The organism is Flavobacterium artemisiae (assembly GCF_042678225.1).
GTDB lineage: Bacteria > Bacteroidota > Bacteroidia > Flavobacteriales > Flavobacteriaceae > Flavobacterium > Flavobacterium artemisiae.
On sequence record NZ_JBHUDZ010000002.1, the window covers coordinates 55,672 to 286,357 of the forward strand.

Sequence of the window (230,686 nt, forward strand, 5' to 3'; positions counted from 1 at the left end):
TTCAGCCATTCTTTCTTCCAATACAAAATGAGCATGAGTTTTATATCCTAATAAATTAGCTCTTTCATGACGCAATTTTGCAATCTTTAAAACATTTTCTTCGTTATTGAATTCATTGTTTTGAAAACCTTTTGCACCAAAGGCAATTGCCATTTTTTTACGCAGTTCACGATTATCAGCATACGTCAAAAACGGAACATAACTTGGATGATCTAAAGTAAAAATCCAGCCTTCTTTTTCCTGATTTTTGGCTAATAATCTTGCAGCTTCGATTGTTCCTTCCGGCAAACCTGAAAGATCTTTTTCATCTGTTAAATGCAATTCGAAGTTGTTGGTTTCTGCCAAAACATTTTCGCCAAATTGCAAACTCAGTTTTGATAATTCTTTGTCGATTTCTCTTAACTCATTTTTCTTGTCTTCTGGCAGATTTGCTCCATTTCTAGAGAAACTTTTATATTTTTTATCTAATAAAGTCGTTTGCTCCGCGTTGAGGTTCAAACTTTCTTTTTGATCATACACGGCTTTTACTTTTGCAAACAAATCGGCATTTAGACGAATGTCATTTCCAAATTCTGAAAGCCAAGGCGAAACTTCCTGAGCAATTTTCTGCATTTCGTCATTCGTTTCAGCCGAATTTAAATTGAAGAAAATACTTGAAAGACGATCTAAAATATCGCCAGAAAAATCCATCGCCACGATTGTGTTTTCAAAAGTAGGCGCGTCTGGATTATTTACAATCGCATCAATTTCGGCTTTAGCCAATTTAATTCCTTCCTGAAAAGCCGGAACGTAATCTTCGATTTTAATCTGCGAAAAAGGCGCTGTGTTATGTTTGGTGTTGAAATATTGTGTTAATACGCTCATATTCTAGTTTTTTATCCTGCAAGGTTTTCAAAAACTTGTAGGTTTAAATATTTAAATTATAGGTTGAAATTTTCTAAATTTTGAAAGTTGTTCCAAAATCGAACCAGTTCGATATTATTGTTTTCGATTCGGTAAAATAATGAAATATGTTTGGTAATGACAATTTTGTAAACGTTTTTGTAGTTGGTTTTTACAAACAAAACATTGTCATTTTGTAAAAGTGTAATTGTATTATTTACTTTCTGAATAAAATTAAAAGCCACTTTTTCGGACCATTCTGCTTCCAGATAATTAATGTTGTTCCAAAATCTTTTTTAGCTTGTGGAGCCCCAAATTACATTCATTATTTAAAGTATTTAGAATAACGATTTTTGGTTTCCTCCATTACAACATCATGTTGGATTCCTTCATTGTTTTCTAAAGAATAAATGGCTTCGTTGATTTTAGTTTTCTGCTCTTCTGAAAGGTTTTCTTTGGATTGAATAAAATCAACAATTTCCTGAATCAAATCAGGATTATCAATGTCTAAAACAATTTTAGCCAGCTCTATTTTAGAAGTTTGAATGTTCATTTCGCTTTTTTCTCAAAGTTAAGTTTTTCTTTTAGAAATTTTATAAGGAATAGTTAATAATTCTGAGCCGAATTATTTCGCAAAGATTCACAAAACAAAAACACAGAGATTCACAAAATTCTGTGTATCTCTGTGCTTCTTCGTGTATCTCTGTGAAATTACTTTTTCAATCCTTCAGCTGCTTTGTTAACCGCCTCTTTCAATTCTTCTTTGTAAGCAATAATAGTGTCCAAAACTTTTTTGTCGTGGCTTCCGATAATTTGTGCCGCTAAGATTGCAGCATTTTTTGCTCCGTTTAAAGCAACAGTTGCAACAGGAACGCCGCCTGGCATTTGTAAAATAGATAAAACAGAATCCCAGCCATCAATTGAATTACTTGATTTTACAGGAACTCCGATTACAGGAAGCGGAGACATTGAAGCTACCATTCCTGGTAAATGTGCTGCACCGCCCGCGCCGGCAATAATTACCGAAATCCCGCGATTGTGTGCATTTTTGCTGAAATCGAATAATTTCTCCGGCGTTCTGTGTGCCGAAACGATATCTACTTCAACTTCAACATTGAATTGTTTTAGTATGTCGATTGCATCCTGCATAACTGGCATGTCTGAGATGCTTCCCATTATAATAGCTACTTTGCTCATGTTTTTGTTTGTTGTGTTTTGTTTCAGGTTTAAAGTTTCAGGTTTTTGGAAACTGGAACACTGAAAAGTATTTGTTTAATATTGTTTTATTGTTTTATAGATTAGAAATATAATTCCGAGACCTAGTAAAATTAAGAATGATGATAAAATTAAGAATGCAACAAAACTTTTTATTCTTTCACCAATATATTCATCTTTATCCCTAAACTTTTCAAAATGAGTTTTAATTAAGTTTGAACTATCAGTCGCCTTTGAAGCATTATTTAGTAAATCAAAAAAATCCAGAAATCCCATTTTTATATTTTGATTTAAGTTAGTGAAAACTATAAATTGTACTGCGACTGAAAACTAATTAAGCGCTAATCACTTTAATAGTATTCTTTACCTGCTCAGCAATTCGTCTCGCTTCATTCATATCCTCATTTGCGATGGTAACGTGACCCATTTTTCTAAACGGACGTGTTTCTTTTTTACCGTAAATATGCGGTGTAACACCATTCCATCCTAAAATGGTTTCGATATTTTCGTAAACGACATTTCCAGAATAACCTTCGGCGCCGACTAAATTTACCATCACTCCGGCAACTTTACTGTCGGTATTTCCTAGCGGAAGACTTAAAATAGCACGAAGATGATTTTCGAATTGTGAAGTAAAACTTGCTTCAATAGAATAATGACCAGAATTGTGCGGACGGGGTGCAACTTCATTGACTAAAATTTCATCATCCTGAGTTTGGAACATTTCAACCGCCAAAAGTCCGACGTGATTGAATTTTTCAGAAACATTCAATGCAATAGCTCGTGCTTTTTCGGCAACTTTATTGTCAATTCTCGCTGGGCAGATTACATATTCTACTTGGTTGGCTTCTGGATGAAATTCCATTTCTACAACTGGATAGGTTTTAATTTCGCCTAATGGACTTCTGCAGACAATTACAGCCAATTCATTTTTAAACGGAACCATTGTTTCAGCAATACATTCTACGTTAGGTAAATTATCTAAATCTGAAGTCTGACGAATTACTTTTACGCCGTTTCCGTCATAACCAAATTCGGTGCATTTCCATACAAATGGAATTATAATTTCATTATTTCCAACCGATTTTTTCAAATGTTCTGGATTGTCAAATCTCAGAAAAGATGCAGTTGGAATGTTATTCTCAGCATAAAATTGTTTTTGAATACCTTTATTCTGAATACCTTTTAAGGTTTTTGGAGACGGATAAACTTTTACGCCTTCGTTTTCTAATTGCGTTAAAGCTTCAAGATTTACCAATTCGATTTCGAAAGTCAAAACATCGACTTGCTTTCCGAAGTTGTAAACGGTTTCATAATCCATTAAATCACCTTTGAAGAATTTATTACAGGCAATTTTACTCGGCGCTTCGTCGCTTGGATCTAGAACGTAAGTTTGTATGTCAAATTTTCTGGTGTCGAACAAAAGCATTTTACCTAATTGTCCGCCGCCTAATATTCCTAATTTAAAATCAGAAGAAAAATAATTCATTTTGTGTTGTGTTTTTGCAAAGATACTTGATAAAATAGAATTGCCAATTTATTGCTTATAGAATTGCCAATTTTTGATAATCTTGAGGCTGAAAAAAACGATTTATTAAATCAATAAAAATTTTAACAATATCTAAGATAATATTTTGTTTTGAATTTTCGAATTATTAGGTTTGCTGCGACTTTTAACCGCCATATATTCAGTAAATTACATGACCGCAAATGATTGGGCTAAACATATTCAGAAATTTCTTTTTATTTTAAAAGATGGATTTTTTGAATTGCCGTATTTGTCGAATTCGCCACAGGTAATGTTGGACAGTCTTATAAAACTACCAATAATTAATCACGATGCGTCGAAGCAGCTTATTACGACAGACAATGCTTTTTGGAAAGGTAAAATGCGCTATCAAAAAATGGAAGAAGGTTTCTGGATTTTGGAAACGAATATCCAATTGAAAGAAAATATACTGGCAAAAGCAACTTACACTCAGGATCATCTTAAAGAATATTACATTTTATCTTTTTCGGTTTTTGAATATAAATTTCCCGTAAGAGAGGATAAAGAAATTATTCTGCTGAGTACCTGCTGGACTTTTTACAAGCCAGATACAGAAGTAGCGACTTATTTCTATAAAGGAACCGAAGGAAAGTTTTTTAACATCGCCATGAATAAAGAATGGGTTGATAAAAACATTAAATCATCTAAGTTTTGTGAAGAAGGTGTTTTAGAAGATTTTTTTAACAGCCAAAAAGGATTTTATACTTGGCTGGACATTGCTCCCAAAGCGCATTCTTTTTCTAAAAAAATATCGAAAATCCTAGAGGTTGAAGATGGAACGAAGATCAATACCGATGCGTTACAAAAAAAATGCAAAAAGCTGATTACGGAGTTTTTTAATAATTCGTTTGAAGACAATCGAATTCCAGATAATATTTCTCTTAGTAATAGTGATTATTTTAATGTTGCGAAAGCCGAGAAAATAATTTTGCACAATCTGCATTCTAATTTTTTGGGAATCGAACAGATCGCATCTGAAGTAAATACATCACCGACAAAGCTAAAAGCCAATTTTAAAGTTGTCTTTGGTTATTCGATGCTTCAATATCATAAGGAAAAAAATATTCGTCTTGCCAGACAATTACTTCTTAATTCGGACCTCGAAATTCAGATTATTGCGGCAATTACAGGTTACGAAAGCGCTAGTAAATTTACAGCGGCGTTTAAGAAAAGATTTGGTGAACTGCCATCGGATTTTAGAGGGATTTAAATTTTTTGACGAAATGATATGAATGTCGTAAAGTGGATTAAATTTATAAAAAAGAATATCAATTTCTATAGAGACGGTTTTTTTGAACTGCCTTATTTGTCTAATTCTCCAGAAGTTATTGTAAAAAGTATTGTGAATTCTCCGTCGGTTAAGCACGTTGTAGAAGAGCAAGCTGTTTACAGAAACAATCCATTTTCTAAAGGCATTATGCGTTACCGCGAAATCGAAGAAGGTTTCTGGATTGTTGCCACGCATATTACTTTTAAGAAAAATGTAATGCTGAAAGCAATTTATGATGATGATTTTCCCTGCGATTATTATACACTTACTTTTTCTGTTTTTGAAAGTGAAGTAAAATTACAGAATACTTTTGCCGATAAAACGCCTTTTTCAAGTAAATATTGGGGTTTTAAAAGACCAGGAACAGAAGTGGGCGCGTATTTTTATAAAGGTTCTGTCTGCGAATTTTATTTGTACGGATTTAGTAAAGAATGGGCAGAACGTAATTTTTCTTTTGGGACGCTTCCAGAAGAAAACCAGATTAAAAAATTCCTGAATTCGGATAAAGGTTTTATTACCTATCAGGATATTGTGCCGAGAGCGACCGAATTGTCGAAAGAAGTTTGGGGCAATTTAGAAAAAAGCAATCAAGATTTATTTAGCAAAGCAATTTTAAAAACACAGACTTTTCAGTTGGTTAGTACTTTCTTTAAAAATGCATTTTTGGATCAGCGAATTGGTAATTTTAATCCGTTAGAAACTCCGGATTATAGAAAAATTGCGAAAGCCGAAAAACTAATTTTAGATTCTATTGCATCTCCATTTTTGGGCGTAGAATATATTGCCGAGAAAGTGGGGCTTTCGCCAACAAAACTCAAACTGACTTTTAAAACAGTTCACGGTGTTTCGATGGGGCAATTTCATAAAGAAAAGAAAATGCTTTTGGCAATGCAGATGATTCAGAATACCGATTTACAGATTAAAAATATTGCTTTAGCGACTGGCTATAAGAGTTCTAGTAAATTTACGGCAAACTTTAAAAGTCGTTTTGGCAAAATGCCCTCAGAAATTAGATCGTAACTGCGGTAAATTCTTCCTTAATTTTTGATTTACAATTTTTTACGATCCTTTAAGAGCAATTTTTTTACTTTCTAGTTTTAATTATTTTTTAAATGTAAATTGTTGATAATGAAAAAGTTATGTTTTTAAAAACTTGTATTTAATTTGCTGTTCATTTTTTAGAAAAAATATTTGGTCGTTTCGGGCTATCGAAATGTCGTAATGGGCTAGTGGTCAATTAGATTTCCGTATACATTTGTTTTAACTCTAAAGAAAAAAACATGACAAAATTCTACTTTAGTATCGCGGATTCGTTTCGCAGTTTTGAGAAACTTTATTTTTATTTCTTCCAAAATGATTTAACGTTACGCCCGATTACAGTTGCAGCAAAAACATCTAAAAACGTTTAATTATGACTAAATTGAATTTATTCCGTTTGAACTTAGAATCAAAACTAAATAGTCTTGCTTTGATTTTGAGATTTTAGTCTATGCATTAGTATGTGATAGTGGTGCGCTGTGTGGCGATTTTTTATTGAATTCCTAAAAGTTTTTTTTCATAAAGCTTTTAGGAATTTTGATTTTATTAAAGTAAAAATCTTTCTTTTTGCTGTTTTTAATTGCTGTTTTTATTTCTATTTAAGATTTTTTTAAGAATTAAATTATTTTTTAAGTGTTCATTATTAGGTAGTTATTTGCTGTAGTGTGTTTTTTATTGGATCGTTATTTGAAGTTGGTCGTTTCGGGCTATCGATGTGTCGGAATGGGCTATCCAGTGATTTTGTTTTAGGTATAATTTTGTTCGATAAATCCAAACCAACCAATGTATGATAATAAAACTACGCTTCAATGCGAATAAGATTCGCGATTTTCAAAAAACGCTTAATTTCAAATTTGCTTTCTAACCTAAGCAGAAATTATTTTCAGCAGTTTTTATTCCTCTTATATTAAATAAAAATTGTCATAAGACAGGTCAAAGTCCATTGTTACCAACAACTTGGACAAGAAATCTATTGTCTTTTCTGAAAATAATTAATTATGAGAATACCAAAAACCAACTCAATAAAAAGCATATTAAAATATGAAAAAAAACATTTTATTAATATTAATAATAACCATTCTGCAATCTTTCACATCCTTTGCACAGATACAGCAGGTTTATGAAATAACGGATTGTGGACCAGCTGCCCAAAGTTGTGGAGGCGCATCTACGATTAGATATGGTTATCCAGTGTCTAACATTCTCGACTTACAATGGAATTCAATATCTGGTGGTGTACCAACTAGTATCACTGTAGAGTTAAACTACGCTGTAAACTGCAGTCAAGTTGGAAGTAATAATAAAGTAAGGCTAAATGGGGTATTACAAGCACCTCAGTCAGTTCCAGCTCTTTTACTTTGTCAGTGCACACCGCCAAGTGCAGCAGTTGCAATTTGGACCTTAAACCCAGAAAATTATAATTCTGGAACTTTAAATAGCTTGACCATAGAGGCAGTGTCCAGTTCAGAAGGATTAGACATTCTTCCTGGATATCCAGGAGTATATGCTAGAGTAACCGTTAATTACAGCCCTGATCAAGAAATTAATATTAAAGGAGGAACTGTTTCTATTTCCAGTGGAGATACTACACCATCTGCTGGGGATCTTACAGAATACGGTACAATAATTCCTGGGAATCCTGTAGATCATACCTTTACTATCGAAAATAAAAGTATCAATTCTTTATCTTTAACAGGTTCACCAATTGTAAGTATTAGTGGCAGTACTGCATTTTCTGTACAGACACAGCCAGCTTCTAATACAATTGCAGGATCAGGTTCACAGCCGTTTGTTGTTCGTTTTAACCCGACTTGTTCTCAAACAGGTTTGCAGACAGCGGTAATTAGTATTCCAAACAACGATTCAAACGAAAATCCATATACTTTTACAATTCAGGGAACTGCAATAGATGATGCTAAACCTGTTGTGATTGCAAAAAATATAACCGCACAATTAGATGCATCGGGAAATGTAACTGTAAATGGCAGTGAACTAGATAATGGCAGTAGTGACAATTGCGGAATTGCTAGTTACAAGCTGGCCAAAGGAATTTCTGGAACGGCCTGCCAAATTGTTTCAGAAGGAAATAATCTATCGCTTATCGCTCCTGCCAGCTCTGTTTTTACTGAGATATTATACGCAAGTTATGGTAATTCAGGAGGTTCTTGCCCAAATTTCACACAAGGTTTTTGTCATGCTGCAAATAGTTCAACTCTTGTGTCAAATGCTTTTATTGGACAAAATAGTGGAAACATAGATGCAACTAATATTGTATTTGGAGATCCTTGTAACGGAACTCCAAAAAGTTTAGCAGTAAAATTGGCTTATGGCCCAGCTATTTCATCTGCTACATCTTCACTAAATTTTACTTGCGCTAATCTTGGAGTAAATAATGTTGTGCTGTATGTAACAGATAACAATGGAAACCTTTCTGCAGTCAATGCAACAATTACAATTGAAGATAAAGCTATTCCTGTAATTGTTTCAAACGGAGATCAAAACGTAAATATTGATGCAAATACTTGCGGAGCAAACGCAACGGTTTCAGCAACAGCAACAGATAATTGTTCAGTAGGAACACCAACTGGAGTTAGAAGTGATGCGCAATCACTAACTGATATTTATCCTGTTGGAACAACTACAATTACTTGGAATGTAACGGATGCAAACGGAAATGCTGCAGCTCCGGTAACTCAAACAATAACAGTTACAGACAATCAAATCCCGGTAATTGTTTCAAACGGGAATCAAAACGTAAATACTGATTTGAATAACTGCGGAGCAACCGTAACGGTTTCAGCAACGGCAACAGATAATTGTTCAGTAGGAACACCAACCGGAGTTAGAAGTGATGCACAATCACTAACTGATACTTATCCTGTTGGAACAACAACTATTACTTGGAATGTAACGGATGCAAACGGAAATGCTGCAACTCCGGTAACTCAAACAGTAACAGTAACAGACAATCAAATTCCTGTAATTGTTTCAAACGGAGATCAAAACGTAAATACTGATGTGAATACTTGCGGAGCAAACGTAACGGTTTCAGCAACGGCAACAGACAATTGTTCAGTAGTAACACCAACTGGAGTTAGAAGCGATGCGCAGTCACTAACTGCAGTTTATCCTGTTGGAACAACTACAATTACTTGGAATGTAACGGATGCAAACGGAAATGCTGCAACTCCAGTAACACAAACAGTAATAGTAACAGACAATCAAATCCCTGTAATTGTTTCAAACGGAGATCAAAATGTAAATGTTGATGCGAATACTTGCGGAGCAAACGTAACGGTTTCAGCAACGGCAACAGACAATTGTTCAGTAGTAACACTAACTGGAGTTAGAAGCGATGCGCAGTTATTGACTGCAGTTTATCCTGTTGGAACAACTACAATTACTTGGAATGTAACCGATGCAAACGGCAATGCTGCAACTGCGGTAACTCAAACAGTAACAGTTACAGACAATCAAATTCCTGTCATTGTTTCAAATGGAGATCAAAATGTAAATGTTGATGCGAATACTTGCGGAGCAAACATAACGGTTTCAGCAACGGCGACAGATAATTGTTTGGTAGGAACACCAATCGGAGTTAGAAGTGATGCGCAGTTATTGACTGCAGTTTATCCTGTTGGAACAACTACAATTACTTGGAATGTAATGGATGCAAACGGAAATACTGCAGCTCCAGTAACTCAAACAATAACAGTTACAGACAATCAAATCCCGGTAATTGTTTCAAACGGGAATCAAAACGTAAATACTGATGCGAATATTTGCGGAGCAAACGTAACGGTTTCAGCAACGGCGACAGACAATTGTTTGGTAGGAACACCAATCGGAGTTAGAAGTGATGCGCAATTATTGACAGCAGTTTATCCTGTAGGAACAACAACTATTACTTGGAATGTAACGGATGCAAACGGAAATGCTGCAACTCCAGTAACACAGACTATAACAGTTACAGATAATGTAGCGCCAACTGTAATTACAAAAAATACCACCGTTCAATTAAATGCACTAGGAAATGCTTCAATTACAGCTGCTGATGTAAATAACGGTTCAACAGATTCTTGTGGTATTGCAACATTATCAGTTTCTCCAAATACATTTACATGTGTAAATGTTGGCGCAAACACAGTAACATTGACAGCAACAGATGCAAACGGAAATGTTTCGACAAAAACAGCAATTGTAACTGTTGAAAATAAAATCGCAGCTGTTGTCTTAACGCAAAATATTACAGTGCAATTAGATGCTGCAGGGAATACTTCGATAACAGCAGCACAAGTTAATAACGGAAGTTCAAGTGCTTGCGGTATTGCTTCAATGACAGTTTCTCCAAATACATTCAGTTGTTCAAATGTTGGAAATAATACCGTTAGACTTACAGTTGTAGACGTAAACGGAAATACTTCTTCTGCTACAGCAATTGTAAATGTTCAGGACGTTACTGCGCCAATTGTGATAACGCGAAATGTTAGTATCGAATTAGACGATTCTGGAAATGCTTCTGTATCGGCGTCCGAAATCAATAACGGAAGTTCTGATTCTTGTGGTATTGCTGGATTCACTTTAAGTAAATCTTCTTTCGATTGTACAAATGCGGGTGTTAATACTGTGGTGTTAACAGTGAGAGATAGAAACGGAAATACAGCGACAGGAAATGCAACAGTTACTGTGCTAAATTCTTTTGATGATAATGATAAAGACGGAATCAAAGACAATTGTGATGATGACGATGACAATGACGGAATTTCAGACAGATCAGACAACTGTCCATTAGTTTCAAATCCTTATCAAGAAGATAGAAATCATAATGGTCTTGGTGATGCATGCGATTCAGAACAAATGAATATTGCTCAGGCTATTACTCCAAACGGAGACGGAATTAATGATACTTGGGTTATTTCTAACATAGATAAACATCCAAATTCAATAGTACGTGTTTTCAACCGTTGGGGCACACTAGTATTTACGGCAAAAAATTACCAAAATGATTGGGACGGAACTTTCAAAAACAGTTCTCAGTCACTTCCAGAATCAAGTTCATATTACTATCAAATCGATTTAGACGGTGATGGAACTCATGATAAAGAAGGCTGGATTTATATCACAAGGTAATTTGTAAATAACAAAAATTTTAAAAATGAAAATAATTAAAAATATATTAGCAGGAGCCTTACTATTATTTACAAGTTTGACTTTTGCGCAGCAAGAAAGTCTTTTTACGACCTATCGCTACAATATGAATCTTGTCAATCCGGCTTATGTTGGTGTCGATAGAGAAACTGCAGTTTCGAGTACATTTCGTAATCAATGGACGGGAATTCAAGATGCACCACAGACTCAAGCCGTTTCTTTTGGAACGCCAATAGGCAAGAATCTCGGAATCGGACTTTCTATGGTTTACGATAAAACCTTTGTAGAAAAACAAACTCAGGTTGGATTAGACATTTCGTATAAAATTCAAGTAAGCGCTTTTACAGATCTTTATCTGGGAATCAAAGCTGGAGGAAACTCTTATAGTGTAAATACTTCTGGACTTGAAACATACAATCATCAATCGGATCCAGCATTAAATTCGATAAGCCAATTTAATCCGAATGTTGGAGTAGGAGCTTTATTAAAAAATGATAAATTTTACGCTTCGCTTTCTGTTCCAAGATTATTAAACACAGAAAGAGCAAAAACAGAAAATGGTTATGCAACAGCTGCTACAGACAGACCGCACATCTATTTAAGCGGAGGATATAATTTTGATTTTGAAACACTGACGCCTTTAGTTTTAAAACCATCTTTTATGATGCGTTATGTAAACGGCGCACCAATATCTTTAGATGTAAATGCGATGCTGCAGATTGATGAATTTCTTGAAATTGGAGGAATGTACCGAATTGACAAAGCGTATGGTGCAATTGGAGGAGTAACAATCAGTAAACTTTTAACGGTTGGTTATGCTTACGAAATAAGTACACAAACACAGCTTGCAAGGGTTAGAAACACAAACGAATTTTTCCTTCGATTTAAGTTTTAAATTTTTAATTTGAATTAGTACCTAAATTAAAACATAAGTTTGCCCCTTATTTTTTTAAAGAGGATGATCTATTTTTAGACATCCTCTTTTTTATTTTTTAGCCTCGAATTATGTGAATTATTTTTTTCTTCATTTTTAAATTAAAAATTCGCGACAAACAAAAACACTATTTAATTTTCTTCAAAACTTCTTTGGCAACAGCTTTGTAGGCGGCCGAATGATCTCCGAAATCTTTGTCAATAATAACCTTTAGTTCCGGATGAATCCAATCGTAGTGATTTCCTAGAATATATAAAGTTCTTATAGAATAGGCTTTTGTGGCGACTTTCACATCATTAATCAGCCAATCAAAACTTGCTTCAATACAATCCTGAAGATTTTGTTCTGAAAGTGTAACGCAGTTTTCCTCTTTTTTATAATGCGATTTTACCAAAAGCTGTATCACTTTAGCAATTGGTCGGAGCGAACTTTCATCTTTTAAGATTTTCAGATTCGAACAGAAAAAATCCAAATGAGGCTGGAGCCAGCATAATTCTTCATAAGAAACAAACTCTAAAATCCAGCACGCTTTGTGATTGTTTTTGTCTTGTGGCGAAAAGCATATCAAAATTAATTCATTATAAAGCGAGGGGTTTTCTAAAATTTCATGTGCTACTTCAAGACGACTTTCTCGGCAAGGATATACATAGTCCAGTTTTTTTTGCAATTCGGCCATCATTGTTTTTGAGTATTTATAGTAAGCTAAAATACATAATTTAATGCGATAATTCCGTAATAATTTATAGGCAGACCAGGATAATAAAATCTCGGTTGTGCGTTTCCAACACCAACAGCATTTGTCAAAATCATAGAAGCATATTTTTCGTTTAAAACATTATTTACACCTGCATCAAGATGTGCTTTTAAACCCGATAAAATTTCGAATTGATAACCTGTTTTTAGATTCAAAAGAGAATAAGAATTTGAAAAATCAGCATTAGAATCGTTTAACGGAATTTTATCAGTGAATTGAAAATCAGCTCCAAAATAAAATCCTGAATTGGTGTTCAAATTTAATCCCGCACTTGCTGTATTTGCTGGAACTCCAGTTAATTTATTTCCAGAAAAATCATTTCCGTTGTCTACAAAATCTTTAAATTCATAATTCCCAATGGAAGCTCCGACATAAGAGTTTAAATTGAAAGTTTGATTGATTGGCCAATTATGGTGTAATGAAATTTCTATTCCTTCATGAAAAGTTTTTCCAGCATTTACGCCTTCATATTGATCGTCGCCGATTCTTTTGGCAACCAATAAATCTTTAATTTCCATTCTGTAAATGGCAATTTGGGTGTATAATTTTTTATTGAAAAAATGAAGTTTTCCGCCCAATTCAAAATTATATCCTGTTTCTGGTTTAATGTCTTGATTGATATTTCCTGTGCTGGTTAAAGTTTCTTCGGTTGCGGGAAGAGAAAATCCACGGCTTGCAGAAAAGTACAAAGTCTGAACTTCGTTTGGTTTATATAAGAATGAAAGTTGTGGCGAAAAAATCCCATCATAACTGTATTTCTCCTTCGGATTATTCGCGGAAGCAGGAAAATCATTTTGAAGTTCGAATTTGGTTTTGTTATAATTTAAACCAGCCTGAATCTCGAATTGATCCGAAAGTAACGTTCTAATCTGCGAAAAAACATTATAAAAATCCCTTTTCTGATTGGTTGCAGTAAGTTGATCGCCTTGCAGACTTCCGTTTCCATTATTTTGCTGATATAAGTTTTCGAAAGTATTTCCACTGTAATTATCGCTGAAATATTCTAATCCAGCAATAAACTGATTTTCGATTTTTCCAATTTTAAAATCTCCAGAAAACTGCGTTCGCGCTCCCGAAGCAAAAGTATACTGGCGCAAAATATCAAAAGGACGCGGTTCGTTACTGTCTTTATAATTAATAAAAACAGAAGTCGAATTATTTAAATGATCGTTTATTTTAAAATCATAAGCCAATCCGCCCACAGTCGATTTGTATTCTTTAAAACCTTGTGATGCCACCCAAGTCGGCGCGCCAGCTTGCGGATTATTCTCGAAAGTCGTTTTATTGATCGAACTCGGAATATAAGCTTTTAGATAAGTGTAATTTGAAAAATAAGTCAGTTTGCTGTTTTTCTTTCTAAATAATTCGCCGCCAAGCGTAATTCCTTCGCGATTGTAAGCGCTGTTTTCGCGCCAGCCATCAGTTTTTAAATTATGATAACTCAGATTTAAAGAAGAACTTTTTTCATTCAAATCAAAACTCACTCTGTTTTTTAATAATCCATAAGATCCAAAAACAGAACTCACTTCAGCTTGATAATTTCCTTTTTTTAATGTTTGAGGCGAAATTAAAATCGCACCGCCTAATCCAGCGCCATAAACACTCGAAAGCGGTCCTTTAATTATTGCAATTTGATTGATATTTTGAAGATCAATATCATCAATAACCGTTTCGCTGTTTCCTGAAGTTAATGGAATACTTCCATAAAAAGCTCGAATTTTATTCGTTCCGTAAGGAGTTCTTGCACCAATGCCGCGAATCGAAATTCGGGTTGTGGTAATATTAGACGATTGCATAAAAACACCAGGAATGGTATTGATGACATTGCTGATATCGGTAGTATTATTTTGAAGTAATTCTTTTTCGGATAAAATGCCAATAGAAGCAGGGCTGTTCTGCAAATCACGGTTAATATGAAGCGGACTTATTAAAACTTCGTTCAGTTTTTGAGTTTTAACAGAGTCAATATTTTGGACTTCTTTTTCTTGTGCAGTTAGATTTTGGAAAGTCGTAAGCACAACAATAAGAAGGCCGTATTTTTTTAAAAGCATAAATTTTAATTAGCAATTAGGAATTTGGAATTTTCTTTTGATAGAATAATCTTGGAGTTTATTTTAACACATAGAAACATAGCATTGATTGAGGCAAAAAAGGCGTTTTATTAAAAGTCACATAGAAGTCTATGTGTGAAAACTGAGTTTTCTTAAAATCAACTACTTTTTAAACAAAAATCTATGTCCCTATGTGTTTAAAAAACTTATAATATGGTTCGATAACTATCGAATATTTATTTTAAAACCTGTTGGATGAAATAGAATAAAAATAGCTTCATTCAGCAAATAAAATCAAATTTGATCTGCTGAAATCTTTTAAAATCTGCGTGAAATACTATTTACGCATTAATTTTTCACGCAGATTTATACAGATTAAAGCAGATTTACACAGATCTTAATCTAAATTGATGAAAAAAAAAATTCACCCAACGGATTATTTTAAAATATTTTTTGAGCCACAAATTCCGCAAATTCACATAAATTAATTTCCGCAAATTTGTGTAATTTGTGGTTATAACAATCTTAACTATTTATTCGCAGTCACTTTCCAAATGGTATTACTGCTGTCGTCATTTACCAAAAGCGATCCATCGTTCATAACTGTTACAGCAACTGGACGGCCGTAAACTTCGGCTTTATTATCATCAGAAATAAAACCAGTTAAAAAATCTTCTGGTTTTCCTGAAGGTTTTCCATCTTTAAACGGAACGAATAATACTTTATAACCCGAAATTTTAGAGCGGTTCCAAGAACCATGCTGACCAACAAAAGCGCCGTTTTTATATTTAGCTGGAAATTTATCTTTCGTATAAAAAGCCAAACCTAAAGAAGCAGTGTGAGCACCAACCGGAACATCAGGAACAATAGTTTTTTCGACCAAATCTTTTCTTTCGCCTTTCATTCTTGGATCAGGAATGCTTCCGAAATAAGAATACGGCCATCCGTAAAAACCATCTCTTTTTACACTTGTAATATAATCGGGAACAAGATCGTCTCCCAGTTCATCGCGTTCGTTTACAGCAGTCCATAATTGTTTGTTTGCGGGATTCCAGTCCATTCCAACAGGATTTCTTAAGCCAGAAGCATAGATCTTTTCGCCTGTTCCGTCGGGATTAATTTCTAAAATTCCTGCACGACGCACTTCTTTGTCAACACCATGTTCGGCATTATTACTTCCGGAACCTACAGAAACATAAATTTTGCTTCCGTCAGGACTTGCCAATAAATTTCTTGTCCAGTGATTGTTATAACCTCCAGCAGGGAGTTCAAGGATTTTTTCGCCTTTAGTTTCCAATTTCAGCGGATTATTTTTATAAGGATAACGGTATAATCCGTCGGTGTTAGCAATATAGAAAAAGTCTTTAAGAACCAACATTCCAAAAGGTTTATTCAAACCAGTAATAAAAACTTCTCGGGTTTCAAATTTTCCGTCTTTGTCTTTGTCCCTTAAAATGGTAATCTGATTTTTGCTGCTTCTTGTTCCACTTTCAACCACAAAAATATCGGCATTCGGTGCAATATAGGTCCAACGAGGATTCTCGAATCCGTCAGCAAATTTCGTTACCGTAAAACCTTCGGGAGCTTTTGGTGTTTTGCCTTCCGGCCAGCCAATAACCTTACTGTTAACGGTTTTTGATTCTGTTGCGTAAGGTGCAGGAAGTGTAATGTTGCCAATTGCAGTTTTTACAACATTAGCAGGTTGTTTCGCCAGCGCTTCTTTTTCTTCTTTTTTTACCTGTCCGTTACAAGCTGTAATTAATGCTAATAAAGCTATAGAGAATAATGGTAAGGATTTTTTCATTGATACTTGGAGTTAAATGATTATTTAACAACAATTTACTCAAATTTAAAATAGCGTCAAAATTAAATTTGTAATTATTAACTGATATTTAACATTCGCAAAAAATATCAGGATAGAGTCCATTTTGATAGAAGCTGTTAAGTTCTAATTCTTTATCTTTGTCCATTATTTTAAAAAGAAAAATAATGATACAACTTCACGATAAACAATTTGTTCCGTTTATTTCGGCTAAAGAAATTGATTTTGCTTTAACTAAAATGGTGGCTCAGGTAGAAGACGATTTTGGCGATAATACGCCAATTTTTATTGGAGTTCTAAATGGCGCTTTTATGGTAGTGTCCGATTTCTTGAAAAAATATAAAAAACCTTGCGAAGTTTCATTCATCAAAATGGCTTCTTACGAAGGAACCGAATCGACAGAATCTGTCAAACAATTAATCGGAATCAATCAAGATTTGACTGACAGAACCGTAATTATTATTGAAGATATTATCGATACGGGAAACACGATCGAAGAATTGAAACATTTGTTTAAAGCACAAAATGTAAAGCATTTTAAAATTGCAACATTGTTCTTTAAACCCGAAGCGTATAAAAAAGACATCAAAATAGATTACGTAGGAATCAGAATTCCGAACAAATTTATTGTAGGTTACGGTTTAGATTATGATGGTCTTGGAAGAAACCTGACCGAAATTTACAAATTAGCAGAATAACAAAACACAACTAAATATTCATTTAAAGACTTCTGAAAGACAGAAGTAACAACACTCATTTCAATTATGATTAACATCGTTTTATTTGGAAAGCCTGGTGCAGGAAAAGGAACTCAGGCAGAATTTTTAAAAGAAAAATACAATTTAACACACCTTTCGACTGGAGATATTTTTCGTTTTAATTTAAAAAATGATACTGAACTAGGAAAAAAAGCAAGAGTTTTTATGGACAACGGAGAATTAGTTCCGTGCGAAGTGACAACTGCAATGTTAATTGATGAGGTAAAAAAACACCCAGATACAGCAGGATTTTTGTTCGACGGTTACCCAAGAACAATCAATCAGGCAGAAGCTTTAGATAAATTTTTGCCAACAATTGGTTCAAGCGTAACGGCAACAATTGCTTTAGAAGCTGACGACGAAATTTTGGTGGCACGTTTACTAGAAAGAGGAAAAACAAGCGGAAGAGCTGACGATCAGGACGAAGAAAAAATTCGCGTGAGATATCAGGAATACAACGAGAAAACAGCACCGCTTATTGGATATTACAAAGAACAAAACAAGTTTCACGCCGTAGATGGTATCGGAACTATTGAACAAATTACAGAGCGATTAACGTCAGTTATAGATAATTTGTAGAAGCTTTTTCCAGCTGTACGTTACAAGTCCTCGCTAAAAAAACTATTTTTCCAAACCATAAAACGAGCTTCCTCCGGTCGCTGTTTTCTGGCAGGAAAAATTATTTTTTTTAGCTCCGGGCTTTTCACTTCCATCTGGGCTAGAAATTAAGATTGCGAATTTTTTTTAACGAGACTATTTTATAACGAATCCCCAAATCAATTGGAAATACTAATTATATTTTTTCTAATTCTCTTAAACGGAGTTTTCTCCATGTCTGAAATCGCATTGATTTCGGCCCGTAAAAACAGGTTGGAAACCGCAGCGAAAAAAGGCAATAAAAGTGCTAAAACGGCACTCGATTTAGCCAATTCGCCAAACAAATTTTTATCAACAGTACAAATCGGAATCACCTTAATCGGAATTTTGACCGGTATTTATTCTGGAGATAAAATAACGGCAGATGTAGAGCTTTTTGTTGCAGGTTTTGCAGCATTAAAACCATACGCACATTCAATAGCGGTAGGAATCGTAGTTGTGGTATTGACATTTTTCTCTTTAGTTTTAGGAGAATTACTTCCAAAACGTATCGGATTAAATTACCCAGAATCGATTGCTAAAATGGTCGCAATGCCAATGAAAGTAATTTCGATAATTACGGCACCATTTATTTGGTTGTTAACTTCATCAACAGATTTTTTATTGAATGTTTTGCAAATAAAACCAACTGCTGACGGAAAAGTAACCGAAGAAGAAATTAAAGCAATCATCAAAGAAGGAACAGAAGTTGGAGAAGTTCAGGAAATTGAACAAGATATTGTAGAACGTGTTTTTCATATTGGTGATAGAAAAGTAAGTTCGTTAATGACGCATAGAAAATCTGTTGATATGCTGCCATTAAAAGAAGACAAAGCAAAAATTAAAGAATTGGTGGTTCAGGATTTACATGCCGTTTATCCGGTTTACAATTCAAATTACGATGATATTGTTGGTGTTGTAACACTTAAAAATATTTTCGCAAACATCGAAAATGATAATTTCGATTTGTCTGCTATAATGTCTGATGCGCCTTATTTAATGGAACAGACTACGGCTTACAAAGCGTTAGAAAATTTCAAAAAAACAGGAGTTCATTACGCATTAGTTTCAGACGAATACGGCGTTTTTCAAGGTATGATTACGTTAAATGATATTTTGGAAGCTTTAGTTGGAGATGCCTCTGAATTTTATAAAGACGAATTTCAGCTTATCGAAAGAGAAGACGGCACATGGCTGGTTGACGGACATTATTCGTTACACGATTTCTTAACGTATTTTGAGTTAGACGAATTAACCAACGATTACGAAGTAAACACAGTAAGCGGAATGATTATGACGGAGCTTTCTCATATTCCAAAAGAAGGAGAAAAATTGGTTTGGCAGAAATTCGTTTTAGAAGTCGTAGACATGGACGGTGTTAAGATTGATAAAGTGCTTGTAAAAGCGCTTAAAGAGTAAAGAGAATTTTGTTTCAAGTTTAATGTTTCAAGTTTCAAGCTGCGCAATGCATAACCTGAAACCTGAAACTTGAAACCTGAAACTTTTACATAAACAAAAACAATGACAGAAGGGAATTTTGTAGATTACGTTAAGATATATGTTTCTTCCGGAAAAGGAGGAAAAGGATCTACGCATTTACATAGAGAGAAATTTATTGAAAAAGGTGGTCCAGACGGTGGAGACGGTGGTCGTGGAGGACATGTATATTTAGTAGGGAATAAAGGACTTTGGACATTATTTCATTTAAAGTTTGCGCGTCACATTAAAGCTGGTCACGGTGGAGATGGTGGAGGAGACCGTAGTACAGGTGCAGACGGAGATGATAAAATTATTGAAGTGCCACTGGGAACTGTTGTAAAAGACAAGGAAACTGGTGAAACACTTTTTGAAATTACAGAACACGGAGAAAAACAAATCCTTGCAAGAGGAGGAAAAGGTGGTTTAGGAAACTGGCATTTTAGAAGTTCTACCAACCAAACACCACGTTACGCACAACCAGGTTTGTTAGGCGTAGAAATGGATGTTATTTTGGAATTGAAAGTTTTGGCAGATGTGGGTTTAGTAGGTTTTCCAAACGCTGGAAAGTCGACTTTGCTGTCTGTTTTAACTTCAGCAAAACCAAAAATTGCCGATTATCCGTTTACGACTTTAAAACCTAATTTAGGAATCGTGGCATACAGAGATTTTCAATCTTTTGTAATTGCTGATATTCCTGGAATTATTGAAGGTGCTGCAGAAGGAAAAGGTTTAGGACATTATTTCTTACGTCATATTGAGCGTAACTCTACTTTATTATTTTTAGTTCCAGTGGATACGCCAGACATTAAAGGGGAATATGATATTTTAGTTAATGAATTAACAAAATACAATCCTGAAATGTTAGACAAAGAACGTCTTGTCGTGATCTCAAAATGCGATATGCTCGATGACGAATTAAAAGCAGAATTGAAAGCAGAATTAGATGTCTCTTTCAAAGATGTTCCATATATGTTTATTTCATCTGTTGCACAGCAAGGTTTGACAGACTTGAAAGATAAACTTTGGAAAATGCTTAATGAATAAAGTTCTAAGTTTCTAAGTTACTAAGTTCAAAGAAAAAACTTAGACTCTTAGAGACTTAGTGGCTTAGTAACTTTAAAAAAGAAAGGCGTTCTATTTTTAGAACGCCTTTTCTTTTTTAAAACAATGTTAAATTCTTAGTAAAAGACTAAAAAAACGAAAACATGTGCAATTTTGAGTTTGTTTTGAGTGGAATAATTATAAATATGCGCTATATTCGCGTCACTTAAACAAAATAACATGAAAAAAGTAATTTTATTCTTGACCATGTGCCTAATGGCTCTTCCTGTAAAAGCCGATGAAGGAATGTGGTTTTTGATGTTTATCGAAAGATTGAACCATAGAGATATGGAAAAAATGGGCTTGCAATTGACGGCTCAAGAAATTTATAGCATTAACAATCATAGTTTGAAAGATGCAATCGTACAGTTTAATGGAGGTTGTACTGCTGAGATAGTTTCTAACAGCGGATTGGTTTTAACAAATCACCATTGTGGTTATAATGCAATTGCAGAACTTTCGTCTGCAGAACAAAACTATTTAAAAGATGGTTTTTGGGCCAAAGACAAAAGTGCCGAAATGAAGCCAAAATCTTTATACGTTCGTTTCTTCGTTCGTATGGATGATGTTTCTAAAAGAATCTTGTCAAAAGTAAATGATTCAATGACGGAAACAGAAAGAAACACAGTTATTCAACAAGAAATTGCTTTGATTGAAAAAGAAAACAGCGAAAACGGAAAGTACACCGTTTCTGTTCGTCCTTTCTTTCAAGGAAATGAATATTACTATTTTGTTTACCAAGATTATACAGACGTTCGTTTAGTGGGAACTCCACCGGAAAGCGTTGGTAAATTTGGCGGCGATACAGACAATTGGGAATGGCCTCGCCAAACGGGAGATTTCTCTATGTTTAGAGTTTACGCTGACAAAGACGGAAATCCAGCTGCTTACTCTAAAGACAATGTGCCTTTAAAACCAAAACATTATTTACCTGTAAGTATTAAAGGTACTAAAGAAAATGATTTTGCAATGATCTTAGGTTATCCAGGAAGAACAAACCGTTGGATGCCGGCAGGAGGAATCGAGCAAAACATTAACTACGCTTATCCTGCGTGGGTTGAAGGTGCTAAAACAGGTATGGATGCTATGAAAAAGTATATGGATAAAGATGCAACTGTTCGTTTACAGTATGCTTCTAAATATGCTTCGACTGCAAACTACTGGAAAAACCGTCAGGGAATGATCGATGCTTTAACAAAAGCAGGAACGGTTGATGCTAAAGCTGCGCAAGAAGATAAATTCTATGAGTGGGCAAGTAAACCTGCAAATAAAGAAAAGTACGAAAATGTAATTCCGACAATTAACGAATATTATAAAGAAACAAACATAAAAGCGCGTCACGATAATTATTTGACACAGCTTTTACGTACTTCAAGTTATGCAACTGGACCAGCTAATCTTGGAAATGCATTAATTGCTTATTACAAAGAAAATGATGCTAAGAAAGCAGAAATGCTTCCTAAGATCAATGTGATGGTTGAAAGTATCTATGGTGATTTCTACGCTCCATTAGAAAAAGACGTTTTAACAGCACAATTAAATTTATATGCTGCAAAAGCTGGAGAATATGGACTTGCACCTGAAGTTGCAAAAATGAAGAAAACTAACAATGGCGATTTTACTGCAGATGTAACAAAAGCAACAGAGATTAGTTATTTTACAACTAAAGAAAAAGTATTAGCTTTCTTGGCAGATCCAAAACCATTGGCGATTGTACACGATCCGTTATATATTATTTCTAATGATTTATTGACAAAATACCGTGCTAAATCAGACGATCAAGCAAAAGCTGATGATGGTTTTGCAATTGCTTACCGCAAATTAGTTGAAGGTTTAAGAGAGTCAAAATTAAATGCGATTAAATACCCAGATGCAAACTCTACTTTGAGATTGACTTACGGAAAAGTTCGCGCGTTGCCTGCAGATCCTCGTAACGATGCTAAAATCAATAACTATACTGATATGGAAAGTATGGTTAAAAAATACAAAGCAGGAGACGCAGAATTTGATTTGCCTTCTCGTTTGTTAGAATTAAACAAAGCAAAAGATTACGGGCAATATGCTGATAAAGCAGGTTATATGCCAATCAATTTCTTGACAGATAACGATATTACAGGAGGGAACTCAGGTTCACCAGTTCTTAACGGAAAGGGAGAATTAATCGGAATTGCTTTTGACGGTAACATCGAAGCAATGGCTGGAGACGTTATTTTTGATTCTAAATTACAAAGAACGATCAACGTAGATATTCGTTATGTACTTTGGATTATCGATAAATACGCTGGTGCTAAAAACATCATCGACGAATTGACGATTGCTAAATAATCTCAATTCTGATTATAAATATCAAACCCGACAAGTTTCAGAGACCTGTCGGGTTTTTTGTTTTTTTTCGCCACGAATTCAATTGGAATTTGGAATTTAAAACTTAATTAACTTTCACTCGGATTCCTTTTGTATGGCTTGTAAATTCTGGAGCATACATGCTTTCAATTGTAGTAATTCCGTTAGAAAATTGACCGCTGTTATTTACACGAATGTCATATTCAATAACATAAGTTCCTTTGTTGATTTGATCAAAGAAGAAATGCGTTGCGGCATCTTTTGTACTCATATAAAAACCTAATCCGTTTTTGTATTGATATTCTGAAAGTACATTTACAGGCTCAAAACAAGAAGCGCGCATATCTTTTAAATGAATAAATTCTACATTTTCTTTAGTCGAAATAACCAGTCTTACAGTTACTAAATCGCCAATTTTAAAAGGATTTTTAGAAGTTATTCTTTCTAATTTATCTCCTTTCAAAGTATTCTTTTTAAAATACAATTCTTTTGAAACAGATAAAACAGTGCCTTTATTAGTTTTGATTTTATCTAAATCTTCAAAATACTGCCAGTAAACACCGCCAAATCCAGGTACTTTCGATTTGTTTTCGATACTTATAGAAGCCATTTCTTTCTTTACTTCATCAGCTTTCCAGTTTAGTTTGATGTAACCTGTTTCGGCCTCTTTCTCGTTTTCGGCTAATTTTTTGGTCATGATTTTTTCATCGCCCAATTTTATAACCGTATTGTCCTTTACAGAAAGCCAATCAGTTCCCTGCATCAATAAGGCATAAATGGCTTCTGTTGTTGATTTTGTTGTCGGCCAATTTTTGGTTTGTTTGTTTTTTAACAACCAGACTTTCATCGCATCAACCGATTTGGTGTCTTTAGTAACTTCAGCGAAAGCCTCAATCAATAATGCCTGAGTTTCAATCGGAGCTTGATACCAATACCAGCCCGATTTATTGGCTATCCAATACATTCCCCAATCTTCGTTGTTAGATGAAGTTTCTTTTAAGCTTTCGATGATTTTTTTAGCACTTTCTTTCTCTTCAAAACGATTTAAAGTCAGAGCTGCTAATCCTTTTTCATAAAGAGAATAATTCAACCATTCTTTTTTAGCAGTTTCCAAATATAGTTTTGAAGCTTTCTTCAACGTATCAGATAATGGGTATTTATCCAAATAAAAACTTCTCGTATACAAATAGTGTAAATCAGAATACGGATTAATCCAGATTAATTTGTCTGTTGTTTTTAGATTTTTGACTCTCTCTTTATGATAGCTTAAAAATTTATTATCTAAGTACGGAATTCCAGTTTTAGCAATTTCATCAATTTTTGAGGCATCGGTTTTACTTAGTTTTTCTAAATGCCCTAAGCCAGCCAAAATATGTCTGGTAATGTATTCGCTTTCGTAATCGCCACCAAACCAAACAAATCCTCCAGAAGCTTTTTGTTTTTGTTTTAATTTATCAAAAGTGGCTTCTTGCGAGCTTTTCATTTTTTCTAAATCGAATAAAAGTGCTAAGTTTTTCTTCTTTTCCTCTTCATTTTGTGCGTCATTAAGCCAAGGTGTTTCGGCTAGAATAATTGATTTTAATTCCTCATTTTCTTCCAATTTAGAATTTAGTTTTCCGTCTTTTCTCCAATTTTCAAAAACACTGGCAATTTTCGGATTACTCGAAATGATTTCAGAAGCCAAAGCATTTGCATAAAATCGGGCAAAAGTCTGTTCTGCACATTCATGTTCGTATTCCATCAAGTAAGGGAGTGACTGAATCGCAAGCCAAGTCGGATTAGAAGTGTATTCTAAAGTAAATTGATGATTTCGTAAAGTTGTTGAATTGTTATTTTTAAGATTCTCAAACGTATATTCTTTTTTAGAGTTGTCACGAACCCAAATCGGAATACTTTCTGTAACCAGCATATTGTTTGTCAAGACGGGAAGAATGTTTTCTTCGCCATCAGAATAATTTCCAGCTTTAGCTAGTATTTTGTACTGAGCGCCTTGAAGTCCTTCTGGAATTGCAATTTTCCAAGTTGCTGTTGTATTTCCAAATGAACCAATCGTGAAGTTTTTGACATTTTTTGCATTTAGCATTTTTGTATCGATTGGCTGCATGGTCACGGCATCATAAAATTGTAGTATTGCAATTCCGGTTTTAGCTTCGGCAGTAAGATTTGATATTTTAGCACTGATCACAATGGTATCTTTTTCTCTTAAAAATCTAGGGAAATTAGGCAGTACCATTAACTCTTTTTGAGTAACAACGCTTTTTTCTAAATAACCTGAAACAGCTTCTTTGTTATGCGCAAGCAAACGAAGTTTCCAAGCTGTTAAAGCTTCTGGCGATGTAAATTCAAAACTTACTTTTCCGTTAGAATCTGTTTTTAAGTTTGGATAAAAGAAAGCAGTTTCAGAGAGATTTTTTCTGGCTTTTACCTGCGTTAAGGCTTCAAGCGATTTCTTGGTCGAAATAAGAATCGCACCGCCCGAACCTTTATCTCCGTAAATGGCGATGGCTTTTTCTTTATTCAGGAAGTCGATATCTAAGAAATCGTCTGGATTTATTTTTTCGAAATTTTCTTTTGATGAAATTTCTCCATCAATTATATACAAGGTCGAAGTACTGATTACCATTGAAGTTAATCCGCTTACAATTTTTTTACCTGGAACAAATTTTATTTTGTTAGTTGTATAGTAATATTGAATACTATCCGATACTATTTGGACTCCTGGAACAACTCTAGAGAACATTGCACCCGCATCTTCTTTTGCATTTTCTGCTGCTATTATTTTTGTACCAGCAATAGTTTGTGAAGCATAAGTAAGCGATTTTTTTTTCTGAACGCCATAGGCAGTAACAACAACTTCTTCGAGATGACTAGAGTCATCTTCCATGGTTTGATTTACAGTTTTAGCATTTGTTACAACAACCGATGTGTTTTTTAAGCCGAGAAACGAGAAAACTAATTCTTCACCAGCAACAGCTTCAATTTGATAATAACCGTCAAAATCAGACATAGTGGTTCTTTTTGTCCCTTTTACAGTTATAGATACGCCTGGGAGTTCTGATCCATTTGTGTCAGTTATGATTCCTGAAATCAATTTTGCATCTGCTGGCGTTTTTACTTTTTTATCGAGCAGTTTTAAATATTGACTTTGCTGATAAGCAGCATTTGTGTTATTAAAATCAAAACCAAACCAGATCAAATTGGTAGATTCGCTGGTAAACTGAATTTGAGGCGCGTAGGTATTTAAATTTTCTATTCTTTTATAAATTGTACCAAATCCTAAAACTGATTTTCTATTTCCAAAATTATAATTGTATTCATGAAAAGCGGGGCTGTCCCACAGTTTTACGCTGAATTTATCTAACGAACTGTCATACATAGAGGCTAAAACTTCAGCTTCTTTTTGGGTATTGGTAGCTTTTAGTTGAAATGACCAATTTTCAAAACTTCCAGGCTCAATTTTATTTCTGAAAGTTGATGTTTTCCATTCTAATTTTGGCATTTCGCTTTTTAGAACAACTTGTAATTCATCGCTAAAATATTGATTTTCAAAAATGCTTTCAAACTCTATTTTCAATAATTTTTCAAATTCATTTTTAAGTGGAATTTTAATTAAAAGTTCATTGTTTTGAAGGTGATTGGTTCCTTCATAAAATAATTCATTTTTATAATTTCCCGAAGTTGTTACGTACAATTCTTGAATAGGTGAAGTTAGTTTTACACGAACAAAGCCATCTTTCTTCGGGTCCTCGTTCATCTGCTGAGCTGTAAATAACCTGCTCGGATTAAACTTATCTTTGCTTTGTGTAAGCTGAAAATTTGTAGTTGCTTCAATTGGATTTTTAAAGCTGTCTTCGGCACTAAAAACAATTTTGTAGTTTCCAGATTTATAATTTGAAATAAAATCCATCGGAATAGTTTTGTCTTTTTCGGTGTCCACTTTTTTTGAGAAAACCAATGTCTCTAAAGGTTTTTCTTCTAATTCCTTTCCATTAATTTCATATGGGAATAATTTTTCAAAATCGTGATCTGAGATGGTTTCTATTTCTGGTTTTTCTCCATTTCTTGTTTTAAATTTATTTAAAAATGGATTCAGAAAATATACTTTTACTTCGCCTTTTGCCGCTTTAAATTCGGCGTTAAGGTTTGTGCTAGTTAAAATAATTTCGTTATTATCTTTGGTTTGAATTTTGTTCGGAAGCCCAATTCCTAACATTAAATCATGATAACCTACTTTTATTTCTGTTTGAGCATCATGCGTCTCACCATTAATATCTGTAATGGTGACATGAATTTCATAAGTATAAATTGGTAAATCTTTTTTTTGCGAATCTTCAGGTGGGAGCGCAGTAAAATCAATTACAAATTTGCCTGAAGCGTCAGTTTTTGTTTCTCCGTCGGCTATTTCTTCTTCATCTTCTCTTCCGTAATAATTTTTTGAATAACTAGTGTAACGTCTAACAAAATATTCTACGGCAGCTTCAGAAATAGAACTTCCTGCAAAAGCTTTGGCGGCCCCATTTACTTTTACGGATTGATTAACCTGAAAAGTTTCTTTTTTGGGATCAAACTTAACTTCAAATTTTGGGCGCTTATATTCTTCAACATTAAATTCAAGTTTAGAATCTTCAAATTTTACATTTTCCCAAAAAGGAGAAATAGCTTTTGTGTTATTTTTTTTATAATTATTCGATTCATCAATACTTATTTTAAACCTACCTGTTAAGCCGTTTTTAGGTAAAATAAAATCTCCTGAGAAAGATCCGAACTCATTTGTAGTCACATCAAATTCTTTGTATTCATTGTCATCAGCATCTTCAATTAGAATTTTAAAAGGAGTATTAGGCAGGACACTTGTTTTCTCATTATTTTTCTGAATTGCAATACCTTTAAAATATACCGTCTGACCTGGTCTATAAATCGCTCGGTCAAGATAAAATTCTACTTTTGCTTTGAGATTATTTATTTTGTCCGACTGATAATTGTAGTTGCGTTGTATATAGTTGTTAATTATTGAAATGGTATCATTTCCTAAAGAGAATTCGGTCGTTTCGTAATGTCGATAATCTTTATCTTTTTTATACGAGGCCATACCGTTTTGATCGGTTTTAGAAGTAAATCTAGGAGATTTAATCGTTACATCTTTTAGAGGTTTTCCTGTTTTTCGGTCTACAACTTGATAGGTTTCGGTTAAGTTTACTTCTGATGCCAATGCCGAAAGATTAGATACGGTCATTGTTTCATACGCAAAAGCTTTCTGGTTTTTTGCGTCGCTTTCACTTTCAAAATAAACTAAGTAAGAACCAGTTCTTAAATTTGGCAACAGCACTTCTGTAGAATGTTGAAAATAATCTTTTTGGTCTTTTAATTGATATGTTTGGGATATTTCCGGCTTATTGTTTTTTGTAATTGCTTCAACCTCGGCATCTCTTGGATTTTCATATCGATTGAAAAAGAGTACTTTTTTTTGATCAATTTTGTAAAAAGAAACTCTGAGCTGATTTACATTTTTGTATTGAATAAAAATACGTGCGTTTTCATTATTATAAATGTATTTTTGAAGCTGAACACTTATAAATTTTGTGAGTAGTTTTCGTTTTTGGCTTATGGCAGTTTTATAGGCATTCGATCTGTTGGCAACTTGAACAATACTATCTAAAGTGGTAATCGCTTTAATGTTATAATCTGGATTTGTTTGTTTTGAAGCAAGCGGAAGAAAGTATTGAACTTTTTCTAATTGAATTTTTTGAATTAATATTTCTTCCTTCGCTCTTCTTTGAAGGCTTTCCAGTGCTTTGAAATAATCGCTGTCAGTTTCAAATAAATACGTTTTACAAAATAGTAAACGTTCAAGTTCATTATTTAAAGAGGGATAATTGCTTTCTTTTTTTTGATATAACGAAATTAGAAAACGAAGATTTTCATCTCTTATAAAATCTAAATTTAGTTTTGTAAAATCGTCGGAGCTTCCATACAATTCTTTTTTATAAGGAATGAAAGAACTCTTTAAGATTGCCCAAGTAATCAGCTTTTTGGTGCGAAAAGAAATGTTTTCATTTAAAATATAATGAAACAGACTTTCATTATTGAATTTTTCGGATAACGAATAATCAAAAATAGATTCGTAACGAGATAGCAGTGTGTTTTTTAATAAAGTTTCATTTTCAAGCGTCTGCTTTAACGCATTGTCGATTTGATCGTTAAAATTCTTTTCAGTCCAAGTTAGAAAATCATCAGAAAGAATATCAACATTCGTTCGCTGTCTGATTTTATAGTTATTGATTCTCAGATAGTCATTTAAAGATTTGGCATAAACAATATTTAAAATTGCTTTAGAAGGAAATGAAACCTGATTAATATTCGATTTTAAATTGCTTAAAATTTTATTCTGAGCATTTTCCTCTAAAATCATTAGATATTTTGACTGATAGAAAAAACATTTTATTAATTGAACTTCATCTTTTTTAGCGACGGCTTTTTTGTAGATCTCGGCAACAATTTTGTCTGCGGATTTTATTTTTCCTTCTTTTTCGAGAGTCACAACCATGTCCCATTTTTTATCGGATTGTTGTGCAAAAAGCGTGGCAGATAAAAATAAGAATACAATTAGTATATTTTTCATAAATCAGTTTTCTTTTATAGATGGTATTTTCGATTAAAAGGTTGGAATGTTTAAAAATAATTTTCGTACAAATTAGTAATTTATCTCAAAAACCAAAATAAGCATTTGATATTTCGTTATTTTTGAAACATGAAAAAACTGCTGCTTCTTTTTTTAATTGTGCCGATTTTTTGTTGGCCGCAATCTAATTTTGAAAAGGCAGAAAAATTATTTCATTCAAAAAAATACGATGAGGCAAAAGTGCTTTTTGAATCGGTTTTAAAATCTAAACCTTCGGATGTTAAGACCCTCGATTATTTGGGAGAAATTGCAGGCCACAAAAAATCTTGGGTTGAGGGTGCTTCTTATTTTAAAAAACTAACAGAATTAAAACCCAATAATGCAGATTATTTTTTTAAGTATGGAGGCTGCCTTGCAATGCATTCTCAAGAGGTAAATAAAATAAAAGCGTTCGGAATGGTAGGCGATATCAAAGAAGCCTTTGAAGAAGCAATCCGACTCAATCCAAAACATGTGCAGTCAAGGTGGGCATTGATCGAAATTTATCTGCAATTGCCCGGTATTTTAGGAGGAAGTGAATCTAAAGCAATCGAATATTCGAATGAATTGGCGCAGTTTTCTCCTGTTGATGGATATTTGTCGAGAGGAAGAATTGAGGAATATTTCAAACGTTATGATGCAGCCGAAAAAAATTATAAAAAGGCGCACGAAATTGGTAATTCAAAAGTTACATTTCAAAAATTATATAATTTATATTTGAACAAATTAAAAGACCCTAAAAAGGCGCAGGAATTGAAACGAAAATTTGAAGCTTAATCTTCATTCTATAATAAAAAATAAATGAAAACACATTTCATCGCCATTGGCGGAAGCGCGATGCACAACCTTGCATTAGCTTTACATAATAAAGGATATCAAGTTACAGGAAGTGACGACGCGATTTTTGAACCTTCAAAATCTCGTTTGGAGAAAAAAGGAATTCTTCCTGCAGAAATGGGTTGGTTTCCTGAGAAAATTACTGCTGATATTGATGCGGTAATTTTAGGGATGCATGCCAAAGCTGATAATCCAGAATTATTGAAAGCGCAGGAGTTGGGTTTGAAAATCTATTCATATCCAGAATTTTTGTACGAGCAGTCTAAAAACAAAACTCGTGTTGTTATTGGTGGTTCGCACGGAAAAACAACCATTACTTCGATGATTCTTCATGTTATGAATTACCATAACATTCCAGTTGATTATATGGTTGGAGCGCAATTAGAAGGTTTTGACACGATGGTGCACCTAACCGAAGAAAATGATTTTATGGTTTTGGAAGGTGATGAATATTTGTCTTCTCCAATAGACAGAAGACCAAAGTTTCATTTATACCAGCCTAATATTGCTTTGATTTCTGGAATTGCCTGGGATCATATTAATGTTTTTCCGACTTACGAAAATTACGTAGAGCAATTTGAAATTTTTATTCAAATGATTACTAACGGAGGTATTTTGGTTTATAACGAAAATGATCCAGAAGTAAAACGCGTTTCTGAAGCCGCAACAAATCCGATTAGAAAATTACCTTACAGCACGCCAAATTATACAGTTAGCGATGGTGTAACACTTTTGGAAACTCCAGAAGGAGATATGCCGATAGAAGTTTTTGGAGCTCACAACTTAAATAATCTTGCTGGAGCAAAATGGATCTGCCAAAATATGGGAGTTGATGAAGCCGAATTCTACGAAGCAATTGCAAGTTTTAAAGGAGCATCTAAACGTTTAGAGAAAATTGCAGAAGGAAAAGGAAAAGTAGCTTACAAAGATTTTGCACATTCTCCAAGTAAAGTTGCAGCGACTACTAAAGCAGTAAAAGAGCAATATCCAAACAGAACTTTGGTTGCTTGTTTAGAATTGCATACTTACAGTAGTTTGAACGCAGCATTTTTAAAAGAATATGAAGGCGCTTTGGACAATGCCGATGTTGCAGTAGTTTTTTATTCGCCAGATGCAGTGAAAATTAAACAACTGGAAGAAGTGACATACGAGCAAATCGCAAAAGCTTTTAATCGCGAAGATTTAGTAATTTATACTAATCCAGCGGAATTTAAAGATTATTTATTCAATTTAAATTTAGAAAATTCAGCTTTACTTTTAATGAGTTCTGGAAATTACGGAGGTTTAAATTTTGATGAAGTAAAAGGGTTGATTGAATAATAAATTAGTCAATTAGAAAATTAGAGAATGTGCCAATTGTTTTTACAGTTGGCACTTTTTTTTATGATTTAAATTATTAAAAAGCAATAATAATTTGAAAGTTTTTTCTTATTTTTAATATCTTCGCCTCTTTTTTAAATTTATAGTACTTATGGAAAAATCTAATTTTCCAATAACAGATTGGTCTGAAGATGACAAGCCTCGCGAGAAATTAATGTTGAAAGGAAGAGAGGCATTAAGTGATGCAGAATTAATTGCAATTCTGATCGGATCGGGAAGTCGTGATGAGTCTGCTGTTTCTTTAAGCAAACGAATTTTAGCCAGTGCAGGAAATCTAAATACGTTAGGAAAAATGTCTATTACTAATTTAATGCAATTTAAGGGAGTGGGCGAAGCGAAAGCCATTTCTATTGTTGCTGCACTAGAATTGGGCAGAAGGCAAAGAAGTGAAGATGCATTACAATTCAAAAAAATAACTTCGAGTAAAGCTGTTTTTGAAATAATGCAGCCAATTATCGGCGAACTTCCTCATGAAGAATTTTGGGTGCTTTTTCTTAATAATTCAAACAAGGTTATCTCTAAGTCACAATTAAGTAAAGGAGGTATTGCAGGAACAGTTGTAGATCTGCGATTGGTTTTTAAATTGGCTTTAGAAAATGGTGCTACTGGTTTGATTTTGTGTCATAATCACCCCTCAGGTGAGCTAAATCCAAGTAATGCAGACAAACAGATCACAAAGAAAATTAAAACTGCAGGAGAAATATTAGATGTTAAAGTTTTGGACCATTTGATTATAACTGAATCAAAATATTATAGTTTTGTAGATGAAGGAATATTTTAATGTATGAATACCAAAATAACAGACATTTTTTTTGATCTTGATCACACGCTTTGGGATTTTGACAAAAACTCAGAAATGGCTTTTGACCGAATTTTTAAAAATAAATGTACAGAAATCTGCACTCAGGATTTTATTAAGCACTACATTCCGATAAATCAGGAATGCTGGAGATTGTATCAAAACGATAAAATAACACACCAAGAATTGCGTTACAACCGTTTAAAGTTTTCTTTTGATGCATTGAATTATGCAATGTCAGATGAAAATATTCTTGCAATTGCAAATGATTACATCGAGTTTCTGACCGATAATAACTTCCTTTTTGATGGAGCGATTGAAGTATTGGAATATTTAAAGCCAAAGTACAATCTTCATATTATAACCAACGGCTTTGCAACTGTTCAGGATAAGAAAATTGCAAATGCGGCGCTGGGAGGTTATTTTACTACTATTACAAATTCTGAATTGGCTGGTGTCAAAAAGCCAAATAGTATTATCTTTGATTATGCTGTTAATTTGGCCAAAACTTCAAAAGAAAGTAGTATCATGATTGGTGACGATCTTGATGCGGATATTCATGGAGCTTTGAATGCAGGTCTCGACGCCATTTTTTTTAATGATAAAAAGATCGAAATAACCGAAAATTTCAAACAAATAAACCATTTATTAGAACTCAAAAAATACTTATAACTATGAAAATTAAATTTTTACTGACTGCACTTCTTTGCTCAGTTATCGGATTTGCACAATCTGTTAATGACTACAAAGCGGTTATTATTCCATTAAAATACGATTTTATTAAAAAAGAAAACGAATATCGTCTTGCAACGCTTACTAAATCAAATTTAACAAAAGCAGGTTTTACGGCTTTTTATACAACAGAAGAGCTTCCTGCAGGTTACAATGACAGATGCGGTCTTTTATATATCGACGTTAAAAAAGATAATGCTTTCTTAGTAACAAAACTATTTGTTCAGCTTAAAGATTGTTTCGGAAAAGTGGTTTATACTTCAGAAGTTGGTAAAAGCCGTGAAAAAGATTATGAAGTTGCTTACAGAGAAGCGTTAGAAAATGCTTTTACATCTGTTATTGCTTTAAAATATAAATACAGCGGTAATGCGCCTGTAACGCCTACGCAAGTGGTAACTGCAACGACACTTCCAGTTGTGGCAGCAAATACTCAAACAGCTTCTGTTACAACTCCTGTAGCAAATATGTCAGATCCAAATCTGCTTTATGCGCAGCCAACAGAAAACGGGTATCAATTAATTGATAAAACGCCAAGAGTGGTTATGAAGTTGTTAAAAACATCACGACCAGATTCTTTTATCGCAATTAAAGAGGGAATTCAAGGTACTTTAAACGCAAAAGACAATCAATGGTATTTTGAATATTACCAAAATGATAAATTAGTTTCAGAAAAAGTTTCTGTTAAGTTTTAGATTAAGATGTTTAAACCTCTATCAAGAGAGCAAAAACAATAAACATATAAGATTAATATCCGTATTTATCTTTCCAGCGGTTCTTTAAAAATTCGCGGGTGCTGTTCTCTCTAGAATTGTTCCCCGGATTGTAAAGAACCGTTTCTTTTACAGCATCAGGAAGAAATTCCTGATCTGCAAAATTATTGGCGTAGTCGTGAGAATATTTATATTCTTCTCCGTAACCCAGTTCTTTCATTAGTTTGGTAGGAGCATTTCTTAAATGAATCGGAACAGGAAGATCCCCTGTTTGTTTTACCAACTGCTGTGCGTTTCCAATAGCAAGATAAGAAGCGTTGCTTTTTGGTGATGTTGCCAAATAAATAGCACATTGGCTTAATATAATACGGCTTTCGGGATAACCAATTGTCGTTACAGCCTGAAATGTATTATTGGCCATGATTAATGCTGTTGGGTTTGCGTTGCCAATATCTTCGCTGGCAAGAATCAACATTCTTCGGGCAATGAACTTTACATCTTCGCCGCCTTCAATCATTCTGGCAAGCCAATAAACAGCGCCATTAGGATCGCTTCCTCGAATAGATTTTATAAAGGCAGAAATAATGTCATAATGCTGCTCTCCAGTTTTGTCATACAAAACCGTATTCTGTTGTACAAGTTCAAGAACTCTATTATTGGTAATGATGATTTCGTCTCCTGCCGAAGCATTTACGACAAGTTCAAATATATTAAGCAGTTTTCGTCCGTCACCGCCAGAAAGTCTTAAGAGCGCTTCGGTTTCTTTTAAAACAATGTTTTTAGAAGCAAGATAAGTATCTACTTTCATCGCACGATGCAGGAGAGATTCTAAATCGGCTTTTGTAAAAGCATTTAAAACATAAACCTGACAGCGTGATAAAAGCGCGGGAATAACTTCAAAACTTGGATTTTCTGTAGTAGCTCCAACCAAAGTAATCCATCCTTTTTCTACCGCAGCCAAAAGTGAATCCTGCTGTGATTTGCTAAATCGGTGTATCTCATCAATAAATAAAATCGGATTTTTTGCTGTAAATAAACCGCCACTTTGTTTTGCTTTATCAATTACTTCGCGTATGTCTTTAACCCCAGAATTTATGGCGCTTAAAACATAAAATGGACGTTTGGATTCTTGTGCAATAATCTGCGCCAAGGTTGTTTTTCCGGTACCGGGAGGTCCCCAGAATATTAACGAAGGAATAATTCCTTTTGAAATTTGTTGTGTTAAAGAGCCATTTGGTCCGACCAAATGATGCTGGCTGACATAATCTTCTAGTTTTTGTGGGCGAATTCGCTCTGCTAAAGGTGCTTCCATTTTGTAAAATTACTGTTTTAAGATTTAAATTTCATTCATAAAAAAGTTAAAACAACTGCTATCAAGAAGGATTGTTCCAATCTGAGACATTTTTCTTTTGCTATGACAAATTATCAGTAAAATATTTTTGGATAGTTTTTTGATTTAATCTCTTTAAATGAATATGTATCATGAATGACAGCCAGTTTAAGTTTTCAAATGCCGTTATTGGACTTCCAGGTCTTTTTGTTTTATTTCTATGGGTTATTTATTGGCTTCAAATTCGATTTGACTTCGATTTTTATCAACACGGAATCTACCCTAGAAATCTAGAAGGTTTACAAGGTGTTTTATTCAGTCCTTTTATTCACCAAAACTTAGATCATCTTTATAATAATTCAATTCCGCTTTTAATTCTACTTGCGGCACTTCAATATTTTTATCCTAAACAAACTTTAGGTGTGGTAATTTATGGTATACTATTTTCGGGCTTAATTACGTGGATTATCGGCCGAGAAAATTTTCATATTGGCGCCAGCGGATTAATATACGTTCTAGTCAGTTTTATTTTCTTTAAAGGACTTCAGACCAAATATTATCGCTTAGTTGCTTTATCTCTTTCTGTCATTCTTTTGTACGGAGGAATGATCTGGTATGTTTTTCCAGATGTTGATCAATCTATTTCTTGGGAAGGACATTTATCTGGTTTCATTACGGGTTTTGTATTAACCCTATTTTATAAAACACCAGAATATACTAAACCGTTAGTTTACGATTGGCAGCAACCTGATTTTGATCCAGAAAATGATCCTTTCATGAAACATTTTGATGAGAAAGGAAACTTTGCTCCAAAACCAAAACCCGATCCCGAAGATGAATTTGGAATAGAACAAAATTATTTCACATCAAATTTTCCAGTAAATTATATCATTAATAGAACAGATAAAGAAGAAGAAAATTAGCGAAAGGTTTTTTAATGTAAATTAAGTAATTTTGTTAAGAACCATTTTTAAATTACTTACAATGAAGAAAATCAGCTTTTTAGTTTTATTTGGTTTTGTTTTTTTGAGTTTTGATTTAACGGCACAATGTGAAATTAAAAATAAAGTTCAAGCCGACGGAAGTATGGTTTATTTTTTTGAACCAAAAGCTTTTTATACTACGCAGTCGAAATCTTTAAAAATTAATATTGTTACAGATAAAGAACATTATTTTATTGCGCTCCAGCCAACTCCGTTTCCTGATAAAAAAGAAGGGAAGAAAATAAAAGATGATTTGATTATGCATCTGGCGAATAATAAAACCTATAAGTTAACGCATTATGATACGCAATACAGGCAAAATGATTCTGTAATGCAGGTTTTGTATTTAATGGAAGATAAAGATATCATTGATTTTTCTACTTATGAAGCTGTAACTGCCGAAATTAATATGCAGGGAACTGAATTTATACGAGATTATAATTTCAAACTGCATAAAGGGGCAATTATGAAACAGTTGCAATGTTTTCTTAAGAAAGAAGATTAAGTTTATTCTGTATCAGTTGCGGTAGAATGTTCTTGTTCGTTTCTTTTCTTCTTAATGTTTTTTAGAAGATTGTTAAAAGTAACACTAAGAGATGCAGCATTTGTGATTTGATTGCCATTACTTCTTGGGAGATATTCGTTGCAATAGGTAAGTTCGACCTGAAAATCGTCTGTAAACAAATAACCAGCACCTACGTTTAAACGATTTCTATCAAAAAAACTTTCTCCTGTTACTTTGGCACCCGATTTTAAATAGATTTCGTCAGATGCAATGGCATATACTACGCCGCGACGAAGTATTTTACTGTTTAATGGTTTAAGGTATTTTAGCTGGTGACGATACCGAAAAACATTTTCATAATCGTCATCTTGATTTCTCATGTGCCGAAACTCAGCTCTCATTCTGGTGCTTAAAGTATAGCCTGTCTTATGAAAATAGTAAATTCCTTGTAGTGCGAAGCGCCATTCGGGCGATTCAAATTGTCCAATTTCTGGAACATCTTTGTTGCTAAAGTAGGCTAGAAAAGCAGATAGTTTCCATCGTGGATTTAAATAATAATGTCCCCAGCCACGAACAGATCTTTGGATGGTGTTTTCAAATAAATTTGAAGAAGATTCGGTACTACTATATGCGGCGCCGAGATTAAATTCTGCCGACCATTTTTCGTTTATAGTTCTATTGAACTGAAACTCATTCCAAAATTGATTATATGTTGTGTTTTGTCCGTAGCTTTTCGAATTACAAAAAGCAACAGACAAACAACATAATAATTTAACCAGCGATATTGAATTAGATTTTGAAAGCATTAATTAAGTGTTTTTAATTATTCATTCTCATCTTCACTTTCAATTCAGTTCAAATTTTAACTTCTTTGGCGGACAGTTTCGTATAAAAAGGCACCACAGGCCACAGAGACATTTAATGATCCGATAGAGCCAAACATTGGCAGTTTTGCTTTTTCGTCTACAATTTTAAGTACAGAAGGATTAATCCCTCTATCTTCAGATCCCATTATAATAGCTACAGGTTCTGATAAAGATACGTCATATATATTTTGATCTGTTTTTTCAGTAGCCGCTACAGTTTTAATTCCAGAACCCTGCAGGTAAAAAATAGCGTCTTTAATATGTTCTACCTTACAGATCGGAACATTAAAAACGGCTCCAGCAGATGTTTTTACAGTATCGCCGTTAACAGGTGCAGATCCTGCTTTTTGAACAATGATTCCGTTAACGCCAGTGCATTCGGCAGTTCTTATTATGGCACCAAAATTTCGAGCATCCGAAATTTGGTCTAATATTAAAAATAAAGGTTTCAATCCAGATTCAATTGTAGATTCAACTAAATGTTCTAAATCGATAAAACCAATTGGTGATATTGTTGCAACAGCACCTTGATGGTTGTTTGGCGTAAGACGATTTAGTTTCTCAACCGGCACATATGAAAAGTTAGTGTTGGCTCTTTTCATGACCTTCATTAAATCTTTCATTAATTCTCCAGAAATCTCTTTTTGGATGAATACTTTATCAACTTCTTTTCCAGCCTGAATCGCTTCTATAATGGCTCTAATACCGAATATTTGGTGTTCTTTTTCCATGGAGCAAATATAGCTATAATGTTTATAAAAAAAAACCGCTCTGAAAAGAGCGGTTTTGGTATTATCAAGGGGTATAAAACTATTTTACGTCCCAGAAAATTTTTGTTGTTAGAAGATTTCCTCCAATAGCATCTGAAGCTGCGCTCCAGTTTGCGCCATTTACTGTTTGTTCAACAGTTGGATATGTATACCTAACAGGTACTTTTTTGTCTGATGCAGGAACAGAACTTGCATTAGAAATTAAGATTGGGAAATCTAATCTTCTATAGGCAGTCCATGCTTGGAAGCTTCTGTTGTATAAAGCAATCCATTCTTGGTATCCAATTTTTTCCTGCCAAGTACCAGTTCCAGTTCCTGGGAAACCAGTAAGAGGAGTAGTTGCAGCAGTAGCATAAGCTACTTGTGGATTAGCTAAGTAAGCAGCTGTTTCTTCAGGAGAAACTCCCCAATAGTTACAAGATAATGTAATTGCTTGGGTGTAGTAGTGTTCTACAGTATTTCCAACTACAAAATTTCTAGCAGCAGCTTCAGCTAAATAGAAATTAGTTTCGAATGCCTCAATTAAAACTCCAGGAGCTGATGGATTTTTGATTACATCACCAACATGAGAATATGTACTTTCGTAAGGAAGTGAGTTACGACCTCCAGGAATTCCACCAACATAAGTTCCGTCCTCCATTGGAGTAAAGAATATTGGCCTTCTAGGATCAGACATAGCATTCATTCTGTTTACCAATGTGTTTGCAGGAACGTTATCGTTTCTTTGGCTCGCTACTAGGTTGTCAAAAATTGGATTGTAGTTTGGAGCAAAAGAAGCATAAGTTAATAATGCATTATTAGCATTTGTTAATAAAAGACCTGAGTTATAAGCTGATTCTGCAGTAGTTTTTGCTAAAGCAGGATTTAAATCAGCAATGTTAATGGCTAATTTAAGCTTTACAGTATTTGCAAAAAGTTTCCATTTTGCAACATCACCTTTGTAAATCAAATCACCAGTATCAAAACTTGCACCTGTTGCATCTAATTGAGCAATTGCTGCATCAATACGAGCAATTAGCTTAGTATAGATCTCTTCACCATTATCATATTTAGGTAAGACAATTGTTGGGTTTTGTAAAGACTCACTATAAGGAACGTCTCCAAAAGTATCCACCAAAATTTGATAAGTATAAACTCTTAGTACTTCAAGAATAGCAACTTTATTTTGCTGCTGTTTTTGCCAGTCACTTGCAGACGTTGCGTCTGGTTTTGTTTGAGCTTTTAAAACTTCCTCAGAAGTTTTTAAATTGCCTAAAACGTCTTGGTATAATTTTGTCCAGTGTGTATCAGGAATTAATCTTGTTGTTAAGTTATATCTTGATTCAGCAGGATATAATGTTGCAGCCCAGTATTGAACGTAGTAACGTAATGGGTTGTTATTAACACTTGGAGTTGTTAATTGGTCTGATAATTCTTTTTGTGCATTTGACAATAATGATTCAGCAGGAACATCATAAGATTTCTTGCCGTCGTCATTAAAGTCTTCATTATCACTAACACAGCTCGAAAGAGATAAAAAGGTTAGTGTTACTATTGATAAAAATATTTTTTTCATTTTGATTAGAAGTTAAGTTTTACATTAAATGAGTACACTTTAGTTGCTGGCATAACTCCTGATTGGTATCCTTGAATATTTCCTGCTGATGAACCTGCCTCAGGATCAGAAAAAGGAAGGTTTTTATCAATGATCCATAGGTTGTTTCCTATTACGCTAAATGTCATTCCTTTAATGTACATTTTGTCTAAAAATTTTGAAGGTAATGAATATGATAATCCTACTTCTCTTAATTTTACAAATGAACCATCGTAAACATAAGCCTTCGTTGGGTTTGTGTCAGAACTAAAAGCAGTTCCTCCAGATGTAGACGCATCAATTCTTGTTGTGTTTGGAGTTCCATCTTCATGAACACCTGGCAATATATATCCTCCACTGTCAGGACCTGATGTTAAAGGATCTCTTACAGAGTTTCCTAAGTCATTTAATCCTAGATCGTAAATACCTGTTTCTCTTCCATATGCCTGATCTAATGAGAAGATGTCACCACCTTTTTTAACATCGATTAAGAAGTTGAAAGAAATATTTTTGTATGTAAGTCTGTTAGAAACACCACCAATCCATTTTGCTTGAGTGTTACCGATAACTTTGTTTTCAGCTAAGATGTAGTATCCGTCTTCGTCAACAACTTTATTCCCGCTGGCGTCATAAGTGTAGTCTTTACCTCTAAGAGTTCCGTAAGGCTGACCAACAGTAGCATTTAAAGAAGCTCCTCCTTGGAAAGTTGCAAGTAATAAGTTGTCTCTTCCTTGGTTAAGAGAAACTACTGTATTTTGGTTTTTTGACCAGTTTACACCAATATCCCAAGTAAAGTTTTCAGTTTTGATTGGTTTTCCAGATAATGCAATTTCTATACCTTTATTTTCAATTTCTCCAGCATTAACTGTAGAATAGTTTACACCAGTTGAAGTAGACTGAGGAACGTTGAAAATTTGATCTTCTGTATTTGTTTTGTATAAAGACACATCAAAGTTTAATCTGTTTTTAAACATTGCCATCTCTAAACCTAATTCCCAAGCTTTTTGAGTTTCTGGTTTTAAGTTAGCAAAGTCTAAGTAAGTAGTACTGTTTCCAAATAATGGATTTCCTTCTAAACCATAATTGTTAACTTTTGCACCTAATCTTCCTGCAGCAGGGTCGTTACCAACTTGAGCATAGTTAACTCTAACTTTTCCTAGAGATAACCAGTCAGCTTTTACTAATTCAGAGAAGATTAAACTTGTTCCGATAGAGTAGTAGCTGTAGTTGTTATTTTCTTGTGGAAGAGCAGTACTTTTATCAAGTCTGTAAGATCCCTCAAGGAAAAGTAATTTTTTGTAATCTAAAGATAATTGTCCGTATAGACCAGATTTCTCATAAGTAATTTGAGATTCTTTTGCTGGTAAGAATACGTTTGAGTTGTCTAAGCTGTATAGACCAGCTTTTGCTAATCCACCAGTAGTTGAAGCTTGAATAGAATAAGCATCTGATCTTAAGAAAGTGTAACCTGCTAAGGCTTTAGCTCCGATATTTTCTGACAAGTTGAAATCATAAGTAACGATGAAATCATACGTTTGCTGCATGAAATCTCTTTTGTATAAAGAGTAACCTGATCCGTCGTTAGCTCCACTAATACCGAAAGTTTCAGCGTGGCTTCCTACAGCTTTTCTTAATTCTTGCTGATCGTTAGAGTAATCAATTGTTGCACGCCCCATTGCTGTTAGGCCTTTAACGATTTCGTAAGATAAGCTTGTACCTGCTAAAAATCTAGTTCTTTCATCTTGCTCAAAATTTTGATATCTGTCAAAATAAGGGTTGTTCCAGAATGCAGGAGCCAAATTACCATTTGTTGGATCCGTCATGTTCCAAGTAATGTTTTGCTTTGTTCTGTTGTACTCGCTTTCTAATTCTTTAATATCAACGTTAGTAGCCCACCATTGTCTGAAACCTCCGATGAAGTTGTCTCCATATCCAGTGTTATTTCTACCTGTAGTGTTTTGATTTGTAAAAGTAAAGAAAGCAGTTGAAGTTAATTTGTCTGATAAATCTCTAGAGAAATTACCGTTTAAACTGTTTTTGTTTAGTAAACTGTTTGGTAATACACCAGAATTGTTACTATTTGTAAAGCCTAAGTTGTAAGCTCCTTTTTCGTCACCACCCGTTAAATTGATGTTGTTTGTGTAAGTAGTAGATTTTTGAAAGAAATCAACTGGAGTATTTTTTGCTGCAACCCATGGAGTAGCTTTTCCGTAGTTAGGATTTCCTAATACGAATGCATTCCAGTTGTAAACCATGATATTTGGATCAAAAGCGTTACCGTAAGAAGCGTCATCTCCAGTAGAAGCTACTAAACCATTCGGATTTCCGAAAACGTCAGCTGTGTAGCTACTGTCTTCACCACCGTATCCTTCACCATATTTGTTTTGGTAAGTTGGCATAGTTTTTTTGTCAATTGCACCGATAGAAACCGTTGAGCTGATAGATACACCTAATGCAGAATTCTTTTTACCTTTTTTAGTTGTAATCATAATAGCTCCGTTTGATGCCTGGCTACCATAAAGAGCCGTTGCAGCTGCACCTTTAAGAACGTTAATAGACTCAATGTTGTTAGGGTCAATATCAGAAGCGGCGTTACCAAAGTCAAATCCTTGTCTTCCGTTTTGTGAATCTTGATCATTTAAGTTCGCATTACTAACAGCAACACCATCAATAACAATTAATGCTTGGTTATTTCCAGTGATACTTTTCATACCTCTCAAAACGATGTTTGTAGAACCACCAAAGTTAGAGTTTGCTTTAATCTCTAAACCTGCAACTTTTCCTGATAAATTGTTTAAGAAGTTATTTGTTGGACTGCTGTTTACTTGTTCAGCAGATACTAGTTGAGAAGAGTAACCTAAAGATTTTTTTTCTCTTTTTACACCCAAAGCGGTTGTTACAATTACGCCTTCAAGTTCTTGTGCATCTCCACCTAGTTTTACATTTACAACTGATGAACTTGCAGTGATTTCTTGGGTTTTCATCCCGATGTAGCTAAAAACCAATACTTGGCTTGCTGATGCTTTGATGGAGTATTTACCATCAAAATCTGTTTGCGTTCCTGATTTAGTTCCCTTAACTAATACACTTACGCCTGGTAAAGGCATTCCTGCATCGTCAGAAACTGTTCCAGAAACAGCTCTTTCTTGCGCAAATGATAAATGCGCAGCTAGTACTAGTAAAAGTACTAAGAATCCATTGAACTTTAGTTTCATTTTTAAATATTTTGAATTAGTATCGCAAAACTCTTAATAATTTGTTAACTATCCAAAGGAAAAAAACAAAAATTTCGTTAAACATTAAAATTTAACATTGTAACATATGTTTATAATAGTGTTATATAATTGTAAATCTTTCGTTCTTTCCGCGCCATTTGTAAGATTGATCTTTAGAATTCCGTTAATTGTGTTTAACGTTATGCCGATTCCAAGACCTGTTAAATTTTTGATTTTTTTAGGGTTTGTTGAAGTAGTAACGTCTTGATATAAACCATAATCCAAAATAGAATTAATATAAAGGTTACTGGATAAAAGATATCGATATTCTGTAAGAATTAATGATGTGAAATTGGCTTGAAGACTGTTTTCTAAAAAACCACGAATTGAATTTATACCGCCAAAACGGAATAATTCATTAGCGAGATAGGTTTTGCTTGAGAGAATGTAGTTTTGAGAAGCAAGATAAATGTAGTTTTTTCTGTTTAGCTCAAAATTATAACCAGCAGTTAGTTGGCTGTAAAATTGTTTTACAGCTTCAGTAGATCCAGAGTCAGTGTATGAATTTCTTTTTCCAAATCCGGCTGAAATATTTAAAAAAGACTTTTGAGGAAGTAAAATGTTAGAGTAATCACGCTTTTTATATTCAAAAGAACTTGTAACATATGAATTGTCAAAATCGCTGATTGTTGAACTATTGATATTTTGTATGTCGCTTGATTCTGTAGATTGATAACCTAGGTAAATTTTTGAATTATAATTAACATAGTAGCCTAAATCAATAGCTGTTTTGGTGTTTTGAAAAGTACTGTCTTGTTTGAAAATATTTAATTGAGCTTTTATTCCCAATGCTGTCTGAAAGATATATGGGATTTCGAGTTTAGTGTTGAATGTCTTTTGTTGGTTCCCATCGCTTTTCCAGTAAAGAGAGAATTGCTCTCCAGCTTTTAAAGTGTTTAAAAGAGAAATATCTATATATCCATTTAAGTTTAATTTTTTGTTTTCATCATTTGAAAAGCCGATATATCCATCAAAATTGTTCGCTTTTCTTTTTTCTATATATGTGTAAATTTTAGTAGAATCTTTAGTGAAAAGTATTTCAGGGTATTTGGATTGAGAAACAAATTCGAAGCTATTTATGTCATTGTAAAGTTCTTTACTGACTTCTTGGTTGAAAGTCTTATTTAGGTATTTTTTATTGAGTTGTTTTAAATGTCCTTTCGGGAAGAAATTTTTTGAATTTGGATTGGTGTAGTTGATTACGATCGAATTAATGTTCCTTTTTTCTTCTAAGCTGAAGTTGAGATTTGTAAAAATCGAATTTTCGATCTTTTTGATATTTTGAAGTTTTATTTTGCTCAATGCATATCCTGCTTTTTCTGCTTCTGTGATTTTTTGATTCAAATAATTTTCAAGTTGGGAGTAGGGTATGATTATGGTGTCTGATGTTTTTCTGTTTGACGAAAGAAAAGCATTTTGGCCACCTATATATATGTAGATGTTTTTTATTTGTTTTTTAAGATTAATTCTACACTGATAACTACTGTCATTTTGTTTGACAGTTTCTAATATTTGATTGTCTATATATCCTTTTTTTGAAAGTTTTTCGCTTGTTGTGCTAATTTCAAAAAATAAGGCTTTAAGATTTACATGCTGATTATTATAACTTAAAGAGTCGATAATTTGAGTTTCCGCTTCACTGCTCCCCAAAATTTTTAAATGTATTTTTTGAGCAGAACTAGAAAGGCTGATCCAGAATAATATAATGATGAAAAGCGGTTTTAATTGTAAAGATTTCATTTTTTAAAAATAAGGCAAATATCCCATGTTTGTTTCGAAAATAATAAGCTTTAATAATGTTATTGAAAATTAATGATTTAACGTTTGTATACTGAAAAATATTTTATACATTTGCAACCCCGTAAAAAGCGGGAATTTAATAAACATAATAATTTTTAGTATTAATTATGCCAACAATTCAACAATTAGTAAGAACAGGAAGAACTCAGATCACTAAGAAGAGTAAATCGGTTGCTTTAGATTCTTGTCCTCAAAGAAGAGGGGTTTGTACGCGTGTTTACACTACTACACCAAAAAAACCAAACTCTGCAATGCGTAAAGTTGCGCGTGTACGTTTGACAAATGGTAATGAGGTGAATGCTTACATCCCAGGAGAAGGACATAATCTACAAGAGCACTCGATAGTATTAGTGCGAGGTGGAAGGGTAAAAGATTTACCAGGTGTTAGATATCACATCGTTCGTGGAGCGCTTGATACGTCAGGTGTTGCAGGAAGAACGCAAAGAAGATCTAAGTACGGTGCTAAACGCCCAAAAGAAGCAAAAAAGTAATCTAAAAACTTTTAAGAAAAAGACATGAGAAAAAGAGCGGCAAAGAAAAGACCACTTTTACCAGATCCAAGGTTTAATGATCAATTGGTAACACGTTTTGTAAACAACTTAATGTGGGACGGTAAGAAGTCTACAGCTTTTAAAGTTTTTTACGATGCTATTGATATCATCGAGACTAAAAAACAAAATGATGAGAAAACTTCATTAGAAATCTGGAAAGATGCTTTAACAAACGTTATGCCTCACGTAGAAGTACGTAGTCGTAGAGTTGGTGGAGCTACATTCCAAATTCCAATGCAGATTCGTCCAGACAGAAAAATTTCTATGGCAATGAAGTGGTTAATACTTTATTCTAGAAGAAGAAATGAAAAATCTATGGCACAGCGTTTAGCGTCAGAATGTTTAGCTGCGGCTAAAGAAGAAGGTGCTGCGGTTAAGAAAAGAATGGATACTCACAAAATGGCAGAGGCTAATAAAGCATTCTCTCACTTTAGATTTTAATTCGTAAAGAAATGGCTAGAGATTTAAAATATACAAGAAATATCGGAATCGCTGCTCACATTGATGCTGGTAAAACAACAACAACTGAGCGTATTCTTTTTTATACTGGAAAATCACACAAAATTGGTGAGGTGCACGATGGTGCTGCTACAATGGACTGGATGGCACAAGAGCAAGAAAGAGGTATTACAATTACTTCTGCTGCTACAACTTGTACTTGGAACTTTCCAACAGAGCAAGGTAAAGTTTTACCAGAATCATTGCCATACCACTTTAATATTATTGATACTCCTGGTCACGTTGACTTTACTGTAGAGGTAAACCGTTCATTACGTGTCCTTGATGGTTTAGTTTTCTTATTTAGTGCTGTTGATGGTGTTGAGCCTCAATCTGAAACTAACTGGAGACTTGCAGATCAATATAGAGTTCCTCGTATGGGATTCGTTAATAAAATGGACCGTCAAGGTGCTAACTTCTTAGGAGTGTGCGGACAGGTTAAAGATATGTTGAAATCGAATGCGGTTGCAATTACTTTGCCTATTGGTGATGAAGCTGATTTTAAAGGTATTGTTGACTTGGTAAAAAATCAAGCTATTGTATGGCATGATGAAACTCAAGGAGCAACTTTTGATATCGTTGATATTCCTGCTGATATGGTAGACGAGGTTAGACAATATCGTTCTATCCTTATCGAAGAAATTGCTACTTACGATGAAAATCTTTTAGATAAGTATATGGAGGATGAGAACTCTATTACTGAAGAAGAGATTAATAATGCATTAAGAGCTGCTACAATCGACATGGCAATCATTCCTATGCTTGCTGGTTCTTCTTTCAAAAACAAAGGAGTTCAGTTTATGTTAGATGCAGTTTGTAAATATTTGCCATCTCCTTTAGATAAAGAAGGTATCGAAGGTATTCATCCTGATGATGCTGATTTGTTGGAAGAAGATCAAACTAAAATCTTGCGTAAGCCAGATGTAAAAGAGCCGTTCGCTGCTTTAGCATTTAAAATTGCTACTGACCCATTCGTAGGTCGTTTAGCTTTCTTCCGTGCTTACTCTGGACGTTTAGATGCTGGTTCTTATGTTTTAAATACTCGTTCTGGTAACAAAGAGAGAATTTCTCGTATTTACCAAATGCACGCAAACAAACAAAATCCAATCGAATTTATTGAGGCTGGAGATATTGGAGCTGCTGTAGGATTTAAAGATATCAAAACTGGAGATACTTTGTGTGATGAAAAGAATCCAATTATTTTGGAGTCTATGAAATTCCCTGATCCAGTAATTGGTATTGCTATTGAGCCAAAAACTAAAGCTGACGTTGATAAAATGGGTATGGCTTTGGCTAAATTAGCTGAAGAGGATCCAACATTTACTGTTAGAACTGATGAGGCTTCTGGTCAAACTATTATTTCTGGTATGGGTGAGCTTCACTTAGATATCTTAGTTGACCGTATGAAACGTGAGTTTAAAGTAGAGGTTAATCAAGGTGAGCCTCAGGTTGAATATAAAGAAGCGTTTACAAGATCTGCAACGCACAGAGAAACTTACAAGAAACAATCTGGAGGTCGTGGTAAATTCGGTGATATCGTATTTACAATCGAGCCTGCTGATGAAGTTGATGGTAAAGTTCCAGTTGGACTGCAGTTTATCAATGCTGTAAAAGGTGGTAACGTTCCTAAAGAATATATCCCTGCTGTTGAAAAAGGATTTAGAGAAGCTATGAAAACTGGTCCATTAGCAGGATATGCTGTAGATAGTTTGAAAGTTACTTTAACTGATGGATCTTTCCACCCTGTGGATTCTGATGCATTATCTTTTGAGTTAGCTGCAAGAATGGGTTATAAAGAATCTGGACGTGCTGCTGGAGCTGTTATTCTTGAGCCAATCATGAAAATTGAAGTTATTACTCCAGAAGAGAATATGGGTGATATCGTTGGTGACTTGAACCGTCGTAGAGGTCAGGTTAATGACATGGGTGATAGAAATGGAGCTAAAACTATTAAAGCTGATGTGCCTTTATCTGAAATGTTTGGTTATGTTACAACATTAAGAACATTGTCTTCAGGTAGAGCTACTTCAACAATGGAGTTTTCTCACTATGCAGAAACGCCTTCTAATATTTCAGAAGCGGTAATTAAAAAAGCAAAAGGTAACGCTTAATTCTTAAGAAAATGAGTCAAAAAATCAGAATAAAACTAAAATCTTACGATCACATGTTGGTAGATAAATCTGCTGAAAAGATCGTGAAAACAGTAAAAACTACTGGAGCAGTTGTAACAGGTCCTATTCCGTTGCCAACTCACAAAAAACTTTTCACTGTGTTACGTTCTCCGCACGTTAATAAAAAAGCGAGAGAGCAATTTGAGGTAATGTCATACAAGAGATTGATTGATATTTACTCATCTTCATCTAAAACTATTGATGCTTTAATGAAGCTTGAATTGCCAAGTGGTGTTGAAGTAGAGATAAAAGTATAATTTTTTTTATATTTTTTTATATAAAAAGCGAGTCAGAAATGTCTCGCTTTTTTTGTTTTTGAAATTGTGATTTTTAAAATAATTTTGAATGATTTTCAGATCAACTTTTTTTTTAAATTTTTCTAAAACCCTTTGTTTTAAAGTGGTGCAGATGTTTTTTGTTGTGAATTTGTTAGTTAATTGTCGTGTGTTAGTGATTTGTGTTACGAGGAAAAAGATTTAAGATTTAGAGTGAGTAAAGTTGTTTTTTAGCTTGGTTTTGAGCTTGGATTTTGATTATGAGCGATTTAATTTTCGTAACTGTTTGGTATATTCAATTTTAATATCTACTTTTGCACTCCCTGTTTGGAAATTTCTGTTATTTTCAAATTGAAGGGAATTTTAGTAATTAATAATTAATATTTATGTCTGGGTTAATTGGTAAAAAAATCGGCATGACTAGTATTTTCGACGAAAACGGGAAAAACATTCCTTGTACAGTAATCGAGGCTGGGCCGTGTGTTGTTACCCAAGTCAGAACCAAAGGTGTTGACGGGTACGAAGCGTTGCAACTTGGTTTCGATGACAAAAACGAGAAACATTCTACTAAAGCTGCTTTAGGGCACTTTAAAAAAGCTGGAACTGTTGCTAAGAAAAAAGTCGTTGAATTCCAAGATTTTGCAGCTGAACAAAAATTAGGGGATCTTATAGATGTTTCTATTTTTGCAGAAGGAGAATTTGTAGACGTACAAGGTGTGTCTAAAGGTAAAGGTTTTCAGGGTGTTGTTAAACGTCACGGTTTTGGTGGTGTTGGACAAGCTACTCATGGTCAGCACAACCGTTTAAGAGCGCCAGGTTCTGTAGGAGCTTCTTCTTATCCATCTAGAGTATTCAAAGGAATGCGTATGGCTGGAAGAATGGGTGGAGATAATGTAAAAGTACAAAACCTTAGAGTTTTAAAAGTGGTTGCTGAAAAGAACCTACTTGTTGTTAAAGGGTGTATTCCTGGACACAAAAACTCTTACGTAATCATTCAGAAGTAATGGAAGTAAAAGTATTAGATTTCAACGGAAAAGATACTGGGAGAAAAGTTCAACTTTCTGATTCAGTATTCGCAATTGAACCAAACAATCACGCAGTATATCTTGATGTTAAGCAATATCTTGCTAATCAAAGACAAGGTACTCACAAAGCTAAAGAAAGAGCTGAAGTAACTGGTAGTACGCGTAAGATTAAAAAACAAAAGGGAACAGGTACTGCTCGTGCGGGAAGTGTTAAAAACCCATTGTTTAAGGGTGGTGGAACAGTTTTCGGTCCAAGACCAAGAAGTTATTCATTTAAATTGAATAAAAACTTGAAAAGATTGGCTAGAAAATCTGCTTTCTCTATCAAAGCAAAAGAATCAAATATTATCGTTTTAGAAGACTTTAATTTCGATACACCAAACACTAAAAATTTCGTTAACGTTTTGAAAGCTTTAGGGTTAGAAAGTAAAAAATCTTTATTTGTGTTGGGAGAGTCAAATAAAAACGTATATTTGTCGTCACGCAATTTAAAGGCTTCAAATGTCGTAACTAGCTCAGAATTAAGCACTTACGCTATTTTAAACACTAATAATTTAGTGCTTTTAGAAGGTTCTTTGGAGTTAATTGAAGAAAATTTAAGCAAATAATAGGATTATGAGTATCATTATTAGACCTATAGTAACAGAAAAAGTAACCAAAGAAAGTGAAGTTCTAAACCGCTTCGGATTCGTTGTTAATAAAAAAGCAAACAAAGTTGAAATTAAGAAAGCTGTAGAGGCTGCTTATGGAGTGACTATTGTTTCTGTTAACACAATGAATGTGAGACCAGATAGATCTACTAAATACACTAAAAGTGGTTTAATCAGTGGAAAGACAAATGCTTATAAAAAAGCAATTGTTCAAGTACAAGAAGGAGAAACAATTGATTTTTACAACAATATCTAAGATAGAAAAATGTCAGTAAGAAAATTAAAACCTATTACCCCAGGTCAGCGATTTAGAGTTGTGAATGGTTATGACGCTATTACAACTGATAAGCCGGAACGCTCTTTGATAGCGCCGATAAAAAACTCTGGAGGTAGAAATAGTCAAGGAAAGATGACCATGCGTTATACGGGTGGTGGTCACAAGCAGAGATATCGTATTATTGATTTCAAAAGAACTAAAGACGGAATTCCGGCTACAGTGAAATCAATCGAATACGATCCAAATCGTACTGCATTTATCGCTTTGTTAGCTTATGCTGATGGGGAGAAAACTTATATTATCGCTCAAAATGGATTGAAAGTTGGTCAGAAGTTAGTTTCTGGACCAGAGTCTCAACCTGAGATTGGTAATACTTTACCTTTAAGCAGAATTCCTCTTGGAACTGTTATATCTTGTATTGAGTTACGTCCAGGACAAGGAGCTGTTATCGCTCGTTCAGCTGGAACTTTTGCTCAGTTAATGGCAAGAGACGGGAAATATGCAACAATTAAAATGCCATCTGGTGAAACAAGATTAATCTTGTTGACATGTTCGGCTACAATTGGAGCTGTTTCTAACTCTGACCACCAATTAGTTGTATCTGGAAAAGCAGGTAGAACAAGATGGTTAGGAAGAAGACCTAGAACTAGACCAGTAGCGATGAACCCAGTTGATCACCCTATGGGAGGTGGTGAAGGACGTTCTTCTGGAGGGCACCCACGTTCAAGAAACGGATTGCCAGCTAAAGGTTACAGAACTCGTTCTAAGAAAAACCCGAGTAACAAGTATATCGTAGAACGTAGAAAGAAATAATAAGATATGGCACGTTCATTAAAAAAAGGACCTTTCGTTCATTATAAATTAGACAAGAAAGTTCAAGAAAACGTAGAAAGTGGTAAAAATGCAGTTGTTAAGACTTGGTCTAGAGCTTCAATGATTACTCCAGACTTCGTTGGGCAAACTATCGCAGTTCATAACGGTCGTCAATTTGTACCAGTTTACGTAACAGAAAACATGGTAGGTCACAAATTAGGAGAGTTTTCACCAACTAGATCTTTTAGAGGTCATGCTGGAGCAAAAAATAAAGGTAAAAAATAAGAAGCAATGGGAGTTCGTAAAAGAGAAACAGCAGATGCGAGAAAAGAGGCTAATAAGTCTATTGCTTTCGCAAAATTGAATAACTGCCCTACTTCACCTAGAAAAATGCGCTTAGTAGCGGACTTGGTAAGAGGTCAGAAGGTAGAAAGAGCACTTAACATTTTAAGATTCAGTTCTAAAGAAGCTTCAAGAAAATTAGAAAAACTATTATTATCTGCTATCAATAACTGGGAGCAAAAAAATAGTGAAGGTAATTTAGAAGAGGCTGGATTATTTGTTAAAGAGATCAGAGTAGATGGTGGAATGATGTTAAAAAGACTTCGTCCAGCTCCACAAGGTCGTGCACACAGAATAAGAAAACGTTCTAACCACGTTACAATCGTGCTTGGAGCTATCAATAACACACAAAGCAATTCTTAAGCAGCATGGGACAAAAGACAAATCCAATTGGAAATAGACTTGGTATCATCAGAGGATGGGACTCAAACTGGTATGGTGGAAATGATTACGGCGATAAATTAGCTGAGGATCACAAAATCAGAAAGTATATCCACGCTCGTTTATCAAAAGCTAGTGTATCTAAAGTAATCATCGAGAGAACTTTAAAGCTTGTAACCGTTACTATCACTACTGCTAGACCTGGTATCATTATCGGTAAAGGTGGACAAGAGGTAGACAAGTTAAAAGAGGAACTTAAGAAAGTTACTGACAAAGAGGTTCAAATCAACATCTTTGAAATTAAAAGACCTGAGTTAGATGCTTATCTTGTGGCGACAAGCATCGCTCGTCAAATCGAAAGCCGTATTTCTTACAGACGTGCAATCAAAATGGCTATTGCTGCTTCTATGCGTATGAACGCTGAAGGTATCAAAGTTTTGATTTCTGGTCGTTTGAATGGTGCTGAGATGGCGCGTTCAGAAGGTTTCAAAGAAGGTAGAATTCCTCTATCAACTTTCAGAGCTGACATTGATTATGCTTTGGCTGAAGCTCACACTACTTACGGTAGAATGGGTATCAAAGTATGGATCATGAAAGGTGAAGTTTACGGTAAGAGAGAGCTTTCTCCGCTTGCTGGAATGGACAAAAAACAATCTGGTACAGGTGGTGGTAAAGGTGGAGATGCTCCTAGAGGCAAATCTAACTTTAACAAAGGCGGAAAACCAGACGCTCGTAAAAGAAAGTAAATTTTTAAACTAAAGAAAAATGTTACAGCCTAAAAGAACAAAATACCGTAAGGTACAAAAAGGTAAAATGAAAGGTAACTCTCAAAGAGGGCATGAACTTTCAAATGGAATGTTTGGTATTAAATCTGTACATGAAGATGGAATGTTCTTGACTTCTCGTCAAATCGAAGCTGCACGTATCGCTGCAACTCGTTACATGAAGAGAGAAGGACAATTATGGATTAAAATATTTCCAGACAAACCTATTACTAAGAAACCTCTTGAAGTACGTATGGGTAAAGGTAAAGGAGCAGTTGAGTATTGGGCTGCTGTTGTTAAACCAGGAAGAATTATGTTTGAAGTTGGAGGGGTTCCATTGTCAGTTGCAAAAGAGGCTTTACGTCTTGCAGCTCAAAAACTTCCAGTAAAAACTAAGTTCGTCGTTGCTAGAGATTTCGAAGCATAATTTATATTTATTATGAAACAATCAGAAATAAAAGATCTTTCTGCAGCGGAGTTGCAAGAAAAACTTAGTCAAACTAAGAAAGTATATGCTGACCTAAAAATGGCTCACGCTATTTCTCCAATTGCTAACCCACTTCAAATTAGAAGTGTTAGAAGAACAGTTGCAAGATTGGCTACAGAGTTAACTAAAAGAGAGTTACAATAATTGTATTCTGCTGAAAGATGGAAGAAAAAAGAAATTTAAGAAAAGAAAGAATAGGTGTTGTTACTTCAAATAAAATGGATAAATCTATTGTTATTGCTGAAGTAAGAAAAGTAAAACACCCATTATACGGTAAGTTCGTGTTAAAAACTAAGAAATATGTTGCACACGACGAAAAAAACGACTGTAACATTGGAGATACTGTAAGAATTAGCGAAACGCGTCCTTTAAGTAAAACAAAATGTTGGAGATTAGTTGAAATCTTAGAAAGAGCTAAATAATTATGGTACAACAAGAATCAAGACTAAAAGTAGCAGATAACACGGGAGCTAAAGAAGTTTTAACTATTCGTGTTTTAGGAGGTACTAAAAGAAGATATGCCTCTGTTGGTGACAAAATTGTAGTTTCTATCAAAGATGCAACTCCAAACGGAAACGTGAAAAAAGGAGCTGTTTCAACTGCAGTTGTTGTGCGTACTAAAAAAGAAGTGAGAAGAGCTGATGGTTCTTATATCCGTTTCGATGACAATGCATGTGTTCTTTTGAATGCTGCAGGGGAAATGAGAGGAACTCGTGTTTTTGGTCCGGTAGCAAGAGAACTTCGTGAAAAACAATTCATGAAAATTGTATCATTAGCACCAGAAGTGCTTTAATTCGTTTTAAGATGATAAAGCTAAAAATAAAATCAGGAGATATCGTAAGAGTAATTGCTGGAGACCATAAAGGTGCTGAAGGTAAAGTTTTACGTGTTTACCGTGAGAAAAATAAAGCGATAGTTGAAGGTGTAAACATGGTTTCGAAACATACAAAACCAAGTGCTAAAAACCCTCAAGGTGGTATCGTTAAGAAAGAAGCTTCTATTCAAATTTCTAACATTGCTTTAATTGATCCTAAAACTAAGGAAACAACTAGAGTAGGTATTAGAGTAGAAGGAGATAAGAAAGTAAGATTTTCAAAAAAATCTAATCAAGTACTATAGTAATGGCATATACACCTAGACTAAAAGAAGAATATAAGAGTAGAGTAATCTCTGCTCTTAAAGAGGAATTCGGATATACAAACGTAATGCAAGTTCCTAAATTGGAAAAAATCGTTTTGAGCCGTGGAGTTGGTGCAGCTGTATCTGATAAAAAACTTATTGACTATGCAGTTGATGAGTTAACAAAGATCACTGGACAAAAAGCAGTATCTACAATTTCTAAGAAAGACGTTGCGTCTTTCAAATTAAGAAAAGGGATGCCTATTGGAGCAAAAGTAACTTTACGTGGTGAGAGAATGTATGAGTTTTTAGATAGACTTATAACTTCTGCTTTACCGCGCGTTAGAGATTTTAGTGGTATCAAAGCTACAGGTTTCGACGGAAGAGGAAATTACAATCTTGGAGTTTTAGAGCAAATCATTTTCCCTGAAATTGATATTGACAAAGTAAACAAAATTTCAGGAATGGATATTACTTTTGTTACTACTGCAAAAACAGACAAAGAGGCAAAGTCATTATTGGCTGAATTAGGTTTACCTTTTAAAAAGAATTAAGACATGGCTAAAGAATCAATGAAAGCCCGTGAGGTGAAAAGAGAGAAAACGGTAGCTAAGTATGCTGAAAAAAGAAAAGCTTTATTAGAAGCTGGAGATTATGAAGGCCTACAAAGATTACCTAAAAATGCTTCACCAGTTCGTTTGCACAATCGTTGTAAATTAACAGGTAGACCGAGAGGTTATATTCGTCAATTTGGTATTTCACGTGTAACTTTCCGTGAGATGGCTAATAATGGATTAATTCCTGGAGTTAAAAAGGCATCTTGGTAATCTCGCAATAAGTTATTACTTTTGCAAACCAAAAAATAATTTTTAATTGATTAAAGGTTCGGGAAACGGGTGTTTCCCGAAAACCATAATCGCAATCAAATACATATGTATACAGATCCTATTGCAGATTATTTGACTAGAGTTCGTAACGCTGTGGCTGCAAACCACAAAGTTGTTGAAATTCCAGCATCTAATCTAAAAAAAGAAATAACTAAGATCTTATTTGATCAAGGTTATATCTTGAGTTACAAATTTGAGACGAACACTGTTCAAGGTTCGATCAAAATTGCTTTGAAGTACGATAAAGATACTAAAGAGCCTGTAATCAAAGATATTCAAAGAATTAGTAAACCTGGTTTACGTAAGTACGCAGGTGCTGCCAAATTACCTAGAATCCTTAACGGATTAGGAATTGCTATTGTTTCTACATCAAAAGGTTTGATGACTGGAAAACAAGCTAAGCAATTAAATGTAGGTGGTGAAGTAATTTGTTACGTATACTAATTTTAAACAGTAGATAAGATGTCAAGAATAGGTAAAAGCCCAATTGCAATCACTGCTGGTGTAACCGTTGAAATTAAAGACGGTACTATTACAGTAAAAGGAAAAAAAGGTCAACTAACTCAGGAGTTTTCGGACGTAACTGTAAAAGTTGAAGGCGATCAAGTTTTAGTTGAAAGATCGTCAGATCAAAAAGACCAAAGAGCAAAACACGGATTATACAGAGCATTAATCAGTAACATGATTGTTGGTGTATCTGAAGGTTTTACTAAAGAACTAGAATTAGTTGGAGTTGGTTATAGAGCTTCAAACCAAGGTCAAAAGTTAGATTTAGCTCTTGGATATTCTCACAATATTGTTTTAGAAATTGCTCCTGAAGTAAGTTTAGAAACAATATCTGAAAAAGGTAAAAACCCTATCGTAAAATTAACATCATTTGATAAACAACTTTTAGGTCAAGTTGCTGCGAAAATCAGAGGTTTCCGTAAGCCAGAGCCATATAAAGGAAAAGGTGTTAAATTTGTGGGTGAAGTATTAAGAAGAAAAGCAGGTAAATCAGCTTAAAAAATAAGATTATGTCATTAACAAAATCTGATAGAAGACAGAGAATTAAATACAGAATTAGAAAAGCGATTAGTGGTTCTGCTGCTAGACCAAGACTTTCTGTTTTTAGAAGTAATAAAGAAATTTACGCTCAAATCATTGATGATGTAAATGGAGTTACTATATTAGCTGCATCTTCAAGAGAAAAAGAAATAGGAAAAGGTACTAACGTTGAAATCGCTGCTGCTGTTGGAAAACTTGTTGCAGAGAAAGCGTTAAAAGCTGGGATTGATACCATCACTTTTGATAGAGGTGGATATTTGTATCACGGTCGTATTAAATCATTAGCAGAAGGCGCAAGAGCCGCTGGACTTAAATTCTAATATATTATGTCTAAATACAAAAATGTAGAATTAGTAAAACCTAGTGGTCTTGAACTTAAAGATCGTCTAGTTAGTGTTAATCGTGTTACTAAAGTTACAAAAGGTGGTAGAGCTTTCGGTTTTTCTGCTATTGTAGTTGTAGGTGATGAAAATGGAGTAGTTGGTCATGGATTAGGAAAATCTAAAGACGTTTCTGAAGCAATTGCGAAAGCAGTAGAAGATGCTAAGAAAAACTTAGTTAGAATTCCTTTGAACGGACAATCTGTTCCTCACGAACAAAAAGGTAAATTTGGTGGTGCACGTGTATTCTTAATTCCAGCATCTCATGGTACTGGAGTTATCGCTGGTGGAGCTGTTCGTTCGGTTCTTGAATCAGTAGGTATTCATGATGTATTGTCTAAATCTCAAGGATCATCAAATCCACATAACGTAGTAAAAGCAACTTTTGATGCTTTATTGCAAATGAGAAGCGCTCATACTGTTGCAAAACAAAGAGGTGTTTCTTTAGAGAAAGTTTTTAAAGGTTAATTAGGAAATTATGGCTAAATTATTAGTAAAACAAGTAAGAAGCAAAATCAACTGCCCTCTTTCTCAAAAGAGAGGATTGGAAGCTTTAGGTCTACGTAAAATTGGACAAGTTGTGGAGCACGAGTCAAATCCTGCTATCCTTGGGATGATAAACAAAGTTAAACACTTAGTTTCTGTTGAAGAAGCTAAATAACAAATACTGTTATGAATTTAAGTAACTTACAACCTGCTGAAGGATCTACGCACAATCAAAATAAAAGATTAGGTAGAGGAGAAGGTTCTGGAAAAGGTGGTACCGCTGCACGTGGACACAAAGGAGCAAAATCTCGTTCTGGTTATTCTAAAAAGATTGGTTTTGAAGGAGGGCAGATGCCACTTCAAAGACGTGTACCTAAGTTTGGTTTCAAAAACATCAATCGTAAAGAATACGAAGGTGTTAATTTAGATACTCTTCAATTGTTAGTAGATAATGGTTTGATTACTGACTCTGTTTCTATGACAGAATTTGTTGCAAATCGTCTAGCTACTAAAAATGAAATCGTTAAGATTTTAGGTAGAGGAGAATTGAAAGCAAAATTAAAAGTAACTGCCCACAAATTTACTGCTACTGCAAAAGCGGCTATTGAAGCTGCTGGTGGAGAAGCTGTAACTATATAACTTATCTATTAAGATGAAGAAATTTATTGAATCAATAAGTAATGTTTGGAAAATCGAAGAACTGAAAAATAGAATCTTAATTACATTAGGGTTACTTTTAGTATATCGTTTTGGAGCACACGTTACGCTTCCTGGAATTGATGCAACGCAATTGACTGGTTTAGCGGGACAAACTAAAAATGGTCTAGGATCTATTCTAGACATGTTCACAGGGGGTGCTTTCTCTAAAGCTTCAGTTTTTGCTTTAGGTATCATGCCTTATATTTCTGCGTCTATTGTTGTTCAGTTAATGGGAATTGCGATTCCATATTTACAAAAACTTCAAAATGATGGAGAAAGTGGTAGAAAAAAGATTAATCAAATCACTCGTTGGTTGACTATAGCTATTACACTGGTTCAAGGTCCAACTTATATCTATAATTTATACAAAACATTGCCTAGTAATGCATTTTTACTGGGCTTTAATTCGCCAGAATTTTTGTTTTCGTCTGTTATTATTCTAGTTACAGGTACAATTTTTGCTATGTGGCTTGGAGAAAAAATTACAGATAAAGGTATTGGTAACGGAATTTCATTATTAATTATGGTTGGTATCCTTGCTCGTTTACCACAAGCTTTTATTCAAGAGTTTACAACGAGAGTTACCAATAACAATGGAGGTCCAATGTTATTAGTTATTGAAATTATTGTGTGGTTATTAGTGATCATTTCTTGTGTATTGCTTACTATGGCAGTACGTAGAATTCCGGTTCAATACGCTCGTCGTACAACAACTGGAGACTATGAGCAAGATTTGGCTGGTGGTAATAGACAATGGATTCCTCTTAAGCTTAATGCTTCTGGGGTTATGCCGATCATTTTTGCTCAGGCAATTATGTTTATACCAGCTGCTGTAGCTGGATTGTCTAAATCAGATGCATCACAATCGATTGTTGGAGCATTTAGTAATATGTTTGGTTTCTGGTATAATTTTGTCTTTGCAACTTTAATTATTGTATTTACATTCTTTTACACTGCAATCACTGTACCTACTAACAAGATGGCCGATGATTTAAAAAGAAGCGGTGGTTTTATTCCAGGTGTAAGACCAGGAGCTGAAACTTCTGAATTCTTAGATAAAGTGATGTCTTTAATAACTTTCCCAGGATCTTTATTCCTTGCTTTGATTGCTGTGTTCCCAGCTATTGTTGTAAGTATTATGGATGTACAACAATCTTGGGCGATGTTTTTTGGAGGTACCTCATTAATAATTATGGTTGGAGTTGCAATAGATACTATTCAACAAATCAATTCATACTTGTTAAACAAACATTATGATGGTTTAATGAAGACTGGTAAAAATAGAAAAGCAGTAGCTTAATATATTTATGGCAAAACAATCAGCAATAGAACAAGACGGATCAATCATTGAAGCATTATCTAATGCAATGTTCCGTGTAGAGTTAGAAAATGGACATATTGTAATTGCTCATATTTCTGGTAAAATGCGAATGCATTACATCAAATTATTACCTGGTGATAAAGTGAAACTAGAAATGAGTCCTTATGATTTGTCAAAAGCAAGAATTACTTATCGATATTAAAGGATATTCAATATGAAAGTTAGAGCATCAGTAAAAAAGAGAAGCGCCGAGTGTATTATCGTGCGTAGAAAAGGGAGATTGTACGTAATAAACAAAAAGAATCCTAGATTTAAACAAAGACAAGGATAATTATGGCAAGAATAGCAGGGGTAGATATCCCAAAAAACAAAAGAGGTGTTATTGCACTTACCTATATCTTCGGATTAGGAAAAAGTAGAGCTATTGAGATTTTAGAAAAAGCTCAAGTAAGCCAAGATAAAAAAGTTCAAGATTGGAATGACGACGAAATCGGAGCAATTCGTGAGGCTGTTTCATTTTACAAAATTGAAGGAGAATTACGTTCTGAAATTTCTTTAAACATTAAACGTTTAATGGATATTGGTTGTTACAGAGGTATTCGTCACAGATCTGGTCTTCCATTAAGAGGACAAAGAACTAAAAACAACTCTAGAACAAGAAAAGGTAAAAGAAAAACTGTTGCTAACAAGAAAAAAGCAACTAAATAATAAGTAATATGGCTAAAGCAACTGCAAAAAAACGTAAAGTTATCGTTGAATCAACGGGTGAGGCTCATATTTCTGCCACTTTCAATAACATTATCATTTCTTTGACTAATAAAAAAGGTGAAGTTATTTCTTGGTCTTCAGCTGGTAAAATGGGTTTCAGAGGTTCTAAAAAGAACACTCCGTACGCGGCTCAAATGGCAGCAGAAGATTGTGCAAAAGTTGCACTAGAGGCAGGACTTAAAAAAGTAAAAGTTTATGTAAAAGGACCAGGAAACGGACGTGAGTCTGCTATCCGTTCTATTCATAACGGTGGAATTGAAGTTACAGAAATCATTGATGTTACTCCAATGCCTCACAACGGATGTCGTCCTCCAAAAAGACGTAGAGTTTAATTTTTATTATTTATAGTATAAACAAGGTAGAACATAGATTATCGAAGGATTAGACCTGAATTCATAATTTCTACCTTAAATTTTTTTTAAAATGGCAAGATATACTGGTCCTAAAACCAAAATCGCTCGTAAATTTGGCGAGGCAATCTTCGGAGATGATAAATCTTTCGAAAAAAGAAATTACCCACCTGGACAACACGGGATGGCTAAAAAAAGAGGAAAAAAATCTGAGTACGCTGTTCAGTTAATGGAAAAGCAAAAAGCTAAATATTCTTATGGAATTTTAGAAAAACAATTCAGAAATTTATTCGAAAAAGCATCAGCAACTAAAGGAGTTACTGGTGAAGTTTTATTACAATTATGCGAAGCAAGATTAGATAATGTTGTTTTTAGAATGGGAATTGCTCCCTCTAGAAGAGGTGCGCGTCAAATCGTTTCTCACAGACACATTACTGTAAATGGAGAAGTTGTTAATATTCCTTCTTACCACCTTAAGCCTGGTGATAAAGTTGCAGTTCGTGAAAAATCTAAATCTTTAGAAGCTATCGAACGTTCTTTATCAAATTCAAGTCATGTTTATGAATGGATTACTTGGAACAATGATCTTAAAGAAGGAACTTTTGTTTCTGTACCTGCAAGACTTCAAATTCCAGAAAACATTAAAGAACAATTAATCGTAGAGTTGTACAACAAATAATAATTGACTTAGTCGAAATTTATGGCAATATTTAATTTTCAAAAGCCCGATAAAGTTATCATGATCGATTCAACCGATTTTGAAGGTAAATTCGAATTTAGACCTTTAGAACCTGGTTATGGATTGACAGTTGGTAATGCACTTAGAAGAGTTTTGCTTTCAGCGTTAGAAGGTTATGCAATTACATCTGTTCGTATCGAAGGTGTAGATCATGAGTTTTCTACTATTTCAGGTGTTGTTGAGGACGTTACAGAAATTATCCTTAATCTTAAACAAGTACGTTTCAAACGTCAGATTGAAGATATCGATAATGAATCAGTTACTATTTCTGTTTCTGGTAAAGACCAATTGACAGCAGGTGATTTTCAAAAATTTATCTCAGGTTTCCAAGTTCTGAATCCAGACCTTGTTATCTGTAATTTAGATTCTAAAATCAAATTGAACTTCGATTTAACTATCGAAAAAGGTAGAGGATACGTTCCTGCTGAAGAGAACAAAAAACAGAATGCTGCAATTGGAACAATTTTTACAGATTCTATTTTTACTCCGGTAAAAAATGTAAAATATGCAATCGAAAATTTCCGTGTAGAGCAAAAAACAGATTACGAAAAATTAGTTTTTGAAATCAAAACTGATGGATCTATCAATCCAAAAGATGCTCTTACTGAAGCTGCTAAAGTTTTAATTCACCATTTCATGTTGTTCTCTGATGAAAGAATTACACTTGAGGCTGACGAAATTGCACAAACAGAATCGTATGATGAAGAGTCATTGCATATGAGACAATTGCTTAAAACTAAGCTTGTTGATATGGATTTATCTGTGAGAGCATTAAATTGCTTGAAAGCGGCTGAAGTTGATACACTTGGTGATTTAGTATCGTTCAATAAAAATGACCTAATGAAATTCCGTAATTTCGGTAAAAAATCTTTAACTGAACTTGATGAACTTGTTGCAGTGAAGAATTTAACTTTCGGAATGGATTTAGCTAAATACAAATTAGATAAAGAATAATTTACTTCATATTTTGCTCTCCATAGTGGATTGTAGCAAGATGAAGATAAAAAAAACACGTCATGAGACACGGAAAAAAATTCAACCACTTAAGCAGACAAACTGGACATAGAAAAGCTATGTTGGCTAATATGGCTTGTTCTCTTATTGAGCACAAACGTATTAACACTACTGTTGCTAAAGCTAAAGCGCTTAAACAATTCGTTGAGCCTTTAATTACAAAATCAAAAGAAGATACGACTCACAACCGTCGTATTGTTTTTGCTTACTTACGTAGTAAATATGCTGTAACAGATTTGTTCAGAGATGTAGCTGCTAAAGTTGGAGACCGTCCAGGTGGATACACTCGTATCATTAAAGTTGGAAATCGTTTGGGAGATAATGCTGATATGGCAATGATCGAACTTGTTGACTTCAATGAACTTTACAACGGAGGTAAAAAAGAAGTTAAAAAAGCGAAAAGCCGTCGTGGAGGTAAAGCTAAAAAAGCTGAAACTGCTGCTCCAGAAGCTCCTGCTTCTGAAACAGAAACGACTACTGAAGCTTCTGAATAATTATGAGAGTAATCATTCTATAAAAATAAAGGATAGACTAATTTTTAGTTTATCCTTTTTTTTTGATTTTTTTGGAGGTTAGAGAAATCTAACTTATTTGAATTGAGTGGTTTTATTTTTATGAATGAAAGTTTTAAAAAATCTTGGACACACTCTTTTAAAGAATTAAATTTGCAAAATATCTAATTACACTTAATGTCCTTTTGGATTTAAGACGATAAAAAAACAATACAAATTAAATAATGAAATACACAACACGACAGAGCGCCATTTTATTACTTAGTGATGGAACAATCTTTCACGGAAAATCTATTGGTATCAGCGGTAAAACTTTTGGTGAAGTTTGTTTTAATACTGGAATGACTGGCTATCAAGAGATCTTTACTGATCCTTCTTATTTTGGTCAAATCATGGTTACTACAAATCCACATATTGGGAATTATGGTATTAATGATTTAGAAGTTGAATCTGAAAGCGTGAAAATTGCTGGTTTAGTTTGTAAAAATTTCAGCTTTAATTATTCACGTGAAGGTGCCTCAGGAAGCTTAGAAGATTATTTTGCAAAACAGAACTTAATCTGTATTTCTGATGTTGATACGCGTGCTTTAGTAAGCTATATTAGAGACAACGGTGCTATGAATGCGGTTATATGTACTGATGGAACTTCTATTGAAGATTTAAAGAAAGAATTAGCAAATGTTCCTGATATGGAAGGTTTGGAATTGGCATCTAAAGTGTCTACTAAAGAACCATACTTTGTGGGTGATGAGAATGCTACATACAAAATCTCAGCATTAGATTTAGGTATTAAAAAGAATATCTTACGAAATCTTGCTAAAAGAGATTGTTATATTAAAGTTTTCCCATACGATTCAACATACGAAGATTTGACGGCATTTAATCCAGATGGTTATTTCTTGTCAAATGGACCGGGGGATCCAGATCCACTTTATGGGGCTATTGAAGTGGCTGAAAAAATTATTGCTGAAGATAAGCCTTTATTCGGAATTTGCTTGGGGCATCAGGTAATTGCTCTTGCAAATGGTGTTAAGACATATAAAATGTTTGGTGGCCATAGAGGAATTAATCACCCTGTGAAAAACCTTATTACTGGTAAAGGAGAAATCACTTCTCAAAATCATGGTTTTGCTGTAAAAAGAGAAGCTTTAGAAGGTCATCCAGAATTAGAACTAACTCACATACATTTAAATGATGATACTGTAGCTGGAATGAGAATGAAAAATAAGAATTGTTTTTCAGTACAATACCATCCCGAAGCTAGTCCTGGACCACACGATTCTTCTTATTTATTTGATCAATTTGTGGAGAATATAAAAACTAGCAAAGTCTAAAACGATGTAGTTAATAAATAAAGATGCTTAATGACTAAAATGAGTTTTTAGTATTAAATATTTTTATACTTTCGAAAAAAAAATATAATTTATTAATAAAAAACAAAAATAATGAGTATTATAATTAAAGTTCACGCAAGACAAATTCTTGATTCTAGAGGTAATCCTACTATTGAAGTAGATGTAGTAACTGAAAATGGAGTTTTAGGTAGAGCTGCGGTTCCATCTGGAGCATCAACTGGAGAGCACGAAGCTGTTGAATTACGTGATGGAGGTAAAGCTTACCTAGGTAAAGGTGTTTTGAATGCAGTGAATAATGTAAATACTGTTATTGCTGAAGAATTAGTTGGAACTTCTGTTTTTGAACAAAACACAATTGACCAATTAATGATTGATTTGGATGGAACTCCAAACAAATCTAAATTAGGAGCTAACGCAATTTTAGGAGTTTCTTTGGCTGCTGCAAAAGCTGCTGCTAACGAACTTGGATTGCCATTATACAGATACGTTGGTGGTGTTTCTGCAAATACATTACCAGTTCCGATGATGAATATCATCAACGGTGGTTCTCACTCTGATGCACCTATTGCATTCCAAGAATTTATGATTTTCCCTGTAAAAGCAACTTCTTTTACACATTCTATGCAAATGGGAACTGAGATTTTCCACAGCTTGAAAAAAGTTTTACACGATAGAGGTTTAAGTACAGCTGTTGGTGATGAAGGAGGTTTTGCTCCAAACTTAGCTGGTGGTACTGAAGATGCTTTAGATACTATAAAATTAGCTGTTGAGAAAGCTGGATATTCTTTCGGTGACGAAATTATGATCGCTCTTGACTGTGCTGCTTCTGAGTTTTATGTAAACGGAAAATACGATTACACTAAATTTGAAGGTGAAACTGGAAAAATCAGAACTTCTGAAGAGCAAGCTGATTATTTAGCTGAACTTGCTGCTAAATATCCAATCATTTCTATCGAAGATGGTATGTACGAAGATGACTGGGATGGATGGAAAGCTTTAACTGATAAAATCGGAGATAAAGTACAATTAGTTGGTGATGATTTGTTTGTTACTAATGTTGAGCGCTTATCTACTGGAATTCAAAAAGGAATTGCTAACTCAATCTTAGTAAAAGTTAACCAAATTGGTACTCTAACTGAAACTATTGCAGCTGTAAACATGGCTAAAAATGCTGGATATACTTCTGTAATGTCTCACCGTTCTGGAGAAACTGAAGATAATACAATTGCAGATCTAGCTGTCGCTTTAAACTGTGGTCAAATTAAAACAGGTTCTGCTTCTCGTTCAGACCGTATGGCAAAATACAACCAATTATTAAGAATTGAGGAAGAACTAGGAAGTACTGCTTATTTCCCTGGTTTAAATGCTTTCAAGATTAAATAATCATAAGAGTTATATTAAGATAAACCATTCATTTTTTAATGAATGGTTTTTTTTTGGACTTTTAACAAATTCATAGCAGGATTCTTTTTTTAGTTAGTCTTAAATTTATTAGATTTGGTAAATTATTATTTAAAGAATTATTTCTCATATATTATGTCAAAAATAGCTACATTAGAAATAGACGGTAAAAAAATTGAACTTCCAGTAATCACAGGAAGTGAAAATGAATCGGCTATCGATATTAACAAATTACGTGATTTAACAGGTGTTATTACAATTGATCCAGGTTACAAAAACTCAGGATCTTGTACTAGTGAGATCACTTTTCTTGATGGAGAAGAAGGAATTTTACGTTACAGAGGATATTCAATCGAAGATCTAGCAGAAAAAGCTAGCTTCTTAGAAGTTTCTTATCTTTTGATTTTTGGAGAATTACCTACTGCTGCACAATTAGAAGATTTTGAAAATGGTATTAAAAAACATTCTTTGGTAAACGAAGAAATGAAAAATATCATCGATGGTTTTCCAAAAACAGCTCACCCAATGGGAGTTTTATCTGCTTTGACAAGTGCTTTGACAGCATTTAATCCTAAAGCAGTAAATGTTGATAATCAAAAAGAAATGTATGAGGCTATTTGTAAAACAATGGCTAAATTCCTTGTAATTGCTACTTGGACTTACAGAAAATCTATGGGTTATCCTTTAAATTATTATGATAATACAAAAGGATATGTAGAAAGCTTTATGCAATTAATGTTCAAATTGCCTACAGGACCTTACGCTGCAAATCCAGTAATCGTAAATGCTTTAGATAAATTATTTATCCTTCATGCTGATCACGAACAAAACTGTTCTACTTCTACAGTAAGAATGGTTGGTTCTTCTCATGCAGGTTTATTTGCGTCAGTTTCTGCTGGTGTTTCTGCTCTTTGGGGGCCTCTTCATGGAGGTGCTAACCAAGCGGTGCTTGAAATGTTAGAAGAAATTAATAAAGATGGTGGTGATACAGATAAATTCTTAGCAAAAGCAAAAGATAAAAATGATCCATTCCGTTTAATGGGATTCGGACACAGAGTTTACAAAAACTTCGATCCAAGAGCAAAAATTATCAAAAAAGCAGCAACAGAGGTATTAGAAACGTTAGGTGTTGAAGATCCAATCTTAGATATTGCTAGAAAATTAGAAACAGCTGCTCTTGAAGATGATTATTTCAAATCAAGAAACTTATATCCAAACGTAGATTTCTATTCTGGAATTATCTACAGAGCTTTAGGTATTCCAACCGATATGTTTACGGTTATGTTCGCTATAGGAAGATTACCTGGTTGGATTGCGCAATGGAAAGAAATGCGTGAAAATAAAGAACCAATTGGTAGACCAAGACAGATTTACACTGGGCATCCGCTTAGAGAATTTAAGTCTAACAAATAAAAAAAATGAAAGCTTCACTTAACTGTGAAGCTTTTTTTATATTTGCTCAAAATATATTAAGGTTATGTTGCAATTAAATGTAAAGAACGAAACATCTAGGCTTCGTGCTGTTGTTTTGGGTTCTGCTGTTCATAATGGGCCGACTCCAACAATTGAGGAAGCTTATGATCCTAAATCATTGGAACATATTAAAGCGGGAACTTATCCCGTAGAGAAAGATATGGTTGCTGAAATGGATGCTTTTACTGCTGTTTTCCAGAAATATGATGTAACTGTTTATCGTCCGGAAATGATTGAAAACTACAATCAGATTTTTGCAAGAGATATTGGTTTTGTAATTGATGATACTTTTGTGAAATCAAATATTTTGCCTGATCGAGAAAGAGAGTTAGACGCTATTCAATATGTAATTGACCAAATGGATCCTTTGAAAGTAGTTCGTCCACCTGAAGAAGTTCACATTGAAGGCGGTGATGTAATGCTTTGGAATGACCATATTTTTATAGGAACTTATAAAGGAAGTGATTACAAAGGTTATATTACTGCGCGCACAAACATGCAGGGGGTAAATTATATCAAATCATTATTCCCAAATAAAATAGTTAAAGAATTTGATTTAGTAAAATCAAAATTGGAAGCTAGAGATAATGCTCTGCATTTGGATTGCTGTTTTCAACCTGTCGGAAAAGATAAAGGAATTATTTATAAAAGAGGTTTCCGCGAAGAAGCTGACTATTTGTATTTGGTAAATCTTTTTGGAAAAGAAAATTTATTTCATATCGAAAGAAACGAAATGTATAATATGTTTTCGAATGTGTTTTCTATTGATGAAAATGTAGTGGTTTCTGAAAAGAATTTTACAAGATTGAATAACTGGCTTCGTGAAAATGGTTTTACGGTTGAAGAAATTCCATATGCTGAAATTGCTAAACAAGAAGGTTTGTTGAGATGTTCAACATTGCCATTAATTAGAGATTAAAAAAAGTTTCAGGTTTCAGGTTTCAAGTTGCGACAACTTGAAATCTCGCTCGAAAGCTTTGGTTGAACAGTCGACGCAAACTTGAAATAAAAAAATAAAAAACATGAAACAGACAACAAATTCAATCGTAATGATTCGGCCAGTTGCTTTTAGAATGAATGAGCAGACGGCTGTAAATAATTATTACCAAAAAGTGTTAGACGGACTTTTGCCAAGTACGGTTAATGCCAAAGCGCAGCAAGAATTTGATACTTTCGTAGATAAATTGAGAGCAGTTGGTGTTGATGTAACCGTAATTGAAGATACTTTAGAAATGGATACTCCGGATAGTATTTTTCCAAACAACTGGGTTTCATTTCATGAAAATGGGGATGTAGCATTATATCCGATGTTTGCGAAGAATAGACGTCAAGAGCGCCGTGAAGATATTTTAGATACTTTAGAAGAAAAAGGATTTGAAATTACAAATATCATGGATTATACTTCTGCAGAAGAAGATGGTATTTTCTTAGAAGGGACTGGAAGCTTGCTTCTTGATCGTGCAAACGGAAAAGCCTATTGCGCATTATCTCCACGAGCAGATGAAGAGCTTTTTATAGAATTCTGTGAAGACTTTGATTATGCACCAGTAATTTTTGAAGCTTTTCAAACTGTTGACGGCGAACGTAAACTAATTTATCACACGAATGTGATGATGTGTTTAGGAGAAACCTTTGCAGTTATTTGTGCCGATTGCATTGATGACAAAAAAGAACGCAAAATGGTTTTGGATAACCTAAAAGCAGATAATAAGGAAGTAATCTTAATTACAGAAGCGCAGGTTAATAATTTTGCAGGTAATATGTTAGAAATTAGAGGGAATGATGATAAACGTTATATCGTTATGAGTGCTTCTGCTCACCAAAGTCTGACTTCAAAACAAATTGAGCAATTAGAAAAACATGCCGAAATTCTAAGTTCAAGTTTAGATACTATTGAAGCATGCGGAGGAGGAAGTGCCAGATGCATGATGGCAGAAGTTTTTCTTCCAAGAAATTAATAAAGAACTTTATAAAAAAAGGATAAGATATTGAGTTTTATCCTTTTTTATGTTTAAAAATAACTTGATTACATCAAGTTTCCTTTGATGATATTTACGATCGAACTTACGATATATTGAATACCTATCGAAATAACAATAAAGCCAACAATTCTAGAAATAGCAACAATTCCAGATGCTCCTAGTATTCGGGCTAAATAATGAGCGCTTTTTAAAATAGCAAAAATCGCAATTGCTATAGCAAGAATTGCTAGGGTAGAAATGATAATTTCGTTTAACTGATGATGCTCTTGATAAAAAGCAATTAAAAGCGACATCGATCCAGGACCTGCAAGCATTGGAATTGCAAGAGGTGTAAGAGCAATATCATTTCGCTGCTGTGCTTCATTTTCTATCTTTTTATTAATTCCTCGTTTTTTATTGAATTTACCAGAAAGTAGAGAAAAACCAGAATTTACGATTACAATTCCTCCCGCAATTCTTAAGGCATCAATACTGATCCCGAAGAAAGATAATACGTATTGGCCAATAAAATAAGAAACCAATAAAATGATAAAAACGTTAATAGCTGTCCAGAGAGAAATTCTAGATCTTTCTTTCTTAGAATCATGCTGCGTTAAACCCACAAAAATTGGTACAGTGCCAATTGGATTAAGAACTGAAAATAAAGCGGCAAATAAGTAAATGAATAATTCCATATAAATTGGGTTAGTAAAGTAAAAGTACTCTTTTTTTTAACATTTGAAAGCTGGTTTGTGTTACTGCATTAATTTTTAAATATTAATTTATCGACAGCAGTAAATAAAATTAAGACTCATTCTTTTTGATTACTTTTGTATTTTAAATCGAAAAAATGAAAAATAAGAAAACATTAGTTCTTGGAGCATCTACAAATCCAGAACGTTATTCATATAGAGCTGTAAATATGTTGGTTGGGAAAGGGCATTCTGTTTTAGCAGTAGGTCAGAAAACGGGAGAAGTAGCAGGAGTAAAAATTCAAACTAAGGCGATTCCAGTTAAAAATATAGATACTATTACGCTTTACTTAAACCCTTCACGTCAACGAGATTATTACAATTATATCGTAGAAGCTCATCCAAAAAGAGTGGTGTTTAATCCAGGAACTGAAAATCCAGAACTGTATCAATTATTAGAATTGAATGATATTGAAGTTGAAGTGGCTTGTACCTTAGTTTTATTGGCTACAAATCAATATTGATTTAAAAACTAAAACTCTTTTGAGGTTTGAAGAAATCTTAATTTGAAACTAAATAATAGTAAAGTAATTAAGGTTATAAAGAAACTTTAAAGTGTTATTTTTGTCGTCATGGAATTTTCATCAAAATTAATAGAAAAAGCAGTAGGCGAAATCTCTCAGCTTCCAGGTATTGGTAAGCGTACGGCATTGCGTTTGGTACTTCATTTACTGAAACAACCTAAAGAACAAACTGCTTTTTTGTCTCAGGCGCTTTTAGCAATGAGAGAAGATATTAAATTTTGTGAAAGTTGTCATAATATTTCGGATACTAAAGTCTGTGAAATTTGCGCTAATGATAACAGAAATCATAGAACGATTTGTGTTGTTGAAGATATTCGAGATGTAATGGCAATTGAAAATACGGGGCAATATAAAGGAATCTATCACGTATTAGGAGGTAAAATTTCTCCCATTGAAGGAGTTGGTCCCAGTCAATTGATGATTTTCAGTTTAGTTGAAAAAGTAAAAGCAGGAAAGGTTGATGAGATTATTTTTGCTTTAAGTTCAACTATGGAAGGAGATACTACTAATTTCTACATTTATAAACAAATTGCAGACAAGGATATTATAATTTCAACAATTGCGAGAGGAATCTCTGTTGGCGACGAACTTGAATATGCTGATGAGATTACTCTAGGACGAAGTATTCTACATCGAATTCCATTTGAAAAGACATTTAAAAATAATTAACCATCCCCAAATTAAACTTAGATTTCCTGAAAATTAAAGGAAAAGCTATATTTGCGACAAATTTAAACTGATGACAAAAAAAAGCATTTATATCTTACTATTAATTAGTACGTTATTTACTTCTTGTATTCCCCTGAAAGAATTGGTATATCTGCAGGATAAAAGCACCTCAAGTGAACAAAATAATATAAAAGAAGTTGATTTAAAACCTTACAGATTACAGGTAAATGATATTATTAGTATTAATATAAAAGCGATTGATCCTAAATTGGTTTCGATTTTTAATACATCAGAAAATGGTTCTTCTACGACGGCTAAATCTGAATCTACACTTTACTTTGATGGTTTTACAGTTGATGATCACGGAAATATCAGAATGCCGATTTTAGGTGAAATAAATGTTATCGGATATACTTTAGAAGAAGTTCGTATTAAAATTGAAAAAAAATTATTAGAGGAATATTTTAAAAGTGAAGCAAATCTTTTTGTCACAGTCAAATTAGGAGGCTTTAGGTATACAATTAATGGCGAAGTAGGTAGTACAGGTACTAAAATGTTATTTAAAGAACATGTAAATATTATGGAAGCTATAGCTAATGCTGGGGATATTACTACCGTGGGAAATAGGCGAGCGGTAACAGTTATTCGCCAGAATCCAACTGGAGTACAAATGCAAGAGTTAGACTTAACAGATGTTGATGTAATGAAATCACCGTTCTATAATCTACAGCCAAACGATTATATCTATGTGAAACCTTTAAGACAGAAAACTTGGGGGACAGGACAAACAGGAATTCAGTCCATTGGAACAATCATTACGCTGTTGTCCTTGGCAACAACGGTATATCTAATTATCAAAAACTAAAGAAGATTTAAAAGATGTTAGATATAAAAGATTTCTCGATTTTTGAAAATCATTCCAATTTTGATTTTAAAGGCTTTTTATTAAAAATTCTCAGCTATTGGAAATGGTTTTTAATAAGTTTAATTATAACATTCACTATTGCGTATCAAGTAAACATTCGTAAAGAGAAAATTTACACGATGCAGACTGTTGTTTCTATAAAGGAGGAAAGCAATCCCTTTTTTACTTCAAATACTAGTTTAGTATTTAATTGGGGTGGAATATCAGATCAAGTAAATGGCATATCTACTATTTTACAATCTAGATCTCACAATGAAAGGGTGGTTGATAAACTGCAATTTTATATCGATTATCTTGAACAAGGAAAATATAACCTTATTGACTCTTATGGTCAGGTTCCTTTTTATCTTGAAATAGATAAAACTAAACCGCAGCTTGCAAATACATTAATTGGAATAAAGTTTTTAACTGCAAATGAATATCAAATTCAGGTGCTGTTTGAAAATAGTTCGGTTCCGACGATAACGTATAGTACTAATGCCTATACATCTGTTTCGGTTGTGCCGACAAACTTTACAAAAAGATTTAAAGTTGGAGAACGTGTAATAATGCCTTTTTTGAATTGGAAATTGCAGATTAATGATAATCCAGGTATTTACATTGGAAAAGAATATTTTGTGAGATTCAATGATTTTGATGAAACAGTTTCAAAATATAAAGGATTGAATGTTGATGGAGATAAAGGTGGTGGTTCAATATTGACCTTGTCTATGCAGGGAACCAATAAAGCAAGAATGGTTGATTATTTAAACTCGACTGTAAAAATGCTAATAAAAATACAGCTTGATGGTAAAAATCAATTTGCTACCAATACTATTCAATTTATTGACAGTACTTTAGTTGCAATGGAATCTCAGTTAAAACAGACAGGGAATGAATTAAAATCATTTCAAAAAGATAAAAACATCTATGAAATTGAGCAAGGTGGTGCTGGAGCATCAGATAGAATAATGAGCTTTGATGTTGAAAAAGATAAGGTAACAAGAAAAATAGCCTATTATAATTCATTAAAAGCATATTTAAATAACAGCAATGATTATTCAAGATTACCTGCTCCTTCTGTAGCTGGAATAGAAGATCCTAATATTGTGAGCAATGTTAGTAAACTGATAGCTCTATCTACTCAAAGATCAGAAATGGCTTATGCTGTAAAAAGTGAAAAGATATTCAGGGATTTTGATAATCAGATGGTTGCCGTTAAAAATGTTCTTTTAGAAAATATTGCTTCTGCAAAATCTTCGTTATTATACGATTTATCATTAGTTAACTCTAAGATTGGTCAAGCCGAAAGTGCAGTTAGAAAATTACCTCAAGAACAGCAAGAACTTTTGAAGATCAAAAGAAAGTATGATTTAAATGATAATATTTACAGTGAATTTTTGAAAAAAAGAAATGAAGCAGAAATCGTAAAAGCTTCTAATTTATCAGATATTCATTTTATTGATCCAGCAAAAGATGTAGGAGCAGGATTAATTGGTCCAAAAACATCTGTTAATTATGTTATGGCATTGTTTTTAGGAATACTTATTCCGCTTTTATTTGTTTTTGGAATATTTTTTATAAATAATTCGATTCAAAACTCAGATGATATTTCCAAATTAACGCAAATACCAATTATTGGCGTTGTTGGTGTAAACAAAGACGTAGTAAGTCTAGCCGTATTTGATAAGCCTAAATCGGCTCTTTCAGAGGCATTTAGAGGAATACGTTCTTCTCTTCAGTTTTTATATAAAAAACAACAATTGAGTGGTTCCAAAACATTAATGATAACTTCTTCTATTAGTGGCGAAGGAAAGACATTTTGTTCAATAAATATTGCAACTGTATTTGCATTAAGTGAAAAGAAAACTGTAATTGTTGGTCTAGATTTAAGAAAGCCAAGGTTGGCAGATGAATTTAATTTAACTACACCTTTAGGAGTTGTAAATTATTTAATTAGACAAAATAGTTTAAAAGAAATTACGAATAGCACTCCAATACCTAATTTAGATGTAATTCTTTCTGGGCCAATTCCCCCAAATCCTTCTGAGTTGATCTTGAGTGATGCTATGGCTGAATTGGTTAATGAGCTTAAACAAAAATACGATTACATCATATTAGATACTCCTCCAGTTGGTTTGGTTGCAGATGCATTAGAATTGGTTCAATTTGCTGATGTGACATTGTATATTGTGAGGCAGAATTACACTAAAAAAGACATGATAACGTTGTTAAATAACAGGGTTAAAAGAGGTGAATTGAATAACGCAAGTATTGTTCTAAATGGTTATCAGAATAAAGCAAAATATGGCGCAACTTACGGTTATGGTTATGGAGCTTATGCAAATGGTTATCATGAAGAAGAAGTGAAAACGGGCTTTTGGAAAACTCTTCTTAGTAAATTTAGAAAAGATTAAATGTTATGAGTGAAGCAGAAAATACAATTTTAATTACTGGTGGCGCAGGTTTCATAGGTTCAAATTTATGTGAATACTTTCTGCAAAAAGGATATAAAGTAATTTGTTTAGACAATTTTTCAACTGGACATCGTCATAATCTGAATAATTTTATTAATCATCCAAATTTTAAATTGATTGAGGGAGATATAAGAAATATTTCAGATTGTAATAATGCAGCAGATGGTGTAGATTTTGTTTTGCATCAAGCCGCATTAGGGTCTGTTCCGAGATCTATAAATGATCCTATAACCACGAATGAGGTAAATGTTTCTGGTTTTTTAAATATGCTGGTTGCTGCAAGAGATGCTAAAGTAAAACGTTTTATATATGCTGCAAGTTCTTCTACATATGGTGATTCTCAAGGTCTGCCAAAAGTAGAAGATATCATTGGTAAACCACTGTCTCCTTATGCGATTACAAAATATGTGAACGAACTTTATGCAGAAATTTTTAGTAATGCATATGGTATAGAAACAATCGGATTACGATATTTTAACGTGTTTGGAAGAAAACAAGATCCAAACGGAGCTTATGCAGCTGTAATTCCTAAGTTTATTTCACAATTGATAAAACACGAAAGCCCGATTATAAATGGCGATGGAAACTATTCTCGTGATTTTACTTATATTGATAATGTGATCCAAATGAATGAACTGGCCATGACATCTCAAAATAAAGAGGCAGTTAATACAGTTTATAATACGGCTTTTGGCGATCGAAATACTTTGAATGATTTGGTTGGATATCTTAAAAGATATTTGTCTGAATTCGATTCAAAAATAGCAGATATATCCGTGATTTATGGAGAAAATAGAGCAGGAGATATTCCACATTCATTAGCATCGATAGAAAAAGCTAAAGCCAATCTGGGGTACGATCCTAAATATTCGTTACAAGATGGATTAAAAGAAGCGATTAGCTGGTATTGGGAAAACTTAAAATAATAAAATTTAAACGATCAAGATAATAGTTATATAAATGAAAATTACAAAGATTTGCTGTATAGGTGCTGGTTATGTTGGAGGTCCAACGATGGCTGTTATAGCTCAAAAATGCCCACACATTCAGGTAACAGTCGTTGATTTGAATGAACAAAGAATCAAAGATTGGAATGATCCGAATACAGATAATATCCCAATTTACGAACCAGGATTATCCCAAATAGTATCGGAAGCTCGTGGTCGAAATTTGTTTTTTTCAACAGAAGTTGATAAAGCAATAGATGAAGCAGAAATGATTTTTATATCAGTAAATACGCCAACTAAAACTTACGGAAAAGGTAAAGGGATGGCAGCTGATTTAAAATATATAGAATTATGTGCTAGACAAATTGCTAGAGTAGCGAAACAAAATAAAATTGTAGTCGAAAAATCGACTTTGCCCGTAAGAACTGCAGAAGCAATTAAAAGTATTTTGGATAATACTGGAAATGGAGTTCAATTTCAAATATTGTCAAATCCGGAATTTTTAGCTGAGGGAACTGCTGTTACAGATTTGCTTAATCCGGACCGAATTTTAATTGGAGGTGATACAACTCCAGAGGGAGAAGAAGCGATAAATTCTTTAGTTGATGTTTATGCAAATTGGGTAAGTAAAGATAGAATTTTAACAACGAATGTTTGGTCTTCAGAACTTTCTAAATTAACTGCTAACGCATTTTTAGCACAAAGAATTTCTTCAATAAATGCCATGTCGGAATTATGTGAAAAAACGGGTGCAGACGTTAATGAAGTGGCTAAAGCGATTGGAATGGACAGTCGAATAGGGCCTAAGTTTCTTAAAGCTTCTGTTGGTTTTGGAGGTTCTTGTTTTCAGAAAGATATTTTAAATCTGGTGTACATTGCGAAAACATACGGTTTAAATGAAGTTGCTGATTATTGGGAACAGGTGATTATAATGAATGATCATCAGAAAAGAAGATTTTCTAATAAGATTGTTCAAACATTATATAATACAGTGGCTGATAAAAAAATTGCTTTTTTAGGCTGGGCTTTCAAAAAAGATACAAACGACACTAGAGAATCTGCAGCTATCTATGTTGCTGATGATTTAATAAACGAACAAGCTAAAATTGCGGTTTATGATCCGAAAGTATCAAAAAATAAAATGTTAAATGATCTAGATTATTTAGAAACAAGAACAAGTTTAGATAATAAAGAGTATTTGAATGCGTTTGATAATGCTTATGAGGCTTGTCAAGGAGCTCATGCTGTTGCTGTTTTAACAGAATGGGATGAATTTACGAATTATGATTGGAAAAAAATCTATGATTCTATGCACAAACCAGCATTTGTTTTTGACGGAAGAAATATTTTGAATTCGAAAGAATTAGAAGCAATTGGATTTGTTTACAGTAGAATAGGATCATAAGATATAATTTTAAGATTTTGGCTCTTATTCAAAAAGTAGCTCAGAAAAGTTTTAATTCAATTTTAAACGAAAAGTTATGAATTGGTATGTGGTTTACACAAAACCGAAATGGGAAAAGAAGGTTGCCGAAAAACTAAATCAAATAGGAATTGAATGCTATTGTCCTTTGATGTTCCAGATAAAGCAGTGGTCGGATAGAAAGAAAAAAATTGAGGTGCCTCTTTTTAATTCATATGTATTTGTTCATTTAGAAGATATAGATCGAAATAAGGTTTTTGAAGTTGCAGGAGCAGTTAGATATTTATTTTGGTTAGGAAAACCTGCCATTGTTAAAGATGTAGAAATTGAAAATATTAAAATAAATCTAAAAGCTGACAACATAAGTGAAATTTCCGTTTCCCCCATTAAAGCAGGAGACAAAATTACATTAGAATCTGGAGTATTTGCCAAACAGAATGCAACCGTTCAGGAAGTATCCCATAATTATTACACACTCGTATTAGAATCTTTGGGCTGTGTACTTAAAATAAAATATAAATAACTTGCAAAAAAGCAGAAGAAAAATAACCTTTTGGAAAATTTTCTTCTGTTTTTTTATAAAGTAAATTTTTACAGGCTGATTAGGAGTAAGTTGTCGATTGTTTTGTCGTTATTGCGGGAAACTGTATTGATTTCCTAGACTTATTGTACTATATTTGCCGAAAATGATTAATTTAGGTATCTGTGTCACTGCTTTGTGACTTGGAAGGGCGAAGCCGTGAATTAAGATGATTGAAGTGAATTTAAAGAGAAGTAAATTGGAAAATGATATAAAAATTGCAGTAATTGGACTAGGTTATGTCGGATTGCCTTTAGCTCGATTATTTGCTACAAAATATTCTGTTGTTGGGTTTGATATCAATGAATCAAGAGTTTCTTCTTTAAAGTCTGGAATTGATACGACTTTGGAGGTTGAAAGAGCGGTTCTGAAAGAAGTATTATTAAATTCCTCTACTACAGAAATAGGATTATTTTGCACTTCCTCTATCAAAGATATTGAAGATTGTAACTATTATGTTGTCACAGTTCCTACACCAGTGGACAAAAATAATCGTCCAGATTTGACCCCTTTATATAAATCGAGTGAGACTGTGGGTAAAGTACTAAAAAAAGGAGATATCGTTATTTATGAATCAACTGTATATCCAGGAGTAACTGAAGAACAATGTGTGCCGGTTTTAGAAAGAGTTTCGGGACTTAAATTTAACGAAGACTTTTTTGCTGGATATTCACCAGAAAGAATAAATCCAGGAGATAAAGAACACACAGTCGAAAAAATTTTAAAAGTAACTTCAGGTTCAACCCCAGAAATAGGTTTAAAAGTAGATTCATTATATAAATCAGTTATTATAGCTGGAACTCATTTGGCACCAACTATAAAAGTGGCTGAAGCGGCAAAAGTTATTGAGAATTCTCAAAGAGATATCAATATCGCTTTTGTAAACGAATTGGCTAAAATATTCAATTTAATGAATATTGATACACAGGAAGTCTTGGATGCTGCAGCTACAAAATGGAATTTTTTACCTTTTAAACCAGGGCTTGTGGGAGGACATTGTATAGGAGTAGACCCTTATTATTTGGCCCAACGAGCACAAGAGTTTGGTTATCATCCGGAAATAATTCTGGCAGGAAGACGTTTAAATGACAGTATGGGGGAATATGTGGCTTCGCAAATCGTTAAATTGATGATTAAAAAAGGTATTTCTGTTAATGGGGCTGAGTTATTAATGCTTGGTATAACATTTAAAGAAAATTGTCCAGATGTTAGAAATACTAAAATTGTTGATGTTGTTAAAGCCTTAAAGGATTATGGAATAACAGTTACTATTTTTGATCCGCTTGCAAATGGGGATGATGTAAAAAAAGAATATAATTTAGTAACATCAGAATTTGTTCCCAACAATAAATTTGATGCTATTGTTCTAGGAGTTTCACATAAAGAATTTTTAGAATTGGACTTTGCTGAATTGCAAAAATCAAATAGTTTAATATATGATGTAAAAGGAGTTTTAGGAGCTTTAGCTGATAACAGGCTTTAGTTTTAAAATTACCTTTTTTTATTTATAAAATATATGAGTTTAGATAAATCCGTAACACACGTAATTCTTACTGGGGGAGTTGGAAGTCGACTTTGGCCGCTTTCACGCAAAAGCAGACCCAAACAATATCTTGAAATATTTGAAGGGAAATCTTTATTTGAAATGACAGTAGAAAGAAATAGTCATTTAGCTAATAAAGTAATGGTTGTTGGAAATATTGACAATCATCAATTAAGCGGAAATGTAATGGGTAAAACCAATACTTCGTACATAAACATTGTAGAAGCAACACCAAGAAATACTGCTGCAGCTATTGCCTTTGCAGCATTTGCTTCAGAGCCAGATGATATATTAATTATTACACCATCGGATCACATTATTGATTTAATGGAAAATTATAATCAAGCTATAAGCGAAGCCGTTTCAAAAGCTAACGATGGGTTCATTGTAACATTTGGAGTAATACCCACTAAACCTGAAACAGGTTATGGTTATATCGAAGCTAAAGGTGATAAAGTTATTTCATTTCGTGAAAAACCAAATGAAACTACCGCAAAGGAATTTATAGCAAAAGGTAATTTCCTATGGAATAGTGGTATGTTTTGTTTTAAGGCAAATGTTCTTTTAGAAGAATTGAAGCAATATCAACCAGATGTTTATGAAAAATCAAAAGCAGTTTGGGAAGCAAGTAAAAATGGCTTTTTAGATTTCAATTTATCAATGGAAATTCCATCGATCAGTATTGATTATGCCGTGATGGAGCGTAGCAAAAAGATCAAAGTAGTACCTGCTTCATTTTCATGGTCAGATTTAGGATCTTTTGAATCTGTTTACGATTATTTGGTAGGTAAAGGACATGCGGTCGATACAAATGGTAACATGGTAATAGGATGCGATAAACACACCACTTTTTTAGGGGTTAAAAATACCATTTTTGTTTATACAGATACTGCTAATTTAATTTTACAAAAAGAAAGTTCACAAGATGTAAAAGATATCTATAGTGAATTAGAAAAGATAAATTCAGAATTATTAAATTAATTAAAATTTAAATGAAAAAAATTTTAATAACTGGTGGGGCTGGCTTTATTGGTTCACATGTTATAAGACGTTTTGTAAATAGATATCCAGATTATCAGATTTTTAATTTAGATGCTTTAACATACGCAGGAAATCTCGAGAATATTAAAGATATCGAAAATAAATCTAATTACACCTTTGTGAAAGGTGATATTGTAGACGAGTCATTTATTAATGAACTTTTTTCAATCCATAATTTTGATGGAGTTTTGCATTTAGCAGCAGAATCGCATGTAGATCGTTCAATCGAGGACCCACTGGCTTTTGTGAAAACAAATGTTATCGGAACAATGAATTTATTGAACGCCGCTAAAAATCAATGGAAAGACAATTTTGAAGGAAAAAGATTTTATCATATTAGTACGGATGAAGTTTACGGTTCGTTAGGAGCTGAAGGTTTATTTACAGAAACTACTCCTTATGATCCAAATTCGCCTTATTCTGCTTCAAAAGCAAGTTCAGATCATTTTGTAAGAGCTTATGGAGAAACTTATGGACTTCCTTATGTTTTAACAAATTGCTCTAACAATTATGGCTCATTTCATTTTCCTGAAAAATTAATCCCGCTATTTATAAACAACATCATTAATAATAAACCTCTTCCAGTGTATGGAGATGGAAATTATACTCGCGATTGGCTTTTTGTAGAAGATCATGCTATTGCGATCGATTTAGTTTTTCATGAAGGAAAAAACCATGAGACTTATAATATTGGAGGTTTTAATGAGTGGAAGAACATCGACTTAGTAAAATTACTTTGCAAAATTATGGATCAAAAACTTGGACGTGAGAATGGAGATTCTGAGAAGTTGATAACTTATGTAAAAGACAGACCGGGACATGATTTAAGATACGCCATTGATGCATCTAAAATTAATAAAGAATTAGGATGGCAACCTTCCGTCACTTTTGAAGAAGGACTTGAAAAAACAATTAATTGGTATTTGAACAATACTGAATGGTTACAGAACGTAACTTCTGGTGCCTATAAAGAATACTACCAAAAACAATATTCATAAATCTATGAAAAAAATAACATACGTTCTTCTTTTGCTTTTTTCACTTACTATGTCTTTAAGTGTTAATGCTCAAGATATAATGAAGTCTAAAGACTTAAGTACCGTTAATGTAGATTATTTATCGGAAGATGATTTGGCAAAAATCAGTGCGCAGCTAAAAAGTAATAATGCAACAATTGATCAGGTTGAGCCAATGGCATTGTCAAAAGGAATGACTCAGGCTAATTTCAACAAGTTGAGGGCTAAGTTGAATGAATATACAAAGAAAAATGCCAACCCAGTAGAGAAGAATTTTGAGAAAGTAGAAAAAAAAACTGATTCAGGCAGAAAACAAGACGCAATAAAAAATGTCAAAGTAAAAGATTCTGCAAATGCTATTATTTTCGGATCTGAGCTATTTGATAATCCAACCCTTAATTTTGAACCGGATTTAAAAATGGCAACTCCTATGAATTATATTTTAGGACCAGGAGATGAACTTCAAGTTACAGTGTATGGAGTACAGGAATATAACGGAACGCTACCTGTTAGTGTGGAAGGAAAAATTTCTATTGAATATGTGGGACAGATCGCTGTTTCCGGAATGACAATAGAAGCGGCAACGCAAAAAATAAAAGCATCAATAGCAAGAGTTTATAGCACGGTTAGATCAGGTCAGTCGCAAGTAAGTGTAAGCTTGGGTAAAATTAGAACAATAAAAATTACAGTAGTTGGAGGAAAACAGCCGGGCAATTACTCAATATCTTCTTTAGCTACAGTTTATAATGCATTACATTTAGCAGGTGGACCTGGAAAAAACGGCAGTTATAGAAATATAGAGTTAATTAGAAATAATAAAGTCTATAAAAACATAGATATTTATAGATTTTTAGTAAAAGGAGATCAATCAGATAATGTCAGTTTGAAAGAAAACGATGTTATTAGAATTCCTGCTTATACACAAAGAGTGACAATAGATGGTGAGGTAAAACGTCCTGGTATTTTCGAAATGAAAAAAGGAGAAACATTTGCAGATTTATTAGGTTTTGCCTCAGGATTTAATGAATTTGCTTATACCGCTTCTGTTAACGTAGTTCAAAAAACTGGCAAAGAATTTAAGGTTCACGACATTAACGAAGGTGAGTTTAAAACCTATCAACCTCAATCTGGAGATGTTTTCAGAGTAACTAGGATTTTGAATCGTTTTGAGAATCGTATTAAAATTGAAGGAGCAGTTTTTAGACCAGACTATTATTCATTCACAGAAGGGATGAGAATTTCAGATCTTATAACTAGAGCAGAAGGTTTGAAAGAAGATGCTTATAGTAAGCGAGCAAGAATTATTCGTTTAAAAACAGATTTAACTACAGAAATTGTCAACGTTAATCTTGAAGCAGCATTATCAGGAGATCTTAGTGCTGATATTGAATTAAAGAGAGAAGATATAGTAACTGTTTATTCTATTTTGGATTTTAGAGAAGAGTATAAAGTTACAATTGATGGGGAAATTAAAAATCCAGGAGAATACGATTACTATGAAAATTTAACTTTAAACGATTTAGTTGTACAGGTTGGAGGTTTGACAGGTTCAGCATCTAAGAGAGTTGAAATTGCCAGAATGGTAAAATCAGATGAAATCGATGATGCAGATCCAAAAAGAGTCGAATTAGTAGAACTTGAAATTACCGCTGATAATAATGAGCAGGTTAAAAATTTTGTATTAAAACCATTCGATGTTATTAATATTAGAAGAATGGCTGTTTACGAAAAACCTCAAATGGTCACGATAAGTGGTGCGGTAAGCTATCCGGGAAAATATGTTTTAGCGAATAAGAAAGAAACGGTTTATAATGTTGTAATGAGAGCGGGAGGATTAACTTCTATTGCCAATCTAGATGGAATGAAAATTAAAAGGCCAATAAAAGAAGAACAAATTGAGACATTAGAACGAATAGATTTAAATTTAGATAAAAGTGATACCATAAAAGGAAAGCTTGCTAAGAAACTTAAGGAGGATTTGAAATTTGCTACGATTCCAGTAAATTGGGAAAAAATCGTTAAAGACAAAAGTCATTTTTCTAATGTTACACTATTTCCAGGTGATGAAATTGAAGTTTCAGTATATAATGAAGGTGTAAAAGTTACAGGTAATGTATTGTTGACTTCTGAAATACCTTACAGAAGCGGTAAAGGATTTAAGTATTACTTAAATGCAGTTGGAGGTGTTGATAATAAAGGATGGAAAAGAAAAGCATATATCATTTATCCAAATGGAAAAGCAGATGTAACAACTTCATTTTTGTTTTTTAGGTCTTACCCTAAAGTTGAGCCAGATTCGCAAATTGTTGTTCCAGAAAAACCTGAAAGAAAGAAAATGACTGCAGGAGAATGGGTTGGTATCGGAAGTGTAATTTCGAGTTTAGCCTTATTAATTGTAACAGCTTTTAAATAAATTTCGGTGGAAAAAAGAACTATTGAAAACGAAGAAATTTCGTTAAAAGATCTATTAAAAAAGATTAAAGAGTGGTACTCCTATTTGTTAACTCAATGGAAAATTATTGTTTTAGCAGGAATAATTGGAGCAAGTTTGGGATTAGTATATTCGCTCAAAAAAAAACCAATTTATACGGCAACTTTAACATTTGCTGTAGAAGATGAGAAATCTAGTGGTGGTTTAGGAGGAGCATTAGGATTAGCTAGTTCTTTCGGTATTGATGTAGGTGGTGGCGGTGGAAGTATTTTTTCAGGTTCGAATCTAACAGAATTGTTTAAATCTCGCTCGATGGTAGAGCAAACTTTAATGACACCCGTTAATGTAAATGGAGAAGTAATTTCTCTAGCTGAAATGTACATTCAAAACAATAAATGGAGAGAGAAATGGAATAATAATTCTAAAATAAAGAATATAAAATTTTTACCAGATATAAATCATAAATACTTTACAAGGGTACATGATAGTATTATGGGGGTGATATATAAAAATTTATCAAAAAATGCCTTATCTGTAGCTCAGAAAGATAAAAAAATTTCCATAATTTCAATTGATGTGTCTTCAAATAATGAATTGTTTTCACTTTATTTTTGTCAAGCACTTGCCAATCAGGTTGGTACGTTCTATGTAAATACTAAAAGCAAAAAGGCGCGAATGAATATGGAAATTCTTGAACACCAAGTAGATTCTATAAGATCAGAACTTAACAGCGCTATTACGGGAGTTGCAATTGCTAACGATAACACTTTTAATTTGAATCCAGCACTGAATGTACGCCGTGCTCCTTCGGCTAGAAGACAAGTTGATGTGCAAGCAAATACTGCTATTTTAACAGAATTGGTGAAGCAGGCAGAATTGGCAAAAGTAACGTTACGTAAAGAAACTCCTCTAATTCAAGTTATTGATAAGCCAATTTTGCCATTACCTAAAGAGTCTTTTGGTAAAATGAAAGGAATAGTTTTAGGTGCAGTCCTAGCCACTTTTTTAGTTTTATTTATCTTGATTTCTAAAATGATATATATTAAATTTCTTAAAGATTAAATTCAAGCATTATAAAAGTGAGATATTAAGGGTATTGTTAAAATTTTAAATTTTTATAAAAATAAGATGAAAGTAGTTTTACTAGCAGGAGGTTTTGGAACAAGGATTTCTGAAGAAACAGTATTAAAGCCAAAGCCAATGATTGAAATTGGTGGAATGCCAATTTTATGGCATATAATGAAAACTTATTCGTTTCACGGATTCAATGATTTTGTTATTTGTTGTGGTTACAAGGGGTATGTAATAAAAGAATATTTTGCAAATTATTTTTTACACAGATCCGATGTTACTATTTCTTTAAAAGACAATTCATTAAAAGTGCATGATTCACAGGCAGAACCATGGACTATAACGTTAGTAGATACGGGAGTAGATTCTATGACAGGAGGTCGCATTAAACGTATTAAACCGCATATAGGTAATGAACCCTTTTTGTTGACTTATGGTGATGGTGTCTCTGATGTTGATATCAGAAGTTTGGTAGATTTCCATAATGGCAACGGGAAATTATGTACGGTGACTTCTGTACAACCATCTGGAAGATTTGGTGCATTAGATATTAAGGAGAATAATGAAGTACATTCTTTTTTGGAAAAACCAAAAGGGGATGGCTCTTGGATTAATGGTGGATATTTTGTCTGTCAGCCTGAAGTTTTTGATTATATAGAAGGAGATTCCACTACTTTTGAGAAAGAGCCAATGGAAAAACTTGCTTCAGATGGTCAAATGGTTGCATATAAGCATTCAGGTTTTTGGAAACCCATGGATACGCTAAGAGATAGAACTGAATTAGAGGAAAGTTGGATTACAGGCAAGGCGGCTTGGAAAGTATGGTAATTATGTTGGAGAAATTAAAAAATACCTATAAAGGCAAAAAAGTTTTTTTGACTGGTCATACAGGTTTTAAAGGATCTTGGCTACTCAAAATTTTGATATTTTTAGGGGCAGATGTGAAAGGATTTTCTTTAGAACCTAAAAGTAATGAAGACTTGTATTATTTAATAAATGGAGATTCAATTTGTAATTCTATTATTGGTGATTTACGAGATAGAAAAAAACTAACTGAATCAATTTTGAACTTTGAGCCTGATTTTGTTTTCCATTTAGCGGCACAGCCTTTGGTTCGGTTGTCTTATGAAATCCCTTCAGAGACTTTTGAAATAAATGCCATAGGGACTGCAAATTTATTAGATGCAATTCATTTATTAAATAAGCCTTGTACTACCGTTATGATAACTACTGATAAAGTTTATCATAATAATGAGTGGGAGTATCCTTATCGTGAAAGTGATCGTTTAGGTGGTTATGATCCTTACAGTGCAAGTAAAGCTTGTGCAGAATTAGTAATAGACTGTTATAGAAATTCATTTTTTAATGTCAAAGATTATCACGTTCATCAAAAAAGTATCGGTGTAGCAAGAGCTGGTAATGTAATAGGTGGAGGTGATTGGTCAGATAATAGGTTGATTCCTGATATAGCAAAAGCTTTTACACTAAAAAAACCTGTTGTTATACGTAATCCTGATTCTGTTAGACCTTGGCAGCATGTATTAGAACCACTTTACGGGTATTTATTATTAGGAACTAAGTTAGCAGATAATCCTAAAAAGTTTAGCCAAGAATATAATTTTGGGCCTCAATTGTCTGATGCTTTATCGGTTAAGGAAATGTTGGAATTAGCTATGAAAAGTTGGGAAGAAGGAAGTTATGTTGTTCAGAAAATTGAGGGTGAACCACATGAAGCAGGTTTGTTAAAACTTGACATAAGTAAAACTACAGCTGAATTACAATGGAAACCAAAAATGAATGCACAACAAGCTGTTAGTATGACGATGGATTGGTATAGTAAGTTCAATTCTAGTAAAGAAGAAATAGAGGATTTTACATTACAACAAATAAAATTTTTTTTCAATGAGTAAAAGCATTATTATAACAGGTGCAACGGGATATCTTGGGTTTAAGTTTTTGAAACATCTGCTAAAAGATAATTTTAATATTTGTATTATTAAAAGACCAACTTCAGATATATCAAAATTAAGAGATTTGTCCAAAAACATTAAATTCTATAATAATGATGACATTAGCATTTGTAATCTTTTTTTTGAAAATAGTGTAGAAACAATTATCCATTTTTCTACTTTATATGGTAGAAAAGGAGAAACTTTATTTGAAATTAAAGATGCTAATTTAGACTTTCCCTTAATCTTATTAAAATATGCAATTGATAATAATGTTAAATATTTTATCAATACAGGAACCTCATTGCCATATCTTACAAATCAATACTCATTATTTAAAAATCAATTTGCAGAATGCCTCGATTTTTTCTCTTCAAAAATTGTGACACTAAATATTTTGCTTGAACATTTTTATGGACCAGATGATGAAGATTCGAAATTCATAACTTCGATGATTGGTAAAATGAAAAATAATATTGCAAACATTGAACTTACTGCGGGTACTCAATTAAGAGATTTTATATTTATTGAGGATGTTATAAATGCATACATGTGTTTGTTAGATAATTTAGATAAATTTAAAGGATATAACGTCCTGCCATTAGGTTCGGGTGAAGTCGTTACTATAAGAACAATTGTTGAGACAATAAAAAAAGAATCGGGGAGTGATTCTAACTTATTATTTGGAAAAATTCCTATGCGAGAAAATGAATTATTATGTTCCGATGCTGATATTTCAAAATTAAAAAGTTTAGGATGGTATCCTAAATTTAATCTTACTGAAGGAATAAAATTGACGGTTGCATCATATAAAAATTAAAAAAATGACGTTATTATCTAAGATAAAAATTATTGAAAGGAAAAAAATTGAAGATTCTAGAGGTTGGTTTTTAAAAGTAATAAATGGTTACGAGGATAATATACCAAGTTACACGGGAGAAGTTTATCTTACGAATGCGACCCCTGGCGAAGCAAAAGGAGGGCACTATCATGAGAAAGCAAATGAATGGTTTACACTTGTAACTGGAGAAGCTGAGTTAAAGTTAGTAGATACTTTAACTAATGAGAGATTGACTATAAATTTGTCATCAATTACACCAAAAACTGTTTATGTTCCTAATAATGTTGCTCATATTTTTATAAATAATTCAGAGCAAGATTTTATTTTGCTTGCATATTCAGATCAATTATTTGTGCCAGAAGATACAATTCCTTTTAATGAATTTTAGCTTTCTGTTATATAAATTGATTAATTTCATTTAAATGATTATACAAATTGATAAATTCGATATTATATGGACCTATTTATCGAAGTTTTTAAGAATAGGTCAAGGTTTAATTTTACTTCCTTTGATTCTTCGATTCTTACCAACTGATCAAATTTCAATATGGGCTTTATTTTCAACAATTACAGCTTTAATAAGTGTATTTGATTTAGGATTTAGTAATGTTTTTTCAAGAAATTTAACTCAGATATTATCAGGTAAAAAAGTAAAGTTGTTGGATGAGGGATCGTCTGATGATCGAAATGAAGATACTTTGGACTTGTATAGTTTAAAGAAACTAATAATAATAATGAAGAAATTTTATGGTTACATATCACTATTGCTTTTATTATTGTTGGTGACTATTGGCACTTATTATATTTATTATATAGGAAAGGATGTTGAGAATAAAACTCAACTTTATTTTTCTTGGGCTTTTTTAATTGGAAGTTCAATTTTGAATTTTTTTTATAATTATTTAACTATAATATTAGAAAGCAAGGGCCTAATTAAAGAAACTCAGAAAATAAGTGTTTATGGAATAATGCTTTCTATGGTATTTGCTATTGTTGGAATATTTATGGGGTATGGTTTGATAGCAATAACTTTTTCAGGTTTTATTTCAGTGCTTTTTAATAGATTTTTCCTGTATAGGTTATATAGTAAGGAAATTAGGCCTATGATACCTAATAAAATTTTTGCATTTGATGTTTCTTATTTTAAGGAAATATGGTCTGTCACCTATAAAGTAAGTATTGCATCTATTTCGTCAATTGCTATATACAGATCTGGTATAATAATTATCTCATTATTTTTACCCTTAAAAGAAGCAGGTATTTTCGCTTTTTCGATGAATTTAGCTTTTATATTATCTGAAGTTTCCTTTATGTATTTTTATACACATTTACCACAAGTTAATTCGATGGTTTTTCATCATGACAATAGCGGGTTAAAAAAAATTTTTCTATCAAGTATAATAATGTCATTTTTTTCTCTTTTTCTGGGAGGATTTGTTTTAGTCTTTTTAGGGGATTATATTTTGCATTTTATTGGTAGTAAAATGACTTTAATTCCAGCAATTCCATTTTCATTTGTAATACTAATACTTTTACTGGATCAGATTCAGAATATGTCTACTTTTATTTTGTTTTCCGAGAATAAATTAAATTATATGTGGCCGTATGCTATTTCGGCGACAATAATAATTTTAAGCACATTAATATTATGTAAATTAATGCCTATTTATTTATCGGTTATTCTTCCTCAATTTTTAATCCAGCTTAGTTTTAATTATTGGTTTTGGCCAAAACAAATTTTTGACAAATTAGAAGTTAAAATCACAGATTTTAAGAACTGTATACCATTCAATATTTCAAAACAGTAAAATAAGATGACAATTTCCTTTTGTATACCTACTCTAAATAGAGCGGATTTTCTTGTTAAAACACTCAAGTCAATATGTTCGGATCAAAGCTATAGCTCTCAATTTGAAATATGTATTTATAATAATTTTTCTAATTCAAGTTACCTTGATGTAGAGAATGAGATTGAAGAATTGTCAAAGGAATTTAATATAAAATATAAAAAGGGCACTTCTAGAGTTGAAATTGATCAAAGTATGTTTGAGGCTATTTCTCCAGCTGTTGGCGAATATCTGTTTTTAATTGGGGATGATGACTATTTAAAAGAAGGAGGATTAAAAGAAATATTTAATTTAATAAAAGAAGAAGAGTTTGATTTGTCAGTATTCAACGCACTGCGTGTAACTGATAATAGTGCTGATGAAGTACAGCTAATTGGATTTTATGATAAAAAATATTCAGATTTTGATACGGCATTACTTGAATTGAAAGAATATTGCACATATGGTAATTTACTTGTTAAAAGAGAGTATATTAAGCACGATGATTTTAAATACCTTTTTGGCACATCTCATGCTTATGGTTGTTTTTGGTTATCGTTCTTTAGAAAGTATGAGCAAAACGTAATTCCTAAAATTATAGTTCCAAAAGAATCTGTTGTATGTTTGAGATATATGGAAAAAAATTACGACCTAATGGAAGTCACATTTAGACACTCTGATCTTGAACATAAATTATTTTTTAATGTTATAGGTGAAAAGTCAAAGAAGTTACTTGCAAAATTTGAATCACGTATAAACAAAAGATTTTCAACTGTAAGATTTTTTGTAGATCTAGGTATTTCGAATAATGATTTGGGTAGAATTAAAAGTATTAATTTGGATTTTTATAGAAAAAATAAAATTAAGATTTTTTTTTCTAAAATTCTTGTAAAACTTATTATGACTTTTAAGAAACAGATCAAACTTCTCTTAAAAATTAATTTTTTCCATAATTTGGTTTACAAAAAATGAATTTAAGTAGTTATAAAATTATTTATATAGTTACTTTTTATTATTAAGACGGTGTATGAAAATATTATTAGTAAATGCTTCTGATACACTAGGGGGCGCCGCTAGAGCATCTTACAGACTTCATAAATCACTTCTTAAAAAAAATGTAGATGTTGAAATGTTAGTTCAACTAAAACTAAGTGATGATTTCACTGTAAGAGATTATTCGGAATCTTTTTTTCAAAAAAAAATATCTAAAATAAGATCTCTTATAGATGGTTTACCAGTTAGAATGTATAAAGGACGTACAAAAACACTTTTTAGCCCTTCCTGGTTTGGTTTTAGCAATGTTGTAAAAAAAATTAATGCCGCAAAACCAGATATAGTTCATTTACATTGGATTAATGCAGGGATGATTAAGATTGAAGATTTGCGACGGATAAAGGCTCCTATTGTATGGACCTTACATGACAATTGGGCATTCACTGGTGGTTGCCATATTATGTGGGAATGCGATAAATATAAAACAAATTGTGGTTCCTGCCCTCTATTAGGTAGTCATGTTGAAAATGATCTAAGTAGAAGAGTATTCAATAGAAAGAAAAAGACTTTTGAAAAAATACCAAACTTAACGATAATTGGCCTCAGTAGATGGTTAGAAAATTGCGCAAAAGAAAGCAGTTTACTAAAAAAACATCAGGTTGTAAATCTTGCAAATCCAATTGATACAAACGTTTTTAAGCCATTAGCAAAAAAAACGGCAAGAGAATTATGGAATTTACCTTTAGATAAGAAATTGGTCTTATTTGGTGCTATGAGCGCAACTAGTGATATAAACAAAGGTTACAAAGAATTAGTCGAAGCATTATTACTTTTGAATGATAATGATGTTGAATTTGTAATATTTGGTAGTAGCGAACCTAAAGATAAGCCGCCTTTTAGCATGAAAACACATTATTTAGGTCAATTAACAGATGATGTAAGTTTGGTAAGTTTGTATAGTGCTGTTGATGTCATGGTCGTGCCAAGTTTGCAAGAGACATTGCCACAGTCTGCTACTGAATCAATGGCATGTGGAACACCGGTAGTTAGTTTTGCACACACAGGTTTATTGGATATCATTGAACATAAAAAAACAGGATATCTGGCTAAAACTTTGGATACAAGAGATTTAGCTTCTGGTATTGAGTGGGTTTTAGAAACATCAGATTATGAAAAATTATCACTTGCTGGAAGAGAAAAAATTGTAAATGAATTTGAAAGCTCATTTATCGCAAATAAATATTTACAATTATATGAGTCAATATTATCCAAATCGAAAACTCTACAGTAAAGTTTAAAAATAGATAGAAGGATATGGATGATAATCCAAAAATAAGCATAGTAACAGTTGTTTTTAATGGGGCAAGTACCTTAGAATCGACTATATTGAGTGTGATTAATCAGAATTACAAAAACATCGAATTTATAATTATAGATGGAGGTTCTACTGATGGTACTTTAGATCTTATAAAAAAATACGAAGATAAGATTAGTTTTTGGCATTCAGAACCAGATAAAGGCATATACGATGCAATGAATAAAGGCCTACTAAAAGCTAATGGTGAATGGTTGATGTTTTTAGGATGTGATGATTTACTATTGAATACTATTCATGAGATAGAGCCTTTGATGAAAGATAAAAGTTCAGTGTATTATGGTAATTCTTTTTTTAATAAAGAGTTGCTAATCTATGATGGGAAATTTAATGGTTTTAAATTAAGTAAAAAAAACATTTGTCATCAAGCTATCTTTTATCCAAAAATGATTTATAAAAAAAGAGAATATGATTTAAAGTATAAATTACTTGCAGATTATAATTATAACATAATTTGCTATGGTGATTCTAGATTAAATTTTGAATACATGCCTTTTTTAATTTCTGTATTTAATCAATATGGAAGTGTAAATCAAAGTATCGATAAAGTTTTTATGGATGATAAATACAAAATTGTTTCACTACATTTATCTAAAACTTATGCGGCTTATATAAAAATATATGATCTGTTAAAAGCAACAGTAAAGAAAATTATATATGACAAATGAAGCTTTTATAATACATTTATTAGAATCTTATGGAACGTACATAATTGCATTATTGATAAGTATTCTTGTTTTTATTACTTTGTACAGGAGGATTATAGCTTCAATATTTGATCCATTAGCTTTACAATTGTTATCTTCAATGTTTGGATTTTCAGTTGTTTTGTTTTTGTTTTTTGATAATTTGATAAGTCAGTTTTATTTTTCAAGTTATCTTTTTACTCAGTTTGCTTTTTGGTTTGGTTTTTTCCTGTTTAAAAAGACGAAATTAGTAGATGCAAATTTTCCAAGAATACGAATAAAGAACGAATTGTTATTAACAGAGTCTTGTTTTCTTGTTTTTTCGACTTTCAATGTTTTGTTACAAATCATAGCTTATCTACTTGTCGGTATCCCATTATTTCAGGAATCTAGATTAGAAACTTTTTCTGGAGGTAATGGTATAGGGATTATAAGTCGGTTTTTAAGTATTCTTGTAATAGGTGGATTGTTTACTGCAATAGCTACATATAAGCAAACAAAAAAAAGATGGATTAAGAATTGTGTTATTGCATATGGCATACTCTCTACCTTGTTTTTTGTGCTTTCAGGTAGTCGAGCTTCTTTTATAACTTTTCTTTTTGTATTATTTGTTTATAAGGCAGTAGAAGGTGAAAGAAAAAAAGGAGAGGCGAAAAAAAACTTGAAATTAGTAGTGATAATAGGTATAGTAGTAGTCTTAATAATGTCTATAAAAAGTGGTGATTTAGTATCTGCTTCAAGTGATTTTTTAGTTAGAATTGTTGGTTCTGGTGATGTATATTGGTCGGCTTATCCTGACGAAACGATTGAAAACATACTTCCTGCTAACCCATTTATGGCAATTTTCGGCGATTTTTTAGCGTCCTACCGAATTGTAGGCTGGGAAAGTATTCCGAAGTCTATTGGCTTGCAATTGTTTAATATGAATTATCCCTATTGGGATGTTGTTTTTGGCTCTAATGCTCGACATAATATTTTTGGCTATGTATATTTTGGTTATTTAGGCTCAATTTTATTTTCTTTTATTTTAGGCTTTATTTTAGGTCTTTTTAGAACTTATGGATTTAAAAAAATGAGAAATACAGGTATATTAGGCATGTTTTTTTGTGTTTTATATTTTCAAATTGTAAGTTTAGAAACAGATCTCCCTTACGTTATAGGTCAATTGAATTCTGTATTCATGACTTTTGTATTTATCACCCCATTTGTAGTAATAGTATATTTAACACAAAAAAAACATGAACGAATTTGAATTGCCTGTCGTTGACATCTTAATGGCAACATATAATGGAGAAAAATATTTGAAAGATCAAATAAATTCAATTTTATATCAAACTTACAAAAATTGGCGTTTAATAATTAGAGATGATAATTCTTCTGACAGAACAACTGAAATTATAAACAATTATGCTGACTTAGATCCTAGAATTATAATATGTAATGATGATAAAGGAAATTTGGGAGTTTTTAAAAATTTCATGGAATTGATTTCTATTTCAGATTCTCCTTATATTATGTTTGCCGATCAAGATGATATCTGGATAAATGATAAAGTTGAAGTTTCATTAAAATTTATAAGAAAAGTTGAAAAGGAAAATAGCCCAACGTTAGTGTTTTCAAATTCAATATTAATGAATGAAGGGTTAACTAAAAAGTTCGGTTTTAATTATAGAACCTCATTTAAGCCGGAGCTAACTAATTTTTTATTTTACAATGCGGGATATCAGGGTGCTGCAATGATTTTTAATATCGATTTAAAGAAGAAAATATTCCCTTTTTTTGATAATTGTCCTGTTCATGACTATCATATATCTTTAGTTGGTTTATTACTGGGGAATGTTTTTTATATTGATAGGCCTTTAATGTTGTATAGAAGGCATGAAAAAGCTACGACAGTACAAAATTTGACAATATTAAGCAGATTAAGATGGGTTTTGAAAAAAAAATCTTTCATATATGATGTTAAAATGCTTCATTATCTAAAAGCTTTTTCTAAACATTACGAATCAACAATTCCAGAAAGAAAGAAAAAAATTATCGAAGAATATTTTTTACTCGTGAGTAATGAATTATCGATGTTCAGGAAAGCCAGAATTGTTATGAAAAGTAAATTTACTTTACGAGGGAGTACATTATATTTAATTTTTAAATTATTCTCATTAAAATAAATGAAAGTTCTTCACATTATAAATAATTTGGGTACTGGCGGAGCCGAGAAATTACTAATAGACACTATTCCACTGTTTAACAAAAAAAAACGTCATGTTGATTTGTTAACTTTAGATGGAAATGAATATCCTTATTTAAAGAAGTTAAAAGCTTCGTCTTTTTTATCTGTTCATAGTCTTAATTCTAGAAATATTTATAATCCATTAAATATTTTTAAATTAATTCCTTATTTAAGGAAATATGATTTAATTCATGTACATCTTTTTCCTGCTCAGTACTGGGTTGTTTTAGCAAAGATTTTTTCATTTTCCAAAACAAAACTTGTTTTTACAGAGCATAGTACTTCAAATAAACGAATTGTTAATTCTTTTTTTAGAGTTATAGATAAATTTATTTATAAGTTTTATGCGAAGGTTATTTGTATTAGTGATGAAATAAAAGATGTTTTGGTTAAACATTTAACTATTGATGAATCCAAATTAATTGTTATTGAAAACGGTATAGATATTGAACTATTCACAAAAACAGTTTCAATAAATAAAAGTGAAATAAATAAAAATATCTTAGATAGTGATAAACTATTAATACAAGTTGCGGGATTTCGTTATCAAAAAGATCAGGTGACTGCAATAAAATGTTTGCAACATTTACCACAGGACATAAAATTACTTTTAGTTGGCGATGGAGAGTTTAGAAATGATCTTGAGAAATTGGTAAATAGTTTGGGATTGAATGAGAGGGTTTTCTTTTTAGGAATTCGTTTAGATGTGCCTGTTTTATTAAAATCTTCTGATATAGTTGTTATAAGTTCACATTGGGAAGGAATGCCCTTATCTGTTATTGAAGGTATGGCTTCTAACAAACCCGTTGTCGCTTCAAATGTTCCAGGGGTTTTTCAGTTAGTTGCTGATGCTGGTTTATTATTTCAAAAAGGTAACGATAGGGAGTTGGCTTCAAAAATTGAAGAATTATTATGTGATGATGTTTATTATAATGAAATAGCAGAGAAAGGTTTTAAACATGCTCAACAATTTGATGTTGGGAAAATGATAGAAAAGCAAATGATATTATATAAAGAATTGTTGGAAAAGTAATAATGATAAAAAAAAATATCTTACATATAGTTGCTGTTTCATTTTCGATAAATTATTTTTTTGGAAATCAATTTGTTTATTTAAAAAAGAATGGGAATAAATACCATTTAGGTTGTTCTCCATCTCAAGATTTTAATAAGCTCTCTAAAGAATTGGATTTTATCCCTTTTGAAGTTGAAATTAGTCGCGAAATAACTCCCTTAAAAGATATAAGGGCGATATTACAAACTTATAAATATATAAAAAGAAATAAAATTGATAAAGTTGTAGGTCATACACCAAAAGGAGGTATGATAGCTATGATAGCGTCTTTTTTAGCAGGAGTTTCTGAAAGGATTTATTTTAGACATGGACTGGTTTATGAGACGAGTTCAGGATTTAAAAGAGTGTTATTAAAGAATATAGAAAGATTGACAGGAGTACTTGCTACTCGGGTGGTTTGTGTTAGTAATGGCATTAAGGAAATAAGTGAAAAGGACAAATTAAATAATTTTAAAAAGAATTTGGTTTTGGGTCTTGGAACTTGTAGTGGAATTGATATAGAAAATAAATATAATCCCAATTCGTACGACTTACAAAATATTAAGGAATTAAAAAGGAAGTTGAATATTAAAGATGATGATTTTGTTGTTGGTTTTGTAGGGCGATTAGTTAAAGATAAAGGAATTGATGAGTTAATTTTGGCTTGGGATATTTTAAAGGAAAATCATAAAAATATTAAATTGTTATTAATCGGGCCGATTGAAGAAAGAGATGCAATATCAGATTATTCAAAAGCGAAAATTTTAAATGAACCATCAATTAGATTTACTGATTTTATATTAGATGCATCTATTTATTACTGTTTAATGGATGTTTTTATATTACCTTCTTATCGAGAAGGTTTTCCAACTGTTGCATTAGAAGCTTCAGCGATGAGTGTTCCAGTATTAATCAGTAAAGCAACTGGTTGTACTGAAGCAATTATTGAAAACAAAACGGGTTTTTTTATAACGCATGACCCTATTGATATTGCATCTAAGATTACTTACTATATGCAAAATGAAGAGATATGTGTAAGTCACGGAAATAATGGAAGAAGTTTTGTTGTAGAAAATTTTGAACAAACAAAAGTTTGGGATCTAATTGATAAAGTTTTAAAGATTTAATGGATATATTATTAACCGGATCAAGTGGTTTTTTAGGAAAATCGATTGCAAGAGAATTAAATCAAAAATTCAATATTTTTAAACTATCAAGAACTGTAGGAGAATTTCAGTTTTTCTTAGAAAAGGAAATACCAGATTTAAAACAAAATTTTGATTTGGTTATACATGCCGCTGGAAAAGCACATAGTATCCCCAGAACAGAAGAAGAGAAAAAAGAATTCACGAATGTGAATGTTACTGGTACTCTGAATTTGTTGCAAGGTTTAGAGAATGCTGGAGCTCCCAAACAATTTGTTTTTATTAGTTCCGTGTCAGTTTATGGTAGGGAGTCTGGGAGTACTATAGACGAAGAATCTTCACTAAATGCAAATGATCCATATGGGTTAAGTAAAATTACTGCTGAGGCAATTATAACAGAATGGTGCCAAAATAATAATGTTATTTGTACTATTTTAAGGTTGCCATTGTTAGTAGGAGAAAATCCCCCAGGCAATTTAGGAGCAATGGTAAAAGCTATTGAGAAGGGGTATTATTTTAATATTGATGGTGGAAAAGCTAAAAAAAGTATGGTACTTGCAGATGATGTAGCCAAACTTATTCCAAAAGTAGCCACTATAGGCGGAATTTATAATCTAACTGACGGAGTACATCCAAATTTTAGCGAATTAAGTATTGCCATTTCCAAACAGAAAAAAAAGAAATCACCTATGAATTTACCTTTATTTATTGCTAAGTTTATGGGCTATGTCGGAGATGTATTAGGAGAAAAATCTCCTATAAATTCTTCCAAAATAAAAAAAATAACTTCTGATTTGACTTTTAATGATTCAAAAGCGAGAGAATTGGTGGGATGGAACCCGTGCTCAGTTTTAGAATATTTAAAGAATAATAGTTTATAGTTAAACGTTAAAGTAGGTATAGCGTAGTAATAAAAAATCAAGGACAAAAAGAAAAATGAAAACAGCACTAATAACAGGAATTACAGGTCAAGACGGATCATATTTAGCAGAATTATTATTAGAAAAAGGATATATGGTTCATGGTGTAAAGAGAAGAGCTTCTTCTTTTAATACACAGCGTATAGATCATATCTACCAAGATCAACATGAAGCTCATGTGAATTTTAAGTTGCATTATGGGGATTTGACGGACTCTACAAATGTTATTAGAATCATTCAAGAAGTACAACCGGATGAAATTTATAACTTAGGTGCAATGAGCCATGTAAAAGTATCATTTGATTCTCCTGAATACGTTGCAAATGTGGACGGTATTGGAACATTACGAATTTTAGAGGCAGTTCGTATTTTAGGTCTAGAAAAGAAAACTCGTATTTATCAAGCTTCTACTTCTGAATTATATGGTGGTTTAGCAGAAAATAAAAATGAAAAAGGTCTTTATGACGAAAACTCTCCGTTTTACCCGCGCTCTCCCTATGGAGTAGCAAAAATTTACGGTTTCTGGATTACTAAAAATTATCGTGAAGCTTATAATATATTTGCTTGTAATGGAATTTTGTTTAACCATGAGTCTCCACGTAGAGGAGAAACTTTTGTTACTCGTAAAATTACTATGGCTACCGCTGCAATTGCTTTAGGAGAACAAGAATGTCTATACTTAGGAAACTTAGATGCGCAACGTGACTGGGGACATGCGAAAGATTATGTTGAAGCGATGTGGAGAATTCTTCAACAAGATGTGGCAGAAGATTATGTTATTGCAATGGGAGAAACGACTTATGTTCGCGATTTCGTTAAGATGTCATTTGCAGAAGTAGGAATAGATATCGAATTTAGAGGAGAAGGTGTAGATGAAAAAGGATATGTTGCTTCTTGTAGTAACCCAAGTTATCAAATCGAAGTTGGAAAGCAAGTTATTGCTGTAGATCCTCAGTATTTCCGTCCAACAGAAGTAGACTTACTTATTGGAGATCCAACAAAATCAAAAACAAAATTAGGATGGATTCCTAAATATGATTTGGCTGGATTAGTGAAAGAAATGATGATATCGGATCTTGAGTATGTAAAAAGAGAGAAAATGTTAAATGAAGTAAGATCGGCTATTAGGTATTAATTTAAACATACAACACAAAGTACTTTAGATTTAAGAGAGAAACATTATGAATTTACAAGATAAAATATATATAGCTGGACATAGAGGTATGGTGGGTTCAGCAATTTTACGTCAATTAAAAGAAAAGGGATACTCAAATTTTGTATTGAAAACGTCTTCAGAATTAGATCTGCGAAATCAGCAAGCAGTGGCAGACTTCTTTGCTGAAGAAAAACCGGATTATGTTTTTTTAGCTGCGGCAAAAGTTGGAGGAATTATCGCTAATAATACCTACAAAGGAGATTTTATTTACGAAAATCTGATGATTCAAAACAATATAATTCATCAGTCATATCTAAATAATGTTAAGAAATTAATGTTTTTAGGGTCCTCTTGTATTTATCCGAAAATGGCTCCTCAGCCATTAAAAGAAGAATACATGCTTACAGGAGAACTAGAGCCTACAAATGAACCGTACGCAATAGCAAAAATTGCAGGAATCAAAATGTGTGATGCTTATAGAGATCAGTTTGGTTGTAACTTTATTTCTGTAATGCCTACCAATTTATATGGTCCAAATGATAATTACGATTTGAAGAATTCACATGTACTGCCAGCAATGCTTAGAAAGTTTATAACTGCTAAAAGAAATGGCGATGCCTCTGTTACGATTTGGGGAACAGGAAGTCCTAAAAGAGAATTTTTGCATGCCGATGATCTTGCTCAAGCTTGTTTGTACTTAATGGAAAATTATAATGAGCAAGGATTGGTAAATATTGGGGTGGGAGAAGATATTTCAATCTTGGATCTTGCTGTTTTGGTGAAGAAAATAGTTGGATTTGAAGGGGAAATTCTAACAGACACCTCCAAACCTGATGGAACACCTCGTAAACTGATGGATGTTTCAAAATTAAACAGTTTTGGATGGAAAGCTAAAACTAGTTTAGAGGAAGGAATCGAGAAGGTTTATGCAGAAATAAAAGATACTAACTGGGAGTAATCTGAATTCAAATATGGAATACGTATTATTAGGATTTGTATTAATAATATTAATGTTGCTTTATTTTAAAGTAGCAGATCGTTTTAATATCATTGATAAACCAAATTTAAGAAGTTCACACACAGAAATCACTTTAAGAGGTGGGGGAATCATTTTTTGGTTTGCCTCTCTAATATATTTTGTACAGCATCTACAATACAATTATTTGTTTTTTACTGGAATTACATTGGTAAGTTTGGTAAGCTTCTGGGATGATATTCAAAGTCTGTCAAACAAAATTAGGATATCAATTCATTTTCTGGCTATTTCATTGATCTTCTTTGATCTTGGAATCTTCGAGAGTTTACCAATTTGGCAGATTATTACGGCTTATATTCTTTCTATAGGTTTGATCAATGCCTATAATTTTATGGATGGAATAAATGGCATTACGGGACTATACACTTTGTCAGTAATGGGTGCATTACTGTATGTAAATGCGAAAATACAGCTATTTGTTGACGCAAGTTTTATCAAATATGCTATGATCGCAAGCTTGGTATTTTTGTTTTTTAATTATAGAAAAAAAGCTAAATGTTTTGCTGGAGATGTAGGAAGCATTGCAATTGCATTTTGGATTATTTATTTAGTGTTGAAATTAATTTTGAATACAAATTCTTTAATCTGGCTTTTATTTTTAGCTGTTTATGGTGCAGATGCTGTTTGTACTATTCTACATCGTCTATATCTAAAACAGAATATTTTTGAAGCACACCGTTTACATCTTTATCAAGTTTTAAGTAACGAATATAAAATGCAACACAGACTTGTTTCTCTTTATTATGCAATAGTTCAAGCTGGAATTTCATTTTTAGTGGTATCACTTTATCAAATAGTAGAAGATATAATCTTATTTACGGTTGTTATTATTCCATTATTAATAGTTTATTCATCTAAGTTTTATTTATTGAATAAATATAATTTAAAAACACAGTCATGAATCCGAAATTAATTCAGGGAGGTCATTTTTCAGATCACCGAGGCAGTATTTCATATGTAAATGATTTCACTTTTGATGACATTGAACGGTTTTATGTTATTAGTAATTCTGATGAAAATCCAATTCGTGCTTGGCAGGGACATAAATTAGATTCAAAAAATTTTTATTGTATAGTAGGATCTTTTAGAATTCACTTTGTTAAGATTGATGACTGGGAAAATCCGTCTAAAGATCTTCCAATTGAAACAATTTTAGTTTCAGAATCAGACAGTAAAGTTGTTCATATTCCTGCTGGATATGCAAATGCAATTGAGTCTCTAGAGTCAAACTCAAAATTAATTTCATTTTCGACACTGCCATTAACAAAGGCTGCAGAAGATGATGTTCGATATGAAAGTAATTATTGGCAATTAAGTGAACAATAAAAGAATTTATCTCTCTTTACCCAGACAAAGCGGTTTTGAACAGGAGTATATTAAAAACGCATTTGAAACCAATTGGATTACTTCTGGTGGACCAAATGTAGAAGAATTTGAATACAAACTAGAAGAATGTTTTGGAAAAGAATCATTTGTAACGGCTTTAAATTCTGGAACTTCTGCTATTCATTTGGCATTAGTTTTATTAGGAATAAAAGCTGGTGATGAAGTAATTTGTCAGAGTATGACATTTTCAGCATCCGCAAATCCAATTTTATATCAGGGAGCAACTCCCGTTTTTGTAGATAGTGAAATTGATACATGGAATATCTGTCCTCAATTCTTAGAAACAGCGATTAAGGATAGAATCAAAAATGGTAAAAAACCTAAAGCCATAATTGCGGTACACCTCTACGGCAATCCTTACAAAATTGAAGATGTGCACGCTGTAGCCGATAAATATGATATTCCAATAATTGAAGATAGTGCAGAAGCATTAGGAAGTAGGTTTAAAGGGCAAAAATGTGGCAGTTTTGGTGCTTTAGGAATTTTGTCATTTAATGGAAATAAAATTATAACAACTTCCAGCGGTGGCGCATTAATTTCAAGTTCCGAATCTATCAAACAAAAAGCTTTATTTTTTGCAACTCAGGCAAAAGACAAAGCAGTTCATTATCAACATAGCGAAATTGGGTATAATTATAGAATGAGTAATGTTTGTGCGGGAATCGGACTTGGTCAAATGAAAATTATAGGACAAAATATCGAGGAGAGACGAGAAATGAATACTTTTTATAAAGAACTTTTTAAAGATGTTGATGGAGTTACAGTTTTTGAAAATTCGAATCAAGATTTTTTTTCAAACTGTTGGTTGACGACAGTTTTGGTGGAAAATGAAGGAGATGTAAATAGAGAAAATTTAAGAATGGCATTTGAAACAGCAAATATTGAATGTCGTCCACTTTGGAAGCCAATGCATTTACAACCTGTTTTTGAAAATTATCCTTATTATGGTGAAAATACTGCTGAAGGATTATTTGAAAAAGGATTGTGTCTTCCTTCAGGAAATTTATCACTAGAAGATAAAAAAAGAATAAGAGAAGTAGTTAAGAACTTCTTTATATAATTATTAAGAAGCGAAAATTTAGTATGAGAATCGAAGAAACATTTATAAAAGATTTAGTTATTGTAGAACCTACTGTCTTTGGAGATGAAAGAGGGTATTTTTTTGAATCTTATAGTAAGACTAAGTTTAAAGATTTAGGAATCAATATCGAATTTGTTCAAGACAACCAATCATTTTCGAAAAAAGGAACTTTAAGAGGTTTACATTATCAGAACCCGCCATTTGCGCAAACAAAACTAGTCCGTGTTTTAGAAGGTGAAATTATTGATGTTGCTGTAGATTTAAGAAAAGATTCACCAACTTATGGAAAATCTTTTAGTGTATTATTATCAGCAGAAAATAAAAAACAACTCTTGGTTCCACAGGGGTTTGCTCATGGATTTTCGGTAATCAGCGAAACAGCTTCTGTAATGTATAAATGCGATCAATTTTACAATAAAGCTTCGGAAGGAGGGATAAAATACGATGATCATACTCTAAATATTGACTGGGGAATGAATTTGGAAGATGCTATAGTTTCTGAAAAAGATCAAATTCTTCCTTACATTAACGAATGTAACAGCTTATTTTAATGAAAAAAATTTTAGTTACGGGAGTAAATGGTCAGCTAGGATCTGAATTAAATCTATTATCTAAAAATTATTCAAGTTATGAATGGATTTTTGCAGATAGAACAAAAATTACTTTAGATGATTTAGAGTTATTGAGTTCACAATTAAATGCTATTAAACCTAATATTATATTTAATTGTGGAGCTTATACTGCGGTAGATAAAGCTGAATCAGAAAAAGAATTAGCTTTCAAAATTAATAATTCAGCTGTAGAATTAATTGCAAAATTTTCAAAAGAAAATGATATAAAATTAATTCATATCTCCACCGATTATGTTTTTGATGGTACTTCTTCAATTGCCTTAAAAGAAGAAGCGGATACTAATCCAATAAATGTTTACGGAGAAAGTAAACTGGCGGGTGAAAAGGCATGTTTAAAAGATAATCCGGATTCAATAATTATTAGAACTTCGTGGGTATACAGCAAATTTGGTAATAATTTTGTAAAAACCATGCAACGATTAATGCATGAAAGAGATTCAATTAATGTTGTAAATGATCAGATTGGTTCCCCAACTTATGCCGCAGATTTAGCAAAAGCAATGATGGATATTGTTGAATTTCCACATTGGATTCCTGGAATATATAATTATTCAAATGAGGGCGAAATAAGCTGGTATGATTTTGCGTTGTCAATTAAGGAATTAGGTAATTATGAATGTAATGTTGGAGGAATTCCATCATCATCATATCCAACACCAGCAAAGCGTCCAGAATTCTCATTATTAGATAAGAAAAAAATAAAAAAAACGTATAATTTAGAAGTACCAAATTATAAAGAAAGTTTAAAGAAGTTTTTTGGATAATAAATTAATCTAAATTCAAGACTTAAAAAATATGAAAGGAATTATATTAGCCGGAGGATCGGGAACAAGATTGCACCCATTAACGTTGGCTGTTAGTAAACAATTAATGCCGGTCTATGATAAGCCCATGATATATTATCCCTTATCAACTTTGATGATGGCGGGAATTAATGAAATTTTAATTATTTCTACACCTCATGATTTGCCGCACTTTAAAAAGCTTTTAGGCGATGGAAATTCGATAGGATGTAAATTCAGTTATGCTGAGCAACCAAATCCAAATGGATTAGCACAGGCTTTTGTAATTGGAGAAGAATTTATTGGGACAGATAAAGTTGCACTAGTACTTGGGGATAATATTTTTTTTGGTACAAACATGCAGCAATTATTAAAAGCGAATGCTGATCCAGAAGGAGGCGTTGTTTTTGCATATCATGTTGCTGATCCAGAAAGATATGGAGTTGTAGAATTCGATGAAAATAAAAATGCAATTTCTATTGAAGAAAAACCATTAGAACCGAAATCAAATTACGCAGTTCCAGGTCTATATTTTTATGATAATTCTGTAGTAGAAATAGCGAAAAATATTAAACCATCTGCTCGTGGCGAATATGAAATTACAGATGTTAACAAAGTGTATCTTGAGAAAGGAAAACTAAAGGTTGGTATTTTAAGCCGAGGGACTGCTTGGCTGGATACAGGGACTTTTAATAGTTTAATGCAAGCAGGACAATTTGTGCAAGTTTTAGAAGAAAGACAAGGTTTAAAAGTTGGCTGCATTGAAGAAATAGCTTGGAGACAAGGTTTTATAAATGATGATCAGCTTGAAAAATTAGCCCAACCGTTATTAAAATCTGGTTATGGAACTTATTTGTTAGATTTTTTAAAACAAAAGAAAAAGGGTGTTAAAATTTAATTTGAAAAGTAAAATAATTAATTAAAACATTTACTTTGTATTTTTGTATACAATACTTTACCGATTTAAACAAAAAAAATTGAATTCAGATAAATCAAATAATATATCATCTTTGTTGTATAACGCTTTTTCACCTAGAAATCTGCGCGCTAATATTAATAATTTAAGCTATCTGCCTAGATGGATTATTATTGCAATAGATGTAATGGTGTTGCTTTTTTCGTTTTCATTTACTTATATGCTTTTTGATGGTACTGCTATTGGGTATATAATTACTTCACATGATTTCTATTTTGTTGGAACACTTATTTTTGTAAACGTTTTTTTCTTTTGGCTTTTTAGAACTTATTCTGGAATTATAAGGCACTCCTCTTACATAGATGCTATTAAACTGCTTTTCTCACAAATGTCAGTTTTGGTGTTTTTCTTGTTTGCAAACTTAGTATTTGAATTGTATGCTGGGCATAAAGCTTTTTTAAATACAGCTCTTTTCATTAATCTCGTTTTATCATTTTGCGGATTATTTTTATACCGTGTAATTGTTAAGCAGACTTTTGAGATGTATTTTTCTGAAAAAGCATCAACAAAGTTGGTTCGAACGGTTATTTATGGTACAGATGCTAATGCAATTTCCGTAGCCAATGCGTTAAAATTTGAAACACCTTCTCGATTTAAGATTGTTGGTTTTGTAGATAAAAACAATCAAAATGCATCTAAGCGTATGCTGGATCTCCCAATTTTGATTTTGAGAAAGAAACTTCCAGCTTTGATGCGATCTGTTGCTGCAGAAGGTGTGATTATTGCGGATAAAAGTTTAACGAAAGATGAACAATTAATTATTGTTGATCAGTGCTTAGAATTTAATTATAGAGTTTATACTGTTCCACTAATATCAGATTGGGAAAACCAAAAGGAAATTTCTCAAAAGGTAAAAAATATTCAGATTGAAGATCTGCTGGAGCGTAAGCCTATAGTTCTAGATAGTAAATCAATTTCTAAGCAATTAAAAGACAAAACTATTCTTATAACTGGTGCGGCTGGATCAATTGGGAGTGAAATTGTGAGGCAAGTTTTGAATTTTAATCCAAAAAATGTTATTGTTTTGGATCATGCAGAAACGCCGCTTCATAATTTATGTTTAGAGACGCAAAATATGAATTTTGCTACTAAAATTGTTGCAATTATTGCCGATGTTAGAAGTAAAAAAGCTTTGGAGAAAGTTTTTAAAACCTATAATCCTCATGTTGTCTTTCATGCTGCGGCTTATAAACATGTACCTCTTATGGAAGAAAATCCTTCTCAGGCAATTCAGACCAACATTAAAGGAACTAAAAATCTTGCCGATTTAGCATGTAAATATCGTGTTAAGAAATTTGTTATGGTTTCTACAGATAAAGCCGTAAATCCGAGTAACGTAATGGGGGCAAGTAAACGTATTGCTGAGAAATATGTTCAATCTTTGTTTCTTAAAAATCAAAGAGAAAACGTTGAAGGAGGTACAAAATTCATTACCACTCGTTTTGGAAATGTTTTAGGTTCAAATGGTTCTGTGGTTCCTTTATTTACAAAGCAAATTGCTGAAGGTGGCCCGGTAACTATTACTCATCAAGATATTATACGTTATTTTATGACCATTCCAGAAGCTTGTCAGCTTGTTCTTGAGGCTGGAGCGATGGGGAATGGAGGCGAAATTTATATATTCGACATGGGCAAGCCGGTAAGAATTATTGATTTGGCTAAAAAAATGATAAAATTGGCAGGTTTTATTCCAGACAAAGAGATTAAAATTAAAATTGTGGGTTTAAGGCCTGGAGAAAAATTGTATGAAGAATTATTAAATGACACTTCAAAAACACTTCCTACTTACCATAATAAAATCATGATCGCCCAAGAAATACAGGATGAATACGAGAATTTGCACATAGATGTTGATGAATTAATTGGTATTGCTGATTTCTATGATAACGATGATATTGTCACAAAAATGAAAAAAATTGTTCCCGAATTTAAAAGTATGAATTCTACTTTTGAAGTTCTCGATAAATAATTACATTTGACAAAATTTTTAATAATAAAAAGGTGTTTTTTAAAAACGCCTTTTTCTATTTTTAGAAAACAATAAAAAGTGTAAAAATCTTGTTAATTTAAATGATTTTAAAATTGTTTAATGCAAACTATTACAAATTGATGTAATTAAAAAAAATGAACCCTACCCCAAATTCTAATGAATGGTTGTTTGAAATAACACCTAAAAACAAATTCTTTTCACTTAATCTAAAAGAAGTCTGGCAATATCGAGATTTATTATTTCTGTTTGTAAAGCGAGATGTAATTACTGTTTATAAACAAACAGTCCTTGGTCCATTATGGTATTTGATTCAGCCACTGCTGACTTCGATTACTTTTACGATTATCTTTAATAATGTAGCAGGAATTAATACTGGTAAAATACCTCCATTTTTATTTAATTTGGCAGGAATAACTGTTTGGAATTATTTCACCTCTTGTTTAACAGGAACTTCAGATACTTTTAAATCTAATGCAGGAATTTTTGGAAAAGTTTATTTTCCTAGGATTATTACACCTCTTTCGGTTGTAACTTCAAATCTTATAAAATTTGGCATTCAATTTATAATTTTCGTTATCTTTTACTTGTACTACATTTTTACAGGTTTTGACTTATCTATTAATCTTTCGATTTTATTTTTTCCTTTTTTAGTAATTATCATGGGGATTTTAGGTCTAGGAATCGGAATGATTATTTCGTCAATGGTTACAAAATACAGAGATTTTTCGTACTTAGTAAGTTTTGGAATTTCGTTACTTATGTATTTGTCTGCAGTAATGTACCCAATGGAATTAATCCAGCAGAAACTTCCAAAATACGGATGGGTGGTAGAATATAATCCTCTGGCTTATATTATTCAAACAGGACGTTATATGTTGCTCGATACTGGCGATATATCAGTCTGGGGTTTGACTTATACAACGCTGATTACCGTTGTAGTCTTTTTTATTGGATTATTGGCATTTAATAGAACAGAAAAAAGTTTTATTGATACTGTATAAATAGACTGGAGGATTAAAAAAACAATTACAATATTATAATCTGCAACTTTACAATTCACAATTGGAAAAAGATATTATTTTAAAAGCTGAAAATATTTCTAAACAATACCGTTTAGGACAGGTTGGTACGGGTACCATTAGTCATGATTTGAATAGATGGTGGCACAAAATTAGAGGAAAAGAAGACCCTTACCTAAAAATTGGCGAAACAAATGATCGCACTGTAAAAGGTACTTCAGAATATGTATGGGCATTACAAGATATTAATTTTGAAGTAGAAAGAGGAGAAGTTTTGGGAATCATTGGGAAAAACGGAGCAGGGAAATCTACACTTCTAAAGATCCTTTCTAAAGTTACTGCTCCTACTACAGGCAGCATAAAATCAAAGGGGCGTATTGCATCACTTCTGGAAGTCGGTACTGGTTTTCATACCGAAATGACAGGAAGAGAGAATATTTTTTTGAATGGAGCAATCCTTGGAATGACAAAAAAAGAAATTGCCTCTAAGCTAGACGAAATTATAGAATTTTCGGGTTGTGAACGTTATATAGACACTCCTGTAAAAAGATATAGTTCAGGTATGACAGTTCGTTTGGCTTTTGCTGTCGCTGCATTTCTTGAACCTGAAATATTGGTTGTTGATGAGGTTTTGGCAGTTGGAGATGCAGAGTTTCAGAAAAAAGCTATTGGAAAAATGCAGGATATTTCGAGAGGTCAGGGAAGAACAGTATTGTTTGTTAGTCATAATATGGCAGCTGTCGAAACACTATGTACAAGAGTAATAAGTATGAAAAATGGAACATTGTGCGGAAATGGTAATCCAACAAAAGTTATATCGGAATATTTACAAAGTAGTTCATCTTCTGAACGAGTAATCAGCTTTGATTCAATCGAAACAGCAAAAGGAAATGATAATATTAGAGTTTTGTATGCTGCGATAGAAAATGCTTCGTCAGAAAATAAAAATGATATTATCGATGTAACATCAGACATTGACTTTAGGGTGAAATTTGTAAATCAAACCAACAAACAGCGAATATCTATGGGTTTTGATTTGATGACAATAAAAGGAGATGTAGTTTTTGGTTCTGGAACTAAAATTAATTCCATTACAAACGGAATTACTGAAATAGCTTGTAGAATTCCTTCTAACTTTTTAAATGATGATGCGTATCAAATTTATGTTTACTTTCATACGGATGAAATGAGCGGTTTATTTTATGACGAAGAATTTTTGAGTTTTGAAATAAAAGATGTCAAGAGGGAATCTGGTTACCTGGGGAAGGTTAATGGTATGGTAAGGCCTCAATTAGAATGGGACATAATATCATAATGGATAAATTTTTTAATTTAAAAATCGAAGCCTCTGGGCTTTCTTTATTTAGAATATTTTATTCCATTATTCTGTTTTTTGAAATAAAACAGCTGTTCAGTTTTAGAAATGTAATCTACGACAAACAGCCTTTTATTGTTACGGGTGAATTGGATGTTTCTTTTTTATTCTATTTTTGGTTCTTAATAGTTATCTTTCTTATTGTAGGCTTTCGAACGCGTTTTGCGACGATTATAAATTATATTTTTTCAGTAATTATATTTAGTTCTGCGACTGATTTTGAATATCATGTTTTTTATGTGTACGTAGGCATAAATTTTTTAATGATTTTTATGCCAGTGTCAAGAGTATTGTCTTTTGATAATTTACTTCAAAAGCTAAAATATTCGAATTCTATTAAAATATATAAGGTTGATTCAAAAGTTTTACAGATAAATTATTTAATTCCTGTATTCGTAGGAATAGGTCTGGTGTACATAGATTCTGTTTTTCATAAACTTTCAAGCAAATTATGGCTTGATGGTTTAGGAGTCTGGCTCCCTTCGAGTCTGCCTATGATTACGTGGAATGATACTTCTTTTTTGCTTAATCAAGAATGGGCTGTTAAGTTTTTAAGCTATTTAGTACTTGTTTTTGAAGCTGTTTTTATATTCCTATTCTGGATCAAAAAATTTAGAATGCCATTTTTTATTTTAGGCATATTTTTTCATATTGGAATTTTAATAGCTTATCCCATCCCATATTTTGCATTAGCTTATATAGCAATTTATCTACTGATGGTTCCAGTTTCTTTGTGGAAAAGAATTAGTAATAAATTTAAATTTAAGACAGCACTTTATACTTTTTATTACGACGGAGAATGTCCATTATGTCAAAAAATAGTTTTAATTATAGACCATTTCGATATATTTAAATCGATTAATTGCAAAACAGTTCAGAATAATTATCAGGAAAATGCGGCATTAAAAGGCCTAGAGGAGAATTCATTGTTGACCAATATCCATGGAGTTAACAGATATGGAAAAATAGCAGTTGGTTATTGGGCTTATGTTCAATTATTTAGATATTTATTGTATACTTATCCATTAGCATTGCTTTTCAGTATTAAAGGGATTTCAAATTTAGGGGCAAAAGTTTATAATCATATCGCAAAAAATAGATTAACAGAAAGATGCACAAAACAGTCTTGTTCTGTTCCTGTTTATTGCGAACCTTCAGGAGAAAAACAGGATTTTTTTATAAAAGGTTTAAACAAAGTTTATCTTACTCAGATTTTCTGGAAAGGAATTATAATTACGGTTATTCTGGGTCAGCTTCTTATGATTTGGTATTCTCCTACTATACAACATCATATTCCATTAAAAAACAGACTAAACAAAATTGTCAATATTCCGTACCAAAAGTCTGAATGGGTTTTAAAAAAATATCTCGGAATCACTTCTCATACCGTCTTTCTAAATGAGCATTTTGAAGGATTTAATCATATTTTTAAAATTACGTACTCTGTAAATAATCAGGAAAAAGTAGTTCCAATACTAGATAATAAAGGTATGCCTGCGGAATATGTTTCGGGCTGTATATGGAGAAATATTTCATTTAATGTTGTCACGCAGAAAATTGAAAAAGAAAAATTTGAAAAAGGGATCCTGCCTTATTTAAAATACTATTGTAAAGACAACAATATTAGCCTTGGCGATTTTAATTTTTATGTTAAGGAAATTCAAATACCTGATAAATGGGAAAAAGATTTTCTGATAAAGCAAATTAGAAAACCTTGGCAAAAAGTCGGGAAATGCAAAATAGTTAAAGATTCTTTAGACTTTTATTGGAATCAAAGAATGAACAAGATTCTAAATGACGAGGCTGGTTCTAAATAAAGTCTTTTACTTAAATAACGTGATGTATAAAAAAACATTGAACTGCGTTTTGAAAATTAACGTATTAAGTGTTAATTGTTTATGAATATATTAATTACAGGAATATCTGGTTTCTTAGGTTCGCATTTGGCAGAAAAATTATCTAAAGAACATTCTGTGGTCGGATTATATCATTTAAACAAGAGTGATTTAATTGCGGATATAACTTGTTTTGATAATCTGGAATCTATTAAAAATATTCCCGACGTAATTATAATGTGCCATGCAGCTGTATCTTCAGGAATAACAAATGTTGATAAGAACACATTATTTGAAGTTAATGTAGATTTTACAAAAAAGATTCTGCAAAAGTTTTTAGGAGTTAAAATGATCTATATTTCATCGGTTTCTGTTTTTGGGAATAAGAAAGAAATTATTCAAGAAAACTCTTTTCCTGATCCACAAACAGATTATGCATTCTCAAAGTTAGACGCAGAGAATGAAGTAAAGAAAAATAATAACACATCGATAATACGATTTTCATCATTATATGGAAATGGTATGAAGGAAAATACCTTGATTCCAAATTACTTTAATCAGGCTTTAGAAAGCCAGGCAATAAAGGTTTGGGGGGATGGTAACAGACTTCAAAATTATATACATATTGATGATGCGGTGAATCTTATTGATAAGGTACTCAATTATCACTCTGAAATTGCTTTTCCTGTACTTGGAACGCACTCAAAAGAATATTCGAATAATGAAGCAGCAAAAATCATTTCAACTCTTACAAATGCTAGAATTGAATATATAAATCAAGACACCTCGTCATCTTTTCAGTTTGATAACACGATGACTCAAGAAATATTAAATTGGCAGCCAAAAACTGATTTGGAATTTGGTTTGAAAAATTATTTAGAATGGAAAAAAAAGTAGTCTTAGTTACTGGAACAGGAGGAAACGTTGGACAGGGTGTTTTAAGAAATATAAAATCTCTGGGTTATAATATTACTGTTATAGGGACAGATATAGAAGCTTTTACAGCAGGAAATCATCTTTGCGATGTAACGTATAGAGTTCCTTATTCTTATTCAGAAAATTATATTTCAACAATTAATAGTATTGTAGAAAAAGAAAAAGTAGACTTAATTATTCCGACAACAGATTACGAAGTTTATTATCTGGCGGTAAATCAAAATCAGATAGTGGCTAAAATTGCTGTAAGTAAAAGCGAAAAAGCGAAAATTTATCTGGATAAATATTTGACATATCTTCACCATCAAACACTGAATATCCCGTTTTCTAAGTCGTGGCTTCCTAGCGAATTTAATGATGAAACTAAAGATTTTATAGTAAAGCCTCGTGAAGGAAGAGGTTCAAGAGGAATTTATATAAATCCAGCTGATCCTAAAAGTTTTTCAGATGAGTTTGTAATTCAGCCTTTGCATAAAGGAATAGAAATTACAACTGCTTTCTATGTAACAAAACAAGATAAACTTCATGGTCTTTTTACAATGGAGCGAGAGCTTTCGAATGGAGCAACTTCAAAATCGAAGACCACAAAATTATATGATAAGCAATTAGAGGAAATTATAAAAAAAATGATTCAATCAGAAGGATTGTATGGAAGTATAAATTTACAATCGATAGTAAGCAGTAATGGAGAAATTTTTCCTTTTGAAGTAAATTGCAGAATTTCTGGAACCAATTCTATAAGACACAATCTAGGATTTCAAGATGTAAAATATACTCTTCAAGAGTATCTTTTTGACGAAAAACCAGATGAAGTAAATCCAATTGAAGGAGTTGCTGTACGATTATTATATGACGTGATATATCCGTACGCCGTTAATGAATCAGAACTTAATAACAATAAATCTCAACATATTATTTATTAATGAAATATTTATTATTAGATGTTGCAGGAACGCTTTTGCATAAGCCAGATTTATTTTTGACAATAAATAATACACTGCAAAATTTTGGGCATACAATTGCTTTGGATAAGCTAAGGTACAACCATAAAATGCTGTCTGAAACTATTAAGTTTCCAGATAGAACAGATGTTGATTTTTATAGCTATTTTAATTCTGAATTTTTATATTCTCTCGGAATAATTCCAAACGCAGAATTATTAAATGCTGTTTTTCAATCCTGTTCATACCTGCCATGGGAAAAGTTTGAAGATACTAATGTTTTAAAAGAAATTGAAATTCCGATTGGTATTATTTCTAATTTTAATTCTTCACTTAAGAAAAAAATGAACGATTATTTTGGTTCCATTTTTTCAGACTTTTTTGTATCTGAAGAGCTTGGAATATCCAAGCCTTCTCTTGAATTTTATCAAAAAGCAATCGAAAAAATAAAAATAGAACCCAAAGATATTTTGTATGTTGGAGATTCTTTCAAATTAGATTTAGAACCTGCTGTAAGATTAGGAATAAATACACTTATAGTAGACAGGGATAATTTTTATCCAAATAACCCAAACACGATTCTGTCATTATTAGAATTAAAAAATAAGATTCAATTATAATATGAAAACATTAGGGATAATTGGAGCTGGAGATTTAGGACAGCAAATTGCTCATTATGCTCTGTATGACAGGCATTATGAAAAAGTAGTTTTTTTTGATGATTTTTCAACAGCAGAATTGATAAATGATATTCCGTTAATCGGAAAAACCAATGACGTGGAAAAAGCTTTTAATGACAATATTTTTGATGAATTACTGATTGCTGTAGGATATAAACATCTGTCTATAAAAAAAGAATTATTTGAAAAATTTGAAAAAAAGATTCCATTAGGGAAAATTATACATTCGACCGTAACGGTAGATCCTTCCGCCAGAATTGAAAATGGTGCTGTAATATATCCAGGTTGTATTATCGATGCGCATGTTATAATTAAGGAAAATGCGGTACTTAATATCGCTTGTGCCATTGCTCATGATACTATTATCGGCCGACATTCCTTTTTGTCTCCACGCGTTGCAGTGGCCGGTTTTACGACTATTGGAGAAAGATGTTTTCTAGGAATAAATTCTACTATAATAGATAATCTGAAAATTAATGATACCGTACAAATTGGTGCTGGGAGTGTAGTTATAAAATCAATAGAAAAAGGCGGATTATATGCAGGTAATCCGGCGCGATTTATAAAATAATGATAAATTTTAATAAACCTTATTTAACGGGAGACGAAACCCGGTATATAGAAGATGCAGTAGCTTCAGGGAAAATTTCTGGAAACGGTAAATATACTCAATTATGCCAAAAATTTTTTGAAGATAAATATGGATTCGGTAAGTGTCTCCTAACCACATCATGTACAGACGCTCTCGAAATGGCTGCTATTTTAATTAATATCCAGCCTGGCGATGAAGTTATTATTCCATCTTATACATTTGTTTCGACTGCGAACGCATTTGTTTTAAGAGGAGCAAATATCATTTTTGCCGACTCCAATTCTGAAAATCCAAATCTTGATGCCGGCACACTTGAATCATTAATCACATCAAAAACAAAAGCAATTGTTCCAGTACATTATGCAGGAATTGCCTGTGATATGGATTTAATTATGGATATTGCCAATCGTCATAATCTATTTGTAATTGAAGATGCTGCTCAGGCAGTTGATAGTTATTATATTGGTAGAGATGGAGTAAAAAAAGCATTGGGATCAATCGGACATCTTGCTGCTTTTTCTTTCCATGAAACTAAAAATATTATTTCAGGAGAAGGCGGCATGCTCGCAGTCAATGATATGAAATTTGCTGAACGTGCTGAAATTATTTGGGAAAAAGGCACCAACAGATCGGCTTTTTTCAGAGGTGAAATTGATAAGTATGGCTGGGTAGATATAGGTTCATCTTTTTTGCCGTCAGAAGTTATTGCGGCTTTTTTATGGGCGCAGATTGAGCATCTTGATAAAATTCAGAATAAGAGAAAACAGATTTGGAATCAATACTTTGATGGTCTTAAAAAAGTAGCATTAGAAGGCAACTTTAAACTTCCTCAAATTCCAGATTATGCAGTAAATAATGCTCATATGTTTTACTTGGTTTTTGAGTCGGCAGAAAAAAGAACTGAATGTATTTCAAAATTAAGAAATAAAGGAATTCACGCAGTTTTTCATTATCTGAGCTTACATAAGAGTCCTTTTTATGCTGCTAAACACACAGGAGGGAATTTGTTTTGGAGCGATAACTACTCCGAAAATCTTCTTAGACTTCCACTCTATTATGAACTAAATGAAAAGGATGTTAGTTTTATCTTAAAAGCTATGTTAAATGCAGAAAATTAATATATTATTTATTGTTGGAGCTTTTCATAAGGCAGGCGCGGAACGTTTTGCTTATGAAATAGACCAAGCATTAAATAAAGAAAAATTTAATGTTTCGATTTTATGCTTGCAACCCGAAAATTATGAATCTCCAAAATGGGCGGGAAGGTACTATGATGAAAAACACAAAGAAATTGGTACTGAGATAACATATATTGATTCATTTATACAAAAACAGAAGTTAAATAGGGCAGAAAGAATTTTTCATAAACTGACGAGACAGAAGTTTAGAAAGACTAAGAAAATTTACAAAGAAACTTTATTCTCATTTTTAGATAATTTTAATCTGATTCACTGGATGGGAGAATATACTTTTATTCATGAAGTCCCTTTAAAGATTAAAGAAAAAAGTTTAATACACTCAATGTGTGCTAAATTTCAACACCCAACTTTATATAATGAATATGATTTTGATTTTCCGTATCAATTTATCTCAGGCTTTGAAAATGAAGAATTAAAATTTGAATACAGTCAGTTTAAAAATATTTCGCACACATTCCTTCCGCTAGCTATAAAAATGGAAAAGAAGGAAAACAATTGGAAGTTTAATAATAATGAAATTAAAAAAATCGGAATATTCACAAGGTTAGACAAAAATAAACCGCTTGATCCTTTTTTCTATGCTTTTCATTTATTGCTTGACAAAAAAAACAACTGTGAGCTTCATATTTTTGGAAATGGAGATCCAGAAAAAGAAGGTATGCTAGAATATTTAGACAGATTAGGAATTACAAATAAAGTTTTTTTTAGAGGACATCAAGAAGATATTTCGCAAACTGCAGTAAACGAAAATCTTGATTTATCATGGTTTCAAGGGTATAATAATAGACCCGCAGGTTTCGCAGGTTATGATCTTTGCTTGACAGGTGTTCCTTTGGTTTGCTGGGATTTTTTTTCTAAACCGATTGAGATCTTTAATCCTGTGTATCCGCATTTTAAAAATTTAAATCAATTTGTTGATTTTACTCTTGAAATCCTAACTTCTAAAAGTAAGGCAGAAGAACTCTCTAATTTACAGTTCGAAGATGTAAAAAATAATAGAGATATGGAAAAACTAATAGCAACGGTCGAAGAATTATATCTTCAGATACATAAGAAAAACTAATAATGGCAGGTACAAATCCTTCAATTAGTATTATAATGCCTTCATTTAATGCAGAATTCTGTATTGAAGATGCAATTATATCTGTTATTAATCAAACATATAAAAACTGGGAGCTTATTATTGTTAATGATGGCTCTACGGACCAGACTGAAAATATTGTGAAAAAATGGCTGTCGCAAGAGCAGAGGATTCAGTATTTTTATCAGGAAAATGGGAAACAAGGGAAAGCCAGAAATCTTGGAATTGCCAAATCCAGAGGTCAGTATCTCGCATTTTTGGATGCGGATGATATTTGGCTAAACGAAAAATTAAGTATACAAATTAACGAAATGCAAACTAGAAATGTAGATCTTGTTTTTTCGGATTCTTATATTTTTAATGATAATGATATCCACGATACTTCTCAAAAAATGAATATTCCAACGAACATTCTTTTTGACGAGAATTCTATAAATTTATTTTTAAAAGGAAATAGAATTCCGATACTAACCGTATTAGTTAATAAATCAAAAGTCGAAAATGTTGGTGGTTTTGCCGAGGCAATAGATATTCAGAATGTTGAAGATTATCATCTTTGGCTGAAATTACTAATGTCGGGCTGTAAATTTTATGCTTTAGATTATGTTTTAGCTAAATATAGAGTTCATAAAAATGCAGCAACATCAGCAGATAAAGCTGCTCATAGTAAAGTTCCGAATGCTTTTTTTGATTTGTTTCAAAATTATCCTGCTTTTAGGAAAGAGATTAAACATGCCTTAAAAATAAAATTTATTCATATTTACAGAACAAACATTTTTTCTAAATCAGAATTAAGTTCTTGGATTAATAAAAATACCGAATATCTTGGGAAATCTGCTGTAAAATATTTTTACAAAGTTCTTAATTACTTTTTGCCGACAAAAGCGACCAAACGAATTTTAATATATGTATTAAATGCATAAGGTTTCTATTATAGTTCCATGTTATAATCAGGCGCAATATTTATCTGAAGCCCTCGAATCTATATTGAATCAAACTTATGAAAATTGGGAATGTATTATTGTTAATGATGGTAGCCCGGATAATACTCATGAAATTGCTCAAGAATGGTTAAAAAAGGATAAAAGATTTAAATATCTTTTTAAGGAAAATGGAGGTTTGAGTTCTGCTAGAAATGCAGGATTAGATATCGCCGAAGGCGATTATGTTCAGTTTTTGGATGCCGATGATCTGATTGCTCCTGAAAAGTTTGAAATCTCCCTATCTCAGTTAGAAAAATTTGAGCCTAAAAAACAGGCGGTTGTAGTTTCTCATTTTAATTTTTTTACCAATAATATTGAAGATGCTACGGATCGTTATTGTTATTTGAACCTTGAATTTCTAAATTATAAAAGTATTCTTTACGATTGGGATTATAAGTTCAGCGTTCCTATACACTGTGGTTTTTTTAGTAAAGAACTATTTGAGGATTTTAGATTTTCGACAGATTTAAAAGCAAAAGAAGATTGGCTTATGTGGTTAAATATCTTCAAAAAAGACATTAAAGTGTATTTTATAAATCAGCCATTCGCTTTTTATAGGTCACATTCTTCGAGTATGACTAAAAATCACCAATTTATGGAAGAGAATACTATAAAAGTTTTGAAGCTTTTTAAGGATATTCTTTCTGTAGAAGAATATAGTGATTACTTGATACATGTAATTCAGAAAAAAAATAATGAGAATGAAAAATTAAGACTGGAGCTGTTAGAAATAAAAACCTCTCCGGAACTTAGGGTTATTAAGAAAATAAAGAAGACCCCTGTAATATCTTTTATTTTCAAATTATGTGTCTCAATTTTTAAATCAAAGTAAAATGGACAATCAACCACTGATATCGGTAATTGTTCCTAATTACAACCATGGAAAATTTCTAGAAAAGAGACTCGACAGTATCTTTAAACAAACCTATAACAATTTTGAAGTAATTCTTTTAGATGACTGCAGTACAGATAACAGTAGAGAAATACTTTCTAAATATGCTGATGATGGACATGTAAGTCATTGTGTTTTTAATGAAACTAATTCTGGAAATACTTTTAGACAATGGAAAAAAGGAATTGAGCTTGCAAAAGGAAAATTTATCTGGATTGCCGAATCGGATGATTTTTGTGATCTAAGTTTTTTAGAAAAAGTCAGTAAACCATTAACAATAAACGATAAGATTTCGTTATCCTACTGCCAATCTAACAGAGTAGACAGCAGCGATAAAATAACGGGGAGCTGGAAAACCTACACAGAAAGTCTGGATCCGATTCAGTTTACTCAAAACTTTATTCTGGATGGTGATTTTTTTATAGAAAAATTTCTGATTAATAAAAATGTAATTCCAAACGCAAGTGCTGTATTATTTCGCAAAGAAAAACTTCAAATCTCAAACCAGTTGTTTAACACGCCGGCACTTAGATATTGCGGTGATTGGGTTATATATTTTCAAGTAATAATGAAACAGGAAGTTTCATTTATAGCTGAATCATTAAACAATTTTAGATATCATGATAATAGTGTGATAGCGGTTGTGTCAAAATCGGAAAAAAAACTGGCCTTGATCGATATTGATCTTCAAATGCGAAATGTTATGGACGATTTGTTAAAACAAAATACATCGGCTAACAAACATGAGATTATAAAAAACAACACAAAAATCACGAAAGAACTTAAGTATGATAAGGCTCTGATTTTGTTTAATGATAAACAAAAGTGGAAAGCAATTGTGCTTGTATTTGGAATAATGGGCTTTTTTATAAAAAAATATCCTTTTCGTAAACGACTTAATCAACTATTTAATTTCTAAATGATTTCCTTAATTATTTGTAGTCGGACAAATGTTCTTCCAGAAAGTTTCACCCAAAATGTAAGTGATACTATTGGTTGTTCATATGAATTAATAGTAATAGACAACTCACAAAATCAATATTCTATTTTTGAAGCTTACAATTTAGGAATTCAACAGAGTAAAGGTGAAATATTGTGCTTTGTTCACGATGATGTTTTATTTCATACAAAAGAATGGGGAGCAGTTTTGGAGTTACAGTTTAAAGAGAATCCAGATTTTTCTGTTATTGGAATTGCTGGCTCCAAGGTTAAAACAAAATTTCCAACAGGATGGTGGGATTGTGAAGACCAATATAAAGTGTTGAATATAATCCAGCATGATAAAGATCAAATAGATTACCAAAATTCTGGATTTAACAAAGGTAATTTACAAAAAGTGCTTTTTATCGACGGGGTTTTTATGGCTTTGAAAAAAAATCATTTTTTTTTATTTGATACAGATCTCAAAGGTTTCCATAACTACGATCTAAATTTATGTATTAAGATAAGAGAAAATAGCGGTAATATTGGCGTAACAAATAAAATTTTGCTTGAGCATTTGTCTGTAGGAAACTTAAATAGAGATTGGTTTATTTCTACTGCTGCATTTCATAAAAAATACTTTAAGAGTTTAACGATAAACAATTCTAGTCCTGAGCAAGAGATTTTTGCAGGAAAGAGATTTATTGATTACACCATGCGCATTTTAGGTAAAAAAAAGGGTATTATCTATCTTTTATCGGTTTTTAGATTCACTAATTCCTTTAAGGTAAAATATACTTTGGGGAAATATATTATTAATAAATTTTTTTAAAATGAAGACTAGTATCGTTATTGTTACTTTTAACGGAATGAAGTGGATAGAGAACTGCATAGAATCTATTCTTAAAAGCACAATGCAGCCAGAAATTATAGTTGTTGATAATTGTAGTACAGATGATACAGTCCATTTTTTAAAGAACAAATATTCGGAGAAAATCATACTGATTGAGTCAAACGAAAATTTAGGATTTGGTCGTGCAAATAATTTAGGAATTTCTCTAGCGCTTCAATCAGATTCTGATTTTATTTTTTTGTTGAATCAAGACACAATTATACAAAAAGATACAGTTGAAAAACTTTTTGAACTAGCAATTAAAAATCCAGATTTTGGAATAATCAGTCCCATACATACAAATGGTGATGGTTCGTCGTTAGACATTAGTTTTTTGTATTATATAAATAAACAATGTCAGTCCTTGGTTTCTGATTCTATTTTAAATAAAGAGATGAAAGATATTTATCAGCTTGAAATGATAAATGCAGCAGCTTGGTTTTTACCAAGAAAAACTTTGGAATCAGTTGGAGGATTTGATCCATTGTTTTTTCTTTATGGGGAAGATGATAATTTTTGTCAAAGAGTACTGTATCACAAATTAAAAATAGGAATTACACCATTAACAGCAATAAAACACGATAGTGGTAATAATTTTAAAGTTGATTTTCCTAAAGGATCGCCTAATTTTTATAATAAATTTTTAAATAGAGTAAAAGTTCAGTACGGGGATGTTAATACAAACGATTTTAAAAAACTGGATAAATTAAAAAGATATTTTCTTAAAGAGGCATTTATTAGTTTTCTGAAATTAAATTTTACTGAATATCAGGTCAATAAAAAGAAGTATAAACTTATTAATCCAACAGAAATTAAGCTTAGCGTTACGCAGAACAGAGAATTAGGTTTAAAATACCTGCATTAAAAGATATGGAAACAAGTGTAAATAATTTAGTATCTGTAATTATACCGTGTTACAATGATTACAAATATATTCAGGCAGCAATAGATTCGATTAACAATCAGACTTACAGCGTTTTTGAAATAATTATTATTGATGACGGATCAGCTGAAGAAACAAAAAAGGTTCTTAAAAGTTTAGAACAAGAAAATCTGACTATTTTATTTCAAGAAAATATGGGGCCTAGTGCAGCAAGAAACAACGGAATAAAACATGCAGCAGGTGATCTTATACTAACATTGGATGCCGACGATTACTTTGACTCCTCGTTTGTAGAAAAAGCGGTTTTAATTCTAAATCAACAGGAAGATATCGGTTTGGTTACTTGCAATGGATATGTTTTTAATGATGAAGGTATTATAACAGAAATTATTTCTAAAGAAGGGAATGCAGATGATTTTCTTTTTGAAAATACTGCTATCGGAAATTCTCTATTCAGAAAAAAATGCTGGTCAGAAATAGGTGGTTTTGATGAGAATATGAGAAAAGGTTATGAAGACTGGGATTTTCACATCAGCCTGCTTAAAACCGGCTGGAAAATTAAAGTTATTAATGAGCATTTGTTTTATTATAGAAATAAACCCAATTCAAGAAACAAGAATGCAAACAAAGTAAGGTATGAATTAATAAATTACTTATTGATAAAACATAGAGATTTATCGGTTCAAAATTTTGAAACACTTCTTTCAAATTTTTTAGTAGAGTTTAACAGACTATCTAGTCGAAATGATATTATCAAAAAATCAGTAGATTATAGAATAGGTAACAAAATCTTAAAACCGTTAAGATTTATGAAAAAAATATTCAGATCTAATCATTCATAATTTCGATTAATTAGTATAAACTTTATGAAAATCCTTTTTATTTCTATGCCCTCAATTCATGTTATTCGATGGATTGAAAATTTGAAAGAAACCTCTTTTGAATTGTATTGGTATGATATTTTAAACAAAGGAAGAATAGAAACTCTGACAAGCGTAGAACAATTTACAGATACTTCAAAAAGAAAAATTCCACATATAAAAGGAGAATACTGGCTATCAAAAAAAACTCCAGTTTTATATAGAGGCATACGCTCTTTTTTAGAAGTAACCGAGAACGAAACGCTTGAAAAAATTATAAAAAAAATTAATCCAGATGTAATTCATAGTTTTGAAATGCAGTCATGCTCATACCCAATTTTAAAAACAATGAATAAATTTTCAAGTATTAAATGGATTTACTCATGCTGGGGGAGCGATTTATATCATTATCAAAATATAAAAGGGCATAAAAGAAGAATAAAAAATGTTCTCTCACGAATAGATTTTTTGCATACAGATTGTGATCGTGATTACAAAATTGCATTGACATTAGGTTTTAAAGGCAGTTATCTGGGCATAATTCCCGGGGGCGGAGGTTATGATCTCTCAATTTATGAAAAATTTAAAGTCTCATTAGAAAACAGAAAGACAATAATCGTAAAAGGATATCAGCATAATTTTGGAAGAGCACTAAATGTGATTAAGAGTTTAGAGCAAATTCAGGATAAAATAAAAGAATTGGAGGTGGTAGTTTTTGGAGCTCATAAAGAGGTCGCTGATTATGTAAAGAATAAAAATCTATCGTTTCAAGTTTACCATAAAGACACGATATCTCAGACTGAAATTCTGAAAATAATGGGGAAATCGATAATTTACATTGGAAACAGTATCTCAGACGGAATGCCCAATACATTATTAGAATCAATGTTTATGGGAGCTTTTCCTTTACAATCTAATCCAGGAAATGTTACCGCCGAAATCATAGAAAACGGATTGAATGGATTTCTAATTGAAGATCCTGAAAATACAAATGCTATTATAGATCTTATTTTGATGGCAATAGAAAATAAAAAAATGCTGGTAAAAGCATTGGATATCAATAGTAAAATTGCTTTTGAAAAATTAGATTATAAAAGTAATAGAGAAAAAATTATAGATTTATATCGAAATATACAATAAATGAGGATTGGATTTAACCCAAATAAAGATAAAGCTCAAGAAGGAAATGATTTTTTTCATCAGGTAATAATTCCTGTCTATATCCCTAATCAAGAAGGATATTTTAAAGATAGTTTTCAGATATTGAAGTATTGTTTGAATTCCTTATTAAAAACGAGTCATTTAAAAACTTTTATCACTGTAGTTAACAATGGGAGTTGCAGAGATGTAACAGATTATTTAAATGAACTTTACAACAAAGAAAAAATACACGAAATAATTCATACTGCTAATATTGGAAAACTCAATGCTGTTTTAAAAGGAGTTGTAGGTCATAAATTTGATATTATTACTATTACAGATGCTGATGTTCTTTTTTTAAATGATTGGCAAAAAGAGACTTATTGTGTATTTAATGCATTCCCTAAAGCGGGAGCAATCAGTCCAACTCCATCATCAAAAGTTATAAAACAGTATACTTATAATATTTTATTTGAAAAGTTTTTTTCTAAAAAATTAAAGTTTTCTGAAGTAAAAAACAGAGAAGCTATGTTGAGTTTTGCTTCCAGTATTGGTAATCCAGATTTTTATAATGAAACCCATCTTAAAAGTTACCTTACTGTTTCTAATGATAATACTAAAGCAGTGATTGGAGCAGGCCATTTTGTTACAACTTATAGGGGAACAATTTTTAATAATTTAAAAAATCGGTTTTCTAATTTTAAAATGGGTGGATCTAGTGAAGTAATGTTTCTAGATAAACCAGTAGTAGATCAGGGGTATTGGCGATTGTCTACTGAAGATAATTTTGCATATCATATGGGAAATGTAATCGAACCATGGATGGGAGAAAGAGTCAGCACTTTAGAAGATAGAAGTCATATAGAAACTGAAATGCCTTCATTAAAAATAAATTTTAGTTTAAAGATTCTGAGATTTATACAGGCTAGATTTTTTTGGAAAACCTTAAATAAAAAGATAATTTGGATTTGGTTTTTACAATTCAAAGGGCTTGATAAAATTAATTCTAAAAAATACTAATATGCTTCAAAATGTTAGATTGTTAATAAGGAAGATCTTGTTTTATTTTTTAAACACTACAGTAAAAAACGATAAAGTACATTTTTTTGGTTTTTCAAGAGGATTAAAGAATGTTGATTTTGAAGGTAAAAATGCAATTGCTGATAGATGTAATTTTTCTGGAAGAATAAAAATTGGATATGCAACTACTTTAGGATATAATAATTTTTTAGCAGGTTCTATAAGTATAGGCAAATACTGCCAAATTGGTTCAGATGTTGCTATTCATAGTACCAATCATCCAATTAATTATTTATCAACTTATATTAATAAAAATTTATTTGCAGGAGAACTTACCTCTTTAAAAGAAGAAAATCAAGTTACAATAGGAAATGATGTCTGGATCGGTCATAATGTAATAATCGTTGGAAATGTTACTATCGGAAATGGGGCAATTCTGGCGGCTGGTTCAGTAATAACAAAAGATGTATTGCCTTATTCAATTGTTGGAGGTGTTCCAGCAAAAATGATTAAAAAGAGATTTTCGGAAAACATCATTCAAGAAATAGAAGAATTACAATGGTGGAATTACTCAGAATCTGAGTTAGAAAAAATAAAACCATTATTTTTTAAAAATTGTGAAAATAGAAATAGCATATATGAATAAAACAATCGCTATAATTCCCGCCAGAGGAGGTTCAAAACGCATACCTGAAAAAAATATCCAGACCTTAGGAGATTTACCTCTTATTGCGCATTCCATTATTTATGCAAAAGAAAATAAAGCGATAATTGATGAGGTTTATGTTTCAACAGATGATGAAGAGATTAAAAAAGCGGCATTGCAATTTGATGCAAAAGTTATTGATAGACCAGAATCAATTTCTGGAGATTTAGAACCAACCGTTTCTGCTTTAAAACATGTTTTAGAAAATATAAGTTCTCAAAATATTGAAAATGTAATTTTATTGCAACCAACAAATCCATTACGCCCTATAGATTTAATTAAGGAAGCTTTTAATAAATTTCAAACAGAAAAAAAAGACAGTCTATTTACAGTTTCGCGTAATTACCACAAATTAGGAAAAATTATTGAAGATAAATTCAATCCATTTAATTATAGTTTTGGACAAAGAAGTCAGGATTTGGAGCCTCTATATTTTGAAAATGGATTGTTGTATATCACAAAAGCATCATTAATATTAGATAATATAATTATTTCAGAAAATGCATTACCATTCGAAGTAAATCATATTTTTGCACAAGTTGATATTGATACTCCGGATGACTTAGATTATGCAAGATATCTGTATCAAAAGACAATAAAACCCCAAATTTAAAAAACAATGAATCCGTATATTGAAATTGCAGGCCGTAAAATTGGACCAGATTTTCCACCTTTGGTAATTGCTGAAATAGGAATTAACCACGAGGGATCTTTACAAACTGCTAAAGAAATGGTTGATGCCGCTCAAAGAGCAGGTGTTGAGGTTGTAAAACATCAAACGCATATTGTTGAAGATGAAATGTCGGGGGCAGCAAAAAAAGTAATTCCAGGAAATGCCGATGTCTCAATTTATGAGATTATGGAAAGATGTTCTTTAAATGAAAATGATGAACTGGAATTAAAAAACTATGTAGAAAGTAAAGGAATGATTTTTATATCAACGCCTTTTTCTCGTGCCGCGGCAGAAAGGTTAAAGAATTTTGATATTCCCGCTTACAAAATAGGTTCAGGTGAATGCAATAACTATCCACTTTTAGAACATATTGCTTCTTTTGGTAAACCCGTAATTCTTAGCACAGGTATGAATACAATCGAAAGTATTCAAAAAGCAGTTGCCGTTTTTGATAAACACGACATTCCTGTAGCCTTATTACATACTACAAATTTATACCCAACTCCAATTCACTTAGTGCGTTTTGGAGCAATGATGGAATTGCATCAAGCTTTTCCCGATAAGGTATTTGGTCTAAGCGATCATACTTTAAATAATAATGCCTGTTTAGGAGCAGTTGCTCTTGGAGCAAGTATTCTCGAAAGACATTTTACGGATCACATGCAGCGAACAGGTCCAGACATTGTTTGCAGTATGGACGAAAAAGCATGTCAGGAACTAATTGTTTCCAGTGAAGAAATCGCATTAATGAGAGGTGGAACAAAAAAACCAGCACAAGAAGAACAAGTAACTATTGATTTTGCTTTTGCAACCGTATGTTCAATAAAACCAATTAAAAAAGGAGAATTATTGTCTAAAGAAAATATTTGGGTAAAACGTCCTGGTACTGGCAAAATTCTAGCAGAACACTTTAATGATTTAATGGGTAAAACTGCGGTAAGGGATATCGAAAATGATGAGCAATTAGATTTTACTGATTTTGAGTAATTCTACAAAAAAAATAGTTTTCTTAACCGGTACACGTGCTGATTTCGGAAAAATAAAATCACTTATTCAAACTCTTGAAAAACAATCGGATTTTGAAGTTTTTATTTTTGTAACAGGAATGCACCTTCAGGAAATTTATGGCTATACATTGATAGAAATTGAGCGTTGTAATTTTAAGAATGTTTCTACATTCGAAAATCATACGCACGAAACTACAATGGACCTTACGTTGGCAAAAACAATAGAAGGATTGTCTGGTTATTGCAAAATGATTAATCCGGATATGATTATTGTACATGGAGATAGAGTAGAAACGCTTGCTGGAGCAATAGTGGGATCTCTGAATAACATTTTAGTAGCTCACATTGAGGGAGGAGAAATTTCTGGAACCGTTGATGAGCTTATCCGTCATAGTGTAAGTAAGTTAAGCCATGTCCATTTTGTGTCGAACAAAGAAGCGGCTAAAAGATTGCTTCAAATGGGAGAAGTAAAAGAATCTATATTTACGATTGGTTCTCCAGATATAGATATTATGTTTTCGGATAATCTGCCTTCTTTAGAAACAGCAAAAAAATATTATGGAATTCCATTCGAAAAGTATGCTGTTGTAATGTTTCATCCTGTTACAACAGAATTTACTTTGATGAAAAAATATGCTTCTGATTTTGTTGATTGTTTACTAAAAGATGATCATAACTATATTGTAATTTATCCTAATAATGATTTAGGGAGCCAATACATTTTGGATGAATTTAAGAGATTAGAAAATAATGAAAGATTTAGGGTTTTTCCTTCGCTTCGTTTCGAATATTTTCTAACGTTCTTAAAGAACAGTCAGTTTATAATTGGCAACAGCAGCGCTGGAATTCGCGAAGCACCTTATTATGGGATTCCAATTATAAATATTGGAACTCGTCAGCAAAACAGGGCAGTTCATGCAGATATTGTAAATGTTGATTATTCTCAAGAGCATATAAATAAAGCACTTTCGAAAATTGATTCTCACAAAATCAATATTTCTGATAATGATTTTGGGGCAGGAAATAGTAACGAATTATTTCTAGAATCATTACAGAAAAATGCTATTTGGAAACTAAATCATCAAAAACAATTTAGAGATATTTAAAATGTCTTATTAAACTAATACCACTTTATATATTTATGTTTTTTAATTCTCTAGCATTTGCTGTTTTTCTGCCAATAGTTTTCTTTCTGTATTGGTTTGTTTTTAATAAAACGAAAAGCACACAAAATGCATTACTTATAATAGCGAGTTACTATTTTTATTCTTGCTGGGATTGGAGATTTCTATTTCTTCTTGTTTTTTCTACTTTTTTGGATTATTACACAGGAATTCAAATCGAAAAAGGAAAGTCAGAAAACAGTCGAAAATTTTGGTTTTGGTTAAGTATTCTGGTAAACTTAGGTTTTTTAGGGATATTCAAATATTATAACTTTTTTGCAGTTTCTTTCTCTCAGTTATTGAGTTCTGTGGGACTTAAGGCAAGTCCAATTTTGTTAGAAGTAATACTTCCTGTCGGGATTTCATTCTACACTTTTCACGGATTGTCCTATGTAATCGATATATATTATAAAAGAATTAAAGCCGAATATAATTTTGTTGATTACTCATTGTTTGTCAGCTATTTTCCGCTCTTGGTTGCCGGTCCAATAGAAAGGGCAACCCATTTACTTCCTCAGGTAAAAGTAAAAAGAGAGTTTAACTTTCAGACGGCCAAAGAAGGAGTTTACCAAATCATTTGGGGATTAGTAAAAAAAGTTATCATTGCAGATACTTGTGCAACGTATGCAAATGCAATTTTTGATAATTATACTTCAATGAATTCATTTTCATTAATCTTGGGAGCAATTTATTTTGCTTTTCAGATTTATGGAGACTTTTCAGGATATTCAGATATTGCACTCGGAGTTTCAAAATTATTTGGTCTGGACTTACTCCGTAATTTTAATTATCCATATTTCTCAAGAGATATAGCAGAATTTTGGCGTCGTTGGCATATTTCCCTTTCTTCTTGGTTTAGAGACTATTTGTACATCCCACTTGGAGGAAGTAAAGGCGGACTTTGGATGAAAATTAGAAATACATTTATTATTTTTCTCGTAAGTGGATTTTGGCATGGTGCCAATTGGACCTATGTAGTTTGGGGATTCATTAATGCTGTTTATTTTTTACCATTGTTATTATCAAACAGTAACAGAAATAATATGGGCGAAATTCAGTTAAAATTCAATTTCGATTCGTTGAAAATTTTACTGAGTATTCTCTATACTTTTTCACTAACCTGTCTAGCTTGGGTGTTTTTTAGAGCAAAAACAATCTCAGATGCTGTGCAATACCTCAAACGTATTATTACAAGTAAAAATTTTAGTTTTCAATATCTCGATAACGAACGTTACAGTTACGAAATGCTTTTATTGATTGTAATATTTGTTTTAGTAGAATGGAATAATCGAAAGAAAGTGGAGCCAATTTCGGGAAGAATGAGTACTGTAAAAGCTGTCTTAGCAATTATGGCGATTATGGCTTTTGGTACTTTTTCAGATTATAAAGAATTTATATATTTTCAGTTTTAATGAAGAAGTTTTTAATATATACAGCGAAGATTCTTTTGTTAACTCTTCTCGTAGCAGTTCTATTAGATGGATTGTATACTAAATTGTTTATGTCTTCTCATAATAGAGGCAAGATTGAACAGGTATTTAATTCAAAGGCTCAAAAATTTGATGTGGTTATTCTTGGATCTTCTAGAGCCAATAACCATTTTGCAGCACCAATGTTTGAAGAAAAAGGTCTTAAAACCTTTAATTACGGTATGAGCGGCGGACATCTCTTTGAAGCATCATTAATGTTGAAATTAATGATAGAAAGAAAGTATGAAATAAAAAATGTAATTCTCGAAGCCGATCTAAATTTATCCAATGAGCACCAAGCAGAGGGAATTTCAGCTAAGTTTCTGCCTTATATTCATGAATCTAAAATTATAAAAGATCATTTTTCTACTGAAAAAGATTTTAATGAATTATACTATATTCCTTTTTATAGATACATTAAATATGATTCTAGAATTGGTTTTAGGGAAGCTTTTTTTACTGCAATTAACAAAAAAACAAATGCTTTAGATCATCTAGGATATTACCCTTTGCAAAAACATAAGAATGGTAATATGAAAAATAATATCGTTAATTTAAATCCACTGCCTCATAACAAATATTACGAAGAGATAAAAAATCTTTGTAAAACCAATCATATCAACTTTATTGCTGTGATGACGCCAATGTGTGAAAATACCGCAGGCATGAATTATTTTGAAAAAGTAAAGAAAGCTTATCCAGAAATTCATAACTATGAAAATGTGGTAATTGGAGATGAATATTTCGCATCTTGTGGACATATGAATGATGCCGGTTCTAAGATTTTTACGGCAAGAATTTTAAATGATTTTTTTGAAAAAAAAATAAATGAAAAAAAATAAAGCTTTATTGTTGTTTCCAGATGGAGTCGGAATTAGAAATTATCTTTATTCTGGCACCTTTAATGGTTTTGATGGTGATTTAGTTCTTTTTCACGAATTCGATTCAGAAACTATAGAGGTAATTGAAAAGAATACTTCAATAAAAGAAAATGTCTTAATACCCTTTTATAAAGAGTCGTTTAAAGAAAAATTTTTGCGAGAATTAATATGTCTTTCAAGATTATATTATAATAATTCAAAAGTTGATAATTATACATTATTGACTAATTGGAATTGGAATCAACAATCATTTTCTAAAAAGATATTTTACAATTTAATTCAATTTTTAGCGCCTCGTTATAAAAATTACAAAAGCATTTTAAAATTAGAAGTAAGGTATCAAAAAGCCATTCGTCAAAATCATTTTTATAAGAATGTCGAAAAAATTTTGAAAGAGGTGAAGCCTTCCGTTATTTTTTGCTCTCATCAAAGAGCTTTAAAAGCAGCTCCAATATTTAGTGCAGCATCAGATTTAAATATTCCGACTTCAACCGTAATCTACTCTTGGGATAATCTGCCAAAAGCTCGAATGGCTTTGCATTCAGATCATTATTTGGTATGGTCAGAATACATGAAAAAAGAATTAGAACTTTTTTATTCTGAAATTCCTTCAGAGTCAATTCATATCACTGGAACACCGCAATTTGAATTTTACAAAACACAGGAAAATCTAATTGATAAAGAAACTTTTTACCACCAGTATGGTTTAGATAAGAACAAGAAAATAATTTGTTTCTCAGGTGATGATGTGAAAACATCTCCAGACGATCCTTCTTATTTGAATGATATTGCAGAGGAAATTATAAAAGCAAATTTACAAGACGAATATCAGATTTTGTTGAGAAGATGCCCAGTAGATTTTTCAGGAAGATTTAACCCCATTATAGAAAAATATAAAGACTTAATTAAAGAAGCTCCTCCTTTATGGCATTTTAATCAATCTAAAGAATGGAATGCAGTATATCCTTTAAAAGATGATGTGAAGCTTCTGGTAAGTACTGCATTTTATTGTGAGATAGTAGTAAATGTAGGGTCAACAATGGCATTTGATTTTGGGAAATTCAATAAGCCATGTGTTTTTATTAATTACGATCAACAGCAAAAAAACAAGGAAAATTGGTCAGTAAAAACGATCTACCAATTTCAGCACTTTAGAAGTATGCCAGACGAAAATGCTGTTTTGTGGTTAAATGGAAAAGAAGAGATTATTGATAAAGTCATTTACAAAAAAGGTTGGAAATCAAATGAAAGCTTAAAAGAATGGTACAATGTCGTAATTGGAGAAAAAAGCGATTACGCATCTGTTACAATCTCAGAATTACTAGAAAAGATCTCTCAAAATTAAAGCTATGATTGCAGTTGTTAGAAGATTGTTGTGGAGTGTTTTAGGAATTAAATATTATAATTATTTAAAAGGAACAAATGCTACATATTTGAAAGATGCGAAATGGGCTGTCATTGGAGATAAAACCTATGACAATGGAGCCTTTGTTTGGCGATGGTATAATGGCTCTCTTTTAAGAATTGGAAAATATTGCTCAATAGCCAATAATGTTAATTTTGTATGTGATTCGGGTTATCATGCAGAAAGTCAAATAACATCCTTTCCGCTTTTTCATGAAGTTTTAGAAAAGGATGACGAAGTTATAATTAATAATGTATCTTATTTAGTTAAAGACATCAAGGGAAAATTAAAACCTAAAAGAACTAATATTTTAGTCGGAAACGATGTATGGATCGGTGTGAATGTGACAATATTACCTGGGGTTAAAATAGGGAATGGAGTTACTATTTTAGCTGGAGCGGTTATAAATGAAGACCTGCCAGATTATGCAGTGGCAGGTGGTGTACCAGCTAAAATTTTAAGTTTGAAACATAGTGAAGAAGTAATTGAATCGCTAAATAAGATTAGCTGGTGGGATTGGTCTGAAGAAAAAATTAAAGAAAATATAAACGATTTCTATTTACCAATGGATCGTTTTATTCAAAAACATTTATAAGGTGCACATCTGTTTTTTAACAAACGAATTTCCAAAAGAAGGATTCCCGCATGGAGGAATTGGAAGCTTCGTAAAGACTCTCGGTGCTGCGTTAGTAAAAGAAGGAGTTGAAGTATCGGTTGTTGGTTTAAATTATATTTCTTTAAATGAATTCGAGAAGATTGACGGGATTTCTGTTTATCGCTTAAAGAAAAGCTCAGTTAAAGGCCTTTCATGGTATTTAAATTCAATCGCTATTTCAAAAAAGATAAAAGAAATTCATAGTCAAAACTCGATAGATATTGTTGAAGCTTCTGAATTAGGTTTTGCATTTATAAAAAAAATAAAAAAAATAAAGTATGTAATCCGAATGCACGGAGGACATCATTTTTTTGCTGAAAGTGAAAATCGTGGGATTAATAAATGGAAAGGATTTCAGGAAAAAAAATCTTTTAAAAAGTGTGATGCGTTTATTGCTGTTTCTCAATATGTAAAATTACATACAGAAAAATATTTGAGTTTAGATAATAAACCAGTTGGTTACATTAGTAATCCAATCAATACCGATTTTTTTAAGCCAATTCAAGAAAATGAAGTAGAAAACAGAATTGTTTTTGCTGGAACTGTATGTGAGAAAAAAGGAATACGACAATTAATACAAGCTTTTCCTTTTGTTAAAAATGAATTCCCGAATGCTACTCTGGAAGTTTATGGTAGAGATTGGTTTTTTTCAGATGGGAGTTCTTATATGCAAATGTTAAAAGATATAGAACTGCCTCAATTGGGAGCTATTAGAGAAGATATACATTTTAAAGGTGCTGTTTCCTATTTGGATATTCCTAATGCTTACTCACAAGCTGAGGTCTGCGTTTTTCCTTCTCATATGGAAACTCAAGGTCTTGTTGCTCCAGAAGCCATGGCGATGGAAAAAACAGTCGTTTTTACAAAACTAGGTCCAGGTCCAGAAGCAATCACGGATCATGAAACGGGATTATTATGTGATCCTCACAATCCTAAAAACATTGCGGAAAAAATTATTTGGACTTTCTCAAACAAAAAAGAATCTGAAACGATTGGGAAAAAGGCAAGAGAATTTGTACTTCAAAAATATTCATTAAAAAGTATTGTACTTCAAAATGTTGATTTCTACAAAAAAATAATTCCAAATAACAGTCATAATTAGAAAAACGAATACTACAATGAATCTATTTGAATTAATTGCTTCAGATTATAAAAAGCATAAAAAATATGGAGGTAATTTTTTTACTATTGTATTTTTTACGCAAGGATTTTGGGCTGTATACCATTATAGAATTTCACACTTTATACATCAAAAAGTGAAATGGAAAATTTTTCGTTTTCCTTTACTTTTTATTATGCTGATAGGTCAAAAAGGTATCGAAATCTTAACAGGTATTTCAATTCCAGGATCAGCAAGAATTGGGCATTCTTTTTACGTTGGACATTTTGGCGGTATAATCCTTAATGCAAATACAGTAATCGGAAATAACTGTAATATTTCTCAAGGAGTAACAATTGGTGTTTCAGGATTAGATCAGAATAGAGGAACTCCTATTTTAGGAAATGAAGTTTACATTGGTGCGAATTCTGTAATTGCGGGGAAAATTATTTTAGGAAATAATGTTTTAGTTGGTGCATGTTCACTCGTAAAAGATAGTTTTTCAGATAATTCTGTTATTATGGGTGTGCCGGGTATTCAGGTTTCTCAAAACGGTTCAAAAGGTTATATATAATGAATTTATTAATAGTTTCATCTGCTCCGATTATTTATAAAAATGAACAAAGTTATGCATATGCTCCATATGTAAATGAACTCATTCTGTTGAATAAACTCGCGGGGAATATTAGTTTTTGCTGTCCTGAATGGGAGAAAGACAATGGGCTTTTAATTTCATCAATACCATTTAAATTCGAGAAACATTATAAGCTAATAGATTTTAATCTCAGTTCTATAAAAAACATTTTTTTTACTTTTTTATACTTTCCATTTAATCTCATAATGATTTTTAAGGCAATGAAAAACGCAGATCACATTCATTTGCGCTGTCCAGGAAATATGGGATTATTGGGCTGTCTCGTTCAGGTATTATTTCCAAACAAAACAAAGACCGCCAAATATGCCGGAAATTGGGATCCAAAAAGCAAACAGCCTTGGAGTTATAAACTTCAAAAGTGGATTTTAAATAATACTTTTCTAACTAAAAAGATGCAGGTTTTAGTTTATGGAGAATGGGAAAATCAATCAAAAAACATAAAATCCTTTTTTACAGCAACATATTCGGATCTAGAAAAAGAAAATTATCCAAAGAAACGTTTTGATTCAGTTATTGAATTTGTTTTTGTTGGAAGTTTAGTTATTGGGAAAAATCCAATGTATGCCGTGCAGTTAATAGATAATTTAATTAAAGGAGGAAAGAATGCCGTTTTACATATTTATGGAGATGGAATCGAAAAAGAAAGTTTACTCAATTATATTAAAGGAAATCAATTAGAGAACTCTGTTTTTTTACATGGAAACCAGAGTAAAGAAGTTGTAAAAAAAGCGTATCAGGAAGGTCATTTTGTAATTTTACCATCAAAAAGTGAAGGCTGGCCAAAAGCTGTAGCAGAAGCAATGTTTTGGGGATGCGTACCTTTATCCACAAACGTATCATGTGTTTCTTATATGTTGGATCATGGCAGAAGGGGTATACTATTAAACATGAATTTAGAAAAAGACACACTTCAAGTTGATAGCCTGCTTGCAAATGAAAAGGAGTATTTAGAAAAAAGTAATTTGGCGCTAATTTGGTCGCAAAACTATACGACAGAAGTTTTTGAAAATGAAATTAAAAAGTTGCTTATAAAATGAGAATTCTTCAAATTATAGATTCATTAAATGCCGGCGGTGCAGAAAGAATGGCTGTGAATTACGCCAATGCACTGGCGTCAAAAGTAACGTTTTCTGGTTTAGCAGCTACAAGAACTGAAGGTCAGTTACGTCAGGATATAAACAATGATGTTGGTTATTTGTATCTCTATAAAAAAAAAACAATTGACTTAAAAAGTATATTTCGATTAAGGAAATTTATCAAGAACAATAAAGTTGAGATTGTTCATGCCCACGGTTCTTCCTTCTTTATTGCCGTTTTGGTAAAATTAACTTTGCCAAGAATCAAAATATTTTGGCATGATCATTATGGACCAAGAACGAAAGAATCGAAATTTGAAAATAAAACTTTAATAGCAGCATCTCTTTTTTTTCATTCCATTTTTGCTGTAAGTCTTCAATTAGAAGAGTGGAACAAGAAAAATACGTGGTGTAAAAAAGTTAGTTTTATACCTAATTTTACTAAAGAAAAAAAAGATTATCAGGGAACAACTCTTTTAAAAGGAACAGATGGTAAAAGAATTGTTTTTTTAGCGAATCTTAAAAATCCTAAAAATCATATTCTCATTCTAAAATCATTTTTAGAATTGGGATTAAAAGATCAGGACTGGAGCCTGCATTTGATCGGAAAAGATTATAATGACACATATTCACAATCTATAAAAGACTTTATATATTCTAATTCGTTGCAAAATGCTATACATTTGTATGGTCAAAAAGATGATATTGCTAATATCCTGTCTCAAGCAACTATTGGAGTTTTGTCCTCGACAGACGAAGGTTTTCCAGTAACTTTGCTGGAATATGGTTTGGCAGGTATTGCAGTTGTCTCAACCAATGTTGGATATTGTGCAGAAATCATAAAAAACGAAACTTCGGGTTTACTTTTTGATCCAGAAAATATTTTGCAGACAAAAACTCAATTACTCAAAATGGTCGAAAATCAATCATTAAGAGATAAGGTAGTTGAAGAATTAAAACAAACTATTTTTGATAATTACACAGAAGAAAAAGTAATTAATCAGTTATTACTTTTGTATAAAAAATAAATTAGTGGAAAAAAAAACATCCTCATATAGTTTCCTTGCCTTAATTCATGCCGTAATAGGATTGGTAATTTTTATAATACCTTTTTTATCTAAAGTTTATGGACTGCTTCTGCCTATTTTAGGATTGGCATTTGTTATCAAAAATAAAAACAAAAACAATGAAGTTCTTTTAGTCGCAGCTTATCTGGTGGGGATAGAGGTTTTTCTTAGAATGACGGGAGGGAATTTTAATAACGAGTATGTCAAATTCCTAGTCATTTTTTTTATGATTGTTGGAATGTTCTACAGTAATTTTTCAATAAACGCTTTAATATATGGCATTTTTTTACTCTTACTTCTACCCAGTATTTTAGTTACTATTAACAGCGAGTATTTTGATACAGATGTAAAGAAAGCAATTCTTTTTAATTTGTCTGGCCCTTTTTGTTTAGGAATTTCGTCCATTTATATGTATAAAAGGAGAATTTTATTTTCTGATTTAAAAAATATTCTTGTTTTAATAGGACTTCCGATAATTACGACGGTTGTCTATTTGTTTTTGTATAATCCCAGCGTAAGAGATGTTGTAACTGGAACTCAGTCTAATTTTGAAACTTCAGGAGGATTTGGACCAAATCAGGTTTCAACAATTTTAGGATTAGGGATGTTTATTTTCTTTTCACAGTTAATTCTCTTTTCAAAAACAAAAATGAATATAATCCTAAATCTCATTCTATTAATATTTGTAAGCTATAGAGGAATTGCCACTTTTTCAAGAGGAGGAGTAATTGCAGGTATAATAATGATTCTTAGTCTGCTGTTTTTGTTATACTCCTTTTCAAATCAAAAAGGGAAAAGTAAAATTGGATTGGTTTTTTTATTGATAGCATTAATGGGAACTGGGATTTGGACCTATACGTCATTACAAACGGGTGGACTTATCGAAAAAAGATATGCAAATAAGGATGCAAAAGGCCGAGAGAAAAAAGATCGTCTTGGAGGAAGAGAAGCTGTAATCGATACAGATTTACAATTGTTTCTTGATAACCCTATAACAGGTGTAGGAGTAGGAATTGGAAAAGAAACAAGAAAAGAATCATTAGGGCAGTCAGTTGCTGCACATAATGAAGTTTCACGCTTACTCAGTGAACATGGTTTACTTGGGATTTTTAGTCTTTTGATACTCTTAATAACCCCATTTTTATTATATGTAAATAATATTCAGCATTTATATTTCCTGTCTTTCTTTATGTTTTGGCTGTTAACAATTAATCATGCGGCATTAAGGATAGCAGCACCCGCTTTTGTTTATGCTTTAACGCTCTTATCAGTGCAGGTAAAAATACCTGAAAAGGGGTAGAAAATTTTAGAATAAATTCATTTTTTTTACAATACATTTGCCCCAAATCTTAGTAAATAAAAAATAATTTTAAAGATGTTTTCTAATAAAAAAATGCATTTTGAGATCTCAGAAAGAAAAGTCCTGCTTTCTCTTTTTGATGCCGTTTTTGTTTTATCGGCATTGTTTGTTTTGAGCATCTTATTTGATTACAAATATTTTGATTTAGAAGACGGACGATACTTTAAACCTTTAGTTTTAATCGTTTACATCTATTCTTTTGGAACTATATTCGAAATGTATAATCTGCAGACTGCAAGTAATCAATTTCAGATTTTACGAAGTGTAATCCTTACCGGTACAGTAAGTGCTACAGTATATTTATTTACTCCAGTTTTATCTCCAGAGTTGCCTAAACAACGTTTGGTAATTGTTTTATTTTATTTTGCAGTTTTGAGCGCCTTGTTGTTATGGCGTTTTTTTTATGTTATTTTTTTAGCTTCTATACGTTTTTCGCAAAATGTAATTTTAATATGCGATAAAAGTCAAGTTGAAGAATTGGTTCTTGGTCTCGAAAATGTAGATCCGCATTATAAATTTGTGGGTTTTGTTAATTCAGATTCATTTTCGAATACAAAACTTGAGTTTTCGTATGTCAAAGAAATTAACAAAAGTGACTTAGAATCTTTTGCAATAAAAAATAATGTATCCGAAATTGTAATTGCTTCTCAAAAAACAGACGGAATCACAGCCGATTTATACCAACAACTTCTTCATTTACTAGAATCTGGTTATGTTATTAGAGAATATACGCAGGTTTACGAAAGTAAAACACAGCGAATTCCAGTGCATTATATCGAAAGAGATTTTTATCGATTTTTCCCTTTCAGCAGAAGTAATAATAATCGTTTGTATTTGCTTCAGATTCGTTTAATGGAATTTTTATTTTCTTTTATAGGTCTTTCGCTTTGCTTACTTTTTATTCCAATTATTTCATTTATCAATTTATTTGCCAACAAAGGCAGTCTCTTTTACACTCAAGATAGAGTAGGTAAAAATGGAGTGGTTTTTAAGATTTATAAATTCAGGACAATGACAGAGAATTCAGAAGTCAATGGTGCTGTTTTTGCTTCTGCAAATGACAAACGAATTACCCCTTTTGGGAAATTTTTACGAAAATCAAGAGTAGATGAACTTCCTCAATTTATTAACGTTTTAAAGGGAGACATGGCTGTAATTGGTCCAAGACCTGAGCGTCCGTTTTTTGTCGAAGAAATTGCAAGCGTAATGCCTTTTTATGAAACGCGTCATGTAATCAGACCAGGACTTACCGGCTGGGCGCAAGTAAATTATTCATACGGCGAATCGATAGACGAAAGTTTGATCAAATTACAGTACGATCTATACTATATTAAACACCGAAGTGTTTTTCTAGATTTAAGCATCACTTTTAAAACGATAACTACAGTTTTATTTTACCGCGGACAATAAAAATTTTTAGATAATAATCGGAATTGGTTTTTTGTTGCGAATCGCAGTACGAACCAAAACTACACCGCTTGTAATGATTAATGGCAGCATGATAAAGAAATGTGCTTTATTAATCAAAAATAAAAAGTATACAAGCAGGAAAACAAAGTGTATCAACGAGAATCTATACGTCCATTTTTTGTTTTTTAGAATCGAAAATAAAACTAAGAACAACAAAAGCGGACTGAACAAGAAAACATTATAATTCATCGCCAGTTCTTGGTGAAAAGAATAAAATCCCATTACAATAAAAAATATGCCCATTAAACCTAAAATGGTAAAATAGATTTTATCAAGAATTCTATTTTTGGCAAAAACTACAAGCAATAAAACAATAATATAACTGTAAATGTTATTCCACCAAGATTTAGGAGTTTCTTTTGCAAATTCAATTAGAGTTATACTTGGAGAAACTAAAGACTGGTTTTGAAATTTGGTTTTTTCTAAACTGTCTTTCAATTCAAATGGAAGAAAAATTTGTGTTCCCGATTGATCTACTTTTGTTCCGAAAATGATACTTGTTCCTAATTGATCATAAAAATGACCATCAAAATAAGGAAACAAAATAGAACGATAAGAAGTCTCAGTGTCTCCTTTTTTAGTAATTACATTTCCATTCAAAGATTTATTGATTACTTCAACCACCATCGAGGTACAGTTTCTGTCGATAAATTTGTAAGTGTAATAACGTTCCTCAGAAAATAAAGCCTTATTTAAATTATCAAATAATAGTTGCTTTGAAGCCAGCGGAATTTGAAGTTCCTGCTCGTAAACACTTCTTTTTTCTTCGTTATATTCGGCAATAAAATCTGGAAAAGGATGTGTAATAATAAAATATTGCAAATCGCCTTTTGCAAATTTAGCAACGAAATTAGGGGTTCTAAAATCAAATGCACCATAATTATAAACAATGTCAATATTGTTAGCAGGATCAGAAACTCGAATCGCTGTATGTCCAAAATAAGAATAAGTTTCATTTCCTAATCCGCAGGTTAGAACGCTTATTGTTGCATCTTTTGATAATGGCAGACTTTGGCAGAAACCAATAAAACTACTTAAGAATAATAAAGTAAAAAGTGCTTTTTTGAAAATGGACTTTTTCATGTTTTTAATTTTTTAGAATTTACTGATTTTGCGCTGCTATCGAAAGATTCCTAAATCTACTTTTAAAGAAAAAATGTTCGAATATAAGACCGTACTTTGATTCCCTAAATCGGTCAGGGCATAATCAACCTGAATGCCTTTGTATCTAAAACCTAAGCCAATATTAGGCTGGAAATTTATTTTTTCGGTATTATCCAATTGTGTCACGTTTTGAAAATTCCCTACGCCAGCTCTTAAAAAAACAAGTTCTGTGTAACCAAATTCAAACCCTAGAGCTGGGTCTATACTTAATGCTTTTGTTGAAATAATATCGTTGGTCTGCTCAAATCGCATGTTTAAATTGGCAGAAGTTACAAGACTGTAATCATTATGAAAATCAAATCTTTTTGAAACTCCTAGTTGTGCTTTTGGCAAAGTGATTTCGGTGCTTTCAGGAAGTTCATTATTTTCTCCCGGAATTGCATTTGCTATTTTTTCATATTCTTTTTCGTCGATATTCCAGACATTATAAGTTGTTGTAATGTCGCGAAGCATCAAACCAAATTTCCAATCATTTCTTTCAAATTGTAAACCAATATCGAATCCAAATCCCCAAGAATTGGCAAATTTCCCTATAACTCTTCGAATTACCTTGGCATTTACACCATATTCAAAACCATCAACAGGAAGTTTTCTCGCATACGAAAAAGTAAAACCATAATCGGCAGTAGAAAACAAACGGATTCTGTTGTAATCAATATTTCCTTGACTGTCTATTAATTGCGTGGTGTCCATAATATCGTCAACACCAAAACGAATCATCGAAATCCCCCAAGCACTTCTATCATCAATCGGACTTGCATAACCAATGTAATCGTATTGCGCTATATTGGCAAAATAACTCGCGTGCATCAAAGCAATTTGATGATCTTCGAGATTGGTTAAACCTGCCGGATTCCAGTAAACGGCATTTACATCATTGGTAGATGCAGTTACGGCACTAGCCATACCGAGAGCGGCAGCGTCAACTCCAATATTCATAAATTCATTCGAGTATTTTCGAACAGTTTGAGCGTATTGAAAAGTAAAACTCCAAAACAATAAAAATGCAAAGATTTTCTTCAAAATATAGTTTTTTGCAGATCGAGGCCTGTTTTTAATTTTTTTCAAAAATATAATATTTTGCGCACGTAAATGATTCCTTTTTAGAAATATTCTGAAACGAATACGTCAAAATAAAAAACTCTTTCAAAAACTCGTTTCGCATCGAGTTATTATGCTAAATTTGTTCTCTGCGATTATCAAAATTTTAAAACATGAATATTAAAAAACAGATTCCAAACTTAATTACATTAATAAACCTTTTCTGCGGTTGTGTCGCAATTGTTTTTGTTTCCAGAGACAATTATTTAATGGCCTTTTTCATGGTTTGTTTAGGAATCTTTTTTGACTTTTTTGATGGTTTTTTTGCCCGATTATTCAAAGTTTCGAGTCCGCTCGGGCTGCAATTAGATTCTTTGGCAGATATGGTAACCAGCGGTGTAACTCCTGGGTATGTAATGTACAGTATGTTTGCTAATAGCGGCCACGAATTAGGAACAAGCCCAGCAATTCCATTTTTAGGATTTATCATCACTTTAGGATCTTGCTATCGTTTGGCTAATTTTAATGTAGACACACGCCAGACAGATTCTTTTATAGGATTACCGACTCCGGCAAATGCGCTGTTTATATTAAGCCTTCCATTGGTTATATCATTTTCAGATTCATTAATGATATTAGAAATTTTAACCAATCAATGGGTTTTATTGCTTATAACGTTATGCAGTGCTTATATTTTGAACGCAGAGATTCCATTATTTGCTTTAAAAATCAAGAAATTTAACTTTAAAGATAATGTACTTCAAATTGTTTTTTTAGTGGTTTGTATATTGATGGTTGTTTTGCTTCAATACTTGGCAATTCCATTGATTATAGCTTTTTATGTGTTATTGTCAATTATCAATAATATGTTTTTGAAAAAGTAGTTTAATTGTAATGGCAAGAAAAACGACTTATCGTAAAACAACTTCAAGAAAATCAAACTCAGAATCATTTTTGGGCAGGGTTTTCAGGAGGCTTTCTTTACTTTTTTTCGCAGTATTATTTATTGGGATAATTTATCATTATCGCAAAGGTCTGGCCTATTATTTAGGTTTTAAAACAGAAAAAGTTTTAGACGAAGATGCAGTTGATAAACACCTTTCTGATGTTCGAAATATTCGCGTTCTCGAAAATCATAAAGGGAAAGTGATCGGAATTGATGTCTCTGAGTTTCAAGGAAAAGTAGATTGGGATGATGTTGAAATTCTGGATGAAAAATATCCTGTTCAATTTGTTTTTATTCGTGCAACAGCTGGAAATGATAGAGTAGATCGTCAATTTAAACGAAATTGGGAAGGAGCTAAAGAAGAAAAAATTATGCGTGGCGCTTATCATTATTACCGCCCAAACGAAAATTCTATAGAACAGGCTGATCTTTTTATTAAAACAGTAAAATTGCAAAAAGGAGATCTTCCTCCGGTTTTGGATATCGAAAAATTACCTAAAAATCAGTCTTTAGATAGTTTAAAAGTAGGTTTAAGACGCTGGCTGACCAAAGTAGAAAAGCATTATCAAGTTCGTCCGATTATTTATTCTGGCGAAAGATATTATTCTGATTTTTTGAAAGAAGAATTTAGCGAATATCTTTTCTGGATTGCTAATTATAATTTCTACAGAGAAAAAATCGAAGACGACTGGTTGTTTTGGCAGTTTACAGAAAAAGCTTCTCTGCCTGGAATCAAACATCGAGTTGATGTGAATATTTATAACGGAGATTTACAGCAATTGCAGTTTATTACAGTTGAATAATAGTATTTAGTGTTCAGGTTTTTAATGTTCAGTCTTTAGGATTCAAAAAAAATCAGTTTTTTAGTATTCAGCTTCAAACTGATGACTAAAAAACTGACCACTAAAATACTTTCAAATCAATGATCACTAAAAACCTGACCACTGATCACTATATTTAAAATTCTAGTTTCTTCTTACGTAGCTCGAAGTTTTGTCCAAGATACACACGTCGAACCATTTCGTCTTCAACCAATTCTTCTGGAATTCCAGCTTTAAGAATTCCTCCTTCAAACATCAAATAGGTTTTGTCGGTAATCGCAAGCGTTTCCTGAACGTTGTGATCGGTAATTAAGATTCCGATATTTTTATTTTTTAACTGAGCAACGATTCGCTGAATATCTTCAACCGCAACAGGGTCAACTCCAGCAAAAGGCTCATCCAATAAAATAAACTTTGGATCGGTAGCCAAAGCACGTGCGATTTCTGTACGACGACGTTCACCTCCCGAAAGTAAATCGCCTCGGTTGGTACGAATGTGCTCTAAGCTGAATTCTTCAATCAAACTTTCCATTTTAGCAATTTGAGCTTCTTTAGAAAGGTTTGTTAATTGCAAAACGCTCAGAATGTTATCTTCAATACTTAGTTTTCTAAAAACAGAAGCTTCTTGTGCTAGATATCCAATTCCTTGTTGTGCACGTTTGTACATCGGATAATCGGTAATGTTTAAATCGTCAAGGAAGATATTTCCCTGATTTGGTTTTACCAATCCCACGATCATGTAAAAAGAAGTAGTTTTTCCAGCACCATTTGGTCCCAAAAGCCCGACAATTTCTCCTTGATTTACCTCAACAGAAATTCCCTTTACAACACTTCGTCCTTTGTATGTTTTTATTAAATTATCGGCTCTTAGCTTCATTTTTTAATTAGATAATTAGATAATTTGAAAATGAGATAATTGAAAAAACTAACTCAATTTTTAATTTTAAAATTTATTAGAAGAGGCAAATTAAAAGTAAAATAATCAATCAAATAAATGAATTAACAAATTATTGCATTTTCAAAATCAGATATTTATGTTTTTAAGGTAATTATCTAATTATCTAATTGACACATTTTCTAATTATTTTCCGGCTTCCTCGAGAGCTTCCCAGAATTCGTAAGCTCTTCTTAAATGCGGTACTACAATGGTTCCTCCAACAAGAGTTGCAATTCCCATTGCTTCCATCATTTCTTCTTTAGTAACGCCTTCTTTATAACTTGTTTCCAAATGGTATTTTACACAGTCGTCGCAGCGTAAAACTGCCGAAGCAACCAAGCCTAAAAGTTCTTTTGTTTTTACATCGAGTGCACCTTCTGCATACGCATTGGTGTCAAGATTGAAAATTCGCTTTACAATTTTATTATTGTCAGCTAATAATTTTTCGTTCATTTTAGAACGATAGTCGTTAAATTCTTGAACTAAATCAGACATTTTCTTTTAATTTATTTCTATAAACAATTTTCGAAATCAAGATACTTACTTCGTAGATAATCAACATCGGGATCGCCACAATGGTTTGACTCACAACATCTGGAGGTGTAACAATTGCAGCAATGATTAAGATAAGAACTACGGCATATTTCCAATACTTTCTTAAGAATTCAGGAGTAACTAATCCTAATTTGGTTAAGAAGTAAATTGCAATTGGCAATTCAAAAAATACAGCACTTCCTAGAATACTTGTTTTTACCATTCCCATATAAGAATCTAGGGTAAATTGGTTTTTTACAACATCACTTACAGAGAAAGTTGCCACGAAGTTTACCGACATCGGAATCACGACAAAATAGCCAAACAATACTCCTAAGAAGAAAAGTAGAGAAGAAACAAAGATGAATGTTTTTGCATTTTTTCTTTCTTTCTCATAAAGAGCAGGACTGATAAATTTCCAGATTTCCCATAAAATATAGGGAAAACTCAGAATGAAACCTGCCAAAAGACACATCCATACAAAAATATTTACCTGACCTTCCATTTCGGTATTTTGAATAATAAAATTCAGTTCCGTGATGCAAATACTGTCAGCAAAACCCAATTGATGCGATAAATCGCAGAACCACACATAAGTAAAAAATGTTGGTCTAATTGGACCTAAGATAATTTGATCAAACAAATAATCACTAATAAAATAAGTTACAAATGCCATAATACATATTGCAATTGTACTTCTCACTAAAAGCCATCTTAATTCTTCAAGATGGTCTAAAAACGACATCTCGCCAAGGTTTTTCTTTGCCATTATACGATTCCTTCTTTTAAAATGTCATGTAAGTGTAAAACTCCTTTATATTCGCCGTTGTCAGCCACGATAAGCTGTGTGATAGAAAAATCTTCTAAAATATTTAATGCGTCAACCGCCATAGTCTCTGAAGAAACTAATTTAGGGTTTTTAGACATAATATCTTTTGCCGTTAAGTTCGCAATAGTATCTACGTCATTTAGCATTCTTCGGATGTCTCCGTCTGTAATAATTCCAATAATTTTATTGTCTTCAATTACTGCAGTTACGCCCAATCTTTTTTCAGAAATTTCGAAAATCGCTTTTTTGATAGAGGTTTCTGGACTAACAGCTGGTTTTAACGAATGCTCGATCATGTCTTTTACGCGAAGCAGTAATTTTTTGCCCAAAGCGCCTCCAGGGTGATAAACTGCAAAATCTTCTGGTTTAAAATCACGCATTTCCATAAGACATACTGCTAAAGCGTCGCCCATTACAAGCTGCGCAGTGGTGCTGTTTGTAGGAGCAAGATTAATAGGGCAGGCTTCCATTTCAACAGTGGTGTTTAAAACGAAATCAGATCCTTTTGCCAAAAATGAAGTTACGTTTCCTGTAATTGCAATCAAAGTGTTTCCGAACCTTTTTAATAACGGAACCAAAACCTTAATTTCGGGGCTGTTGCCGCTTTTTGAAATACAGATAATAATATCGTCGTTTTGGATCATTCCTAAATCACCATGAATCGCTTCTGATGCGTGAAGAAACATAGATGGAGTTCCTGTAGAGTTAAAAGTAGCAACCATTTTTTGTGCAATGATGGCGCTTTTTCCGATTCCGGTAACGATTAGTCGTCCTTTTGTTTCGTAAATGCGCTGAACTGCTTCGTAGAAATTTTCGTCCAGAAAATCAATTAGTTTTGTAATTGCTTCACTTTCAGAGAGTATTGTTTTTTTGGCGATTGCCAATATATTTTCTTTTGTAATCAAAACAGAATATTTAAAATTTGTATGTATAAAAGAAAGTTGTATCTTTATGTGTTGCAAATTTATACAAATTACCATTAATATAGAGAATGAATTCAAACGAAATTGAAATACATAAAGAATTAAAGAAGTATTTCGGCTTTAGCCAATTTAAGGGCTTGCAAGAGCAAGTCATTACGAGTATTTTAGGTAAAACAAATACTTTCGTAATTATGCCGACTGGTGGTGGAAAGTCTCTTTGTTATCAATTACCCGCTTTAATTCAGGATGGAACAGCAATCGTTGTTTCTCCATTGATTGCTTTGATGAAAAATCAAGTAGATGCGATTCGAAGCTTATCTTCAGAAAATGGAATTGCACATGTGTTGAATTCCTCTCTTACTAAAACAGAAATTGCTCAGGTTAAAAAAGACATCACTTCTGGTTTGACCAAACTCTTGTATGTAGCTCCCGAATCTTTAACAAAAGAAGAATACGTATCTTTTTTACAAAGCGTGCCTATTTCTTTTGTTGCTATTGATGAAGCGCACTGTATCTCTGAATGGGGTCATGATTTTAGGCCGGAGTATCGAAATCTGAGACATATTATTAAACAGCTGGGCAAAGTGCCAATTATTGGACTTACAGCGACTGCAACACCAAAAGTTCAGGAAGATATTCTTAAAAATCTGGACATGGCCGATGCCAATACTTTTAAAGCATCGTTTAACAGACCAAATTTATATTACGAAGTTCGTACAAAAACTAAAAATATTGAATCGGATATTATTCGATTTATAAAACAGCACAAAGGTAAATCTGGAATTATTTACTGTCTGAGCCGTAAAAAAGTAGAATCGATTGCGGAGGTTTTACAAGTAAATGGAATTAGTGCGGTTCCTTATCATGCTGGTTTAGATGCTAAAACCCGCGCCAAACATCAAGACATGTTCTTGATGGAAGACGTAGATGTAGTGGTAGCAACAATCGCCTTCGGAATGGGAATTGATAAACCAGACGTTCGATTTGTAATTCACCATGATATTCCAAAATCCCTGGAAAGTTATTATCAGGAAACGGGTCGTGCAGGACGTGATGGAGGAGAAGGACATTGTTTGGCCTATTACTCTTATAAAGATGTAGAAAAGCTAGAAAAATTTATGTCTGGAAAACCTGTTGCAGAACAAGAAATTGGGTTTGCGCTTTTACAGGAGGTGGTGGCCTACGCCGAAACCTCAATGTCTCGAAGAAAATTCTTGCTGCATTATTTTGGTGAAGAATTTGACAGCGAAACTGGCGAAGGTGCAGATATGGACGACAACGTTCGTAATCCGAAAAACAAAATCGAAGCCAAAGACCAAGTGGTTAAACTGCTCGAAATTGTTCGCGACACCAAACATATATATAAGTCAAAAGAAATTGTGTTTACTTTAATAGGTCGTGTGAACGCAGTTATTAAAGCACACAAAACAGATTTGCAGTCGTATTTTGGTTCAGGATCTGATCATGACGAAAAATACTGGATGGCCTTATTAAGACAAGTCTTGGTTTCTGGTTTTTTGTCTAAAGATATCGAAACATACGGAATCATAAAAATCAATCAAAACGGATTAGATTTTATTAAAAATCCGGTTTCGTTTATGATGTCAGAAGATCATGAATACAGCGAAACTGATGACGAAACGGTAGTAGCAGGCTCTAAAGCTTCTGGTACAGCCGATGAAGTGCTGACAGGAATGCTACGTGAACTTCGTAAAAAAGTAGCTAAAAAATTAGGAGTGCCTCCGTTCGTAGTTTTTCAAGATCCATCTCTTGAAGATATGGCTTTAAAATATCCGATTACTTTACAGGAATTATATAACATTCACGGAGTTGGAGAAGGAAAAGCTAAAAAATACGGAGCAGATTTTGTGACGCTGATTAGTCGTTATGTAGAAGATAATGATATCATTCGTCCAGATGATTTAGTCGTAAAATCTACAGGAGTCAACTCTGCTAATAAATTATATATTATCCAGAATATTGATAGAAAGCTTTCGCTAAAAGATATCGCTTCCGCTAAAGGATTGACGATGGATACTTTGATCAAAGAAATGGAACAAATTGTTTATTCGGGAACCAAATTAAATATTAAATATTGGTTAGACGATATTTTAGACGACGATCAACAGGAAGAAATTCACGATTATTTTATGGAATCAGAGTCTGATAAAATCGAAGATGCACTTAAAGAATTTGACGGTGATTACGATATTGATGAATTACGTTTAATGCGTATTAAGTTTATCAGCGAAGTCGCAAACTAATAAAAAAGTATTCAGTGATCAGCTTTTAGTATTCAGTGATACTAAAAGCTGATTTATTTTTAAACTTTGATAATCTATTTAGACTTTTCGATCATTAAAAACTGATCACTAAAAAACGGATTACTGATCACTATAAACTTCCCCTCGATGCGGTTTTAAAGCATCTCTTACCTGAATCATATTCGGTTCTTCGACAACCATAAATGCGGTTGCATGCATATCGTTTACAATAGTAAAACCAGTAATATTTAAAGGTAGTTTTTCGATAACAATATATTCTTTCAAGTGAATTTCGTGATGCTCAGCCGTTTTAGCCGAAGCCGGTCCGCGGAAATCCCAAATTAATTTTATTTTTCTAGACATTTTTTTTCTAAAGGTGCAAAGGTTCTTAGGAACAAAGGTACAAAGTATTTTTTTAAGGCTCTGAGATTCTAAGATGCTAAGGTTCTAAGTTTTTCTGTAGACGTTACTGAGGTGCGTGTAACTTTTCTGGAAAAAAATCATTTTAATCTAATTAATCTGTGGCTGAAAATAAATGAACATTTTATGAAAGAGATGTTAATCTGTATGCAAATTTTACATGAAATATAAAATCTCATTTCAAAATAGTACTTTTGCATCTTCTTTTCATAGAAAGAAAAGCTAATAGAATAAACACAAAAAAATGCCTAAAGAACTTTTACTTCAAGTATCGCCGGAAATTGCTGCAAACGAATCGCTTTTAAGAGACCATTTATCCAAACAAATAAAGGTTTCTCCAAAAGAAATTCAGCATGTTTCTATTTTAAAACGCTCTATTGATGCACGTCAGAAAGCGATTAAAATGAACTTGAAAGTTCTTATCTATTTGCAGGGTGAACCTTTTCAGGAAACTAAATTAGAGCTTCCTATATATAAAGATGTTTCCAATGCTCAAGAAGTTATTGTTGTCGGCGCAGGCCCGGCTGGACTTTTTGCCGCATTACAATTAATTGAATTAGGCTTAAAGCCAATTGTTCTTGAACGCGGAAAAGATGTTCGCGGACGCCGACGTGACTTAAAAGCAATCAATCGTGAACATATCGTAAACGGAGATTCTAATTATTGTTTTGGCGAAGGCGGAGCAGGAACTTATTCTGATGGAAAATTATATACACGTTCTAAAAAGCGCGGCGACGTAACCAGAATTTTAGAACTTTTGGTGGCTTTTGGAGCTTCAGATGATATTTTGGTTGAAGCACATCCGCATATTGGAACCAATAAACTGCCAAAAATCATCGAAGATATTCGTGAAAAAATTATCGAATTCGGAGGACAGGTTTTGTTTGATACTCGCGTAACTGATATTTTGCTAAAGAATAATGAAGTTGAAGGAATCGTAACGCAGAATGGGGATAAAATTCATGCAAATAAATTAATCTTAGCAACAGGACATTCGGCTCGTGATATTTTCGAATTATTAGATAAAAAGAAAATTTTAATCGAAGCCAAACCTTTTGCTTTAGGTGTTCGTGCAGAACATTCACAGGAATTAATAGACAGCATTCAATACAGTTGTGATTATCGCGGTGAGCATTTACCACCAGCGCCGTATTCAATTGTAAAGCAAGTTAACGGCCGTGGCATGTATTCGTTTTGTATGTGTCCAGGAGGTGTAATTGCGCCATGTGCGACAAGTCCGGGAGAAGTAGTTACAAACGGTTGGTCGCCTTCTAAACGTGATCAATCAACGGCAAATTCTGGAATTGTTGTCGAATTGAAATTGGAAGATTTTAAGCCTTTCGCAAAATTCGGTGCTTTGGCCGGAATGGAATTTCAAAAAAGTATCGAGCAAAAAGCATGGCATTTGGCTGGACAAACCCAAAAAGCTCCGGCACAGCGAATGATCGATTTTACACAAAATAAAGTTTCAGCAGATATTCCAAAAACATCTTATGTTCCTGGAACGACTTCGGTAGAAATGGGACAGGTTTTTCCTGGTTTCTTATCGCAGATCATGCGTCAAGGATTTCAGGAATTTGGAAAGTCAATGCGAGGGTATTTAACTAACGAAGCAATTTTGCATGCTCCAGAAAGCAGAACTTCGTCGCCAGTTAGAATTCCGAGAGATCCTATGACTTTAGAGCATTTGCAAATCAAAGGATTATATCCTTGCGGAGAAGGGGCAGGTTATGCCGGAGGAATTATTTCTGCAGCAATTGACGGTGAAAAATGTGCCTTAATGATTGCGGAATCCTTGAAATAATTGGCTTCACGTTTTTTGTGTAGTAAAAAGAGTGTTATCTTAGTATTCTAATTCTAATAGAATATTCCCCCAAAGATGACCATACAAGAAATAGAAACTAAATACGGATTTAAATATCCGCTTTTATACAAACAATTAGATGCCGACGGAATGTTGGATGTTGGTGAATATGGACCAAATTGGTATACAGAAGTTTACCCAACACTAAAAGACAATCCGCCTTTACTGCTGCATTCTTATGATTTTGAATCTTTGAATTTAAAATCGGTTGCCGAAGAAATCGAAGACCTTAGAGATCCTGAGGATTATAGAAATATAAATCCTGAATTTAGATTTATTCCGTTTGCTAAAAGTGGCGGCGGCGATCATTATTGCTTTTTCTTAAATGAAGAAAATAACGGAGATGTGCCGATTGTTTTTGTCTGGCATGACATGAACGAAGTAGATTATCTGGCTAAAAACCTGCAGGATTTTATCTTTAAGGTTTTATTGCTTGATATGTCGAAAAAGGACGAATACAACCAACTTAGTGACGATGAATTTAGAAGTGAAATCGAATCGGTTTTTAGATCTCATAAAAAATATTTAACCCAGCGTCAAAACGAAATCCTAGAAGAAATTTTGACACGAGAACTTATTGATTATGAAATAAATGTTTCTCCAAAAATTGTAGAATCGGCAAGAGGATTATTGACAGATCACGAACTAGAATCGATTGTGAATGAAGTAATTCCTTTTGAAAAAATGAATCAAAGTTTTAAATATTCTAATGATTAGTTTTTAATAAAAATCCTGCTATGAGCTTTTTTTCCAATTTATTCGGTCGTAATAACGATCCAAAATCCATAATTTCTTTTGATGTTATAAATTCGATTTATTCACATTTATACAATGAGCAGGCGAGTCTTGAATTTAAAGTAAAAGGAATTCAAGAAAATGTCATTGTAAATTTATTCTACTTTCCAGGATCATTGGATCATGAAGAAGGAAATGCAGAAATTAAAAAAGCTGGTTTTAATAATTCGTATGAAATTTTAAATGAACTTTATAAAAAAATGAATATTGGTACTCTTTCGGAAGAAATGATTCAGGAGGGGTTGGAATATGATTTTATACATATTGAATTTTACTCGGAACCGACTGCAGAAGAGAAAAAGTTTTTTAAACGCTCTATTAAAAATTTCTTGATCTTTTTTTGTTCTACGAATAGTTTAGAAACAAACGATTTTAGGATGTTGTATTCAGGTAGACATTTCTATGATTATACAAAAGGATTATTAGAAAGTGAAGTTATAGATGTAAATAATCCAAAAAATGAAAGCGAGACTATCGGAATCAGGGATTTTAAATTGGTTTTGCAGGGCATCTGCCAGCATTTAAATATAGAAATCCCAAAGTCGGTCGAACTCCCATCAAGTGAAAACTTAGTTGAAAGTGAAGAAGTTACCCCAGAAACTTTTGAAGAATTTATACAATTAGTTTCTAGAGGAAATATTGAGGAAAGTGAACTGAAAGAACAATCTGAAAAACTATTTGAGAATTTTAAAAGACCAGCAGAAGATTATCATGACATAGTCGAGGGACATTTTGAGTTTTTTGAAAATATTGATGCCTGGAATAGCGATTGGAAATTTGATCCAGAAGATGCTGAATATTTTATTTCTGAAATGATTGGCGAAGATTTGAATTTTGAATATCCAGAAGAAACCTACAGTCACGATTTGTTTCCGTACATCCAATCGGCTTTAGAAAAACGTGGCTTCGAATTAATGAGCTACAATACAAATGGCGATAATTATTTGTTTTTTGTTGCCAATAAAGAAGATGTAGATAGAATTCTAGAATTATCAGAATTAACAAAAATTGAGATTGATCAATTGTAAAGTATATTTAACCGCCACGAATTCACGAATTTTATTTTTAAAATCTATATGCAAAGTTTTTAAATAAATTCGTGAATTCGTGGCGAAAAGAAACTATGGAATCAAGATAATCTTTCCTGTACTTTTTCTGCTTTCTAAGAAATCATGCGCCAGTTTTCCTTCTGATAATTTGAAAGAAGTTGGTTCTAAAATTTTGATTTTGCCGTCAATAATCCAATTAAATAATTGCGTAGCTCTTTTAATTCTTTCTTCTTTAGAATTTAAATAACTCCACAAATCTCCTCCTGTCAAAGTTTTGGAACCGTCCATTAACATTCTCGGATCTACCGGCGCTGGATCTCCGCCCGCCATTCCGAAGAAAACAACCTGACCACATTCTTTAGTAACTTCAAAACTTTCTGCCAAAGTGCTTCCTACACTGTCGTAAACCACATCTACGCCTTTCGGACTTATTTTAAAAAGTTCCGATTTCCAGTCTTGATTATACAATAAAACATGATCGGCACCTTGTCCGATCGCAATTTTTGCTTTTTCTGCAGATGAGGTTAAACCGATTACATTGGCGCCTAACGATTTACTAATCTGCGTTAGAAACTGCCCAACGCCGCCAGCAACAGCGTGAATTAAAACGGTTTCGCCTTTTTGAGTTTTGTGACTATCGGTTGCTAAATAATGCGCGGTTAAACCTTGAAGTAAAATAGAAGCAGCAGTTTCAAAAGAAATTTGGTCTGGCAGAGGCAAAACATGATTTACATTTACAGCAACCAATTCTGCATTCGCAAACGGAGCATCTGCAAAAGCAACACGATCACCAATTTTGTACTCCGAATGATTATTGGCATCGACCACAATTCCGGCACCTTCGTAGCCAGCAATAAATGGTGGATTTCCTTTTAAATGATAATTTCCTTTTCGACGGTAAACATCGGCAAAATTGAGGCCGATGGCTTTCATTTCGACTAAAATTTCATCGCTTTTTAATTCGGGATTTGGGATTTCTATATATTCTAAAACATCGGAATTTCCAAAAGTAGAAAATGTGAGTGCTTTCATTTTTATTAAATTTAGAAATACAAAGTAAGTGAAAATTAAAGCTTATTTAAAGTCTTTGTTATTTGGTTTAAGTCGAAGTTTAAAAGTTCTTTTTTAACACAAAAGCCACCATAAAGTAAGGTAGTTGAGTTTTCCATCTTTAAAATAAAATAAAAAAGCATCATCACTGGTAGCGTTTAAATAAAACCTAAACCGCACTTCGTTTGGGTTTTCTGTTTTCTCTATTTCTGAATTTGGAAACTTACTTTGGAACTCTTCTACAGTGGTGTCTTTGTTTAATGTTATGTTATGCGAAATTATTTTAAATGAATTAGTAGCGGCAAATCCAGTATCAAATAACACAATATGGTTGTTGGTGGTAAACTGACTATTTTTAATGTAGATGGTCGTTATTTCTCCATTGAATTTCTCAAATATCCCCGTTTCTTTATTTTTCTTACCATACGTTTTAATCATCCATTTTTCGTCTAACCATTCAAACGGACTGCCGCATTCCCAAAGCTGTGTTTTTGTAGAATCAACGTGAGTATAAATTGATTCAAATTCATCTTTCGACAATATTATTTTATAATCATTGATTAAGACATTTCCTTTTTCAAGAAATTTTGAATCATAAATTGATTTGTCTTTTGATTTCTCTTTTGGTTCTATCGATGTAGTGGCTTCTTTTTTGGTTTCAATGATATTGTTAGGCTCTTTTGCTTTTTCATCGCGATTATTACAGGCGATTAGTATTGTAAAAAGTAATAAAAGTATATGTCTTTTCATTTGTATAATGATGTTTTTTATTGGCTTATTGCTTAAGGTTTTGAATATAAATTTCTACTCAAAAGTTATACAGTTTTAATCTCTCAATCAATAACTTCAAATTTATATTTCTTTGTTTTATAAGTCATTTCAATTACTCTTTTTTTCTTGTCTAGTTTCAGGCTTGTTTTCGAGGGAGAAAACCCAGCGATAATTTCACCTTCCTCATAGAAAAACTTTTTATCTCTGGCATATTTATAATGTCCTGCAAGCAATTTAAAAGTTTTGGGATCTGCATTGTCAATTTTTGAAAGCTGCATGCCTCCACTCGTAGGTCTGTAGACATAAACATATTTTTTATCTTTTGCATACCAGCCGTCGAGCGCTTCAAAAGTGATTGGGTCTATTTCTTGGGAAAAATAACCATTGAAATAAATAACTTCTGTTAGTTTATTATTTATTTCCTTCATCGCGATTGTCTTTTCGTAGAGATGTCCCGTTTTGCTTTTATAAAACTGATTTTTGATGTGGGTCAGTTTCGCGCTGTCTTTTAAATCAAATTGCATAGGACATTTGCAAAGCTTAGAGCTGTTTTCTGAATAGACGCAATGCCTGCTTGTTAATTGAGCTTTTTGGGTTTGACCATTACAAACTGTCAACAAACAAAACAAAAATCCGATATGTAAAATAATTTTGAGTTTAGTCATTTTTGCTTTCTAAGATGAAAAATAAGATTGTTTTTCTACAAGGATTTGCATTTACCCCTGAAAATCACCGCAATCATGCTCTTCAAACTTATCCAGCATTTTGCTTGTAGTATAGAATTTTGAAATCCTTAGATCTTTTAATTCTGTAGTATCGCCCGTAATTTTTAATTCATAAACAGGTGCTTTGTCAATCTTCGTTAATACAAAATTGTTTTGTTTTGTTTTAAATTGAATTAGATTATCAGATCCCGAAAATTCTATAATTTCATAAGTTTTGGTAACCTTGTCATTACACACATTGGTCATTTTGAACTGTTTTTCAGTTAGAGATAAAATTGCCAAATCGCATGCATAACAATTACCTGTAAATTCTATTCCGTACTTTTTAAAGACATTTTCGCTCTTTGGATCAACAATATCTATCGCAAAAAGCTGATCTAAATCTTCAATTTGATTTTTCTCTTTTTTGCTTTCGACAGCTGGCGCAGCAATTTCGGTTTTCGTTAGCGTATCTTTTTTGCTGGGATTTTCAATTTTTTGTTTGGCATTTTGGTTGCATCCTGAAAAAATAAGTGCAAGTAAAATAAATTTTAAAAATGTCTTCATTGTCTGTTTTATTGTTTATCCTAATATGTATTTTGGGCGTATATTCAAATTATATTTTAGGAAATTTCATTTCATTAAAAGTGCTTTTCTGTTTAGCAAGCGCTTCAACTTCATCCCATTTTCTTGGAGAATCTGCTGAAAGATTTTCGTATGAATCTTTTTTGATCAAAATATCGTCTTCGATACGAACGCCGATATTCCACCATTTTTTGTCGCAATTACTGTTTGCTGGAATATAAATTCCTGGTTCAACCGTGATAATCATATTTTCTTTTAAAGTTCCCATATAATTTCCTTTATCATGAACATCCAAACCAAGAAAATGAGAGCAGCCGTGCGGATAATATTTGTTTACTTCTTTTGCGTTTTTAATGATTCCGAGTTTCAACAGTCCGTTTGCTATTACTTCTTTTGATTTTTTGTTTACGTCTTGAAGAGGTGTTCCTTCTTTACAAAGTTTGAAAACTTCTTCTTGGGCATCATAAACTATTTGATAAATCGCTTTTTGTTCTTCAGAAAATTTTCCGTTCGCCGGAACTGTTCTTGTTACATCGGCAGAATAACCATGATATTCTGAGCCAACATCCATTAACAATAATTGATTGTCCATTTTTGTGGCATTGTTATCTATATAATGTAAAATACAGCCATTAGCACCCGCACCTACAATTGGCGGATAACCTTCGTCTTCGGCACCGTAGTGTCTGTGAATATAAGCGTGAATTCCATCTGCCTCATTTTCGCTCATATCTGGACCAACCGCTTTCATCACTTCGTTGTGCGCAATGCAAGAAAGTTTAACCGTTTTACGCATTAGAACCAACTCCTCAGGCGTTTTTATTTCGCGCAGTGCTGTGGTGATTTTGGTAAATAGCTCGTTTGAAGTTTCGTCTTCCTGAATAATATTCGCTTTTGATTTAAAAGTTTGAATTAAGGCATAAAGATTACCAGCATTATTACTTCCTGCTAAATCTGTTGGAATTTTGTCGTAAATTATTTTATCGAATTTTTTAAAATCAATGCTGGCATTACTAAAATCTTTTCCGTTGTAAACTGTAGTGAAACCTAGTTTTGATTTTGCACCTTCAATACCAAGTCGTCTTCCTGTCCAAGTTTCCTGAGCGGCATTTCTTTCTCTCACAAAAAGAATTTCGTTATAAGTTTCATTTCCTTTGGTTTGATTTTCTTTAAAAAGAACTAAAATCGCATCTGGCTCTTTGTATCCTGTTAAATAATACATGTCCGGATTTGCGTGGTAGGCATAATTAATGTCTTTTGAAAAAACTCTTTCTGGATAAGAAAAAACGACTGCAACAGAGTTTGAAGGCATTAGATTTCTAAAAGCTTCGCGTCGTCCTTTATGAAATTCTTTAGAAAGATAATCTGTAGGCAGGTTTTCTTGTGCTTCAATCTGAACGATTGTAAACAAGAAGGCAAACAATAAAAGTAATTGTTTCATTTTTCTGGTTTTTTGGTGATGATTTCTGTTTTTTGATCACTGCAAATTACAAAAAAAATGCAATCAGAATTTGTTCTTTAATTGTTTGATTAGTAGAAAAATAAATAAAATACTGTAACTTAGAGTTAGAAAATAACAGTAAATCACAAAAATTTAACGCTGAAAATCTGTAATAAGGGCATGAATATTGAAAGCATTTTTTTAATCTTCAAAAAAACAAATTATAGTAATCTTTAAAAAAGAACTTTTATGAAAAAATATACACTAGCAGTCGTTTCTGTTTTAACATTATTATTTGCTGCATGCAATGCATCAAAAGAAACCAAAAGTACAGGAGGAAATCTTTATGATACCACTTGGGAATTAGAATATATTTCGGGGCCAAGAATTGCTTTTGAAGGTTTATTTCCGAATAAAAAACCGCAGATCACTTTTGACCAAAAAGAAACAAAAGTTTACGGAAATAACGGATGCAATGGTTACAGCGCGCCGTATACATTAAAAGGGAAATCGCTGACATTTGGAGAACCAGGGCCGGCAACAATGATGTTTTGTGAAGGTGGAGGTGAACAGCAGTTTTTACAGCAGATGAAAAAAATCACAAGCTATGAAATTGACAAAGACGGAAAATTAAATTTAATTCAAGGTGATGTACCAATGATGCGATTTAAAAAAGTAGCTAAGCAATAGTTTCAAGTAATTCAACTTTGTCAAAGTTTAAACTTCTAAAAAAAGGGGAAATGATTAGATTCATTTCCCCTTTTTTATTATTTCTTTTTCAGTTTATCTTTAAAAACCTTTTCGAATTTCTCCAGCTTCGGCTGAATGACCATTTTACAATATGGCTGGTTTTTATTATTCGCATAATAATTTTGATGATCATCTTCTGCTTTATAAAATGCTTTAAAAGGTTCTACTTTCGTAACAATCGGATTGTTGTAGACTTTTGCTTTGTTCAATTCGGTAATAATACTTTGAGCGGCTTTTTTCTGTTCTTCATTTCTATAAAAAATCACCGAACGATATTGTGTTCCAACGTCTGCACCTTGTCGGTTTAAAGTTGTCGGATCGTGAACCGTAAAAAAGACCTTGAAAATTTCGTTAATATCCGTAACGTTTTTGTCATAAGTAATCTGAACCACTTCGGCGTGACCAGTTGTTCCCGTGCAGACTTCTTCGTAAGATGGATTAGCGACTTTTCCGCCAGAAAAACCAGAAACAACAGATTTTACTCCGTCCAGATTTTCATATACAGCTTCGACACACCAATAACAGCCGCCGCCAATTGTAATGGTTTCTAAATTTGAAGCTTTTTTATTTTGCGAAATGCCATTCAGCGAAAGCGCCAAAAAGAATATTAAAAGTATATTTTTCATAATGATATTGTTTATTAAACACATAGAAACATAGGTTTTGAAATATTTGATAAAGACGTTTCACTTACCAAAATTCACGTAGTTTTAAGCTATGTGTAAGAAAGGTTTCTTTCTAAACTTCTTTTAGAAATCTTAAAATTTATGTTTCTATGTGTTGAAATGATTTTAAGCTGTGTTGTAAGTTTTACTCTATTATTTATTTAGAATCTGGAATAAAATCCAGTGCAATGGAATTCATGCAATAACGTTTCCCGGTTGGTTCAGGACCATCATCAAAGATATGACCTAAATGACCGCCGCAACGACCGCAAAGTGTCTCGGTACGTTCCATTCCGAGTGAATTATCTTCTTTAAAAACAATGCTTTTTTTACTGCTTTGTTCAAAGAAACTTGGCCATCCGCAGCTGCTTGAAAATTTTGCTGTTGAGCGAAAAAGTTTGTTCCCGCAAGAAGCACAGTAATACGTTCCTTTTTCGTTCGTATTCCAATATTTCCCAGTAAAAGGTCTTTCGGTATCTGCTTCGCGCATTACGGCATAAACGTCTTCTGGAAGTACTTTTTTCCATTCCGCATCGCTTACATTTAGCTTTGTAGTGTCGGTGTTCGAATAATAAGGATTTCCTGGTTTTTCTATTTTGTTGGCAGTAATTGAATTTGCTGCGGTTTTATTTTTAGTTGTCTGGGCGCATGCCTGAAACATAAAAAAAGAAAATAAAACAAAAAGACTGTAAAGTTGAGATTTCAGTTTGAGTGGCATAATTATTCAGTTTTTTTAACTTTTTGAATCAAAGATACGACGAGATTAAGCTCGAAATATCGAATTAGAAACAATTCAGATTTTTTTAAGTGTGTTTTAACTTTTTATTAGTTACGTAAAATTGCGCTTTGTAGTTTTTATGTCTTAATTTTAACAGCTTTTAAAAATTAAAAGAAATTAGACTCTTGTAAATCAAGAAAGTAAAGATTGGGTTTGAATGCTAATAATTAGACAAAGTTTGTTTGGATTTTCATGCCATTTCTTTTTTCGTATTTTTGCTTGATTAATAAGCCCTATGATAGAAGAAAACGTAATATTAGTTAACCAAAATGACGAGCAGATTGGTTTAATGCCAAAGTTAGAAGCACATGAAAAAGCACTTTTGCATCGCGCTTTTTCGGTTTTTGTTTTAAACGATCAGAATGAAATTATGCTGCAGCAAAGAGCGCATCAAAAATATCATTCGCCGATGCTTTGGACAAATACTTGCTGCAGTCACCAGCGTGAAGGCGAGAGCAATCTTGAGGCGGGCAGCAGAAGATTGTTTGAAGAAATGGGCTTTAAAACAGATTTAAAAGAACTATTTCATTTTATTTACAAAGCGCCGTTTGATAATGGTTTAACCGAACATGAATTGGATCATGTAATGATTGGTTATTTCAACGAAAATCCAAGCATCAATATAGAAGAGGTAGAAGATTGGAAATGGATGAAAATTGAAGATGTAAAATCAGACATAGAGAAACAGCCCGAAATATATACCGTTTGGTTTAAAATTATTTTTGACGAATTCTATCATTATTTAGAAGATCATAAACTTTAATCCAGAATAACCAAGAACCTAAATGAGAGTAACCATATCCAGAAAAGCACATTTTAATGCTGCTCATCGACTGCATAGAAAAGATTGGTCTTTTGAAAAAAACAATGCTGTTTTTGGCAAATGCAATAATCCCAATTTTCACGGTCATAATTATGGTTTAACAGTAAGTGTTACAGGAAAAATTGACCCCGAAACTGGTTTTGTTCTCGATGTGAAAGTATTAGCGGATATTATACGAGAAGAAGTAGAAATTCCGTTTGATCACAAAAATCTGAATCTGGATGTTCCAGAATTTCAAGATTTGAATCCAACTGCAGAAAATATTGCAGTTGTGATATGGAATAAAATTAAAAAAAGAATTCAGTCCGATTTTGATTTAGAAATTGTACTGCATGAAACGGACCGAAATTTTGTAACTTATAAAGGAGAATAAAAAATGTCATTAAAAATAGGAGATATAGTTCCGAATTTTACTGCGAAAGACAATCACGGAGAAGTTTTTGAAAGCAAAAGTGTTTTAGGAAGAAAACCATTGGTTATTTATTTTTATCCAAAAGATAATACGCCGGGGTGTACTACCGAAGCCTGCAGCTTTAGAGACCAATACGAAGATTTTAAAGATTTAGGAGCCGAGGTAATCGGTATTAGCAGCGATAGTGTCAAGTCGCATCATAAATTTGCTAATAAACACAAACTGCCATTTATTTTATTATCAGACGAAGACAAAAGATTAAGACATCTTTTTGGTGTTAAAAATAATTTGTTTGGTCTTCTTCCAGGAAGAGTAACTTATATAATAGACCGTAACGGAGTGGTTATTTATATTTTTGATAGTATAAATGCAGCAAAACACATTCCGAAAGCATTAGAAATAATAAAAGAATTAGTACTGTAGATTTAAAATAGTATTAAATCGTTGTTTAATTAATACAGATATTAGCCCATAAAATTAGAATATGAAACCAGAATTTTACCCTTTGCAATTTGAGCCTATCCTGAAAGAAAGAATTTGGGGAGGAGAAAAACTCAAAACATTATTAAACAAACCAATTACTTCTAAAATTACTGGCGAAAGCTGGGAATTATCTACTGTAGAAGGAGACGTAAGCGTAGTTGCTAACGGAGATTTGAAAGGGAAATCATTAATGGAATTGATTGATGAAACGCCAAATGAAATTTTAGGAACAAAAGTTTACGAACGTTTTGGAAAACAATTTCCGTTACTATTTAAATACCTTGATGCAAGAGAAGATCTTTCTATACAAGTGCATCCAAACGATAAACTGGCAAAAGAACGTCACAATTCTTTCGGAAAAACCGAAATGTGGTATGTAATGCAAGCAGATGCAGATGCTAGAATTATTGTTGGTTTTAAAGAAAATTCTAGTAAAGAAGAATATTTAAAACATTTAGAAGACAATACTTTGGTTTCAATCTTAGACGATGTAAAAGCAAAAGCCGGCGATGTTTTCTTTTTAGAAACGGGAACTGTTCATGCAATTGGAGCCGGATTAGTTGTTGCAGAAATTCAGCAGACTTCTGATATTACCTATCGTTTATACGATTTTGACCGTGTAGATGCACAAGGAAATAAACGTGAACTTCACGTAGATTTAGCACTTGATGCGATTAACTATAATAAAGTTGATACACAGAAAAAATACGATTCAAAAGAGAATACTTCGAATACAGTTGTAGATTGCCCTTATTTCACTACGAATTATCTTCCGCTTGACGGGAAAGTAGAAATTGCGAAATCTGGTGAAACATTTACCGTTTATATGTGTATCGAAGGAAGTTTTGAAATTGAATATAATGGTTTCAAACAAAGCTATAAACAAGGTGATACTGTTTTGGTTCCAGCTGCGATAAATGCATTTATTTTGAATGGAAAAGCTTCAATTTTAGAAATTTACATTTCATAGCAGTAAATAAAAAGATTATATGTACTTTTGCAGACGCAAATTTAAATAATAAAAAAAAATGGCAAACGTTAAGAATTTAAAGAAAGACATCAACTTCGTATTAGGAGATATTATTGAGGCAGTATACTTATTTGAGATGTCAACAACAGGAAATCCAACTCCAGAAACGAATGCTTTGGTAGATGAAGCTATTGCTGCATTTGATACTTTGATCACAAAAGTGAACGCAAAGAACGTTGAAAACAAAAAAGCACACTTCAAGCAAATTAATGTTGAATTAGAACAAGCTGCTAATCAATTGATTGAAAAAATCAACGCATTGTAAGCAAAAAAAAGTATAAAAAAGTGCAAATTTATTTTGGAGAAACGAAAAACCGCTTTATATTTGCACCCGTAATGACGCCGATGTAGCTCAGCTGGCTAGAGCAGCTGATTTGTAATCAGCAGGTCGTGGGTTCGAGTCCCTCTATCGGCTCAACGGAAACCATTCACTTCGGTGAATGGTTTTTTTAACAAAAAATGAAGACAGGTTTGTTTTTGAAATTCAAATAATCAAACTTAAATCTGCAAAATAAAATACGCCGATGTAGCTCAGCTGGCTAGAGCAGCTGATTTGTAATCAGCAGGTCGTGGGTTCGAGTCCCTCTATCGGCTCCAAAACCATCACAATTTGTGATGGTTTTTTTTTGTCCAAAAGTTTCGAGTTTCAGGTTTTAAGTTTCAGGTTGGAATTTGAAATTTTTTAATTCGAAATTTATTTTTAGAATATTTTTCCTATGTTTGTTTCTTAACCCAAAAACATAAATAACAAATGGAAGAAACATCAGTTTTCGAAAAATTTGAATTGCAGCTTGACCATGCTGCAAAAGATTTCTTAAAAGAAACCGCCAAATGGGCTTATTTCTTATCAATACTTGGTTACGTAGGAATAGGTTTTTTATTAATTTTTGCTGTATTTGCAGGAACATTATTCTCTGCACTTGGATCAGGTTTTGGCGGAATAGGAGGAAGCTCTTTTGGTTTTATAATGGGATTTGTTTATTTTGCTATGGCAGCAATTTATTTCTTCCCGGTATATTACTTAAATAAGTTTGCTTCAAATGCCAAAAGAGCCTTTAGAGATAATGATTCTGAGGCACTGACTACTTCATTTCAGTATTTAAAATCGCATTATAAGTTTATCGGAATCTTTGTTTTGATTCTTTTATCTCTATATGGTTTGATACTTGTTTTTGCTATTTTAGGCGGATTATTAGGTAGGTAATAAAGATTAAAGTAATAAGAGCTCTGATACTTTATCAGGGCTTTTTTTTTATAACTAAATTATTTCGTCGAATAAAATAAGCCAATAAAACTTATATATATATGGAAGAAAAAAAGTTTGATCTTCAACTTCAAAATTTGGCACAAGGCTTTTTAAAAGAGGTTTCAAAATGGACTTTTGTTCTAGCAGTTTTAGGATTTATCGTAATTACTGTTTTGTGTATTTACGGACTGTTTGCGTTTGCAATTTTCAAAGCTACAGGCAGTATACTTCCTGGAACTGGAGAGATGATGGATTCTTTTGGAACGGCTTTAAATACCTTTTATATTATTGCGGCCGGTATTTTGTTCTTTCCGGTTTACTTTTTGTTTAAATTTAGTGTGAATGCGCAAAAAGCATTTAAAAATAATGATTCTGAAGCCTTGACCAAGTCTTTAAGATCTTTAAAAGCACATTATAAATTAACTGGTATTACTACATTTTTGGTTCTAGTTTTATGTATACTTTTATTTTTAGAAGTTTTATTTCCATAACGAAACTTTTTTGCAAAAAAAAAGCCCTGAAATTCTCAGGGCATTTTTATAAATTTTCAAAATAGAAATTATTCTTGTGCTGATGCAGCGGCTGGAGTTGCCGGTACAGCTTCTTGTTGCTTTTTAATGTCAGCAACATATTTGGTTAATTTCTTTCCGTATAATGATTTTGCAACTTTTGGACTCATTGATTTCTCAATTGTATCTAAAAACTTCACATTGATATCATAAATTTGAGATAAAGCAATGTATGGAGCAATTTCGTAATCTTTATTGTTTAAAGCGAAATTGGTTGCGTACAAATATTTTCTTTTAATATTAGATTCTTCTTTAGCAGTAAGGCTGTCTAATGCTTTTTGATCTTGTCTTTTAATGGCTTTAAAACGCGGCTCTACCATAGAAAGGTTTTCGTCGATAAAACGAGAATTTATTTTTTGATACTGCTCGTATAATTCCTGATTTTTAGAACCCGTAATTTTTGCTCCTGCAATATAGTTGTCAAGATTAGTGTCAATATTAATGTTTCCAGGTTCTGCAAAGAATAAAATATTATTGTCTAAAGAATTGGTTACGCCTCGGTCTAAAAATAAATAAAGCATTTCTGGAGAATCTAATTTTATAGTAGTCTCAAAAGCCGAATTTCCGTCCATTTTAATACTGTCAATTACGACAAGAGAAGTATCAACAATTCTTTGAATATAAAGAGTTCCTTTTTTCAATCCTTTGATATTTCCTGTGATATGAAGGCCATCAGTAGATTCTTTTTTGCTGCAAGCAATTACAAGTAAAATGGCAGCAAAGGCAATAATAGTTTTTTTCATTGGTTTCTTAGATTTTGCTGCAAAATAAAGAAAATAGTTTAAATGTATAGAGGCTGTAGTTTTATTTTTGAAAAAAAATAAATCCCAATCTATTTCTAAATTGGGATTTCTAAATCTTTTGAAATCATTTGCTTACAACGAAAGCTCAACGCTGCTTCCGTTCTCGTGTGTATACGTATATTTAGAGTCACAATCATTGTTTCCGTAATCAATAACTCCGTTTAATATACCGCCTTGAATTTTTACTTTTCCTTTAGAGATAAAAAGACAAGAGTATTTTTTGATCAGTGTTTCTTGAACTGTCAATGTTAGTGTCGTTCCGTCCCCAGCAATTACAGTATGTGATCCTTCTGGAACTTCATAAACATTGTCTGATAAAACGTATGGAGTGTCAACACCTGCAGTTTGTTTGGTAGTGTAGGTGCCAGAGTTTGTATATACTCTTCCTTGAGTGTCTGTCAATTTACCGCCTGTAACTTTTCTTGTCCATTGTGGTACAGTTGCAACAGTAGTTGTATTCGTGTATTCTATAGTTCCTTCAAGTTTTAAATTATTAATAGAATAATCAATTCTTTTAATAGTCATTTTGCTCCCTGTTGTTGTTACAGGTCCTGTAAGTGTGATTTCAAGTTTTCCTTTTCTAGTAAGGTTTCCGTCTACACATCCTGTTGTTCCAAAATCTACGGTATATACTCTTGGATAAGTTGTGCCGCTTACAGTAATTGTGCTGCAGGCACCTACAGGTGTTTCGGCAGGTTTTGTGGCCGGATTTGAAGTTGTTACTGATAAACCAGTGTTTACATCCATTTCGTTAGCGGCGTCTATGGCTGTAGAAGCACCTATAGTAGTGTAATCGGATGTTGTAATGTTTTTGTTGTCATCGTTTGAGCAAGAAACATAAAGTAATGCAGCTGCAAACACAGCGGTTAGAGAAATAACAGTTTTTTTCATAGTGTCTTTGTTTTTTGGTTAGATAAAAGGCTATTCAAATGTAATAAAAAAATCGAATTACAAAATTTAAAATCAGAAGTATAACCTCTTGCAGTATATTGTAACGTCGATTTTGCTTGAAAATTATCTAATCAAAATAATATGAAAAAAATGCATGTTATCTAAAGGTTTTAAACAGACTTGTAGTAATCGCTTTTTGCTTTTCGGATCTTTTTATATTCTTCCCAATTAAATCGAGTTAAAAATTCGGCTGCTTTTTGTGCGCCGCGAATGAACAAATCAATTTTAGCATCGTCGGTCAAACCAAAGTTCAGCCAATTATGACTTGCGGTGTCAATGTAGCCAATTAAGTTTTTAAAGTCAGGATTTTTTCTTAAAAACTCAGAATCATAACCGTATCTCGCAGTGTCAAACAAAGAACTGATAACATTGGATATTTTTTCGTTTGTGTTGATTTCATTTTTATCATATCCTAATTTAATTCCAAAAGTAGGAGAGGCTGGAACATTATTGTTTTCATGAAAAATATCTATCGGAAAATTAGAAATAATTCCTCCGTCCATAAACATAACTTCGGCGGGAACGGAAGTTCTTAGACAGGTTTCTTCGTTCCATCTTTTCCAAGCTTCAACACCAGTTGGAATATTTTTGATTTTAAAAGGTATAAAGAAAAGCGGAATAGACATAGAAGCGCGAACAAAATCTGCTGGATTTTGGACATCAGGATTGGAGTAAAAAAGATCAATCATTTTCGGAAAAACAATTTTGCTTTCGGTTGTAATATCGGCGGCAATTATGGCCAAATTACTCCAATGATCTTCTCGGTTATAATCTTCTACGTCTTCTGGTTTTGGACCGATTACGCGATATAATTGATTTTTTTCTGAGATTCCTTTTTTTCTCAAAGCTTTTAAATCGGCGTAATTTTTAATTCCCTTTTGCGAAAGCAGATTGGTCATCCATTGATGAAAGTTGTTTCCGGGATTTAAACCCAAATCATCTTTAAAATTATCTACAACCTGACAGCCTTTTAAAACCAATTTTAAGTTGCCGGCATCACTTAACAAAGCATCAATAAATTCTTTGGCATCTCGATCGCCGTCAACAAAATCGTATAAGTTTTTATTGCAGAGACAATCCAAAATCCATTCTGATTTCTTCATGTCGCAAGTTCCTGCGGCGGCCATTAAAATGGTATTAATGCTTCCCGCAGAAGTTCCTGCCAGACTTAAAAAACGAATACCTACTTGTTCCAGAATATAAACATAGCCCACAAGTGCAATACCTAGCACGCCGCCTCCTTCTTGAACAAGATCTACGTATTGATAATTGTTCTTGTCTATAATGTCTGAGAATTTCTTATCTCTGATTTGTTCTTCTAAATCTTGTAAAATTGCTAGAATTTCTCCGTTTTCAGTAAATTTTCTCTTATCCATGATTTCTAGAATTTAATTTTTTTGTTTTAAAACATTGATTTTCAAAAATATAGAAAGAATGGTTTCTAGAAAAGGGGAGAATTCCCCTTTTTATGAGAGCGTTAAAAAAGAAAAAATTCCATAAAACTTAATCTATAGAATTTTTAAAGTGAGATATAGTTGTAAATTTTTATTGCAGTGCATCTACAGCTTTAACAGCGTAATCATCATAGCCAAAAATAGAATAATCTACAAACATATTGCCTGTCAAATCGGGTACATCTTGTCTGTCTCTAATTCCGTTTGGATAATCTAATTTTTCGATAAAAGAACTTAGGTAATAGCCAACCTGATCATCTTTTTTGTTTTTTGCAATATCTAAAATTAGTCCAACAACTAATTTAGAAAGCTCAACAACAGCGCCGCTTATAGGATTAGTCGTTTTGGCCAGCGCTTGTATTCCATTTGTAATGACATTGACATTAGAATCGGTTAGAACTGCCTTAATCAATCCTGCGTTATCACGTGTTTTTTTGTCTAATTCAACGCCGATAATCTGCCAGCTGAAGTCTTTTGGTATTTTTTCATCTTTGAAAACAATATAGCCGGTATCGCCAAAAGTGATAAGACTTTTGTCTTTTACTTTATTGATAGTCATTAAAATTCTGGACTGAATAACATTTGAAACAGACTCTTTTATAATTTCTTTTTTTCTAGCTTCATCATTAGTTTCAAAAAATTCATTGAGATTTGGAAAACTATCTGTGGATTGATTTATAAAACTCATAAATTGAATTTCTCCTTTCCCTATTAAGTCACCATTTTTGATGATTCTTAATCTATTTAATCTTACGTAGAACATAGTTTTAAAATTTGTCTGCCTACTCTGTTTAGGATTTTTGGCTGGCTCCCATTCTTTGGAAATAAGTTTTTAAGCTGTATCAGCTATTGTATTTAGTGTAAAAAAAATAAACACTCAAAAATAAGTGATTTTTCTTATATAAAAATGACATAAATTCCTTATTTTTAATGCGTTGGTTTTAAAAAAAAAAGCCCTGCAAGTTTATAACTTGCAGGGCTTTGCTATTTTGATGAGATTTTAAAAAGACTAAAATATTATTTAATCATCTCAAAGCTTCTTTTTACAAAGGCTGTTAAAGCTTCTCCTTTTAAAAGGTTTTGCGATAATTTAGCCAAATCTAAAGCTTGTTTTACCAAATGTTCTTGATGTGTTTTGTCTTCTGTATTTAAAATGCTTGAAGCCAAATCAGAGTTTGTGTTTACAACCAAGTTGTACATTTCTGGCATATTACCCATTCCGAACATACCACCGCCACCAGTCTGGCTCATTTCTTTCATTCTACGCATAAATTCTGGCTGTGTAATAATGAAAGGTGCAGCTTGAGAATCCATTGCTTCTAATTGTACAGAATATGCTTTTGGAATATAGGCTTCTAAAGAAGTTTTTAAAGTCGCTTTTTCGTCATCAGATAATTTAGAAATAGCGTTTTCTTCTTTTTTGATTAAGTTATCAACATGATCAGAGTCAACACGAACAAAAGTTAAATCACTGTTGTCGTTTTCGATTTTCTGAATTAAATGCGAAATAATCGGAGAATCTAAAAGCAATACTTCGTAACCTTTTTCTTTTGCAGCTTCAATATAAGAGTGCTGTGCATCTTTGTTTCCTGCGTAAAGAACAACTAGTTTTCCGTCTTTATCTGTTTGATTTTCTTTTAAATTTTCTTTTAATTCTTCTAAAGTGAAGTATTTGTCATCTACAGTAGGGTATAAAACAAATGCACCTGCTTTTTCGTAGAATTTATCTTCAGAAAGCATTCCGTATTCTAAAACGATTTTAATATCGTTCCATTTTGCTTCAAAATCCGCACGATTTTCGTTGAATAATGCTTTTAATTTATCTGCAACTTTACGAGTGATATAGTTTGAGATTTTCTTAACCGCACCATCTGCTTGCAATCCAGAACGGGAAACGTTCAACGGAATGTCTGGTGAATCAATAACACCTTTAAGCATTGTCAAGAATTCAGGAACAATTCCTTCTACGTTATCAGTAACATAAACTTGGTTTTGATATAACTGAATTTTATCTTTCTGAATCTGCATGTCAGTTCCCAATTTAGGGAAATACAAGATTCCAGTTAAGTTGAACGGATAATCTACATTTAAATGAATGTTGAATAACGGCTCTTCAAACTGCATCGGGTACAATTCTCTGTAGAAGTTTTTGTAATCTTCGTCAGATAATTCAGAAGGTTGTTTTGTCCAAGCTGGATTTGGGTTGTTAATGATGTTGTCTGTCTCAACAGTTTCATTTACGTAATCTTCTGGAGCGTCTTCTGGTTTAGGAAGTGTTTCTGTTCTAGTTCCGAATTTAATCGGAATAGGCATGAACTTATTGTATTTGTTTAATAAACCACTGATTTTAGAATCTTCTAAAAACTCTAACGAATCTTCTGCGATATGAAGAATGATTTCTGTTCCGCGTGAAGTTTTGTCAGCTGGTTCAAGAGTAAATTCTGGACTTCCGTCGCAAGTCCAATGTGCAGCTGGTTCGTCTTTGTATGATTTTGTAATGATTTCTACTTTTTCAGCAACCATAAATGCTGAATAAAAACCAAGACCAAAGTGACCAATAATTCCAGAATCTTTTGCAGAATCTTTGTATTTGTCTAAGAATTCTTCAGCTCCAGAAAAAGCAACTTGGTTGATGTATTTTTCTACTTCATCAGCAGTCATACCTAAACCTTGATCGATAATGTGGATTTTTTTTGCGTCTTTATCCACTTTAACCTCAATAATCGGGTTTCCGTATTCTACTTTAGCTTCGCCAATGCTGATAAGATGTTTAAGTTTAAGTGTAGCATCGGTACCATTAGAAACAAGCTCGCGCAAGAAAATTTCGTGGTCGCTGTATAAGAACTTTTTAATTAAAGGAAAAATGTTTTCTACTGAAACATTAATTTTACCTGTAGCCATATTTTTTACTTTTTTATTTAATGTGATGATATTCACTTATTCAAATAAAATACCAATTGTTTTTGAGGTGACAAAATGGCGGAAATGTTAATTTTGAAAGAAAATAATTAGATTTTAGAACAGATAATATTTCAACGAATCGTATATTTGTGGTATAATAATTGTTAAACTTGTAGGTATTAACTTAAAAAAAGTACAAAAAATGAAGAAGATCATATTCATCTGCTTGATTTCCACAATGTTCTTTGCGTGTAAATCGGCTTCGTCAACAGCTTCGTCTTCAGAAGCAACAACATTATCCAACAAACTTGATAGAAAAACGCAAGTTGCCTTAAAAGGAAATTGGGTTCTTACCAATGTAACATATCCAGGTTCAGATTATATTAAGGTAAATTCTTTTGATTTGGCAGATTCTAAATGTTTTATTGGAAGTACTTGGAGCTTTATTTCTAACAACAATAAAGGAACAATGGCTTTAACTTCTCCAAGCTGTACATCATTTAGTTCTCCAATTGTTTGGAGTATTAACGATCAAGGACTTTTTGTACTTAAAGTTTTGGACGCTGGGATAAAAGCAAAAAAAGTAAGAGATGGATATTTACTTAAAGTTGCTGGTGTAACTGAAAGTTCTTTCCAGTTAATTGATAACATTAATGTTGGCGGTCAAGTTAAAGATGTGACATACCAATTTCAAAGAGCTAATTAATATTTTAAAGATATAGAAAATGAGAAAGATAACTGTTTTAGGTTTAAGTACTTTACTAGTTTTAACTAGTTTTTTTACAAGTTGTGACTCTGTAAAAAATGCAAATAATACACAAAAAGGAGCAGGAATTGGTGTTGTTGCGGGTGGTGTTATTGGAGCCGTTTTGGGTAATAACCTAGGAAAAGGCGGGAATGCTGCTTTAGGTGCTGCAATTGGTGCTGCTGTTGGTGGTGGTACTGGTGCCTTGATTGGAAACAAAATGGATAAACAAGCTCGTCAAATTGACCAAGCTTTACCAGGTGCATCTGTAGAAAGAGTTGGAGAAGGAATTCACTTAACTCTAAACGAAAATGCTGTTCGTTTTGATACTAATAAATCAACTTTGACAGCTCAGGCAAAAGCGAATTTGGATAAATTGGTTCCTGTTTTTAATGAATACGGTGATACAGATATTCAAATCTTTGGATATACAGATAATACTGGAAAACCAGAATATAACTTAACACTTTCTGGACAAAGAGCTGCTTCAGTACAATCTTATTTAGTTTCTAAAGGATTAAAATCAAGCCGTTTTAAAACTTCAGGTTTAGGTATTGCAGATCCAATTGCAACTAACGATACACCAGATGGAAGAGCGCAAAACCGTCGTGTTGAATTCTCAATTACAGCAAACGATAAAATGGTTAATGACGCAAAAGCTGAAGCTGGAAAATAATTTCAGACAAAATAAATTATAAAAAAAGCTGTTTCATATTTGAAGCAGCTTTTTTTTGACTTTAGAACTTAAACATCGTAAATTTGACGTCTCAATTGTAACTCATGCTCGACATTCAAAATATAACATTTTCGTACACTGAAAATCCTGTCATCAAAAACATTTCTTTTACTATAGAGAAAGGTCAGAACATTTCGATCATAGGCGAAAGTGGCTGCGGAAAAAGTACACTGCTAAAACTGATTTATGGTCTTTATGATTTGGACGAAGGAAAGATTTTTTATGAGGACAAACCCATTTTAGGACCAAAGTTTAATTTGATTCCAGGAATGCCTTATATGAAGTATTTGGCTCAGGATTTCGATTTGTCACCTTATGAAACTGTGGCAGAAAATGTTGGAAAGTTTCTATCGAACGGTTTTGCAAACATGAAAAAACTTCGTGTTCAGGAATTGTTAGAAATGGTAGAAATGGAACAATTTGCGAATGTGAAAACAAAATTTCTGAGCGGCGGACAGCAGCAACGTGTGGCTTTGATAAGAGTTTTGGCTCTTGAACCAGAAGTTATTTTGTTAGACGAACCTTTCAGCCAGATTGATGCTTTTAGAAAAAATGCACTTCGTCGTAATTTATTTCGCTATTTAAAACAAAAAGGAATTACCTGTATTATTGCTACGCACGACAGTACTGATGCTTTGTCTTTTGCAGATCAGGCAATTGTAATGCGAAATGGTGAAGTCATTGTAAAAGATGATCCGAACAAAATTTACGAGAACCCGCAGATTAAATATGTAGCTTCTTTGTTTGGAGAAGTAAACGAAATTCCGACTCATTTGTTATTGTCATATGAAGACGAAAATCATAAAACTTTAGTATACCCACACCAATTTAAAATGGTTTCAGAGTCTAGACTTTTGGTAAAGATCAGAAGAACCTATTTCAGAGGAAGCCATTATTTGATCGAAGCAGTTTATAAAAGACAATTAATCTTTTTTGAAAGTGAAATTGATTTACCGCTGGAGCAGGAGGTTTTCTTGGCTTTGAATTATTTGTAATTTAGTTTTAATTAGATAATAGATAATAGATAATAGATAATAGATAATTTTTTCTTTAACTATGATAAAAAATAAACCCGACAGGTTTTTGAAACTTGTCGGGTTTATTTTTTATAACATGGGTTAAATTAGTTTTTCAAATACTTTTCTAAAAACTGATCTTGTTCCCATAACAAGTGCAGGATGTTTTCTTTAGCAGCATATCCGTGAGATTCTTTTGGAAGAATTACCATTCTAGCCGGCGCTCCCAAACCTTTTAAAGCTTGAAAATAACGTTCTGTCTGCAATGTAAATGTTCCAGGATTGTTATCTGCTTCTCCGTGAACTAATAAAATAGGCGTTTTCATTTTGTCAGCATTCATAAACGGAGACATGGTGTTGTAAACCTCTGGAACTTCCCAGTAATTACGCTGTTCTGTCTGGAAACCAAATGGAGTTAAAGTTCTGTTGTAAGCACCGCTTCGAGCGATTCCACAAGCAAAAAGATTAGAATGTGTCAGTAAATTTGCTGTCATAAATGCACCATAAGAATGTCCTCCTACAGCCACTTTTTTACGATTGATATATCCTAAAGCGTCAACAGCATCGATTGCAGCAGCAGCGTTGTCAACCAATTGCGAGATAAAATTGTCGTTTGGTTCTGTTGTCCCTTCACCAATAATTGGGAAAGCAGCATCATCTAAAACAACATATCCTTTTGTTACCCAATACACAAATGATCCATAGTAAGGAAAAGTAAACTCATTTGAATTCTGAGTAGACTGTGCAGCACTATTTCTGTCTTTGTATTCTGCCGGATAAGCCCAGATTAATAAAGGCAGTTTTTCTTTCTTTGCTTTGTCATAACCAGCAGGTAAGTATAAAGTCCCAGATAATTCTAAACCATCTTTACGCTTGTATTTAATCACTTCTTTACTTACATTTTTGATACTTTCAAAAGGATTTTTGAAATCTGTAATTGGGGTTAAGCTGTTTTTCTTGTAAATATTTTTAAAATAATAATTTGGATATTCACTTTTAGATTGAATCTGAACTAAAATTTTACCCGATTTAACATCTTCAATTTCAATTAAATCTTCTTTTTTATCCTTGTATGGAGAAGTGTATAAACGTTTAGTTTGAAGTGTTTTGGTATTAAATTCATCAATAAAAGGAAATTGTCCTTCTTTAGTATACCCTTCTCCAATACGGTAAGCATTGTCTTTTTCTAATAATAAGACATATTTATTGTATTGATTTTTTTTAGTTTGAAAATTACCTGGGTCAGAATATACATCTTGCGAGTTTCTGTCTGTAATAACTTTCGGGGCTTGTGCTGGATTTGATGGATTGATTAAATATGTTTTGGTGTTACGAGTATCATACCATTGATCTGATAAAACAGCAAGATTGTCATTACCCCAAGTAATATCGCTGAAACGCTGCGGCGTTTTAGCAAAAGAAACAGGTTCTGCGGTAAAAGGAGCGTCCCATAAAAATAATTCATCTCTGTTTTCAACTTTATTAGCTGGATTTCCTTCGTCTAAAGCAACAGCATAATACAAAGTTGCTGGCTTGTCAGTTCTCCATGCCATTTCTCTTTTTCCTTTACGAACAGCCATGAAACCTTTTGGCATGATTTCGCTTAACGGAACTTCATTGACTGTTTTAATTTCTTTTCCTCTAATGTCATAAACAACTGTTTTAGAAGGAAAACGATACAAAGGCACTACATAAGAAAATGGTTTCTGAATTGTTGTCAGCATGATATAATTTCCGTCTGGCGAAATTCTTTCACCAAAAAACATAGCCGCTTCTTTAAATAGAACAGCATTTCCGTTAAGGTTTACTTTATATAATTCAGAAGTAACAGCATTTTCAAAATTGAATTCATCATTCTTGTTTTTAAGCATATCAGGATACGTTCTGTTTTGAGACTTTTCTCCAGATGTGTTAGAAACAATAGGTCCTGTTGGTAAATCTTTTTTAGAATCTAATAAAGGCTTTCTGTTTTTAGGAAGCATTTTTACCAAGATAGTTTCATTGTCTGGAAGCCAGCTGAACGGATTTCCAAGATTAGCATTTACAGTTGCATCTGTTAATTTTGTTGCTTGAGCAGATGCTACATCTATAACCCAAAGTTCAACTCCTGTTGCAGTTGTGTGAGAAAATAAAATTTTCTTGTCGTTTGGAGACCATAAAACATTACTGATTTTTGGATTGTTTGGAAGTCCTGCAACCTGTATCTCATTTTTGCCGTTTACTTTGCGGAGCTTAAGATTTGTGGTATAAGTTACCGTACTAGAAATATTAGTAGTAGGGTTGATTCTTAAACCAGCTAATCTAAGTTCGTCTTGGTTTAGATCATCTAATGTTTTATAAGTATTGCGATACATGAAAAGGATATTTTCATTTTTAGTATCTGTAGCTACTGTTGGAGCTCTTTCATAATCTGCAAGATCAAGAATAGATTTTGATGGCTTTTGGTAAGTAAGGTTTTCTTGAGCGAGCGCAAAAAAACCAAAGTTTAGAAATAAAAATAGCGTAACTTTTAATTTCATAATTTGAATTTTTGGGATTAAAAAAAGGGTAATATTAAATGTTTGTCTCAGATCATTTAGACTTGTTACAAATTAGATCGCTAATTTAATTCTTTTTATGTTTTAGAAGTTTTTTTTGCTTTTTTTGAATTAAAAAATGTGTAAAGCGGTTTATTATTAGTAGATATTAAATTGCTAATTACGAAAAAAATAGTAATTTGTATGCTTATGTTTTAAAGTATGCGTAAATTTGCAATCCAATTTTTTAATAAATAATAAAAGAGTATGTATCATTCAAAAATAGCTGGTTTAGGATATTATGTTCCTTCAAATGTGGTGACTAACGATGATTTGTCTAAGATAATGGATACCAATGATGAATGGATTCAGGAAAGGACAGGGATTCAGGAAAGAAGACACATTATTCGTGGAGAAGATACCACCACTTCAATGGGAGTAAAAGCAGCTAAAATTGCAATAGAACGTTCTGGCGTTGCCAAAGAAGATATTGACTTAGTAGTTTTTGCTACATTAAGTCCAGATTATTATTTTCCAGGACCTGGAGTTTTAGTACAAAGAGATTTAGGTCTTAAAACCGTTGGAGCATTAGATGTTAGAAATCAATGTTCTGGATTTGTTTATGCTATTTCTGTTGCAGATCAATATATTAAAACGGGAATGTACAAAAACATTTTGGTAATTGGATCTGAGGTTCATTCAACAGGTTTGGATATGACTACTCGCGGACGTGGAGTTTCAGTAATTTTTGGAGACGGAGCAGGAGCGGCAGTTTTAAGCCGTGAAGAAGATTTGTCAAAAGGAATTTTATCTACGCACTTGCACTCAGAAGGACAACATGCTGAAGAATTAGCATTACAGGCACCAGGAATGGGGGCAAGATGGGTAACCGATATTATTGCTGATAATGACCCAAATGACGAAAGTTATTATCCTTATATGAATGGACAATTTGTATTTAAAAATGCTGTTGTTCGTTTTGCAGAAGTAATCAACGAAGGTTTAGAAGCAAATGGTTTACAAGTTTCAGATATTGATATGTTGATTCCGCATCAAGCCAATTTGAGAATCTCTCAATTCATTCAAAATAAATTTAAATTGACAGATGATCAAGTTCATAATAATATTCAGAAATACGGAAATACTACCGCAGCTTCAATTCCAATTGCTTTGACAGAAGCGTGGGAACAAGGAAAAATCAAATCTGGAGACACTGTTGTTCTAGCCGCTTTCGGAAGTGGTTTTACTTGGGCAAGTGCTATCATTAAATGGTAAAATCATCATCTTACATTATATTGCAAACCTGCTTCGTTTTGGAGCAGGTTTTTTTTATTTTAGCACCTTAGAATTGTTTAATCTGCCTTTCGTCGAAATGACAAAAAAATGACAATGAGAAAAAATCAACTCGAAATAGCCTGCTTTAACTACGAGTCTGCTATAATCGCGCAAGAAAATGGCGCGGACAGAATTGAATTATGTGAAAATATGAAACTTGGAGGGACAACTCCAAACTCGATTTTGGTTGTAAAAGTTCGGGAAAGCCTAAATATTAAAATGCATGTAATTATAAGACCGAGAGGTGGAGATTTTGTGTATTCTGATGAAGAGTTGACTGAAATGAAACAGGACATTAAACAATTTAAAAAATTAGGAGTCGATGGTTTTGTTTTTGGAATTTTGAAAGAAAACGGAAAAGTAAATAAAAAACAAAATAAAGAATTGGTACTACTGGCACATCCGCTTTCTTGTACCTTTCACCGTGCTTTTGATGTCGTAAAAGATGTTGAAGAATCTCTCGAAGATGTTATAGAATGCGGTTTTGATACTATTCTAACTTCAGGACAAGGTACAAACGTTTTAGAAGGGATCAAAGTTTTAGAAAAAATTCAAAAATTGGCAGACGAAAGAATTGTAATAATGCCCGGAGGCGGTTTGCGATCTACTAATGTTCAGGCAATAGAAGAAAAATTAAAAGAAGAAACCTATTTTCATACATCAGCAATAACGGATAACTCTGAAACCGCTGATCCTAAAGAAATCAAAGCAATCTTGGAGTATTTATAAAATAAAAAAATCCTGAAGTTTGGCATAACTTCAGGATTTTCCTTTTCTACAAGTATTCTAAAAAATTAGTAATAAAGGAAGATTAGAACATTCCTCCACCGCCTTTATTAGTATTATCATCTCTTTGTTTACGCTGTAATTTTTTGATTTTACTGCTTCCAAAGTTATAGGTTAATCCTAAATATACCGTTTGACTTTCCCATGTAAACTGACCTGTTTGACCGTACGGATACTCAGTATCAAATGCATATTTCATAGTATTGAAAACGTCGTTGAAACGTACACTGATATTCATTTTGTTATCTAACAATGTATAACGTGAACCAATATCCATTTTATACATTTCTTTACTATTGTTTTGAACACCGTCAACAGCGCCTCTGTAGAATCCAAAAAGTAAGAAACTTAAACGTTTATTTGCTTTGAAGTTCGAGTTCATACGTCCGTTAAATGCAGCAACGGTCACTTTTCTGTTTTCTGCGATAATTTTAATTCCATTAATGTCTTCTTGGAATTTAGATACAACACCTTCTTGATTTATGCTAGAGAAATCAATAGACGGCTGAATATCCCACCATTTTGTAATTTTATAATTCATTGACACTTCAAATCCATAAGCGGTATTATGGTCAAAGTTCGTGTAAGACATAATTTGTTTATTTCCACTTGGATCTGTATTATCTGGATACAAAATTCTGCTGATTTGATCATTGATACTTCTCACAAAAACACCAGCTGTAAAGCTTCCTTTTTCAAGAGTTTTAGTATAATTAACTTCTACAGAATTAGTAAACTGAGGTCTTAGATCTGGATTTCCTAAAGAAGTTACTAACGGAGTAGAAAACTCACGAATTGGTTTTGTCTGTCCTAAACTTGGACGGTCAACACGGCGGCTATAGCTAAATTGCAAAGTGTTTTTCTCATTTACGTTATAAGTTAAATAAGCAGAAGGATATAAAGTAAGATAATCATCATCATACTTAGTTTGGTCATGATTTAAATTCGCCTGCATTTTATAACTTTCAACACGAGCACCTAATTGATAGCTGATTTTTTTGAATTTCTGTCCAAAAGTCACATAAGCAGAATAGATATCAGTATCATAAGTGTAATTAGAAACTAAATTCTGCGTAGGATTTTGATCGTTTATTCGACTGTAATCATTATCAGTTCTTGTCAATCTTGCTTCAGCTCCAGCTTCAAGTGTTGTTTTTTCGTTTAACGGATTAACATAGTCAACGTTTACAGTACTTAGTTTTCGGTTATTACTCAAGAAATCATTATAAATATCTGAACTTTGAGCATTATTAATCAAAGTGATTTGATTGTCAAAATTTGCATTTTGACTTTCTTTCGTGTCACTGTAGTTTCCTTCAAAATCTAAAGTGTGTCCTTCTTTTTTAAAGATATGTTTGTATGCCAAGTTATAAGTCCCCGTTTTATTAGGTCCTTGATATCTTGATCTTTGATACATATTAGCAATGTTATCTGGAGAATTAATATAATCAATGTCGGTATTCACTATACCATTTCCAGTTGATTTATTTTGATTCGTATAAATAGACAAAGTATTATGATCATCAATTAAATAATCCATACCAATTTTATATAAGTATGATTCATTATCGTTAACAATATCTAATTTTTGAGTAACAGTTCGATCTGATCTTTCGATAAAACCATCGTTAAAGTATTTTCCAGAGTTATTTCCAGCGTTTCCAAAAAAGTTTACTTTTCCAGTTTTATAGTTCAAATCTAAAGATTGGTTAAACTTAGCCGTTTCCCCAAAAGTAATCCCGCCGCTGTAACTTCCGTTAAAACCAGTATTAGCATTTTTATGCAGAATAATGTTGATGATTCCAGACATTCCCTCTGGATTGTATTTTGCACTTGGATTGGTGATTAGCTCAATCTTTTTTATAGAAGTTGAAGGAATTTGTTTCAACAACTGCGCTGGGTCAATATTACTTGGTCTTCCATCAATTAATACACGAACATTATCGTTTCCGCGAAGCGAAAGTTTACCATCCTGGTCTACATTCACAGAAGGAATGTTGTTCATAATATCCGATGCAGACGCTCCCGCTGTGGTTAAATCTTTTCCGACGTTTACTACTTTTCTATCGATTTTTTGTTCGATAGTAGAACGTTCAGCTACAATATTTACGCCTTTTAGCTGAGTTGCTTCCTCTTCAAGACCAACATTTACTGTTGCCGCTTTTTTGTTTTCGCTTAAAATTACAGAACCGATATATTTTCTAAATCCAATGTATTGAATTTCGATCGTGTAACTTTTTAAAGCAATGTTTTTAAATGAAAAGTCTCCGTTGTCATCGGTATTTACGCCGCCTACTATTTTGCCGTTTTCTTTTAGAGAAACGCTTGCATACGAGATTGGTGCGTTATTCGACTTTTCTGTAATTTTCCCAGAAACCGTTCCGGTGTTCTGGGCTTGTGCTGTTGCAATTACCCCCAGTAATGCAAACAGAAAGAATTTTAATTTCATGATTAGTTACGTGATTGATTTGATTTGATTGATGATGATTTTTGTTAGTTTTTGTTTTTTTTACTTTTTTTTGATTGGCTTCAGATAAAATTTGAAGTCCCTATTAAGACTCTTTTAAATAGAATATGTTACAATAAATTTTAGAAAAATTTATAATATTTTTTAGAAGTGCTGTTTTGTAATACTTTAAGCTTTTGATTTTTTTATAATTTTGACAATTGTAAAGACTGCTTTTTTGTCAAATTCAAATTGTTTTACTGAATTTAATATGTTTTTGATTTTCTGTAATTGATGAATAAGCAGTATCTTTGCTCACTTTAAAATTAAGTTTACATGTCATTAGCACAAATTCTAACACCTTCTATACAAAAAGCAATACAAGCATTATTCGATGTTTCTATTGATAAAATTGAGCTTCAAACTACTAGAAAAGAGTTTGAAGGCGATATTACAATGGTAATTTTTCCTTTACTAAAACTGATTAAGAGTAATCCTGTTGAGTTAGGAAATAAAATTGGAAATTATCTGGTTGAAAACGTTGATGAAGTTGCGCGATTTAATGTAGTTTCAGGCTTTTTGAACATTGTAATTTCAGATAGTTACTACGTAAATTTCTTTAACGGAATTAAAAATGAAAAGCCGTTTGGTTTTATATCTCCAAATCCAGACGAAAAAGCAATAATGGTTGAATATTCTTCGCCAAACACCAACAAACCTTTGCACTTAGGGCACGTTCGTAACAACTTGTTAGGATATTCTGTTGCTGAGATTTTAAAAGCTTCTGGTAAAAAAGTGTACAAAACGCAAATCATCAACGATAGAGGTATTCATATCTGTAAATCGATGCTGGCTTGGGAAAAATTTGGAAATGGAGAAACTCCAGAAACTTCTGGTCTAAAAGGTGATAAACTAGTTGGTAAATATTATGTAGAATTTGAAAAGGCTTTTCAAAATGAATACTCTGAATGGCAAAAAACTGTAGAATATTCTGTTGAGTTTTTAAAAGATAAAGATACTTCATTGATTGATAAATTGATGGGTGAAGATGGAGAGATGCCAGTCTTTTTTAATGATGGAGGAGAATTTGATGAAGATCTTTTTACAGATGAAGGTGATCATAAAAATTTCAAATCGAATTTCAAAGATAAATATTTTAATAATTATAGTCTTTTAGGTAAAGAAGTTAAAGGAATGCTTCAAAAATGGGAAGCTGGAGACGACCATGTTGTTTCTCTTTGGAAAAAAATGAATCAATGGGTATATGCTGGTTTTGAAACTACATACATTAATCTTGGAGTTAATTTTGATAAATATTATTACGAAAGCAATACTTATTTATTAGGAAAGGATGTTGTCCAGGTGGGTCTTGATAAAGGTGTTTTTGAAAAAGATCCTGATGGTTCTGTTTGGATCGATTTGACAGATGAAGGTCTTGATCGTAAAATTGTATTACGTTCTGACGGAACTGCTGTTTATATGACACAGGATATCGGAACTGCGATTCAGCGTGTAAAAGATATGCCAGATGTGGGAGGAATGGTTTACACAGTTGGTAACGAACAAGATTATCACTTTAAGGTTTTATTCCTGATCTTGAAAAAACTTGGTTTTGACTGGGCTTCGAGTTTGTATCATTTATCATACGGAATGGTGGATCTGCCTTCTGGAAAAATGAAAAGTCGTGAAGGAACTGTTGTAGATGCTGATGATTTAATGCAGGATATGACGGATACCGCAAAACAAATTTCAGAAGATTTAGGAAAATTAGACAGTTATTCGACAGAAGAAAAAGCAAAACTATACAAGACAATAGGTCTTGGAGCGTTGAAATATTATATTTTAAAAGTAGATCCGAAGAAACGTATTTTATTTAATCCAGAAGAATCTGTAGATTTTGCTGGAAATACAGGACCGTTTATTCAATATACTTACGCTAGAATTCAATCTATAATAAGAAAAGCAGATTTTGATTTTTCTGCTAAAATTGACATTGAAGAACTTCACGAAAAAGAAAAAGAACTAATAAAACAAATCGAACTTTTTCCAGAAGTAATTCAGAACGCGGCTCAAAATCATAGTCCTGCTTTAATTGCAAATTATACTTATGATATAGTAAAAGAATATAATTCATTCTATCAGTCAGTTCATATTTTAGGAGAAGTTGATTTGACAAAAAAAATATTCAGAGTACAGCTTTCTCAGAAAGTTGCAGAAGTTATAAAATCTGCATTCCAATTATTAGGAATTGAAGTTCCAGAAAGAATGTAGTTTTAGAGAATAGCTAAAATTGTAAAGCCAATAGTTTTTTAAATTATTGGCTTTTTTTATTGTTTTTATTTCTTAAACATCTCATTTCTATTTAGGTTCAATATTATTTTAGCAATAATTCAATGCTATTCATATTCAAGAAAAATTTTGATGAAAGAAGATTTTCATTGCAAACTAACTGCAGTTTCACCTGAAATTTTTTTAACTATTTTGAATTTAGTCTGCTTTTATAGAAAAATTTGTTTCAGGGATTAAACCGTTTGAAAGTTTTAAGCATTTTTTCTGTTTTTATATCTGTAAGATTGTTAAATGTTTACGAATAATATTTAAGTGTATAATTATAAAAAAAATAAAAATACCACTTGTAAATATGTTTTTTTTATAAGTATGTTTACGGTAAGAAAATGCGTGCTATAAAAAACTTAAAAAATCCCCATAATTTTATTTTTTTATGAATCGTAGACGAGGAAGCTGAAAATCGTAAGAGTAGGCAAAACATAACCCAAAAATACAATGAGTAAAAAAATTACTTTATTAATGATGTTGCTTTTTGCATTCGGCATAATGAATGCACAGGATTTAATCGCTCCTTCTTATGCATTTTCGCACAGTAAAACAGCTTACATTACTTTGGCTGACGGAACTGAAATCAGCGGAACTATCAGAGATATTGATAGAGAAAAAGGATTAATTGAATATATCAAATTGCAAGATGCTGCTGGAAAAAAACACAAATTGAAACCAGAAGACATTAAATTTATGTACTTGCCACCAAGTGGTCTGGATAAATTAAATAAAAAATTAGATTTTATTTCTGATGTTCAAAAATGGAATGATGATAAATTAAACCAAGAGTACTTAAAAGAAGGTTACGCTTATTTTGAAACTACGGATGTAAAAATTAAGAAGAAACAGACTAAATTATTGATGCAGCTTCTTAACCCTGCGTTTAGTAAAGAATTTAAAATTTACTGTGATCCTTATGCAAAAGAAACTGCATCAATAGGAGTTGGCGGTATGAAATTTGTTGGAGGTGATGCAAAATCATTTTACGTTGCTAAGAAAAACGAGCCTGCTTTCTTATTAAAGAAAAAAGAATACAAAAAAGAATTTGCTGAATTGTGGAAAAGCTGTGATAAGTTAATCTCAGAAAACCCAGAGCCAAAATGGGGTGATTTAACAAAACACTCTCTTACTTATTCTGAGTGTGTGCAATAATTTAGAATAAAATTTAAATACAAAAAAGCCGATAGTTGTAGAACTATCGGCTTTTTACTTTTATAGCCACTACAGGTTGAGAAGTATTAGAATACGACATATTTTCGGTACCAAATATTTTTTTTGTAGGAAATTGTGTTTGTATGATTTATGTTTGTGCACGATTTCAGAAACAATATCACTCCCTAAAATATTGTAGAGTTAATTATTTCGATTTAGAAGTTTTGTAATTCATGAGCAAAATTCTCACCCACTAAATTGAAACAACACACTTTTTTATACGACACTATTACTTGGAAATATCTTCCTTACATTCATTTTTTGCTATTTTGAATTAGTACACTATTTAGTCTGAAAATGACAAGGATCAAAAAGCCGTCAAAAATTATGACGGCTTTTTCTTATTTATGATATATAAGATCCGATAGTAATGATTTTTTTCTCGTTTTAAATAATTATGTAAGTATTTTATTTTAATATATCTATTAGTTTTTATTTTTTGTAGTATAATTACTCTTGTTATTTGTGTTAAATTAAAAATAAATCTTGTTAAAAATATTTAAATTTTATAAGTTCGGCCTTTAATAAATCAAAGAAAAAAAATGAAACAAAAATTAAAAGGATTAATAGTGGTATTTTTTGTTTTTGCGCTTCAATTTACTTTTGCGCAACAAAAAAAAATTACAGGAACGGTTTTGGATAATGCGGGAATGCCGCTTCCTGGTGTTAGTGTCATGATCAAAGGAACAAAATTAGGAACCCAAACTGATTTTGATGGAAAATATTCAATTACTGCATCATCAAATCAGGTTTTAGTATTCAGCTATATGGGTACGAAGACTCAGGAAATAGCAGCAAGTTCTTCAGTTATTGATGTAAAAATGATAGATGCTGGTGCACAGGAATTAGAAAGTGTCGTAGTTACAACTGCAATGGGAGTTAAAAAAGAGAAAAAAGCTTTGGGTTATGCTACTCAGGAAATTAAAGCTACTGAATTAACAAAAGGAAATAACAATAGTTTGGCAGGAGCTCTTCAAGGAAAATTAGCAGGTGTACAAATCACCCCTTCTAGTGGTGCTCCTGGAGCTTCTTCTCAAATTGTAATTCGCGGAGCCCGTTCTTTTACAGGTAATAATACTCCTTTATATGTAATTGATGGTATGCCGGTAGCATCGCAAGCTGATTACAGTACAGGAAACAGTGTGACTGGAGCAGATAGTGCTAACCGAGCTGTAGATATTGATCCTAATGATATTGAATCGATCAACATTCTAAAAGGACAAGCAGCTTCGGCAATTTATGGTCTTAGAGCTTCAAATGGAGTAATTGTGATTACTACAAAAAGCGGGAGAGGTGCTTCTAAAAATGGTAAACCAACAATTAATTTCAATAGTTCTATTACAGCAGATAACATCTCTAGAAAGATTAACTTTCAGAATGAGTATGCACAAGGAACCAAAGGTGCATACGATCCAACAAACTCATTGTCTTGGGGACCTAAGATTTCTGAGTTGCCAAATGATGCAAAATATGGAGGAAATGTTGCGAACACCTTGAATGGTATGAATGCAACAGCATATGCAGGTAAATATTATGTGCCGCAAAGAGCTACTGCTGGCTTAGATCCATGGGTAACACCTAAGGTTTATGATAATTTTGGTAATTTCTTTAAAACTGGAATAACTGTTAATAATTCTTTTAATATAACACAAGCAACTGATAAAAGTAATTACGCATTTGCGTTGGGCTCGTCAAATCAGGATGGATTTATACCTGCAACGGGTATGGATCGTTATAATGCTAAAGCTTCATTTAGTACAAAATTAGGGGACGAATGGAAAACCGGATTCGTAGGAAACTATGTAAATACTAAAATTCAAAAAGCTACAGGCGCGAATGATTCTTCTGTGGCAGGTGCATTTGCAGCTCCTATAAGTTATGACTTAAAAGGAAACGGATTTGAAAACCCAACTGATCCTTATAAACAAATTTATTACAGACCACTAGGATGGAACAATCCTTATTGGGCCGCTAAACACAACATATTTGACGAACAAACAGATCGTTTTTATGGAAACAGCTATGTTGAATTTGCACCCAAAATCTCGGTAGACAATCATCATAAGATTACATTTCGTTACCAGCTTGGAGCAGATACCTATACAACTAATTATAGAAATATAGAAGAATATGGTAATAAACAAAATACAGCAGGTCATTTATATATTTATGGAATTTCATCAAGAACAATTAATTCATTATTAACAGCGAATTATGAGTACAAAATTTCAGAAGACTTAAATTTAACAGCATTGGTTGGTAATGAAATTAACGATAAGTATGAAAAGGACTATGATATGATTGGAAACAATCTTAATTTTGGTGGATGGGCTAATTTAGCCAATACACAACAAACAGTTGCCACAGATGAAATCAATAAAAACAGAACTTTTGGTTTGTTTGGTAATGTAAACCTCTCATACAAAAATTTTATTTACTTGGGCGGTACAATAAGAAATGATATTGTATCATCAATGCCAAGAAACAACCGTTCATTTGTATATCCTTCAGTATCACTAGGTGTAGTGTTAACAGAGCTAGAAGCTTTAAAAGGAAACTCTATATTATCTTTCGCTAAACTAAGAGGATCTTGGGCAGAGGTAGGTCAAGCTGGAAATTATAAAGCTAATTATTATTCAGTACCTTCTTATGGAGGCGGTTTCTGGGGAACTGCTCCTATAAGTTATCCTGTTGGTGGAGTAAATTCATACATTCCAAATAATATAATGTATGATCCAAACTTAAAACCTCAAAATACAAGATCTTATGAATTGGGTGGAGAGGTTCGATTATTTAATAATCGAATTAGTATAGACTATACTTATGCTAGACAAAATGTAATAGATCAAATTTTTTCAGTGCCATTAGCAGGTTCGACAGGAGCCTCTTCTTTAATGATGAACGGAGGAAAAATCCATACTAATAGTCATGAATTAATTGTTAGTGTTAATCCAGTTAGAACTGCTGATTTTGATTGGACGATTTCTGCAAACTACACACAAATAGACAACTTTGTAGATGAATTAAAAGAAGGAGTACCTAATATTTTCTTAGGCGGATTTGTTACTCCACAAATTAGAGCGAGTATTGGAGAGCGTTTTCCAGTTATTTATGGAACATCTTTTAAGAGAGATGATAAAGGAAATATTCTAGTTGATAATAATGGGCTGGCTATTGCTGGTGAAACCAAATCGCTTGGTGAGGTTGCTCCGAAATTCAACTTAGGAGGAACAACTTCTTTCCGATACAAAAAAGTAACTCTTGCCGCTACTTTTGACTGGAAAAATGGAGGGAAAATGTACAGCGGTACAAATTCACTATTAGATACTTATGGATTAAGTGCTAAAACAGGAAATCGTGATGAACTAATAGTACAGCAAGGTGTTACAGCAACTGGAGAAGTAAATACAAAAGCAGCTACAAAAGAAGCGACTTATACTGTGTATTCAAATATTGCAGAAACTGCTATATACGATGCTTCTTTCGTTAAATTAAGAGAGCTTTCTTTAGGATATACCCTTCCAAAATTTTCAGCAGGATTTGATATACGCCTTTCAGCATTCGCAAGAAACGTTTTATTATGGGCTAAAATGCCAAACTTAGATCCGGAATCATCCCAAGGAAATAACAATATGGCCGGAGGTTTTGAAAGATTATCTATTCCACAAACAAGAAGTATTGGAATGGGAATGAATCTAACAATAAATTAATATAATTCAAAAAATCATGAAAAAATATAAAGCTATATTACTTTTAGCGATCGCATCATTTTCATTAAATTCTTGTTCAGAGGATAAAATGGATGATATCAACAAAAATGTAAATAATCCAACAGATGTTCCAAGCCATTTTGCAATTACGGATGCTATGACCAGTACAGCATTTAGCAATACAGGTTCAGATCTTTCTTTCTACTCGGGAGTGTATGTAGAATTAAACGCAGGAGGTTCTGGCCAAATGTATAATGCTGAAACAAGAAATGGTGAACCTATAAATCAGACAACTTATAACAACTCTTGGAACAATCAATATCAGACAATGTACAATCTAAAACTGATTATCGAGAAATGTACAACCGGCACGGAAAAAGGAAACTACACAACGTTGGGAATAGCGCAAGTTTTATATGCTTATAATTTAGCTTTACTGACAGATATGTATGGAGATGTTCCTTTTACAGAAGCTTTTCAGCCTGGGGTAATTTTTCAGCCTAAATTAGACCATCAGGAAGATCTTTATAAAATTGTTTTTGCAACCCTTGAAGACGCAATAGTTAATTTAGGAAAAACATCAAATTATCCAGTTTTAGGAAATCAGGATTTAATATACCAAGGCGATAAAACAAAATGGATAAAAGCCGCTAATGGTTTATTGGCTCGCTATACATTGCGTCTTTCTTTTAGAAATCCAGATTATGCAAAGGTGTTAATCTATGTAAGTAAATCTTTTACAAGTAAAAATGACGAATTTAAATTGAAAAATAATGATATTCCAAATCCGTATTATCAATTAGATAATGCCAGAGGATATTTATTTGCAAGTAAAAGTTTATCGGATAAATTAAATGCAAGAGCAAATGATCCACGTGCTGAAGGTTATTTCACAAAAATCCGAAAAACATCTGGTGCGCCTCTTACATATGAATTTTTTGTAAATGGTGAGAGCCCTCAAAGTCAAAATTATTCGTTTTCAGCATTAATAAATAGAAACAATCCAATATTCATGTTAAGCTACCACGAACTATTGTTTATCAAAGCAGAAGCAGAAGCAAGAAATTCAGACGCGGTTACAAGTACAGCAAGTTTAACCGCAGCTGTAAATGCTGCTTTTAATAAAGATGAGGTTATTAATTTTTCGACTACAAATGCAGCAAATTATGTTGCAGGATTAAATATTACAAATAATGCTGATCTATTAAAAGAAATAGCTGTTCAAAAATATCTATCATTCTATGAAAACGAATGTGTTGAAGCTTATAATGATTATAGACGTTTATTGGCAATTTATGGATCAGCGGCAGCGCATCCAATTCAATTGGCGAATCCACTTAATGCAGCTAAATTTCCGCTTAGACTGACTTACGGAAATTCTGATGTGTCTGCAAACAAGAATGTAACAGAAGCATTTGGAGATGGGACATATGTCTATACCGAAAAAGTTTGGTGGGCAGGGGGTACTAGATAATAATATCTTTATTGTCAATTATTTTGTATAGCAAAAAGCCGGAAGTCTTCAAAAAACTTCCGGCTTTTTTATAACAACTAATTCTAATTTAATTATTTAACAAATTTGTCAATAATCTTATCTGTTTCTGCTTTAGCAGTATCTGGTTTTAAGTCAAATAAAAGAGAATAAAGCGCTTTTTTCTCCACTTTTGCCTCTAAATTTAAGTCTTTATGTCTGTCAAATAAAGTCTGCCATTTGTCACGAACATTTTTCCAAAGAGCATTGTTAGCAACCCACCATTTTTGAGCAGCTTGACATTTAATGTCTGGAACTTTTGTGTAAACATCAAATCCTTTTTCTTGCGCTAATAAAACATCTTTTCCGGCATCATCACGAACTAATTTGTCGTTGTCTTGCTCATGATTCCATCCAGTAGCAGTGATTTCGTGAATATTTCTTCTTTTTAAAACATTGTAATCGTTACGTTTTGTCTGCTCTCTTCTTGGCAACGGTGCATCTGCAACGTTTGCCCAGTAATCTTTTCCGTCAACATGTACCCAAGTTGAAGATCCTTCATATCTCGGACTATCATCTACTTGATATACTTTTTGAGTCCATTGCCCTTTTACCGCTTTTTTATCTAACTTTTTGTATTTCCAAGAATTTCCTTTATCAAAAGAATATAAGTCTGTGTTTTCGTATAGCCAATCTTGTCTCCAGTGTTTGATAATCATGTCATCACTTACAATCAATAAATGCTGCATTACGATTTTGTTTGGAGTGTCTTCTAATAATTCAACCCATTCCAAAGCAGATTCATGCTTAGTTTCAGATGGTTTGTATGATGCAGAATCTTTAGGATATGAGAATGTTTCGGTGAAATTAAACTTCACTTCATAGCAGCCGCACATTGATTTGATAGACTTAATATCTTGTTGTTTTTTGTCCTGACTAAAACCAAGACTGCATGTTAAAGCCACAGCGGCTGACATTAAAAGGCTTTTTGAAATCATAACTTATTGTTTTGTTTTAAAATTTTTCGCAAATATATAAATTTAATTTAGAACAATTAAAAATAGTTATATATTTGCACCGGTTATTAAGAATGAATAAAAATAATGAGAATAAAAATTACCCTTTTTGCTGGATTGCTTTTTTGTAATATTTTTTTTGCACAGCAAAAAGATACAATTGCATCGCGAGAAAAACTTTCTGAAGTTGTTGTTACAGGGCAATTGGAACCACAATCAATAAAGAAATCTGTGTTTAATGTCCGTGTTGTAACTAAAGAAAATATCAAACAATTAGCTGCAAATAATTTAGCAGATGTATTAAATCAGTATTTAAATATTAGTGTGACATCTAATGGTGACGATGGGCGTTCTAAGGTTTCGATGTTTGGTTTAGATGCACAATACTTTAAGATTTTGGTTGATAATATACCTTTAGTAAGTGATACAGGGATGGGAACCAATGTTGATTTAACACAAGTTAATCTTGATGATGTTGAGCGAATCGAAATCATTGAGGGATCAATGGGGGTTACTCACGGAGCAAATGCGGTTACGGGAATCCTAAATATTATTACGAAAAAAGGAGGGGGATATAAATGGCAGATCGGCGCAACTGTCCAGGAAGAGACAGTTGGTAAAGAGTTTGGTTTTTTTGATAAAGGCCGTCACATTCAATCGGCTAAAATTGCTCATAATTTTAATGAAAACTGGTTTGTTAATATAGGAGGAAATCGTAACGAAATGGCTGGTTATTATGATAATAGGCAAGGGAGAGATTATGATGTTAATGACGGATTAAGAGGATACACACAGTTACCAAAAGAGCAATTGGTAGGAAATGCAATACTTGGTTACCAGAAAGATGCCTTCAGGATTTTTTACAAATTCGATTATTATGGAGAAGATGTACATTATTATAATCCAGTAATAAATATACAAGATAATTATCCCTTCGCAGATACCTATTTTTCAAGAGATAAAAGATATATTACGAACCGTTATTATCACCATTTAAATGCTAGTGGGAATATTTTCTCAAAATTAAAATATAATGTGTCAGTTTCCCAGCAAAAACAGGAGCGTGATTTAGAGAATTTTGTTTATAAGTTGGATACAAGAGAGGAGGTAGATAATAAAAGGAAAACTTACCAGTCAAAAGAAGTGTTTTATTCTACAGGTGCGCTAAGCAACTTCTTTGATAATAAAAAAGTAGATTTTCAGCTTGGATATGAAATTACTAATGAAAACGGATTTTATGATTCATCAGTTGGAGCTTTTAGAGATGACAATCAAGTAGGGCAGAATATTAGAAAGAGATTGGAAAACTATGATATTTATTCAGTCGCTGAAATCGGTGTAAGTGATAAATTTTCGATTCGCCCTGGACTTCGATTTTCTTTTCAAACTGCTTTCGAAAATCAATACGCAAGTTCACTTGGTTTAAGATATCTGTTTGACAAAGGATTAGAGGCAAGAGCTTCTTTAGGGAAATCCTATCGTACTCCAAATTTTGATGAGTTGTATACTTATTTTGTTGATTCTAATCATAATATGCAGGGAAATCCTGATTTGATTCCTGAAAACAGTACTTCTTATGAAATGAGTTTTAAAAGAGCCTGTACTTTTGATTCGGGCGCTCAGATCTCGAACAACTTAGCAGTTACTTTTTTAGATGTTGATGACAGAATTGATCTAGTGGTAACGCAGACCATTCCTAGCTGGAATTATAAATATCTTAATATCAATAAATATAAGATGTGGAACATTTCAACGGTTGAACAATATACTTATAAAAATTGGAATGTAATGTTAGGGGCAGCTGTAGTAGGGATTTCCAGAAGACTTGACTTGGCTGCTGAAAACTTAGTATCTGATGATAAATTTTTCTATTCGTTCAGACTAAATTCTAGTATCTCTTACAATATCCCTAAATGGAATACTCTGCTAGCGGTTTTTTATAAATATAATGGAAGGCAGCAACAATATGTGGCAGCAACCGGTACAGATGGAAAAACGGGATTTTTTCTAAATGAACTTCAGCCATTTAGCTGGATGGATGCCTCCATTCGCAAAGCATTCTTTAAAAATAAATTTGAAGTAACCGTAGGAGCCAGAAACTTGTTTGATGTTACTAATCTGCAGTCCGCTATAAACGGGGGTAGTGGTGATGCATCTGGAGGTGCTCACGGAGGAGGTACAAGTTCCGATATGATGTTGGGATATGGCCGATCTTACTTCTTAAAACTTTCATATAATCTAAATTTTAATTAATAAATCAATAACATGAAAAAGAACTTTATTTTAATACTATCTTTTGTATTACTTGCTCTTGGAGCTTGTAGTAGCGATGATGAAGTAGCTCAGGCAAATGCTGTAGCTTTTGCTTCGACTTCGTTAAATTTATCTGCGGAAACAACTCCGATCGAAATTAAATTTTCATCTCCAACTGCAACAGCAGGATCTTTAACTTTAACTTATACTGAAACAGCAGTTGCAAATGGTACAGATTACAATACTACACCAGCAATCGCTGCAAGTAAAGTTGTAGTTCCTTTTGAGAAAAATGTGTCTACTGTATCTTTTTCTTTTAAAAAATTAAAAGAGGCTATCGAAGGAGAGGTAAAAAATGTCGTTTTCACTATTAGCAGCGTATCTATTAACGCGGTAATTTCTGAAAATAAATCAATTCAGGTAAACTTTAATGAAACTGCTTCTCTAGGAAATGCATTAGCACCAGAAGTTGGTGGGCCAACTGAGCCAAACCAGGTTTTCGTTGATTTAAGCAGCGGAAAAATGACTACTGTTCCTAGAGTTTCATGGGATTTAGGATTCTACTCTGGAACAGATTTTAGAGTTATAATAAATCATACTGTAAAAATGTCTGCTAAACAAACTACTAGTATAAATATTGATGAAGTTCAAGCAGAAGATGCAAGTATGATTTTCAATCAAGGATCTGGAAGTATAACTCAAGTAGATGATCCAGCAGGAGATATTACTAAAACAACTATTGCAGCTATCTCGGCTACAGACAGTGAGAATAAAGTTTATGTGATTAATATGGGAAGCAACCCAGGGATAACTAAACCAGAAACTGGAAATGAAGGTACTGCTAACGGACCTTCTAGAGGATGGAAAAAAGTTAGAATCTTAAGAAGTGGTAATGATTATAAAGTACAATACGCTGATATTGCTGCTACTACTCATGATGAAATTACTGTTGCTAAAAATGCAGCTTACAACTTTACATTCTTAAGTTTATTAGACAAGAAAACAGTTAGTGTAGAGCCTCAAAAAGCACAGTGGGATATCAGTTTCACAAGTTTTACTAATGCAACTAATTTTGGAGGAGGTTTAGTGCCATATAATTTCGCAGACTTTGTTTTAAATAACGTGAAAGGTGGTGCAAAAACATACCAAGTGCTTACGACAGCCTTTACTTATGACGCTTTTGCTTTGGCAAATGTTGATAACAGTAAATTCACAGATGACCAAAGAAATATTGGTTCAAACTGGCGAGGAACAGTTGGAGGAACAGATGCAAATGGTAACCCAACTTCTGGATTTAATGCAAGATCAGATCGTTTCTACGTCGTGAAAGATCCAGCAGGAAATGTTTATAAAGTTAGATTTACAGCAGGAGTAAACGCTGCTGGTGAAAGAGGTTATCCTACATTCCAATACGCTATCTTGAAATAATTTTTAAAAATGAAAAATCTAAAAAATATAAAGATTATTTCATTCTAATATACAATGCCTTGCATTCAAAATTTAGTTAATCATTAGCTTTGTTTTTTTTATTTTTTTTTGATAAGGAGGTTAGATTCGTCTAACCTCTTTTTTTTGTTCTAGTTTCTTGTTAAAATGAATTAGAAACAAAATGTTATTCTATCTTTGCACAAATTTTTTCTGTAATAAATTAACAATAATTTAATTGGTTTAATTTTTGAGTCAGATCTTCAATATTTATTATATTTTTTAAGTGAATACAAAATCTTATTTTTTTCAGTCTTTTGCAATTGTAGCTTTAGCGCTTGTCGCTTTTATTGGTTTCAAACAAATTCTGCCGGATAAAATATTTTCGGAGAGTAAACTCGATTCAAAAAATATATTGATCGACAGTCTGCTGTTAGAGTCTGTTGCCGAAGATTCTTTGTCTCTTGATGAAGATAGTCTTGCTAAAAGCGAAAGATTGCTTAATCAGCAAAAGATCGTTTATGACGAAGCAGGCGGAATTGAGTTTCCTGCTGAAACTTTTGAAAACTACAAAGGATATCAGTACCTGATTCATTTTTACGAAAGATTATATCAATTAGAAAAAAATCCGCAGAGCAAAGTTAGAATTGCATATTACGGAGATTCTATGACTGACGGGGATTTAATCGTACAAGATGTTCGTATGAATTATCAAGAACGTTTTGGAGGTAATGGAGTAGGTTTTGTTTCGATAACTTCTGAGTCTGCAGCTTCTCGTGGTTCTATAAAAGGACAATATTCTAAAAACTGGAAAACACAATCGTATTTAAATGTAAAAAAACCGATAAGTCCTTTTGGCGTAAACGGCCACGTGTTTTTTGCCAATAATGGCGCTAATACTACTTGGATTCAGTTTGAAGCCGGGTTAAATAAATTCTCTACTTCATTAGATAATCCGACTTTATTTTACGGACGTTCGTCTCGAACAGGAAATGTTAATTTTATTATCGGAAAAGATACACTTAGAAAAACTTTATCTCCAAATAATATAGTAAATACACTAAAAGTTTCGTCAGGAAGTTTAAAAGCGTTTAAAGCCAATTTCATACACGCAGATTCTATTCCGATTTACGGATTTAATTTTGATAACGGCAGCGGTGTTCACGTAGACAATTTCTCTCAAAGAGGAAATTCGGGACTTCCGATTTCAATGTTCAATGCAGATGTGATGCAGGCTTTCAATAATAGTTTAAAATACGATTTGGTTATTTTGCACTATGGAACTAATGTTTTAAATTACGGCACCAAAAATTATTCTTGGTACGAAAAAGGAATGACGAAAACCGTAAATAAAATCAAAGAATCTTTTCCTGGAGTTTCTATCTTAATTGTTTCGACAGCAGACAAATCGACGAAATATGATTTAGAAATGAAAACCGATTCTGCCGTTGTTCCATTAATGAAAGCGCAAAAACATTATGCTCTGGAAACGGAATCTGGTTTTGTGAATTTATACACTTTAATGGGCGGTGACGGATCTATGATTAAATGGGTAGACGAAGCGCCAGCCAAAGCCAATAAAGATTACACGCACTTTAACCAGCGTGGTGCAAAAGCCATTGGAAATTTATTATACGAACAGTTAAATAAAGGATACGAAGAATATAAAAAACTCAGAGAAAAGAGAGATGCCGAAGGGAGTAAACGAAAAGCAGTCAGGAAAGAAAAAGCCGATTCCGTTTCAGTAACAAACGACAGCCTATGACCCATAAACTAATATTTTTCTTTTGTTGTCTCTTTTTCTCAACAAATGATAAAACGCCCAAAACAGATTCAAATCCTATTTCGAAAACTATGATTCAAAAAGCGGATACAGCCTCAGTTGAGACTCCTTTTGATGAACCGATTTATAATGCGAAAGTATTAGACGTTTTTTTTAAGCAATTAAACGAAAACGAAAATCATAAAAATCAAAAGATCAATATTGTTCATATTGGCGATTCTCATATTCAAGGTGATTTGATGACCAATGAAATCAGGAAACGTTTACAATATCAGTTTGGAAATGCAGGACGCGGATTAGTTTTTCCGTATCAATTGGCTAAAACAAATGGTTCGTACAATGAACGTTTCAAATCCAACAGAACTTGGGAAAGTTATCGCAATATTTTACCACATAAGAATAATCCAGTTGGTTTGAGCGGTATTGCACTATGGAGAGATAGCGGTGGATTTGTGGTGGAAATGAATGTAAAAGATGTAGCGTATAAATTCAATACCATAAAAATTATAACGCCTCAAAATAAGAATATGTTTGATCTGGCAGTTTCGTCCAAAATCAATTCAATTCAGACCACAGAGCGAAAAGTCATTACGCATAAAATCAAAAAAGGAGAAGTGCTTGGGACAATTGCAGATAAATACAATGTTTCTGTTACTGAAATTAAGAGAGAAAATAATTTAAAGTCCAACAATATTCGAGCAGGAAGAACTTTGAGAATTTCGACAAATGAAACAAGGCCTAAAACCATTTCAATGTCCGAATTTGTGCCTTTAGATATTCAATCCGATTCTTTCTCACATTATTACAATTCAAAAGGACCATTAAGCAGAATTTTTCTAGTTCCAAATAAAGAAGCTTCGGATTACGAATTAAACGGATTAGTTTTAGAAAAAGATGCTTCTGGAATAATTTACAGCGGGATCGGAGTAAATGGAGCCAAATATTCAGATTATAACAAATACCCATTATTCTTCGAGCAGTTAAAAGTACTAAAACCAGATCTGCTTGTATTTTCGCTGGGAACCAACGAAAGTTATGATAAAATGGAATCTGGGAAATACATTAGAGAGCTGCGAGAGTTTATTAGTAATGTAAGAGCACAAAAAATTGACTCTCCGATAATAATAATGACACCCCCGCCTTCTTTATTGAGAAGAAAACCAAATACATATATTCAAGATTATACGAAAGATATAATAGAAGCCGCCAAAAAAGATGGTTTTGCAGTTTGGGATTTATATGACGAATTTGGTGGAATGAGCGGCATTCAGCAGCTAAAAACCCAAGGATTAATAGGTCCAGACTGGGTTCATTATTCTAAAAAAGGATACGAAAAACAAGGAAAAATGTTTACCGAGGCTTTAATAAGAGCGTACGATAATTATAAAAAATAAAGAGATAAAATTGACAACAATAGAGAGCATCAATAATTGGTTTATTGAAAATTTTGGTGCAATTACGATGGAGCAGGTTGAAGGTTGGTTTGTTTACAATCCAGACGAAAAACTTTTATTTAATACCGGTTTATTCTTAGGTTTATTTCTGGTTTTCTATTTTGTGTATGGATTTTTACGCAAAACGTTTTATTTAAGATTAACATACGTTATTCTATTCTCACTTTTCTTTTACTACAAATCAAGTGGTATTTATTTTCTGTTATTACTGCTTTCGTCTGTTGTAGATTATGGTTTGAGCCAGATTATTTACAAAGAAAGCCGAGACGGTGTCAAAAAACTTTACTTAGTAATTAGTGTTATTTTGAATTTAGCACTTTTGGGCTATTTCAAATACATGAACTTTTTGATCGTAACATTTAACGATATGTTCAACGGAAATTTTGCATTACACAATGTATTTCTTCCAGTAGGAATTTCTTTTTACACTTTCCAGTCAATGAGTTATATTATTGAGATTTATCGTGAAGAAATTAAACCGACAAAAAATTACATTGAATATTTATTCTTCGTTTCATTTTTCCCGCAGTTAGTTGCTGGACCAATTGTACGAGCAAAAGATTTCCTGCCGCAGATTTATCAAAAATTAAATCTCACCAAAGAAGATGTAAACAACGCTTTGTTTCTAATTATTGGCGGATTAATTAAAAAAACAGTAATCTCAAATTATATTTCGGTAAACTTTGTCGATCGTGTTTTTGATACACCGATGAGTTATACATCGTTCGAAAACTTAATGGCTTCTTACGGATATGCGATTCAGATTTATTGTGATTTCTCTGGATATTCTGATATGGCAATCGGTATTGCATTATTGTTAGGATTTAAATTGCCTGCCAACTTTAGAACACCGTATAAATCAACGTCAATCACCGATTTCTGGAGAAGATGGCACATTTCGCTATCCACTTGGTTAAAAGACTTCTTGTATATTTCTATTGGAGGAAACAGATCAGGTTCTTTTGCAGGATATTTATTTCCTAGTTTATTTTTCTTCGGATTATTGCTTTGGGGAATGTCATCTTATAATGAAAGTATAATTCCGCTAATTATTGCGGGAAGCAGTATTTTGCTTTTCTGTTTGTCATTTTTACTTTCAAGCAAAAGAAAGCAGACATTGGTGACCAACTTCAATTTGTTTACGACAATGCTTTTAGGCGGTTTGTGGCACGGAGCAGGCGCACAATTTATAGTTTGGGGAGCACTTCACGGATTAGCTTTAGCCGTTCATAAAATTTTCATGGAATTCTTTCCTTCCAAAAAAGATAAAAGTCCAAATTTCTTGTGGAGATTTTTTTCCATCATAATTACATTCCATTTCGTAGTTTTCTGTTGGATCTTTTTCCGCGCCAGAGATTTCGAAACGGCATTACAAGTAATTAACAATATCGGACAATTAACGTTTGAACCGGAACTTTGGAAAACAATCGTTTTAGGATATAAAAATGTTTTCGGATTAATGCTATTTGGTTATGTTTGGCATTTCTTACCAGAAACTTTCACAAACGGAATGAAATCTGTTTTCGACAAAACGCCATTATTAATAAAAGCAATAATCTTAGGCTTTGTTTATTGGATAGTTTACGCAACAGCGGTGGCAGGATCACAGCCGTTTATTTATTTCCAATTTTAAAATAAAGGTTCAGAGGAACATAGTTACAAAGGTGCAGAGGATTTTTCTCTGCGCCTTTTTGTTTTGCCACTATCAATAGTTATTGGGATAAAAGGGTTAAAAAGATTTTTGTTTCACGCAGATTTTGACAGATTTAATTTTTTAGATTTTAAATAATTATAATCTGCGCGAATCTGCTTAAATCTTTTTAAATCTGCGTGAAACAAAAACTTTGCGACATTGTATCTTTGCGAGCAAAAAAAAAATAATCTGCAAAATCTGCGAGATCTGCGAGAGAAAAAACGGTAGCAAAGCAATTCGAGAAATTAGTGTAATTCGTAGCAAAATACCTCTGCACCTTTGTAACTATGTTCCTCTGAACCTTAAAAAATAAAAATTGCCTGAAATATCTAATTAGATTATCTTTGCACTTCAAATAAAGAAAATGATATGTTTGATAATTTAAGCGATAAGTTAGATAAAGCGTTCCATATATTAAAAGGACACGGTAAAATTACAGAAGTAAACGTTGCCGATACTTTAAAAGAAGTTCGCCGTGCATTACTTGATGCCGACGTTAACTTTAAAATTGCTAAAGATTTTACAGCAAAAGTAAAAGATAAAGCAATAGGTCAAGATGTACTTACAACATTACAGCCAGGACAATTATTGGTAAAATTAGTTAAAGACGAGCTTACCGAATTAATGGGTGGAGATGTTGCAGGAGTAAACCTTTCCGGAAATCCAACAGTGATTTTGATGTCAGGTTTGCAAGGTTCTGGTAAAACTACATTCTCTGGAAAATTAGCAAACTTCTTAAAAACAAAGAAAACTAAAAAACCACTTCTTGTAGCGTGTGATATCTACCGTCCGGCGGCGATTAATCAGTTGCATGTTGTTGGAGACCAAATAGGTGTTGAGGTTTACTCAGAACCAGAAAATAAAAATCCTGTAGAAATTGCACAAAACGCAATCAAACACGCAAAATCAAACGGATTCAATGTTGTGATCGTCGATACAGCAGGACGTTTGGCAGTAGATCAGGAAATGATGGACGAAATTGCTCGTGTACACAAAGCAATTCAGCCGCAAGAAACATTGTTCGTTGTCGACTCTATGACAGGACAAGATGCTGTAAACACAGCAAAAGCTTTCAACGATATCTTAAACTTTGACGGAGTTATTTTAACGAAGTTAGACGGTGATACTCGTGGTGGAGCAGCACTTTCAATCAAATCAATCGTAAACAAACCAATTAAATTTGTTGGTACTGGAGAGAAAATGGAAGCAATTGATGTTTTCTATCCAGAACGTATGGCTGAGCGTATCTTAGGAATGGGAGACGTTGTGTCTCTTGTTGAAAGAGCTCAGGAACAATTTGACGAAGAAGAAGCAAGAAAACTTCAAAAGAAAATCGCTAAAAACGAATTTGGTTTTGACGACTTCTTAACACAGATTCAGCAAGTAAAGAAAATGGGTAATATGAAAGATCTTGTTGGAATGATTCCAGGAGCTTCTAAAGCCATGAAAGATGTTGAGATCGAAGACGACGCTTTCAAACATATCGAAGCGATTATCTATTCGATGACGCCAGCAGAAAGAAGTAAGCCAGCATTAATCGACGTGAAAAGAAAAGCCAGAATCGCAAAAGGTTCGGGAACAAAAGTCGAGCAGGTAAACCAACTCATGAAGCAGTTTGACCAAATGAGCAAGATGATGAAGATGATGCAGGGGCCAGGCGGAAAAAACTTAATGAAGATGATGGGAGGAATGAAAGGTATGCCGGGTGGAATGCCAGGAGGAATGCCGAGATAAAAAATAATAAAAGTTTCAAGTTTCAGGTTTCAAGTTATGAAACAGAAATTTGAAACTTTTTTCGATAATACAGTTTCGTTTTTAGAGGAAACCTGAAATCTGAAACTTCACACAAAAATTAAACCTGAAACAAAACAAAATGCAGCTACTAGACGGTAAAAAAACATCTAACGACATTAAAAACGAAATCGCAGCCGAAGTTCAATCTATAAAAGCAGCCGGAGGAAAAGTACCTCATTTAGCAGCAGTTTTGGTAGGAAATAACGGAGCAAGTTTAACTTACGTAGGAAGTAAAGTAAAATCATGCCAGGAAATCGGATTTGATTCAACTTTAGTTTCTTTACCAGAAACCATCACAGAAGACGAACTTTTAGCAAAAATTAAAGAGCTAAACGAAGACGATAGCTTAGACGGTTACATTGTTCAATTGCCTTTGCCAAAACACATCGATGAGCAAAAAATCTTATTGGCAATCGATCCTGATAAAGACGTAGATGGATTTCACCCAACTAACTTTGGCAGAATGGCTCTTGAAATGGAAAGCTTTATTCCAGCAACGCCATTCGGAATTATGGAATTGTTAGAGCGTTACAAAGTAGAAACTGCAGGAAAACATACGGTAGTTATTGGAAGAAGCCACATCGTAGGACGTCCGATGAGTATATTGATGAGCCGTAAAGGAAATCCTGGAGATTCAACAGTTACTTTGACTCACAGCCGAACTAAAAACTTAGCAGAATTTACTAAAAATGCTGATATTATCATTACAGCTCTAGGCGTTCCAGAATTCTTAAAAGCCGATATGGTAAAAGATGGAGTTACCGTTATCGACGTTGGAATTACGCGTGTAGACGATGCATCAAACGCAAAAGGATACGTAATCAAAGGAGACGTTGATTTTGACGGTGTAAGCAAAAAAGCATCATTTATTACGCCAGTTCCAGGTGGAGTAGGACCAATGACAATCGCCATGCTTTTGAAAAATACACTTTTAGCACGTAAAATGAGAAGCGCAAGAAACAAATAATATTGCTTTAATATATATTGTAAAGTCTGATTAACCGCAAGGTTCGCAAAGATTTTTACGCTTAAGTTTTATAAAATATAAAGTTCGCAAAGCTAATTCAATAAAGCTTTGCGAACTTTCTTTTTTATAAAGTATCCCTAAAAAAAATCTTTGCGCACTTTGCGGTTAAAACTATTTACATTTTCAAGACTGAATACTAAAAACCGAACACTTAACACTTTCTATGTGTTTAAAAAACTCAAACGACCATTTTAATATATAATTAATAGTTTAAACTTTTGGTTCTTAAAAATAAAGGATACTTTTGCACCACTTAAAAAAACACTTCTCCACAATGGACGATTATTATTCGTTAGTATTTAATTAAAAGCAGCAATTGAAATTTCAAGGTGCTGCAATAAACACGTAGTTACTAGAAATGAAAGCCTTTTACACAAACAACAACGGATTAGTAGAAATCCCGAAATGGACTTCAAACTGCTGGATTCACATCGAATCTCCTACAGAATCAGAAAAAAAATATTTACTAGAAGAACTTCAAATTCCCGTAGCATTTTACAATGACATTGAAGATATAGACGAAAGACCGCGTATCGAAATCGAACACGGCTGGACTTTAATCATCATGCGTATTCCTGTAAAAAGCGGTGATGTCAAAATTCCTTTTCATACCGTTCCGCTGGGTGTAATTTTTAAAGAAGACATTTGCGTAACCATCACTTTTAATGAAACAGAAATTATTCCAGATTTTGTGTCTTATTCCCGACGCAAAAACATTGAAATCGAAGACAATTTAAATTTGGTTTTAAGATTACTGCTTTCCTCAAGCGTCTGGTATTTGAAATATCTAAAACAGATTAATCAAAAAATCAAACTTGCCGAAGACAATTTAGAGAAATCCATCAAAAATGAAGAATTACAGGCATTGCTTCAAATCGAAAAGTGTTTTGTATTCTTCATCACATCTTTAAAAGCAAACGACGTATTATTTCAAAGAATAAAAAACCTAAAAGCCCACAAAGCCAATTATGATCCAGAATTACTTGAAGATGTTGAAATCGAATTAAATCAGGCACAAGATACCGCTAGCATTTACAGCAACATTTTAACTGGAATGATGGACGCCTATGCCTCTGTAATCTCCAATAATATGAATAATATTATGAAACAGATGACTTCGATTTCTATCATTTTAATGATTCCGACACTAATCGCCAGTTTGTACGGAATGAACGTCCCAAACGGTCTCGAAGAAAGCAAATACGGAATCTGGATTTTGCTTTTAGTTTCCATTATATTATCTGTTTTCGGCGTTTTATTATTCAAACGCAGAAGATGGTTTTAAATACCAATTAAACAATTTTCAAAAGCCCGTTCGTAAAAGAATGGGCTTTTATGTTTTGGGCGTGACCCCGACTGGTCGAGAGGGCAGACATAGAATGCGCTTATGAGCCCTCTCGACCAGTCGGGGTCGGGCTATCCGCGCTGCTTCGGCAGCCAGCTCCTATCCCTCACGCAAATTCGCTGCTATTAGACCATTTATTTCTTCAAGAACTCCAAGAGTGTTAAAATGCTTTAAACAACAAAATCTTTTAATAGATAAAAATAACTCTTTGTTTAAATTTAATTTTAATGTCTAATTTTTAACAATTAGTTATAATTTTTCCCAATTTATAAATGTAAGTTTGGCCCTAATAAAAACAAATTATCTAAGCCTTTAAAGTATATCAGTTCCCCATGATTAAAACTCTACAATTAAACACTTTTCTTTTCCATAATTTAGTTCTTTTAAACAAATTTTCATCAATACGTATCAGGACAAAAACACTCATTTTTTGGATGTTTTTCTTGTGTAGCCTTTCTTCTTTTGCGCAGAAAAATGTCGTTTTCACTGGTAAAGTTGTTACCGAAAAAGATTCGCCCATCGAGTCTGCAACAATTTATTTGCTCCATCCTAAAGATTCTTCATTAGTAGCTTATACACTATCGGATAAAGGTGGCAGCTTTAAATTAGAAACTAAAGCAGCATCTCGAAATAGTATTTTAAAAATTTCAGCAGAAAGTTATCAGGAGTTTTCTGAGACGATAGAAGAACGCACTCAAAATATAGATTTAGGAGTTGTTAAGCTTTTAAAATATGAAGTTGAATTGAATGAAGTTATTATAAAGAATGAGGCTCCAATCCGTGTAAAAAAAGACACTTTAGAATTTAATGCCGCGTCATTTAAATTACGTCCAGATGCCAATGTAGAAGCTTTGTTAAAAGAATTGCCAGGTGTAACTGTTGATATAAACAAAAAAGTAACGGTAAACGGAAAAGAGGTAAACCAAATATTAGTAAACGGAAAACCTTTTTTCGATCAAGATGGGAAAATAGCGATGCAGAACCTTCCGGCTGAACTGATAAATAAAGTGCAGGTTTCAAATACTAAAACCAAAGAAGAAGAATTTACCAAAAAAGCTTCGACATCAGATAAGGTTTCTATCAATTTAACCATAAACGAAGATAAAAATAAAGGTCTTTTTGGCAAACTGCTGGGTGGCTACGGAAGCTCAGAACGATATGAAAGCAGTGCTTTAATGAGTAAATTTAGTGATAAAAAACGTATCAGCTTTTTGGCATCCTCTAATAATATTAATGCAAGCGGCTTTACTATGGATGATGTTTTTGATAATATGGGAGGCGGAAGAAACGATGGTTCACGAGGCGCTTCGGCTGGTTCAGGAATTACAAAATCAAATATGATTGGCGGAAATTACATGGAATGGTTTAAAGGAGCCAGTACAGATGCAAATTATTATTTCACCAATTCTAATTCGGACAATTCAAATAGAACGTCTGAACTTACTTTGCTTCCAACAGGTTTTTTAACAGCTAAATCTAATTCAAAAAGTAATCAGGATTTTAATAAACATACGGCAAATTTAAATTTTGACTTTAATGTTTCTCCTTCGATAAAAATCTTTTTTACACCGAACATCGACATAGGAAAAAGTTCATCAATAAATAATTTCGATAAAAAGACTTGGGATGAAAATGATCAATTAGTCAATTCCAGCACTTCTTTTAATACAAATGAAAGTAACAATGCTGCTTTCAGAAATAATATCACGATTATATCAAATAGTAAGAAAGAAGGGCGACACTTTATGGCTTCTTTTCTAAACGATAATTCACGTAACGATTCAGATTCAAGGGTAAATTCAGCAACAGTTTTCGCTCAGGGAACAAGTCCAGACGATTTGCGTAGACAAAATGTTATTCAGAAAAATGATAGAAATAAATATACAGGAACACTTCAATACAATGAACCGTTATCAGATTCGTTAGCCCTGAATTTTTTAGTAATTACAGATTTTGAGAAAAGAACAGATGATAAAAAAACATTTGATCGTAATGGTCAAGATGTAGAATATGATGTTTTTAATGAGTCACTTAGTAATTTTAGTTCTTTTACTAGTTTTCAAGTAAATCCTAAAGCAGGTTTTTCATTTAGCAGAAAGAAATTAAATTTAACTCTATCTACAGGAACTTCTGTTATAAAGACTGAAAATCATGCGCTGTATTTAAAGGAAACTACAGATTTGGATAAAAATTATTTTATACCTAGTGCATCATTTCATGCAAGTTATAGAATCACAAAATCGAAAAACTTATTTATAATGTATGATTACAAATTTGCAATTCCGACAGAAAATCAAGTTTTGGCAGTTGCTAATTTAGATAATCCATTGAATATTAGAACGGGAAATCCTAATCTAAAAGCTTCTACTTTTCATTTTTTGCACGGAAGTTTTTCAAACTATAATTTTAAAGAAGGATCAAGTTATAACATTAGTTTTCACTCCACGTATTATGATAATCAGATTGTAGGAGCTTCGACATACAACAGTTCTGGGAAACAAATTTCTACATTTGATAATGTGCAACGTACCTATAATGTACTATTGGGAGGAGAATGGGATAAAACGATCAAGAAAGAAGCAAATACTTTTAAACTGCGATTTAGTATGTCTGGAAATTATATTTTTAATAAAGGTTTTACAAATGATCAGCTGTATGAAGCAAAAGCATTTAGGCTGACTCCAGGTTTTGCGTTTACGTATGATTATGGAGAATTATTAAGCGTCAAACCCTCATATAATTTCACTTATAATGATACGCAATATAACAATGCTTCTTTAAGATCAATGTCAAATACAACTCACAATTGTAATATCGAAATGACAAGTTATTGGCCTAAGAACTGGGTTTTTGGCAACGACTTTGGTTACACTTATAACTCGAATCTTTCTGGTCCGTATAAAAAAGATTTTTATTTATGGAATACCAGTTTGTCTTACAGATTCGCCAAAGAAAAATTTATACTAAAAGCAAAAGTTTATGATGTATTGAATCAAAATCAAAGTACTTCGAGAACAATTTCTCCAACTTCGGTTGTTGATTCAGAGAACAATGTATTAAAACGTTATGTGATGTTTTCTCTGATTTATAAGTTTCAGAATTTTGGAACAAACGAGAGTTAATCTAAGGAATAAATGAATTCTAAAGCCGCTTTAAAAAAAAGCGGCTTTTTTTATTGTCATTTCAAAATAAATAATAACTTTGTACCGCAAAGTACTTTAATTATGAATCAAAAGCACCAAGAAGATTTAGCACATATTCGTTCCATGATGGAGCGCTCTTCAAGATTTATATCATTAAGCGGACTTTCGGGAGTCTTCGCTGGACTTTCGGCTTTAATCGGCGGTATTTATGTTTACCAGTTGTTTAAGGCAAACGGAATGGATTATTTAAATGATGAGCATAGATTATATTCTGCTAATCTTATTTCCGAATTAGTTTGGATCGGCGTTACGATTCTAGTTTTTGCATTCGCATTCGGCATCTTTTTCACGATTAGAAAAAGTAGAAAATACAATCTGCCAATTTGGACTTCGGCGACAAAAAAAATGGTTTTCAATCTTGCGGTACCGCTTGCAGCAGGGGGGATATTTTGCCTTGCATTAATCCATCACGGATATTTTGGTTTAGTTGCGCCGTCTACCTTAATATTTTACGGATTATCAGTTATCAATGCAGAAAAATATACATTTTCAGATGTAAAGTATTTAGGCTTTTCAGAACTGATATTAGGATGTATTTCGCTTTTTTATATAGGATATGGTTTGATTTTCTGGATTTTAGGATTTGGAATCCTGCATATTGTATACGGATTAGTGATGTTCAAAAAATACAAATAACCGCCAATGGGAATCATTGATAAACTAAATAAAGATTTTGAAAGCCGTGTCAGATTGGGTATTATGTCCATTCTGATGGTTAACGACTGGGTAGATTTTACCGAGATGAAAACGCTTTTGAATATTACTGATGGTAATTTAGCAAGTCATTCCGCAGCACTTGAAAAAGCTTCTTATATAGAAGTAAAAAAAGAATTTGTGGGCAAGAAGCCAAAAACATCTTATCAAGTTACCGATTTAGGACGTGCAGCTTTTAAAGAACACTTGTCTTATCTGGAAAAATTAATGAAATCTTAAAAACTAAAATTTTTTACCTAAAAACTTTGAATTACAAAGTACTTTTAAATTAAAAAAAATAATAAATAAAATAGCCATGAAAAAACACCAAATTATTTTCGTCAGCAGTTTAATTTTTACACTGCTTTTTTACAATGAAGCTCCCGGAATAAACCTTTCTATTTTTGGGGTAATGCTTACATTATTAATTAGTTACTGCTTTCAAGAGAAATTAGTAAAAAGATCACACTTAGTTTTAGTAATGACTTCGATTCTGTCTTCTTTTGCTTTTGCCTGGTATGGCGACTTCGCTTCATTTTTGGCTTTCGCTCTGTCTATTCTTTTTCTACAATTTAAAACGCAGGATGGAGAACTCAAAATACTGCAGATTTTTCCTTTGGTATTTTTAAACGCAATTACGTCACTTGGCCGTATTTTTATATTTAAGCAATGGCTTCCAGAACGAAAAAATCATAACGATTTTGCCAAAAAACTTGTGGCATTTGTAGTGATTCCAGTAATCTTTTTAGGATTGTTTTTTATTGTTTATTCTTTCGGAAGCAGTCACTTTTCATCATTATTTACAGATTATACCTTAGATATAGATTTACCAGAACTGATTTTGATTGCTATTTTAGGATTTTATGTTTCGTTTAGTTTTTGGAATTATTGGGTTCCAGATACTTGTTATCAGTACAATCCAATGCTTAATAATGAATTCAGCAATATTTCTGAAATCAAAACAAAAAGCACATTCTCTTTTTTAGATCTTGATTTTGAAAGAAAAAGCGGTGTAGTAACCTTAGTGCTTTTAAATATCATGCTTTTAGTTTTTATCGGCACTTACAATTATGAGCAGTTTTTTGAAATTAAAGACACGGTAGTCAAAATGTCTGAATTGAGCGCTGCAATACACGAAAGAGTAAATTCAGTTATTTTTTCGATTCTAATGGCAGTTGGCGTAATTCTGTTTTACTTTAAAGGAGGTTTTAATTTTGATCGAGAAGCAGCATCGCTAAAAAAACTGGCTAAGCTCTGGATTATCTTGAATATGGTTTTAATCATCAGCGCAGTAATTAAAAATACAGAATACGTATCTTTCTTTGGACTTACTTATAAAAGACTTGGTGTTTACGCCTTTTTAATTTTAGCTATTATCGGACTTATTCTAACTTTTTATAAAATCGTAAAACAAAAAACAAACGCTTTTTTATTCAATCAAATGGTGTGGTATTTTTACGGAACTATTTTGTTGTGCAGCTATATTAATTGGGGAAATATAGTCACAAATTATAATATTTCTGTAAGCAAAGGAGTTGAACCTGTTTTTTTGAGTGGTTTAAATTTTAATGACGAAGCGCGAAGAACGTACTTCTCTCAAAACCATTTAAATGGAGAAATAAACGAACTAATGAGAGAAAAGATGATTAAGAATTATCAGAACAGTACTTTTCTGTCTAAGGCATTATATTATGAGTTTATTGAGAAAAGAAAATAAGTAAGAATTGTTTTTAGAGTTGTTTGTCTTTGAATTCCCATCTTTCGAGATGGGTTTTTTACAATAACAAGAATTGAAAAATTCATAAGAATATGTTTGTTATATTTGGCTAGAAATATACCTCGGATTTTGAATAATATATTAAAATTATCAATAAACAATTGTTTTTACTGGTTTTATAGATTAGATCTTATTTGTGGTAGAGATTAAATATTTGAGATTTACTATAAATATGAGAAAAAAATTTCCACATTATCATCAATATGATTTCATGGATTGTGGTCCAACCTGCTTGAAAATGGTATGCAAGTATTTTGGAAAAAATATAGATTTAGTATACTTGAGAGAACTGGCTTCAATAAGCGGTCAGGGTACTACTTTTGCTGGTTTAATTGATGCAGCAGAAAAAGTAGGACTGACAACTATGGGATTAAGCGTTACATTTGAGGACTTGTCTGAGCATTTGCCATTACCTTGTATAGTGCATTGGCGTCAACGACATTATGCAGTAGTTTACAAAATAACCAATGATAAAGTAATAGTAGCTGACCCAGCCAATTTTGATTTAATAACATACACTAAGAAAGAATTTTTAAAAGGGTGGCTTTCCTCTAAAAATAATGATGAAGAATCTGAGGGATTATTATTAACATTAGAGCCTACGCCATTGTTTTATGAGCAGGATAATTATGATTTAAAAACAAACCTTCTTTCTTTTTTATACAAATACTTTAAACCGTATCGTAAATATTTTGCGCAGATAGTATTAGGTTTATTGTTTGGAACAATCATACAATTAGTATTTCCATTTCTTACACAACAAATTGTCGATACAGGAATTAATACCCGAAATGTTAATTTTATTTATTTGATTTTAATAGCGCAAATTGTTCTTTTTACATCACAATCGGCACTTAATATTACCCGTAATTGGATTGTATTGCACGTAACGAGTCGGATGAATTTAAGGATGTTGTCAGATTTTGTTATTAAGTTAATGAAGCTTCCGATAATTTATTTTGATAGCCGTGCAACAGGAGATATTCTGCAGAGAATAACAGATAATAACAGAATACATAAATTTTTATCGACAACGACTTTAGATGTTTTATTTTCGGCTGTAACACTTTTAGTTTTTAGTTTTATCCTAGCGTATTTTAATTTACTCTTATTTGTAGTTTTTATTATTGGATCTGCGTTATACATAATTTGGATAATACTGTTTATGAAACGTCGCGCAGAAATGGATTTCCGTTATTTTGATCAAGCAGCTAGCAATCAGAATACGACAATACAATTAATAGACGGAATGCAGGAAATTAAGCTCAATGGATCTGAGAAAAGAAGAAGATGGGATTGGGAAGCATTGCAAACTAGGCTATTTAAATTAAACATAAAAAATTTAGCACTTACACAAACTCAAAATGAAGGAGGGCAGTTTATAGATCAGATCAAAAACATCATTATTAGTATCATCGCCGCAAAAGCTGTTATAGATGGTAAAATGACGTTGGGAACAATGTTATCCGTACAATATATTATTGGTCAAATGAATGTTCCTATTAATAACTTTTTAGGATTTATACGTAATTATCAGGATGCTAAATTGAGTTTGTTAAGATTGTCTGAAATACATGATAAAATTGATGAAGAGCCTGTAGATGTTGAGTTTATAAACGATTTTGCAGGAGATAAAACTTTAAAAATTGAAAATGTAAGTTTTAGATACGGAAGTTCTGCTTCAGAAATGGTCTTAAAAGATATAAATATGACCGTTCCAGAAGGTAAAATTACTGCAATTGTAGGTGCAAGCGGAAGCGGAAAGACGACATTGCTTAAGCTTTTATTAAAATTTAATAACCCTACCAGCGGCGCAATTTTTGTTGGAAAAACGAATTTGAAGAATTTCGGTTTTAATTTTTGGAGAGCCAATTGTGGGGCAGTTATGCAAGACGGATTTATTTTTGCGGATTCTATTTCGCGAAACATAAGCGAATCAGACAGCAGTGGAATGATTGATAAACAAAAACTCAGACTTGCTGTTAAAGTTGCAAATATTACAGAATTTATAGAAGAATTACCAAATGGCTACAAAACTAAAATTGGTTCAAGTGGAATTGGAATTAGCGGCGGACAAAAGCAAAGAATATTAATTGCAAGAGCCATTTACAAAAATCCTGAATATGTTTTTTTTGACGAAGCAACTTCTTCTCTTGATGCCAATAACGAAAGTGTAATTATGCGAAATCTCGAAGAGTTTTTTAAGAATGGCTCTGAGCAAAACAAAACTGTTGTAGTAGTTGCGCATCGTTTGAGCACTGTTAAAAATGCAGATCAAATTATCGTATTAGATAAAGGGCAAATAGTCGAAAGAGGAAATCATAATGAATTAGTCTTTAAAAAAGGTTATTATTTTGGATTAATAAAAAATCAGTTAGAATTAGGAGATTAAGAATTACAGATAGCATGTCAAAACCTGAAAATATAGATATAGAAAACGAAGTTGTTAGAGATTATTTAGAGCAAATTCCAAGTGGTTTAGTGCGTTGGGGGAGTTATGTAATATGTGCTGTGTTGTTGGCTTTATTTGTAATGACCTGTTTTCTGCAATATCCATCAATTGTTTATGCCGATTTTAAATTAAATGCTCTTGTCGTTCCAAAGCCAATTGTAATGAAAACCAATGGGAGAATTGAACGAATTTTTGTTAGAGACAATCAAAAAGTAAAGGTAAATCAGGTTTTGGGATATGTTGAAAGTACTGCTAATTATAAAGAAGTGAATTCATTAGAAAAAGAATTAAATGATATGGTTGACTTTATCAAATCAAATGACGTGATGGATTTAAAGAAATTTCATTTGAAAGAGTATCAAAATTTGGGAGAAATACAAAAGAGCTATCAAAATTTTCAACAGGTTTATGTTCAGACCTCGGCATTGTTTAGTGATCATTATTATAATCAGACAAAAGTCTTTTTAAATCTAGATATAAGGGAATTGACTGAAATGTCACAAAATCTTAAAAATCAAAAACAGATTCTTTATCAGGATTTACATCTTCAGGATAAAGAATACCAAATGAATAAAAAGTTACATGCAAATAAGGTAATTGCTGATTCAGAATTGTTTAGGGAAGAAAGCAAATTATTAAATAAAAAAGAACCGATACAAGAAATTGAAACCAAATTGATAAATAATACAATTTTAATACGGAATAAAGAAAGAGAGATTTTGGACCTGACAAAATTAGCTACGGAACAAAAAGAAGTTTTTAAACAATCATTAAATACGCTTAGAAGTGTTATAGCCGATTGGAAAATCCGTTACGTCTTTTTAGCACCAAGTGATGGGGAAGTTAATTTTACCAGTCTCATACAGGAAAAAACTACTTTGAAGGCAAATAGTGAAGTTATGTTTGTTTCTGGTCTGGAGAATAAGTATAAAGGAGAAATCAAGATTCCTCAGGATAATTTTGGAAAAGTAAAAACGGGTCAAATCGTTTTAATTAAATTTAAAGGTTATCCTTATCAAGAATACGGAATTATAGAAGGGAAAATAGAATCCATAGCTAAATTACCAGCTAATAACAATGCTAATTTTTATGCCACGATAAAATTGCTAAACAATGAAAACACTACAAGTGGTAAGCAATTAAATTTCAGAAACGGAATGGAGGGAACAGCAGAAGTAATAACAGAGAATATGACACTTGCTGAGAGAATATTTTACAGTTTCAGAAAAGAAATAAATTTATAACCTAATTTTTTCTTTTTACAAAAAAAAATAAAAAATAGCGTACATTTTTTTATATATTTAAGGCATTTTCTTAGTAATCTATTTGTTTTCTTTGGATATTAGGAAATATATCGTTTAATGTCTAAAAACTATTTTTATGAAAAAAAATCAAAAAAGAATCATTACTACAGTTGACATGGTTAAAAAGGATAAACTTTTTAAATCGATTGATGTTAAAAAATTAGAAACTATCATTGGTGGGCCTGAAACTCCAAGAGGAACAGTAACTACTGTTCAACAAGGGACATAACTTTTTAATAAATTATGAAGATAAATAATCACGTTACAATGGAAAATAAGGAAAAATTAAATAAAGTTTTTAAACCACTTTCCAATCAACAATTAGAATCGGTTGTTGGTGGACCAGAAACTTCAAGAGGTACAGAAAGTGTTGTTCAAAAAGGGGATTAAGTAATTTTAAAAAGTTTAAATTATGAAAACAGAAAAATTTATTTTGGAGAAAGCTAAAAAGAAATTAGTTAAAGTTTTCCAGCCATTAACTAATCAGCAATTAGAGTCGGTTGTTGGCGGACCAGTTTCTTCAAGAGGAACAGAAACTAATGTTCAACAAGGGACATAACTTTTTAATAAATTATGAAGATAAATAATCATGTTACAATGGAAAATAAGTAAAAATTAAATAAAGTTTTTAAACCGTTTTCCAATCAACAATTAAAATCGATTGTACGTGGACCAGAAACTTCAAGATATGCGGAAAGTGTTGTTCAAAAAGGGGATTAAATAATTTTAAAAAGTTTAAATTATGAAAACAGAAAAAAATATTTTGGAAAAAGCTAAAAAGAAATTAGTTAAAGTTTTCCAGCCATTAACTAATCAGCAATTAGAATCGGTTGTTGGTGGACCAGAAACTTCAAGAGGTACAGAAACTACTGTTCAACAAGGGACATAACTTTTTAATAAATTATGAAGATAAATAATCATGTTACAATGGAAAATAAGTAAAAATTAAATAAAGTTTTTAAACCGTTTTCCAATCAACAATTAGAATCGATTGTACGTGGACCAGAAACTTCAAGATATACGGAAAGTGTTGTTCAAAAAGGGGATTAAATAATTTTAAAAAGTTTAAATTATGAAAACAGAAAAAAATATTTTGGAAAAAGCTAAAAAGAAATTAGTTAAAGTTTTCCAGCCATTAACTAATCAGCAATTAGAATCGGTTGTTGGTGGACCAGAAACTTCAAGAGGTACAGAAACTACTGTTCAACACGGATAAAAATATTATATAAAGCTTAAATTATGAAAACAGAAAAATTTATTTTGGAGAAAGCTAAAAAGAAACTAGTTAAAGTTTTCCAGCCATTAACTAATCAGCAATTAGAATCGGTTGTTGGTGGACCAGAAACTTCAAGAGGGACAGAAACTACTGTTCAACACACATAAAAAAATATTATGAAAAGCTTAAATTATGAAAACAGAAAAATTTATTTTGGAGAAAGCTAAAAAGAAATTAGTTAAAGTTTTCCAGCCATTAACTAATCAGCAATTAGAATCGGTTGTTGGTGGGCCAGGAACTTCAAGAAGAACTGTAACTAATGTTCAGCACGGAGATTAAGAAAAAAGAAAGAAGTAATTCCCATTTAGTTTTTTAAATGGGATTTTTTTTAATCTTTTGTTTCAAAAACGTTAATTTATGTTCTTTGTCTGATTATTTACGCTATTTAACGATTGTTTATTAAAAGTTATAGGAAAATCTTTATTATATTTGATTCTTGAAAACCTTGATTTTTGTGTTTTTACTGTAAGAAATCAAGAAAAATCATAGAAATTTTTATTACTCTATTAATTTAACCCAAAAACAATCACCATGACAAACAACATTACCCCAAGACCACTTTCTCCAACGGACAAAATTTACCCTCCAGGTGAATGTATGAAGCCTGAAAGTACAAGTAGAATAACGAAAAAAACGCCTTTAAGTTTTCCAGAGAATACTTCAAAAATTCCTTTTTCTCCAATTGTTCAGGCTACATTAATGAAGGATGGAACGTTTCAAGTTAGGGCCGTTTTTTTAGTTGCTCGCAAACCGAACCAGAAAGAAGTTGACTTAGATTTTGATATTTATCAAAATTGGTATGTAGATCTTGAAGGAGAGCGTCAATTGCAATTTTTTATAGCTTATGATATATTGGATGATCCAGAACAAGAGTTTGATGTTTACGAAACAAGTTTTAAAGCCAAACCATATCCTTATGGAGAAAAGACATTTGCTAATATAAAAACTATTCAAACTTATCTTTGGGATATTGATCCAGTGACTTCCAGAGGTACTGAAACAACTGTTCAAACGCAGAATTAATTGTGAGTTATTAAAAAATAGGATGAATTAATTTTTCAGGTATTTATAATACGTTATCTATTTTTTTAATTCATAATTTTAAAAGTAATGGTTCAAACTAAGTTATATATTGTTTTATTTTTTTTTATTCATTTTTCGGTAATTTCTCAGGAGAAAATCCAGTTTGACAGTGTCTTTAATAATGATATAAAAAGTAAGGCAGAGAAATTTAAAGAAGAAATTAATTTTAGAAAAGCACAGTCATTCTTTATAAAAAATAATTGGGACTCTACTTTAGTCTATTCTATGAAGCAATTAAGCACTTCTAAAAATAGTGAGCTTAAAGAGTTCTGCAGATATTTTAGAGGTGTAAGCTTTAAAAATAAAAAACTGTTTAATGAAGCGAAAAAAGAATTTAATAAAATTAGCTCCTCGTTCAAGTTTTACTATCAAGTAAATACTAAATTAGGTGAAATTGCTTTACAGCAAAAAGAATTTGAAAAAGCGCTAAAATATTTTGAAGAGGTTGAAAAACTTTCAAAATCAATACAATTTGGACTTAAAAAAAGTATTGTCTTTCATAATAAAGGGATATGCTATTTACATTTGGAAAGGTTTGACGAAGCTGAAAAATATTTGTTTAAAAGTGCTGTTTTACAAGAAATTGAAGGGGACAGCTTAATGCTTGGAGGATCTTATATGGATATTGCAAATTTGTATTATACTCAATATAAAGACAGTCAGGCAATCCCTTTTTTTAAAAAAGCTTATGATTTATCTAAAAAAGTAAAATCATTTGAACTTAAACGTACTGCAACCTTAAATATGGCTGTAGTCGAAGAAAACAGAAAGAATTTTTCGCAGGCTTTAGTATATAGAAAAGAATTCGAAGCTTGGAAAGATTCTTTAAACGATCAAAATAAAGTCTGGGCAGTTGCAGATTTCGAAAAAAAGTTTGCTGTACAGCAAAAACAAAAAGAAGTCAATGTTCTTGCCGCCGAAAATAAAGCAAAAATAGCCGAAAGAAATGGGTTCATCATTTCTTCGGCTTTATTGCTGATTTTGTTTGGAACTGGAGTTTATTTTTACAGACAGAAAATTAAAAGCAGTAAAATTATTTTAAAACAAAAAAACGAACTGGATGAGTTAAATGCCACAAAAGATAAGTTATTTTCTATTGTAAGTCATGATTTGCGTTCGTCTGTAAATGCTTTAAAAACGAGTAACAGTAAATTGTTGGAAAATCTGGAAAGCAAAAACTTTTCAGAACTAGACGTTTTGCTTCATAACAATAGTACAATTGCAAACGGTGCTTATAATTTGTTAGATAATCTGCTCAATTGGGCTTTGTTACAAACGAAACAAGCTTATTTTTATCAGGAATCTTTACATCTGTCGTCGATTGTAAAACATGTGGAGTACAACTATAAGCCTTTAATGCTGAATAAAAATCTTGATTTTAAAAGCAATGTTAATGGCTCAGATTATGTTTTTGCGGATATGGATTCAGTAAAAATAACAATTCGTAATTTTCTGGATAATGCTATTAAATTCTCTAAAGAAAACGGATCTATTTCTATTTACTCAAAACCTTCAACAGAAGAGTTTTGTTATCTGGTGATAGAAGATACGGGTTTAGGAATGAGTAATGCAACAAGAGAAGAATTGTTAAAAGATACTGTACTGCTTTCTAAAAAGAAAAATGACGATATCATTGGAACCGGTCTCGGACTACAATTGTGTAAAAGCATGATTTACAAAAATGGCGGTAAATTAGAGATAGAAAGTGAAGAGGGTGTAGGAACTAAAATTATTATTGCATTACAAAAGTTTAAAAATCATGGATAACATAAATGTACTGATTATTGAAGACACGGCAGCAGAAAGTGATGCACTCGTAAAAGTACTTACGGATAATAATTATAATATTGTCGGAATCGCATCTACTTACAACGAAGCGCTTACAATGTTTTACAACAATGTTGTCGATATTGTGGTTATTGATGTTTTTCTGGACGGAAAACCCGACGGTATTACTTTTGCAGAAACTATAAATATTGTTCCGAACAGCGTAAAACCTTTTGTTTTTTTAACCTCTTCTAAAGATCGTCAGATTTTTGAAAGAGCGAAACTAACCAAACCTTTTAGCTTTTTAATGAAGCCTTTTAACGAACTTGAAATTCTCTATGCAATGGAAATGGCTGTAGAGAAATTCTATGAACAGTTAAATGTTTTTCATAGCGAAGATCAAAATACGGTTGTAAGCAACGATTCTCTTTTTATCAAAAAAAAGAAAGCCTTAAAAAAGGTGTATATGGAAGATATTGTTTACATCGAAGTAGAGGATCGTTATTGCAATATTATTACAGACACAGAAAAATTTGTAATTCTTATTTCGCTGACCAAAATAATGGAACTTTTAGATCCGATGCAGTTTATCAGAACGCATCGTAATTTTATTGTGAACTCTAGTAAAATTACGGAAATCGTTTTGAGTGATAATTTGATCGTTTTGAAAGGAAATCATCATGTAACACTCAGTGAAAAATACAAAGATGTAATCAGTAAATTTACAGTTCTAAAATAGAATATGATTTTATAGAAAACAAAAAGGCGCTATTTCAGCGCCTTTTTTAATTATCTCTTCTTCTCCTGAATTTAGGATCATTTCTATTTATAAAAGTGGTTCTCCTGCTCGGAATTTCGGGTTTTGGCAAACTCGCTTCTTCCGTTTTACTAGAAGGTGCGATTAATTGATTTAATTCTTTAATCTCGGCATCTGTTAAATCGCGATAACGTCCAACGGGAACATCCAAAGAAATATTGATAATTCGGATACGTTTTAAAGCCGTTACTTCATAGCCTAAATATTCACACATCCTACGAATCTGACGATTTAAACCTTGTGTCAAAATGATCTTAAAAGTGTTTTTACTAATCTGCTCGACTTTACATTTTCGGGTTACAGTATCCAAAATCGGAACTCCGTTACCCATTCGCTGGATAAAACGTTCTGTAATTGGTTTGTTTACCGTAACGGTATATTCTTTTTCGTGATTGTTTCTGGCACGGAGAATTTTGTTTACAATATCGCCGTCATTCGTCATAAAAATTAATCCCTCACTGGCTTTATCCAATCTTCCGATCGGGAAAATACGTTTTGGGTAATTAATATAATCAACAATATTATTGCGAACTTCTAAGTTTGTTGTGCATTCAATCCCGACAGGTTTATTGAAAGCCAGATAAACCATTTTTTCGTGCTTTTCCACGATTAATTTTCCGTCTATGCGTACTTCATCATCTGGTGAAACTTTCGTTCCCATTTCAGGTACAGCACCATTTATCGTTACACGGCCTTCTTCGATCAATTTATCGGCTTCACGGCGCGAACAATAACCAGTTTCTCCAATAAATTTATTAAGACGTTTTAGATTTTCTTCCATAATGCAAAAATAGAGAAAAGTTTAGACATCTTAGATTATTAAGCAGCTTAGATTTATCTCTGATGAAATTTGGAACTGTCTTCTGGAGTTTCTTTTCGTTCAAACATTCCATAATCGCGAACTACGTTTGCAATTCTTAAGTGATAATCTTTAAAAATTTCATTTCGTCCTTTTTGCTGTGCGTGGCGATGCATTTCGAGATTTCGCCATTTTTGAATGCTCTCTTCATCTCTCCAAAAAGACAAAGACAAAATTTTGCTGGGATCAGCTAAACTCTGAAATCTTTCTATTGAAATAAATCCGTCAATATGACTTAATTCGGGTTTTAAATTGGCTGCAATATCCAAATATTCTTCTTTTTTTCCTTCGTTCGGAATGACTTCAAAAATTACTGCTATCATCTTTTGGTTTAATTATAAAGTGAAATATAAATTGCTTTTGGTGATCTTGCATTTATCATCGGTTCATATTCTATTTCGTTTTCTAAAATACTAATTTTAAAATGCTTCAATAAATAATACAAAACGTTTGTGGTAAGTTGTACAGAAAAATATTTTGCCAGACACATATGACCGCCGATTCCAAAAGTCAGATGTTCAGAATTATTCTCTCTTTCGAAATCAAAATCAATTGCATTTTCAAATTTTTTTGAATCACGATTCGCTCCCGCAAGAACAACTAAAATAGAATCGTCTTTTTTAATTGTAATATTATTAAGCTGAATATCAATATTAGCAATTCTTCTGGTGTTATGAATAGGCGGATCAAAACGTAAAGTTTCAACAATCATTTTTTGAATCCAATTTTTATCTTTAAAAAGTGTTTCTTTCGAAATAATCTGTAATAATGCATTGCTCAAAAGTCCTCTGCAAGCATCATAACTCTGAATAAATAATCCAATTAAATTGACTGTACAAATCGATAATGTTTTTTCTAATGAAATATTTTGCGACGTCGAGATCTGACTTAGTAAACTTTCATAAAACGGGAGTTTTGAAATATGTTTGGATGTGATGGTATAGATTTTTTCTGCAATTTCATTTAATAAAATAGTTTCTTCAAGTGTTTTATTCGGAGACATTATTTTTACAAATGATGAAATTTTTTCACTAATAAAAATCGAATCTTGAGTATCAAAATCAAAACTTTTTAAAACAGTTAGAACGGGTAGTTTTTTACAAACCGAATCAACCCAGTTTATTTGATTTTGACTGATTTCGTTGTCAATCAATTCTTTTAAAATAGAATCTACACCAATGGTTTTCATATATGAAAAAAGAATATTAGCCGTTTCTTTAGCAATTTGATGTTGAACGCCATTTGATAATCGAGCCAAATTAGAAATGATTTCCAAGGCATAATGATTAAGATTTGGATTGAAAGGAAGTTGAGGAATATGAGCATTTTCGTTTTTTAAAACTTCGACACAATGTTCATAAGAATAAACGGCCCAGATTTTATTGGTTTCATCCCAATAAATTGGATTTTCTACTGTCATTTTCTCATAAAAAGGATAGGGATTTTTAATTTCAGATTGCAGAAATAAGGTTGTCATGATCTATTATTTTTAGCAAAGTTATTTAACTTTACATCGCAACACTTCAGTTTAGATTTAACTATATATTGAGTAAAATGGAAGATCAATTTATAAAAACAGCATCTTTAATAGGTGATCCGACCAGAGCCCTTATTATGTGGACATTGCTTGATGGAAAGGCTTTTACAGCAACAGAACTCTCAATTGTAGTAAATACATCGGCACAAAATATGAGTATGCATTTGGCAAAACTTTTGGATGCCGGTTTACTTGTGGTAGAAAAGCAAGGCCGTCATAAATATTATCGTTTTGCTAACAAAGAAGTTGCGTATGCGATTGAAGCTTTAGGAAGTTTGATTCCGCCAAAAACGCTTCAAAAAGAAAAAACAGAAAAACATTCTCCCATAAAACATTGCCGAACCTGCTATGATCATTTGGCAGGAAAAATTGGTGTGGCTGTAGCCGAAAGCCTCCTACAGCAAAAAATAATAATAGATTCAAATAATAAATTTGAGATAAGCCATGAAGGAATAAAGTGGTTTGCCGATTTCGGAATAGAATTGGAAGATCTCAAAAAACAAAAACGATTATTCTTAAAACCCTGTTTAGATTGGAGCGAAAGAAAAAATCACATTGCAGGTTCTGTTGGGGCATCATTATTAACTAAAATGATTAGCGAAGGTTGGCTGCGAAAAACAAAAGATTCTAGAGCTGTCCAAATTACAGGAAAAGGCGAAAAGGAATTATTCCGACTTTTTAAAATAGTAGTTTAAAGTTATAGCGAGAAAGTCTTTGGAACTTTGTTCCTCGGTTACTTCGTGCCTTCAGAAGAAAAAAGAAACTCAATTACTTTATCATAAAGTTCATCATCATGCATGCCGTGTCCTAATCCACTAGTTTCAATAAACTGACTGTTTATCCAATTACTGGCGATTTTTTTTCCTTCGGCGAAAGCCACAATTTTATCAGAAGTATCGTGCGCAACAAGTCCAGGAATATTAATAGTGGATGCAAATTTTTGACCTGAAAAATCTTCTAGTTTAAAATTAAAATGTGTCAAAAATCGGCTTTCAAGTAATGAAAACATTTTGGTGTTTAAACTCAGCATCGAAACATAATTATCAATTAAAACTTTTAAATCTGACGGGGCGCCAAGAATTACCATTTTATTGATACTGGTATTCGGAAATAAATATTGATGATATACGCAGGCAGCACCGCCAATAGAATGCCCGATAATAATTTCCGGCTGATATTTTTCTACTGCTTTGTTGATGAATTCTGCATAAAGCGGCACGTTGAATTCTTTTCCGCTGCTTTGTCCGTGTGCGGGCGCGTCAAGAGCAATAATCGTACTTCCCGATTTTTGAAGATGAGGTAAGGTTTTTTTCCAGCGTGAAGAATTGCTTTCCCACCCATGAACTAAAAGGATTTTAGTTTCGTTTCCTTTCCAGATATAAGTTTGAAAATGATGTTCGTTATGGTTAAAGGTTTCTGTTTCAGTATTTCTTAAAACTTTTGGAAGTTCTTCTTTTTGTAATCTCCCAATTCGAGGCTGACTAAAAAGGGCATAAGAAAGTTCTACAGCTTTTTGCGGACGCACATAACTCAAAAAGTTAATGTAAGACCCAACCGATTTTAATGTAATAAAACGAATTCCTTTTTTAATTTTCAAAACTTAATTTTTTTTCTAAAGGTAAAAAAAGGTCTGCCACGAATTACACGAATTTGCACGAATTTTTTATTCTCCTTAATTATAGACAAATTTAAATTAGTGAAAATTCGTGTAATTTGTGACAAAAAAAAGCAAAAAAAAGTCCCGATTTAATCGGGACTTGATATTTAGAATTTTGCGAACAATTGTTCCATTTTTTCTTTTTCTTCTTCAGCTAATTGCGTATCAACTAAGATTCTTCCAGAGTGCTCATCAGTGATGATTTTCTTTCTTGAAGCAATTTCAACCTGAGTTTGTGGTGGAATTGTAAAGAAAGATCCAGCAGAAGCTCCTCTTTCGATAGAAACTACAGCTAAACCATTACGAACACTAGTTCTGATTCTGTTGTAAGCAGCTAATAATCTGTCTTCGATTTGTGCAGCATATTCAGCAGATTTTTCAGTCAAGAAAGTTTCTTCTTTCTGAGTTTCTGCCATGATAGCGTCTAATTCAGATTTTTTATGTTTTAAATGAGAGCTTTTAGCATCAAGTTTTTCTTTTAAGTTAGAAATAACTTCTTTTTTGTGCTCGATAGAAGCTTTCATTTCTTTGATTTGCTTTTCAGCCAATTGAATTTCTAATTCTTGAAACTCAACTTCTTTTGTCAAAGAATTAAATTCTCTGTTGTTACGTACTGATTCTTGTTGTTTTGTGTACTTTTTGATAACCTCTTTATGCTCTTCAATAGCAATTTTCTTTGCTTTGATTTGCTCCTCAATCACTTCAAGTTCACCTTTCAGTTTCTCTGAACGAGTGCTTAAACCTGCAACTTCATCTTCTAAATCTTCAACCTCTAAAGGAAGTTCTCCTCTAACGTTTCTGATTTCGTCAATTCTAGAGTCAATAAGCTGTAAATCGTATATTGCTCTTAACTTGTCCTCAACACTTAATTCTTTCGTATTCGTCATATTTTATAAGTACTTAACTGGATTTGTATTTTCTTCCGATAAAATGATTGCAAAATTAAGAATTTTTTTTCGAAGATAATCAACAATATAATTTTTTGTATAGCGTTCGCTCTCAAAATGACCAATATCTGCCAAAAGTAACTTATTTTCAGCCTCATAAAACTGATGATACTTCAAATCTGCAGTCAAAAATGCATCAGCTCCAGCCTGAATTGCGTTTCTTATAGCAAAACTTCCAGACCCTCCTAAGACAGCAACTTTTTTGATTTTCTTTCCTAAAAATTCAGAATGACGAATTCCGTCAGCGATCATTTTTTCTTTTACAAAATGTAAAAAATCTTTTTCATCCATTTCAACTTCAAATTCGCCAATCATTCCTAAGCCGATATTCTGGTGTTGATTTTCTAAATTATAGATTTCATAAGCCACTTCTTCGTAGATATGATTGGCAAAAAGCGCTTTTAAAATTCGGGATTGAAGATGTTTTTCGAAAACAACTTCAATCTTGATTTCTTCACCCGTATGCAGTTTTCCTTTTTCTCCAATTACCGGATTGCTGTCTTCATTTCCCTGAAAAGTAAAAAATCCTTGTGTATTAAAACTGCAGTTATCGTAATTTCCAATTGTTCCGGCTCCAGCTTCAAACATTGCATTTCGTACTTTATCCGCATTATCTGGAACTGTAAAAGTGACTAATTTTTGAATGAAATTATTTTTAGGAATTAAAACTTTGGTATTAATCAATCCTAAAGCATCGCAGAAAATTTTATTGACGCCTTGCGAATGATTATCAAGCGCGGTATGAACGGCATAAATGGCAATATCATTTTTAATTGCTTTTAAAATAGCGCGTTCCACATAATTTTTACCCGTGATTTTTTTAATTCCAGAAAATAAAATAGGGTGAAAACAAACCACCAGATTGCAGTTTTTAAAAACAGCTTCGTCAATTACATTTTCCAGAGCATCGTGGCAAACCAAAACACCTGTGCTTTCAGTTTCAGGATCTCCGACTAAAAGACCAACATTGTCAAAATCTTCGGCGTATGCGAGAGGTGCCATTTCTTCGAGAACTGATATGATTTGTTTTATTTTCATTTTCATTTAAAAATTTAGATAAAAACAAAAGTAATTGATTTTTTGTACTATTTCAATTGAAGATGTGAACGCTTTTATCGTAATTATTTTTTTGAGTAAATTTTAGTTTGTTAAAATATAATTTTGCAAAATAATAGCTTTTGAATTCTTGAAAACGTTGATCATTATTGTAAAGTCTATTCATACTCATATGAATAAGATCGGCGATGTAATTTGATTTTACTAAATTGCTTTTGCTCAAAACATTGCCGACTTCTGTTTTTAAATTTGGAAAATCAAGAAAGTTTACGGCACTAGATTCATCTAAGTAATTTTTTACTTCGGCAAATTTTTTATTAAGCTCTTTTTTCAAATCAGCAGATAAAACAAATTCATTTGAAAATTGTTCGATATTGTTTTCACAGAAACGAATCATTTCATCTAGCTGAAAATCGAAAAATTGGAAGAACTCTTTAATTTTAAATATAGAGTTGCAAATGATTTCGTTGTTATCTTGATCTGTTTTAATACTATTTGTGATGGTATCAAGACTGTCCAAATAAAATATTTGTTCAGTTAGCTGTATTAATTCATTTCCACCATATCGATACATTTCTTGTTCATATGGTAAAATGGTATAGTTGAGAATTATGTTTCGCAACTTTAATTCATGTATTTTTTTTATAATATAATTTTTTACTTCTTGTGATTCTGTTTGGAACCGAACTCGTAAATGATTTTCAGGATAATCATATCTTACATAGAAGAATTTTTCTATACTTTTTTGAGAAAGAATAGTATCATCAATAATTGTAAGAAGATCATTCTGTGCATAAATATTACATTGTAAATTAAAGTAAAGCCAATTGGAAACTATCGGAATGTTTTGAGGGATCGAAGAATCGTTTTCTGGAATTATAAAAGAAGATTGTGTATTTATAAAATCTGTATTTTTAATGCTGGCTGCAAATTCATGTGCATAGTGTTTTTTGTCAAGCGAAACAGCAGGAAGAAATGATTCATACAAACATTCTGAAACATAAATTGTATTTGTTGTTTTAAATTTGGAGAATAAAATTTTTAATTGCTCGTCATTTTCAATATCAATAATGATATCTCCTTTGGTATCGGTTAATGATACCTTTTTACTGAAATTATTTTTTTCGATACTTTTAAGTACTTTCTTTTTAAATTCCTCAATAGTATAATTATCATTTATTAGCAGCATCTGAGCTGGGTAGAGTAAAATATGATTTTCCAGATAAATTCTCGGCACATACTGAATTAAAACGTTTTTATAATAATTTAAATTGAAGTTTATATGATGAATTTCATTATTTTGAGACTGTAAATCTGCCAGAAAACGATATGCTTCTGAATCTGAAAGGGCATTATTGATAGATGAAGTTACTCTCGGAATGACTTCTTTTTGATGTTTTTTTGAAACTAGAATAAAACGAGATCCATTAAATCTCATATAAATGTCGGACAATAAAATCGGGTTCGAATTTTTTGAATGAACGGTGTTTATTGGAATGTTATAATCATAATACTGATGTGAAGAAACAATGTTTAAAGCTCTCGGTCTAGCAATCACATTTAACTCGGCAATAATTTTTCCAGCATAGATTTCTTTTTCAAAATGCGCAATATCCTGACAGATAGATTCGGAAACATGATTAAAACGCGATAATAAATTAATGGCAGAAGTACCAGTAACAGATTTGCAATAAACAATTTCTTTTCCAGTTTTTTTGCAGTTTAGTAATTCAAATACAACATTAAATGTTGCTGGAAGCTGATTTCTATTAAATTCAATTTCTTTTGTATTCTGGAGATGCAGATCTCTGGAATCTGCAGCGAGAATTTTGGTCATTATATCAGAATGAATTCTACTTTCTGTTTTTAATTTAATACTAGAATATTTTAGTCCTGAATACGGATTAAAAACTTTGCTTAACGGAATAAAGCCATCGCTATAACTGTGATAAAATTTATTGCCAAATTCAAGTATTGCATTGGTAATCGGAGTATGGCTGTTATTGTAATTATAATTAAATTTTACATACTTAAGTAATTGTTCCTGTATTTCAGAACTTAGAAAATCATTCTCTTTTTCAAACAATGTAATAGAATGGGAATGTGCACTCTGAATCTCTTTGTCTGATAAAAACGAATCCTGTTCTTCAAGATATGAATTAGAAAATTGAGCAATATCACTTTCATTCTTTAACTCATGTATGTTTTTGTTTACGAGTTTAGAAAAATCTGGATGATTGTAAATTGTTTTACTGTACGGATAAAAAGTCGTTTCAGAGATTATAAGTCCTGCTTGAATTATTTCCAATAAAAAATCATCTATTTCCTGTATTGAAAAATCATTTTTCAGTAAGTCATCTGTAACTGCTTCAATGCTGGCGCCATTTTCAAATCTATCCATCAGCCATTGAATATCTTCATCGTAATCTATTTCAACATATTTTGTTTCATAAGAACCAATCGGAAGTTTTTGAGATTTGTAAAAACTTATTTTTTCTGGATTTAAAAAATATAGAGACGGATTAGTGAAATAGTTATGTTCTTTCCATTGCTGGTTTTCTAAAAGGGCTGTTTTTTCTGTAATATAAAAATTATCAAATTCTGTTTTTACCTCGAGTGTTTTTGATTTTGAGAGTGAAGTAATATCGCTCCATTCTGTCGTTCCAATACTGGTAAAAAGTCCAAAAGGAATTGGGTTAAAATGGGCTCTTGAAAAGTATTTTTTTAATGACAAATTTGTTTTTTCAAGTTTGTTTTTTTTTACATCATTGTAAAGGCTTCGGGATGCAAATAAAATTGAAAGCTGAAACAAGTTGTTTTTCGAAAAGAAATTCGAAATAGTATTTCTGTTTTCGTCATATGATTCAACAGGAAATGAGACTACTCTTTTTACAATTTTATTAAAGAATTTCATTTTTTAAATTTTAAAGTGGCAATTAAAAAAAACAGTAAGACAGAATGCTTTTATAATAAAATTTTAGTTTTAATATAAATTTAAACATTCGGTCCAATCATATGAAATCTGATTTTCGACAGTTAAAAAGGTTAGTGCTAAACCAGCCGAGCCATTTAAAATATTTGTTTCATTTATATATTTATCGATAAAGAATGACTTAAATTCAGTGTGATTTTTAGTTTGTTTTTTAAGGTTTTCAAACCAAATTGATGTAGTTTCTGGAAAAGACAAAGAAAGATTTGTTTTTTTTGCTGTCATATAATATTGTAAAATTATCCCAGAAGAACCATGACACAGAGCAAAATCGTTAACCAAAGATTCTTCTACGTTTATTTTAGTGGTCGTTTTTAATAAAATATCGGCATCTTTTTTTAGTTTTTCGTCATTTAAAAAAATACCCGAATTAAAAATTGCATTTACGATTCCTAAGTCACCCTGGCACCAGCCTAAACGTGCCTTAACAATATTAGAATCATTTATAAGAACTTGACTTGGATAAAATTGTTTAGATTCTTCATCATATATTTTATAGAGGTTCATGAAATCTATTGTTTTAATTATAGCAGAATCAGTATTTTGGTTTTCATGATATAAATTTTTTTGTAAAAAAATTAAGAAATTAAGCGTTCCAGACAGACCATGTGCCAAACCAAAATAAATACATTTTTGATTTGGATTTTCTGAATTACTCAAAAATACACTTTCTGGATTCTGGTTTATTTTGTCTGTTAAAGTATTTGAAAACTCTAATAGAATACGTTTTATTTTTTCTTCTTTCTTATCCCTATATCGTTCGATAAAATACAAAGCAATGCCAAGAGCTCCATGCAAAAAATCATAATAGTTTTTTTCACTTTCTTCTCGTAATGCCTCTTCTAATATATCATCTAATGCTTCAAAATATTCATCTTCAATTTCGATATTCTGATTTTTTATTTTTGATAAAACCCACCCGTAACCTGCCATTCCAGAGCACAAAGACGAATTATATACTTCTTCTGAAATTAGGTCGCTAATTTGGTCAATTATTGAAAATAATTTATTTTGGTATTCTTCACTAGGTTCAATTTGTATCAAATAATGATAGAATAATGCAATTCCAGAAAGGCCGTCAAGAACTCCAATTCTCTTTTCTGAAGCTACTGAGTTCCATATTTGTGGTTCAATATTCGAAATAATAATATCCATTCGATTTTGCTGTAATATATTGTTAGTTACATCCATCAAAAATAATTTTTTCGTCAGGTAAAATAAAACTATTGGTTTTCCAGTATTCTAAATTTTCGTCTACAGTATTGTTCAGATTGATTTTTAAAAGAGGACGATTTATTTTTTGAATGTTTACAGTTTTGATTTCATTAGACATTAAATTACTAACGTTGTAGGTGTCATATAAAAAAGAATTGTCTTTTGTTGAAGTAATAATAGACTTGTCAATCACATATAAATATTTTATGTAATATTTTCCTTCTGTTAATTTATAAGTAATAATAATTTTGTGATTCATCTGCGCTGTTTTATCAGCTTGGTTTTTAATCTCAAAAGCTTCTCTCGCTACACAGTGTTCATATTTTAAGACAGCAAATGTTTGTGTGTCGATATATAAAAAACCAGATGATTTTTTTGGAGCTGGATATCCATAACCTGTAGAATAAGTATCTGGCGAATTATTATTAAAACTTATTTTATAAACTTTTTGATCATTATAAATTACAATGCCTTCTTTTTTAAGTGTGTAAGATCCAGGTTTGTACAAAACATTTGACTTGCTAAGAATAAGATCGCGATCAAAAAGAAAAGCAAAAGTATTTATACCGCTGAATTTGTTTTTTGATAAATTTTTGACAACTTCCCTAGTCTGTAATATCTCTCCAAACATTTTTTCATCAGGATTGTTGATGCCTTTCATTCCTGAGGCATTATAGGTTGCAATAACAGATTCATCATGCGAAATAATTTCATCTTTTTTAATGATCTCATTTCGATAATAAAAAGTTTGATTGTATGGTTCTGTATAATAATTAAGTGCAAGATTGTTTTGGACTTTGGCAAGAATCTCTTCAGCAGATAATGCTTTTAAATTTGAATTCACTACAACTTCATCCAAATTAATTCCATTGAAATAAAATTGTTTTAGTCTGATTTTGATATTTTGACGATTACTATCAATTAATTTTTGTACAGAAATAGTATCTGAAATATATCCGAAAGCAGCTGTGACAATTTTTTTATCAAAATCTTCTTTTTCAATAACCAGACGAAATAATCCATCTTTGTTAGCAAGAATGCTTTTATTTGTTTTTAAAATAGAAATATCTGAATTAGCAATTGCCCGGCTGTTTTTAGAATCATGAATTTTTCCAGTTAGAATAAAAACATCTTTTTGATTCTCAGATAATCTTTCTTTCTCAAACGTTCGTGTTTCAGGCTGATATGATTTTTTGACGAATAGTATTCCATCAAAAATACTGTTCCATTTGGCTTTTATAGGAATATTGCCAAATGCCGAACAGTAAAAGGAATTAGTATCTTTTTTGTCAAATTCTACAAAAGTTTTGTAGTGTCCTTCGGCTACAAGTTGTTCCTCAATACTGTTTTTAGGAGGTGAAATAATAGGTAAAATTTTTCCTTCTACCAATCCATATTTTCCCTCATAAGAAGAAAAGGCAATACTGTAAATCTGATCTTTAAAATAGTTTTTTAGTATCCCTCCCATAGGTAAAGCACCTTCAAGAAGTTTTGCTCCACTTCCAGGAATATAATCTGTAAAACCAGTAGATTTTAATTCTAATTTAGATTGTTGCTGTAGATAATCTTCGGTTACTTCAGTATATTCTGTTTCGTTAATGTTTTTTGAGAAATGATAAGAAGCTCCCCAGCAGATCATTTTCTGGTTTGGATACATTTGGGATAAAAAAATCAAATTTTTCGCCATCTGTTCATCTCTTGGATTTTGAACTGCAATTTTTTGTTTTTGTAATTGCATAATATCAAAACCAGCATCAGAAATTTTGCTGGCAAAAACTTGCGTTATAATTTTTTCGTGAAAAGTGGGATTGTTAATTTTTTGTAGCGAATTTAAAATCAAATCGTAATCCTGATATAATTCTAAAGAATCTTTTTTGTTTGAAGCAATATTTGCTAAGTCTCTGTATACAAAAGCTTTCTCTATTCTTGTTAAACTATTTTTAGGAATTTCAATTTTTCTGTTTTCAAGAAGTTTTATTAAGTCATTCATATAATGATTTGAAAAAAGTAAACCTTCCTGATTGTCAAATCCTAAAATTTTTATAGTATCTTTTTGTTTTGCTCTTTGGTCAATATATGAAAGTAAATTTTGAAAAGATTTTGTGTCTGACCATATGTCTAAAATGCTTTGATCAAATATAGAAATTAGAGTTTTTTTCTTAGAATATTCCTCATATGCTTTATACTGATCATATAAACCGCTTTCAAAAACAATCATGTTGTAGTTCTGTTTTTCGTGCAGGTATTTTATAAGTTCTACTTTTTCATCAAAAGTAGCACCATCCCCATGAGATTGCTCTCCCAGTAATATTATTTTATTGGTTTTAATTTTCGGATCTAAGAAAGAATAATCATTTTTATTGATTTCGGAAAATTCACCAGATATTTTTTTTTGTGAAAAACTAAAATTAATAAGTAAGCTGAAGAATAAAGTAAAAAGGAATTTCATGGTATTATTGGGGATTTTCTAATCGGAGTTCTATTGAATTTAGCTTTTAATAAAATAAAAGCTAAAGGCTATCTATAAAAGACAGCCTTTATTTAATTTAAATCAAAACATAAATGTTTTAATTATGCAATTAGAGGTCCGCAAACTCTTTCACAAGAATTTCTAAGACTGCAAGTAGTTCCTATTGATAAGAATTGTTCTTGCTCCTGACCACCATTAACTTTTTTTTGTTCTTCTTTAGTAAGTGTTTTAACTTTTAAATTTTCTAATTTTAATTTTTTCATCTTTAATTTTTTAGATGTTAATAATGTTAGGTTATTTTTGATTTCTTGCTAGTAAAACTTCACCACGTGCACTTGGAGGCATTAAATTAGTTAAAGAAAATTCGTTCTAAAAATAGCACATTAAAAAATTATTTTGCAGTATTTTTTTTCTGTTTTTTTTGATTTTTATTAAATATGTAGTAATTGCTGTTGTTTTTTGTTAAAAAATTTATTTTTAAGAATAAAAAACAACTATTAGATCTTTATATTCAAAGTAAGGCTAAACCTACCACTTTTGGAAAGCCTTTTTTCTCATAATTCATTTATTATAATTATTTCTTGTTAATTAGCTCAAAAAGTTTTTTTGAATTTAGATGAATGTTTCAGAAAGAAATGTTTAAAATAGATAAAGAATGTTTTGTAATTTCGTAAACTTATGAACATACTTCGAAAAATACTCTTTCCTTTCGCCGTTTTGTACGGATTCATTACTTCAATCCGTAATTTTCTTTTTGATAATGGATTTTTAAAATCAACTTCATTTGATCTTCCTGTAATTGCAGTGGGAAATCTAAGCGTAGGCGGAACTGGGAAAACACCCCAAATTGAATACTTGATTCGTTTATTGTCTGATAAATATAAAATTGCCACTTTAAGTCGTGGGTACAAAAGAAAGTCTGATGGTTTTGTTTTGGCTGATGAAAATGCTAATGCCGAAATTTTGGGTGATGAGCCATTTCAGTTTTATCAAAAATTTCCAAATGTGATGGTTGCAGTTGATGCTAATCGGACGAATGGAATAACGCAATTACTTTCGCAAAACGAAAAACCTGAAATTATTTTGCTGGACGACGCTTATCAACACAGAAAAGTAAAAGCAGGCTTTTATATTTTACTGACATCTTACGATGATCTATATGCTGATGATTTTATGCTTCCAACAGGAAATTTACGAGAAAGCAGGAGCGGGGCAGAAAGAGCTAATATTGTTGTTGTTACAAAATGTCCAAATAATTTGACGGAAGAACAACAAGCTAAAATTAGATTGAAACTTAAGTTAAGTTGTTCACAACAAATCTTTTTTACTTTTATAAATTACGATGAAGTGATTTATGGAGCAGCTGAAAAAATTTCAGTAAGCGAAATTAAATCAGAATCTAAAATCCTTTTGGCTGGAATTGCAAAGCCAAAACCATTTTTTGATTATTTAAAAAATGAAAACGATGAATGCTTGACTTTTCCTGATCATCATCATTTTTCTGATGCCGATTTAGAAACTATTCAAAATAAAGCAAACGGAAAAAAAATAATTACAACCGAAAAAGATTACGTAAGACTAAAAGATTCAAAATTAATTTCTCAGTTGTATTATTTACCAATAAAAAGTTCTTTCATCAATCACCAGCAAAATTTTGACGCGACAATTTTGGAATATGTCAAAAAAAGCTTAGAATCTTAACGTGTCAGTATCTCAGCAACTTAGAAATTAATCAAAAAACTTAGCAATTGTGCTGTAAAATTCGTCTGGAACAAAAGGTTTTGTGATCACATCATCCATTCCGAAAGAAAGCAGCATATCTCTATTTTCGTCAAGTGATATAGCGGTTAAAGCAATAATTGGAGTTGCTTTGTCAAATTCTCTAATTAACTTCGTTGCAGTTGTTCCGTTGATTCCTGGTAAATGCACATCCATCAAAATCATATCAAAACGTTTGACTTTTAACAAATCAACTGCTTCTTCACCGTTATCAATAATCTCACAAGTTATGGATTTGTTTTCGAGCATTTTACGCGTAATCATCTGATTGATTTTGTTATCCTCAATCAGTAAAATTGATTTATGTTTCAATTGTTTATCGCTGTAAGGTTTAACTTCTTCGATTACTTCCAATGGTTCATTATTAATTTGAAAATTTAATTTGAA

The 230,686-nt window shown here is 32.4% G+C and carries 216 protein-coding genes and 2 tRNA genes (2 of these 218 running past the window's edge); 169 read left to right on the forward strand and 49 right to left on the reverse strand.

Annotated features, from left to right (window positions below; all coding sequences use genetic code 11):
- The 5 genes from ACFSC2_RS02095 to ACFSC2_RS02115 form a co-directional block, all read right to left on the reverse strand.
- On the reverse strand, nt 1–864 hold the 5' portion of the coding sequence (locus ACFSC2_RS02095; RefSeq protein WP_379815977.1) for a M3 family metallopeptidase. The gene continues 1,164 nt to the left of window position 1, outside the view; the window shows 864 of its 2,028 coding nt (coding positions 1–864); it begins with the start codon at nt 862–864; its stop codon lies beyond the left edge, outside the window.
- A 56-nt stretch (nt 865–920) separates the two neighbouring features.
- On the reverse strand, nt 921–1,127 hold the full coding sequence (locus ACFSC2_RS02100; protein WP_379815978.1) for a type II toxin-antitoxin system RelE/ParE family toxin: 207 nt from the start codon (nt 1,125–1,127) through the stop codon (nt 921–923).
- An 80-nt stretch (nt 1,128–1,207) separates the two neighbouring features.
- Complete coding sequence (locus ACFSC2_RS02105) at nt 1,208–1,435, reverse strand: hypothetical protein (RefSeq protein WP_223708048.1); 228 nt, start codon at nt 1,433–1,435, stop codon at nt 1,208–1,210.
- A gap of 158 nt (nt 1,436–1,593) precedes the next feature.
- Entirely contained in the window at nt 1,594–2,079 is a 486-nt protein-coding gene (gene purE, locus ACFSC2_RS02110; RefSeq protein WP_379815979.1) for a 5-(carboxyamino)imidazole ribonucleotide mutase, read from the reverse strand.
- A gap of 352 nt (nt 2,080–2,431) precedes the next feature.
- A complete protein-coding gene (locus ACFSC2_RS02115; RefSeq protein ID WP_379815980.1) occupies nt 2,432–3,586 on the reverse strand; it encodes a 5-(carboxyamino)imidazole ribonucleotide synthase in 1,155 nt (384 codons plus the stop codon).
- Between the two features lie 211 nt (nt 3,587–3,797).
- On the opposite strand from ACFSC2_RS02115, the gene ACFSC2_RS02120 reads away from it, so the two are divergent.
- The 4 genes from ACFSC2_RS02120 (at nt 3,798) to ACFSC2_RS02135 (ending at nt 11,997) form a co-directional block, all read left to right on the forward strand.
- The gene (locus tag ACFSC2_RS02120) at nt 3,798–4,856 is read left to right on the forward strand and encodes a helix-turn-helix domain-containing protein (protein WP_379815981.1); all 1,059 of its coding nucleotides are present in this window, start codon (nt 3,798–3,800) and stop codon (nt 4,854–4,856) included.
- A gap of 18 nt (nt 4,857–4,874) precedes the next feature.
- On the forward strand, nt 4,875–5,936 hold the full coding sequence (locus ACFSC2_RS02125) for a helix-turn-helix domain-containing protein (protein ID WP_379815982.1): 1,062 nt from the start codon (nt 4,875–4,877) through the stop codon (nt 5,934–5,936).
- A gap of 1,059 nt (nt 5,937–6,995) precedes the next feature.
- A complete protein-coding gene (locus ACFSC2_RS02130; protein WP_379815983.1) occupies nt 6,996–11,084 on the forward strand; it encodes a T9SS type B sorting domain-containing protein in 4,089 nt (1,362 codons plus the stop codon).
- 25 nt (nt 11,085–11,109) lie between these two features.
- Entirely contained in the window at nt 11,110–11,997 is an 888-nt protein-coding gene (locus tag ACFSC2_RS02135; protein ID WP_379815984.1) for a PorP/SprF family type IX secretion system membrane protein, read from the forward strand.
- A gap of 166 nt (nt 11,998–12,163) precedes the next feature.
- Here ACFSC2_RS02135 and ACFSC2_RS02140 read toward each other — a convergent pair whose 3' ends face one another.
- The 3 genes from ACFSC2_RS02140 to ACFSC2_RS02150 form a co-directional block, all read right to left on the reverse strand.
- Nucleotides 12,164–12,715 carry a hypothetical protein gene (locus ACFSC2_RS02140; RefSeq protein ID WP_379815985.1) on the reverse strand — a complete coding sequence of 184 codons (552 nt, stop codon included), beginning with the start codon at nt 12,713–12,715 and terminating at the stop codon, nt 12,164–12,166.
- Between the two features lie 23 nt (nt 12,716–12,738).
- Nucleotides 12,739–14,841 carry a TonB-dependent receptor gene (locus ACFSC2_RS02145; protein WP_379815986.1) on the reverse strand — a complete coding sequence of 701 codons (2,103 nt, stop codon included), beginning with the start codon at nt 14,839–14,841 and terminating at the stop codon, nt 12,739–12,741.
- Nucleotides 14,842–15,370: 529 nt separating this feature from the next.
- Nucleotides 15,371–16,645, reverse strand: a complete 1,275-nt coding sequence (locus ACFSC2_RS02150; protein ID WP_379815987.1) for a PQQ-dependent sugar dehydrogenase — start codon at nt 16,643–16,645, stop codon at nt 15,371–15,373.
- Nucleotides 16,646–16,830: 185 nt separating this feature from the next.
- On the opposite strand from ACFSC2_RS02150, the gene hpt reads away from it, so the two are divergent.
- From hpt to ACFSC2_RS02175, 5 genes are all read left to right on the forward strand, one after another.
- A complete protein-coding gene (gene hpt, locus ACFSC2_RS02155; RefSeq protein WP_379815988.1) occupies nt 16,831–17,361 on the forward strand; it encodes a hypoxanthine phosphoribosyltransferase in 531 nt (176 codons plus the stop codon).
- A 66-nt stretch (nt 17,362–17,427) separates the two neighbouring features.
- Nucleotides 17,428–18,000, forward strand: a complete 573-nt coding sequence (locus ACFSC2_RS02160) for an adenylate kinase (protein ID WP_057114947.1) — start codon at nt 17,428–17,430, stop codon at nt 17,998–18,000.
- A 201-nt stretch (nt 18,001–18,201) separates the two neighbouring features.
- Nucleotides 18,202–19,476: a hemolysin family protein gene (locus ACFSC2_RS02165; RefSeq protein ID WP_379815989.1), complete on the forward strand. Its 1,275-nt coding sequence runs from the start codon at nt 18,202–18,204 to the stop codon at nt 19,474–19,476.
- Between the two features lie 102 nt (nt 19,477–19,578).
- Complete coding sequence (gene obgE, locus ACFSC2_RS02170) at nt 19,579–20,580, forward strand: GTPase ObgE (RefSeq protein ID WP_379815990.1); 1,002 nt, start codon at nt 19,579–19,581, stop codon at nt 20,578–20,580.
- Nucleotides 20,581–20,817: 237 nt separating this feature from the next.
- Nucleotides 20,818–22,962, forward strand: coding sequence for a S46 family peptidase (locus tag ACFSC2_RS02175; protein ID WP_379815991.1), 2,145 nt, complete (start codon nt 20,818–20,820; stop codon nt 22,960–22,962).
- Nucleotides 22,963–23,065: 103 nt separating this feature from the next.
- On the opposite strand, the gene ACFSC2_RS02180 is transcribed toward ACFSC2_RS02175, so the two are convergent.
- Nucleotides 23,066–29,599 (reverse strand): alpha-2-macroglobulin family protein, encoded by a 6,534-nt coding sequence (locus ACFSC2_RS02180; protein ID WP_379815992.1) that lies wholly within the window; start codon nt 29,597–29,599, stop codon nt 23,066–23,068.
- Between the two features lie 129 nt (nt 29,600–29,728).
- Here ACFSC2_RS02180 and ACFSC2_RS02185 point away from each other — a divergent pair, with 129 nt between their 5' ends.
- The 5 genes from ACFSC2_RS02185 to ACFSC2_RS02205 all read left to right on the forward strand — a co-directional run bounded on the left by ACFSC2_RS02185 (nt 29,729) and on the right by ACFSC2_RS02205 (nt 34,078).
- Nucleotides 29,729–30,415 carry a tetratricopeptide repeat protein gene (locus ACFSC2_RS02185; RefSeq protein ID WP_379815994.1) on the forward strand — a complete coding sequence of 229 codons (687 nt, stop codon included), beginning with the start codon at nt 29,729–29,731 and terminating at the stop codon, nt 30,413–30,415.
- Nucleotides 30,416–30,439: 24 nt separating this feature from the next.
- Nucleotides 30,440–31,795, forward strand: coding sequence for a UDP-N-acetylmuramate--L-alanine ligase (locus ACFSC2_RS02190; protein WP_379815995.1), 1,356 nt, complete (start codon nt 30,440–30,442; stop codon nt 31,793–31,795).
- Between the two features lie 151 nt (nt 31,796–31,946).
- Nucleotides 31,947–32,636 (forward strand): RadC family protein, encoded by a 690-nt coding sequence (gene radC, locus ACFSC2_RS02195; protein ID WP_379815996.1) that lies wholly within the window; start codon nt 31,947–31,949, stop codon nt 32,634–32,636.
- Between the two features lie 3 nt (nt 32,637–32,639).
- On the forward strand, nt 32,640–33,326 hold the full coding sequence (locus tag ACFSC2_RS02200; protein WP_379815997.1) for a YjjG family noncanonical pyrimidine nucleotidase: 687 nt from the start codon (nt 32,640–32,642) through the stop codon (nt 33,324–33,326).
- A gap of 2 nt (nt 33,327–33,328) precedes the next feature.
- Nucleotides 33,329–34,078, forward strand: coding sequence for a hypothetical protein (locus tag ACFSC2_RS02205; RefSeq protein WP_379815998.1), 750 nt, complete (start codon nt 33,329–33,331; stop codon nt 34,076–34,078).
- Nucleotides 34,079–34,130: 52 nt separating this feature from the next.
- Here the strand turns inward: ACFSC2_RS02205 and ACFSC2_RS02210 are convergent, their stop codons facing one another.
- Nucleotides 34,131–35,408 (reverse strand): replication-associated recombination protein A, encoded by a 1,278-nt coding sequence (locus tag ACFSC2_RS02210; RefSeq protein ID WP_379816000.1) that lies wholly within the window; start codon nt 35,406–35,408, stop codon nt 34,131–34,133.
- A gap of 170 nt (nt 35,409–35,578) precedes the next feature.
- Here ACFSC2_RS02210 and ACFSC2_RS02215 point away from each other — a divergent pair, with 170 nt between their 5' ends.
- The gene (locus tag ACFSC2_RS02215; protein ID WP_379816001.1) at nt 35,579–36,349 is read left to right on the forward strand and encodes a rhomboid family intramembrane serine protease; all 771 of its coding nucleotides are present in this window, start codon (nt 35,579–35,581) and stop codon (nt 36,347–36,349) included.
- A gap of 61 nt (nt 36,350–36,410) precedes the next feature.
- Entirely contained in the window at nt 36,411–36,914 is a 504-nt protein-coding gene (locus tag ACFSC2_RS02220; protein WP_379816002.1) for a hypothetical protein, read from the forward strand.
- A gap of 2 nt (nt 36,915–36,916) precedes the next feature.
- Here the strand turns inward: ACFSC2_RS02220 and ACFSC2_RS02225 are convergent, their stop codons facing one another.
- From ACFSC2_RS02225 to ACFSC2_RS02245, 5 genes are all read right to left on the reverse strand, one after another.
- On the reverse strand, nt 36,917–37,720 hold the full coding sequence (locus ACFSC2_RS02225; protein ID WP_379816003.1) for a DUF2490 domain-containing protein: 804 nt from the start codon (nt 37,718–37,720) through the stop codon (nt 36,917–36,919).
- A 56-nt stretch (nt 37,721–37,776) separates the two neighbouring features.
- Complete coding sequence (gene rlmB, locus ACFSC2_RS02230) at nt 37,777–38,511, reverse strand: 23S rRNA (guanosine(2251)-2'-O)-methyltransferase RlmB (RefSeq protein ID WP_379816004.1); 735 nt, start codon at nt 38,509–38,511, stop codon at nt 37,777–37,779.
- Nucleotides 38,512–38,590: 79 nt separating this feature from the next.
- The gene (locus tag ACFSC2_RS02235) at nt 38,591–40,105 is read right to left on the reverse strand and encodes a SusD/RagB family nutrient-binding outer membrane lipoprotein (protein WP_379816005.1); all 1,515 of its coding nucleotides are present in this window, start codon (nt 40,103–40,105) and stop codon (nt 38,591–38,593) included.
- 5 nt (nt 40,106–40,110) lie between these two features.
- Entirely contained in the window at nt 40,111–43,338 is a 3,228-nt protein-coding gene (locus ACFSC2_RS02240) for a SusC/RagA family TonB-linked outer membrane protein (RefSeq protein WP_379816006.1), read from the reverse strand.
- 84 nt (nt 43,339–43,422) lie between these two features.
- Nucleotides 43,423–45,138, reverse strand: a complete 1,716-nt coding sequence (locus tag ACFSC2_RS02245; protein ID WP_379816007.1) for a BamA/TamA family outer membrane protein — start codon at nt 45,136–45,138, stop codon at nt 43,423–43,425.
- 167 nt (nt 45,139–45,305) lie between these two features.
- Between ACFSC2_RS02245 and rpsL the strand changes: the two genes are divergently transcribed.
- From rpsL to ctlX, 37 genes are all read left to right on the forward strand, one after another.
- Nucleotides 45,306–45,689, forward strand: a complete 384-nt coding sequence (rpsL, locus tag ACFSC2_RS02250; RefSeq protein WP_007136570.1) for a 30S ribosomal protein S12 — start codon at nt 45,306–45,308, stop codon at nt 45,687–45,689.
- Nucleotides 45,690–45,713: 24 nt separating this feature from the next.
- Entirely contained in the window at nt 45,714–46,190 is a 477-nt protein-coding gene (gene rpsG, locus ACFSC2_RS02255; RefSeq protein WP_026727879.1) for a 30S ribosomal protein S7, read from the forward strand.
- An 11-nt stretch (nt 46,191–46,201) separates the two neighbouring features.
- On the forward strand, nt 46,202–48,358 hold the full coding sequence (fusA, locus tag ACFSC2_RS02260; protein WP_110305591.1) for an elongation factor G: 2,157 nt from the start codon (nt 46,202–46,204) through the stop codon (nt 48,356–48,358).
- 11 nt (nt 48,359–48,369) lie between these two features.
- Nucleotides 48,370–48,675 (forward strand): 30S ribosomal protein S10, encoded by a 306-nt coding sequence (gene rpsJ, locus ACFSC2_RS02265; RefSeq protein ID WP_007803605.1) that lies wholly within the window; start codon nt 48,370–48,372, stop codon nt 48,673–48,675.
- Between the two features lie 404 nt (nt 48,676–49,079).
- Nucleotides 49,080–49,697: a 50S ribosomal protein L3 gene (gene rplC, locus ACFSC2_RS02270; protein WP_379816009.1), complete on the forward strand. Its 618-nt coding sequence runs from the start codon at nt 49,080–49,082 to the stop codon at nt 49,695–49,697.
- Entirely contained in the window at nt 49,697–50,326 is a 630-nt protein-coding gene (gene rplD / locus ACFSC2_RS02275; protein WP_379816010.1) for a 50S ribosomal protein L4, read from the forward strand. The genes rplC and rplD overlap by 1 nt, the downstream gene beginning before the upstream one ends.
- A gap of 7 nt (nt 50,327–50,333) precedes the next feature.
- Nucleotides 50,334–50,624 carry a 50S ribosomal protein L23 gene (gene rplW / locus ACFSC2_RS02280; protein WP_008464286.1) on the forward strand — a complete coding sequence of 97 codons (291 nt, stop codon included), beginning with the start codon at nt 50,334–50,336 and terminating at the stop codon, nt 50,622–50,624.
- Nucleotides 50,625–50,633: 9 nt separating this feature from the next.
- On the forward strand, nt 50,634–51,458 hold the full coding sequence (rplB, locus tag ACFSC2_RS02285) for a 50S ribosomal protein L2 (RefSeq protein ID WP_008464287.1): 825 nt from the start codon (nt 50,634–50,636) through the stop codon (nt 51,456–51,458).
- A gap of 6 nt (nt 51,459–51,464) precedes the next feature.
- Nucleotides 51,465–51,743, forward strand: coding sequence for a 30S ribosomal protein S19 (gene rpsS / locus ACFSC2_RS02290; protein ID WP_008464288.1), 279 nt, complete (start codon nt 51,465–51,467; stop codon nt 51,741–51,743).
- Nucleotides 51,744–51,749: 6 nt separating this feature from the next.
- The gene (gene rplV, locus ACFSC2_RS02295) at nt 51,750–52,163 is read left to right on the forward strand and encodes a 50S ribosomal protein L22 (RefSeq protein ID WP_007803631.1); all 414 of its coding nucleotides are present in this window, start codon (nt 51,750–51,752) and stop codon (nt 52,161–52,163) included.
- Between the two features lie 5 nt (nt 52,164–52,168).
- On the forward strand, nt 52,169–52,927 hold the full coding sequence (gene rpsC, locus ACFSC2_RS02300; RefSeq protein ID WP_008464292.1) for a 30S ribosomal protein S3: 759 nt from the start codon (nt 52,169–52,171) through the stop codon (nt 52,925–52,927).
- Between the two features lie 19 nt (nt 52,928–52,946).
- Nucleotides 52,947–53,372, forward strand: a complete 426-nt coding sequence (gene rplP / locus ACFSC2_RS02305; RefSeq protein WP_017495016.1) for a 50S ribosomal protein L16 — start codon at nt 52,947–52,949, stop codon at nt 53,370–53,372.
- Between the two features lie 12 nt (nt 53,373–53,384).
- Complete coding sequence (rpmC, locus tag ACFSC2_RS02310; RefSeq protein ID WP_008464297.1) at nt 53,385–53,576, forward strand: 50S ribosomal protein L29; 192 nt, start codon at nt 53,385–53,387, stop codon at nt 53,574–53,576.
- 17 nt (nt 53,577–53,593) lie between these two features.
- Nucleotides 53,594–53,854, forward strand: coding sequence for a 30S ribosomal protein S17 (gene rpsQ, locus ACFSC2_RS02315; protein WP_194140865.1), 261 nt, complete (start codon nt 53,594–53,596; stop codon nt 53,852–53,854).
- A 2-nt stretch (nt 53,855–53,856) separates the two neighbouring features.
- Nucleotides 53,857–54,225: a 50S ribosomal protein L14 gene (gene rplN / locus ACFSC2_RS02320; RefSeq protein WP_007803649.1), complete on the forward strand. Its 369-nt coding sequence runs from the start codon at nt 53,857–53,859 to the stop codon at nt 54,223–54,225.
- 11 nt (nt 54,226–54,236) lie between these two features.
- The gene (gene rplX, locus ACFSC2_RS02325) at nt 54,237–54,551 is read left to right on the forward strand and encodes a 50S ribosomal protein L24 (protein WP_026727873.1); all 315 of its coding nucleotides are present in this window, start codon (nt 54,237–54,239) and stop codon (nt 54,549–54,551) included.
- Between the two features lie 2 nt (nt 54,552–54,553).
- Nucleotides 54,554–55,105 (forward strand): 50S ribosomal protein L5, encoded by a 552-nt coding sequence (gene rplE, locus ACFSC2_RS02330; RefSeq protein ID WP_017495015.1) that lies wholly within the window; start codon nt 54,554–54,556, stop codon nt 55,103–55,105.
- A 3-nt stretch (nt 55,106–55,108) separates the two neighbouring features.
- Complete coding sequence (gene rpsN, locus ACFSC2_RS02335; protein WP_008464305.1) at nt 55,109–55,378, forward strand: 30S ribosomal protein S14; 270 nt, start codon at nt 55,109–55,111, stop codon at nt 55,376–55,378.
- Nucleotides 55,379–55,483: 105 nt separating this feature from the next.
- Nucleotides 55,484–55,882: a 30S ribosomal protein S8 gene (rpsH, locus tag ACFSC2_RS02340; protein WP_029272051.1), complete on the forward strand. Its 399-nt coding sequence runs from the start codon at nt 55,484–55,486 to the stop codon at nt 55,880–55,882.
- A gap of 18 nt (nt 55,883–55,900) precedes the next feature.
- Complete coding sequence (gene rplF, locus ACFSC2_RS02345) at nt 55,901–56,443, forward strand: 50S ribosomal protein L6 (protein ID WP_379816011.1); 543 nt, start codon at nt 55,901–55,903, stop codon at nt 56,441–56,443.
- Between the two features lie 11 nt (nt 56,444–56,454).
- Nucleotides 56,455–56,805, forward strand: a complete 351-nt coding sequence (gene rplR, locus ACFSC2_RS02350; protein WP_194140867.1) for a 50S ribosomal protein L18 — start codon at nt 56,455–56,457, stop codon at nt 56,803–56,805.
- A 3-nt stretch (nt 56,806–56,808) separates the two neighbouring features.
- Nucleotides 56,809–57,333: a 30S ribosomal protein S5 gene (gene rpsE / locus ACFSC2_RS02355; RefSeq protein WP_085949269.1), complete on the forward strand. Its 525-nt coding sequence runs from the start codon at nt 56,809–56,811 to the stop codon at nt 57,331–57,333.
- 10 nt (nt 57,334–57,343) lie between these two features.
- On the forward strand, nt 57,344–57,526 hold the full coding sequence (rpmD, locus tag ACFSC2_RS02360; RefSeq protein WP_008464315.1) for a 50S ribosomal protein L30: 183 nt from the start codon (nt 57,344–57,346) through the stop codon (nt 57,524–57,526).
- Nucleotides 57,527–57,537: 11 nt separating this feature from the next.
- Complete coding sequence (gene rplO / locus ACFSC2_RS02365; RefSeq protein ID WP_379816012.1) at nt 57,538–57,990, forward strand: 50S ribosomal protein L15; 453 nt, start codon at nt 57,538–57,540, stop codon at nt 57,988–57,990.
- 13 nt (nt 57,991–58,003) lie between these two features.
- Nucleotides 58,004–59,350, forward strand: coding sequence for a preprotein translocase subunit SecY (gene secY / locus ACFSC2_RS02370; protein ID WP_379816013.1), 1,347 nt, complete (start codon nt 58,004–58,006; stop codon nt 59,348–59,350).
- A 7-nt stretch (nt 59,351–59,357) separates the two neighbouring features.
- Nucleotides 59,358–59,573, forward strand: coding sequence for a translation initiation factor IF-1 (gene infA, locus ACFSC2_RS02375; protein WP_007136545.1), 216 nt, complete (start codon nt 59,358–59,360; stop codon nt 59,571–59,573).
- A 12-nt stretch (nt 59,574–59,585) separates the two neighbouring features.
- Entirely contained in the window at nt 59,586–59,702 is a 117-nt protein-coding gene (ykgO, locus tag ACFSC2_RS02380) for a type B 50S ribosomal protein L36 (RefSeq protein ID WP_002987490.1), read from the forward strand.
- 2 nt (nt 59,703–59,704) lie between these two features.
- Nucleotides 59,705–60,079 (forward strand): 30S ribosomal protein S13, encoded by a 375-nt coding sequence (rpsM, locus tag ACFSC2_RS02385; protein WP_008464322.1) that lies wholly within the window; start codon nt 59,705–59,707, stop codon nt 60,077–60,079.
- Between the two features lie 8 nt (nt 60,080–60,087).
- The gene (rpsK, locus tag ACFSC2_RS02390; protein WP_026727866.1) at nt 60,088–60,471 is read left to right on the forward strand and encodes a 30S ribosomal protein S11; all 384 of its coding nucleotides are present in this window, start codon (nt 60,088–60,090) and stop codon (nt 60,469–60,471) included.
- Nucleotides 60,472–60,562: 91 nt separating this feature from the next.
- On the forward strand, nt 60,563–61,168 hold the full coding sequence (gene rpsD, locus ACFSC2_RS02395; RefSeq protein WP_008464326.1) for a 30S ribosomal protein S4: 606 nt from the start codon (nt 60,563–60,565) through the stop codon (nt 61,166–61,168).
- Between the two features lie 21 nt (nt 61,169–61,189).
- Nucleotides 61,190–62,182 (forward strand): DNA-directed RNA polymerase subunit alpha, encoded by a 993-nt coding sequence (locus tag ACFSC2_RS02400; protein WP_008464329.1) that lies wholly within the window; start codon nt 61,190–61,192, stop codon nt 62,180–62,182.
- 62 nt (nt 62,183–62,244) lie between these two features.
- Entirely contained in the window at nt 62,245–62,736 is a 492-nt protein-coding gene (rplQ, locus tag ACFSC2_RS02405; protein WP_379816014.1) for a 50S ribosomal protein L17, read from the forward strand.
- Between the two features lie 242 nt (nt 62,737–62,978).
- A complete protein-coding gene (gene carA, locus ACFSC2_RS02410) occupies nt 62,979–64,088 on the forward strand; it encodes a glutamine-hydrolyzing carbamoyl-phosphate synthase small subunit (RefSeq protein WP_379816015.1) in 1,110 nt (369 codons plus the stop codon).
- Nucleotides 64,089–64,199: 111 nt separating this feature from the next.
- Entirely contained in the window at nt 64,200–65,492 is a 1,293-nt protein-coding gene (gene eno, locus ACFSC2_RS02415; RefSeq protein ID WP_379816016.1) for a phosphopyruvate hydratase, read from the forward strand.
- Nucleotides 65,493–65,645: 153 nt separating this feature from the next.
- On the forward strand, nt 65,646–66,923 hold the full coding sequence (locus ACFSC2_RS02420) for a citrate synthase (RefSeq protein WP_379816018.1): 1,278 nt from the start codon (nt 65,646–65,648) through the stop codon (nt 66,921–66,923).
- A 64-nt stretch (nt 66,924–66,987) separates the two neighbouring features.
- A complete protein-coding gene (locus ACFSC2_RS02425) occupies nt 66,988–67,902 on the forward strand; it encodes a dimethylarginine dimethylaminohydrolase family protein (RefSeq protein ID WP_379816019.1) in 915 nt (304 codons plus the stop codon).
- 103 nt (nt 67,903–68,005) lie between these two features.
- Nucleotides 68,006–68,941: a citrulline utilization hydrolase CtlX gene (gene ctlX, locus ACFSC2_RS02430; RefSeq protein ID WP_379816020.1), complete on the forward strand. Its 936-nt coding sequence runs from the start codon at nt 68,006–68,008 to the stop codon at nt 68,939–68,941.
- Nucleotides 68,942–69,009: 68 nt separating this feature from the next.
- On the opposite strand, the gene ACFSC2_RS02435 is transcribed toward ctlX, so the two are convergent.
- Nucleotides 69,010–69,639, reverse strand: coding sequence for a MarC family NAAT transporter (locus ACFSC2_RS02435; RefSeq protein ID WP_379816021.1), 630 nt, complete (start codon nt 69,637–69,639; stop codon nt 69,010–69,012).
- A gap of 155 nt (nt 69,640–69,794) precedes the next feature.
- Here ACFSC2_RS02435 and ACFSC2_RS02440 point away from each other — a divergent pair, with 155 nt between their 5' ends.
- The 65 genes from ACFSC2_RS02440 to ACFSC2_RS02760 all read left to right on the forward strand — a co-directional run bounded on the left by ACFSC2_RS02440 (nt 69,795) and on the right by ACFSC2_RS02760 (nt 138,255).
- Nucleotides 69,795–70,160 (forward strand): CoA-binding protein, encoded by a 366-nt coding sequence (locus ACFSC2_RS02440; protein ID WP_379816022.1) that lies wholly within the window; start codon nt 69,795–69,797, stop codon nt 70,158–70,160.
- A gap of 108 nt (nt 70,161–70,268) precedes the next feature.
- The gene (recR, locus tag ACFSC2_RS02445; protein ID WP_379816023.1) at nt 70,269–70,889 is read left to right on the forward strand and encodes a recombination mediator RecR; all 621 of its coding nucleotides are present in this window, start codon (nt 70,269–70,271) and stop codon (nt 70,887–70,889) included.
- Between the two features lie 70 nt (nt 70,890–70,959).
- On the forward strand, nt 70,960–71,754 hold the full coding sequence (locus ACFSC2_RS02450; protein ID WP_379816024.1) for a polysaccharide biosynthesis/export family protein: 795 nt from the start codon (nt 70,960–70,962) through the stop codon (nt 71,752–71,754).
- A 14-nt stretch (nt 71,755–71,768) separates the two neighbouring features.
- Nucleotides 71,769–74,210, forward strand: coding sequence for a polysaccharide biosynthesis tyrosine autokinase (locus ACFSC2_RS02455; RefSeq protein WP_379816025.1), 2,442 nt, complete (start codon nt 71,769–71,771; stop codon nt 74,208–74,210).
- 5 nt (nt 74,211–74,215) lie between these two features.
- A complete protein-coding gene (locus ACFSC2_RS02460; protein WP_379816026.1) occupies nt 74,216–75,196 on the forward strand; it encodes an SDR family oxidoreductase in 981 nt (326 codons plus the stop codon).
- 34 nt (nt 75,197–75,230) lie between these two features.
- Nucleotides 75,231–76,622 carry a UDP-glucose 6-dehydrogenase gene (locus tag ACFSC2_RS02465; RefSeq protein ID WP_379816027.1) on the forward strand — a complete coding sequence of 464 codons (1,392 nt, stop codon included), beginning with the start codon at nt 75,231–75,233 and terminating at the stop codon, nt 76,620–76,622.
- A gap of 76 nt (nt 76,623–76,698) precedes the next feature.
- A complete protein-coding gene (locus ACFSC2_RS02470) occupies nt 76,699–77,163 on the forward strand; it encodes a UpxY family transcription antiterminator (RefSeq protein WP_379816028.1) in 465 nt (154 codons plus the stop codon).
- A gap of 226 nt (nt 77,164–77,389) precedes the next feature.
- Nucleotides 77,390–78,703, forward strand: coding sequence for a nucleotide sugar dehydrogenase (locus ACFSC2_RS02475; RefSeq protein WP_379816029.1), 1,314 nt, complete (start codon nt 77,390–77,392; stop codon nt 78,701–78,703).
- 33 nt (nt 78,704–78,736) lie between these two features.
- Nucleotides 78,737–79,744, forward strand: coding sequence for a mannose-1-phosphate guanylyltransferase (locus ACFSC2_RS02480; protein WP_379816030.1), 1,008 nt, complete (start codon nt 78,737–78,739; stop codon nt 79,742–79,744).
- A gap of 11 nt (nt 79,745–79,755) precedes the next feature.
- On the forward strand, nt 79,756–80,802 hold the full coding sequence (gene rfbB, locus ACFSC2_RS02485) for a dTDP-glucose 4,6-dehydratase (RefSeq protein WP_379816031.1): 1,047 nt from the start codon (nt 79,756–79,758) through the stop codon (nt 80,800–80,802).
- A 4-nt stretch (nt 80,803–80,806) separates the two neighbouring features.
- Nucleotides 80,807–83,233, forward strand: a complete 2,427-nt coding sequence (locus ACFSC2_RS02490; protein WP_379816032.1) for an SLBB domain-containing protein — start codon at nt 80,807–80,809, stop codon at nt 83,231–83,233.
- Between the two features lie 6 nt (nt 83,234–83,239).
- Nucleotides 83,240–84,313: a Wzz/FepE/Etk N-terminal domain-containing protein gene (locus tag ACFSC2_RS02495; RefSeq protein WP_379816033.1), complete on the forward strand. Its 1,074-nt coding sequence runs from the start codon at nt 83,240–83,242 to the stop codon at nt 84,311–84,313.
- Nucleotides 84,314–84,379: 66 nt separating this feature from the next.
- Nucleotides 84,380–85,150, forward strand: coding sequence for a glucose-1-phosphate cytidylyltransferase (gene rfbF, locus ACFSC2_RS02500; protein WP_379816034.1), 771 nt, complete (start codon nt 84,380–84,382; stop codon nt 85,148–85,150).
- Nucleotides 85,151–85,152: 2 nt separating this feature from the next.
- Complete coding sequence (rfbG, locus tag ACFSC2_RS02505; protein WP_379816035.1) at nt 85,153–86,232, forward strand: CDP-glucose 4,6-dehydratase; 1,080 nt, start codon at nt 85,153–85,155, stop codon at nt 86,230–86,232.
- Complete coding sequence (locus ACFSC2_RS02510) at nt 86,225–87,091, forward strand: NAD-dependent epimerase/dehydratase family protein (RefSeq protein WP_379816036.1); 867 nt, start codon at nt 86,225–86,227, stop codon at nt 87,089–87,091. The genes rfbG and ACFSC2_RS02510 overlap by 8 nt, the downstream gene beginning before the upstream one ends.
- Nucleotides 87,092–87,095: 4 nt before the next feature.
- Entirely contained in the window at nt 87,096–87,500 is a 405-nt protein-coding gene (locus tag ACFSC2_RS02515; protein ID WP_379816037.1) for a polysaccharide biosynthesis C-terminal domain-containing protein, read from the forward strand.
- A 34-nt stretch (nt 87,501–87,534) separates the two neighbouring features.
- The gene (gene wzx / locus ACFSC2_RS02520; protein ID WP_379816038.1) at nt 87,535–88,920 is read left to right on the forward strand and encodes an O-unit flippase-like protein; all 1,386 of its coding nucleotides are present in this window, start codon (nt 87,535–87,537) and stop codon (nt 88,918–88,920) included.
- A 6-nt stretch (nt 88,921–88,926) separates the two neighbouring features.
- Nucleotides 88,927–89,910 carry a glycosyltransferase gene (locus ACFSC2_RS02525; protein ID WP_379816039.1) on the forward strand — a complete coding sequence of 328 codons (984 nt, stop codon included), beginning with the start codon at nt 88,927–88,929 and terminating at the stop codon, nt 89,908–89,910.
- A 55-nt stretch (nt 89,911–89,965) separates the two neighbouring features.
- Complete coding sequence (locus ACFSC2_RS02530; protein ID WP_379816040.1) at nt 89,966–91,222, forward strand: glycosyltransferase family 4 protein; 1,257 nt, start codon at nt 89,966–89,968, stop codon at nt 91,220–91,222.
- A gap of 23 nt (nt 91,223–91,245) precedes the next feature.
- Nucleotides 91,246–91,974 carry a glycosyltransferase family 2 protein gene (locus ACFSC2_RS02535; RefSeq protein WP_379816041.1) on the forward strand — a complete coding sequence of 243 codons (729 nt, stop codon included), beginning with the start codon at nt 91,246–91,248 and terminating at the stop codon, nt 91,972–91,974.
- Nucleotides 91,964–93,244 carry an O-antigen polymerase gene (locus ACFSC2_RS02540; RefSeq protein ID WP_379816042.1) on the forward strand — a complete coding sequence of 427 codons (1,281 nt, stop codon included), beginning with the start codon at nt 91,964–91,966 and terminating at the stop codon, nt 93,242–93,244. Before ACFSC2_RS02535 ends, ACFSC2_RS02540 begins: the two co-directional genes overlap by 11 nt.
- Nucleotides 93,231–94,160, forward strand: coding sequence for a glycosyltransferase family 2 protein (locus ACFSC2_RS02545; protein WP_379816043.1), 930 nt, complete (start codon nt 93,231–93,233; stop codon nt 94,158–94,160). Before ACFSC2_RS02540 ends, ACFSC2_RS02545 begins: the two co-directional genes overlap by 14 nt.
- Nucleotides 94,161–95,255: a glycosyltransferase gene (locus tag ACFSC2_RS02550; protein ID WP_379816044.1), complete on the forward strand. Its 1,095-nt coding sequence runs from the start codon at nt 94,161–94,163 to the stop codon at nt 95,253–95,255. It begins immediately after the preceding gene.
- 2 nt (nt 95,256–95,257) lie between these two features.
- The gene (locus ACFSC2_RS02555; RefSeq protein ID WP_379816045.1) at nt 95,258–96,403 is read left to right on the forward strand and encodes a glycosyltransferase family 4 protein; all 1,146 of its coding nucleotides are present in this window, start codon (nt 95,258–95,260) and stop codon (nt 96,401–96,403) included.
- Entirely contained in the window at nt 96,403–97,302 is a 900-nt protein-coding gene (locus ACFSC2_RS02560; RefSeq protein WP_379816046.1) for an NAD-dependent epimerase/dehydratase family protein, read from the forward strand. The genes ACFSC2_RS02555 and ACFSC2_RS02560 overlap by 1 nt, the downstream gene beginning before the upstream one ends.
- Nucleotides 97,303–97,357: 55 nt before the next feature.
- The gene (gmd, locus tag ACFSC2_RS02565) at nt 97,358–98,476 is read left to right on the forward strand and encodes a GDP-mannose 4,6-dehydratase (RefSeq protein WP_379816047.1); all 1,119 of its coding nucleotides are present in this window, start codon (nt 97,358–97,360) and stop codon (nt 98,474–98,476) included.
- Between the two features lie 46 nt (nt 98,477–98,522).
- A complete protein-coding gene (locus tag ACFSC2_RS02570) occupies nt 98,523–99,455 on the forward strand; it encodes a GDP-L-fucose synthase family protein (RefSeq protein WP_379816048.1) in 933 nt (310 codons plus the stop codon).
- Nucleotides 99,456–99,468: 13 nt separating this feature from the next.
- Complete coding sequence (locus ACFSC2_RS02575) at nt 99,469–100,434, forward strand: MraY family glycosyltransferase (RefSeq protein ID WP_379816049.1); 966 nt, start codon at nt 99,469–99,471, stop codon at nt 100,432–100,434.
- Complete coding sequence (locus tag ACFSC2_RS02580; RefSeq protein ID WP_379816050.1) at nt 100,431–100,859, forward strand: WxcM-like domain-containing protein; 429 nt, start codon at nt 100,431–100,433, stop codon at nt 100,857–100,859. The genes ACFSC2_RS02575 and ACFSC2_RS02580 overlap by 4 nt, the downstream gene beginning before the upstream one ends.
- Nucleotides 100,849–101,979: a DegT/DnrJ/EryC1/StrS family aminotransferase gene (locus ACFSC2_RS02585; protein WP_379816051.1), complete on the forward strand. Its 1,131-nt coding sequence runs from the start codon at nt 100,849–100,851 to the stop codon at nt 101,977–101,979. Before ACFSC2_RS02580 ends, ACFSC2_RS02585 begins: the two co-directional genes overlap by 11 nt.
- Before the next feature lie 23 nt (nt 101,980–102,002).
- Nucleotides 102,003–102,551 carry a dTDP-4-dehydrorhamnose 3,5-epimerase gene (gene rfbC, locus ACFSC2_RS02590; RefSeq protein WP_379816052.1) on the forward strand — a complete coding sequence of 183 codons (549 nt, stop codon included), beginning with the start codon at nt 102,003–102,005 and terminating at the stop codon, nt 102,549–102,551.
- On the forward strand, nt 102,551–103,396 hold the full coding sequence (gene rfbD, locus ACFSC2_RS02595; protein WP_379816053.1) for a dTDP-4-dehydrorhamnose reductase: 846 nt from the start codon (nt 102,551–102,553) through the stop codon (nt 103,394–103,396). Before rfbC ends, rfbD begins: the two co-directional genes overlap by 1 nt.
- 31 nt (nt 103,397–103,427) lie before the next feature.
- Nucleotides 103,428–104,312, forward strand: coding sequence for a glucose-1-phosphate thymidylyltransferase RfbA (gene rfbA / locus ACFSC2_RS02600; RefSeq protein ID WP_379816054.1), 885 nt, complete (start codon nt 103,428–103,430; stop codon nt 104,310–104,312).
- A gap of 79 nt (nt 104,313–104,391) precedes the next feature.
- Complete coding sequence (locus ACFSC2_RS02605; RefSeq protein ID WP_379816055.1) at nt 104,392–106,359, forward strand: polysaccharide biosynthesis protein; 1,968 nt, start codon at nt 104,392–104,394, stop codon at nt 106,357–106,359.
- Between the two features lie 155 nt (nt 106,360–106,514).
- Nucleotides 106,515–107,381, forward strand: a complete 867-nt coding sequence (locus ACFSC2_RS02610; protein WP_379816056.1) for an ABC transporter permease — start codon at nt 106,515–106,517, stop codon at nt 107,379–107,381.
- Nucleotides 107,382–107,442: 61 nt separating this feature from the next.
- Entirely contained in the window at nt 107,443–108,714 is a 1,272-nt protein-coding gene (locus tag ACFSC2_RS02615) for an ABC transporter ATP-binding protein (RefSeq protein WP_379816057.1), read from the forward strand.
- Between the two features lie 332 nt (nt 108,715–109,046).
- Nucleotides 109,047–110,591 (forward strand): DCC1-like thiol-disulfide oxidoreductase family protein, encoded by a 1,545-nt coding sequence (locus ACFSC2_RS02620; protein ID WP_379816058.1) that lies wholly within the window; start codon nt 109,047–109,049, stop codon nt 110,589–110,591.
- Nucleotides 110,592–110,672: 81 nt separating this feature from the next.
- Nucleotides 110,673–111,506, forward strand: a complete 834-nt coding sequence (locus tag ACFSC2_RS02625; protein WP_379816059.1) for an NAD-dependent epimerase/dehydratase family protein — start codon at nt 110,673–110,675, stop codon at nt 111,504–111,506.
- Nucleotides 111,491–112,468, forward strand: coding sequence for an ATP-grasp domain-containing protein (locus ACFSC2_RS02630; RefSeq protein WP_379816060.1), 978 nt, complete (start codon nt 111,491–111,493; stop codon nt 112,466–112,468). The genes ACFSC2_RS02625 and ACFSC2_RS02630 overlap by 16 nt, the downstream gene beginning before the upstream one ends.
- Nucleotides 112,468–113,106, forward strand: a complete 639-nt coding sequence (locus ACFSC2_RS02635) for an HAD family hydrolase (RefSeq protein ID WP_379816061.1) — start codon at nt 112,468–112,470, stop codon at nt 113,104–113,106. The genes ACFSC2_RS02630 and ACFSC2_RS02635 overlap by 1 nt, the downstream gene beginning before the upstream one ends.
- A 1-nt stretch (nt 113,107) precedes the next feature.
- Nucleotides 113,108–113,737, forward strand: a complete 630-nt coding sequence (locus tag ACFSC2_RS02640) for an acetyltransferase (protein ID WP_379816062.1) — start codon at nt 113,108–113,110, stop codon at nt 113,735–113,737.
- Nucleotides 113,737–114,876 (forward strand): dTDP-4-amino-4,6-dideoxygalactose transaminase, encoded by a 1,140-nt coding sequence (gene rffA, locus ACFSC2_RS02645; RefSeq protein WP_379816063.1) that lies wholly within the window; start codon nt 113,737–113,739, stop codon nt 114,874–114,876. The genes ACFSC2_RS02640 and rffA overlap by 1 nt, the downstream gene beginning before the upstream one ends.
- The gene (locus ACFSC2_RS02650; protein WP_379816064.1) at nt 114,863–116,020 is read left to right on the forward strand and encodes a glycosyltransferase family protein; all 1,158 of its coding nucleotides are present in this window, start codon (nt 114,863–114,865) and stop codon (nt 116,018–116,020) included. The genes rffA and ACFSC2_RS02650 overlap by 14 nt, the downstream gene beginning before the upstream one ends.
- Nucleotides 116,021–116,022: 2 nt before the next feature.
- Nucleotides 116,023–116,961, forward strand: coding sequence for a glycosyltransferase family 2 protein (locus ACFSC2_RS02655; protein WP_379816065.1), 939 nt, complete (start codon nt 116,023–116,025; stop codon nt 116,959–116,961).
- Nucleotides 116,954–117,853, forward strand: a complete 900-nt coding sequence (locus ACFSC2_RS02660) for a glycosyltransferase family 2 protein (RefSeq protein WP_379816066.1) — start codon at nt 116,954–116,956, stop codon at nt 117,851–117,853. The genes ACFSC2_RS02655 and ACFSC2_RS02660 overlap by 8 nt, the downstream gene beginning before the upstream one ends.
- Before the next feature lies 1 nt (nt 117,854).
- On the forward strand, nt 117,855–118,832 hold the full coding sequence (locus tag ACFSC2_RS02665) for a glycosyltransferase family 2 protein (RefSeq protein WP_379816067.1): 978 nt from the start codon (nt 117,855–117,857) through the stop codon (nt 118,830–118,832).
- Nucleotides 118,833–119,666 (forward strand): glycosyltransferase, encoded by an 834-nt coding sequence (locus ACFSC2_RS02670; RefSeq protein ID WP_379816068.1) that lies wholly within the window; start codon nt 118,833–118,835, stop codon nt 119,664–119,666. It begins immediately after the preceding gene.
- A gap of 1 nt (nt 119,667) precedes the next feature.
- Nucleotides 119,668–120,591 carry a glycosyltransferase family 2 protein gene (locus tag ACFSC2_RS02675; RefSeq protein WP_379816069.1) on the forward strand — a complete coding sequence of 308 codons (924 nt, stop codon included), beginning with the start codon at nt 119,668–119,670 and terminating at the stop codon, nt 120,589–120,591.
- Nucleotides 120,592–120,596: 5 nt separating this feature from the next.
- Complete coding sequence (locus tag ACFSC2_RS02680; RefSeq protein ID WP_379816070.1) at nt 120,597–121,451, forward strand: glycosyltransferase family 2 protein; 855 nt, start codon at nt 120,597–120,599, stop codon at nt 121,449–121,451.
- A 24-nt stretch (nt 121,452–121,475) separates the two neighbouring features.
- Nucleotides 121,476–122,609, forward strand: coding sequence for a glycosyltransferase (locus tag ACFSC2_RS02685; protein ID WP_379816071.1), 1,134 nt, complete (start codon nt 121,476–121,478; stop codon nt 122,607–122,609).
- Nucleotides 122,610–123,629 (forward strand): glycosyltransferase family A protein, encoded by a 1,020-nt coding sequence (locus ACFSC2_RS02690; RefSeq protein ID WP_379816072.1) that lies wholly within the window; start codon nt 122,610–122,612, stop codon nt 123,627–123,629.
- Between the two features lie 37 nt (nt 123,630–123,666).
- On the forward strand, nt 123,667–124,275 hold the full coding sequence (locus ACFSC2_RS02695) for a CatB-related O-acetyltransferase (RefSeq protein ID WP_379816073.1): 609 nt from the start codon (nt 123,667–123,669) through the stop codon (nt 124,273–124,275).
- The gene (locus ACFSC2_RS02700) at nt 124,247–124,948 is read left to right on the forward strand and encodes an acylneuraminate cytidylyltransferase family protein (RefSeq protein ID WP_379816074.1); all 702 of its coding nucleotides are present in this window, start codon (nt 124,247–124,249) and stop codon (nt 124,946–124,948) included. Before ACFSC2_RS02695 ends, ACFSC2_RS02700 begins: the two co-directional genes overlap by 29 nt.
- Nucleotides 124,949–124,954: 6 nt before the next feature.
- Complete coding sequence (gene neuB, locus ACFSC2_RS02705; RefSeq protein ID WP_379816075.1) at nt 124,955–125,995, forward strand: N-acetylneuraminate synthase; 1,041 nt, start codon at nt 124,955–124,957, stop codon at nt 125,993–125,995.
- A complete protein-coding gene (gene neuC / locus ACFSC2_RS02710) occupies nt 125,988–127,121 on the forward strand; it encodes a UDP-N-acetylglucosamine 2-epimerase (RefSeq protein ID WP_379816076.1) in 1,134 nt (377 codons plus the stop codon). Before neuB ends, neuC begins: the two co-directional genes overlap by 8 nt.
- A gap of 35 nt (nt 127,122–127,156) precedes the next feature.
- Nucleotides 127,157–128,590, forward strand: coding sequence for an MBOAT family O-acyltransferase (locus ACFSC2_RS02715; RefSeq protein WP_379816077.1), 1,434 nt, complete (start codon nt 127,157–127,159; stop codon nt 128,588–128,590).
- Nucleotides 128,590–129,489 (forward strand): hypothetical protein, encoded by a 900-nt coding sequence (locus ACFSC2_RS02720; protein ID WP_379816078.1) that lies wholly within the window; start codon nt 128,590–128,592, stop codon nt 129,487–129,489. Before ACFSC2_RS02715 ends, ACFSC2_RS02720 begins: the two co-directional genes overlap by 1 nt.
- A complete protein-coding gene (locus tag ACFSC2_RS02725; protein WP_379816079.1) occupies nt 129,476–130,873 on the forward strand; it encodes a hypothetical protein in 1,398 nt (465 codons plus the stop codon). The genes ACFSC2_RS02720 and ACFSC2_RS02725 overlap by 14 nt, the downstream gene beginning before the upstream one ends.
- 4 nt (nt 130,874–130,877) lie before the next feature.
- The gene (locus tag ACFSC2_RS02730; RefSeq protein ID WP_379816080.1) at nt 130,878–131,528 is read left to right on the forward strand and encodes a CatB-related O-acetyltransferase; all 651 of its coding nucleotides are present in this window, start codon (nt 130,878–130,880) and stop codon (nt 131,526–131,528) included.
- A gap of 1 nt (nt 131,529) precedes the next feature.
- Nucleotides 131,530–132,690 (forward strand): glycosyltransferase family 4 protein, encoded by a 1,161-nt coding sequence (locus ACFSC2_RS02735; RefSeq protein WP_379816081.1) that lies wholly within the window; start codon nt 131,530–131,532, stop codon nt 132,688–132,690.
- Between the two features lie 16 nt (nt 132,691–132,706).
- A complete protein-coding gene (locus ACFSC2_RS02740) occupies nt 132,707–133,261 on the forward strand; it encodes a serine O-acetyltransferase (protein ID WP_379816082.1) in 555 nt (184 codons plus the stop codon).
- Nucleotides 133,261–134,379: a glycosyltransferase gene (locus ACFSC2_RS02745; protein WP_379816083.1), complete on the forward strand. Its 1,119-nt coding sequence runs from the start codon at nt 133,261–133,263 to the stop codon at nt 134,377–134,379. Before ACFSC2_RS02740 ends, ACFSC2_RS02745 begins: the two co-directional genes overlap by 1 nt.
- Nucleotides 134,376–135,446 (forward strand): glycosyltransferase, encoded by a 1,071-nt coding sequence (locus ACFSC2_RS02750; protein ID WP_379816084.1) that lies wholly within the window; start codon nt 134,376–134,378, stop codon nt 135,444–135,446. Before ACFSC2_RS02745 ends, ACFSC2_RS02750 begins: the two co-directional genes overlap by 4 nt.
- Before the next feature lie 4 nt (nt 135,447–135,450).
- On the forward strand, nt 135,451–136,785 hold the full coding sequence (locus ACFSC2_RS02755; protein WP_379816085.1) for an O-antigen ligase family protein: 1,335 nt from the start codon (nt 135,451–135,453) through the stop codon (nt 136,783–136,785).
- Between the two features lie 75 nt (nt 136,786–136,860).
- A complete protein-coding gene (locus ACFSC2_RS02760) occupies nt 136,861–138,255 on the forward strand; it encodes an exopolysaccharide biosynthesis polyprenyl glycosylphosphotransferase (protein WP_379816086.1) in 1,395 nt (464 codons plus the stop codon).
- A 6-nt stretch (nt 138,256–138,261) separates the two neighbouring features.
- Here the strand turns inward: ACFSC2_RS02760 and ACFSC2_RS02765 are convergent, their stop codons facing one another.
- On the reverse strand, nt 138,262–139,398 hold the full coding sequence (locus ACFSC2_RS02765; RefSeq protein ID WP_379816087.1) for a lipoprotein N-acyltransferase Lnb domain-containing protein: 1,137 nt from the start codon (nt 139,396–139,398) through the stop codon (nt 138,262–138,264).
- Nucleotides 139,399–139,434: 36 nt separating this feature from the next.
- Nucleotides 139,435–140,502, reverse strand: a complete 1,068-nt coding sequence (locus ACFSC2_RS02770; protein WP_465254515.1) for a putative type IX sorting system protein PorV2 — start codon at nt 140,500–140,502, stop codon at nt 139,435–139,437.
- Nucleotides 140,503–140,693: 191 nt separating this feature from the next.
- On the opposite strand from ACFSC2_RS02770, the gene ACFSC2_RS02775 reads away from it, so the two are divergent.
- Both ACFSC2_RS02775 and ACFSC2_RS02780 read left to right on the forward strand, forming a co-directional pair.
- Nucleotides 140,694–141,404 carry a CDP-alcohol phosphatidyltransferase family protein gene (locus tag ACFSC2_RS02775; RefSeq protein ID WP_379816088.1) on the forward strand — a complete coding sequence of 237 codons (711 nt, stop codon included), beginning with the start codon at nt 140,694–140,696 and terminating at the stop codon, nt 141,402–141,404.
- A 10-nt stretch (nt 141,405–141,414) separates the two neighbouring features.
- A complete protein-coding gene (locus ACFSC2_RS02780; RefSeq protein ID WP_379816089.1) occupies nt 141,415–142,269 on the forward strand; it encodes a glycoside hydrolase family 25 protein in 855 nt (284 codons plus the stop codon).
- A 154-nt stretch (nt 142,270–142,423) separates the two neighbouring features.
- On the opposite strand, the gene lptB is transcribed toward ACFSC2_RS02780, so the two are convergent.
- The 4 genes from lptB to ACFSC2_RS02800 all read right to left on the reverse strand — a co-directional run bounded on the left by lptB (nt 142,424) and on the right by ACFSC2_RS02800 (nt 145,492).
- The gene (gene lptB / locus ACFSC2_RS02785; protein WP_379816090.1) at nt 142,424–143,164 is read right to left on the reverse strand and encodes an LPS export ABC transporter ATP-binding protein; all 741 of its coding nucleotides are present in this window, start codon (nt 143,162–143,164) and stop codon (nt 142,424–142,426) included.
- Between the two features lie 204 nt (nt 143,165–143,368).
- Nucleotides 143,369–143,719, reverse strand: coding sequence for a carboxymuconolactone decarboxylase family protein (locus tag ACFSC2_RS02790; RefSeq protein WP_379816091.1), 351 nt, complete (start codon nt 143,717–143,719; stop codon nt 143,369–143,371).
- Nucleotides 143,712–144,527 (reverse strand): twin-arginine translocase subunit TatC, encoded by an 816-nt coding sequence (tatC, locus tag ACFSC2_RS02795; protein ID WP_379816092.1) that lies wholly within the window; start codon nt 144,525–144,527, stop codon nt 143,712–143,714. The genes ACFSC2_RS02790 and tatC overlap by 8 nt, the downstream gene beginning before the upstream one ends.
- The gene (locus ACFSC2_RS02800; protein WP_379816093.1) at nt 144,527–145,492 is read right to left on the reverse strand and encodes a KpsF/GutQ family sugar-phosphate isomerase; all 966 of its coding nucleotides are present in this window, start codon (nt 145,490–145,492) and stop codon (nt 144,527–144,529) included. Before ACFSC2_RS02800 ends, tatC begins: the two co-directional genes overlap by 1 nt.
- Before the next feature lie 86 nt (nt 145,493–145,578).
- Here ACFSC2_RS02800 and recQ point away from each other — a divergent pair, with 86 nt between their 5' ends.
- Nucleotides 145,579–147,774, forward strand: coding sequence for a DNA helicase RecQ (gene recQ, locus ACFSC2_RS02805; protein ID WP_379816094.1), 2,196 nt, complete (start codon nt 145,579–145,581; stop codon nt 147,772–147,774).
- 120 nt (nt 147,775–147,894) lie between these two features.
- On the opposite strand, the gene ACFSC2_RS02810 is transcribed toward recQ, so the two are convergent.
- Nucleotides 147,895–148,137, reverse strand: a complete 243-nt coding sequence (locus ACFSC2_RS02810; protein ID WP_379816095.1) for a hypothetical protein — start codon at nt 148,135–148,137, stop codon at nt 147,895–147,897.
- 301 nt (nt 148,138–148,438) lie between these two features.
- Between ACFSC2_RS02810 and ACFSC2_RS02815 the strand changes: the two genes are divergently transcribed.
- The 3 genes from ACFSC2_RS02815 (at nt 148,439) to ACFSC2_RS02825 (ending at nt 151,881) form a co-directional block, all read left to right on the forward strand.
- Nucleotides 148,439–149,998 (forward strand): NAD(P)/FAD-dependent oxidoreductase, encoded by a 1,560-nt coding sequence (locus tag ACFSC2_RS02815; RefSeq protein ID WP_379816096.1) that lies wholly within the window; start codon nt 148,439–148,441, stop codon nt 149,996–149,998.
- A 75-nt stretch (nt 149,999–150,073) separates the two neighbouring features.
- A complete protein-coding gene (locus ACFSC2_RS02820) occupies nt 150,074–150,775 on the forward strand; it encodes an SMI1/KNR4 family protein (RefSeq protein WP_379816097.1) in 702 nt (233 codons plus the stop codon).
- A gap of 20 nt (nt 150,776–150,795) precedes the next feature.
- Nucleotides 150,796–151,881 (forward strand): DUF6630 family protein, encoded by a 1,086-nt coding sequence (locus tag ACFSC2_RS02825; protein WP_379816098.1) that lies wholly within the window; start codon nt 150,796–150,798, stop codon nt 151,879–151,881.
- Between the two features lie 93 nt (nt 151,882–151,974).
- Here the strand turns inward: ACFSC2_RS02825 and ACFSC2_RS02830 are convergent, their stop codons facing one another.
- The 5 genes from ACFSC2_RS02830 to ACFSC2_RS02850 all read right to left on the reverse strand — a co-directional run bounded on the left by ACFSC2_RS02830 (nt 151,975) and on the right by ACFSC2_RS02850 (nt 156,453).
- Complete coding sequence (locus ACFSC2_RS02830) at nt 151,975–152,934, reverse strand: quinone oxidoreductase family protein (protein ID WP_379816099.1); 960 nt, start codon at nt 152,932–152,934, stop codon at nt 151,975–151,977.
- A 93-nt stretch (nt 152,935–153,027) separates the two neighbouring features.
- A complete protein-coding gene (locus ACFSC2_RS02835) occupies nt 153,028–153,702 on the reverse strand; it encodes a hypothetical protein (RefSeq protein ID WP_379816100.1) in 675 nt (224 codons plus the stop codon).
- 83 nt (nt 153,703–153,785) lie between these two features.
- Complete coding sequence (locus ACFSC2_RS02840; RefSeq protein WP_379816101.1) at nt 153,786–154,247, reverse strand: DKNYY domain-containing protein; 462 nt, start codon at nt 154,245–154,247, stop codon at nt 153,786–153,788.
- A gap of 192 nt (nt 154,248–154,439) precedes the next feature.
- Nucleotides 154,440–154,994, reverse strand: a complete 555-nt coding sequence (locus ACFSC2_RS02845; protein ID WP_379816102.1) for a hypothetical protein — start codon at nt 154,992–154,994, stop codon at nt 154,440–154,442.
- A gap of 49 nt (nt 154,995–155,043) precedes the next feature.
- Nucleotides 155,044–156,453, reverse strand: coding sequence for an aminopeptidase P N-terminal domain-containing protein (locus ACFSC2_RS02850; protein WP_379816103.1), 1,410 nt, complete (start codon nt 156,451–156,453; stop codon nt 155,044–155,046).
- Between the two features lie 249 nt (nt 156,454–156,702).
- Between ACFSC2_RS02850 and ACFSC2_RS02855 the strand changes: the two genes are divergently transcribed.
- On the forward strand, nt 156,703–157,143 hold the full coding sequence (locus ACFSC2_RS02855; RefSeq protein WP_379816104.1) for an META domain-containing protein: 441 nt from the start codon (nt 156,703–156,705) through the stop codon (nt 157,141–157,143).
- Between the two features lie 77 nt (nt 157,144–157,220).
- Here the strand turns inward: ACFSC2_RS02855 and msrA are convergent, their stop codons facing one another.
- Nucleotides 157,221–157,829 (reverse strand): peptide-methionine (S)-S-oxide reductase MsrA, encoded by a 609-nt coding sequence (msrA, locus tag ACFSC2_RS02860; RefSeq protein WP_379816105.1) that lies wholly within the window; start codon nt 157,827–157,829, stop codon nt 157,221–157,223.
- A gap of 196 nt (nt 157,830–158,025) precedes the next feature.
- Nucleotides 158,026–158,586, reverse strand: a complete 561-nt coding sequence (msrB, locus tag ACFSC2_RS02865; RefSeq protein ID WP_379816106.1) for a peptide-methionine (R)-S-oxide reductase MsrB — start codon at nt 158,584–158,586, stop codon at nt 158,026–158,028.
- Between the two features lie 295 nt (nt 158,587–158,881).
- On the opposite strand from msrB, the gene idi reads away from it, so the two are divergent.
- The 9 genes from idi (at nt 158,882) to ACFSC2_RS02910 (ending at nt 163,131) form a co-directional block, all read left to right on the forward strand.
- Entirely contained in the window at nt 158,882–159,409 is a 528-nt protein-coding gene (gene idi / locus ACFSC2_RS02870; RefSeq protein ID WP_379816107.1) for an isopentenyl-diphosphate Delta-isomerase, read from the forward strand.
- 22 nt (nt 159,410–159,431) lie between these two features.
- Nucleotides 159,432–159,842 (forward strand): 6-carboxytetrahydropterin synthase, encoded by a 411-nt coding sequence (locus ACFSC2_RS02875; protein WP_379816108.1) that lies wholly within the window; start codon nt 159,432–159,434, stop codon nt 159,840–159,842.
- 3 nt (nt 159,843–159,845) lie between these two features.
- Nucleotides 159,846–160,304: a peroxiredoxin gene (locus tag ACFSC2_RS02880; RefSeq protein ID WP_379816109.1), complete on the forward strand. Its 459-nt coding sequence runs from the start codon at nt 159,846–159,848 to the stop codon at nt 160,302–160,304.
- Nucleotides 160,305–160,365: 61 nt separating this feature from the next.
- Complete coding sequence (locus ACFSC2_RS02885) at nt 160,366–161,334, forward strand: type I phosphomannose isomerase catalytic subunit (RefSeq protein WP_379816110.1); 969 nt, start codon at nt 160,366–160,368, stop codon at nt 161,332–161,334.
- Nucleotides 161,335–161,392: 58 nt separating this feature from the next.
- Nucleotides 161,393–161,659 (forward strand): hypothetical protein, encoded by a 267-nt coding sequence (locus tag ACFSC2_RS02890; RefSeq protein WP_111364281.1) that lies wholly within the window; start codon nt 161,393–161,395, stop codon nt 161,657–161,659.
- A 76-nt stretch (nt 161,660–161,735) separates the two neighbouring features.
- A tRNA-Thr gene (locus ACFSC2_RS02895) sits at nt 161,736–161,809 on the forward strand.
- 105 nt (nt 161,810–161,914) lie between these two features.
- Nucleotides 161,915–161,991 (forward strand) — tRNA-Thr (locus ACFSC2_RS02900).
- 154 nt (nt 161,992–162,145) lie between these two features.
- Entirely contained in the window at nt 162,146–162,598 is a 453-nt protein-coding gene (locus ACFSC2_RS02905; RefSeq protein ID WP_379816111.1) for a hypothetical protein, read from the forward strand.
- A 101-nt stretch (nt 162,599–162,699) separates the two neighbouring features.
- Nucleotides 162,700–163,131, forward strand: coding sequence for a hypothetical protein (locus ACFSC2_RS02910; protein WP_379816112.1), 432 nt, complete (start codon nt 162,700–162,702; stop codon nt 163,129–163,131).
- Nucleotides 163,132–163,199: 68 nt separating this feature from the next.
- On the opposite strand, the gene ACFSC2_RS02915 is transcribed toward ACFSC2_RS02910, so the two are convergent.
- The 5 genes from ACFSC2_RS02915 to htpG all read right to left on the reverse strand — a co-directional run bounded on the left by ACFSC2_RS02915 (nt 163,200) and on the right by htpG (nt 169,318).
- Complete coding sequence (locus ACFSC2_RS02915; protein ID WP_379816113.1) at nt 163,200–163,952, reverse strand: DUF4369 domain-containing protein; 753 nt, start codon at nt 163,950–163,952, stop codon at nt 163,200–163,202.
- 132 nt (nt 163,953–164,084) lie between these two features.
- Nucleotides 164,085–164,903, reverse strand: coding sequence for a hypothetical protein (locus tag ACFSC2_RS02920; RefSeq protein WP_379816114.1), 819 nt, complete (start codon nt 164,901–164,903; stop codon nt 164,085–164,087).
- A gap of 170 nt (nt 164,904–165,073) precedes the next feature.
- Complete coding sequence (locus ACFSC2_RS02925) at nt 165,074–166,339, reverse strand: patatin-like phospholipase family protein (RefSeq protein WP_379816115.1); 1,266 nt, start codon at nt 166,337–166,339, stop codon at nt 165,074–165,076.
- A 169-nt stretch (nt 166,340–166,508) separates the two neighbouring features.
- Entirely contained in the window at nt 166,509–167,180 is a 672-nt protein-coding gene (locus tag ACFSC2_RS02930; protein ID WP_379816117.1) for a hypothetical protein, read from the reverse strand.
- A gap of 254 nt (nt 167,181–167,434) precedes the next feature.
- Nucleotides 167,435–169,318: a molecular chaperone HtpG gene (gene htpG, locus ACFSC2_RS02935; RefSeq protein ID WP_379816118.1), complete on the reverse strand. Its 1,884-nt coding sequence runs from the start codon at nt 169,316–169,318 to the stop codon at nt 167,435–167,437.
- 202 nt (nt 169,319–169,520) lie between these two features.
- On the opposite strand from htpG, the gene ACFSC2_RS02940 reads away from it, so the two are divergent.
- The 3 genes from ACFSC2_RS02940 (at nt 169,521) to ACFSC2_RS02950 (ending at nt 171,794) form a co-directional block, all read left to right on the forward strand.
- Entirely contained in the window at nt 169,521–170,024 is a 504-nt protein-coding gene (locus ACFSC2_RS02940) for a lipocalin family protein (protein ID WP_379816119.1), read from the forward strand.
- A gap of 19 nt (nt 170,025–170,043) precedes the next feature.
- Nucleotides 170,044–170,739 (forward strand): YiaD family glycine zipper/OmpA-like lipoprotein, encoded by a 696-nt coding sequence (locus tag ACFSC2_RS02945; protein ID WP_379816120.1) that lies wholly within the window; start codon nt 170,044–170,046, stop codon nt 170,737–170,739.
- A 104-nt stretch (nt 170,740–170,843) separates the two neighbouring features.
- Nucleotides 170,844–171,794, forward strand: coding sequence for an ABC transporter ATP-binding protein (locus ACFSC2_RS02950; RefSeq protein ID WP_379816121.1), 951 nt, complete (start codon nt 170,844–170,846; stop codon nt 171,792–171,794).
- 128 nt (nt 171,795–171,922) lie between these two features.
- Here ACFSC2_RS02950 and ACFSC2_RS02955 read toward each other — a convergent pair whose 3' ends face one another.
- Nucleotides 171,923–174,334, reverse strand: a complete 2,412-nt coding sequence (locus ACFSC2_RS02955) for a S9 family peptidase (protein WP_379816122.1) — start codon at nt 174,332–174,334, stop codon at nt 171,923–171,925.
- A gap of 264 nt (nt 174,335–174,598) precedes the next feature.
- Here ACFSC2_RS02955 and ACFSC2_RS02960 point away from each other — a divergent pair, with 264 nt between their 5' ends.
- Nucleotides 174,599–175,606, forward strand: coding sequence for a 3-oxoacyl-ACP synthase III family protein (locus tag ACFSC2_RS02960; protein WP_379816123.1), 1,008 nt, complete (start codon nt 174,599–174,601; stop codon nt 175,604–175,606).
- Nucleotides 175,607–175,720: 114 nt separating this feature from the next.
- The gene (locus ACFSC2_RS02965; protein WP_379816124.1) at nt 175,721–176,395 is read left to right on the forward strand and encodes a copper homeostasis protein CutC; all 675 of its coding nucleotides are present in this window, start codon (nt 175,721–175,723) and stop codon (nt 176,393–176,395) included.
- 82 nt (nt 176,396–176,477) lie between these two features.
- Here ACFSC2_RS02965 and ACFSC2_RS02970 read toward each other — a convergent pair whose 3' ends face one another.
- Nucleotides 176,478–178,901 (reverse strand): TonB-dependent receptor, encoded by a 2,424-nt coding sequence (locus ACFSC2_RS02970; protein WP_379816125.1) that lies wholly within the window; start codon nt 178,899–178,901, stop codon nt 176,478–176,480.
- 333 nt (nt 178,902–179,234) lie between these two features.
- Here ACFSC2_RS02970 and argS point away from each other — a divergent pair, with 333 nt between their 5' ends.
- From argS to ACFSC2_RS02990, 4 genes are all read left to right on the forward strand, one after another.
- Nucleotides 179,235–181,169: an arginine--tRNA ligase gene (gene argS / locus ACFSC2_RS02975; RefSeq protein ID WP_379816126.1), complete on the forward strand. Its 1,935-nt coding sequence runs from the start codon at nt 179,235–179,237 to the stop codon at nt 181,167–181,169.
- A 513-nt stretch (nt 181,170–181,682) separates the two neighbouring features.
- Nucleotides 181,683–182,387 carry a hypothetical protein gene (locus ACFSC2_RS02980; protein ID WP_379816127.1) on the forward strand — a complete coding sequence of 235 codons (705 nt, stop codon included), beginning with the start codon at nt 181,683–181,685 and terminating at the stop codon, nt 182,385–182,387.
- 602 nt (nt 182,388–182,989) lie between these two features.
- Complete coding sequence (locus ACFSC2_RS02985; RefSeq protein ID WP_379816129.1) at nt 182,990–186,157, forward strand: SusC/RagA family TonB-linked outer membrane protein; 3,168 nt, start codon at nt 182,990–182,992, stop codon at nt 186,155–186,157.
- 16 nt (nt 186,158–186,173) lie between these two features.
- On the forward strand, nt 186,174–187,631 hold the full coding sequence (locus ACFSC2_RS02990; RefSeq protein ID WP_379816130.1) for a SusD/RagB family nutrient-binding outer membrane lipoprotein: 1,458 nt from the start codon (nt 186,174–186,176) through the stop codon (nt 187,629–187,631).
- Nucleotides 187,632–187,723: 92 nt separating this feature from the next.
- On the opposite strand, the gene ACFSC2_RS02995 is transcribed toward ACFSC2_RS02990, so the two are convergent.
- Entirely contained in the window at nt 187,724–188,626 is a 903-nt protein-coding gene (locus ACFSC2_RS02995; RefSeq protein ID WP_379816131.1) for a DUF6607 family protein, read from the reverse strand.
- A gap of 105 nt (nt 188,627–188,731) precedes the next feature.
- Here ACFSC2_RS02995 and ACFSC2_RS03000 point away from each other — a divergent pair, with 105 nt between their 5' ends.
- The 24 genes from ACFSC2_RS03000 to ACFSC2_RS03115 all read left to right on the forward strand — a co-directional run bounded on the left by ACFSC2_RS03000 (nt 188,732) and on the right by ACFSC2_RS03115 (nt 215,712).
- The gene (locus ACFSC2_RS03000) at nt 188,732–190,897 is read left to right on the forward strand and encodes a TonB-dependent receptor plug domain-containing protein (protein ID WP_379816132.1); all 2,166 of its coding nucleotides are present in this window, start codon (nt 188,732–188,734) and stop codon (nt 190,895–190,897) included.
- 12 nt (nt 190,898–190,909) lie between these two features.
- Nucleotides 190,910–192,325, forward strand: a complete 1,416-nt coding sequence (locus ACFSC2_RS03005; protein WP_379816133.1) for an HmuY family protein — start codon at nt 190,910–190,912, stop codon at nt 192,323–192,325.
- A 283-nt stretch (nt 192,326–192,608) separates the two neighbouring features.
- Entirely contained in the window at nt 192,609–194,087 is a 1,479-nt protein-coding gene (locus ACFSC2_RS03010; RefSeq protein WP_379816134.1) for an SGNH/GDSL hydrolase family protein, read from the forward strand.
- Between the two features lie 89 nt (nt 194,088–194,176).
- Nucleotides 194,177–195,499 carry a LysM peptidoglycan-binding domain-containing protein gene (locus tag ACFSC2_RS03015; RefSeq protein ID WP_379816135.1) on the forward strand — a complete coding sequence of 441 codons (1,323 nt, stop codon included), beginning with the start codon at nt 194,177–194,179 and terminating at the stop codon, nt 195,497–195,499.
- Nucleotides 195,500–195,509: 10 nt separating this feature from the next.
- Entirely contained in the window at nt 195,510–197,192 is a 1,683-nt protein-coding gene (locus ACFSC2_RS03020; protein ID WP_379816136.1) for an MBOAT family O-acyltransferase, read from the forward strand.
- 429 nt (nt 197,193–197,621) lie between these two features.
- Nucleotides 197,622–198,986 (forward strand): signal recognition particle protein, encoded by a 1,365-nt coding sequence (ffh, locus tag ACFSC2_RS03025; RefSeq protein WP_379816137.1) that lies wholly within the window; start codon nt 197,622–197,624, stop codon nt 198,984–198,986.
- A 139-nt stretch (nt 198,987–199,125) separates the two neighbouring features.
- The gene (locus tag ACFSC2_RS03030) at nt 199,126–200,013 is read left to right on the forward strand and encodes a bifunctional 5,10-methylenetetrahydrofolate dehydrogenase/5,10-methenyltetrahydrofolate cyclohydrolase (RefSeq protein ID WP_379816138.1); all 888 of its coding nucleotides are present in this window, start codon (nt 199,126–199,128) and stop codon (nt 200,011–200,013) included.
- Between the two features lie 418 nt (nt 200,014–200,431).
- Nucleotides 200,432–201,358 carry a magnesium transporter CorA family protein gene (locus ACFSC2_RS03035; RefSeq protein WP_379816139.1) on the forward strand — a complete coding sequence of 309 codons (927 nt, stop codon included), beginning with the start codon at nt 200,432–200,434 and terminating at the stop codon, nt 201,356–201,358.
- A 494-nt stretch (nt 201,359–201,852) separates the two neighbouring features.
- Nucleotides 201,853–204,540, forward strand: coding sequence for an outer membrane beta-barrel protein (locus ACFSC2_RS03040; protein ID WP_379816140.1), 2,688 nt, complete (start codon nt 201,853–201,855; stop codon nt 204,538–204,540).
- A 102-nt stretch (nt 204,541–204,642) separates the two neighbouring features.
- The gene (locus ACFSC2_RS03045) at nt 204,643–205,257 is read left to right on the forward strand and encodes a hypothetical protein (protein ID WP_379816364.1); all 615 of its coding nucleotides are present in this window, start codon (nt 204,643–204,645) and stop codon (nt 205,255–205,257) included.
- A gap of 6 nt (nt 205,258–205,263) precedes the next feature.
- Nucleotides 205,264–205,554, forward strand: coding sequence for a winged helix-turn-helix domain-containing protein (locus ACFSC2_RS03050; protein WP_379816141.1), 291 nt, complete (start codon nt 205,264–205,266; stop codon nt 205,552–205,554).
- Between the two features lie 76 nt (nt 205,555–205,630).
- Entirely contained in the window at nt 205,631–207,031 is a 1,401-nt protein-coding gene (locus tag ACFSC2_RS03055; protein WP_379816142.1) for a DUF4153 domain-containing protein, read from the forward strand.
- A 232-nt stretch (nt 207,032–207,263) separates the two neighbouring features.
- On the forward strand, nt 207,264–209,483 hold the full coding sequence (locus ACFSC2_RS03060) for a peptidase domain-containing ABC transporter (protein ID WP_379816143.1): 2,220 nt from the start codon (nt 207,264–207,266) through the stop codon (nt 209,481–209,483).
- 14 nt (nt 209,484–209,497) lie between these two features.
- Complete coding sequence (locus ACFSC2_RS03065) at nt 209,498–210,787, forward strand: HlyD family secretion protein (RefSeq protein ID WP_379816144.1); 1,290 nt, start codon at nt 209,498–209,500, stop codon at nt 210,785–210,787.
- A 136-nt stretch (nt 210,788–210,923) separates the two neighbouring features.
- A complete protein-coding gene (locus ACFSC2_RS03070; protein WP_379816145.1) occupies nt 210,924–211,076 on the forward strand; it encodes a hypothetical protein in 153 nt (50 codons plus the stop codon).
- Nucleotides 211,077–211,090: 14 nt separating this feature from the next.
- Entirely contained in the window at nt 211,091–211,237 is a 147-nt protein-coding gene (locus tag ACFSC2_RS03075; protein WP_379816146.1) for a bacteriocin, read from the forward strand.
- Nucleotides 211,238–211,259: 22 nt separating this feature from the next.
- Entirely contained in the window at nt 211,260–211,406 is a 147-nt protein-coding gene (locus ACFSC2_RS03080) for a hypothetical protein (RefSeq protein WP_379816147.1), read from the forward strand.
- Nucleotides 211,407–211,589: 183 nt separating this feature from the next.
- On the forward strand, nt 211,590–211,736 hold the full coding sequence (locus tag ACFSC2_RS03085) for a hypothetical protein (protein ID WP_379816148.1): 147 nt from the start codon (nt 211,590–211,592) through the stop codon (nt 211,734–211,736).
- Nucleotides 211,737–211,919: 183 nt separating this feature from the next.
- Nucleotides 211,920–212,063 carry a hypothetical protein gene (locus tag ACFSC2_RS03090; RefSeq protein ID WP_379816149.1) on the forward strand — a complete coding sequence of 48 codons (144 nt, stop codon included), beginning with the start codon at nt 211,920–211,922 and terminating at the stop codon, nt 212,061–212,063.
- Between the two features lie 23 nt (nt 212,064–212,086).
- Complete coding sequence (locus ACFSC2_RS03095; RefSeq protein WP_379816150.1) at nt 212,087–212,230, forward strand: hypothetical protein; 144 nt, start codon at nt 212,087–212,089, stop codon at nt 212,228–212,230.
- A 25-nt stretch (nt 212,231–212,255) separates the two neighbouring features.
- The gene (locus ACFSC2_RS03100; protein WP_379816152.1) at nt 212,256–212,402 is read left to right on the forward strand and encodes a hypothetical protein; all 147 of its coding nucleotides are present in this window, start codon (nt 212,256–212,258) and stop codon (nt 212,400–212,402) included.
- Nucleotides 212,403–212,654: 252 nt separating this feature from the next.
- The gene (locus ACFSC2_RS03105; RefSeq protein WP_379816153.1) at nt 212,655–213,146 is read left to right on the forward strand and encodes a hypothetical protein; all 492 of its coding nucleotides are present in this window, start codon (nt 212,655–212,657) and stop codon (nt 213,144–213,146) included.
- Between the two features lie 87 nt (nt 213,147–213,233).
- On the forward strand, nt 213,234–214,973 hold the full coding sequence (locus ACFSC2_RS03110; RefSeq protein WP_379816154.1) for an ATP-binding protein: 1,740 nt from the start codon (nt 213,234–213,236) through the stop codon (nt 214,971–214,973).
- On the forward strand, nt 214,966–215,712 hold the full coding sequence (locus ACFSC2_RS03115; protein WP_379816155.1) for a LytR/AlgR family response regulator transcription factor: 747 nt from the start codon (nt 214,966–214,968) through the stop codon (nt 215,710–215,712). The genes ACFSC2_RS03110 and ACFSC2_RS03115 overlap by 8 nt, the downstream gene beginning before the upstream one ends.
- 46 nt (nt 215,713–215,758) lie before the next feature.
- On the opposite strand, the gene rluF is transcribed toward ACFSC2_RS03115, so the two are convergent.
- From rluF to ACFSC2_RS03130, 3 genes are read right to left on the reverse strand one after another with little or no spacing between them, the layout of a single operon-like run.
- A complete protein-coding gene (gene rluF, locus ACFSC2_RS03120) occupies nt 215,759–216,571 on the reverse strand; it encodes a 23S rRNA pseudouridine(2604) synthase RluF (RefSeq protein ID WP_379816156.1) in 813 nt (270 codons plus the stop codon).
- Nucleotides 216,572–216,624: 53 nt separating this feature from the next.
- A complete protein-coding gene (locus tag ACFSC2_RS03125) occupies nt 216,625–216,972 on the reverse strand; it encodes an antibiotic biosynthesis monooxygenase family protein (RefSeq protein ID WP_379816157.1) in 348 nt (115 codons plus the stop codon).
- An 8-nt stretch (nt 216,973–216,980) separates the two neighbouring features.
- Entirely contained in the window at nt 216,981–218,126 is a 1,146-nt protein-coding gene (locus ACFSC2_RS03130) for a cytochrome P450 (RefSeq protein WP_379816158.1), read from the reverse strand.
- 77 nt (nt 218,127–218,203) lie between these two features.
- Here ACFSC2_RS03130 and ACFSC2_RS03135 point away from each other — a divergent pair, with 77 nt between their 5' ends.
- Complete coding sequence (locus ACFSC2_RS03135) at nt 218,204–218,881, forward strand: ArsR/SmtB family transcription factor (RefSeq protein WP_379816159.1); 678 nt, start codon at nt 218,204–218,206, stop codon at nt 218,879–218,881.
- 38 nt (nt 218,882–218,919) lie between these two features.
- Here the strand turns inward: ACFSC2_RS03135 and ACFSC2_RS03140 are convergent, their stop codons facing one another.
- The 7 genes from ACFSC2_RS03140 to ACFSC2_RS03170 form a co-directional block, all read right to left on the reverse strand.
- Nucleotides 218,920–219,783 carry an alpha/beta fold hydrolase gene (locus ACFSC2_RS03140; protein ID WP_379816160.1) on the reverse strand — a complete coding sequence of 288 codons (864 nt, stop codon included), beginning with the start codon at nt 219,781–219,783 and terminating at the stop codon, nt 218,920–218,922.
- 167 nt (nt 219,784–219,950) lie between these two features.
- The gene (locus tag ACFSC2_RS03145; RefSeq protein ID WP_379816161.1) at nt 219,951–220,730 is read right to left on the reverse strand and encodes a zinc ribbon domain-containing protein; all 780 of its coding nucleotides are present in this window, start codon (nt 220,728–220,730) and stop codon (nt 219,951–219,953) included.
- 3 nt (nt 220,731–220,733) lie between these two features.
- On the reverse strand, nt 220,734–221,828 hold the full coding sequence (locus tag ACFSC2_RS03150) for a Nif3-like dinuclear metal center hexameric protein (RefSeq protein WP_379816162.1): 1,095 nt from the start codon (nt 221,826–221,828) through the stop codon (nt 220,734–220,736).
- Nucleotides 221,829–221,880: 52 nt separating this feature from the next.
- Nucleotides 221,881–224,760: a lantibiotic dehydratase gene (locus ACFSC2_RS03155; RefSeq protein ID WP_379816163.1), complete on the reverse strand. Its 2,880-nt coding sequence runs from the start codon at nt 224,758–224,760 to the stop codon at nt 221,881–221,883.
- 69 nt (nt 224,761–224,829) lie between these two features.
- A complete protein-coding gene (locus tag ACFSC2_RS03160; RefSeq protein ID WP_379816164.1) occupies nt 224,830–226,026 on the reverse strand; it encodes a lanthionine synthetase LanC family protein in 1,197 nt (398 codons plus the stop codon).
- Nucleotides 226,013–228,499, reverse strand: coding sequence for an erythromycin esterase family protein (locus ACFSC2_RS03165; protein WP_379816165.1), 2,487 nt, complete (start codon nt 228,497–228,499; stop codon nt 226,013–226,015). The genes ACFSC2_RS03160 and ACFSC2_RS03165 overlap by 14 nt, the downstream gene beginning before the upstream one ends.
- 122 nt (nt 228,500–228,621) lie before the next feature.
- Entirely contained in the window at nt 228,622–228,783 is a 162-nt protein-coding gene (locus ACFSC2_RS03170; protein ID WP_379816166.1) for a hypothetical protein, read from the reverse strand.
- Between the two features lie 415 nt (nt 228,784–229,198).
- Here ACFSC2_RS03170 and lpxK point away from each other — a divergent pair, with 415 nt between their 5' ends.
- Complete coding sequence (gene lpxK, locus ACFSC2_RS03175; RefSeq protein ID WP_379816167.1) at nt 229,199–230,221, forward strand: tetraacyldisaccharide 4'-kinase; 1,023 nt, start codon at nt 229,199–229,201, stop codon at nt 230,219–230,221.
- A gap of 27 nt (nt 230,222–230,248) precedes the next feature.
- On the opposite strand, the gene ACFSC2_RS03180 is transcribed toward lpxK, so the two are convergent.
- On the reverse strand, nt 230,249–230,686 hold the 3' end of the coding sequence (locus tag ACFSC2_RS03180; protein WP_379816168.1) for a tetratricopeptide repeat-containing hybrid sensor histidine kinase/response regulator. It continues 1,734 nt past the right edge of the window; only the last 438 of its 2,172 coding nucleotides appear in the window; the start codon falls outside the window, past its right edge; the stop codon is at nt 230,249–230,251.

What these genes read in the sequence shown, in the direction of transcription:
- ACFSC2_RS02120 (WP_379815981.1), top strand. Translation starts at nt 3,798, where the DNA reads ATGACCGCAAATGATTGGGCTAAACATATTCAGAAATTTCTTTTTATT.
- ACFSC2_RS02680 (WP_379816070.1), top strand. Translation starts at nt 120,597, where the DNA reads ATGGAAACAAGTGTAAATAATTTAGTATCTGTAATTATACCGTGTTAC.
- ACFSC2_RS02955 (WP_379816122.1), bottom strand. Translation starts at nt 174,334, where the DNA reads ATGAAATTAAAAGTTACGCTATTTTTATTTCTAAACTTTGGTTTTTTT.
- ACFSC2_RS02780 (WP_379816089.1), top strand. Translation starts at nt 141,415, where the DNA reads ATGGCAAGAAAAACGACTTATCGTAAAACAACTTCAAGAAAATCAAAC.
- ACFSC2_RS02990 (WP_379816130.1), top strand. Translation starts at nt 186,174, where the DNA reads ATGAAAAAATATAAAGCTATATTACTTTTAGCGATCGCATCATTTTCA.
- ACFSC2_RS02105 (WP_223708048.1), bottom strand. Translation starts at nt 1,435, where the DNA reads ATGAACATTCAAACTTCTAAAATAGAGCTGGCTAAAATTGTTTTAGAC.
- ACFSC2_RS03105 (WP_379816153.1), top strand. Translation starts at nt 212,655, where the DNA reads ATGACAAACAACATTACCCCAAGACCACTTTCTCCAACGGACAAAATT.
- neuB (WP_379816075.1), top strand. Translation starts at nt 124,955, where the DNA reads ATGAATCCGTATATTGAAATTGCAGGCCGTAAAATTGGACCAGATTTT.
- ACFSC2_RS03165 (WP_379816165.1), bottom strand. Translation starts at nt 228,499, where the DNA reads ATGAAATTCCTTTTTACTTTATTCTTCAGCTTACTTATTAATTTTAGT.
- ACFSC2_RS02880 (WP_379816109.1), top strand. Translation starts at nt 159,846, where the DNA reads ATGTCATTAAAAATAGGAGATATAGTTCCGAATTTTACTGCGAAAGAC.
- ACFSC2_RS03130 (WP_379816158.1), bottom strand. Translation starts at nt 218,126, where the DNA reads ATGACAACCTTATTTCTGCAATCTGAAATTAAAAATCCCTATCCTTTT.
- ACFSC2_RS02145 (WP_379815986.1), bottom strand. Translation starts at nt 14,841, where the DNA reads ATGCTTTTAAAAAAATACGGCCTTCTTATTGTTGTGCTTACGACTTTC.
- ACFSC2_RS02140 (WP_379815985.1), bottom strand. Translation starts at nt 12,715, where the DNA reads ATGATGGCCGAATTGCAAAAAAAACTGGACTATGTATATCCTTGCCGA.
- ykgO (WP_002987490.1), top strand. Translation starts at nt 59,586, where the DNA reads ATGAAAGTTAGAGCATCAGTAAAAAAGAGAAGCGCCGAGTGTATTATC.
- rpsG (WP_026727879.1), top strand. Translation starts at nt 45,714, where the DNA reads ATGAGAAAAAGAGCGGCAAAGAAAAGACCACTTTTACCAGATCCAAGG.
- ACFSC2_RS02400 (WP_008464329.1), top strand. Translation starts at nt 61,190, where the DNA reads ATGGCAATATTTAATTTTCAAAAGCCCGATAAAGTTATCATGATCGAT.
- ACFSC2_RS03125 (WP_379816157.1), bottom strand. Translation starts at nt 216,972, where the DNA reads ATGATAGCAGTAATTTTTGAAGTCATTCCGAACGAAGGAAAAAAAGAA.
- ACFSC2_RS03095 (WP_379816150.1), top strand. Translation starts at nt 212,087, where the DNA reads ATGAAAACAGAAAAATTTATTTTGGAGAAAGCTAAAAAGAAACTAGTT.
- ACFSC2_RS02745 (WP_379816083.1), top strand. Translation starts at nt 133,261, where the DNA reads ATGAATTTATTAATAGTTTCATCTGCTCCGATTATTTATAAAAATGAA.
- ACFSC2_RS02790 (WP_379816091.1), bottom strand. Translation starts at nt 143,719, where the DNA reads ATGTCTGATTTAGTTCAAGAATTTAACGACTATCGTTCTAAAATGAAC.
- ACFSC2_RS02185 (WP_379815994.1), top strand. Translation starts at nt 29,729, where the DNA reads ATGAAAAAACTGCTGCTTCTTTTTTTAATTGTGCCGATTTTTTGTTGG.
- ACFSC2_RS03085 (WP_379816148.1), top strand. Translation starts at nt 211,590, where the DNA reads ATGAAAACAGAAAAAAATATTTTGGAAAAAGCTAAAAAGAAATTAGTT.
- ACFSC2_RS02460 (WP_379816026.1), top strand. Translation starts at nt 74,216, where the DNA reads ATGAGTGAAGCAGAAAATACAATTTTAATTACTGGTGGCGCAGGTTTC.
- ACFSC2_RS02925 (WP_379816115.1), bottom strand. Translation starts at nt 166,339, where the DNA reads ATGGATAAGAGAAAATTTACTGAAAACGGAGAAATTCTAGCAATTTTA.
- ACFSC2_RS02995 (WP_379816131.1), bottom strand. Translation starts at nt 188,626, where the DNA reads ATGATTTCAAAAAGCCTTTTAATGTCAGCCGCTGTGGCTTTAACATGC.
- ACFSC2_RS02580 (WP_379816050.1), top strand. Translation starts at nt 100,431, where the DNA reads ATGAATCCGAAATTAATTCAGGGAGGTCATTTTTCAGATCACCGAGGC.
- ACFSC2_RS03160 (WP_379816164.1), bottom strand. Translation starts at nt 226,026, where the DNA reads ATGGATGTAACTAACAATATATTACAGCAAAATCGAATGGATATTATT.
- rluF (WP_379816156.1), bottom strand. Translation starts at nt 216,571, where the DNA reads ATGGAAGAAAATCTAAAACGTCTTAATAAATTTATTGGAGAAACTGGT.
- msrA (WP_379816105.1), bottom strand. Translation starts at nt 157,829, where the DNA reads ATGAAAAATATACTTTTAATATTCTTTTTGGCGCTTTCGCTGAATGGC.
- ACFSC2_RS02915 (WP_379816113.1), bottom strand. Translation starts at nt 163,952, where the DNA reads ATGAAAAAAACTATTATTGCCTTTGCTGCCATTTTACTTGTAATTGCT.
- gmd (WP_379816047.1), top strand. Translation starts at nt 97,358, where the DNA reads ATGAAAACAGCACTAATAACAGGAATTACAGGTCAAGACGGATCATAT.
- ACFSC2_RS03080 (WP_379816147.1), top strand. Translation starts at nt 211,260, where the DNA reads ATGAAAACAGAAAAATTTATTTTGGAGAAAGCTAAAAAGAAATTAGTT.
- ACFSC2_RS02970 (WP_379816125.1), bottom strand. Translation starts at nt 178,901, where the DNA reads ATGAAATTAAAATTCTTTCTGTTTGCATTACTGGGGGTAATTGCAACA.
- ACFSC2_RS02665 (WP_379816067.1), top strand. Translation starts at nt 117,855, where the DNA reads ATGGACAATCAACCACTGATATCGGTAATTGTTCCTAATTACAACCAT.
- ACFSC2_RS02685 (WP_379816071.1), top strand. Translation starts at nt 121,476, where the DNA reads ATGAAAATCCTTTTTATTTCTATGCCCTCAATTCATGTTATTCGATGG.
- ACFSC2_RS02715 (WP_379816077.1), top strand. Translation starts at nt 127,157, where the DNA reads ATGTTTTTTAATTCTCTAGCATTTGCTGTTTTTCTGCCAATAGTTTTC.
- ACFSC2_RS02490 (WP_379816032.1), top strand. Translation starts at nt 80,807, where the DNA reads ATGAAAAAAATAACATACGTTCTTCTTTTGCTTTTTTCACTTACTATG.
- ACFSC2_RS02575 (WP_379816049.1), top strand. Translation starts at nt 99,469, where the DNA reads ATGGAATACGTATTATTAGGATTTGTATTAATAATATTAATGTTGCTT.
- rpsQ (WP_194140865.1), top strand. Translation starts at nt 53,594, where the DNA reads ATGGAAGAAAAAAGAAATTTAAGAAAAGAAAGAATAGGTGTTGTTACT.
- ACFSC2_RS02725 (WP_379816079.1), top strand. Translation starts at nt 129,476, where the DNA reads ATGAAAAAAAATAAAGCTTTATTGTTGTTTCCAGATGGAGTCGGAATT.
- ACFSC2_RS02815 (WP_379816096.1), top strand. Translation starts at nt 148,439, where the DNA reads ATGCCTAAAGAACTTTTACTTCAAGTATCGCCGGAAATTGCTGCAAAC.
- ACFSC2_RS03150 (WP_379816162.1), bottom strand. Translation starts at nt 221,828, where the DNA reads ATGAAAATAAAACAAATCATATCAGTTCTCGAAGAAATGGCACCTCTC.
- ACFSC2_RS03065 (WP_379816144.1), top strand. Translation starts at nt 209,498, where the DNA reads ATGTCAAAACCTGAAAATATAGATATAGAAAACGAAGTTGTTAGAGAT.
- rpsC (WP_008464292.1), top strand. Translation starts at nt 52,169, where the DNA reads ATGGGACAAAAGACAAATCCAATTGGAAATAGACTTGGTATCATCAGA.
- ACFSC2_RS02215 (WP_379816001.1), top strand. Translation starts at nt 35,579, where the DNA reads ATGAATGACAGCCAGTTTAAGTTTTCAAATGCCGTTATTGGACTTCCA.
- rpsD (WP_008464326.1), top strand. Translation starts at nt 60,563, where the DNA reads ATGGCAAGATATACTGGTCCTAAAACCAAAATCGCTCGTAAATTTGGC.
- ACFSC2_RS03015 (WP_379816135.1), top strand. Translation starts at nt 194,177, where the DNA reads ATGATTCAAAAAGCGGATACAGCCTCAGTTGAGACTCCTTTTGATGAA.
- ACFSC2_RS02690 (WP_379816072.1), top strand. Translation starts at nt 122,610, where the DNA reads ATGAGGATTGGATTTAACCCAAATAAAGATAAAGCTCAAGAAGGAAAT.
- rfbA (WP_379816054.1), top strand. Translation starts at nt 103,428, where the DNA reads ATGAAAGGAATTATATTAGCCGGAGGATCGGGAACAAGATTGCACCCA.
- ACFSC2_RS03060 (WP_379816143.1), top strand. Translation starts at nt 207,264, where the DNA reads ATGAGAAAAAAATTTCCACATTATCATCAATATGATTTCATGGATTGT.
- ACFSC2_RS02720 (WP_379816078.1), top strand. Translation starts at nt 128,590, where the DNA reads ATGAAGAAGTTTTTAATATATACAGCGAAGATTCTTTTGTTAACTCTT.
- rplV (WP_007803631.1), top strand. Translation starts at nt 51,750, where the DNA reads ATGGGAGTTCGTAAAAGAGAAACAGCAGATGCGAGAAAAGAGGCTAAT.
- ACFSC2_RS02610 (WP_379816056.1), top strand. Translation starts at nt 106,515, where the DNA reads ATGAACCCTACCCCAAATTCTAATGAATGGTTGTTTGAAATAACACCT.
- ACFSC2_RS02775 (WP_379816088.1), top strand. Translation starts at nt 140,694, where the DNA reads ATGAATATTAAAAAACAGATTCCAAACTTAATTACATTAATAAACCTT.
- ACFSC2_RS02435 (WP_379816021.1), bottom strand. Translation starts at nt 69,639, where the DNA reads ATGGAATTATTCATTTACTTATTTGCCGCTTTATTTTCAGTTCTTAAT.
- ACFSC2_RS03070 (WP_379816145.1), top strand. Translation starts at nt 210,924, where the DNA reads ATGAAAAAAAATCAAAAAAGAATCATTACTACAGTTGACATGGTTAAA.
- ACFSC2_RS02830 (WP_379816099.1), bottom strand. Translation starts at nt 152,934, where the DNA reads ATGAAAGCACTCACATTTTCTACTTTTGGAAATTCCGATGTTTTAGAA.
- ACFSC2_RS02760 (WP_379816086.1), top strand. Translation starts at nt 136,861, where the DNA reads ATGTTTTCTAATAAAAAAATGCATTTTGAGATCTCAGAAAGAAAAGTC.
- rfbG (WP_379816035.1), top strand. Translation starts at nt 85,153, where the DNA reads ATGTTGGAGAAATTAAAAAATACCTATAAAGGCAAAAAAGTTTTTTTG.
- ACFSC2_RS02205 (WP_379815998.1), top strand. Translation starts at nt 33,329, where the DNA reads ATGAAAATTAAATTTTTACTGACTGCACTTCTTTGCTCAGTTATCGGA.
- ACFSC2_RS02635 (WP_379816061.1), top strand. Translation starts at nt 112,468, where the DNA reads ATGAAATATTTATTATTAGATGTTGCAGGAACGCTTTTGCATAAGCCA.
- ACFSC2_RS02455 (WP_379816025.1), top strand. Translation starts at nt 71,769, where the DNA reads ATGTTAGATATAAAAGATTTCTCGATTTTTGAAAATCATTCCAATTTT.
- ACFSC2_RS02855 (WP_379816104.1), top strand. Translation starts at nt 156,703, where the DNA reads ATGAAAAAATATACACTAGCAGTCGTTTCTGTTTTAACATTATTATTT.
- ACFSC2_RS02245 (WP_379816007.1), bottom strand. Translation starts at nt 45,138, where the DNA reads ATGAAATCTTTACAATTAAAACCGCTTTTCATCATTATATTATTCTGG.
- ACFSC2_RS02440 (WP_379816022.1), top strand. Translation starts at nt 69,795, where the DNA reads ATGAAAAATAAGAAAACATTAGTTCTTGGAGCATCTACAAATCCAGAA.
- ffh (WP_379816137.1), top strand. Translation starts at nt 197,622, where the DNA reads ATGTTTGATAATTTAAGCGATAAGTTAGATAAAGCGTTCCATATATTA.
- ACFSC2_RS03100 (WP_379816152.1), top strand. Translation starts at nt 212,256, where the DNA reads ATGAAAACAGAAAAATTTATTTTGGAGAAAGCTAAAAAGAAATTAGTT.
- ACFSC2_RS02570 (WP_379816048.1), top strand. Translation starts at nt 98,523, where the DNA reads ATGAATTTACAAGATAAAATATATATAGCTGGACATAGAGGTATGGTG.
- eno (WP_379816016.1), top strand. Translation starts at nt 64,200, where the DNA reads ATGAGTATTATAATTAAAGTTCACGCAAGACAAATTCTTGATTCTAGA.
- ACFSC2_RS02985 (WP_379816129.1), top strand. Translation starts at nt 182,990, where the DNA reads ATGAAACAAAAATTAAAAGGATTAATAGTGGTATTTTTTGTTTTTGCG.
- htpG (WP_379816118.1), bottom strand. Translation starts at nt 169,318, where the DNA reads ATGGCTACAGGTAAAATTAATGTTTCAGTAGAAAACATTTTTCCTTTA.
- ACFSC2_RS02235 (WP_379816005.1), bottom strand. Translation starts at nt 40,105, where the DNA reads ATGAAAAAAATATTTTTATCAATAGTAACACTAACCTTTTTATCTCTT.
- rplR (WP_194140867.1), top strand. Translation starts at nt 56,455, where the DNA reads ATGTCATTAACAAAATCTGATAGAAGACAGAGAATTAAATACAGAATT.
- rfbF (WP_379816034.1), top strand. Translation starts at nt 84,380, where the DNA reads ATGAAAGTAGTTTTACTAGCAGGAGGTTTTGGAACAAGGATTTCTGAA.
- ACFSC2_RS02750 (WP_379816084.1), top strand. Translation starts at nt 134,376, where the DNA reads ATGAGAATTCTTCAAATTATAGATTCATTAAATGCCGGCGGTGCAGAA.
- ACFSC2_RS02885 (WP_379816110.1), top strand. Translation starts at nt 160,366, where the DNA reads ATGAAACCAGAATTTTACCCTTTGCAATTTGAGCCTATCCTGAAAGAA.
- ACFSC2_RS02465 (WP_379816027.1), top strand. Translation starts at nt 75,231, where the DNA reads ATGAAAATTACAAAGATTTGCTGTATAGGTGCTGGTTATGTTGGAGGT.
- ACFSC2_RS02560 (WP_379816046.1), top strand. Translation starts at nt 96,403, where the DNA reads ATGGATATATTATTAACCGGATCAAGTGGTTTTTTAGGAAAATCGATT.
- rplF (WP_379816011.1), top strand. Translation starts at nt 55,901, where the DNA reads ATGTCAAGAATAGGTAAAAGCCCAATTGCAATCACTGCTGGTGTAACC.
- ACFSC2_RS03045 (WP_379816364.1), top strand. Translation starts at nt 204,643, where the DNA reads ATGAATCAAAAGCACCAAGAAGATTTAGCACATATTCGTTCCATGATG.
- ACFSC2_RS02475 (WP_379816029.1), top strand. Translation starts at nt 77,390, where the DNA reads ATGATTGAAGTGAATTTAAAGAGAAGTAAATTGGAAAATGATATAAAA.
- radC (WP_379815996.1), top strand. Translation starts at nt 31,947, where the DNA reads ATGGAAAAATCTAATTTTCCAATAACAGATTGGTCTGAAGATGACAAG.
- ACFSC2_RS02875 (WP_379816108.1), top strand. Translation starts at nt 159,432, where the DNA reads ATGAGAGTAACCATATCCAGAAAAGCACATTTTAATGCTGCTCATCGA.
- ACFSC2_RS03090 (WP_379816149.1), top strand. Translation starts at nt 211,920, where the DNA reads ATGAAAACAGAAAAAAATATTTTGGAAAAAGCTAAAAAGAAATTAGTT.
- rpsH (WP_029272051.1), top strand. Translation starts at nt 55,484, where the DNA reads ATGTATACAGATCCTATTGCAGATTATTTGACTAGAGTTCGTAACGCT.
- ACFSC2_RS03005 (WP_379816133.1), top strand. Translation starts at nt 190,910, where the DNA reads ATGAAAAAGAACTTTATTTTAATACTATCTTTTGTATTACTTGCTCTT.
- rpsM (WP_008464322.1), top strand. Translation starts at nt 59,705, where the DNA reads ATGGCAAGAATAGCAGGGGTAGATATCCCAAAAAACAAAAGAGGTGTT.
- obgE (WP_379815990.1), top strand. Translation starts at nt 19,579, where the DNA reads ATGACAGAAGGGAATTTTGTAGATTACGTTAAGATATATGTTTCTTCC.
- ACFSC2_RS03170 (WP_379816166.1), bottom strand. Translation starts at nt 228,783, where the DNA reads ATGAAAAAATTAAAATTAGAAAATTTAAAAGTTAAAACACTTACTAAA.
- ACFSC2_RS02480 (WP_379816030.1), top strand. Translation starts at nt 78,737, where the DNA reads ATGAGTTTAGATAAATCCGTAACACACGTAATTCTTACTGGGGGAGTT.
- rpmC (WP_008464297.1), top strand. Translation starts at nt 53,385, where the DNA reads ATGAAACAATCAGAAATAAAAGATCTTTCTGCAGCGGAGTTGCAAGAA.
- ACFSC2_RS03050 (WP_379816141.1), top strand. Translation starts at nt 205,264, where the DNA reads ATGGGAATCATTGATAAACTAAATAAAGATTTTGAAAGCCGTGTCAGA.
- ACFSC2_RS02425 (WP_379816019.1), top strand. Translation starts at nt 66,988, where the DNA reads ATGTTGCAATTAAATGTAAAGAACGAAACATCTAGGCTTCGTGCTGTT.
- ACFSC2_RS02940 (WP_379816119.1), top strand. Translation starts at nt 169,521, where the DNA reads ATGAAGAAGATCATATTCATCTGCTTGATTTCCACAATGTTCTTTGCG.
- ACFSC2_RS03030 (WP_379816138.1), top strand. Translation starts at nt 199,126, where the DNA reads ATGCAGCTACTAGACGGTAAAAAAACATCTAACGACATTAAAAACGAA.
- ACFSC2_RS02450 (WP_379816024.1), top strand. Translation starts at nt 70,960, where the DNA reads ATGACAAAAAAAAGCATTTATATCTTACTATTAATTAGTACGTTATTT.
- ACFSC2_RS02180 (WP_379815992.1), bottom strand. Translation starts at nt 29,599, where the DNA reads ATGAAAAATATACTAATTGTATTCTTATTTTTATCTGCCACGCTTTTT.
- ACFSC2_RS02740 (WP_379816082.1), top strand. Translation starts at nt 132,707, where the DNA reads ATGAATCTATTTGAATTAATTGCTTCAGATTATAAAAAGCATAAAAAA.
- ACFSC2_RS02470 (WP_379816028.1), top strand. Translation starts at nt 76,699, where the DNA reads ATGAATTGGTATGTGGTTTACACAAAACCGAAATGGGAAAAGAAGGTT.
- ACFSC2_RS02200 (WP_379815997.1), top strand. Translation starts at nt 32,640, where the DNA reads ATGAATACCAAAATAACAGACATTTTTTTTGATCTTGATCACACGCTT.
- rpsK (WP_026727866.1), top strand. Translation starts at nt 60,088, where the DNA reads ATGGCTAAAGCAACTGCAAAAAAACGTAAAGTTATCGTTGAATCAACG.
- rfbB (WP_379816031.1), top strand. Translation starts at nt 79,756, where the DNA reads ATGAAAAAAATTTTAATAACTGGTGGGGCTGGCTTTATTGGTTCACAT.
- ACFSC2_RS02625 (WP_379816059.1), top strand. Translation starts at nt 110,673, where the DNA reads ATGAATATATTAATTACAGGAATATCTGGTTTCTTAGGTTCGCATTTG.
- ACFSC2_RS02910 (WP_379816112.1), top strand. Translation starts at nt 162,700, where the DNA reads ATGGAAGAAAAAAAGTTTGATCTTCAACTTCAAAATTTGGCACAAGGC.
- ACFSC2_RS02540 (WP_379816042.1), top strand. Translation starts at nt 91,964, where the DNA reads ATGACAAATGAAGCTTTTATAATACATTTATTAGAATCTTATGGAACG.
- ACFSC2_RS02510 (WP_379816036.1), top strand. Translation starts at nt 86,225, where the DNA reads ATGAGTAAAAGCATTATTATAACAGGTGCAACGGGATATCTTGGGTTT.
- infA (WP_007136545.1), top strand. Translation starts at nt 59,358, where the DNA reads ATGGCAAAACAATCAGCAATAGAACAAGACGGATCAATCATTGAAGCA.
- ACFSC2_RS02525 (WP_379816039.1), top strand. Translation starts at nt 88,927, where the DNA reads ATGACAATTTCCTTTTGTATACCTACTCTAAATAGAGCGGATTTTCTT.
- rffA (WP_379816063.1), top strand. Translation starts at nt 113,737, where the DNA reads ATGATAAATTTTAATAAACCTTATTTAACGGGAGACGAAACCCGGTAT.
- ACFSC2_RS02930 (WP_379816117.1), bottom strand. Translation starts at nt 167,180, where the DNA reads ATGTTCTACGTAAGATTAAATAGATTAAGAATCATCAAAAATGGTGAC.
- ACFSC2_RS02765 (WP_379816087.1), bottom strand. Translation starts at nt 139,398, where the DNA reads ATGAAAAAGTCCATTTTCAAAAAAGCACTTTTTACTTTATTATTCTTA.
- ACFSC2_RS02945 (WP_379816120.1), top strand. Translation starts at nt 170,044, where the DNA reads ATGAGAAAGATAACTGTTTTAGGTTTAAGTACTTTACTAGTTTTAACT.
- ACFSC2_RS02150 (WP_379815987.1), bottom strand. Translation starts at nt 16,645, where the DNA reads ATGAAAAAATCCTTACCATTATTCTCTATAGCTTTATTAGCATTAATT.
- rpmD (WP_008464315.1), top strand. Translation starts at nt 57,344, where the DNA reads ATGGCTAAATTATTAGTAAAACAAGTAAGAAGCAAAATCAACTGCCCT.
- ACFSC2_RS02920 (WP_379816114.1), bottom strand. Translation starts at nt 164,903, where the DNA reads ATGAAAAAAACTGTTATTTCTCTAACCGCTGTGTTTGCAGCTGCATTA.
- msrB (WP_379816106.1), bottom strand. Translation starts at nt 158,586, where the DNA reads ATGCCACTCAAACTGAAATCTCAACTTTACAGTCTTTTTGTTTTATTT.
- ACFSC2_RS02130 (WP_379815983.1), top strand. Translation starts at nt 6,996, where the DNA reads ATGAAAAAAAACATTTTATTAATATTAATAATAACCATTCTGCAATCT.
- ACFSC2_RS02225 (WP_379816003.1), bottom strand. Translation starts at nt 37,720, where the DNA reads ATGCTTTCAAAATCTAATTCAATATCGCTGGTTAAATTATTATGTTGT.
- ACFSC2_RS02650 (WP_379816064.1), top strand. Translation starts at nt 114,863, where the DNA reads ATGCAGAAAATTAATATATTATTTATTGTTGGAGCTTTTCATAAGGCA.
- ACFSC2_RS02840 (WP_379816101.1), bottom strand. Translation starts at nt 154,247, where the DNA reads ATGCAATTTGATTTAAAAGACAGCGCGAAACTGACCCACATCAAAAAT.
- ACFSC2_RS02670 (WP_379816068.1), top strand. Translation starts at nt 118,833, where the DNA reads ATGATTTCCTTAATTATTTGTAGTCGGACAAATGTTCTTCCAGAAAGT.
- ACFSC2_RS02850 (WP_379816103.1), bottom strand. Translation starts at nt 156,453, where the DNA reads ATGAAACAATTACTTTTATTGTTTGCCTTCTTGTTTACAATCGTTCAG.
- ctlX (WP_379816020.1), top strand. Translation starts at nt 68,006, where the DNA reads ATGAAACAGACAACAAATTCAATCGTAATGATTCGGCCAGTTGCTTTT.
- ACFSC2_RS02530 (WP_379816040.1), top strand. Translation starts at nt 89,966, where the DNA reads ATGAAAATATTATTAGTAAATGCTTCTGATACACTAGGGGGCGCCGCT.
- ACFSC2_RS02630 (WP_379816060.1), top strand. Translation starts at nt 111,491, where the DNA reads ATGGAAAAAAAAGTAGTCTTAGTTACTGGAACAGGAGGAAACGTTGGA.
- ACFSC2_RS02545 (WP_379816043.1), top strand. Translation starts at nt 93,231, where the DNA reads ATGAACGAATTTGAATTGCCTGTCGTTGACATCTTAATGGCAACATAT.
- ACFSC2_RS02515 (WP_379816037.1), top strand. Translation starts at nt 87,096, where the DNA reads ATGACGTTATTATCTAAGATAAAAATTATTGAAAGGAAAAAAATTGAA.
- ACFSC2_RS02210 (WP_379816000.1), bottom strand. Translation starts at nt 35,408, where the DNA reads ATGGAAGCACCTTTAGCAGAGCGAATTCGCCCACAAAAACTAGAAGAT.
- hpt (WP_379815988.1), top strand. Translation starts at nt 16,831, where the DNA reads ATGATACAACTTCACGATAAACAATTTGTTCCGTTTATTTCGGCTAAA.
- recR (WP_379816023.1), top strand. Translation starts at nt 70,269, where the DNA reads ATGGAATTTTCATCAAAATTAATAGAAAAAGCAGTAGGCGAAATCTCT.
- ACFSC2_RS02420 (WP_379816018.1), top strand. Translation starts at nt 65,646, where the DNA reads ATGTCAAAAATAGCTACATTAGAAATAGACGGTAAAAAAATTGAACTT.
- ACFSC2_RS03155 (WP_379816163.1), bottom strand. Translation starts at nt 224,760, where the DNA reads ATGAAATTCTTTAATAAAATTGTAAAAAGAGTAGTCTCATTTCCTGTT.
- ACFSC2_RS02160 (WP_057114947.1), top strand. Translation starts at nt 17,428, where the DNA reads ATGATTAACATCGTTTTATTTGGAAAGCCTGGTGCAGGAAAAGGAACT.
- rplW (WP_008464286.1), top strand. Translation starts at nt 50,334, where the DNA reads ATGAGTATCATTATTAGACCTATAGTAACAGAAAAAGTAACCAAAGAA.
- ACFSC2_RS02965 (WP_379816124.1), top strand. Translation starts at nt 175,721, where the DNA reads ATGAGAAAAAATCAACTCGAAATAGCCTGCTTTAACTACGAGTCTGCT.
- ACFSC2_RS02905 (WP_379816111.1), top strand. Translation starts at nt 162,146, where the DNA reads ATGGAAGAAACATCAGTTTTCGAAAAATTTGAATTGCAGCTTGACCAT.
- ACFSC2_RS02950 (WP_379816121.1), top strand. Translation starts at nt 170,844, where the DNA reads ATGCTCGACATTCAAAATATAACATTTTCGTACACTGAAAATCCTGTC.
- idi (WP_379816107.1), top strand. Translation starts at nt 158,882, where the DNA reads ATGATAGAAGAAAACGTAATATTAGTTAACCAAAATGACGAGCAGATT.
- ACFSC2_RS02835 (WP_379816100.1), bottom strand. Translation starts at nt 153,702, where the DNA reads ATGAAAAGACATATACTTTTATTACTTTTTACAATACTAATCGCCTGT.
- ACFSC2_RS02125 (WP_379815982.1), top strand. Translation starts at nt 4,875, where the DNA reads ATGAATGTCGTAAAGTGGATTAAATTTATAAAAAAGAATATCAATTTC.
- ACFSC2_RS03110 (WP_379816154.1), top strand. Translation starts at nt 213,234, where the DNA reads ATGGTTCAAACTAAGTTATATATTGTTTTATTTTTTTTTATTCATTTT.
- lptB (WP_379816090.1), bottom strand. Translation starts at nt 143,164, where the DNA reads ATGAAGCTAAGAGCCGATAATTTAATAAAAACATACAAAGGACGAAGT.
- carA (WP_379816015.1), top strand. Translation starts at nt 62,979, where the DNA reads ATGAAATACACAACACGACAGAGCGCCATTTTATTACTTAGTGATGGA.
- ACFSC2_RS03040 (WP_379816140.1), top strand. Translation starts at nt 201,853, where the DNA reads ATGTTTTTCTTGTGTAGCCTTTCTTCTTTTGCGCAGAAAAATGTCGTT.
- rlmB (WP_379816004.1), bottom strand. Translation starts at nt 38,511, where the DNA reads ATGGAAAAAGAACACCAAATATTCGGTATTAGAGCCATTATAGAAGCG.
- ACFSC2_RS02190 (WP_379815995.1), top strand. Translation starts at nt 30,440, where the DNA reads ATGAAAACACATTTCATCGCCATTGGCGGAAGCGCGATGCACAACCTT.
- wzx (WP_379816038.1), top strand. Translation starts at nt 87,535, where the DNA reads ATGATTATACAAATTGATAAATTCGATATTATATGGACCTATTTATCG.
- rpsL (WP_007136570.1), top strand. Translation starts at nt 45,306, where the DNA reads ATGCCAACAATTCAACAATTAGTAAGAACAGGAAGAACTCAGATCACT.
- ACFSC2_RS02555 (WP_379816045.1), top strand. Translation starts at nt 95,258, where the DNA reads ATGATAAAAAAAAATATCTTACATATAGTTGCTGTTTCATTTTCGATA.
- ACFSC2_RS02175 (WP_379815991.1), top strand. Translation starts at nt 20,818, where the DNA reads ATGAAAAAAGTAATTTTATTCTTGACCATGTGCCTAATGGCTCTTCCT.
- rfbC (WP_379816052.1), top strand. Translation starts at nt 102,003, where the DNA reads ATGAGAATCGAAGAAACATTTATAAAAGATTTAGTTATTGTAGAACCT.
- rplO (WP_379816012.1), top strand. Translation starts at nt 57,538, where the DNA reads ATGAATTTAAGTAACTTACAACCTGCTGAAGGATCTACGCACAATCAA.
- ACFSC2_RS02845 (WP_379816102.1), bottom strand. Translation starts at nt 154,994, where the DNA reads ATGAAGACATTTTTAAAATTTATTTTACTTGCACTTATTTTTTCAGGA.
- ACFSC2_RS02240 (WP_379816006.1), bottom strand. Translation starts at nt 43,338, where the DNA reads ATGAAACTAAAGTTCAATGGATTCTTAGTACTTTTACTAGTACTAGCT.
- purE (WP_379815979.1), bottom strand. Translation starts at nt 2,079, where the DNA reads ATGAGCAAAGTAGCTATTATAATGGGAAGCATCTCAGACATGCCAGTT.
- ACFSC2_RS02220 (WP_379816002.1), top strand. Translation starts at nt 36,411, where the DNA reads ATGAAGAAAATCAGCTTTTTAGTTTTATTTGGTTTTGTTTTTTTGAGT.
- rplC (WP_379816009.1), top strand. Translation starts at nt 49,080, where the DNA reads ATGTCTGGGTTAATTGGTAAAAAAATCGGCATGACTAGTATTTTCGAC.
- rplX (WP_026727873.1), top strand. Translation starts at nt 54,237, where the DNA reads ATGATAAAGCTAAAAATAAAATCAGGAGATATCGTAAGAGTAATTGCT.
- tatC (WP_379816092.1), bottom strand. Translation starts at nt 144,527, where the DNA reads ATGGCAAAGAAAAACCTTGGCGAGATGTCGTTTTTAGACCATCTTGAA.
- ACFSC2_RS02660 (WP_379816066.1), top strand. Translation starts at nt 116,954, where the DNA reads ATGCATAAGGTTTCTATTATAGTTCCATGTTATAATCAGGCGCAATAT.
- ACFSC2_RS02135 (WP_379815984.1), top strand. Translation starts at nt 11,110, where the DNA reads ATGAAAATAATTAAAAATATATTAGCAGGAGCCTTACTATTATTTACA.
- ACFSC2_RS02675 (WP_379816069.1), top strand. Translation starts at nt 119,668, where the DNA reads ATGAAGACTAGTATCGTTATTGTTACTTTTAACGGAATGAAGTGGATA.
- rplE (WP_017495015.1), top strand. Translation starts at nt 54,554, where the DNA reads ATGGCATATACACCTAGACTAAAAGAAGAATATAAGAGTAGAGTAATC.
- rplP (WP_017495016.1), top strand. Translation starts at nt 52,947, where the DNA reads ATGTTACAGCCTAAAAGAACAAAATACCGTAAGGTACAAAAAGGTAAA.
- ACFSC2_RS02535 (WP_379816041.1), top strand. Translation starts at nt 91,246, where the DNA reads ATGGATGATAATCCAAAAATAAGCATAGTAACAGTTGTTTTTAATGGG.
- ACFSC2_RS02890 (WP_111364281.1), top strand. Translation starts at nt 161,393, where the DNA reads ATGGCAAACGTTAAGAATTTAAAGAAAGACATCAACTTCGTATTAGGA.
- ACFSC2_RS03145 (WP_379816161.1), bottom strand. Translation starts at nt 220,730, where the DNA reads ATGACGAATACGAAAGAATTAAGTGTTGAGGACAAGTTAAGAGCAATA.
- ACFSC2_RS03035 (WP_379816139.1), top strand. Translation starts at nt 200,432, where the DNA reads ATGAAAGCCTTTTACACAAACAACAACGGATTAGTAGAAATCCCGAAA.
- rplN (WP_007803649.1), top strand. Translation starts at nt 53,857, where the DNA reads ATGGTACAACAAGAATCAAGACTAAAAGTAGCAGATAACACGGGAGCT.
- argS (WP_379816126.1), top strand. Translation starts at nt 179,235, where the DNA reads ATGTCATTAGCACAAATTCTAACACCTTCTATACAAAAAGCAATACAA.
- ACFSC2_RS02620 (WP_379816058.1), top strand. Translation starts at nt 109,047, where the DNA reads ATGCCAGTGTCAAGAGTATTGTCTTTTGATAATTTACTTCAAAAGCTA.
- ACFSC2_RS02640 (WP_379816062.1), top strand. Translation starts at nt 113,108, where the DNA reads ATGAAAACATTAGGGATAATTGGAGCTGGAGATTTAGGACAGCAAATT.
- ACFSC2_RS02820 (WP_379816097.1), top strand. Translation starts at nt 150,074, where the DNA reads ATGACCATACAAGAAATAGAAACTAAATACGGATTTAAATATCCGCTT.
- ACFSC2_RS02115 (WP_379815980.1), bottom strand. Translation starts at nt 3,586, where the DNA reads ATGAATTATTTTTCTTCTGATTTTAAATTAGGAATATTAGGCGGCGGA.
- fusA (WP_110305591.1), top strand. Translation starts at nt 46,202, where the DNA reads ATGGCTAGAGATTTAAAATATACAAGAAATATCGGAATCGCTGCTCAC.
- ACFSC2_RS03000 (WP_379816132.1), top strand. Translation starts at nt 188,732, where the DNA reads ATGAGAATAAAAATTACCCTTTTTGCTGGATTGCTTTTTTGTAATATT.
- ACFSC2_RS02960 (WP_379816123.1), top strand. Translation starts at nt 174,599, where the DNA reads ATGTATCATTCAAAAATAGCTGGTTTAGGATATTATGTTCCTTCAAAT.
- ACFSC2_RS02825 (WP_379816098.1), top strand. Translation starts at nt 150,796, where the DNA reads ATGAGCTTTTTTTCCAATTTATTCGGTCGTAATAACGATCCAAAATCC.
- ACFSC2_RS02810 (WP_379816095.1), bottom strand. Translation starts at nt 148,137, where the DNA reads ATGTCTAGAAAAATAAAATTAATTTGGGATTTCCGCGGACCGGCTTCG.
- lpxK (WP_379816167.1), top strand. Translation starts at nt 229,199, where the DNA reads ATGAACATACTTCGAAAAATACTCTTTCCTTTCGCCGTTTTGTACGGA.
- secY (WP_379816013.1), top strand. Translation starts at nt 58,004, where the DNA reads ATGAAGAAATTTATTGAATCAATAAGTAATGTTTGGAAAATCGAAGAA.
- rpsJ (WP_007803605.1), top strand. Translation starts at nt 48,370, where the DNA reads ATGAGTCAAAAAATCAGAATAAAACTAAAATCTTACGATCACATGTTG.
- rfbD (WP_379816053.1), top strand. Translation starts at nt 102,551, where the DNA reads ATGAAAAAAATTTTAGTTACGGGAGTAAATGGTCAGCTAGGATCTGAA.
- ACFSC2_RS02655 (WP_379816065.1), top strand. Translation starts at nt 116,023, where the DNA reads ATGGCAGGTACAAATCCTTCAATTAGTATTATAATGCCTTCATTTAAT.
- recQ (WP_379816094.1), top strand. Translation starts at nt 145,579, where the DNA reads ATGAATTCAAACGAAATTGAAATACATAAAGAATTAAAGAAGTATTTC.
- rpsN (WP_008464305.1), top strand. Translation starts at nt 55,109, where the DNA reads ATGGCTAAAGAATCAATGAAAGCCCGTGAGGTGAAAAGAGAGAAAACG.
- rpsS (WP_008464288.1), top strand. Translation starts at nt 51,465, where the DNA reads ATGGCACGTTCATTAAAAAAAGGACCTTTCGTTCATTATAAATTAGAC.
- ACFSC2_RS02730 (WP_379816080.1), top strand. Translation starts at nt 130,878, where the DNA reads ATGATTGCAGTTGTTAGAAGATTGTTGTGGAGTGTTTTAGGAATTAAA.
- rplQ (WP_379816014.1), top strand. Translation starts at nt 62,245, where the DNA reads ATGAGACACGGAAAAAAATTCAACCACTTAAGCAGACAAACTGGACAT.
- rplB (WP_008464287.1), top strand. Translation starts at nt 50,634, where the DNA reads ATGTCAGTAAGAAAATTAAAACCTATTACCCCAGGTCAGCGATTTAGA.
- ACFSC2_RS03115 (WP_379816155.1), top strand. Translation starts at nt 214,966, where the DNA reads ATGGATAACATAAATGTACTGATTATTGAAGACACGGCAGCAGAAAGT.
- ACFSC2_RS02980 (WP_379816127.1), top strand. Translation starts at nt 181,683, where the DNA reads ATGAGTAAAAAAATTACTTTATTAATGATGTTGCTTTTTGCATTCGGC.
- ACFSC2_RS03135 (WP_379816159.1), top strand. Translation starts at nt 218,204, where the DNA reads ATGGAAGATCAATTTATAAAAACAGCATCTTTAATAGGTGATCCGACC.
- ACFSC2_RS03055 (WP_379816142.1), top strand. Translation starts at nt 205,631, where the DNA reads ATGAAAAAACACCAAATTATTTTCGTCAGCAGTTTAATTTTTACACTG.
- rplD (WP_379816010.1), top strand. Translation starts at nt 49,697, where the DNA reads ATGGAAGTAAAAGTATTAGATTTCAACGGAAAAGATACTGGGAGAAAA.
- ACFSC2_RS03075 (WP_379816146.1), top strand. Translation starts at nt 211,091, where the DNA reads ATGAAGATAAATAATCACGTTACAATGGAAAATAAGGAAAAATTAAAT.
- ACFSC2_RS02550 (WP_379816044.1), top strand. Translation starts at nt 94,161, where the DNA reads ATGAAAGTTCTTCACATTATAAATAATTTGGGTACTGGCGGAGCCGAG.